Here is a 228,938-nt window from a genome sequence, read left to right on the forward strand (position 1 = left end):
ACGACATAAGTGAAACACCACAACCCCAACTGACGCCTGACCGCCATCCACCCCGCCCAGCCGGTCAGCTTCTGCAGCGGAGTCATGCTCAAGGTGATCAACAAGAGGATCAGCGTGCCCAGCCCAAGCCTGTCCACCAGCACCTTGCCGGGATCAGGTCCCAGCGCATTCATCAACGCCTGGTAAAGCCAGGCCAACGGCCAGACCGCCGCCGCAAGGAAGACACCCACCCGCCACACTGGAAAACGCATCAGTAGTCCTTCCTCAAGTCCATCCCTGCATACAGGGAGGCCACCTCGTCCTGGTAACCATTGAACATCAAGGTATCGCGAACATTGGGACTGAACAGCCCGCTCGGCAACCGACGCTCATGGGCCTGGGTCCAGCGCGGATGGTCGACCGTCGGGTTGACGTTGGCATAGAAGCCGTACTCATCGGCCGCAATGCTCTGCCAGGTGGTCTTCGGCTGCTCGCTCACCAGGCTGATGCGCACGATCGACTTCACACTCTTGAAGCCGTACTTCCACGGCACCACCAACCGCAGAGGCGCACCATTCTGATTGGGCAGTTCGCGGCCATACATCCCGACTGCCAGGATGGCCAGAGGATTCATCGCCTCGTCCAGTCGCAGCCCTTCCACATAAGGCCAGTCGATCAGGGCAAAACCGGAACGCTGCCCCGGCATCACCTTAGGGTCCTGCAAGGTTTCGAAACGGATGTATTTAGCCTTGGAAGTAGGCTCGACCTGCTTGAGCAACGCAGAGATGGGAAAGCCAATCCACGGGATGACCATTGACCACGCCTCGACACAGCGCAATCGATAGATCCGCTCCTCCAGTTGATAGGGCTTCATGAAGTCTTCCAACGCATAGCGCCCCGGCTTGCCGACCTCGCCATCCACTACCACGCTCCAGGGTTCGGTTTTCAAGGAACCGGCATTGGCGGCCGGGTCACCCTTGTCGGTGCCGAACTCGTAGAAGTTGTTGTAGTGGGTTGCATCCTTGAACGGGGTGATGGTTTCGTTCTTGACGGTCACCGCCCCCCATTGGATAGACGGCAGTTTCTCGGTAAACCACGATGGCGCCTTGCCGGGCTCGACCTCGGCATAACGTGCGGCGTCGGCAGCACTCGCCCAGCGTGGCAGGCTGCTTACGGCCAGCCCGGCCATGGATGCACCGAGTACCTGGCGACGGGAAAGATAGAAGGATTCGGGCGTGACGTCCGATTCACGGCAGTCGGACGACTTGGGGATCTTGATCAGCATGACAACTCCGCAGTATTGGAGGGCAGTTGCACCAATAGACTGCGGAGTATGGGGGAAATTACATTAAGGCAACGTTTAGCGTCGGCGAAGACGCAACAAATACTGAACCGGACCGGAGGCCGCGTAGGCGAGGAAGATCAGCAGCAGGATGCGTGGCGGATCACTGAAGACCACCGCGAACACCAGCACGACCGCCAAAATCGCAACGAATGGCACGCGCCCCTTCAGGTCCAGCTCCTTGAAGCTGTTGTACTTGATGTTGCTGACCATCAGCATCCCGGCCGCCGCCACCAGCAGCGCGACGAGGAACGACATCTTCGAACCCTGTATGCCGTAATCGCTGAACGCCCAGACGACGCCCGCTACCACGCCCGCAGCGGCCGGGCTGGCGAGCCCGATGAAGTAGCGCTTGTCCGCCTTGCCTACCTGGGTATTGAAACGCGCCAGGCGCAACGCCGCACCCGCCACATAGATGAAGGCGACCATCCAGCCGACCTTGCCCATGTCTCCCAACGCCCAACCAAACGCCAGCAAGGCCGGCGCCACGCCGAAGGCGACCATGTCGGACAGGGAGTCATATTCGGCGCCGAATGCGCTTTGGGTGTTGGTCATGCGGGCCACGCGCCCGTCCAGGCCATCGAGCACCATGGCGACAAAGATAGCAATGGCGGCGAAAGCGAAATAGCGGCTCGCCCCCACGCTGTCGCCGGCACTCAATGCCGCCTGGGCACTCATGGAGTTGATGATGGAATAGAAGCCGGCGAAGAGGTTCGCAGTGGTAAACAGATTCGGCAACAGATAGATGCCACGATGCCGGACCTTACGGCCTTCAGCGTCATGGCCTTCTTCGATGTGCTCATCGATGGGCAGCAGGCTTTCGGCGTCAGGAGCCTGGTTTGGCTCGTCGGGGCGTTCGCTCATGGACAGTACCTTGCAACGGTGTGAAAAAATTCGACAGGCGTCTGGGACGACGGTTCGGCCGCAAACGATGCAGCTTTATACCAGAAGCCATCGCCCAAACGAAAAAACGCGGCCGAGGCCGCGTTTTTTCGATCAAGCTCGCGACTTAGTTCTTGGCTTTGTCGACGATCTTGTTGGCGCTGATCCACGGCATCATCGAGCGCAGTTGCTCACCGATGATTTCGATACCGTGCGCAGCGTTGTTACGACGCTTGGCGGTCATCGAAGGATAGCCGGTAGCCCCTTCGCTGATGAACATCTTGGCGTATTCGCCGTCCTGAATACGTTTCAGGGCGTTGCGCATGGCCTGACGGGATTCGGCGTTGATCACTTCCGGACCGGTCACGTACTCGCCGTATTCGGCGTTGTTGGAGATCGAGTAGTTCATGTTGGCGATACCGCCTTCGTACATGAGGTCAACGATCAGCTTCAGTTCGTGCAGGCACTCGAAGTAAGCCATTTCTGGCGCGTAGCCCGCTTCGACCAGGGTTTCGAAACCGGCTTTCACCAGTTCGACGGTACCGCCGCACAGAACGGCTTGTTCGCCGAACAGGTCGGTTTCGGTCTCGTCCTTGAAGGTGGTTTCGATGATGCCGGTACGACCGCCACCCACACCTGCCGCGTAGGACAGAGCGACATTCTTGGCGTTGCCCGAAGCGTCCTGGTAGATCGCGATCAGGTCAGGGATACCGCCGCCCTTCACGAACTCGGAACGCACGGTGTGGCCCGGTGCCTTCGGCGCGATCATGATCACGTCGAGGTCGGCACGCGGCACGACCTGGTTGTAGTGGATCGAGAAGCCGTGGGAGAAGGCCAGGGTTGCGCCTTTCTTGATGTTCGGCTCGATCTCGTCGCGGTACAGCGCGCCCTGGAATTCGTCCGGGGTCAGGATCATTACCAGGTCGGCAGCGGCAACGGCGGAAGCCACGTCAGCCACTTTCAGGCCATGGGCTTCTGCCTTGGCAACGGTGGACGAGCCTTTACGCAGGCCGACGGTCACGTCAACGCCGGAGTCTTTCAGGTTGCAAGCTTGCGCGTGGCCCTGGGAACCGTAGCCGATGATGGCGACTTTCTTGCCCTGGATGATCGACAGGTCGCAGTCTTTATCGTAGAAAACTTTCATGAATTTCCTCTCTATCCGGCCGTTCAGGCCATTCGCTAATTTGGTTTAGATGCTCAGTACTTTGTCGCCACGGGCAATCCCGGTGACACCACTGCGTACGGTTTCCAGAATCGAGGCAGTGCCGATCGACTGGATGAAGCTGTCGAGCTTGTCGCTGGTACCGGTCAATTGAACGGTATAGACGCTGGCGCTGACATCGACGATCTGCCCACGATAAATATCGGTAGTGCGTTTGATCTCGGCGCGCTGGGCGCCGGTGGCCTTGACCTTGACCAGCATCAGTTCGCGCTCGATGTGAGCACTTTCCGACAGGTCCACCAGCTTGACCACCTCGATCAGCTTGTTCAGGTTCTTGGTGATCTGCTCGATGATCTCATCGTGCCCGACAGTGGTCAGCGTCAGACGCGACAGGGTCGGGTCCTCGGTTGGCGCCACGGTCAGGCTTTCGATGTTGTAGTTGCGCTGTGAGAACAGGCCCACAACACGAGACAGCGCACCCGGTTCGTTTTCCAGAAGCAGGGAAATAATATGTCGCATGATTAGGTACGCTCCGTCTTGCTCAGCCACATATCGCGCATGGAGCCGTCTTTGATCTGCATCGGGTAGACGTGCTCGCTGGTGTCGACCGCAATATCGATCACCACCAGGCGATCCTTCATGGCGAACGCTTCCTCCATTTTCGTCTTCAAGTCTTTCGACTCGGTAATGCGTACGCCGACGTGACCATAGGCCTCTGCCAGCTTGACGAAGTCAGGCAGCGATTCCATGTAGGAATGCGAGTGACGGCTGCCGTAGCTCATGTCCTGCCACTGGCGAACCATACCCAGTACACCGTTGTTCAGGATCACGATCTTCACCGGCAAGCCGTATTGCAGGCAGGTGGACAGTTCCTGGATGTTCATCTGGATGCTGCCCTCGCCGGTGACGCAGGCGACGTCGGCATCCGGGAAGCTCAACTGGATGCCCATGGCCGCCGGGAAACCGAAGCCCATGGTGCCCAGGCCGCCGGAGTTGATCCAGCGGTTGGGCTTGTTGAACTTGTAGTACTGCGCAGCGAACATCTGGTGCTGGCCCACGTCGGAGGTCACGAAGGCATCGCCCTTGGTGACTTCGCAGAGGGTTTCGATCACGGTCTGCGGCTTGATCACGCTACCGTCGCCCTTGTCGTAAGGGAACAGTCCGCGATCGCCGCGCCATTCATCGACCTGCTTCCACCAACTGGCCAGCGCTTCCTTGTTCGGGGTCTCGCCGATTTCCTTGAGGATGGCGACCATTTCGGTCAGCACGCTCTCTACGGGACCGACGATAGGCACGTCTGCCTTGATGGTCTTGGAGATGGAAGCCGGGTCGATGTCGATATGGATGATCTTGGCGTTCGGGCAGAACTTCGACGCACCGTTGATGACACGGTCATCGAAGCGCGCACCCACAGCCAGGATCACGTCGGCATGGTGCATCGCCAGGTTGGCGGTGTAGCTGCCGTGCATGCCGAGCATGCCGATGAACTGGCGATCGGTGCCCGGAAACGCGCCCAGGCCCATCAGCGTATTGGTCACCGGCAGGTTGAGCATTTTCGCCAGTTCGGTCAGCGGCGCGGAGCCACCACCGAGGATCACGCCGCCACCCGAATACAAAACGGGACGCTTGGCCGCCAGGAGCATTTCGGCTGCCTTGCGGATCTGCCCGGAGTGACCGCGTACGGCCGGGCTGTAGGAGCGCAGCTTGGCTTTCTTCGGGAAGATGTATTCGAACTTCTCGGCCGGGTTGGTCATGTCTTTCGGCACGTCGACCACGACCGGGCCTGGACGACCGGATTCAGCCAGGTAGAAGGCCTTCTTCATGACCTCAGGGATTTCCGACGCGTGCTTGATCATGAAGCTGTGCTTCACGATCGGCCGGGAGATGCCGATCATGTCGGTTTCCTGGAACGCATCGGTGCCGACCATGGTGCTGGGCACCTGACCGGAGATGATCACCATCGGGATGGAGTCCATGTAGGCGGTGGCGATACCGGTGATGGCGTTCGTGGCGCCTGGACCGGAAGTCACCAACACCACGCCGGCCTTGCCGGTGGCACGGGCATAGCCGTCAGCCATGTGGGTCGCCGCTTGCTCGTGACGAACCAGGATGTGGGTCACTTCCGGCTCTTTGAACAGGGCATCATAGACATGAAGAAGAGCACCACCCGGGTACCCATAGATATATTTGACGCCTTCGTCGCGCAAAAAGCGGACGAGCATCTCACCGCCAGATAAAAGCTCCACGTTGTTCACCTCTAAAACGCCAGAATACCGGCCCACGAAAGGGGACGGGTCTTAATAGGTTTACTTCTCGGCAGAGCATGAGCGACGGTGGTCGCCGACTACGTCAGCACTGACTGAGCAAGTATTGGGATCGTCCCAAGTGTTGCGGGCCTTTCCCACCCAGCGCGAGGTAACGCGTTGCGGGTGTAACAGGTCGGCGCGGATGTGCGCCTCATGATCTGCCGAGTGGGCCTGCTTCTGGCAGTCCCTCTACAGCGGACTTTGGATTCTTCTGTTTCGCCCTCTGCAAGTCAAGACGTCAATGTGCTTTATTCGAAGTAAGCGCATGAGAACGCAAGAAAAAACCTATAAACGGCAACTGTGTTAGCTTCAATTGCGCAACCCATGACAAGGAAACAGCATGCGAATGTTCTTCTTGACGGCCAGCCTGCTGGTTGGCCTGAGCCCAATCTGCGTGGCCGGCCAGGTCTATAAATGGGTGGACGCCCAGGGCGTTACCCATTTCAGTGCCCAGCCGCCCGAAGGCGAGCAAGCCGCAACCATGATCAAATCCACCCCACCTGCGCCCGCCAAGGCTGCGTCGCCGCCGTCAGGTGGGGTCGTTGGCGACCAGAAGGCGATCGATCAACAGGTCAAGAAACAGGTCGCCGAGCAGGAAGCCCAGCTCAAGGCGTTCTGCGAGCAGGCCCGGACCAACCTGGCGCAACTGCAGAACAACCCGAGGGTACGGGAGGACGTGGAAGGTGAAATGCGCCGCCTCAGCGACGAACAGCGGCGCCAGCGGATCGATGAGACCCGCAAGCAGATAGAGGAAAACTGCCAGTGAAGAAGGTCAGCTGGCGCGGCTGATCAACTGGTCGAACTGCGACAGCAGCCGCTGCAACTCGGTGCCCTGCCCCGGGCGCTGGGCATAGACCATCTCCGCCATCGCCAGAATGCCGGAGGCGTTGGGCAGCGGCAGGTCGTTTTCCAGGATGGCTTTCATGCGTGGCAGAAAGATCCATTGCAGCCACTGCTCGAAGTCCAGGGTGTCGACCGCGAATGGCTCGACACTGGCCAGTGCTTCGGCCGAGGGCGACTGCTCGCTCCACCAGCCCTGGACCCGCAGCTCCCGCTCGATCAGCAGAAGCTGATCGGCGATTTGGGGAAAACGCGTATCCATCAGAGCGAGACCTTGGCCTTCTGACGGGCCAGGGCCGCGCCAGCTGGATCGCCTTGTTTCTCACGGGCCTGAGCGATCAACTCCCACAGACTGGCCTGAAGTGCCGGACGACCGCTGGTGAAGGTCAGGCCACGACGGGCAAGCTGCTCGGCTTGCGGCGCGTCGCCTTGGGCCATGCGCACCTGGGCCAGGCGATACAGGACCTGTGGCTCACGCGGCGCAACACGCTGGGCACGCTCAAGGCTCGACGACGCACCGTTGAGGTCACCACCGGCCTGTTGCTGTTGCGCCGTGGTCAACAGCGCCAGCACCGGACCGTCCAGCTGTTCATCGGCGGACAAGCCACCCGAGCTGGCCGACGGGATACTGTTCGGCGTCGAAGGCATGCTGTAGCTGCCCTGGTTGATCGGCGACGTCTCGATAGGCCCCGGCGTGATCGGTCCTGGCGTGATCGGCGTGCTGCTGATCGGAGCCGAGGTCGTGGCACCGCCACCTGGAATCATCACGACGACACCGGAGTCGCCTTGGGGAATCGCCTGGGCCTGGCCCTGGGTCGGACGTTTCACCGTCGTCTGCCGGAAACCGCCATTGGCCGACACGCGCTCGCTGTTGGACACCGCCGTGCCGGAATCAACGACCGGAATCGAGCCGCGCTGTACGGTAGAGCAACCACTGAGCAAAGCCACGGCCGTTACCGCTGGAATCAACCACTTGTTCACTTGAAACCCTCTTTGCTTAATTCATCCAGTCCTTGACCCAATCCATCACCGATTCGGCAGGATTCTGGCTACCACAAGCAGCACCGGGTGGAGGCTCGCTGCCGCGAATATACGGCATCTGTACCGCACCCGGGCAATTGGCGTCGGAGCCTTGGCCCGTACGCGAATCCACCCAGGCCTGGACGATATTGTCCGGTTGCGGCATGTCCAGCGGCAACGGGTCGGCCTTGCGCATGAAACTGGTCCAGACCTGGAGCGCGCCGGTGGCACCGGTAAACGGGGTCTTGCCATTGTCGTCGCGGCCGAGCCAGACCACCGCCAGCAGATCCTGGCTGAAACCGGCGAACCAACTGTCACGCGAATCGTTACTGGTACCGGTCTTGCCGGCCAGGGTCAGGGTCCGGGGCAACACGTTATAGACCGAGCTGCCGGTGCCTTCGCGCATGACCCGCTGCATCGCGCTCTGGATCAGGTAGATGGACGCCGGATCGAACCGTTGCTGGATCTGGAACGGATAGCGCTTGAGCGGTTCGCCATCGGCAGTCAGCACACTGCGAATCCCGCGCATCGGCGTGTTGAAGCCGCCGTTGGCCAGCGTCTGGTACATCGCTGCCACTTCAATCGGCGTAAGGCCGCCCGCCCCCAGCAGCATCGATGGGAAGGCCGGCAATTCGCGGCTCACTCCCAGGCGCGCGACGGTCTTGAGCACGTTCGGCACGCCGACTTCAAGGCCCAGGCGAGCGGTTGACAGGTTGTAGGAATGCGCCAGCCCCTGATAGAGGAAGACCGTGCCGTGGGAACGCCGGTCGTAGTTCTGCGGCTTCCAGACCTGGCCATCGGCGCCCTTGACCGAAAACGCCTCGTCCGACAGCCAACTGGTCAGCGTGTACTGGCTGGGTTTTTCCAGGGCGGTGAGGTACACCGCCGGCTTGATCAGCGAGCCAATCGGGCGGACCGCATCCAGTGCCCGGTTAAAACCGGCGAAACTGGCCTGGCGACTGCCGATCATGGCCTGGACTTCACCGGTTTCCGGGTTGGTCACGACCATGGCGGCTTCGACTTCATCGGCGCCCTTGCGCGCGCCGAGGCGCTTGAAGGTGTCATCCACCGATGCCTCGGCCTTCATCTGCAGGATCGGGTCGAAGCTGGTGAAAATTCGCAGCCCTTCTTCGGTCAAGTCCTCGTCTCGGTAGTCTTCACGCAACTGGCGTTTGACCAGGTCCATGAAGCCGGGGAACGAGCTGTCCGCCAGGCTGCCACGCTTGGTCACGCCCAGCGGCATCTTCTTCGCGGCCTCCACTTGCTCGGCCGTCGCCACGCCTTGCTGCTGCAACAGGTCGAGCACCAGGTTGCGCCGCTCGAGGGCGCGTTCCGGGTAACGCCGCGGGTTGTAGGAAGACGGCCCCTTGACCATGCCCACCAGCAACGCCACCTGGTGCAGCTTGAGCTCGGACAACGGCTGGCTGAAGAAGAACTGGCTGGCGAGACCAAAACCGTGCACGGCGCGCTGACCGTCCTGGCCGATGAAGACCTCGTTGAGGTAGGCCTCGAGAATCTCCTGCTTGTCGTAATGCAGCTCCAACAGCAGCGCCATCATGGCTTCGGTGAGCTTGCGGGTGAGGCTGCGTTCGTTGGTCAGGTAGAAGTTCTTGACCAACTGCTGGGTCAAGGTACTGCCACCCTGACGCATATGGCCCGAGGACGTGTTGACCCAGACGGCGCGGGCAATCGACTTGGGCGAGACGCCAAAGTGATGGTAGAAATCACGGTCTTCGACGGCGATCAGCGTATCGAGCAGGAACGGTGGCACCTGGTCGATCTTGATCAGGATCCGGTCTTCCAGGTTCTTGGGGTACAGGCCGCCGATCAGCAGCGGTTCGAGACGCACCACCGACAGGCTGGCGTTATTGGCGCCGGTCAGCGCCGCGACGTAGTCACCGGAAAAACGCACCCGCACCGGCTGCGGTTGCTCCATGCCTTCATAGAACTGGAAGCCACGGGTGTTGAGGTCGACGGTATTGCCATTGACCGAGGCCGCGCCCGGGCCATTGGCGACGCTTTCGCGGCGATAGCCCAGGGCATCGAGTTCAGTCAGGAAGTCGTCGCGGCTCAGCTTCTGTCCGACGAACAGCTCCAGCGGCCTGGCGTAGACCTTGGCCGGGATGGTCCAGCGCTTGCCGGAGAACTTCTCCTGGACCACGGCATCGAGGTAGACCGCGAAACCGGCGAGCACGACGAGGCCGACCAGGCTTAGTTTAAGGGCCCAGCCCAGCCAGGGCCGAAGGCGGCTGGCGGGTGGTTTCTTGGGGGTTCGGGGGGATCGAGTACGAGTCATGGCGGCGGATTATACGCACTTTGCTACGGTTCAACATGAGCCCGATGGCCCCGCTTGGCACCCAGGCCAGCCTGTTTGCGTTCACGACACTTGCCGCCATAATGACGGCCGTGAATTTTCCCAGACTCTGAAGGATCGCCCGTGAGCCAGTCCCTGATCGCTGCCCTGCAAAACCCGGCCCTCTACCCGCATCCCGTCGAAGGGTTTCAGGTCATCGAGACGCATATTTCCTGGGTATTGCTCACCGGGCCCTACGCCTACAAATTCAAGAAACCGGTCAACTTCGGTTTCCTCGACTTCACCAGCCTCGAGGCGCGCAAGCATTTTTGCGGCGAAGAACTGCGGCTGAACCAACGCCTGACCCAAGACCTGTACCTGGAAGTGCTGCCTGTGACCGGCAGCGCCGAAGCCCCTCAACTGGGTGGCGACGGGCCGGTCATCGAGTACGCGCTGAAAATGCGCCAGTTCCCGCAGAGCCAACTGCTCAGCACGCTGCAAGCCAATGGCGAGCTGACCACCGCGCACATCGACGAAATGGCCGCGCAGATCGCCCAGTTCCATCTCTCTACACCCAAAGTCCCGGCCGATAACGCCGCCGGCACCCCGGAGAGCGTGATGGCCCCGGTGAGCCAGAACTTCGAACAGATTCGCCCGTTCCTCAGCGACAAGGCCGATCTGCTGCAACTCGAAGCCCTGCAAGCGTGGGCCGACAGCAGTTTCGAGCGCCTCAAGCCACTGTTCATCCAGCGCAAGGCCGAAGGCTTCATCCGCGAATGCCATGGCGACATCCACCTGGGCAACGCCACGGTGATCGACGCCAAGGTGGTGATTTTCGACTGCATCGAATTCAACGAGCCGTTCCGCTTCACCGACGTCTACGGCGACACCGCGTTCCTGGCGATGGACCTGGAGGACCGTGGCCTCAAGTCGCTGGCGCGACGCTTCATCAGCCAGTACCTGGAACTGACCGGCGACTACCACGGGCTGGAACTGCTGAACTTCTATAAAGCCTACCGCGCCCTGGTGCGCGCCAAGATCGCACTGTTCAGCATGCCGGCCGAAGCCGATCCAGTGCAGCGCGCCACCACCCTGCGCCAGTACCGCAACTACGCCAACCTGGCCGAAAGCTACAGCACCATTCCTTCACGCTTCCTGGCCATTACCCACGGTGTTTCGGCAGTCGGCAAAAGCCACGTCGCCATGCGCCTGGTCGAAGCCCTGGGCGCCATTCGCCTGCGCTCGGACGTAGAGCGCAAGCGCCTGTTCGGCGAGCAGCAAGTGCCCAACGATCCACAGGCCGGCATCTATAGCAGCGACGCCAGCAGCGCCACTTACGGCCGCCTGCATGAAATCGCCGACGTCATCCTGCGCGCCGGCTTCCCCGTGGTGATCGACGCGACCTACCTCAAGCGTGACCAGCGCGATGCCGCCGCGAAAATCGCCGAAGCCACGGGCGCTCCGTTCCTGATCCTTGACTGCAATGCACCGCAGGCAGTGATCGAAAGCTGGCTGGCGCAGCGCCAGGCCGACCAGAACGACCCTTCCGATGCGAACCTGGCCGTCATCGCTGCCCAGCAAGCCAACCGGGAAGCCCTTACTCCAGCGGAAATCCTTTGCAGCAAACGGGTCCAGACCAACGAAAGCGGGACACTCGACGTCGTGGTCGCGCAGATCCGCCAACGCCTGCCAGGCCTGTAGAAAACTATTTCGGCCGTGAAGCGACGCTCGGCTTCACGGCCGCCAAATAGTGGCACTATACTGGCGTCATAAAACCAACAGGTGATGTGACATGAGCCTTCCCAAGCTTCTCAATACCCCGCTGTACGCCTTGCTGCGCAAAGACGATATCGCCGGCTTCAACAGCGAGCGTCCGCAGGGTCCGGTCGACATGCGTGGCGGCGATTTTCGTGGCCTTGACCTGCGCGAACTGAACGCAGACGACGTGGATTTCACCGACGCTTACTTCCGATCTGCCGATCTGCGCGGGATCGACTTCCGCAAGGCATCGCTGGAGGGCGCGAGCCTGGCCCACGCGCAAATATCCGGTGCCTACTTCCCGCCCGAGTTGTCCGCGGACGAGATCCTGATGTCGATGAACTTCGGCACCCGATTGCGCTACCGCACCCGTTGACGACAGGGCTGCTCCCGATGGGGTGTCAGTGTTGCTGGCGCCTTCGCGAGCAGGCTCGTTCCCTGGTCCCCCCTTCCAGCGCCCCCGCCTGCGCTGAAACAGGCTTGTTGCCGCCTCGATCGTGCGTAATGCCTTAGAAGCTTTCGCAACTAATCCCACCAAAGAATCACGCTTTTCCTACTGACCGCTACACTGCTCAGAAGCTTGCCCACCGCACCGATCGGCCGTCGCAAGGAGGCTCGATGAATGATGAACTGCAACACCTGAAGAATCTGGGCAAGACATCAGCCCAGTGGCTGCACGCCGTGGGCATCCACAGTGCCTCGGATCTGCGCCGGCTCGGTGCGGTGGATGCTTATCGCGCCGTGCGCACCCGCGGTTTCCGGGCTTCCAAGGTATTGCTGTATGCGATCGAGGGCGCGTTGCTGGACGTGCACTGGAATGACGTTCCCGCCGAACGCAAGGAAGCCCTCAATAAACAGCTGGACGCCATGACGACACGGCACAAGTCCTGACGGCCTCTTCGCACCTCGTTGCAGGGTAATTTCAGCGAATCACGAAACAATGTTTGACATGGTAATGAGAATCGCTATGATTACCACATCCGGTCGCGAGACTGGTCGATATTTGAACAGCCCTTGGTTCGGACTCTCAGATATCTCCTCATCAGGCTAATCACGGTTATTTGACCCGGCTTTTGCCGGGTCTTTTTTTGCCCGCAAAAATCACCTTTCGGACTGTTCACGCATCTGCGCACAGTAATCCTGTGACGCAGTGGCCGGGGTGTACCACACGTAATCGGCCATGGCCGGGGTCACGTCGCTGCCCTCCTCGGCCAGCATCAGAACGATCGGCGCTTCATCGGCGCCCAGGTCCAGCATGTGCAACGGTACGCCGAGGTCCTTTCGCCCGTGCCAGGCACCCGCCAACAACAATGCGGGCGTCGGCGCTTGCAGCAGGCGTTCGGCCATGCGCCGGTCACGCTGTTGCTGCACCGCCAGCATCGCCGGCATTTGCGATTCCGGCAGCAGGCCGCAATGGGACTCGCGGATCTGCCCCAATAACACGTCTTTCACGGCAACCGCATTGCTGCGATCGCCCTGCAAGGCCGGCGGCTGCCGATAGAATCGCTGGATTTCGGTGGCATCCAGATTGGCGGCCAGCAACGGGTAGCGCTGTGCCAGGGCAAACTCGACGACGGGCCCATACAGGCTCCAATCCCAACCCGGCGACCAAGCCAGGACGGCGGGCAGGTCGTTGGGCATTGTGGATCGTTGGCGGAGCGCATCCACCCGTGGCTGCTGCGACGGGGTCAGCATTTCCAGCAACAGACTGCCTTGGGCCCGCTCTGCGCCCAAAGCCTGGAGCAACCAGCGCTGCAGCGTGTGATGGTCGCGGTTGTCGTGCTGCTCGCCCACCACCACCCGCGGCGCCACTGCCAGGCGCTCGACCAACCTCTGGGGCGTCACGGCCTGGCCGCTGTGCAAATCCACGATTCGCCCGCTGACCGGGGGCGGTGCGACACTCTGGCAGGCCGCCAGGATGCTCAGTGCAAGCAGCAGAATCAGGCGCATGTCCATATCCTCGACAGGCCCTCAACGGGCAATGATCAACGGGTGCCCGCGCTCCGGATGGGGTTGCACGAGAACTTCCAGGCCGAACACGGCCTTGAGCGAATCCGGGCGCAGTACCTCTTGGGGGATGCCCATGGCAACCGACTGCCCCGACGCAAGCAGCAACAGGCGATCACAGTAGCGCGCCGCCAGGTTCAGGTCATGCAGGATCACCAGTACGGCGGCGCCGCGATCGGCAAACCCGCGCACCGCTTGCAGGAGGGTGTGCTGATGCAATGGATCGAGCATGGACGTTGGCTCGTCCAGCAGCAGGACCTGCCCCACCTCACCCGGCCACAACTGCGCCAGTACCCGCGCCAGGTGCACACGCTGGCGCTCGCCGCCGGACAACGCCAGGTAACTGCGCCCGTGCAGGTGCGAGGCGTCGGCCGCTTGCAGCGCCGCAGCGACGACCTGCCCGTCCCGCACGCGCCCCGTTTGATGCGGCAGGCGACCCAGACCGACCACCTCTTCGACCCGGAAGGCAAAATCCAGGGTCGAGGACTGTGGCAAGACCGCCAGGCGTCGCGCGCGCTCGGGGCCCTCCCATTGGGCCAGCGGTCGATCATCCAGCCAGACCTGTCCCTGGGTCGGGCGCAAGTCGCCACACAGGCCGGCCAGCAAGCTACTTTTACCGGCACCGTTGGGCCCGAGCACACCGAGCACTTCGCCGGGGTTTAGCCGCAGGTCGATGTCGGTCAACACGGTGTGCTTGCCACGCTGGACCTGCAGGTTCTGCGCTCGCAACATCAGGCGCGCCCTCGCAGCAATAAATAAAGGAAGAACGGCGCGCCGATAAAGGCAGTGACGATCCCTATCGGCAGCTCTGCCGGAGCCAGGACCAGGCGTGCCACCAGGTCGGCGAACAGCAGCAGGCTCGCCCCCGCCAGCACGGAGGCGGGCAGCAACACCCGATGGTCGGGCCCCGCCAGCAATCGGACCAGGTGCGGCACCACCAATCCAACGAACCCGATCAGGCCGGCCGCCGCCACCGCCGCGCCCACACCCAGGGCCGTGCAGAACACCAGTTCGCGCTTGAGCCGTTCGACGTCAACACCCAGGTGAGCGGCCTCGGACTCTCCCAGCAACAATGCATTGAGCGCCTGCGCCCGACGCGGCAACCAAAGCGCCACGCCCGTGCTGACCAGGAGCAATGGCCACAGCCTGGCGTAGCTGGCGCCGTTGAGACTGCCCAGGTTCCAGAACGCCAGGGTGCGCAGGGTCGCATCGTCCGCCAGGTAGGTGAACAGGCCCACGGCCGATCCCGACAGCGCGGTCAGGGCAATGCCTGCCAACAGCATGGTCGCCACATGCGCCTGGCCGTTGCGCCGCCCCAGGCGATACACCAGCGCCGTGACCCCGAGCCCACCCAGGAACGCACACAGTGACAGTACATAGGGGCTGAACGCTTGCGGGACTCCGCCCAGCGCCGAACCGCCGACAATGGCGAACGCGGCGCCCAGTGCAGCGCCACTGGAGACCCCCACCAGCCCCGGATCGGCCAGTGGATTGCGGAACAACCCCTGCATCGCCACGCCAGACAATGCCAACACCCCGCCCACCGTCAGGCCCAGCAAGGTGCGTGGCAAACGAATCTGGCCGAGGATCAGCTCAGCCTGCTCCAGGCCATCGGCCGACACCGGCAGCCCCGATAACCGCAACGCCGCCCGCACCGTGTCGAGCAGTGGCAGGCTCACCGACCCCAAGGCCAGGGACAGCCAGGTCGCCAGCAGGCACAACAGGCCCAAGCCGACGAACAGGCTTCGCGGCTTGAGCACTGCGGCGCCCGGGCTGGCGAAGAGCGCAGCCACGCGGTTACTCAGACGCATCAGGCGGCTTCCTCAAAGAAGTTGTAAAGGGGACCGAGCATGAACTGGTCAGGGCAAGTATCCTCAGCCATCCGCGAGAAGGCGCCATTTGATGATTGCTTTCATTTGACCGTCAAGCTTGAACCCTTCGCAGGCTCGCGCCCGCCTCGGGGCTCTCCCACCGATGTGTAGAGACACCCATGAAGTTTCTATGTTACAGCGCCGAACTGCCCGACAACGGCAGCCGCGGCTTCGACCTCGATGGACGCAAGGTGATGGCCGTGCGCCGCGCAGGCCAGGCCTACGTTTACGTCAATCGCTGCCCGCACCGCGGCGTGCCGCTGGAATGGCAACCGGACCAGTTCCTCGACCCCAGCGCCAGCCTGATCCACTGCGCCACCCACGGCGCCTTGTTCCTGATCGAGAACGGCGAATGCGTGGCCGGTCCGTGTGCCGGCCAATTCCTGACGGCGCTAGACAGCCGGGAGGACGAGCAAGGTCTCTGGGTCGAGCTCTAACGGGGCCGACAGCACCGGCAACGGTCGGTCCACCCACATCTGCTCAGGCGTCAGCGTGACGCCGTAGGCCAGCACCTGCACCCCCGCCGCAATCGCTTCACGCAGCGCGGCGGCGTACGCCGGATCGATTTCGTGCGCCGGACGCACCGCTTCGATCCCGCTCAGGTTCACGCAATACAATTGCACCGCCCGTATACCTTGCCGGGCCAGGCTGGCCAGCTCGCGCAGATGCTTGGCCCCACGCTGGGTCACCGCATCGGGAAACGCCGCCACCGGGGTGTCGTCGAACCCCAACGTCACACTTTTGACTTCGACCCAGGCCGAGCCCTGTTCGTAGTCCAGCCGAAAATCGATACGGCTGTTTTCCTGACCATAGGCCACTTCGCGCTTGAGCCCGATGAACCCGTTCAGTTCACTGATGACCCCGGCGCGCAGGGCTTCCTCGACCAGGGTGTTGGCCCGCGCCGTATTAATGCAGGCGAGCCGTCCCTGAGGGGTCTCGCCTAGTTCCCAGGTGCCCGGCAACTTGCGCTTGGGGTCGTTGGAGCGGCTGAACCAAACGCGTGCACCAGGCGCCATGCAATTGAGCATCGAGCCGGTGTTCGGACAATGAATAGTGAGCAGTTCGCCCTGAACGGTCTCGATATCAGCGAGAAAACGCTTGTAACGTCGAATCAGGCGACCTTCTTCTAACGCAGGAGAGAAACGCATCAGCCTTGCCAGCTCCGCAGTCCACGTTCGATTCGCGCCACCGCTTCCTGGAGTCGTCCCAGGCTCTGGGTGTAGGCGAAGCGCACGTGATGGCCGGCTTGATAGCGGCCAAAATCCAGACCCGGGGTGAAGGCCACGTGTTCGGTTTCCAGGAAGTGTTGGCAGAACGCGAACGCGTCGCCGCCGAAGGCGCTGATATCGGCGTAGAGGTAGAACGCCCCTTCCGGCTCCACGGCAATGCCGAAGCCCAACGCCCGCAAGGCCGGCAGGAGGAAATCGCGGCGTAACGCAAACTCGGCCCGACGTTGCTCGAAGATCTCGATGGTGGCCGGTTCAAAGCAAGCCAGGGCCGCGTGCTGGGCCATGCTCGGGGCGCTGATGTAAAGGTTCTGCGCGAGCTTTTCCAGCTCGCTGACGGCCGCCGAGGGCGCCACCAGCCAGCCGAGCCGCCAACCGGTCATGCCGAAATACTTGGAAAAACTATTCAGGACAAAGGCGTCGTCATCCACTTCCAGCACGCTGGCGGCATCGGTGCCGTAGGTCAGGCCGTGATAGATCTCGTCCACCACCAGGTGGCCGTTGTGCGCCTTGATGGCCTTGGACAAGCCCGCCAGTTCATCCCGGGAAAGGATCGTCCCGGTCGGGTTGGCCGGCGATGCCACCAACGCGCCGACGCTGTCCTGGTCCCAGTAGCGATCCACCAGGTCCGGGGTCAATTGATAACGCACCTCCGGGCCCACCGGCACCAGCTGCGCCGCGCCCTCCACCAGCCGCAGGAAGTGACGGTTGCACGGATAGCCGGGGTCGGCCAGCAGCCAATGCTTGCCCGGGTCCACCAGCAGGGCACTGGCGAGCAACAACGCGCCCGAGCCGCCCGGCGTCACCAGGATGCGCCGCGGGTCGATCTGCACGCCATAGCGCTGGCCATAGAAACCGGCGATGGCCTCGCGCAACTCGGGGATCCCACGGGCCGCGGTGTAGCGGGTCTTGCCCGCGGCCAACGCCGCCTGGCCGGCCTGGATGATCGGCTCGGCGGTGGTGAAGTCCGGCTCGCCGATCTCCAGGTGAATGACGTCGTGCCCCGCCGCCTGCAGCTCGTTGGCGCGGGCCAGCAGCGCCATCACATGGAAAGGTTCGATGGCGCGGCTGCGCGCACTGTAGGGCTGAGGCATTAGCCTTCCTTCAAGGTAAAAAAGAACCGATTCTACCCAACTCTCCCCTCAAGTCAGAAGCAACTGCGGAACGCACGCGAACCCGCAGCGGTCTGAGGCCGTGGATTGCAGGAAATGACTCCGGCGATTGGCCCAGGCTTGACTAGGCTGTACATAGCCTAGAATCAAGCATTGAGCAGGATTACATCCACACCGAACCGAACCCGACCCTGGGCTACGAAGCCCGCCCGCCGCAGGCTCGACAACCGGGAGTAGCGCGGCCCGATTCGATCTGGTAAGTTCGCCCGCTTGCAGCCGCAGGGCCGGCAGGTGTCGGTGATGGAGCAATCCTGCGTAGTGGATTACAAGAGTAGAGGCGGTCCATTCATGCCCACCCAAGCAAAGCAGAATCAAAACCAGTCGCTCAGCGGGTTTGAGCCGTACGTCCCGCAAGCGGGCGAAGAGTACATGGGCGCCCCCATGCGCGCGCACTTCACCAAGATCCTGAACAAGTGGAAACAGGACTTGATGCAAGAAGTCGATCGCACCGTGGATCACATGAAAGACGAAGCGGCCAACTTCCCCGACCCGGCCGACCGTGCCAGCCAGGAAGAAGAATTCAGCCTCGAACTGCGCGCCCGTGACCGTGAGCGCAAGCTCATCAAGAAAATCGACAAGACCCTGCAACTGATCGAAGACGAAGAATACGGTTGGTGCGAGTCCTGCGGCATCGAGATCGGCATTCGCCGCCTGGAAGCCCGACCGACCGCCGACCTGTGCATCGATTGCAAGACCCTGGCTGAAATCAAGGAAAAACAGGTCGGCAAGTAATTGCCCGGGCTGTTACAGAAAAACGGAGCGTTCATACGCTCCGTTTTTTGTTTCTGAAACCGACACGCCCTCTCGGACCTGGCGAAGTCCTGTGGGAGCGGGCTTGCTCGCGAAGAGGGCTGTATAGTTAGTACTGATATCGCTTGACACACCGCCTTCGCGAGCAAGCCCGCTCCCACAGACGGTCCGTGATTAAAAGACATATGCCTCTGCCAACCGGATCCAGCAACATTCTTCCCATGACTGCCACCTCTCCCTACATCGGCCGCTTCGCCCCCACCCCCAGCGGCCACCTGCACTTCGGTTCGCTGGTCGCCGCGCTGGCCTCGTACCTGGACGCCCGGGCCGTGGGCGGGCGCTGGTTACTGCGCATGGAAGACCTCGACCCGCCCCGTGAAGAGCCCGGTGCCCAGACGGCGATCCTGCGGGCACTGGAGCGCTACGGGTTTGAATGGGACGGCGAGATGGTGCGCCAGAGCGAGCGCCACGAGGCCTACCAGCACGTGATCAACCGGCTGTTCAGCCAAGGGCTGGCGTACGCCTGCACCTGCTCGCGCAAACAACTGGAAGCGTACCAGGGCATTTATCCAGGGCTTTGCCGCAATGCCGGGCACGACACCGAGGACGCTGCCATCCGCGTGCGTGTCCCGGAGCTCGAATACCACTTCACCGACCGGGTCCAGGGCCCGTTCCGCCAACACCTGGGCCGCGAGGCGGGCGACTTCGTGATCCGCCGCCGCGACGGGCTCTACGCCTATCAACTGGCCGTGGTGCTGGACGACGCCTGGCAAGGCGTGACCGATATCGTGCGCGGCGCCGACCTGCTGGACTCGACACCGCGCCAGTTGTACCTGCAAGAACTGCTCGGGCTGCCCCAACCGCGTTACCTGCACGTGCCATTGATCACCCAGCCTGACGGGCACAAACTGGGCAAGTCCTATCGCTCACCGCCGCTTTCGGCCGACCAGGCCACGCCGCTGCTGTTGCGGGCACTGCGCGCACTGGGCCAGCAACCGGGGCCCGAACTGGCCGACGCCAGCCCGCGGGAGTTGCTGGCCTGGGGCATGCGCCACTGGGATGCCGCGAGGATCCCGCGCACGCTGAACCTGCCGGAAGCGCAAATCCGTTGACGGCCCTTGCAGCCTGGCGCCCATCCGTTACCATCGCCGCACGTTTTCGGGCACGCGCATCAACATAGAGAGGCCGGGATGTACATCTATCGCTTGGTCCTGCTTCTGGTAGTGGGGATTTACCTGTTCTCCCCGGCCATCATGGATTGGTGGATCGACGCCACGGGTGCCTGGTATCGGCCCTATCTGCTCTGGCTGATCCTGATTGTCGTGACCTTCATCCTGCAGAGCCAAAAAGATGCCGATGAGCTTTAGCCTGACCCAGATGATCCTGATCAGCGCCGCCTACCTGGCCGTGCTGTTCAGCGTGGCCTGGGTCAGCGAACGGGGCATGATCCCCCGGGCGATCATCCGCCACCCGCTGACCTACACCTTGTCGCTGGGCGTCTATGCCAGCGCCTGGGCGTTCTACGGCACGGTCGGGCTGGCGTACCAGTACGGCTATGGCTTCCTGTCCAGCTACCTCGGCGTGTCGGGGGCGTTCCTGCTGGCGCCGGTGCTGCTTTACCCGATCCTGAAAATCACCCGCACCTACCAACTGTCATCATTGGCCGACCTGTTCGCCTTCCGCTTTCGCAGCACCTGGGCGGGCGCGCTGACCACGATCTTCATGCTGGTCGGGGTATTGCCATTGCTGGCCCTGCAAGTCCAGGCCGTCGCCGACTCCATCAGCATCCTCACCGGCGAACCGGTACAGCACCGCGTGGCCCTGAGCTTCTGCGGGCTGATTATCCTGTTCACGATCTTCTTCGGCTCCCGCCACATCGCCACTCGTGAGAAACACGAAGGTCTGGTGTTCGCGATCGCGTTCGAATCGGTGATCAAGCTGATCGCCATCGGCGGCGTCGGCCTCTACGCGTTGTACGGCGTATTCGACGGCCCGCAGCAACTGGAAATCTGGCTGCTGCAGAACCAGACCGCCCTCGCCGCCCTGCACACGCCCTTGCAGGAAGGCCCGTGGCGTACGCTGCTGCTGGTGTTCTTCGCGTCGGCGATCGTCATGCCGCACATGTACCACATGACCTTTACCGAAAACCTCAACCCACGCTCGCTGGTGAGCGCGAGCTGGGGCCTGCCGCTGTTCCTGTTGCTGATGAGCCTCGCGGTGCCTTTGATCCTGTGGGCCGGGCTGAAACTGGGGGCCAGCACCAACCCCGAATACTTCACCCTCGGCATCGGCATCGCCGCCAACAGCAAGGCCCTGGCCCTGCTGGCCTACGTCGGTGGCCTGTCGGCGGCCAGCGGCCTGATCATCGTCACCACGCTGGCACTGTCGGGGATGGCCCTCAATCACCTGGTGCTGCCGCTTTACCAGCCACCGGCCGAAGGTAACATCTACCGCTGGCTGAAATGGACGCGCCGGGCGCTGATCGTGGCGATCATCATGGCCGGCTACGGGTTCTACCTGATGCTGGGTGACGGCCAGGACCTGGCCAACCTGGGCATCGTCGCGTTCGTGGCCACCTTGCAGTTCCTGCCCGGGGTGCTGTCGGTGCTGTACTGGCCGACCGCCAACCGTCGCGGTTTCATTGCCGGGCTGCTGGCGGGCATCCTGGTGTGGCTGGTGGCCATGCTGTTGCCGCTGATGGGCAACCTGCAAGGCTTCTACATCCCGCTACTGAACATGATCTACGTGCTCGACGACACCAGTTGGCACATGGCGGCCATCGCCTCCCTGGCGGCGAACGTGCTGATGTTCACGCTGATTTCGCTGTTCACCAACGCCAGCAGCGAAGAAGCCAGCGCCGCCGAGGCCTGCGCCGTGGACAACGTCCGTCGCCCGCAACGGCGCGAGCTGCACGCCGCCTCGCCCCAGGAGTTCGCCACGCAACTGGCCAAGCCTCTGGGCGCCAAGGCCGCGCAAAAAGAAGTCGAACAGGCGCTGCGCGACCTCTACCTGCCCTTTGACGAACGGCGCCCGTATGCCTTGCGTCGCCTGCGCGACCGGATCGAAGCCAACCTCTCCGGCCTGATGGGCCCGAGCGTGGCCCAGGACATGGTCGAGACGTTCCTGCCCTACAAGGCCGGTGGCGAAAACTATGTCACCGAAGACATCCACTTCATCGAAAGCCGCCTTGAGGACTACCACTCGCGCCTCACCGGCCTGGCCGCCGAACTGGACGCCTTGCGCCGCTATCATCGCCAGACCCTGCAAGAGTTGCCGATGGGCGTGTGCTCCCTGGCCAAGGACCAAGAGATCCTGATGTGGAACAAGGCCATGGAAGAACTGACCGGGATCGCCGCCCAACGGGTGGTCGGCTCACGCCTGAGCACCCTCGGCGAGCCGTGGAAAGGTCTGCTGCAAGGCTTCATCGACCTGCCGGACGAACACTTGCACAAGCAACACCTGGCCTTGGACGGACAGACCCGCTGGCTGAACCTGCACAAGGCCGCGATCGACGAACCCCTGGCGCCCGGCAACAGCGGCCTGGTGCTGCTGGTGGAAGACCTGACCGACACCCAGATGCTCGAAGACAAGCTGGTCCACTCCGAACGCCTGGCCAGCATCGGCCGGCTGGCAGCCGGGGTGGCCCATGAGATCGGCAACCCGATCACCGGCATCGCCTGCCTGGCGCAGAACCTGCGCGAAGAGCGCGAGGACGACAGCGAGCTGACGGAAATCAGCGGGCAGATCCTTGAACAGACCAAGCGGGTGTCGCGCATCGTCCAGTCGCTGATGAGCTTTGCCCATGCCGGCGGCCACCAGCACAACGACGAGGCCGTCTGTCTGGCCGAAGTGGCCCAGGATGCCATTGGTCTGTTGGCCCTTAACCGGCGCAATTTCGAAGTGCAATTCTTCAACCTGTGCGATCCGGACCACTGGGTCGACGGCGATCCCCAGCGACTCGCCCAGGTACTGATCAACCTGCTGTCCAACGCCCGCGACGCCACGCCGGCGGGAAGCGCGGTGCGGGTCAGGAGCGAAGCCAGCGAACACACGATCGACCTGATCGTCGAAGACGAGGGCAGCGGTATCCCACAGAACATCATGGACCGATTGTTCGAACCCTTCTTCACCACCAAGGATCCTGGCGAAGGCACCGGTCTGGGCCTCGCACTGGTCTATTCCATCGTTGAAGAGCATTATGGACAAATCACCATCGACAGCCCGGCCGATGTACAGAGCCAACGCGGCACCCGTATCAGGGTGACCTTGCCGCGTCATGTCGAAGCGACGTCCGCTGTGAACTGAGACCGTCGAGAGAATCGAATCAATGCCGCACATTTTGATCGTCGAAGACGAAACAATTATCCGCTCCGCCTTGCGCCGCCTGCTGGAACGCAACCAGTACCAGGTCAGCGAAGCCGGTTCCGTGCAGGAAGCACAAGAACGTTTCAGCATTCCCACGTTTGACCTGATCGTCAGCGACCTGCGCCTGCCCGGCGCTCCCGGCACCGAGCTGATCAAGCTCGGCCAGGGCACGCCGGTTCTGATCATGACCAGCTACGCCAGCCTGCGCTCGGCGGTGGACTCCATGAAAATGGGCGCGGTGGACTACATCGCCAAGCCGTTCGACCATGACGAGATGCTCCAGGCCGTGGCCCGCATCCTGCGCGACCGACAGGCAGCGAGCAGCCATTCGTCGGAACCTGCCGGCAAGGCCAGCACCGCTGTGAAAGGTGGCGCCAGCAACAGCAATGGCGAAATCGGCATCATCGGCTCCTGCCCACCGATGCAGGACCTGTACGGCAAAATCCGCAAAGTCGCGCCGACCGATTCCAATGTGCTGATCCAGGGCGAGTCCGGCACCGGCAAGGAACTGGTTGCCCGCGCCCTGCACAACCTGTCTCGCCGGGCCAAGGCACCGATGATCTCGGTGAACTGCGCGGCGATCCCGGAAAGCCTGATCGAATCCGAACTCTTCGGCCACGAGAAAGGCGCGTTCACCGGTGCCAGCGCCGGCCGCGCCGGGCTGGTGGAGGCGGCGGACGGCGGCACATTGTTCCTCGATGAAATCGGCGAGCTGCCACTGGAAGCCCAGGCGCGCTTGCTGCGGGTGCTCCAGGAAGGCGAGATTCGGCGGGTGGGCTCGGTGCAATCACAGAAAGTCGACGTACGCCTGATCGCGGCGACCCACCGAGACCTCAAGAGCCTGGCGAAGATCGGCCAGTTCCGTGAAGACCTGTATTACCGCCTGCACGTGATCGCCCTGAAACTGCCGCCCCTTCGCGAACGTGGCGCCGACGTCAACGAAATCGCCCAGGCCTTCCTCGCCCGCCAGAGCGCGCGCATCAATCGCACCGACCTCAAGTTCGCCCCGGACGCCGAACAGGCCATTCGTCATTACGCCTGGCCGGGTAACGTCCGAGAGCTGGAAAACGCCGTCGAGCGCGCGGTGATCCTGAGTGAGAGCCCGGAAATTTCCGCCGACTTGCTGGGCATCGACATTGAGCTGGGCGACCTGGACGACGAAGAGTTCATCGGCCTGGCCCCGCAGCACGGCGGTGCCGCCAACAACACCAGCCACGAGCCTACCGAGGACCTGTCCCTGGAAGACTACTTCCAGCATTTCGTCCTGGAACACCAGGACCACATGACCGAGACCGAACTGGCGCGCAAGCTGGGCGTCAGCCGCAAATGCCTGTGGGAACGCCGCCAGCGCCTGGGCATCCCCCGGCGCAAGACCGGCGTGGCCAGCGAAAGCTGAAACTCGCCCCCACAAGAGATCACTGTCTACCAGTGCATGTGAAAAAACTGTTACCTCAGTTTTTCCACGTAACAAAAGCCGGGGTTTACGGTAACGAAACCCCGGCTTTTTTTCGTCCCGAAAAAATGGGTATAACCATAGAACCCCCGGTTTCACTGGGCCACGCAAAAGTTGGCACGCACCCTGCTATAGCTTTGGTACAAGAACAATAACAAGCAATGCAAAAGACAATAAAAATAAGACGAATCGACTCACGCACAATAAAAACAAGACGGCGAGAGGCGCAGCTAACTGATTCTTTTGGAGAGGCGTTGTATTTGGGGCTTGCCCCACAACCAGGCCGAGAACAATAAAAACTGTCTCAAGACAGGTGCCTGAACTGGTTGGATCGGTTGATCACTGCAACACAGCGACCAAAGCAATCCGTTTGCTCTTGACTCCCGATTGGGAGCGTCACGATGGGAAACCTCGTGACACGGGCACTCAACAAAAACAAGAAGCCCGAAATCAATAATAAAAATAGAGCACGAAACTAATTCTGGGGGAGCTTAGGCTCCCCTTGTGGTTTCCGACGTTCCGCCCTCCCCCAAGCCTACAGGGCTTACCGCTCAAAGCTTGCAGCCAAATCTGCTGCGTCCTACACCATCCCTCGACTAAATGCTAGAATCCCCGCCCATCATGCGGTCAATTCTTCATTTTGGCCGAACATTCCTTCAAACAGTGCATCCCATGCTGAAGAAGCTGTTCCAGTCATTCCGTTCTCCCTTGCGTCGTACGCAACACATTCGCAGCACGCCTGAAGTGCTCAACATCGGCCAGCATTCGCTGCAAAAGGCCCAGTTCAGCCGTTATGCGGTGAACATCGTCGAACGCTTGCAGAACGCCGGCTACCAGGCTTACCTGGTCGGTGGCTGTGTGCGCGACATGCTGCTCAACATCACGCCCAAGGATTTCGACGTCGCCACCAGCGCCACGCCGGAGCAGGTCCGGGCCGAATTCCGCAACGCACGGATCATTGGCCGGCGCTTCAAGCTGGTCCATATCCATTTCGGGCGCGAAATCATTGAAGTGGCGACGTTCCGCGCCAACCACCCGCAAAACGACGAAGAAGAAGACAGCAACCAGTCTTCTCGCAACGAGAGCGGGCGCATCCTGCGCGACAACGTCTACGGCACCCTGGAAGAAGACGCGCAACGCCGCGACTTCACCATCAACGCCCTCTACTACGACCCGGTCAGCGAGCGCATCCTCGACTACGCCAATGGCGTGCACGACATCCGCAACCATCTGATCCGGTTGATCGGCGACCCCAGGCAGCGTTACCAGGAAGACCCGGTACGCATGCTGCGGGCCGTGCGTTTCGCCGCCAAGCTGAACTTCGGCATCGAAAAACACAGCGCCGCGCCGATTCGCGACCTGGCGCCGATGCTGCGGGAGATCCCTTCGGCGCGGTTGTTCGAGGAAGTGCTCAAGCTGTTCCTGTCGGGCAACGCCGCGGACACCTTCGAGATGCTGGTGGACCTGCAACTGTTCGATCCGCTGTTCCCGGCCAGTGCCGAGGCGCTGGAGCACAACCCGACCTACACCCACACCTTGATCAGCGAAGCCCTGATCAACACCGACCTGCGCATCAAGCAGAACAAACCGGTGACCCCGGCGTTCCTGTTCGCCGCCCTGCTCTGGCCAGCCTTGCCAGCACGGGTATTGCGCCTGCAAGACCGTGGCATGCCGCCGATTCCGGCGATGCAGGAAGCCGCCCACGAACTGATTGCCGAACAGTGCCAACGCATCGCGATTCCAAAACGCTTCACGATGCCGATCCGCGAGATCTGGGACATGCAGGAGCGCCTGCCACGACGCAGCGGCAAACGCGCCGACCTGCTGCTGGACAACCCGCGGTTCCGTGCCGGCTACGACTTCCTGTTGCTGCGCGAAAGCGCTGGCGAGCAGACCGACGGCCTCGGCGAATGGTGGACCGACTACCAGGATGCCAACGACAGCGAACGTCGCGAGATGATCCGCGACCTCAGCGGCAAGGATGAAGCCGGCAGCGGCCCGCGCAAGCGGCGTCGCAGCGGGGGTGGTACCAAGCGCAAGCGCGCCGGTGCTTCGAGCGAGTCGGGCGAGTAATCGATGGAACGCGTCTACATCGGCATGGGCAGCAACCTGGCCGAACCTGCCGAGCAACTGCGCAGTGCCCTCCAGGCCCTGGCGCAACTGCCCGATACCGAACTGGCAGGCGTCTCGTCGTTCTATCAAAGCGACTCGCTGTTGCCTGGGCAGCCGCGCTACACCAATGCGGTGGCGGCGCTGGACAGTCGCCTGGCACCGCTGGACCTGCTCGACGCCCTGCAGACCATCGAAACCGGCCAAGGTCGCGAGCGCCTGGAACGCTGGGGCCCGCGCACCCTGGACCTGGACATCCTGCTGTTCGGCGACCGCCTGATCGACGAGCCCCGCCTCAAAGTCCCGCATTACCACATGCAGGCCCGGGCGTTTGTCCTGTATCCACTGGCGGAACTGGCGCCCGCCGAGCTGCGCCTGGCCGATGGACGCTTGCTCCAGGACCTGCTTGCCGCTTGCCCGTTCGAAGGCCTGGAACGCCTAAAGCCTGTGTAACCCCCTTGTGGGAGCGGGCTTGCTCGCGCCCACAACTCAGGATCATTGCTGCCGGCTACGCCTCAGGCGTGGGGACCGGACAGTCACATCAGAAACGCCCCTCCTCGCTGAAACGCATCAGTAACCTCGGTAACACCCGCCGGTAACACATCCAATTGACTTCCCGGGTCCTCCTCACGACTATAGGCGTCCCATAGCCGCCAACGCGGCGTTTAAGGGCGCAATCCAGGCCTTACAAGCACCACGCATAAGAGGGTGCGCCTGTGTAAATGACGAATCATGCGCGTTACTCGCAGTAGTTCACGAGCGCCTGAAGAGGACTTTTTCATGCCAGCTATTACCCTGACCACGCTGCAAGGTCTCAAGCAAAAAGGCGAGAAAATCGCCATGCTGACCTGCTATGACGCCACCTTCGCCCACGCCTGCAACGAAGCCGGTGTCGAAGTGTTGCTGGTGGGCGATTCCCTCGGCATGGTGCTGCAAGGTCACGACAGCACGCTGCCGGTGACCACCGCCGACATGGCTTATCACGTGGCCGCCGTCAAACGCGGTAACACCGATGCACTGATCCTCGCCGACCTGCCATTCATGGCCTACGCCACCCTCGAACAAACCATGACCAACAGCGCCCAGCTGATGCAGGCCGGCGCGCACATGGTCAAGGTCGAAGGGGCCTTGTGGCTGGCCGACTCGATCCGGCTGCTGGCCGAACGTGGCATTCCGGTCTGCGCGCACTTGGGCCTGACGCCGCAGGCGGTGAACATCCTGGGCGGCTACAAGGTCCAGGGGCGCAATGAAAACCAGGCACGCCAGATGCGCGCCGATGCCATTGCCCTGGAACAGGCCGGCGCGGCGATGCTGCTGCTCGAATGTGTGCCCAGCGAACTGGCGGAGGAAATCACCCAGGCGGTGAAGATCCCGGTGATCGGGATCGGCGCCGGTAACGCCACCGACGGCCAGGTGCTGGTGCTGCACGACATGCTCGGCTTGTCGCTCACCGGGCGCTCACCCAAGTTCGTAAAGAACTTCATGGCCGGGCAAACCAGCATCCAGGCCGCCCTGGGCGCCTACGTAGCCGAAGTGAAGGCCGCGACTTTCCCGGGCGTCGAACACGGATTCTCCGCATGAACACCGTCAAAACCGTACGCGAACTGCGCGCCGCCGTGGCTCGCGCCCGCAGCGAAGGTAAACGCATCGCCTTCGTGCCGACCATGGGCAACCTGCACAGCGGCCACGTGGCGCTGGTGACCAAGGCGGGGCAACGGGCCGACTTCGTCGTGACGAGCATTTTCGTCAACCCGCTGCAATTCGGCGCCGGCGAAGACCTGGACAAGTACCCTCGTACCCTGGCGGCCGACCAGGAGAAACTGCTCCAGGCCGGCTGCCACCTGCTGTTCGCCCCCAGCGTCGAGGAGATGTACCCCGACGGTATGACCGGGCAGACCCGGGTCAGCGTCCCGCAGTTATCCGAAGGCCTGTGTGGCGCCAGCCGCCCCGGGCACTTCGAGGGCGTGGCAACGGTGGTCAGCAAGCTGTTCAACATGGTCCAGCCTGACATCGCGGTGTTTGGCCAGAAAGACTTCCAGCAACTGGCGGTGATCCGCGCGCTGGTCCATGACTTGAACATGCCGATCCAGATCATCGGCGAACCAACCGTGCGTGCCGACGACGGCCTGGCGCTATCGTCGCGCAATGGCTTCCTCAGCGCCGAGCAACGCGCCGTCGCCCCTGTGGTTTATCGTGGCCTGAGCCAGATAGCCGAGGCCATCCGGCAGGGACAGCGCGATTACCCGGCGTTGGTCGCTGGGCAGATCCAGCAACTCCAAGCGGCAGGCCTGCGCCCCGACTACCTGGAAGTCCGCCACGCCCGAACCCTGCGCCCGGCCACCCAGGAAGATCGCGACCTGGTGATTCTGGTGGCCGCCTTCCTCGGGACCACCCGGTTGATCGACAACCTGCACCTGGACCTCGACGCGCCTCTCTGACCCAACCCTGCTGTGGGAAGAGCCTACCCGCGAAAGCGGTGGATCCGTCGGTTTCAATGCTGACTGAGCCACCGCCTTCGCGCGCCAGGCTCGCTCTCACACAAGATCGTGGCACCGCACCCGCTCGTCGCCACCTCCCCAGCCCCGATGTATAAAAAAGTACCGCCCTGAGGTCTGACAAAGCCGAGACAGATCGCAACGCGAGGTTTACTGTAGTCGCCCTGCGTCCGGCGATCGTCCCGATGCAGTGTCCGGACGCCCGTCCCATGCCGCGCCGGCATTTTTAGTGTACAAAAGGTCGTTCAAGTAAAAAGGAAACCCGCAGCGATGGCGTACTACCGAACCCCTCATGACGTGACCGCTCTGCCCGCCTGGCAAGCGCTGAATGACCACCGCAAAGCCATGCAGGATTTCAGCATGCGCGAAGCGTTCAATGCCGACCCGCAGCGTTTCAACCAATTCACCCTGTCGAGCTGTGGCCTGTTTCTCGACTACTCGAAAAACCTGATCAACGCCCAGACCCGCGACCTGCTGGTCAGCCTGGCCAACGAAGTCGACCTCCAGGGCGCGATCAAGGAGTTGTTCGAAGGCGAAATCGTCAACTCGTCCGAAGGCCGTCCGGCCCTGCACACCGCGTTGCGCCGCCCAGTGGGCGACAAGCTGTCGGTCAACGGCGTCAACGTGATGCCGGAAGTCCACAAGGTGCTGAACCAGATCACCGACCTGGTAGGCCGGATCCACGACGGCCTGTGGCGTGGCTACACCGAGAAGCCGATCACCGACGTGGTGAACATCGGCATCGGTGGCTCGTTCCTCGGCCCGCAACTGGTGTCCGAAGCCCTGTTGTCCTACACGCACAAAGGCGTACGTTGCCACTACCTGGCAAACATCGACGGCAGCGAATTCCACGAACTGACCATGAAGCTGCGCGCCGAGACCACGCTGTTCATCGTCTCGTCGAAATCCTTCAACACCCTCGAAACCTTGAAGAACGCCCAGGCCGCTCGTTCCTGGTACCTCGCCCAGGGCGGTTCCGAGGCCGAGCTGTATCGCCACTTCATCGCGGTGTCGAGCAACAACGCCGCTGCCGTGGCCTTTGGTATCCGCGAAGAAAACATCTTCCCGATGTGGGACTGGGTCGGCGGGCGCTACTCGCTGTGGTCGGCCATAGGCCTGCCGATCGCCCTGGCCATCGGCATGTCCAACTTCAAGGAATTGCTCTCCGGGGCCTACTCCATGGACCAGCATTTCCAGAGCGCACCGTTCGAACAGAACATGCCGGTGCTGCTGGCCCTGCTGGGCGTGTGGTACGGCAACTTCTGGGGCGCGCAGAGCCACGCGATCCTGCCGTACGACCACTACCTGCGTAACATCACCAAGCACTTGCAACAGCTGGACATGGAGTCCAACGGCAAGAGCGTGCGCCAGGACGGCACCCCCGTGTCCACCGACACCGGGCCGGTGATCTGGGGGGGCGTCGGCTGTAACGGCCAGCATGCCTATCACCAGTTGTTGCACCAGGGCACGCAACTGATTCCGGCCGACTTCATCGTGCCGATCGTCAGCTTCAACCCGGTCGCCGACCATCACCAGTGGCTGTACGCCAACTGCCTGTCCCAGAGCCAGGCACTGATGCTGGGCAAGACCCGCGCCGAAGCCGAAGCCGAGCTGCGGGACAAGGGCGCGAGCGAAGAAGAGGTGCAGAAACTGGCTTCCCACAAGGTGATCCCGGGCAACCGTCCGAGCAACACCCTGGTGGTCGAACGCATCAGCCCGCGGCGCCTGGGTGCGCTGGTGGCGTTGTATGAACACAAGGTGTTCGTGCAAAGCGTGGTCTGGGGCATCAACGCCTTCGATCAATGGGGCGTGGAGCTAGGCAAGGAATTGGGCAAAGGCGTGTACAACCGTCTGGTGGGCAGCGAAGAAAGCCCGGCGGAAGACGCTTCGACCCAAGGCCTGATCAACTACTTCCGCGGACGCCATCGCGGCTGACCCCCGAGGTTCGCATGCCCCTGTGGGAGCGAGCTTGCTCGCGAAGGTGATGTGTCAGTGGCCATTCATGTGCCTGACACCCCGCCTTCGCGAGCAAGCCCGTTCCCACAATGACTTCATGTACAGCTTGAACTCGATATTCGCTGGGCGCATCTTTAGGCTTGTCGCAAAAACAAGAATAAGGATCCGTCATGTTCGAGATCAGCCAGTACCCCCAAGCCGACACCGTCCGCCGGGCTGCGCAGTTGAGTCAGGACGAGTACCAGCGGCTCTACAAGGAATCCATCGAACACCCCAGCGCCTTCTGGGCCGGGCAGGCCACGCGCTTTCTCGACTGGATGGCACCCTGGCAAACCGTCCAGCGCTATGACCTCAAGAACGGCGACGCAACCTGGTTCGCCGGCGGCAAGTTGAACGTCAGCGCCAACTGCATCGACCGTCACCTGGACACCCGTGGCGACCAGGTCGCGATCATCTGGGAAGGCGACAACCCCGCCGAATCGGCACAAATCACCTACAAAAAACTTCATCACCATGTCTGCCGCCTGGCCAACGTGCTGAAAAGTCGTGGAGTGAAAAAAGGCGATCGGGTCTGCATCTACATGCCGATGATTCCGGAAGCGGCCTACGCCATGCTCGCCTGCACCCGCATCGGCGCGGTGCACTCGGTGGTGTTCGGCGGCTTCTCGCCGGACTCGCTGCGCGACCGGATTCTCGACGCCGATTGCCGCACCGTGATCACCGCGGACGAAGGCGTGCGCGGCGGGCGTTTCATACCGCTCAAGCGCAACGTCGACAAGGCCCTGGAAAGCTGCCCGAATGTCAGCACCGTGGTGGTGGTCGAGCGCACCCAGGGCGAGGTGAACTGGGTCGAAGGCCGCGACCTGTGGTACCACCAGGCCATGCACGAGGCGAGCGACGACTGCCCGGCCGAGCCGATGGACGCCGAGGACCCGCTGTTCATCCTCTACACCTCCGGCAGCACCGGCAAACCCAAGGGCGTCCTGCACACCACCGGCGGCTACCTGCTGCAAGCGGCGATGACGTTCAAGTACGTGCTGGACTACCGCGACAACGAAGTCTTCTGGTGCACCGCCGATGTCGGCTGGGTCACCGGCCACAGCTACATCGTCTACGGACCGCTGGCCAACGGCGCCACCACGCTGATCTTCGAGGGCGTACCGAGCCATCCCAGCAGCTCACGCTTCTGGCAGGTGATCGACAAGCACCATGTCAACATTTTCTACACCGCGCCGACGGCCCTGCGAGCGCTGATGCGCGAAGGCCCCGGTCCCCTGCAGGACACTTCTCGCCAGAGCCTGCGATTGCTCGGCAGTGTTGGTGAGCCGATCAACCCCGAAGCGTGGGAGTGGTATTTCAATGCGGTCGGCGAACAGCGCTGCCCGATTGTCGATACCTGGTGGCAGACCGAGACCGGCGGCATCATGCTCAGCCCGCTGGTCAGCGCCCCACGGCTCAAGCCGGGCTGTGCCACCCGGCCGATGTTCGGCGTACAGCCGGTGCTGCTGGACGAAGTGGGCAAGGAGATCAGCGGCGCCGGCAGCGGCGTGCTGGCCATCAAATCCAGTTGGCCCGGGCAGATCCGCAGCGTCTACGGTGACCATCAGCGCATGGTCGACACCTACTTCAAGCCTTACCCCGGCTATTACTTCACCGGGGATGGGGCCCGTCGCGATGAAGATGGCGATTACTGGATCACCGGGCGCATCGACGACGTGATCAACGTCTCCGGCCACCGCATCGGCACCGCCGAAGTGGAAAGCGCCCTGGTGCTGCACGACAGCATTGCCGAAGCGGCGGTGGTCGGCTATCCCCATGACCTCAAGGGCCAGGGCATCTATGCCTTCGTCACCCCGATGAACGGCGTCGAGGCCAACGAAGCGTTGCAGCAGGAGCTGCTGGCCCATGTCAGCAAGGAGATCGGCAGCTTCGCCAAGCCGGAACTGATCCAGTGGGCACCGGCGCTGCCCAAGACTCGCTCGGGCAAGATCATGCGACGCATCCTGCGCAAGATCGCCTGCAACGAGCTGGACAGCCTGGGCGACACCTCGACCCTGGCCGACCCGAGCGTGGTGGAAGGGCTGATCGACAAGCGCCTGAATCGCTGATATCACCGCAATCCCTGTGGCGAGGGAGCTTGCTCCCGCTGGGTTGCGTAGCAGCCCCAAAAAAAACAGGGCCGCTTCGCGCCCCAGCGGGAGCAAGCTCCCTCGCCACGGTCAGTGCTCGGCTGTGAACCGCATACACTGTCCATAGCTGCTAAACTCCCGCGCCTCATTTCTCTAAGGCGCGCATGGCATGTCTTCCTTGAATCAGGCGCTGCGCGCCGCCCTCGACCAGCGTCAGGACCTGCTCGGCCAGTTGCACCAGCAAGGCACCGACTGTTATCGCCTCTTCCACGGCAGCCAGGAAGGCGCACCCGGCCTGACCGTCGACCGCTACGGCCCGCAACTGTTGGTGCAGAGCTTCCACCAGTCGCTGGAGCGCGATGCCCTGCTGCAAGTGCACGGCATCGTCAACGAACACCTGGGCCTGGACACCCTGCTGGTCTACAACGACCGCTCGGGGGGCAACTCGCGCATTGATCGCCAGGACACGGTCTACCAGGCTGACGAAGCCGCCCTGCAAGACCTGGTCGGCCATGAGTGGGGCCTGAACTACCGCGTGCGCGGGCGCCATGCCGGGCAGGACCCGCTGCTGTTCCTCGACCTGCGCAACGCTCGGGGCTGGGTCAAGGCCCACAGCCGCGGCAAGAGCGTGCTGAACTTGTTCGCCTACACCTGTGGCGTCGGCCTGAGCGCGGCCGCCGGTGGGGCGAGGGAGGTCTGCAACCTCGACTTCGCCGAAGGCAACCTGGCGGTCGGCCGTGAGAATGGCTTGCTCAACCCGACCTTGCCGGCCATGACGTTCGTGCAGTCGGACTACTTCCCGGCGATCCGTCAGTTGGCCGGCCTGCCCATCAGCCAGCGGCGCGGCCAGAAGCTGCCCAGTTATGTGCGCCTGGAACCGCGCCAGTACGATCTGGTGCTGCTCGACCCGCCGGCCTGGGCCAAGAGCGCGTTCGGTACCGTCGACCTGCTGCGCGACTACCAGAGCCTGCTCAAACCGGCGCTGCTGACCACCGCCGACGACGGCGTGCTGATCTGCTGCAACAACCTGGCGAAGGTGCCCATGGACGACTGGCGCGAGCAGGTGCTGCGCTGCGCGCAAAAAGCTGGCCGCCCGGTTCGGGAGTGGAGCGTACTGACGCCCGGCAGCGATTTCCCTTCGATGGACCATCAGCCGCCGCTCAAGACGTTGATCCTGCAGCTTTGAATCCGGCGCAATCCTACTGCAGAAGCGGACAAGTCTCATAAATCACAGTGGTTTCGGAACCGCAAACGCATGCCATACTCCAAGGCACTCCGAATTCACATCAGATGAAGCCGCACATGCCCAAAGGATTGCTCCGCGCTCTCGGCGCCCTGTTGACCGCACTGGCCCTCTACAGCCTGTCGGGTTTCCTGATCCTGCCCGGTGTCGCCTTGCGGATCGCCAATCAGCAGTTGGCCGAGCACGCCACGGTGCCCGCCAGGATCCAGCGGGTCGAGCTCAATCCGTTCAGCCTCGAAGTGACCCTCTGGGGCCTGAGCATTGGCGAACCGGGCAAGGAGCAGATTGGCTTCGAACGGTTGTACGCCAACCTGCAGGTCGACAGCCTGTGGTCAGGCGCCCTGCACCTGGCCGACATCGAGCTGGACAAACCCAAGACCGAGGTGGTGTTCGCCAAGGATGGCCAGTTGAACCTGCTGGGCCTGTTCAAGCTACCGGCCAGCGAGCCGACCCCGGCCGACCCCGAGGCCAAGCCATTTCCACTGCGTGTGGACCGGATCAAGCTGGCCAGCGGCTACGTGCACTTCCAGGACTTGCGCCCCAGCGAGCCGATCGAGTTTCTCTACGACGCCCTCGATTTCGAGCTGAAGAACCTCAGCACCCTGCCCGACGACAGCGCCGACATGACCTTGGTGGCCGTCGGCCCTGGCGGCGGACGTGTCGACTGGACCGGTAACTTCAGCCTTACGCCCATCGCGTCCGAAGGTAAACTCAAGATCACCGACGGCCAGATGAAAGCCTTCTGGCCCTACGTCCGCGACGCCGTACCGCTGGTGCTGGAGAACGGCGTGCTGAACGTCAGCACCGACTACACACTCAACCTGGCCAAGGGCACCGAGCTGCGCCTGGACAATGTCGCCGCCAGCGTCGCGCCCTTCGCCATCAAGGCGCCCGATGGCCGGCCATTGGCCAGACTCGAACGCCTGGACGTCAGCGAAACCACGGTCGACCTGGCCAAGCAGCAAGTGGTGGTGGGCAAGATCCGCAGCCAGAAACTCGAGACCTGGGCCGCTCGCGAGGCGGACGGGCAGCTCGACTGGCAGAAGCTCTTCGCCAGCCAGCCGGCCAAGCCACAGGCCAAGGCCGAACCCGCTTCAGCCCCGGCCGCCGCCGACTCACCGAAACCTGAACCCGCCGCCCCCAGCAAACCCTGGCAGGTGTTGTTGAAAGACGTGCAACTGCGCAATTACCAGGTGCACCTGGCCGACCGCCAGGCGCAACCTGCCGTGGCACTGGAAGTCGGCCCGCTGAACCTGGACCTGCAGAACTACGACACGCTCAACGGTTCGCCCTTTACCCTCAAGCTGGACACCGGGCTGGGCAAACAGGGCAAGATCCTCGCCGACGGCGAGGTGAACCTGAACCCGATCAGCGCCCGGCTCAAGGTCAAGACCCAGGACATCGACCTGCGAGTCGCCCAGTCGTACATCAACCCGTTCATTCGACTGGAACTGCGCTCCGGGATGCTCGGCAGCGACCTGGCGGTAGACCTCAAGAGCACCGAGCCGCTGGCCTTTGCAGTGACCGGCCGTGCCCAGGTCGATCAATTGCACACCCTCGACACCCTCAAGACCCGGGACTTCCTCAAGTGGCAGAGCCTGGTCCTCGAAGGCCTCGACTACCAGCACGGTGACCGCCTCTCCATCGACAAGGTCAACCTGTTCCAGCCTTATGCCCGCTTCATGATCAACGACGACCGCACCACCAACGTCGATGACCTGTTGATCCCGCAACCGGCCGAGGGCGCGCCGAAAACCGCGGCGGCCAAACCGGCCTCGGCGGAAAAACCCCTGGGCATTCACATCGGTGGCATCGCCATCAACGACGGCTCGGCCAACTTCGCCGACTTCAGCCTGACGCCGAATTTCGCCACGGCCATCCAACAGCTCAACGGCCAGATCGGCACCATCGACAGCCGCGAGGCCAAGCCGGCCAGCGTCGACGTCAAGGGTAAGGTCGACCGCTATGCGCCGGTCACCATCAAGGGGGCAGTCAACCCCTTCGACCCGATGGCCAGCCTCGACATCGCCACCAGTTTCAAACGGGTCGAGCTGACCACCCTGACCCCCTATTCCGGCAAGTTCGCCGGCTACCGTATCCGCAAGGGCCGACTCAACCTGGACCTGCATTACCGGATCACCAAGGGTCAGCTCCAGGCTGAAAACAAAGTGGTGGTCGAGCAATTGCAACTGGGGGAAAAAGTCGACAGCCCGGACGCCGTGAGCCTGCCATTGAAGCTGGCCATCGCACTACTGAAGGACTCCGAAGGCAAGATCTCCATCGAACTGCCGGTGACCGGCAACCTCAACGACCCGCAATTCAGCGTCATGCCGATTGTCTGGCAGACCTTGCGCAACCTGGTGGTCCGCGCGGCGCAGGCGCCGTTCAAGCTCATCGGCGGGCTGGTGTCCGGTGGCGGTTCGGAGGACCTCGGCAGCGTGGCATTCGCCCCAGGTTCAAGCGACTTGAGCAAAGAAAGCGAGGGCGTGCTGCTCAAACTTTCCGAAGCCTTGGGCAAGCGCCCGGAACTGCGCCTGGAGATCGAAGGCACGGCGGCCGAAAGCAGCGACGGCCCGCTGCTCGCCGCCCAGCGCCTGGAACGTGAATACCAGTACAACTACTACAAGATGCTGCAGCGGCGCGGCGACAAGGTGCCGGCCCAGGCCTCGCTGTTGCAGGTGCCCGAAGATGAAAAGGCACCGTTGCTCGAAGGCATCTATCGCACCCGCCTCAAGACCCAGCCGCCGGCCGAATGGGCGCAGCTGGACAAAAAAGCGCGCACCGACAAGCTGCGCGAAAGCGTGATCAAGTTCTGGAGCGGCAGTGATGTGTTGCTGCGCCAACTGGGGCAAGAGCGGGCCGGTAGCATCAAGGACTTTTTGGTGGACAAAGGGCGCCTGGCCGACGACCGCGTCTATTTCATCGACGCCAGCCTCGGCCAGGCCGAGAGCGACGGACGCGTCATTACCCCCATGCACCTGGATGCCGAATAAGATGAAGTGTTTGTACCTGCTCGGCCTGGGCGCATGGCTGGCCGCCGGCACGGCATCGGCGGCCGATACGCTGCGTTGCGGCAGCCAGTTGATCAGCGTCGGCGACCGCTCCAGCGAAGTGCTGCAAAAGTGTGGCGAGCCTGCGGCGCGGGACGACCTGGGCTACAAGCGCAGCGTCAATCGCCGGGAAGAATACCCGGTTGAGGAATGGACCTACGGCCCCAACAGCGGCATGTACCAGTACCTGCGTTTTGAGGGAAACCGGTTGGTGCAGATCACCAGCAAGCGCGGGCGCTGAAAGGGCGCCCTCTTCGCGAGCAAGCTCGCTCCCACAGGGATCGTGCAGGCCACCCCATGTGGGAGCGGGCCTGCTCGCGAATACCCACCACCCCCGCTCACGCCAGTTTTCCACCCCTGAATAGAACAGGCCCCCGGCACGTATGCCGGGGGCCTGTAATGGCCACGTCCGTGTGGCCTTCGCATGAACTTCAAAAGCAACGGCAGGCGTATGACTCAGCCCGCTTGCCGCGCCTTCTCCCGGTCCAGGCGAGAACTCGTCAGCCTTACTCGGCTTTCAGGCCATCAGCTGAGACGGCTTTGACGCCTTTGATTTTCTTGGCAATGGCCACGGCCATGTCTTTTTGCGAATCAGTCACGGCCACGGTGGAGGACAGCGACACAACACCTTTGTTGGTTTCAACTTTGATGTCGGAGCCTGGAATACCTTTTTCGGTCAGCAGGTCAGCCTTGACCTTGGTGGTGATCCAGGTGTCGGAAGTGGTTTCCTTCGCCTTGGTCACTTCGCCAGCAGCCAGCATCATTGGAGCCTGAGTTGCTTGAGTGGTCTCGGCGAATGCGCTAGCCATGGTCAGGGTCAGAGCGGTTGCAGCAGCGGCAGTGATAGCGAACTTCTTCATACGAGTAACTCCTGTTTTTCTCAGAAACTGCCGGATTTGCATCCAGCAGGGTTACCAGGAGTAGTGCGAAGGCTGTGCCAGTTTTGATAAATCAATTAATTCCTTATAAATCAAATAGTTAAGCGAAGCGGCAAAATTCATAATCATGCAAATTGCATGAGCCTCCCATTTTCAACATGCAACTTGCCGATTCTGCCTCGCCGCTAAGCTGATGAATCAAAGAAGGTTTTAAACGGCGAGGGAGTGCCCCATCGCCGCGCAGTATCAGGTACCAGGGCAAGCGGTCGGCAGGTATTCCTTGGGTGCGGTGGATGCGCATGTCCAGGCGCCATTGACATCACGGCTAAGCGTGATCGTTTTACCTGCTATGGCGGCAGGGGCGTTCTGGAGGGTACAAATGATAGAGCCTGCCGTCGTGGCTGTACCTGTTAGCGAGATGGCGCAATTATTGGTTGTGGACGGGGCGTTCATGAGGGCCAACGTTGGCGTAACCCCCTGATTCATCTGATCCTCGTACGCTACCTTCAGCGCGGATATTTCCCCCAGTCCGGCGGTAGCCTTCGCCCGCGCCTGGTACCTGGAATACTGCGGCAACGCAAACGTCGCCAGGATGCCGATGATCGCCACGACGATCAGCAGTTCGATCAGGGTAAAACCTTTTTGCTTGCTCATAGACTTCTCCATCGCATGAGGCGGAATCTCATGTCCTGAGGCGGCTATTGCACGGCACATGCCAACCCTCAAGACGCCACTGACAAAGGACTTCGCCGGCCAGAAGCCTTGCGTCCTACCCCAACAACCGCACTATCTGACACTTTTTGTCACCCCGCCTCGCTGGTTTGGCGTCGATGCTTGACTAGGCTATAAGTCATGAACTGTCCGCGTCTGGTATCCCCATGCCCATGAATGACATCGCACTCAGCGGCTTGACCAAGCAACTGGTGTTGGCTGAACTGATCACCGAGCAGAATGCCCAGCAGGCGTACCAGCAGGCCCAGCGCAATCGCATGCCCCTGGTCAGCTACCTGGTACAGAACAAACTGGTCCAGAGTCGTCAGGTTGCGGAAATTGCCTCGGAGCATTTCGGCGTCGCCCTGCTGGATCTCAACAGCCTCGACAAGGAGAACCAGCCCGCCGGCCTGGTCAGCGAAAAACTGGTCCGCCAACACCACGCCCTGCCGCTCTGGCGACGTGGCAACAAGTTGTTCGTGGGCATCTCCGATCCAACCAACCACCAGGCCATCAATGACATTCAGTTCAGCACCGGCCTGACCACCGAAGCCATCCTGGTGGAGGACGACAAACTCAGCGACGCCATCGAAAAGTTCTTCGAGTCCAGCAGCACCGGCCTGGAGGGCATGGGTGATGTCGACCTCGACGGCCTGGACATCGAGTCGGACGACGATCGCAAGCAGGACACCCTTGCTGGCCAGGACGCCGACGACGCGCCGGTGGTGCGGTTCGTCAACAAGATGTTGCTGGACGCGATCAAGGGCGGTTCCTCCGACCTGCACTTCGAGCCGTATGAAAAATCCTATCGGGTGCGGGTGCGCACCGACGGCATGCTACGTGAAGTGGCCAAGCCGCCCACCCAACTGGCCGGCCGTATCGCCGCACGGCTGAAGGTCATGGCCAGCCTGGACATTTCCGAGCGCCGCAAGCCCCAGGACGGACGCCTGAAAATGCGCCTGTCGAAAAACAAGTCGATCGATTTCCGGGTCAACACCCTGCCCACGCTCTGGGGCGAAAAAGTGGTCATCCGGATCCTCGACCCTTCCAGCGCGCAAATGGGCATCGACGCCCTGGGCTACGAGCCTGACCAGAAAGCGCTGTACATGGCGGCGCTCAAGCAACCCCAGGGGCTGATCCTGGTCACCGGGCCCACCGGCTCGGGCAAGACTGTATCGCTCTACACCGGGCTGAACATCCTCAACACCGTGGACATCAACATTTCCACCGCCGAGGATCCGGTGGAGATCAACATGGAAGGCATCAACCAGGTCAACGTGAACCCGCGCCAGGGGCTGGATTTCGCCCAGGCCCTGCGCTCGTTCCTGCGCCAGGACCCGGACGTGATCATGGTCGGCGAGATCCGCGACCTGGAAACCGCCGAGATCGCCATCAAGGCCGCCCAGACCGGTCACCTGGTGCTCTCCACGCTGCACACCAACAGCGCGGCGGAAACCCTGATCCGCTTGCAGAACATGGGCATCCCCGGCTTCAACATCGCCACCGCCGTGCACTTGATCATCGCCCAGCGGCTGGCGCGCAAGTTGTGCAACCACTGCAAGAAAGCCCTCGAGATTCCCGACGAAACCCTGCTCAAGGAAGGCTTCCCCCGGGAACGCATCGGCTCATTCACGATCTATGAGCCGGTCGGTTGCCAGCAGTGCAACAGTGGCTACAAAGGGCGCGTGGGGGTCTACGAAGTGGTCAGGAATACACCTCAGTTGCAACGCCTGATCATGGCCGAAGGCAACTCGTTGGAAATCGACCTGCAAATGCGCAAGGACGGCTTCAATGACCTGCGCACCTCGGGGCTGCTCAAAGTGATGCAGGGCGTCACCAGCCTCGAAGAAATCAACCGCGTCACCAAGGATTGAACATGGCGGTCAAGGCAGTCAAAACCGATGTTTACACCTGGGAAGGCAAGGACCGCAAAGGCACGAGGATGACCGGCGAGCTGACGGGGCAGAGCACCGCCCTGGTCAAGGCCCAGTTGCGCAAGCAAGGCATCAACCCGCAGAAGGTGCGCAAGAAGACCTCTTCGATCTTCAGCAAGGGCAAGCGCATCAAGCCGTTGGACATCGCCCTCTTCACCCGCCAGATGGCCACGATGCTCAAGGCCGGCGTGCCGCTGTTGCAGGCGTTCGACATCATTGGCGAGGGCTTCGACAACCCCAACATGCGCAAGCTGGTGGACGAGGTGAAGCAGGAAGTCGCTGCCGGTAACAGCTTCGCCGCGGCACTGCGCAAATGCCCGCAGTATTTCGACGAGCTGTACTGCAACCTGGTGGATGCCGGCGAACAGGCCGGCGCCCTGGACACGCTGCTGGACCGGATCGCGACCTACAAGGAAAAGACCGAGGCGCTCAAGGCCAAGATCAAGAAGGCCATGACCTACCCGGCGGCCGTGGTGCTCGTCGCGGCCGTGGTCACCGGCATCCTGCTGGTCAAGGTGGTGCCCCAGTTCGAGTCGGTGTTCTCCGGCTTCGGCGCGCAATTGCCGGCCTTCACGCTGATGGTCATCGGCCTGTCGGAGTTCATGCAGCGCTATTGGTGGCTGATACTGGCCCTGTTGGTCGGCCTGTTCTTTGGTGTGAAGTACGCCCTCAAGCGCTCCGCGGCGCTGCGTGACTGGCGCGATAAATGGATGCTGAAGCTGCCGCTGATCGGCACGCTGATGTACAAGACCGCCGTGGCCCGCTACGCCCGCACGCTGTCCACCACCTTCGCCGCGGGCGTCCCGTTGGTGGAGGCCCTGGATTCGGTTTCCGGCGCCACCGGCAACGTGGTGTTCAAGCAAGCGGTGCAACGCATCAAGCAGGACGTCTCGACCGGCATGCAATTGAATTTCTCCATGCGCGCTTCCGGCATCTTCCCAAACCTGGCGGTCCAGATGACGGCCATCGGCGAAGAGTCCGGCGCGCTGGATGACATGCTCGACAAGGTGGCAAGCTTTTACGAAGCCGAAGTGGACAATCTGGTGGACAACCTCACCAGCCTGATGGAACCCTTCATCATGGTGATCCTGGGGTTGGTCGTCGGTGGCTTGGTGGTTGCCATGTACCTGCCCATCTTTCAACTCGGCTCTGCGATCTGACATGCCCCTGAGCGAATTCTTCGTGCTTTATCCCCTGGCCTTCGTGCTCACTGCGTTGCTGCTAGGGCTGATCGTCGGCAGCTTCCTCAACGTACTGGTGTGGCGTCTGCCGAAGATGCTCAGCCGCGAATGGCGCGTGCAGGCCCACGACCTGCTGGGCCTGCCGGCCGAAGCCCCCGGCCCGGTCTACAACCTGATGCTGCCCCACTCCCAGTGCCCCCACTGTGGCCATCGCATCCGGGCCTGGGAAAACATCCCGCTGCTCAGCTACCTGATGCTGCGCGGCCGCTGTTCGAGTTGCTCCGCTCCCATTGGCCGGCGTTACCCGTTGACGGAACTGGCCTGCGGTGTGCTGTCGGCGTTCGTCGCCTGGCATTTGGGCTTCGGCTGGCAAGCCGCAGGGGTGATGGTGTTGACCTGGGGTCTCCTGGCCATGAGCCTGATCGACGCCGAACACCAACTGCTCCCCGATACCCTGGTCCTGCCGCTGTTATGGCTGGGCCTGATCGTCAACAGCTTCGGCCTGTTCGCCTCTTTGAACCAGGCCATGTGGGGAGCGGTGGCGGGCTACCTGGCCTTGTGGTCGGTGTATTGGGTGTTCAAGTTGCTCACGGGCAAGGAAGGCATGGGCTACGGTGACTTCAAGCTGTTGGCGATGCTAGGCGCCTGGGGTGGCTGGCAGATCCTGCCACTGACCTTGTTGCTGTCGTCGCTGGTGGGGGCTGTGATCGGGGTCATCGTGCTGCGCCTGCGCAACGCCCCGGGGTCGACGCAGATCCCCTTTGGCCCTTTTCTGGCCATTGCCGGCTGGATTGCATTGCTCTGGGGTGGTCAAATAACCGACTTCTATTGGCAGGCTGTCGGTTTCTAATGTCGATTCACTATGAATAACCTCAAGGAAAAACCCTGGATTCTCGGCCTGACCGGTGGCATTGGCAGCGGCAAGAGCGCGGCGGCCCAGCACTTCATCGACCTGGGCGTGCATGTCATCGACGCCGATCACGCGGCGCGCTGGGTGGTCGAACCCGGCCGCCCGGCGCTGGCCCGAATCGCCGAACACTTCGGCCCAGGCGTGTTGCAGGCCGACGGCACCCTGGATCGAGCGGCGCTGCGCAAGTTGATCTTCGAAAATGCCGATGAACGCCGCTGGCTCGAAGCGCTGTTGCATCCGTTGATCGCCGATGAAATCGCCCACCATCTGGCACAGGCACAATCGCCCTACGCGATTCTGGTATCGCCGTTGTTGATCGAATCGGGACAATACGCCATGACCCGGCGCATCCTGGTGATCGACGCGCCGGAACAGTTGCAGGTCGAACGCACGCTGCAGCGTGACCAGACCAGCGAACAGCAGGTCCAGGCGATCCTCAAGGCCCAATCCAGCCGCCAGGACCGCCTGAGCCATGCCGACGACGTGGTGGTCAACGACCGCGACCTCGCCTGGTTGCACAGCGAGGTCGAGCGGCTGCACCACTTTTACCTTACTTTGCGTGGAGGCCAGTCATGAGCCAAACCCCAACCGTTGATTGCCCAACCTGCGGCGCACCCGTCGAATGGAGCCCGCAGAGCACGTTCCGGCCGTTCTGCTCCGATCGCTGCAAACTGATCGACCTGGGCGCATGGGCGTCCGAGGAACACAAGATCCCGGTCAGCCCGGAGGCCGAGGATGAGCTGTTCAGCGAGGACTTCAACCCCCGCTCCCATCATTAAGGCCGCATGAAACCGTAGTCCTGTTGATCGTCGAGGTTTTCCGCGAGGAAGCTCAACTCATCGGCCAGGTCCTCGGCGCTGCGCACTGTCTTGCTCTGTTGCACGATTGCACTGAGCAAGGCACGCAGGCTCAAGCCCGGGTCGAAACCAATCTCCATCGCGGCATCGTGGCTACGCCTGATCTCTTGTCTCGCCCACTCATAAACACTCATTGCTGTGCTCCTGGAAGTTTTCCAGAGCATGAGCGGCGCCTGCCTGCACGGCCTTGATATGCATCAAGATTTGTCTTCATCCTTCCAGGGTGCCGACAGGTAGCGCGTGCGGTTGAAGGTCTCCAGCCATTCGGGGCTGAACACCACCAGCGCACTGACCACCATGCCGTTGATGAACGCCTCGGGAAAGATGATCAGCCAGAGGTAACCGATGAAGTCTTCCAGCCAGTAAGGCATGGCGAATACGCCGTCGTACCACAGCAGCGCGAGCCCCAGCAGCAGGCACAGCAACGCCGACAGCGCGGCGGCGAGAAAGCCCGAGCAGAAGATGTAGACGAACAGGTTGCGCGGCTGGGCGCGCTCCACCAGGATCGCGCAACACTCGGTGACCAGCACCGGCAAGAGGATCAGCAGCGCACCGTTGACGCCCATCGCCGCCATGTCCTGACGCCCCAGCAGCACCAGTGCAGACTGGGCAAAGAGGCCGCCGAGGATTGCCAGCGGCCAGTCCAGCAACAGCGTCACGGCGGTCATGCCGATGAAGTGATACGACACGCCCGTGTCGAAATCCCGGCGCACCAGCCACAGCATGAACAGCGCCAGCACCGTGCCGAACAACAGGTGCTGGCGCCGACTGTCGGTGAACAGTTCCACCCACGGCGCACGCCAAACGGCGCAAGCCAGCACCGGGACATACATCAGCCACCCCACCGCCAGGGTCTGCGGTGAGAGCAGTTCGGCACCGATCATCGCGTTACACCTTTCATGTCCTGTGGCCGGGGCACTGGCGGCACCGGGCTGCGCAGCCGTCCCCTCGCCAGCGTCATTTCCAGTCGGCAGTCTACACCTCCCCAAGGACCGCCATTAATCAACGCAACGCTTTCAGCTTGTCGCAATTGAACGCTAAGCTTGGGCCCATGGATGATTCCGATTATTTACGCCTGCTGACCATTGCGGCCGAGCAGGCCAACGCCTTTCTTTCCAATGCCCGCAAATGGGAGCGTGAGCGTTGGGTTTGCCAACGCCTGCTGCAAGGCCTGAACGTGCCCTATCGCGCCGACGAATTCGCCCCCGCTGGCGAGCCGCCGGACGTGCTGTTTCGCGATGCCAATTTCGAAGTGTTCTTCGTGCTCGACGAGGGCCGGCGCCTCAATGACGAGTGGCGCGACGAGCTGCAACGGCGCCGCAGCGCCTTTTCCCTGAGCCAATTGGTGCGCCGCGAAGCCAAGCCCCGGCGTATCCCCGCCAACGAGTTCCTGCTCAGACTGGCGCCCACCTTGCGCAAGAAAGCCCACAACTACACCGAGCGCGGCATGGACCTGGGCGAGCTGGACATCATTGCCTTCGCCAGCCTCAAGCGCGAAGTGCTGGACCTCAACAGTCATTTTCCGCCGCCCACCGAGTACCTGCGCCAGGGGTGGCGCTCGCTGTCGCTGGTGGGGCCCACGTTTGCCCGGGTGCTGTTCGCCCATCCCGATGCGCCGGATTTCCTGCGGGGCAACCTGGGTCGCAGCATCGTCTTCGACGTCGGGATCAGCCTGTGAGCCCGCGCCAGGCAGACCGTCGTACACACTCATCTGACGAGCGGCTACGCTGCATTGAATGCCGGATCGCCGGACGCTGTAACGCCAGCCCATTTCGCAACGTCTACCTGACGAGGCCTTTATGACCAGCCGCCTGAACCCAGATGACCAGAAGCATGTCGAAGAGTACCTGCAACTGTCCCAGCACCGAGTCGAGCGCCGGCCTTTCCGGCCGTGGATGCTCCTGGTGGTGGTATTGGCCGTGACCATCGGCCTGGGCCTGTTGAGCCGCTTGATCAGTTACCTGACGCTATGAGCAGGTGTCGTGCCTCATTTCAAGGAACAGTGTTTGTGAGGCACGACACCACACTCGCGAGGGTAACGGCACCGATTTCCTTTAGCCTTGCGAGATATCCCCATGACTCATCGTATTGTCATTGTTGGCGGCGGCGCCGGCGGTCTGGAGTTGGCTACCCGTCTGGGTAAGACTCTGGGCAAGCGCGGCACCGCCAGTGTGATGCTGGTCGACGCCAACCTGACCCACATCTGGAAACCCCTGCTGCACGAAGTGGCCGCCGGCTCCCTGAACTCCTCCGAAGACGAACTCAACTACGTCGCCCAAGCCAAATGGAACCACTTCGAGTTCCAATTGGGGCGCATGAGCGGACTGGATCGTGAGCAGAAGAAGATCCAACTGGCAGCCACCTACGACGAGGCGGGCGTGGAGTTGTTGCCGGCCCGGGAGCTGGGCTACGACACCCTGGTGATCGCCGTCGGCAGCACCACCAACGATTTCGGCACCGAAGGCGCAGCGCAGCACTGTCTGTTCCTCGACACCCGCAAGCAGGCCGAGCGCTTCCACCAACAACTGCTCAATCACTACCTGCGCGCCCACGCCGCCGACCAGGCCGATGCAGCGCAGCGTATCAGCGTCGCCATCGTCGGCGCCGGTGCCACCGGTGTCGAACTGGCGGCCGAGCTGCACAACGCCGCCCATGAGCTGGCGGCCTACGGCCTGGACCGGATCAAGCCGGAAAACATGCACATCACCCTGATCGAAGCCGGGCCACGGGTCTTGCCAGCCCTGCCCGAACGTATCGGCGGCCCGGTGCACAAGACCCTGGAGAAACTCGGGGTGAATGTGATGACCAATGCCGCCGTCAGCCAGGTGACCGCCGACAGTCTGATCACCGGCGACGGCAAGGTGATCGATGCGAGCCTGAAGGTGTGGGCCGCCGGGATCCGCGCACCGGCTTTTCTCAAGGACATCGATGGCCTGGAGACCAACCGGATCAACCAGCTGCAAGTGCTGCCGACCCTGCAGACCACCCGCGACGAGAACATCTTTGCCTTCGGCGACTGCGCCGCCTGCCCTCAACCGGGCAGCGACCGCAACGTGCCGCCCCGCGCCCAGGCGGCGCACCAGCAGGCATCGCTGTTGGCAAAATCGCTGAAGTTGAAAATCGAAGGCAAGCCGCTGCCCCATTACAAATACACCGACTACGGCTCGCTGATCTCGCTGTCGCGGTTCTCGGCGGTGGGTAACCTGATGGGCAACCTCACCGGCAGCGTGATGCTCGAGGGTTGGCTGGCGCGGATGTTCTACGTGTCGCTGTACCGCATGCACCAGATGGCGCTGTATGGCACGTTCCGCACGGCGATGCTGATGCTGGGCAGCAAGATCGGCCGCGGAACCGAGCCACGGCTCAAGTTGCACTGAAGAGAGTCGTTGCCTGAAACACCGCCTTCGCGAGCAAGCCCGCTCCCACAGGAGATCGAGTACCTGATGTGTACGCGGTCAACTGTGGGAGCGGGCTTGCTCGCGAAGACGGCAGTGCAATCGATGCAGATCTACAGCCCTGCACTCAAACCTGAAACCGCTGCACCATCGTGCGCAACGAATTGGCCAACTGCGACAGTTCATGGCTGGACGCACTGGTCTGGTCCGCCCCCGTGGCCGAACGTACGGACAGGTCCCGGATATTCACCAGGTTGCGATCAACCTCACGGGCCACTTGCGCCTGCTCCTCGGCGGCGCTGGCGATGACCAGGTTGCGTTCGTGGATTTCGCTGACCGACGTCGTGATGGTCTGTAGCGCTTCTCCCGCGCGCTCCGCCATCGCCAGGGTGCTGGCGGCGCGACTGGAGCTGGCCTGCATGGAACCCAGCGCCTGGCTGGCACCGCTGCGCATGCCCTGGACCATCTGCTCGATTTCCTGGGTCGATTGCTGCGTGCGATATGCCAGCGCCCGGACTTCGTCGGCCACCACCGCAAAACCGCGACCGCTTTCCCCGGCCCGGGCCGCCTCGATGGCCGCGTTGAGGGCCAGCAGGTTGGTCTGCTCGGCAATGGCCCGGATCACATCCAGCACCTTGCCGATATCCTGCGACTGGTTGGCCAAGGACTGCACCAGGTCACCCGTGACCTGCACATCGCTGGCGAGGGCGCCAATGGCGTCCACCGTGTCACTGACCCGCTGCTGTCCGAGGGAAGCCGACTCACTGGACTGACGCGTGGCATCGGAGGTGGACACGGCGTTGCGGGCAACCTCCTCCACGGCGGTGGTCATTTCGGTGACCGCGGTGGCCGCCTGTTCGATTTCGTTGTTCTGCTGTTGCAGGCTCTGGGTGCTGTCGAGGGTCACCGCGTTCAGCTCATCGGCGGCGGTGGCCAATTGCGTCGCCGAACCGCTGATGCTCTGCAGCGTTTCACGCAGGTTCAACTGCATGGTCGCCAACGCCTTGAGCAAGCGGCTCACTTCGTCGTTGCCGTGGGTCTCGATGGGCCGGGTCAGGTCACCTTGGGCGACATGCTCCGCCGCGCTCAGCGCCTCGCCCAGGGGTTTGACGATACTGCGGGTGAGCAACATCGCCAGGATCACCGTAGCCAGGGCCGCGAGCACGATGAACAGGCTGACGATCATCCGGGAGTTGGCGTAGTGCTCCTGGGATTTCTGGCTCTCGAGGGACACCTGCTGGGAGAACAACTGCGCCAGGTCGTTGAGCTGTTTGCCGGAACCGTCCACCACGGTCTTCATGTCCACCAGCAACAGCTTGATCAGGTCCTCGCGCCGCCCCTGTTCCGCCAGGGTAAAGGACTGGGCGATACCGGCGCGGTAAGCGGCGAAGGTCTGCTTGAACTGGTCATAGAGCGCCTTGCCTTCAGGGGTGACGACGAGCTTGTCATACGTGGCGATTTTTTCGCTCAGTTCCTTGTCACGGGTGTCCATTTGCCCGCGATACACCGAAATGTTCTTCGGGTCCTCGTCCAACGCCATGCGCAGGGAAATCGTGCGGATGCGCAGCATCAGCTCGCGAATCTCGTCACCACCGCGAATGCTGGGCAACCACTGGGTTTCCACCGCGACTTCGCTGTCACGGATGCTCGACATCTGGCCCAGCGCAAACACCCCGAGCAACGCCACCAGCACGGCGATCAAGGCAAACCCCAAGGCGGCGCGGGGGGCAATATTCAGCTGACGAAGAAACATAACGGGGTGCCTTTTTTTGTTATTGGCCTGAAATGGGGCGATCAGTCCAAGCCCCGGTTGGTGGGCAACGGGCCAGACGCTTTCGCGAGCAGGCTCGCTCCCACAGGCGTTATCGGCAAGTTGTATGACAACTTGACACCCACCCCGGGCCTTTTTCGCAGGCAAAAAAAATCCCCGTACCTTTCGATACGGGGATTTTCAATATGGTCGGGGTAAGGGGATTCGAACTCCTGACATCCTGCTCCCAAAGCAGGCGCGCTACCGGACTGCGCTATACCCCGGTAAAAAAAAGGCGACCTCTGCAAGTCGCCTTCCTCGATCAGCGCTTTTGGCCTCTGATCTTAAGATTCGATTCCAGCGAACTGGTCTCAAAAATGGTGGGTCGTGTGGGATTCGAACCTACGACCAATTGGTTAAAAGCCAACTGCTCTACCAACTGAGCTAACGACCCAAATATGGTCGGGGTAAGGGGATTCGAACTCCTGACATCCTGCTCCCAAAGCAGGCGCGCTACCGGACTGCGCTATACCCCGATTGAAATGGCTCCGTGACCAGGACTCGAACCTGGGACCCAATGATTAACAGTCATTTGCTCTACCGACTGAGCTATCACGGAACTGATATTTCAAGTTACAACGTTGAAGCTAGCTTCAACCTCTTCTACCCTGTTCGCATCGCTGCGTTCGTGTGTCTGAGGCGCGCTATTCTACAATCTTCAAAACCTCTGTCAACCCCTTAAATTGCTTTCAAGACAATGATTTGCAACTTATTTCGGATTCTTTCTCAGGGAGAAGTAACCCTTGGGGTGACGTACTGCGGGGCGCACTTTACAAGCCTTTTCCTTTGAGTTCAACGACCTGATGAAAAAAATGGTGCTTGGAAGCGAGCCATCCCATCAATCAGGAAAAACAACCCCAGCCGTGGCGAGGGAGCTTGCTCCCACTGGGTCGCGTAGCGGCCCCTCAAAAAACGAGGAATGCCTCGCACTCCAGCGGGAGCAAGCTCCCTCGCCACAAAGCCCAGATAATCGCCTCAATTGAAGACGATTTCGTCGTTCTGCACTGTACCGGTCACAGTTTCACCTGGCATGAAGCGGCCGGACAGGATCAACTGCGCCAACGGGTTTTCGATCCAGCGCTGGATCGCACGCTTGAGTGGCCGTGCGCCATAGACCGGGTCGTAACCCACCGCAATCAACTTGTCCAAGGCCTCGTCGCTCAATTGCAACTTCAACTCCCGCTCGGTGAGGCGGCTGCGCAGGCGACCCAGCTGGATCTCGGTGATGCCGGCGATCTGGTCACGGGCCAACGGCTCGAAAATCACCACCTCGTCGACCCGGTTGATGAACTCCGGCCGGAAGTGGGTGGAAATCGCATCCATCACTGCCGCACGTTGTGCCTCGCGGTCACCTACCAATTCCTGGATCTGCGCCGAGCCCAGGTTGGAGGTCATCACGATCACGGTGTTACGGAAGTCCACCGTGCGCCCGTGGCTGTCGGTCAGGCGCCCGTCCTCCAGCACTTGCAAAAGGATGTTGAACACATCCGGATGCGCCTTCTCGACCTCGTCCAGCAGGATCACCGAGTAAGGCTTGCGCCGTACCGCTTCGGTCAGGTAACCGCCTTCCTCATAGCCGACGTATCCCGGTGGGGCACCGATCAGCCGCGCCACGGAATGTTTCTCCATGAACTCGGACATATCGATGCGCACCATCGCCTCTTCGGTGTCGAAGAGAAACTCGGCCAGCGCCTTGCACAGCTCGGTTTTACCGACACCGGTCGGGCCGAGGAACATGAACGAGCCACTCGGCCGGTTCGGGTCCGACAACCCGGCACGGGACCGACGCACGGCGTTGGCCACCGCCACCACCGCCTCTTCCTGGCCGATCACACGCTGGTGCAACAGGCTTTCCATCTTCAGCAGCTTGTCGCGCTCGCCTTCGAGCATTTTCGACACCGGGATACCGGTCCACTTGGAGACCACTTCGGCGATTTCTTCCTCAGTGACCTTGCTGCGCAGCAACTGGTTTTCGCTCTTGCCGTGCTGGTCGACCATCTGCAGGCTGCGCTCCAGGTCCGGGATCACCCCGTACTGCAGCTCGGCCATGCGGTTAAGGTCGCCCTTGCGGCGGGCCGCCTCCAGTTCCTGGCGGGATTGCTCGATCTTCTGCTGGATCTGCGCCGAACCCTGGACTTCGGCTTTCTCCGAGTTCCAGATTTCCTCGAGATCGGAATACTCGCGCTCATGGCGAACGATTTCGTCCTGCAACCTTTCCAGCCGCTTCTTCGCCGCTTCGTCGCTTTCTTTCTTCAGGGCCTGGGATTCGACCTTGAGTTGAATCAGGCGCCGCTCCAGGCGATCCAGCACTTCGGGCTTGGAATCGATTTCCATGCGGATGCGGCTGGCCGCCTCGTCGATCAGGTCGATGGCCTTGTCCGGCAATTGACGGTCGGTGATGTAGCGGTGGCTGAGCTTAGCCGCCGCGATGATCGCGCCATCGGTGATCGCCACCTTGTGGTGAACCTCGTACCGCTCCTTGAGGCCACGCAGGATGGCGATGGTGTCTTCTTCGCTCGGCTCCTCCACCAGCACTTTCTGGAAACGCCGTTCGAGGGCCGCGTCCTTCTCTATGTATTGGCGGTATTCATTGAGCGTGGTCGCGCCGACGCAGTGCAGCTCGCCACGGGCCAGTGCCGGCTTGAGCATGTTGCCCGCATCCATCGAGCCCTCGCCCTTGCCGGCGCCGACCATGGTGTGCAACTCGTCGATGAACAGGATGATCTGGCCTTCCTGTTTGGACAGTTCATTGAGCAGCGCCTTGAGCCGCTCTTCGAACTCGCCACGGTATTTGGCGCCGGCGATCAGCGCCCCCATGTCCAGGGACAGCAGACGCTTGCCCTTGAGGCCATCGGGCACTTCGCCATTGATGATGCGCTGGGCCAGGCCCTCGGCGATGGCGGTCTTGCCCACGCCGGGCTCACCGATCAGCACCGGGTTGTTCTTGGTACGGCGTTGCAGCACCTGCACCGTGCGACGGATTTCATCGTCGCGCCCGATCACCGGGTCGAGCTTGCCTTCCTCGGCACGCTTGGTCAGGTCGACAGTGTATTTGTCCAGCGCCTGGCGGGACTCCTCGTGGTTGGCGTCATTGACTGCTTCGCCGCCACGCAGGTTGTTGATGGCGTTTTCCAGGGCTTTCTTGCTCACGCCCTGGCCGAGCAGCAATTTGCCCAGTTTGCTGTTCTCGTCCATGGCGGCGAGCAGCACCAGTTCGCTGGAAATGAACTGGTCGCCCTTCTGCTGGGCCAGGCGATCGGCCTGGTTGAGCAGCCGGGCCAAATCCTGGGACATGTTCACGTCACCGGTCGGATTCTGGATCTTGGGCAGTTGGTCGAGCTCCTTGGCCAACTCCTTGCGCAGGCTGTTGACGTCAAAGCCCACCTGCATCAGCAGGGGCTTGATGGAGCCGCCTTGCTGTTCGAGCATGGCTTGCATCAAGTGCGCCGGTTCGATACCGGGATGGTCCAGGCCGACGGCCAGGGACTGGGCATCGGACAGGGCCAATTGTAATTTGCTGGTTAAACGATCAATTCGCATGGGTCACCTTCCTTTTGAGCAGGCCGGACCGAAAAACATCCTGAATGAAGAAACCTGCCAGATACCGCTATAGATGTGGACGATTCTGGAAGATTCAAGCGGGCTTCATTGACACAGATCAGTCAGATGGCAGCCCCTTCCAAGCCTTTGTGGGCGCGAGCCTGCTCGCGAAGAAGGCGGCTTGTCAGCCAATTAAAGGTTAGCTGACCCGTCGCCGTCGCGGGCAGGCTCGTCCCCACAAAGGGATCTGCTACAAGGAGGCAGCCGAAGGGGCTTTTTATTGGTCGAGCCAGACCAGGGAGGCGAAGCGGCCGGTACGCGGGTTGCGACGGTAGGAGAAAAAGCGAGGATCGGTCACGGTACACAGGCCGCCACCATAGACCGCCGTAACGCCGCGCGCCGCCAGCCGCAGGCGCGCCAACGCATAAATGTCGGCGAGGAACTTGCCGGCATTGTGGCTGGGGACGAAGGCTTGCGCCGTACTGGGCAGTTGCGCGGTGAACGCGTCACGCACTTCCGGCCCGACCTCGAAGGCTTGCGGGCCAATGGCCGGGCCGAGCCAGGCAAGGACCTGGTCGGCGGGCAGTTGAAGGCTGTCCAAGGTCGCTTCCAGCACGCCGTTCGCCAACCCACGCCAACCGGCATGGGCGGCCGCGACGCGGGTGCCGGCATGGTCGCAGAACAGCACGGGCAGGCAGTCTGCGGTCATCGCCGCACACGCGATACCGGGTGTCGCCGTCCAGCTGGCATCGGCGGTGGCCACTTGGCTGGGGTCAGCCTCGACCACGTCAATCCCATGGACCTGCCGTAGCCAGGCTGGACGGATGGCGAATCGATCGGTGAGACGGCGACGGTTTTCGGCCACGGCCGCAGGGTCGTCCTCCACATGATCGCCGAGGTTGAGGCTGTCGAACGGCGCCAGGCTGACGCCGCCCGCACGGGTGGTGACACAGGCCTTGACCCGGTCCGGCGCGGGCCAGTCGGGGATCAGCCAGTCACTCATCCGATGAACGCCTCGCGGTCCTGCTTGAGCAAGGTCAGCAGCCAGACGAAGTCATCCGGCAGCGGCGACTCCCAGCTCATGCGCTTGCCGGTGGTCGGATGGTCCAGCTCCAGGAAACGCGCATGCAGCGCCTGGCGCGGGAAGTTCTTCAGCGACTCGACCATCGTCACGCTGGCCGCCGGCGGAATGCGGAAACGTCCGCCATAGGCCGGGTCGCCCACCAACGGGAAGTTGATGTGGGCCATGTGCACGCGAATCTGGTGGGTACGGCCGGTTTCGAGCTTGACCCGCACGTGGGTATGGGAACGGAAACGCTCCAGCACGCGGTAATGGCTGACCGCCGGCTTGCCACCCTCCATCACCGCCATGCGCTGGCGCTGCTGGCCATGACGGCCGATCGGTGCGTTGATCTTGCCACCGGCGGTGACCACGCCGATAACGATGCACTCATAGATACGGCTGACACTGCGGCTTTGCAACTGTGCGACCAGCTGTGTCTGGGCCTGGATGGTCTTGGCCACGACCATCAGGCCGGTGGTGTCCTTGTCCAGGCGATGGACGATGCCGGCACGGGGCACGTTGATGATGTCCGGCACGTGGTGCAGCAAGGCGTTGAGCAGAGTGCCATCGGCATGCCCGGCCGCCGGGTGCACCACCAGGCCCGCAGGCTTGTTGATGACCAGGATCTCGTCGTCTTCATAGACGATGTCCAGGGCAATGTCCTGGGCGACCCATTCTCCCTGGGCCTCCTGCTCGGCAGTCAGTTCGAGGACGGCGCCACCATGGACGATGTCGCGCGGGCGAACGACCGCCCCATCCACGGTCAGGCGGCCGTCCTTGATCCAGGCGGAAAGGCGCGAGCGAGAGTGCTCGGCAAAGAGTTGGGCGGCGACTTGATCGAGGCGTTGGCCGCCCAATTCGGACGGCACCTCTGCGCGAAGTTCTATTTTATCGGACATGCTCGGACTGGGCGTCGGCACAGCCTTTGGTTTCGGCTGCGCGCTTGTGGTTAAATACGGCGTCTTTTGCCCCGAGGCTTTTCAACGGGGCGCTCATCATAACAGGACGGCCCCGCCCAAGACAGCGGCCGTCATAGGGACGCAAGCCGCCATGCAAGTGAAACACCTGCTGCTGATCGCCATCCTCGCATTGACTGCTGCTTGCTCGTCGAAGGAAGTCGTAGACGAAAACCTGAGCGAAGTCGAACTGTACCAACAGGCGCAGAACGACCTGGACAACAACAGCTACACCAGCGCCACAGCCAAGCTCAAGGCCCTGGAGTCGAGGTATCCGTTCGGTCGCTACGCCGACCAGGCCCAGCTGGAACTGATCTACGCCAACTACAAGAACGCCGAGCCGGAAGCGGCGAAGTCCGCCGCCGAGCGCTTCATTCGCCTACATCCGCAGCATCCGAACGTCGATTACGCCTATTACCTCAAGGGCCTGACCTCCTTCGACCAGGACGTCGGCCTGCTGGCGCGCTTCCTGCCGCTGGACATGACCAAGCGTGACCCGGGCGCGGCTCGCGACTCCTACAATGAGTTCGCCCAGCTGACCAGCCGCTTCCCCAACAGCCGTTATTCGCCGGACGCCAAGCAGCGCATGATCTACCTGCGCAACCTGCTGGCCTCCTACGAAATCCACGTGGCCGATTACTACCTGACCCGTCAGGCCTACGTCGCCGCCGCCAACCGTGGCCGCTACGTGGTGGAAAACTTCCAGGAAACCCCTTCGGTGGGCGACGGCCTGGCGGTGATGACCGAAGCGTACCAGCGCCTGCACCTGGACGACCTGGCTGCCACCAGCCTGGAAACCCTGAAGCTGAACTACCCGGACCACCCTTCCCTGGTGGATGGCCAGTTCACCCCGCGGGTCGGCGAAGTCGACAACCGTTCGTGGCTGAGCAAGGCCACCCTGGGCCTGATCGAGTCCCGTCCACCGCTGCCGCCGGGAGAAACCCGCGCCAACCAGGACGTACAGCGCCAGTTCCAGGACGCCAAGGAAGCCATTCCGAACGAGCTCAAGCCTAAGGACGAGAATGGCGACGTGATCGAGGAAGAAACCCCCGAAAACGAATCCAGCGACCGCTCCTGGTTCAGCTACATGACCTTCGGCCTGTTCGACTAAGGCCACGCTGCCAGGCAAACAGGGAGACCCGACGGTCTCCCTTTTTTGTGCCTGGAATCCACAGACCTGTGCGCCGCTCCCGTGCCCGGCTAAACTGCCTGATCTCTAGCCAAAAAGCCGCCCATCATGCTTCGTCTACTATTCTGGATCGCCCTGATTGCCGCCGCGGTATGGTTCTGGCGCAAGCTCAAGGCCGCCTCTGCCACGCCGAACGCTCCCCGGGAGCCGGATGCGCCGCCGATGGTCCGTTGCGCCCAGTGCGGCGTGCACCTGCCTCGCGACCGGGCACTGGTGCTCGAACAACAGTGGTATTGCAGCCAGGCTCACCTCGAGCAAGGCCCGGGCAGCCGTGAACGCTGAGGCCGCCAGCCCGCGCGTCAAGCAGGCGCAGCGCCTGCTGCGTCTGTATCACCTGTACCGCCTGAGTATCGGCATCACCCTAGTGCTGCTGATCTCCAGCAACATGGACAACCGTTTGCTGGAGTCCGCCAACGACGACTTGCTGCGCAGCGGCAGCTGGTTGTACCTGGTCTTGAACATCCTGCTGGTGGTGTTCCTGGAAAACACCCGCCGCCCGGCCCGCTTGTTCGGCCTGGCCCTGGCCGACGTGCTGTTGCTCTCCTGGCTGTTTTTCGTCGCCGGGGGCGCCCCCAGCGCCATTGGTAACCTGCTCATCGTCTCCGTGGCCATCGGCAACACGCTGTTGCGAGGCCGTATCGGCCTGTTGATCGCCGCCGTCGCCACCCTCGGCATCGTCGGCTCGAGTTTCTTCCTCGGGCTGAGCGACGCAAGCCGGCCCAGCAACTACCTGCAGGCCGGCACCCTGGGCGCGCTGTGCTTTGCCGCCGCGCTATTGGTCCAAGGCCTGACCCGACGCCTGGAGGCCAGCGAAACCCTGGCCGAGCAACGGGCCAGTGAAGTGGTCGGCCTGGAGGCGCTCAACGCCCTGATCCTGCAACGCATGCGCACCGGCATCCTGGTGCTCGACCGCCAACGCCGGGTGCAACTGGCCAACGAAAGCGCGCTGAACCTGCTGGGCATGCACGACCTGGTCGGCCAGCCGATCGACGACTGCTCCAACGCCCTGGTCGAACGCCTGCAACGCTGGCTGAACAACCCCAGCCTGCGGCCACAGAGCCTGACCGTCCCTGGCACCGGCCTGACGCTGCAGCCGAGCTTCATCGCCCTGGGGCATCACGAACAGCATCAGATCCTGGTGTTTCTCGAAGACCTGGCCCAGGTGTCCCAACAGGCCCAACAACTTAAACTCGCCTCCCTCGGGCGCCTCACCGCCGGCATCGCCCATGAAATCCGCAACCCCTTGGGCGCGATCAGCCATGCCGCGCAATTGCTGCGCGAGTCCGAGGAACTGAACAGCGCCGATCGGCGTCTGACGCAGATTATTCAAGACCACTCGCAACGAATGAACCGCGTCATCGAAAACGTCCTGCAGCTGTCACGCCGCCAGCCACCCACGCCCCAACGCCTCGACCTGCGGACCTGGCTGCAGCAATTCGTCCAGCAAGCCCACGAAAGCGCGACCGAGCACCAGCATTTGCACCTGAGCATCGATCCAGGCGACTACATTACCCTCATGGACCCCGACCAGTTGACCCAGGTGCTCGACAACCTGCTGCGCAACGCCTGGCGCCACAGCGCGATGATCAACGAGCAGGCCGAAGCCTGGTTGAAGCTGTCCGTCGACCCACAGAGCCAGCTATCCACGCTGGACATCATCGACAACGGGCCCGGCGTGACACCCGACCAGCAGGCGCATCTGTTCGAACCCTTTTTCACCACCAGCAGCCAGGGCACCGGCCTTGGCCTCTATCTGTCCCGTGAGCTGTGCGAAAGCAACCAGGCCCGCCTAGACTTCAAACCACGCCAAGGCGGCGGTTGCTTTCGCATCACCTTTGCTCACGGACGGAAACAGATTTGAATACACGCTCACGGCAACGAATCCTGATCGTCGACGACGAACCGGACATCCGCGAACTCCTGGACATCACCCTGGGCCGGATGAAACTCGACACCCGCAGCGCCAAGAACCTTGCCGAGGCCCAAGCCCTGTTGGCGGACGAGGCCTTCGACCTGTGCCTGACCGACATGCGCCTGCCCGATGGCACCGGCCTGGAACTGGTGCAACACATCCAGCAACGCTACATCCAACTGCCCGTGGCGATGATCACCGCCTACGGCAGCCTGGAAACCGCCATCGACGCCCTCAAGGCCGGGGCCTTCGACTTCCTGACCAAGCCGGTCGACCTGACCCGGTTGCGTGAACTGGTCGCCAGCGCCCTGCGCCTGCCACCGGTTGCCGCCCCCGGCACAACCATCGAGCGCTGCCTGCTGGGCGAATCACCGCCCATGCGCAACGTGCGCAAACAGATCGAAAAACTCGCCCGCAGCCAGGCGCCGGTGTACATCAGCGGCGAGTCGGGCTGTGGCAAGGAGTTGGTGGCCCGGCTGATCCACGAACAAGGTCCCCGTTCCAATCTCGGCTTTGTGCCGGTCAACTGTGGAGCAATTCCCACGGAGCTGATGGAAAGCGAGTTTTTCGGCCACCGCAAAGGCAGTTTCAGCGGCGCCATCGAAGACAAACCCGGGCTGTTCCAGGCCGCCCATGGCGGCACGCTGTTCCTCGACGAGGTGGCTGACCTGCCGCTGGCCATGCAAGTCAAACTGCTGCGGGCCATCCAGGAAAAAGCCGTGCGCGCCGTCGGCGGCCAACAGGAAGAAGTGGTGGACGTACGCATCCTTTGCGCCACCCACAAGGACCTGGACGCCGAAGTCGCCGCCGGGCGTTTTCGCCAGGACCTGTACTATCGGCTGAACGTCATCGAACTGCGCGTCCCGCCCCTGCGCGAACGCCGCGAAGACATCGAGCCCCTGGCCAACCACATGCTCCAACGCCTGTCGGCCAACACCGCCAGCCCTGCCGTCAAACTCCACCCCCAGGCCCTGGAGGCCCTTCGCAACTACCGTTTCCCAGGAAACGTGCGGGAGCTGGAGAACATGCTCGAACGGGCCTACACCCTTTGCGAGCACCAACAGATCGAAGCCGACGACCTGCGCCTGGCCGACAGCAATAACGCCACCGACGCCACCAGCGCTGACCTGGTGCAGGTCGACAACCTGGAAGACTACCTGGAAGACGTCGAACGCAAACTCATCCTCCAGGCCCTGGAAGAAACCCGCTGGAACCGCACGGCGGCGGCCCAGCGGTTGAAACTGTCGTTTCGTTCGATGCGGTATCGGTTGAAGAAGCTGGGGCTGGATTGAGGGAAGCCGCCTCCAATGGCTGGGCTCTCCCCTCCTGTGGCGAGGGGATTTATCCCCAGCGGGGCTGCGTAGCAGCCCCAAGACAGTCAATACAAATCTACCTGATACACGCCGCGACGCGATTGGAGGTGGCAGCTGTACGCGGGTTCGCGCACCGAGACCTTGGTACCCGGCATACCCGAAGGTATCCCACGCACAGCCAGCCATGACAGTGAATAAATATTGGATGTGCCGACGCCTTCGCGAGCAAGCCCGCTCCCACAGGGAGACCGAGGCCAGCCGCAAGAACAGGCCGGCTGTAAGGCCGCCTCACTTTTGCTTTTGCTTTTGATCTTCGGGCCCCGTTAACCACGACGGCCGAACGCAGGCATTGCGTAGTGGGCACCCCGGCATGGATGCCGGGGTAGCCGCGCTGGGCCATGGATGGCCCTTCGCGGTGGGCCCACGGAGCAATGCCGGAGTGAGGGTATGCCGAGCCCAGGCGAGGCACCGAGTGGTGGGGCCAAGCCTTTTTTGCTTACTTTTTTTGGCGTCTGAAAAAAAGTAAGCCGCCGTCAGGGCGGAACCCTAAGCCGCCGTTACCGCAGCAACGGATATGTGCTCGACCCAAGACCGCCATCGCGAGCAGTCTCGCTCCCACAATTAACCCTACATCCGCCCCGCCGGCGCGTACGGCGCAGGGTCGATCACCGGCTCGCGCCCCAGCATCACATCCGCAAACAACCGACACGACGCCGGCGCCAACACCAACCCATTGCGATAATGCCCACAGTTCAACCACAACCCCGCAAACCCCGGCACTTCACCGATATAGGGAATCCCCTCCGGCGACGCCGGTCGCAACCCTGCCCAATGTCCGACCACCTCGGCATCGGCCAGCGCCGGAATCAGCTGCTGCGCCGAAGCCTTCAGGCTCTCCAGCGCCACATCGGTCGGGGTCTTGTCGAAGCCTTCGCGCTCCAGTGTGCTGCCCACCAGGATGTGCCCGTCGCGACGGGGTATCGCGTAACGGCCCTTGGCCAGGACCATGCTCGACAGGAAATCCGCAGCGCACTTGTACAGGATCATCTGGCCCTTGACCGGCTCGACTGGCAACTTCAGCCCCAGCGTGCCGAGCAACTCGCCACTCCAGGCACCCGCGGCCAGCACCACCTGGTCGCCCTGGATAGGCCCCGCGGAACTGTTCACCCCCACGACACGCTCACCCTCGCGAATGAAGCCGCTGACTTCACAATGCTCATGCAGCGTGACACCGGGCATCGCCAGCAAGGCGGCCTTGAGGGACTTCACCAACCGGGGATTGCGCACGTTGGCGACGTCGGCCATGTAGATCGCCCGGGAAAACCCTGCACCCAGCACCGGCACCGCATCCTGCACGGCACCGATATCCACCGCCCGCAATGGGCGCCCTTCCCGATCCGCCCAGGCCAGCGCTTCGTCCTGGTCATCCAGGTCCAGCCAATACAAGCCGGTGACATGCACTTGCGGATCGACGCCGGTGGACGCGAACAGACGCTGCCCCAGTTGTGGATAAAAATCCTGCGACCAATGGGCCAGGGCGGTGACCGCCGGGCTATAGCGCCAGGGGTATAGCGGCGAAACGATACCGCCACCGGCCCAGGAGGCTTCCTGGCCAACACCACTGCGGTCAAGCAGCACCACGCGCTGCCCTTCGCACGCCAGATTGAACGCCGTCAGCAGGCCGATGACGCCCCCGCCGACAATCACCACTTGCTGTTGCATGGTCATGTTCTGATTCGACTCATAAGACAGAGGGCGCAAGACCGCGCCCGAAACAAGGAAAACCTAACGCCCCCAGCAATCCTTGGTGGTCACCCCGCTGGCGGCGTTGAGCATACTCCGTACGCCCGTGTTGTTGAGGGTGAAATCGCCGCACTTGTCCGTCGCCATGGAGGAGCCGCTTTTGCGCACGGCCGTCAGGGTGAAGCTCTGGTCCGCCAGCGTCTGGGTAATGGTGTAGAAATCGTTACCGCTGCTCAGGCCGGTCGCGTTGGTGTAGACGTTGTTCTTCGAGTAGTAGCGCTCGAGAATCTGTGCCTGCTCCGACAACAACCCGGCGATTTCGGTACGCCGCCCCTTCTTCATGTACTCGGTCAGGCTCGGATAGCCGATGGTGACCACGATACCGATGATCGCGATCACGATCATGATTTCGATCAAGGTGAAACCCCGGTTGGAACTGCGCATGCCCTTGCCTCTCACTGTATTTGCCGCCACATGATGCGACGGCTGCCGCCGACGGTCTTTTCCAGCAGGTTGGTGATACCACCGCTGGAGTCATTCACAACCATGTTGGTGGCCCCGCTGGCGCTGACGACGGCGCTCAAGGTCGGGATGCCACCGGTGAAAACGACGCCGGCGGAAATCGTATCGAGGTTGCTGAGGGCGCCGTCATTGTTGGTATCGAGCACCGCATAGTTGAGCATCTTACCGTTGAACGCACTCAACTCGATCAGTTTGCCGGTCCCGAAGCTCGCGCAGGGGTCGGTGGTGTCCACGGCGGCCGTGGTGAAGACCACGCGCCCGAGCACCAGGTTGGCCGAGTTGATCACCCGCTCCCCGGTCAAGACGTTGTTGTACACCAGGGGCAAGTACCAACCCTTTTTCGAGGGGTAGGCCACATCGTTCTGGCTGGTGGTCACGAACTGCCCCGTACTGCCGGAAAACACCCCGGTGATGGCCTGGGCCTGCAGGTTCGAGACGGTGATCTGCCCCCCTCCGCCGACAGCATCCCAGATCGAGTAGAAGCCCTGTAGATCCTTGTTGAGCTTGTCTGCCGTCTCATTGAACTTGCCGGTGCCGAAGAACACCTGGGTCCCGCCTTGGGGGTTGTCCGCCAGCAACGGCTGCACGGTGATGGGCTGGGTAGCGCCCCCCGGTGCGGTGAACAAGGGTTGGCCGGCAAACGCCAGGCCCCAGGCCGTCGGGGAGGTGGCGCTGAGGTCGAATTTCCACATCCGCCCCTTCAGGTCACCACCGTAGGCAGCCTGCACGACGTTCTGGGAGTTGACCCGAAGCTTGACCGACGACAAGCCGTTGTCGGTCTCGCTGCTGTTGATGACGATCTTCCTGATCAGCGAGCCGTCGCGGATATCCACCACATACAGCGCCGCCACGCCGCTGTTGCTGCCATAACCGTTGGAAATGAACGCGGCCCAGCGCCCGTCCGCCAGGCGCGCCACTTCGGGACGGGCATAGGCGTAGCCCAGGTCATTGAAGACGTTGGCCGTGCTGGCCACGGCCGGCGCACTGATTTCCCACAAGGCCCGATACACGTTACCCGCCGCCGCGTCGAACAATTGAACCGCATAGAACGTCCTGCCACCCGCCCCGGTACCGCCCAGGGCGACGGTCTTCCAGGCGGTTCCCGACTGCGTATCGAACACGCCAATCTGCCCGTCCACCAGGAAGTCGTGGCTGACACCGTTGATGTAGTTGGGGTCCGCGATGCCCTGCAACGACGGCAGCACACTCGACGGCATGTACGCATAGCGCCGCGTGCCGTTGGCACTGTTGATGACGCTGAAGAAACCGTCGTTGGCGTTCACCACCAGGCTGCTGCTCATGTTGGTCGCCTTGGTCGCCAGGTAAGTGCTGTAGCTGGTGTCGTTCAGCAGGTCCGCGGCGGTCTGGTCATTGGGCGAGGCCAGCACCAGCGGCGAGTTGATGATGTCCCCCAGCAACACGCTGCGCACCTTGAGCCCGGTCTTGTTGACGCCCTTGCTCCACTCCACCAGATCATTGCCGGTGATGCCCGTGGGCAGGTTCTGGTTGAGGCTGGTTTGCTGGGCCGGTGAAAAGTTGGCGTAGGAAAGGGTCACGGGCGCATTGGTCGCGGTGTTCCAGGATTGATAGGTCGGGGCCGTGGCACCGGGCACGATGGCGGTGTCGGTGGTCCACTGCACCGCCGCCGAATCGACCGTGCCCGCCGACGTGAAGCCGAATGCGCGGATGGTGCCGCGCCAATCCTTGGGGTCGTAGGTGGTCTGGTAGAAGCTGGAGGTGCTGGACAACGAGGCGCCGTTGGTGGCGCCACCGCCGCCCGAACCGGCCTTGGAGGTAATGTCGCTCAAGGCCGAGGACAGCGCCGAGCTCAGGCCTTCGCTATCGGTCGCCTGGTAGTACTTGCCAGCGCCATAGCGGGCGGCATCCGACAGCATCGGGTTGGCCGCGGTGAAACCGACCGTGTAGGTGTTGAGGTATTGCCGGGGGAAGTCGGCGGCATTCCAGCTCTTGCCGGTGGCGTCGGTGCCGGTGGAGCGCATGTCGATGTCGAAGGCGAACTTGGCAATGTCATCCAGGTACAGGGTGTCGCCTTCGCCATCGCCGTTGGGGTTGTCGCCGTCGTTGGTGCTGATCCCGTCCCAGTTCGGCAGCCGGGGACCACCCGTAGCCGTAGCCTGCGGGTCATTGGTGGGGAACGTCCGGTCATAGGTGGGCAAGCCGTCGGTGATCACCACGCCGAAGTTCTTCTGGCACCGATACTGGATCGGGCTGGTGTAGGTGGTCGGCGTGCTGTTGTGGTACGGCGCCATGCCCCTGAAATAGCGGGTGATCTCGTAGTAGCTCTCGGCCAACGGTGTATTTGCCACCGCGCCCAGGGCGTTGATGGCGCTGGTCAGCGCGGTGTAGTTGGTATTGGCCTGGGCCTGGGTGACACTGCCGCTGACCGGCGATAGGTCGCTGACCGCCCGGGCGATATAGCCGCCGGGACCGGAGTTGGTGCTGTTGGGCGGGTTGAAGGTGGCCAGGCCGATGCGCAGGGCGCGGTTGCTGGCCACCAGGTCGGTGGAGACGTTCCGGGCCACGTTGATGCGGTAGTCAATGGGGATGGTGCCGGTGGTGAAATCACGGTTCGAGCCGTTGGCGAGGGTCAGCAGGTAGGACAGGTATTTGGTGGTGTAGCGGGTATCGCCCCCACCCACCGGGTCCGGCAACCGCAGGCAGACCCGGCTGAGGATGTTGCGGTAGAAACCGACCCAGCCGCTCGAGCAACCACCGCGCAACAAGCTCGACAGCAAGACATTCCCGTCATCGGGGTCCAGTTGCTGGCCGCCGAAGCAACTGCTGCTCGAGTTGCAGTTGTAGATAAGCGGCCGTGAAACCTCCGGATCGAACCCCGACGCCCAGATGATGCTGTTCATGCTCCCCGAATCGTCGATCAGCAGCATCACGTTCGGCGTCACCGCCCCCGCACTCAACAGTGGCGAATCCGACGGCGTGAAAGCGTAGGCCGGGGCCGCCAGGTAAAGGCCGAGCAGCGCGCCCCACAAGGCCTGCCGCCAGCCGCGACGCCCCTCAGTATTTCGCATAGATGCTCTCCACCACGCTGCGCTGGTTGTTCCCCACCACCGCCACTGCCGTGATCCGATACAGCGTCGCCGAAGTATTGCTGGGTACGTTGACCGCCGTGAGCGTGGTGCCGATGTTCTGTACGCCATAGAAGCCTGCGCCGGCGGCGACCCAGGTCACCCCCGAGGTGGAATTGCGCCCGGCGGCCGTCACAGTTGCCGACTCGGCCGGTGGCGCACATTGGGTCGCGGTGGTACACACTGCCAGCGAATAAGTGTCGACCTGCACCGCGCTCTCGCCCATCCGCAGCGCCGCCTCGGCGATCTGGAACGACTGGTTGCGCAGCATGACGCTGCTGGTCATTTTTTCCTGGAGCGTGGCGCTCTGCATGGACGACAGCCCGATCAGGGTCAACAGCAGCAGAAACACCAGGCTGACCAGCAAAGCCATGCCACGTTGTCGATGTTTGATTGGAATCGATTTCATGGGCTTGCCCTTTACAACAGCCGGTTGCGCAAGGCGGCAACCACGTTGAAGGTTTGCTCGCGCACCGCGTTTCGCGGATCGAAAAGCGTCAGGCTCAGGCGCACGCTGCGGATCAGTGCCGGGTCGGCCGGGTTGCTGCTGTAGCTGGACGCCGCGATGTCCGAGGCACTGCCGGCCACGCCGAAGGTCACGCTGAACGTGCGCACGTTATCCACCAGCACCGCCATGGGCGGGTTGGCAGGACCGCCGGCTGTCTGGACGCCCATCAGCAGCTGGTTGTTGCTGTAGCTGTAGATCAATCGCCTGATCGGAAACGCGATTTGCCCGGCCGCAGGCGCCCGCACGCCCGTGTAGGCGGTGGCCGAGGTGCGACAGTCGGAAACCACGGTCCAGGTGGGCGCCCCGCCGCCACTGCCCACGTCCGCCGTCACCAGGGTCAACTTCAGGTTGGCGTTGTCCCAGCGGATCGGCGTGATCTGGCTGGCGTTGAAATCCCCGGCGGCGGACGCGTCGGTGATGCTCCCCAGGCAACCGAACATCCCCACCATGCGCAGCTCCTGGACCATTTTGCTCAAGGCGAACCGCGCATCCTCCTGAATCACCGCCGCCGCCCCCTGGCTGACGTAGGTGTTCTTCGCGGCGATGAAAATCTGCACGACCCCCAGCACGACGATCAGGCTGAGCACCAGCGCGATCATCAGCTCGATCAGGCCGAAACCCCGGCTGCGCCCGTTCATGGCGTCGGCGTCGCGATCGGGTCGACGGCGACACGGCTGGTCAGCACGAAGCTGCGCCGCGCGTCGGCCGCGTTGGTGGTGTTGGCGGCCCTCGCATCGTCCCAGGAAATGGTGATGGTGTAGACGCGCTGGTTCAGGGCGACGGTGCCGGTGGCCGTGGCGCCGCCGAAGGCGATGATGTTGGTCTTGAAGTCGTAGAGGTCCTGGTCCCGCGCCACATTGAGGTTTGGCGCGCTGGGCGGCGTGACGGTGTAGTCCGCGCCGGAGTTGGCGCGTATGCGGTCCAGCAGGTCATAGGCGATGAAACTGGCCTGGCTGGTCATGCGCGAGCTGTCGGTGTACTTGAGGGCGTTGAGCTGGATCATCGCGGCGCCCAACAAGCCCACGCCGAGAATCAACACCGCCACCAGCACCTCGATCAGGGTCATGCCCTCCTGCGCGCGTCTACTGCAATCCTTCATCCGCAACTTCCACCCAATACGATTCTTCCGTTGAGGCAAACATTCAGCGTCCTGCTCTGTGTTCCCCGCACATAATTGAAACCCACCGGCGTGGCCGGTGCCGATAATCCGCCCAGGTTGTTGAAATCAATCGCGGTCACGTCTGAGGTTAGCGTCAGAGTCGCGCCACCGCCCATCGCTGGAACAACCCGCAATACATTGGCCGGCGTGCCCGTACTGTCATACACCGTCAGTTCGCCGCTCCAGGCGCTGCCCAGCACCGTGGGGCGAATCCTGATGGTGGTACCCCGGTCGATGGCCTCCATCCGGGCGAAGTTCAACGCCCGACGCAGGTCGCCGATCTCGGTATCGGCCCGGGTGCCCTGCATTGAACTGGTGAAGGCCGGCACCGCCAGGGTGATGAGGATCAGCATGACGCCAAGGGTTACCAGCACCTCGATCAGCGTGAAACCTTTTGTACGAAGATCCATCGATGCCCTCTGCCGCCGTCGGCTATACCTGCTTTTACAAAGCTAGAACAAACAGCCGCAGCATGCGTAACGCTGATCAACTGTGGCGAGGGGATTTATCCCCGTTGGGCTGCGAAGCAGCCCCAATGAAGCTGATCACCGTTGCGACCTGATGCACGGCTGCGTTTGGTTTGGGGCTGCTACGCAGCCCAACGGGGATAAATCCCCTCGCCACAACTCACCAGCCTCAGAACCGTTTTCACGCACTCCAGGGAGGAGGCAACATGCACCAACAGGGGTTCAGCCTGATCGAGCTGCTCATGGGACTGGCAATTGCCGCGATTGTTCTGCCGTGGGCCAGTTCCGGCTACAAAGCGCTCATCGAATCCATCGAACGCAAGGACGCCGCCCGGTTACTGGCCAGTGGCTTGCGCACTGCGCGAAGCGAAGCCATCACCCGTAACCGGACGGTGGCGATCAGAGGGATAGACAATGACTGGAGCAAAGGGTGGCAAATCATTCTGGACGGCGATGACCAGGCGCTGCTGACACAGCGCAGCAACGGGGCTCGCATCATGGGTAACTGGGCGATGAAAGGGTCGGTCAGGTTCGCCTTCCATGGCCAGGCGGTATGGCCCAGCGGGGCCTTTCATTCGGGAACGCTATACGTCTGTGGCAAACACGACTCGATCAGCCACCATCAAGTGGTGCTCGCGCCCTCAGGGCGCGTGAGCCTGCGCAGCGAGGTCGCCGAGCAGGCCGTGTGCGAAAAGCGCTTAAAGCAGCGAGCGGACGCGTAGTTCCTTGGGCATGGAGAACGTGATGTTTTCCTCGCGGCCGGCCAGTTCATCGGCACCTGTAGCGCCCCAGGCCTGCAACTGCTGGATCACCCCACGCACCAGCACCTCGGGAGCCGACGCACCGGCGGTGATACCGATGCGCTCGACACCGTCGAACCAACTGCGCTGCAGGTCCTCGGCACCGTCGATCAGGTAGGCCGGCGTGGACATGCGCTCGGCCAGCTCGCGCAAGCGGTTGGAGTTGGAGCTGTTCGGACTGCCGACGACCAACACCACGTCGCACTCGTTGGCCAATTGCTTGACCGCGTCCTGGCGATTCTGGGTGGCGTAGCAGATGTCATCCTTGCGCGGCCCGCCGATGGCCGGGAAACGCGAGCGCAGGGCGTCGATCACGCGGCTGGTATCGTCCATGGACAGCGTGGTCTGGGTGACGAAGGCCAGGCTCTCGGGGTTGCGGACCTGCAGGGCAGCCACGTCGTCCTCGTCCTCGACCAGGTAGATCGCGCCGCCATTGCTGGCATCGTACTGACCCATGGTGCCTTCGACTTCCGGGTGGCCCTCGTGGCCGATCAGGATGCATTCGCGACCGTCACGGCTGTAGCGCGCCACTTCGATGTGCACCTTGGTCACCAACGGGCACGTCGCGTCGAACACCTTCAGGCCACGGCCGGCGGCTTCGGTGCGTACGGCCTGGGAAACCCCGTGGGCACTGAAGATCACGATGACGTCGTCCGGCACCTGGTCCAGTTCCTCGACGAAGATGGCCCCGCGGCTGCGCAGGTCTTCGACGACGAATTTGTTGTGGACCACTTCGTGGCGCACATAGATCGGCGGACCGAAAACTTCCAGGGCGCGGTTGACGATTTCGATCGCCCGGTCCACACCGGCGCAGAAGCCACGGGGGTTGGCGAGTTTGATTTGCATGCTGTGCCTCGTGTCTTGCGCGCAAGAAATTGAATGCTTGCCTGTTAATCGAGCAAAAGGCCCGAGAACAAGGAGATCCCCTGTGGGAGCGAGCTTGCTCGCGATGGCGGCGAGTCTGTCACCCCTGTATTGAAAGTGACTCCGTCATCGCGAGCAAGCTCGCTCCCACAGTGAATCGGGTGGCAGCAGGAACTGCCCTGTTAAATCCTAAACCGCCTTGACCTCAAGAATTTCCACTTCGAAATTCAAGGTCTTGCCCGCCAGGGGATGGTTGAAATCCACGGTCACCTGGGCGTCGTCGAAAGCCTTCACCACGCCCGGCAGTTCGGTGTTGGCCGCGTCATTGAAGATCACCAGCAGCCCCTCGGACAGCTCCATGTCCTGAAACTGGGAGCGTGGCATGGTCTGCACGTTCTGTGGGTTGGGCTGACCAAAGGCGTTTTCCGGGGCAACGACCACGGTGCGCTTGTCGCCGGCCTTGAAACCGAAGATCGCCGCCTCGAAGCCTGGCAACAGGTTGCCATCACCGACCTTGAACACCGCCGGGGCCTTGTCGAAAGTGCTGTCGACGGTGTCGCCGTTTTCCAGGTGCAGGGCAAAGTGCAGCTTCACTTCGGTGTTTTGAGCGATACGCTGCTCAGTCATGGACGGCTTCTCCGGTTTTCTTGCTCTTGAACATGTCCAGGGCGAGCATGATCGCGCCCACGGTGATGGCGCTGTCGGCAAAGTTGAACGCCGGGAAATACCAGCGGTTCTGCCAATGCACCAGGATGAAATCGATCACGTGGCCCAGGGCGATGCGGTCATAGAGATTGCCCAGGGCGCCGCCGAGAACCAGTGCCAGCGCCACCGCCAGCCAGGTTTCATCGCGGCCCAGGCGCTTGAGCCAGACCACCAGCACCGCGCTGACCACGATGGCAATCAAAGCGAACAGCCAGCGCTGCCAGCCCGAACTGTCGGCCAGGAAGCTGAACGCCGCCCCCGTGTTGTAGGCCAGCGTCCAGCTGAAGTAGCCGGGAATGACCACGATCTGCTGGTACATGGTCAACGAGCTTTCAAAGTAGAACTTGCTGGCCTGGTCGATGACCAGCACCAGCACGCTCAACCAGAGCCAGCCCAGCCGTCCGAAACGGCCCGCTGCGTTAGGCATAGTGGCGAACCTCACCGGTGCCGCTGATGTTGTCGACACAACGACCGCAGATTTCCGGATGCTCCGGGTTCACGCCGACGTCTTCGCGGCAGTGCCAGCAACGGGCGCACTTGACGAAGCTCGACTTGACCACCTTGAGCTTCAGGCCCGCCACTTCGGTGACCACGGCATCGGCCGGGGCCTGTACCAATGGGGCGACGCTGGCGGTGGAGGTGATCAGCACGAAGCGCAGTTCGTTGCCCAACTTGGCCAGGTCGGTCCCCAGGGACTCCTCGGCATAGAGGGTCACTTCGGCTTGCAGGTTGCCACCGACGGCCTTGGCCGCACGCTGGATTTCCATTTCCTTGTTGACCGCCGCCTTGACCGCCATGACGCGATCCCAATAGGCACGGTCCAGCTCGAAGCCTTGCGGCAGCTCGGTCAGGCCTTCGTACCAGGTGTTGAGCATCACCGATTCGTTACGCTCGCCCGGCAGGTATTGCCACAGCTCGTCGGCGGTAAACGCCAGGATCGGCGCGATCCAGCGCACCAGCGCCTCGCTGATGTGGAACAGCGCGGTCTGGCACGAGCGACGCGCCTTGCTGTTGGCGCCGGTGGTGTACTGGCGGTCCTTGATGATGTCGAGGTAGAAACCGCCCAGCTCCTGCACGCAGAAGTTGTGGATCTTCGAGTAGACGTTCCAGAAGCGGTATTCGCCGTAGTGCTCCTGCAATTCGCGCTGCAGCAGCAGGGTACGGTCCACGGCCCAACGGTCCAGGGCCAGCATGTCTTCGGCCGGCAGCAGGTCGGTGGCCGGGTTGAAGCCGGTCAGGTTCGACAGCAGGAAGCGCGCAGTATTACGGATGCGCCGGTAGGCGTCCGCACTGCGCTGCAGGATCTGGTCGGACACCGCCATCTCGCCGGAATAGTCGGTGGAGGCCACCCACAGGCGCATGATGTCGGCGCCCAGGGTGTCGTTGACCTTCTGCGGCGCGATCACGTTGCCCAGGGACTTGGACATCTTGCGGCCGGCTTCGTCGACGGTGAAACCGTGGGTCAGCAACTCGCGATACGGCGCGTGGTTGTCGATGGCGCAACCGGTCAGCAAGGACGAGTGGAACCAGCCGCGATGCTGGTCCGAGCCTTCCAGGTAGAGGTCGGCACGCGGGCCGCTCTCATGGCCCATCGGGTGCGAACCGCGCAGCACGTGCCAGTGGGTGGTGCCGGAGTCGAACCAGACGTCCAGGGTGTCGCTGATCTTGTCGTACAGCGGCGCTTCGTCGCCCAGCAGCTCGGCGGCGTCCATCTTGAACCAGGCTTCGATGCCTTCGACTTCGACGCGCTTGGCCACCTCTTCCATCAGTTCGACGGTGCGCGGGTGCAGCTCACCGCTTTCCTTGTTCAGGAAGAACGGGATCGGCACGCCCCAGTTGCGCTGGCGGGAGATGCACCAGTCCGGACGGTTGGCGATCATCGAGTGCAGGCGCGCCTGGCCCCAGGCCGGGACGAACTTAGTGTCTTCGATGGCCTTGAGCGAGCGCTGGCGCAGTGTGTCGCCGCTGGCCGGGTGTTTGTCCATGCCGATGAACCACTGCGCGGTGGCGCGGTAGATCAGCGGGGTCTTGTGGCGCCAGCAGTGCATGTAGCTGTGCTCGATGACGGTGGTGTGCAGCAGCGCACCGACTTCGGTCAGCTTGTCGACGATGGCTGGGTTGGCTTTCCAGATGAACTGGCCGCCAAAGAACGCCAGCGACGGCGCGTACACGCCATTGCTCTGGACCGGATTGAGGATGTCGTCGTTGACCATGCCGTACTTCTTGCAGGTCACGAAGTCATCCACGCCATAGGCCGGCGCGGAGTGAACCACACCGGTGCCGGCGCCCAGTTCCACGTAGTCGGCCAGGTACACCGGCGACAGGCGATCATAGAACGGGTGACGGAAGTTGATCAGTTCCAGCGCCGAACCCGGGGCGGTGGCCAGCACCGAGCCTTCGAGGCCGTAGCGGCCCAGGCAGGACTCGACCAGTTCCTCGGCCAGCACCAGCAGCTTGTCGCCGACGTCCACCAGCGCGTAGTTGAATTCCGGATGGACGTTCAGCGCCTGGTTGGCCGGGATGGTCCACGGGGTGGTGGTCCAGATCACGATCGCGGCCGGCTTGGCCAACTGGCCCAGGCCGAACGCGGCGGCCAGCTTGTCTTCATCGGCGATCGGGAACGCCACGTCGATGGTCGACGACTTCTTGTTCTCGTACTCGACTTCCGCCTCGGCCAGGGCCGAACCGCAATCGAAGCACCAGTTCACCGGCTTGAGGCCCTTGAACACGAAACCGCCCTCGACGATTTTCGCCAAGGCACGGATTTCACCGGCTTCGTTTTTGAAGTCCATGGTCTTGTACGGATTGGCGAAGTCGCCCAGCACGCCGAGGCGGATGAATTCCGACTTCTGCCCTTCGATCTGCTCGGTAGCGTAGGCACGGCACAGCTCGCGGGTCTTGTCGGCGCCCAGGTTCTTGCCGTGGGTCACTTCCACCTTGTGTTCGATCGGCAGGCCGTGGCAATCCCAGCCCGGGACATACGGTGCGTCAAAACCCGACAGGGTCTTGGAGCGCACGATCATGTCCTTGAGAATCTTGTTCAGTGCGTGACCGATATGGATCGTGCCGTTGGCATACGGAGGGCCGTCGTGCAGGACGAACTTCGGACGATCCTTGCCAATTTCGCGCAACTTTCCGTACAGGCCAATGCTGTCCCAACGCTGCAGAATCTGTGGTTCGCGCTGAGGCAGGCCGGCCTTCATAGGGAAGGCGGTGTCCGGAAGGTTTAGCGTGGCTTTATAGTCGGTCATTTAAGGCTCTTCATTAGCGATTGGCGCTGGTTGCGACAAGGGCACGGGCGGCGGCGATATCTGCATGGATCGCCGTCTTGAGCGCCTCCAGGGAGGCAAAACGCTGCTCTTCACGCAGCTTCTGGTGGAAAACCACCGTCAAACGCCGGTCATACAGATCGCCGGCAAAATCCAGAACATGTACTTCGAGGTGGGCTTTGCCATCCCCCTGGACCGTGGGCCGTACGCCGATATTGGCGACACCGGGCCAGGCCTTGCCGTCGATCTCGACGCTGACCAGGAACACCCCGGTCAGCGGCACGCGACGGCGCTTGAGTTGCACGTTGGCCGTCGGCGTGCCCAATTGACGCGCCAGTTTCTGCCCATGCAGGATCCGCCCGGCAATCCGGTACGGACGGCCGAGCAAGCGCTCGGCCAGTTCGAAGTCGGCAGCGGCCAGGGCATTGCGGACCTGGGTACTGCTCACGCGCAAGCCGTCCAGTTCGACGGTCTGCGCGGCTTCGACGGTAAAACCATGGACGCTGCCGGACTGTTGCAGGTATTCGAAATCCCCGGAACGGTCGCAGCCGAAGCGGAAATCATCACCCACTTCCAGGTGTTTCACGTCGAGACCGTCCACCAGGATGGTCTCGACGAACTCGGCGGCACTGAGCTTGCTCAGGCGTTGGTTGAAGGCCAGGCACAAGACCCGGTCGACGCCTTCGCTGGCAAGCAGTTGCAACTTGTCCCGCAGCCGGGCCAGACGGGCCGGCGCGGTGTCCGGGGCAAAAAACTCCCGCGGCTGCGGCTCGAAGATGACCACGCAGCTGGGCACGCCCAATTCCAGCGCACGCTCACGCAGCCGCGCCAGGATAGCCTGGTGGCCACGGTGGACACCGTCAAAGTTGCCAATAGTGGCGACACAGCCCCGATGCTGGGGGCGCAGGTTGTGGAGGCCTCGAACCAGCTGCATAACGCGCTTCTTGCTCATAAAGTGGCCGATTATAACCACACCCGGCGGCCGACGACAGGCAACACCGTAACCCAAAGTGCTCGAACCGACAAAACCACTGCCCGGTCCGGGTTGATCGAGGCCCCGCCCTCAGCCCAAGGCCTTGCGATTGAAGTCCCGCAGGCGGAATCCCATCAGCAGCAACATGCCGAAATACGCCACCACGCCCGCGACAACCAGCACGCCCAGGCGCAGGAAACGTTCGAGCATCTGCCCTTCGCTCCAGGCCGGCATGAAGTGCAGCGCCCCCAGCAGGACCGCCGACATCACCGCCACGGCGACCAGCAACTTGAGGCCAAACCGGCCCCAGCCCGGCTGGGGCTGATACATCTTCTGCTTGCGCAACTGATAGAACAGCAGCCCGGCATTGAGACAGGCACCGGCACTGATCGCCAAGGCCAGCCCGGCGTGGGCCAGTGGACCGATGAGCAGGAGGTTGAACAACTGCGTCATCACCAGGGTGAACACGGCGATCTTTACCGGCGTGCGAATGTTCTGCTGAGCGTAGAACCCCGGCGCCAGCACCTTGATCACGATGATCCCGAGCAGGCCCACCGAATAGGCGATCAGCGCCCGCTGGGTCATGACGGCGTCGAAGGCATTGAACTGGCCGTACTGGAACAACGAAACCGTCAACGGCTCGGCGAGGATACCCAGCGCCAGGGCACAAGGCAGCACCAGCACGAAGCACAGCCGCAGGCCCCAATCGAGGATGCGCGAATACTCCTGGCGGTCCTGGTTGGCGTAGGTCTTGGCGAGGGTCGGCAGCAGGATGGTGCCCAAGGCCACGCCCAACACACCGGACGGCAGCTCCATCAGACGGTCGGCGTAGTACATCCAGGACACGGAACCAGCCACTAGGAACGAGGCGAAAATCGTGTTGATGATCAGGGAAATCTGACTCACCGACACGCCGAGGATTGCCGGCAGCATCTGTTTCATCACCCGCCACACGCCGCTGTCACGCAGGTTCAGCCGGGGCAGCACCAACATGCCGATCTTTTTCAGGTGAGGCAGTTGGTACAGCAACTGCGCCAGGCCGCCCACCAGCACCGCCCAACCGAGGGCCATCACCGGCGGGTCGAAATACGGTGTCAGGAACAGCGCGAACACGATCATGCTGACGTTGAGCAAGGTCGGCACGAAGGCCGGGACGGAAAAACGGTTCCAGGTATTGAGGATCGCGCCGGCCAGGGACGACAGGGAAATCAGCAATATATAAGGGAAGGTCACCCGCAACAGGTCGGAGGTGAGCTGGAATTTCTCCGGGGTGTCGGTAAACCCCGGCGCCGTGGCCCAGATGACCCAGGGGGCGGCGAGCATGCCGGCGGCGGTGACCAGCGCCAGCACCAAGGTCAGCAGGCCAGTGACATAGGCAATGAATGTGCGGGTCGCTTCGTCGCCTTTCTGGCTCTTGTATTCCGCCAGGATCGGCACGAACGCCTGGGAGAACGCGCCCTCGGCGAAGATCCGCCGCAGCAGGTTGGGCAGCTTGAAGGCGATGAAAAAGGCGTCGGTGGCCATTCCGGCCCCGAAAATGCGCGCGATCAGCGTATCGCGAACAAACCCCAGGACACGGGAAAGCATCGTGATAGAGCTGACGGCAGCCAACGATTTGAGCAGATTCATGAAAAGAGTTTTTGCCTGTCGATAAACAGCAGGCGAACAACGCGCCCACTTGTGCGATACTCCGCGCCGCTAAACAGCACAGCGCCAAAGCCCGCGAGTTTACAGGTCGCACGCCGGAAAGAAATCACCCGGTGCGTAGCACCTGCCATTCAGCGGAACGTGTCACCCGCCCTTGACAAGACCTCAACTCATCGGCATGATTCGCGGCCTATTTTGTTTGCTATTTCCTAAAAAGTCTTTCGAGGAGCTCGACGGTGGCCAACTCACCTTCCGCCAAAAAACGTGCAAAACAGGCTGAGAAGCGTCGCAGCCACAACGCCAGCCTGCGTTCCATGGTCCGTACCTACATCAAGAATGTAGTTAAGGCCATCGACGCAAAAGACGCTGAAAAAGCTCAAGCTGCTTACGTTCTGGCTGTGCCAGTTATCGACCGCATGGCCGATAAAGGCATCATCCACAAGAACAAGGCTGCTCGCCATAAGAGCCGCCTGAATGGCCACGTAAAGGCCCTGAACGTTGCCGCTGCTGCCTAAGCGACGCGCTCATTAAAAAACCGACCTCAGGGTCGGTTTTTTATTGCCTGCAACTCTTCATTCAGAACATTGTGGGAGCGAGCTTGCTCGCGATGGCGGAGCATCAGACAAATCGTTGTTACTGACGCACCGCCATCGCGAGCAAGCTCGCTCCCACAGGGCTATGTGTCGATTATTGAGTACGAGCCCACGGCAGGATCGGGATCGCCGTCACCGCGTTCTGCGGGCTGCCCTCTATCACGCGATCGCTGTAGACCAGATACACCAGCGTGTTGCGCTTCTTGTCGAGGAAACGCACCACCTGCATGGTCTTGAACACCAGCGAAGTGCGCTCCCTGAACACCTCATCGCCGTCCTTGAGCTCGCCCTTGAAGCTGATCGGCCCCACCTGGCGACAAGCAATGGAGGCCTCGGCACGGTCTTCGGCCAGGCCCAGGCCACCTTTCACGCCACCAGTCTTGGCCCGCGACAGGTAGCAGGTCACGCCTTCGACCTTGGGGTCGTCGAACGCCTCGACCACGATCCGGTCGTTCGGCCCGACAAACTTGAACACGGTGGATACCTGGCCGATCTCCTCGGCCGAAGCCAACAGCGGCACCGCCAGCAGCAAGCCGATCAATCCTTTTGCCAAACCCATGATTTTTCCTTAGACGAGGATCAGGTTGTCACGGTGAACCAGCTCAGGCTCCGCCATGTACCCCAACAGACCAACGATTGCATCGGACGACTGGCCGATGATTTTCTGGGCTTCCAGCGCACTGTAGTTGGCCAGGCCACGGGCGATCTCGCGACCGTCCGGCGCCACGCACACGACCATTTCGCCACGCCGGAAACTGCCTTGGACCAGCTTCACACCCACTGGCAGCAAGCTTTTGTTGCCCTGGGACAGCGCCGCGACGGCGCCCGCGTCCAGCACCAGGGTGCCACGGGTCTGCAGGTGCCCGGCCAGCCACTGCTTGCGCGCCGCCAGCATGCCGCGCTCAGGGGAAAGCAAGGTGCCGATACGCTCGCCGGCTTTCAGGCGATCCAGCACCCGCTCCAGCCGCCCACCAACGATGATGGTATGAGCCCCCGAACGCGCCGCCAGCCGCGCGGCACGCAGCTTGGTCTGCATGCCACCACGCCCCAGCGCGCCCCCCGTACCACCCGCCACCGCATCCAGCGCCGGATCATCGGCCCGGGCTTCGTAGATCAGCTTGGCATCGGGATTGTTGCGCGGGTCGGCATCGAACATGCCGTCACGGTCGGTGAGGATCACCAGCAGGTCCGCCTCCACCAGGTTCGCCACCAACGCGGCCAAGGTGTCGTTGTCGCCGAAACGGATCTCGTCGGTGACCACTGTGTCGTTCTCGTTGATCACCGGGATGACCTTCAACTCCACCAGCGCGCGCAAGGTGCTGCGGGCATTGAGGTAGCGCTTGCGGTCCGACAGGTCGTCATGGGTCAGCAGGATCTGCGCCGTGTGGCGACCGTGCTCGGCAAAGCTCGACTCCCAAGCCTGCACCAGGCCCATCTGGCCGATGGCGGCAGCGGCTTGCAATTCGTGCATCGCACTGGGTCGCGACGTCCAGCCCAAACGGCTCATGCCGGCCGCCACGGCACCGGAAGAAACCAACACCAGTTCGACGCCAGCCTCATGCAGGGCCACCATCTGCTCGACCCACACCGCCATGGCCTGGCGATCCAGCCCCTTGCCATCCGCCGTCAGCAGTGCGCTGCCGATCTTCACGACCCAGCGCTGCGCACCCGTCACCTTGCTCCGCATCATCTTCAACCTTTGCCAGCGGACGGCGCGACCCAGCGCCGCCCATGGGATTATTCGTATTTGCGTTCTACAGATACCAAAACGCCGCTCGAATGAGCGGCGCCTAGGAAACCGGCTTGCCGGCGATGATAACACCGCACTGAAACACTTGAACCTGTGGGAGCGAGCAAGTTCGCTCCCACAGGACTCCTGCAGGCCCTGGTTTCAGTTGAGTGATATCAGCACAAGATCAGTCGCGAACGTAGATGATTTCCGGACCGTCTTCGTCATCCACATCTTCCTCATCCCAATCGTCGTCACCGATGTCATGGACCGACTTGACACCACTGCGACGCAGGGCACGCTGGTCATCCAGGGCCTGCAACTGGGCACGAGCTTCGTCTTCGATACGCTGGTCGAGCTCGGCCAGCTCTTCCTTGTAGGCTGGGTCGTTGGCCAGGCGATCGGCGCGATCTTCTAGGTAACGCATGATGTCGTGACACAGGCGCTCTGTGCCTTCTTTGGCAATGGCCGAGATCACGTAGACCGGACCTTCCCACTCCAGGCGCTCGACGATTTCCTTGACCCGCTCTTCATGCTCTTCCTCGAGGATCTGGTCGCACTTGTTCAGCACCAGCCAACGATCACGCTCAGCCAGGGCCGGACTGAACTTGGTCAGCTCACTGACAATGACTTCGGCCGCATCGGCGGCACTGGTTTCATCCAGCGGCGCCATGTCCACGAGGTGCAGCAGCAGACGGGTACGAGACAAGTGCTTAAGGAAGCGAATGCCCAGGCCAGCGCCATCGGAAGCCCCTTCGATCAGGCCCGGAATGTCCGCGACCACGAAGCTTTTCCAGCGATCGACGCTGACCACGCCCAGGTTCGGCACCAGAGTGGTGAACGGGTAGTCGGCGACTTTCGGCTTGGCTGCCGACACGGAGCGAATGAAGGTACTTTTGCCAGCGTTCGGCAGGCCCAGCAGGCCCACATCGGCCAACACCTTCATTTCCAGCTTCAGGTCACGCTGCTCGCCCGGCTTGCCTGGCGTGGTCTGGCGCGGCGCGCGGTTGGTACTGGATTTGAAACGCGTATTCCCAAGGCCGTGCCAGCCGCCATGAGCCACCAGCAGTCGCTGGCCCGGCTTGGTCAGGTCGCCGATCACTTCCTGAGTCGCGGAGTCGATCACCGTGGTGCCGACCGGAACGCGCAGGATCAGGTCTTCGCCCTTTTTGCCGGTGCAGTCGGTGCTGCCGCCGTTGGAGCCACGCTCGGCATCGAAGTGCCGGGTGTAGCGGTAGTCCACCAGGGTGTTGAGGTTTTCGTCGGCGAGCATGAAGATCGAGCCGCCGTCGCCGCCGTCACCACCGTTCGGGCCGCCGTTTTCAATGAATTTTTCCCGACGGAAACTCATGCAGCCATTGCCGCCGTCGCCGGCCTTTACTCGAATCGATACTTCATCAACAAACTTCATGACACACGCCTCTCGCCATACGGACGAGCCGAAAAAAACAAGACATAAGACTCTTGCAAAAATGCACGCTGCGACCCGATCAAGCGCCCGGTTGCGGCGCCACCAGCCCACACAAACAGCTTTGCAAGAGACTCACCCCACAAACGAAAAAGCCCCGTCGCAAGACAGGGCTTCTCCAGCGGTCTCGCAATTAAGCTGCGATAACGCTTACGTAACGACGACCGAAGGCGCCTTTTACTTCAAACTTGATCACGCCTTCGACTTTAGCGAAGAGGGTGTGATCTTTACCCATGCCCACGCCGTAGCCAGCGTGGAATTGGGTGCCGCGCTGACGCACGATGATGTTGCCTGCTTTGATAGCCTGGCCGCCATACATCTTCACGCCAAGGCGTTTGGCTTCTGAGTCGCGACCGTTACGGGTACTACCACCAGCTTTTTTGTGTGCCATGAGTTCAATTCTCCTAGTGAGGAATTAGGCTGAAATTAAGCCTGAATACCGGTGATTTTGATCTCGGTGTACCACTGGCGGTGGCCCATACGCTTCATGTGGTGCTTACGACGACGGAACTTGATGATGCGGACTTTATCGTGACGACCTTGGGAGATCACTTCAGCCACAACGGTCGCGCCAGCAACAACTGGAGCACCGATATTCACGTCATCGCCATTGGCGACCAACAGAACGCGATCAAAAGTCACGGATTCGCCGGTAGCGATTTCCAGTTTTTCGATCTTCAGGTATTCACCTGGGGCGACCTTGTATTGCTTGCCACCAGTAACGATTACTGCATACGACATGGTATTTCTCCGATAATCCTGCTCACCCAGCGCTTTATAAGAAGAGGTATTGGCTGGCATGGCTGCATGGGCTGGAAGGCCCGGATGCAATTGCGTAAGGCAGGTGCTGCCCAGGAAGTTCAGGGTGCGCGATTGTACGCAAGCTGTTCCAGGCTTGCAAGTAGCCGTCCATCGCGCCTTGACACCTGCGGATGTGGGTCCTAGCATGCCGCGCAACCCTTCTGGAGCACCTGTCGCTGATGCAACCCCAAGCTTTCTACCGCGCGGTGGCGGACGATTTTAGCGCCGTCGACGGCATCATCAAGAAGCAGCTGACTTCCCGAGTGCCTCTGGTATCGAAAATCGGCGATTACATCACTTCAGCCGGTGGCAAGCGCCTGCGTCCTTTATTGGTGCTTTTGTGTGGCAAGGCCCTGGGCCGCGAAGGCGACGATATGCGCCTGCTGGCCGCCACCATCGAATTCCTGCACACCGCCACCCTGCTGCATGACGACGTGGTCGACATGTCCGGCATGCGCCGCGGCCGCTCGACTGCCAACGCCATGTGGGGCAACGCCCCCAGCGTGCTGGTAGGCGACTTCCTGTACTCGCGCTCGTTCGAAATGATGGTCGAACTGGGCTCGATGCCGGTGATGAAGATCCTGTCCCAGGCCACGCGCATCATCGCCGAAGGCGAAGTGCTGCAACTGTCCAAGGTACGCGACGCCAGCACCACGGAAGAAACCTACATGGAGGTCATCCGCGGCAAGACCGCGATGCTCTTCGAGGCCTCGACCCACAGTGCCGCCGCCCTGGCCGGCGCCAGCGCCGAACAGAGCGAAGCGCTGCGCACCTTTGGCGACCACCTGGGCGTGGCATTCCAGTTGGTGGACGACCTGCTGGACTACAAGGGCGACGCCGAAACCCTGGGCAAGAACGTCGGTGACGATCTCGCCGAGGGCAAGCCGACCCTGCCACTGATCTACACCATGCGCGAAGGCACACCCGAACAGGCGGCGCTGGTGCGCCAGGCGATCCAGAAAGGCGGGATCGAAGACCTGGAAAGCATTCGGGCAGCGGTTGAAGCCTCCGGCTCGCTGGACTACACCGCGAAACTGGCCCGTGACTACGTCGCCCGCGCGATCAAGTGCCTCGATGCCCTGCCCTCCAGCGAATACCGCGATGCGCTGGTGGAACTGAGCGAGTTTGCGGTGGCGCGTACTCACTGATCACATAGATCGCAAAGAGCTTTTGTGGTGAGGAAGCCTGCTCCCTCACCACAAAAGCCCCGCATCGCCCTTCCAGCGGCAAAACCCTATACAATGTGCGCCCTTTTGTCCTCCTGATACCAAGGAACCCTAGTGAGCACGTTGCCTCCCTGCCCGAAATGCAATTCCGAATACACCTACGAAGACGGTACTCAACTGGTCTGCCCTGAGTGTGCCCACGAATGGTCCGCCAGCGGCGAGGTCGAGACGGCCTCCGACACCACGGTGAAGAAGGATTCGGTCGGTAACGTCCTGCAGGACGGCGACACCATCACCGTGATCAAAGACCTCAAGGTCAAGGGCACCTCGCTGGTGGTCAAGGTCGGCACCAAGGTCAAGAACATCCGCCTGTGTGAAGGCGACCATGACATCGACTGCAAGATCGACGGCATCGGCCCAATGAAACTCAAATCCGAGTTCGTCAGAAAAGTCTGAATCTGCCGTACGCCATCCCGCGCCTGCCGTGGGATGGTGCCCCCACCTCCCCGATCCCACCCCGCCTTGCACGTACCAGCCCATTGCCAGCTGTCCTGAACATCGACCGCCCGTCGTCAGAAAACAAATCGGAACACCAATAGAGACTTGCTATTTAGCGAATAAGAATTATTCTCATCGAAACCCATCAAGGAGATGAGAACCATGACTTATTTGATCGACGCCTGGCTGGATCGCCCGCACCCCTACCTCAGGATCCTGCATCGGGAAACCGGGGAAGTCTGCGCAGTGCTTGAGGAAGAAGCCTTGAGCGAGCTGCAGGACCAGGGTGATCTGGACCTCAACAGCCTCAATTCCAGCGAGCCGCTGGTGCTCAAGGAGCTGGTGCGCAACCTGTTCCTATTCTGCTACGCCAGGGCATTGCGCCCGACTGGCGATTTCAATGGCAGGTTTCACGGATGAGCATGAAGACAATGTGGGAGCGGGCTTGCTTGCGAAGGCGGTACATCAGTTAGCTGATAGGTCGACTGAAAGTCCGCTTTCGCGAGCAAGCTCGCTCCCTCATTTTGCCCACTGTTAAACCGGGCAGGGTCTTACAGGACGTCCAGCAACTCGACGTCGAACACCAGTACGCTGTGCGGCGGAATGCTGCCAACGCCTTGAGCGCCGTAAGCCAGTTCGCTCGGCACGTACAGGCGCCATTTGCTGCCGGCGTTCATCAGTTGCAACGCTTCGGTCCAGCCTGGGATCACGCCGCCGACCGGGAATTCGGCAGGCTGGCCACGATCGTAGGAGCTGTCGAACACCGTGCCATCGATCAGGGTGCCGTGGTAGTGGGTACGCACCTGGTCTTCACGGGTCGGCTTGGCGCCTTCGCCCTGGGTCAACACTTCAAACTGCAGGCCCGATGCCAGGGTGGTGATGCCTTCGCGCTTGGCGTTTTCGGCCAGGAATGCACGTCCTTCGCCCGCCGCGGCTTCAGCCTTGGCAGCCGCTTCGGCTTGCATGATTTCGCGGATGACCTTGAAGCTGGCGGACATCTCTTCCTGGCCCACGCGGCTTGGCTTGCCGGCGAAGGCGTCGGTCAGGCCAGCCAGGATCGCGTCCAGGCTGACGCCCGGTGGCGGGTTGTCGCGCAGTTGGTCGCCCAACTGACGGCCAATGCCGTAGCTGACGCGGGTTTCGTCGGTGGACAGGTTAACTTCGGACATGGTGCTGCTCCGCTGTGCGGACGGCCCGGGAATGGCCATGGATGACACGGCGCTTCCCGGAGCGCCCGGAACCAAAAGGGCGAGCAGACTAGCACAGATGCCGGGGCGGATGACCAACACCCGCGCCAAAGCACGCCGCCAGAAACGACAACGCCCACCGGCTTCTCAACAGGTGGGCGTTGCACCAGCACGCGGGACGCGCCTCAGTGCTTGGTCAGTTTATCCAGGTAACCCATGGCAAACGCCGAGACCACGAAGGTCATGTGGATGATCACGTACCACATCAGGTGCTCGGGATCGACGTTCTTGGCGTCCATGAAGATGCGCAGCAGGTGGATGGAGGAAATCGCCACGATCGAGGCAGCCACTTTCATCTTCAGCGAGGAAGAGTCCATGGTGCCGAGCCAGTTGAGCTTTTCCTTGTCGGAGTCGATGTCCAGTTGCGAGACGAAGTTTTCGTAGCCGGAAATCATCACCATCACCAGCAGCCCGCCCACCAGCGCCATGTCGATCAGCGACAGCAACACCAGGATCAGGTCGGACTCGGCCATGGAAAACACGTTGGGGATAACGTGGAAGACTTCCTGGAAAAATTTCAGTGCCAGTGCCAGCAAGCCCAGGGACAGCCCGAAGTAGATCGGCGCCAGCAACCAACGGGAGGCGTACATTGCATTTTCGATAAAGCGTTCCATTGAGTCTCACACCAGGGCTGAAAAATCGCGGCGAGTATATCAGCCACGAGCGGCCCTACAAACGCCAGGCCACATCCCTGGACCCGGCGCAACAGCCAAGAGCTGCGTGATGGAAACGCTCAATGCAGCGGGCGATACTCGAAGCCGCCCACGTTGCGACACCGCCCGCCATTGATCTCACGCAGTTGGGCCTGCATGTGCAGGCACCAGATCTGTGGGTCGTTGGCCAGCTCATAGCCGTGCAACGTCAGGCTCTGGACGATGGTATCGAGGATGGTTTCGGCGGCGTTCGGGCCGGCAAATGGGCCCTGGGCCTTGATGGCGGAAGGTTGTTCACCGGCCATTCCGGCGGCAAAGAGCAAGGTCCACATACCGGTATCTCCCGCCAGTGGGCGGATGGCGCATTCGATACGGGTCACAAGGCCCAGGCATTGACGAGTGAGACAAAGGTTGCGCGACATGGCGGCGCCCCTCGGTAGATCCGGTATTCAGTCCCAGGAGGGGGCTGTTTCGATCCAATGATGGCTCTCGTTATCCTTGAGCTGAGGATAGAAGAAAAGTTCCGGGCGCAAAGGGTTTCGAGACCAGAATACGCCGAGCGGTCACAGTGTGAATATTGACGCCAAAGTGGTGGCATTACTAACAGGAAATCACTGCAAAACCTATTGTGGGAGCGGGCTTGCTCGCGAAAGCAATGTGTCAGCTGACGACTATGCCAGCTGGCAAACCGCTTTCGCGAGCAAGCCCGCTCCCACAGGGTTTACAAGAACATCAAACCGGCTTGGCCTCCGCCAGGGCCTGCTGGGCCAGTTCCTTTTCCGCTTCCTTGATGTCGTCTTCGCTGATCATTTCGGCGATGACCCGCAGGCGCTCCACCACCCGGGCGTTGACGCTGCCCTCCGGAAACTCGCCGTTCTCATCGGGCTCACCGGCCGGCTCACCCACCAGCAGGCTCAACGCCTCGTCGGCCTGGCGGACCGCATAGACGTGGAATTGCCCGGCGCGCACGGCGGCCAGCACCCGCTCATCGAGCATCAGCGTCGCGACGTTGGCCTGGGGGATGATCGCCCCCTGCTCGCCCGTCAGCCCGCGGGCTTCGCAGAGGCGGAAGAAGCCTTCGATCTTCTCGTTGACCCCGCCCACCGCCTGCACTTCGCCAAACTGGTTGATCGAGCCGGTGATGGCGAAGCATTGCTTCAACGGCGTCTTCGACAGGGCCGAAATCAGCGTGCACGCCTCACCCAGCGAGGCGCTGTCGCCGTCCACGTAACCGTAGGATTGCTCCAGGGCGATACTGGCCGAGATCGCCAGCGGGAATTCCTGGGCATAACGGCTGCCCAGGTAACCGGTGAGGATCATCACGCCCTTGGAGTGGATCGGTTGGCCGAGGTTGACCTCGCGCTCGATGTCGACGATGCCGCTGCCGCCCGGGTACACCGTGGCGGAGATCCGTGCCGGCACGCCAAACGCCGAATCACCGACCTCCAGCACCGTCAGACCGTTGCACTTGCCCACGGCGGCGCCGTCGGTGTCGATCAGGATGATCCCCGCCAGCATGTCGTCGAGGATCCGCGCCGAGACGCGTCCGGTGCGGGTGGCCTTGGCTTTCAGTGCGCGTTCGATATGGCCGGCATCGGTCATTTCGTCACCGGCCAGCTGGCGAATGAAATCCGCTTCGCTGACCAGTTGGAACAGGTCGCCGATACGCGCCGACAGACGCCCCTGGTGCTCGGCCAGGCGAGCACTGTAGGTCGCCAGGCGAGCCACCGCATCAGCGGTCAACGGCGCCATGCCCTCCTCCGAGGTGCGGGTCTTGAGCAACTGGGCGAACTGCTCCAGGCTTTCATCGCCCATCGGGATGTCTTCGTCGAAGTCCACCAGCACGCGAAACATTTCCTGGAAGTCCGAGTCCAGGTCCTGCAAGGCGTAGTAGAGCTGGCGGGCGCCAATGATCACGACCTTGACCTGCAACGGGATGTGCTGCGGCGTCAGGGTCACCGTGGCCAGTCGCCCCAGCTCACCCAACGGCGATTCCATTTTCAGCTTGCGCGACTGCAGGGCGCGCTTGAGCGCATCCCACACGAATGGTTCGCCAAGCATTTTTTCCGCTTCGAGGATCAGGAACCCACCGTTGGCCCGGTGCAGGGCCCCTGGACGCAACTGCCGGTACGTGGTGTAGAGCGCGCCCTGGTCGGTGCTGTATTCAATGCGGCCGAAGAGGTTGTCGTAGGTCGGGTGCGGCTCGAACACCACCGGCGCACCGCCGCTGGACGGATGCCCCACCACCAGGCTCGGGGCGTATTGTTCCTCCAGCAGCTTGCGGGCAACGGCGTCGGTCTTGCTGTCATCCACCAGTTGCTCGACCACCGTGCGCAGCAGGTTGACCTGCATGGCTTGCAGATAACCGCAGACGGCGGCGTTCTCGGCGTACTTTTCCGACAACGGCGCCAACAGCGGTTGCAGGGCCAGGGTGATGGTTTCTTCGTTGAGCTGACGCAACTGGTTGTTGGACTCGCGCTTCCACTGCGGCAGGCTGGCGAGTTCTTCGTTCAGGCGCTCTTCCAGGCTGGAGATATCCTCGTGGAAACGCTCGCGCTCGGCTTCCGGCAACTGGGCGAATTCCGCCTCGTCCAGGGCCTTGCCCTCGCTCATCGGCGTGAAGGCGATGTTGCTGCTGTCGCGGTACAGCGCGACGTCCTTTTCCAGCGCCAGGCGCTCGATCACATCGAGGGCGCGGTCGTATCGCTGGTTGAAGGCGCGATCGATGGCGCTCTTCTTCTGTTGGTAGGACGGGTGCTCGAACACCGCGGGAAAGGTCGCCAGCAGGTTGTCGATCAGGCCGTTGATGTCGGCGATGAAGGCGCCGGCAGTGCCCGATGGCAGCTCCAGTGCACGGGGTTCGCGAGGCTCATCGAAATTGTTGACGTAGACCCAGTCCGCCGGGGTCTGCATGCGCTTGCCCTCGGCCTTGAGGTAGCGCTTGACGAACGAGAACCGACCGGTACCGGGCTCGCCCATGACGAATACGTTGTAACCGGGGCGCGGCATGGCCACGCCGAACTGCAAGGCTTCGACCGCACGTTCCTGGCCGAGCACACCGCGAAAGGGCTCCAGATCATTGGTGGTAGAGAAGCTGAACTGTTCAGCGGAAAACGGACGGGTCAGCGCTTCAGGCGCTAGACGCAAGCTGGCAGCAACAGGATCAGGCATCGGGCTTCCTTACATCAGGCGGGGCAGATAGCGGCATTCTGGCGCTGCCCATGCCTGACTGGCAAGGAGCGCCTCAGGCCAAAGCATAGTCGAGCGAGCGCGCCGGCCCGGGCTCGGTCCATTCACGACCCCACGGATTGTTTTTGCAAAATGTCACGGAACCCCAGGATCGTGCCTAAACTCCAAATTGCGCGGCTGGAACAATAACCGGCCCACTGGCACGCGTGGTTGAAGCCACAAAGGCGCCAGACCCTGTCCATTGGTATGCACATAAAGAGAACATAGCTATGAAACGGATTCTTCTCGGTACTCTCTTCACCGCTGTATCCATCAACGCCATGGCTCAGGCGCCAGGCGGCCCGGATTGCGGTTGGGGCAACATGCTGTTCGAAGGTCAGCGTGGCACTCCGGCTCACTTCCTGGCATCCACCACCAACGGCACCTCCGGTAACGCCACCTTCGGCATGACCTCCGGCACCAACGGCTGCTCGACCAACGCGGCACTGACCTACGGTGGCAAGTCCTGGCTGGCCATGAATGGCATGATGAACGAGCTGTCCGAAGACATGGCCAAGGGTCAGGGCGAAGCGCTGACCACCTACGCCGTGGTACTGGGCGTGGCGCCGGAAGATCGCGCACACTTCTCGGCCGTTACCCACGAGCACTTCCAGCAGATCTTCAGCAAGGCTGACGTGACCGCCGAAGACGTGCATACCAATACCCTGGCCGTCCTGAAGAACGATCCTCGCCTGGCCAAATACGCCACTCAAGCTTAAGCTCGACCGCACTCGCTCCTCTCGGGGAGCGGGTTTTCTTTCTGGGGCCCCTTGCGCTCTTTTTTTTCGACTTTCCAAGTAGCCGACTATGCTCAAACGCTTTGCCTGGCTGGCGCTCTGTGTGTGCGCCCCGCTGTCCGCAGCGCCTCATGTCGACCCTCAACGTTTGCAGCAACTGGCCAATGACCGCTTCTGGATTTCCCTGGGCCACTATGAAACCGCCAAGCTGGGCGGCTGGCGCAGCTACATCAGCGACAAGAAATTCTTCCTCGCGCCCGACGGCAATCAGCACCCCGACCGTGAACTGACCGCCACGCTGCAAGCCTTGTATGGCCCGGCCAGTGCCGGCCAGCAGCACGCCCAATGCGTGTACCCGGCGCGCACGCGCTGGCTCAAGGCGCAGCTCAAGCTGACGGACCTGCCCGCCGTCGACTGCAGCGAATTCAACCAATGGTTCAAGGACGTCTCGCCCCACAGCGCGGTGATGATTTTCCCGGCCGCGTACCTCAACAGCCCGTCCTCGATGTTCGGCCATACCCTGCTGCGCATCGACCAGGCCGACGTGCAAAGCGACAAGACCGCCTTGCTCAGCTACGCGATCAATTTCGGCGCCTACATCGAAGGTTCGGACAACAGCATCCTCTACGCCTGGAAGGGCTTGATGGGGGGCTATCCCGGCCTGTTCGCCCTGGTGCCCTACCAGGAAAAACTTTCCGAGTACCGAAGCCTGGAGAACCGCGACCTGTGGGAGTATCGCCTCAACCTGAGCCAGGTCGAAACCGAGCGCATGGTCGAACACGTCTGGGAACTCAAGCAGATCCAGTTCGACTACTTTTTCTTCGACGAAAACTGCTCCTATCGCCTGCTTGAACTGTTGCAGGTGGCGCGCCCCAGCCTGCGCCTGACCGAACAGTTCCCGCTGACCGCCATCCCCACCGATACCGTCAAGGCGGTGAAGGACGCCGGCCTGGTGGAAAGCATCCAGTACCGACCGTCCCGGGAGCGGGAACTGCTCAGCCGTGCCGAACCGCTCAGCGATGACGAACAACAATGGGTGCTGAAGGTCAGCGCCGACCAGCAACAACTGCAAGCCGACGCCTTCAAGGCGCTGCCACGGGACCGCCAGGCGCTGATCGTCGATGCGGCCTACCGCCTGGAGCGCTACCGCGCCAACGGCCAGGAGCGCGACCCACAGCGCTCCCAGCGCAGCTTCGAATTGTTGCGGGCGATCAACCAGAATCCCGCGCCGGAACTCGACATCCCGCAGCCGGGCCTGCCCGAGGACGGCCATGAATCCCGCACCTGGCAGGCCGGCCTCGGCACCCGGGGCGACCGGGCGTTCGGCGAGTATGGCTTGCGCATGGCCTATCACGACCTCAACGACAACGCCGAGAGCTTCCCGCTGGGGGCCCAGATTGAAATCCTGCAACTCAAACTGCGCCAGTACGAAGGCAATGACTGGCAGGTGCAACAACTCGACCTGGCGACGATTCGCTCTCTGACGCCGCGCAACGAGTTGTTGCAGCCATGGTCCTGGCAGGTTACCGGCGGCCTGGAGCGAGTGCCGGGCAAGCACGACGATGAAACCCTGGTCAGCCACGTCAACGGCGGTGCCGGCGGGACCTGGGCATTGGGCGAAGATGTGCTGGGGTTCGCCCTGGGCACGGTGCGGGTCGAGCACAACAACGACTTCGCCGAGTTCATCGCCCCGGCCGGCGGCTTCAACAGCGGCGTGCTGTGGAAAAACCCGCTGGGCAACCTGAGCCTGGAAGCCAAGGGCGACTACTTCGTCAACGGCGAAGTGCGCCGCAGCCTGAGCCTGAACCAGCAATGGGAATTGTCCCGCAACCTCGGCCTGCGCCTGAGTGCCCAACGTGAATTCAGCCACCTCGCCTCGCCGGAGAACGAAGTGATGCTCGAGGTGAAGTGGTACCACTACTGACGCCGACGGCCGTCAATCGAGCGCCCCCGCCAGGGCGTTCGTCACCTGCCCAACGGATTGCTCACAACGCTTTCACATCGGCCTGACGAATCCGCTTCTAGACTTCAGGTACAGGTGAATCCGGCAGGAAGGCAGAAAATGAGGCGGGCGGTGGTGGTATTGGCGGTACTGATGTTGCTTGGCGGTTGCGAGACCACTCACGAGGACCTCATTGCCCGAGGTTTCCCACCGGCCTTCGCCGACGGCTACGACGACGGTTGCAGCAGCGGCCGGCAAGCCGCCGGCGTGATTACCGGTCAGTTCCGCAAAGATGTGCCGCGCTATCTGAAGGATCCCCGCTACGCCGAAGGCTGGAGCGACGGGTTCCGGCAGTGCCAGGCCATGCGCGAAAGCGAAGAGCGCGATGCCTATCGCGAACGCCATTGGGACGAGCGCGAACGCGCCTGGCAACAGGAAAAGGATCGGGACGCCGGCCGGGCTTATCGCTCGCAGTGAGTCGCGCACAGACATTCGTCGAAACCAAAAGCCTGCGACCATGGCCCAAACTCCAACAGAGGAGAACACCATGAGTCGCGCTTTCGTCAACGAAGACAACGCCGCCGCCCAGGCCGACCAGCCAGTCGAACGCCAGGTCAGCGCACAACCGAACTACGTCACGCCCAGCGGGCTCGCCGAGTTGCAGGCGCGGGTCGCACAGTTGCAGGCGTTGCACAGCCAGCAGACAGCCCGCGGCGATCAGGCCGATAAGCAGCGGATCGCGGACATCGAACGTGACCTGCGCTATTTCAACCTGCGCCTGCAAAGCGCCCAGGTCGTGGCGCCGACGTCATCCGATCAGGTCCGGATTGGACACTGGGTGACCTTCGCCGACGAACTGGACCAGCAGCAACGGGTGCAACTGGTGGGCGAGGACCAGGCCGACGCGGCCAGCGGGCTGATCAACTGGGGATCACCCCTGGGCCGGGCGTTGCTGGGAGCGAAGTTGGGGGATGAGGTGGTCTGGCAGCGACCGGTGGGCGATCTTTGCATTGAAGTGATTGCAATCGAACTGCCCTGAAGGCCGCGCGACGGCATCTTGCTATTGGGTTAACTCACAACTAACAGCCATTCGCTTAGTTGCCTGTAGCGACAGGTAACTGCAACATGAGGTTATAACCGCAAGTTTGCGCTTATCGAAGTCCATGCTACTGTTTTTCCCGCGTCGAAACCGGCGCAAACAAAAACAAGGAGATGCATGATGGGCGAACACATTTTGGCAATGTCCGGTGACTTCGACGGCGACTTCAATGCCTACCAACAGGTAAACCACCTCGGCATCGAATCGGCGGCGCGGACCATTGTCGAGTGCGGCACTGTGCATTGCACCGCTATCTTGTGCTGAATCCTGCTCTTTGAAGTCAATCCGCACCGCGGGCACTTCGACACTCCCTAACCCTATCCCTTAATAACTTCATGACATCCCACCGTTCGGATGCGCTGTCTGGCACCCGATCGCCCGTGGGTCACTGTATTGAATTGATCAACCTGATGAGGAACACATCATGAGCGAACAGATCCTGAACATGTCCGGCGATTTCTACCTCGAGTTCGACGCCTATCAAGCGCCGGCCAGCAACATCGCCGCAATCCTGGCGACGACGATGGAATGCAACACGTTCGGCACCTGCACCAACCTCGAGTGCTCGACACTCGGGTGCTGATCCAGCCCACTGACCGTCGCAACAGGCAACATCGATAAACATGGAGCAGGCACCGCCTGCTCCATCCATGCCAGGAGCTAGGCATGCTTGTTAACGCTTTGAAGTGGGATCAGCGAGGGCAGTACACAGGCGCTTCCACACTCGACATCGCCCTGTTCGAAAACAACCTGACTCGCCTGCACGCCGATGACCAGGCTTTGCTGGATCACTTTGGTCTGGGCCGGGAACAACTGCTGAAACACGTCAGCGCCCCCAACCACCAACACCGCCTGCCCCCCAGCAGCGAATCATGCCTGCAAAGTTTGGAACAGAAGCTGGCCCACCTCGACAGACTTCCTGTCGAAACAAAAACAAGCGCAACTAAAAAAGATAACTTTCATGGCTTCGGCCAGCGGTTTCTTCTTTATTTCATCGACACGTTCAAGGCCGACAAGTGTTACTCCCAAGTTTCACCGCACATTGACGAGTCGGCCTTGCTCGCAAGCCTCGAACAGTATGTTCTGGCCCGGGTGAGTCGCACCTCAGAACAAAGTCTTGTGCATCATTTGAATACGCGAATTGCGCAAGGCGAAAACATTGACCTGGGCACCTTCAATGAACAACTGCGCACGTTACCACTGCGGCCACTCTTCGAGTGCTACCCGGTACTGGCAACGCTGCTGTTCGATCAATTGGAAGATACCCTCAACTATCTTTATGCGGTCATTCTCCATTTCGCAGCCGACCTCGCATTATTGGAGGCCGCGTTTTCAATCGCAGCTCGGCAAATCAGCGCAATTGAACTGGGCCTCGGTGACCCCCACGGGCGCGGCGAAACGGTCTGTCTGGTCAGCGTCGGCAGCGTTTCACTGGTCTACAAACCTCGGGCAAGCCGGGAAGCGCTTTTCTACAACCGCTTGCTTGAACACCTGCACGAGTGGACCGGCGCGGACTGCTTCTCTGTGCGCGGGCCAAGGATTTTCAGCCGCCCGCGGCATAGCTGGATAGAAAAAATCGACAACCTGCCCTGCGAACAGGCAACGGATGTCGAGTTGTTCTACAAGAGAATGGGCGCCCAGATCGCCGTCATTCATGCCTTGAACGGCATCGACTTTCATTACGAGAACATCATTGCCTGCGGCAGCAGCCCGGTCATGATCGACCTCGAATGCCTGTTCACGGCGTCCACCAGCGACTTGCTGACGGAGTTGCCCGCGGGCTGCGCACTGTCCAGCAGTTTCAAGGCGATCCAGCAATCCATCTGTTCCAGCGGCTTCGTGCCCTTTTCGCAAAAGTCCAATAACGACCAGAGCGGGCTGACTCGCCAGGCCCTGTTCATTTCCACCCGTCGCGCCCTGGTTTTCGAGGGCGGGTTCTACCACCTGCGCAAAATCGAATTCGAGCATCAGTTGGCGCAAAAACACCTGCCCCTGCTGCAAGGCGAGCGAATAGGGCCGCAGGCCTATAAGACCGCGCTGTTCAAAGGCTTCGAATACGCTTACGGCGCACTGATGGTTCATCGGCACGCGATCATGGAGATGCTCGAACAATCCGCCGGCGAACTGACCACCCGCGTATTGCTCAAGAATTCGCAGCGCTACGCTGACTTTATCGGGCTGATCCGCCACCCACGCTTCATGCAGAACATGCTCGACCGAGAACTGCTGCTTGCAACCCTGTGGAAAGATCTAAAAGAGCCCTATCGGGAAAGAGGTATTGCCCGCTATGAAATAGCCGACCTGCAAAGGTCCAGTATTCCGTGTTTCACCATGGCGCTGAACGCCCGCTGCTTTACCAGCGCACAAGGTGAAACCGTCGAGATGGCAACCCTGGAGCCTCCATTAAAAAGTTGCCTGCAAAAAATCAGTCACCTGTCCCGTGAGGACTGGGCCCTGCAACGCACACTCCTGGACATCTGCCTGTTCCCAGAGCCACCCTCACCGGAAACGCGAACACCCCTACTCCCTGGAAAAGAACCGCCAGCAGAGCGACTCGACGCGGTCCTGGCCATCAGCGCCCGCCTCGATGAACTTGCCGTGAGGGGCACGGCAACCGACGTCCGCTGGCTGTCTTTTCATACTCACCCCACGAGCCTGCGCAAATACCCGGCGCCGATGGACCATGGGTTGTATTCGGGTATCGCCGGGATCGGCCTGTTTTACCTGGCCGCGTTCAAAGTCGGTGGCCAGTCGCACTGGCTGTCGCGCCTGGATCGGATCCTGGACGCCCTGGACCAGCACTTCGGCTTTTTCCGAACCGACCTGACTGTCAGCGCTTATCACGGTCTGGGGGCCTACCTTTACTTGCTTATCAATCGCCGCCGGATCACCGCGGATGCCCGCCATGATGAAAAGATTACCGGCTTGCTTACCCAACTGATCGAAATCCCCCCTGAGCGCTACGATTTCGACTTCCTCGCAGGCTGTTGTGGCGCGGTGACACTCCTGGCCAATCTCCATGAGTCGTCGGCACAGAACGAGGTGCTGCCGGCCCTCCGGCGGATGGTCGACTACATACGGGAGCAGGTCCTGATCGAAGAGGGTCGGCTTCTACGGCGCGATGATCGCTCCGTCATCCTGACGGGCTTGTCCCACGGTCTCTCGGGCGTCATCCATGCCCTGTGCAAGGCCTATGACGTGACCGGGGATGCGACGCTGGTGCCTTTGGCCATCCAGGTGCTCGAAGGTGAGAACCGCTTGAGCCGGGACGGTTTCTGGCTGGACCTGAGGAACCTCGGACCAGTGGACCATACGTCCAAGTGGTGCCATGGCGACGGCGGTGTGCTCATTGCCAGGCGACAGCTGCTGCAATCGATGGGGGATGTGCTGGACGCGGCGACCCGACAGACCGTGCTCGACGACATACAGCGATGCGAGCGCAATCTCTGGGAGCACGGGTTGGGTGAGGGTTACAACCTGTGTCACGGCGATTTCGGCAATCTGTTGTGCTTGCATGACCTGTATCGGCATTCAGGCAACGCCGATGGCATGAACAGGGTCAGGACAGCCCTAGACGAGGCCGCCCGGCATTTTTTTGCAGGACCTTGGCTGGACAACGACAGGGTGCCCGACGTCAGCCTGCTGACGGGCATCACCGGTGTGGGCTATGCCTTGCTGTACGAGATGGACCCGACGATCCCCAACATTCTCACGCTCGATTTTGCGCCACAGGCCTAGCGCCTGACCTGCATGGCGAGGGAGCACGCTCCCTCGCCATGGGTTCAGCGACCTTGCGGTCGCACGCCCCTCAAGCCAGCTTCTTGTGCCGCACACGGTGCGGCTGGGCAGCGGCCTCGCCGAGGCGTTTCTTGCGATCGGCTTCGTACTCGGTGTAGTTGCCTTCGAAGAACACCGCCTGGGAGTCGTCTTCGTACGCCAGGATGTGAGTTGCCACGCGGTCAAGGAACCACCGATCGTGGGAGATCACAATGGCGGCGCCCGGGAAGTCCAGCAGGGCTTCTTCCAGGGAACGCAGGGTTTCGACGTCGAGGTCGTTGGACGGTTCGTCGAGCAGCAGGACGTTGCCACCCTCCTTCAGCGTCAGCGCCAGGTGCAAACGGCCGCGCTCACCGCCGGACAGGTCCTTGACGAACTTCTGCTGGTCGCCGCCCTTGAAGTTGAAACGCCCTACGTAGGTGCGCGACGGGATTTCGTAGTTGCCGATGCGGATCTGGTCGGAGCCGTCGGAAATCTGCTGGAACACTGTCTTGCTGCCGTCCAGGTCTTCGCGGCTCTGGTCGACGCAGGCCAGTTGCACGGTTTCGCCGATCTCGATGCTGCCCGAGTCCGGTGTTTCCTTGCCCATCAGCATGCGGAACAGCGTGGATTTACCCGCGCCGTTACCACCGATGACACCGACGATGGCGCCCTTGGGCATGGAGAACGACAGGTTGTCGATCAGCACACGGTCGCCGTAGCCTTTGGTGACGTTCTTGAACTCGATGACCTTGTCGCCCAGGCGTGGACCGGCCGGGATGTAGATCTCGTTGGTTTCGCTGCGCTTCTGGAATTCCTGCGACTGCATTTCCTCGAAGCGTTGCAGGCGAGCCTTGGATTTGGACTGGCGGGCCTTGGCGCCTTTGCGCACCCACTCCAGTTCTTCCTTCATGGCCTTTTCATGGGCCGACTGCTGCTTGGATTCCTGGGCAAGACGCTCAGACTTGGCTTCCAGCCAGCCCGAATAGTTGCCTTCGTACGGGATGCCGGCGCCACGGTCGAGTTCCAGGATCCAGCCGGCGACGTTGTCGAGGAAGTAACGGTCGTGCGTGATCGCTACCACGGTGCCCGGGAAATCGTGCAGGAAGTGTTCGAGCCAGGCGACGGAATCGGCGTCCAGGTGGTTGGTCGGTTCGTCGAGCAGCAGCATGTCCGGGGCGGACAGCAGCAGGCGGCACAGGGCCACGCGGCGTTTTTCACCACCAGACAGGTGCTCGACCTTCGCGTCCCAGGCTGGCAGGCGCAGCGCATCGGCGGCCACTTCCAGCTGACGCTCCAGGTTGTGGCCGTCGCTGGCTTGCAGGATGGCTTCGAGCTTAGCCTGTTCGGCGGCCAGCTTGTCGAAATCGGCATCGGGATCCGCGTAGGCGGCATAGACCTCGTCCAGGCGTGCCTGGGCATCCTTGATCACGCTGACCGCTTCCTCGACCACTTCGCGAACGGTCTTGGTCGGATCGAGCTGCGGTTCCTGCGGCAGGTAGCCGATGTTCAGGTCCGGCATCGGACGGGCTTCGCCGTCGAATTCATTGTCGACACCGGCCATGATTTTCAGCAGCGTGGACTTGCCCGAGCCGTTGAGGCCCAGCACACCGATCTTGGCGCCGGGGAAGAACGACAGCGAAATGTTTTTCAGGATTTCCCGCTTCGGCGGAACAACTTTGCTCAGCCGATGCATGGTGAAGACGTATTGAGCCATGGTGAACCTAGCGTCAGTGACAGGTGAAAAGAACGAGCCAGGCCATGCACGGCGCCGGCGCTTGAAGGGGATCAAGGCCAGGGGGCCGATGGCGCCTGGGAATGTGGAGCTGGAACGCTCTTGTTTGACCGGCAAAGCTACCTCAACCGTCGGTCAAGGTCCAGCCGCCAGGGACTGGCACTTTGCCACAAGGCAAGGCATGCTAGCCGCCCTTCGGGCGTCCGGCTTATAGTGCACGTCGCGCCAGTCCAGCAAACCGCAGGATTACAGCTTGTCCAAAGTCACGCCGCCCTCGTCCCCACGCGCGCCCGCTACGGTGCCCGGCTCGCCCCTGCGCGGGACATTGAAGGGCGCGCTGGCCACACTGGTGCTGCTGTTGCTCGGCCTGCTCTTCTGGCAGTTGCTCGACCAACTGCGTGAAACCCAGCAGCAACAGCGCCAGTACACCATCGACTACACCGCCGACCTGGCCTCGCAAATCAGCCTGAACATGGCGCTGAACGCGCAAATCGCCCTCAACCTGCTACCGATCGTCGAACAACCGCAAACGGCCGACGAACAGCAGGCGCTGTTGCGCAAGCTGCAGCAATCGTTGCCCGAACTGCGCAGCCTGGCGTTGCTGAGCCCCTCGGGCAAGATCCTCAGCGACAGCGACGCCGCCAGCGAAGACGCCGACTATCTGGCCGACCTGGTGCGACGCAGCCGGGCCCAGGCCCACTATTTCAGCAACTCCACGGACGGCTCCGTGGTGCACCTGCTGTTGCACCAGGCCAGCGGCAGCACCCGCGGCTACTGGGCCTTGCGCCTGACCCCGAACTTCTTCGCCACGCTAACCAAGCAGGCCGATGTGGGCCTGCGCCCGTTGTGGCTGGTGGAAAACCGTCTCGACCAGCAGATCATCAGCCGCGACGAGGGCCTGCCTTCGGAAAGCGCCGCCCGGCTCTCCCCGGATGATCTGGAAAACACCGTGCTGACCGTGCCCCTGAGCAGCAGCGATTGGCAGTTGCGTGGGTTGTTCGACCGGCGCCAGGTGATCGAGCAACTGTTGCCGGCCTTCATCGGCAAATGCCTGCTGGGCCTGGCGATCTCGCTGCTGCCGGTGATCGCGCTGTTGAACATGCGCCGACGCCAACGGCAACTGCATGAAGGTCGCCGTCGTTACCAGGATATTTTCGAAGGCACCGGCGTGGCCCTGTGCGTGCTCGATTTGTCGGGGCTCAAGGCCTTCTTCCAGAAGGTCGGCCTGCACACCGGCGATCAATTGCGCACCTGGCTGGAAACACCCCATCAGCGCGAGCAACTGCAACGGGAAGTGCTGGTGACCGAGGTCAACCAGATGGCGTTGAAGCTGCTTAACGTCGACTCGTGCGAACAGGCCTGGCAACTGCTGGTGGGCAACGGCCCGCAAGACCACAACCCCGTGGGCTCGAAACTGCTCCAGGCCCTGCTCGACCAGCACAAGCAACTGGAACTGGAAATCCGCCTGCAGGACGCCCATGGCCGCGACCAGCACCTGTGGCTGGTGCTGCGCCTGCCGGAAAAACAGGACGACTATAACGCTGTCATCCTGAGCATCAGCGACATCACCAGCCGCAAGCTGGTGGAACTCTCGCTGCTCGAACGCGAAGGCTTCTGGTCCGACGTGGTGCGCACCGTGCCGGATCACCTCTACGTGCAGGACGTCATCAGCCAGCGGATGATCTTCAGCAACCATCACCTCGGCCAGACCCTGGGCTACGACCGCACCGAACTGCACCAGATGGGCGAGTACTTCTGGGAAATCCTGCTGCACAGCGAAGATGCCGACCATTACCACGGCCTGCGCCAGGAACAGCGTCGGGGCGGGTACACGCAACTGCTGCAATGCCAACTGCGCTTTCGTCACCGCAACGGCAAGTGGCGGCGCTTCGATATCCGCGAACAGGCCCTGGCCCGGGACCGGCATGACCAGGTAACGCGGATCATCGGCGTGGCCAAGGACATCACCGAGCAGATCGAAGCCAGCGAATCGCTGCGCGACAGCGAACAACGCTACCGGATGCTCGCCGAAAGCATCAGCGACGTGATCTTCTCCACCGACAGCAAGCTTTCGCTCAACTATGTCAGCCCGTCGGTTCAGGCGGTGCTGGGCTACAACGTCGACTGGATTTTCCAGAACGGCTGGCAATCGACCATCGCCAACCCGCAGCAACTGACCGGCATCTACAGCCTGATGGAGCGGGTCAGCAAGGCCCTCGACAAGCCCGAGCAACTGGCCGAGCTGCGCAACCAGATGCAGACCCAGCTGTTCCTGTTCGACTGCCTGCGGGCCGATGGGCGCAAGATCCCCATCGAGTTGCGCCTGGTGCTGGTGTGGGACGATCACGGCGCGTTCGAAGGCGTGCTGGGCGTGGGCCGTGACATCAGCCAGCAGCGCCGCGCCGAAAAAGACCTGCGCATGGCCGCCACGGTATTCGAGCATTCGACCTCGGCCATCCTGATCACCGACCCGGCGGGCTACATCGTCCAGGCCAACGAAGCGTTCAGCCGCGTCAGTGGCTACGCGGTGTCACAGGTGCTGGACCAGTTGCCCAACATGCTGACCGTGGACGAACAGCAGGAAGCGCACCTGCGCTATGTGCTCAAGCAGCTGCAACAGCACAGCACCTGGGAAGGCGAAGTGTGGCTCAAGCGGCGCAATGGCGAGCACTACCCGGCCTGGGTCGGCATCACCGCGGTGCTGGATGACGAAGGCGACCTGGCCAGCTACGTGTGCTTCTTCAGCGACATCAGCGAACGCAAGGCCAGCGAACAGCGCATCCATCGCCTGGCCTACTACGACGCCCTGACCCACCTGCCGAACCGCACGTTGTTCCAGGACCGCCTGCACACCGCGCTGCAAGCGGCCGAGCGGCAGAAGAGCTGGGTCGTGCTGATGTTCCTCGACCTCGACCGTTTCAAACCGATCAACGACTCCCTTGGCCATGCCGCCGGCGACCGGATGCTCAAGGAAATGGCCACGCGGCTGCTCGGCTGCGTCGCCGACGACGACACCGTGGCGCGCATGGGCGGCGACGAGTTCACCCTGCTGCTGCAACCGCGCGCCAGTCGCGAGATGGCGCTGAACCGGGCCATTACCGTGGCCGAACAGATCCTCGCCAGCCTGGTCAGGCCCTTCGTGCTCGAAGGCCGGGAGTTCTTCGTCACCGCCAGTATCGGTATTGCCCTGAGCCCCCAGGACGGCAACGAACTGAGCCAGTTGATGAAAAACGCCGACACGGCCATGTACCACGCCAAGGAACGCGGCAAGAACAACTTCCAGTTCTACCAGGCCGACATGAACGCCAGCGCCCTGGAACGCCTGGAGCTGGAAAGCGACCTGCGCCACGCCCTGGAGCAGAACGAGTTCGTGCTGTATTACCAGCCGCAGTTCAGCGGCGACGGCAAGCGCCTGACCGGCGCCGAGGCCCTGCTGCGCTGGCGCCATCCACGCCGCGGGCTGGTGCCGCCGGGGGATTTCATCCCGGTCCTGGAAGAACTCGGGCTGGTGGTGGACGTGGGCGACTGGGTCATCGCCGAGGCCTGTCGGCAGCTCAGGACCTGGCACCAGGCCAAGGTCCGGGTGCCGAAGGTTTCGGTCAATATCTCGGCCCGGCAATTCTCCGATGGCCAACTGGGGACGCGCATCGCCAATATCCTGCGCAGCACCGGCCTGCCGCCGGCGTGCCTGGAGCTGGAGTTGACCGAGAGCATCCTGATGCGCGAAGTCAGCGAAGCGATGCAGATCCTGGCCGGGTTGAAAAACCTCGGCCTGAGTATCGCCGTGGATGACTTCGGCACGGGCTACTCGTCGCTCAACTACCTCAAGCAGTTCCCCATTGACGTGTTGAAGATCGACCGCACCTTCGTCGATGGCCTGCCCTCCGGCGAACAGGACGCGCAGATCGCCCGTGCGATCATCGCCATGGCCCACAGCCTCAACCTCGCGGTGATCGCCGAGGGGGTCGAGACCCACGAACAACTGGACTTCCTGCGCGAACACGGCTGCGACGAAGTGCAGGGCTACCTGTTCGGCCGCCCAATGCCGGCCAATCGCTTCGAAGCGCAGTTCAGCAATGATGCGCTGTTCATGCTCGACTGAAATCTCTACTGCCTGTGCGGGCCTCTTCGCGAGCAAGCCCGCTCCCACAGGGGAACGCGGTTCATGTGGGAGCGGGCTTGCCCGCGAAGACGTCTGTCCAAACAACAACGAGAACGTGCGTGAATCCCATTCGTCCACGACATGACGTCCTTTCATACCCCTTCCAAAACCGGTTGGGTTAGAATGCCCCCCTTTTCTGCCCCGATCCTTGAGGACCGCCATGTTCAGCCGTGATTTGACTATTGCCAAGTACGACGCCGATCTCTTTGCCGCCATGGAGCAAGAAGCCCAGCGCCAGGAAGAGCACATTGAGCTGATCGCTTCGGAAAACTACACCAGCCCCGCGGTGATGGAAGCTCAAGGCTCGGTACTGACCAACAAGTACGCCGAAGGCTACCCGGGCAAGCGTTACTACGGTGGCTGCGAGTACGTCGACGTGGTCGAGCAACTGGCCATCGACCGCGCCAAGCAACTGTTCGGCGCCGACTACGCCAACGTCCAGCCGCACGCCGGCTCCCAGGCCAACGCCGCCGTGTACCTGGCGCTGCTGTCGGCCGGTGACACCATCCTGGGCATGAGCCTGGCCCACGGCGGCCACCTGACCCACGGCGCCAGCGTGTCGTCCTCCGGCAAGCTGTACAACGCCATCCAGTACGGCATCGACGGCAACGGCCTGATCGACTACGACGAAGTCGAGCGCCTGGCACTCGAGCACAAGCCGAAAATGATCGTGGCCGGTTTCTCCGCCTACTCGCAAGTGCTCGACTTCCCGCGTTTCCGTGAAATCGCCGACAAGGTCGGTGCCTACCTGTTCGTCGACATGGCTCACGTCGCCGGCCTGGTTGCCGCCGGTGTGTACCCGAACCCGGTGCCGTTCGCCGACGTCGTGACCACCACCACCCACAAGACCCTGCGCGGTCCACGTGGCGGCCTGATCCTGGCACGCGCCAACGCCGACATCGAGAAGAAGCTCAACTCCGCCGTGTTCCCAGGCGCCCAGGGCGGCCCGTTGGAGCACGTGATCGCGGCCAAGGCGATCTGCTTCAAGGAAGCGCTGCAACCTGAGTTCAAGGCCTACCAGCAACAAGTGGTGAAGAACGCCCAAGCCATGGCCAACGTATTCATCGAGCGCGGCTTTGACGTCGTGTCCGGCGGCACCCAGAACCACCTGTTCCTGCTGTCGCTGATCAAGCAGGACATCTCGGGCAAAGACGCCGACGCAGCGCTGGGCAAGGCGTTCATCACTGTGAACAAGAACTCGGTGCCAAACGACCCTCGCTCCCCGTTCGTCACTTCCGGCCTGCGCTTCGGCACGCCAGCCGTGACCACCCGTGGCTTCAAGGAAGCCGAGTGCAAGGAACTGGCCGGCTGGATCTGCGACATCCTGGCGGACCTGAACAACGAAGCGGTGATCGACGCCGTGCGTGAAAAGGTCAAGGCCATCTGCAAGAAGCTGCCGGTGTACGGCGCTTGATGCAGCACTAGGCTGTCATTGAAAAAGCCCGCCTCGAAATAGGCGGGCTTTTTTATTGGCTGCTCTTCCCTGTAAAGCCAGTAATAACTTTATATACCTCACGCCTTGAAACATAGCCTCCCACACAACTTACCAAGAAACTCCTAACATCGAATCTCATTATTCACGGCCACGCAGGCCATCAATAAAGGATGCGATCCCTACATGGACAGTAAACGCTCTTTTTCCGCAACACTTCGCTCGCCAGACATGCATATCCACTTGCTTGAAACGCTGCACGGAAAACCGGCCATGGCGACCATTACTTCATTCAGCGGTGGATTTTTCAGCGGCAAACCCCAAACCGTCGATCATTCAAGCCTGCTGGGCATGCACGCCAAAGCCAGCGGCGGCGCCGTCGCGCCGCTGATGCTGCACTTTCGCCACAGCGCCGATGGCTACATCCTGTGGATAAAAACGCCCGGCGAACACCACGACAAGTTCATCGGCAAAAGTTGGTTCGACGCCCTTGGCGTAAAAGACTCGGGCCAAGCAAGTACCTTTAGACTTGTTAATCCAAAGAACCGCGTAATCACCTTGGACGATATAACGGCCCAACACTCGCCCCTCTCGCTCATGACGAAGCACAACAAATATGTGGGCGGATTAAGAATGCACGGTTCGCCTTATCTTTATCTGGCAGAAACCGATGTACGCTCGAAGCTGACGTTCATACTCAGCCTGACTTGAATAGACTGTGTGGGCGCAAGCCTGCTCGCGATAAGGGCCCGTTCAATCGGCCTTGATTGACCTGCTCCTTTCGCAAGCCGGCTCGCTCCCACACGTTTCTGGTTTTGCCCCAGGCCTGGGCCGCCGGTCATTTTTTCATGGGAGGGAAAAGGCTCAAGCACGAGGGTTTCCTTGCAACTGGTAAGACCGGTAAAGCCAAAACCTAAAAAATCGCCTTGCGGCCGTGGCAAAACCGCGCCTAGACTGCGCCTGCACTGGACAAACCGGTAAGACCACAATAATGAAGTCCTGACGCCAACGGCCCTAAAGCCCAGCGGACACGGACACCGAACCAGGAATCCCTCCCATGCTCAAATGGTGCTCGCGGTCGATCTTCCTTCAAGTTGTCCTCGGACTGGTGCTTGGCATCGTCTGCGGGCTTACCCTTCCCGAATACTCTGCACAGCTCAAGCCCCTCGGTGACGGGTTTATCAAGCTGATCAAGATGCTCATCGGTCTGATCGTGTTCTGCGTGGTGGTCAGCGGCATCTCCGGTGCCGGCGACCTCAAGAAGGTCGGACGCATCGGCCTCAAGTCGGTCATCTATTTCGAAGTTCTCACCACCATCGCCCTGGTGATCGGGCTGGTGTTCGCTTTCACCACCGGCATCGGCAGCGGCGCCAATATCCACCTGGAGCAGCTCTCCAGCGCTGACATGGGTGACATCGCCCAGCGCGGCCAGCACATGGTCACCACCACCCAATTTCTGATGAACCTGATCCCGACGTCGGTGATCGGCGCCTTCGCGGAAAACAACATCCTGCAAGTGCTGCTGTTCGCGGTGCTGTTCGGCAGTGCGTTGAACCTGGTGGGGGACGCCGCCTCGGGTATTTCGCGCCTGATCAACGAACTCAGCCACGTGATTTTTCGCATCATGGGCATGATCGTACGCCTGGCGCCAATCGGTGTCTTTGGCGCCATCGCCTTCACCACCAGCAAATACGGCCTGGATTCGCTGCAGCACCTGGGCAGCCTCGTCGGCTTGTTCTACCTGACCTGCATCGCCTTCGTCGCGGTCATCCTCGGGCTGGTGATGCGCGCGTCGGGGCTGCCCATGCTGCCGTTCCTCAAATACCTGCGTGAAGAACTGCTGATCGTGCTCGGCACCGCTTCGTCAGACGCCGTGCTGCCGCAAATCATGCGCAAGCTCGAACACCTCGGCATCGGCAGCTCGACCGTGGGCCTGGTCATCCCAACCGGCTACTCGTTCAACCTGGACGGCTTTTCGATCTACCTGACCCTGGCCATCGTCTTCATCGCCAATGCGACCGGCACGCCGCTGGCCATGAGCGACCTGCTGACCATCCTGCTGGTGTCGTTGATCACCTCCAAGGGCGCCCACGGGATTCCAGGTTCGGCGCTGGTTATCCTGGCGGCCACGTTGACGGCGATCCCGGCCATCCCGGTGGTTGGCCTGGTCCTGGTGCTGGCGGTGGACTGGTTCATGGGCATCGGGCGCGCCCTGACCAACCTGATCGGCAACTGCGTGGCCACCGTGGCCATCGCCCGCTGGGAAAAAGACATCGACGTACCGCGGGCCCGCAAGGTGTTGTCCGGCCAGCAAGGCTATACCTTCCAGGCCCGAAAACCGGTGGGCAGTGCTCATCACCAGCAATTCTGAAAGACTGCGGCGCCGGCCCGCGAACCGGCACCGCCTGATGATTTCCAAGGAGCCCCATGTGATCAGTTCATCAACCGTCGTCAACTCGGTCGTGGAGAAACTCCGCGCCGCCCTCGCCCGAGGCCAATGGCGCTCCGGCGACATGCTCCCGGGCCAGCGCGAACTGGCCGAGCAACTGGGCATCAGCCGGCCCAGCCTGCGCGAAGCGGTGATTGTGCTGGAAACCCTGGGCTTGGTTCGCTCGATGCCCGGCAAGGGCGTCGTGGTGCTGGAGGCCAATTTCAGCGATGCCGGCGGTGACAGCAGCGCCATGGCCGGCGCCAGTCTCGAAGACCTGCTGCAACTGCGCTACACCCTTGAACCCTTCATCGTTGGCCTGGTGGCCCAGTCCATCAGCAGCAAGGAAGTCGGCCAGTTGCGCCTGACCCTGATGGACATGCGCGAAGCCCTGGAAGCCAATGACAGCGACGCCTGCGCCAACGCCTACATCGCCTTCCACGAGGAACTGTTCGCCCTGACCTCCAACCCGATTTTCCAGAACGTGGTGCAGCAGACCAGCAACGCCCTCAAGCAGAGCGCCGATGTGTTGCGCAACTCGCCCGAACACCTGGCCGAGCGCCTGGAAGAGAACGAAGCGGTGGTGCGCGCCATTCGCGCCAAGAACAGTGCCCAGGCCAGCGCCGAGATGCGGCGGCACATCCTGCGGGAAGGCCAACGCATGGGCATCGAACTGAATATCCCGGACGACAACCTCGGCACTTGAGCCACGGCCTGCGGAGATCGCCATGAACAACCTCGCTTCCCATCAGCACCAGCGCAGCGTACTTGCCTCCCTGCCCTTGCCCGGCCGGGTCGGCAAGCCGTCGGTGGACGATATCTACCCGCGGATCTTCGACGCCATTCTCGACCAGCGCATTGCCCCGGCCAGCCGTTTCACCGAGGAAAGCCTGGGGGATGTGTTCGGCGTCAGCCGCAGCATCATTCGTCGCGTCCTGGCGCGCCTGTCCCATCAGCAGGTGGTGATCCTGCGCCCCAACCACCGGCCCCAGGTCGCGGCACCGGACCTCGAACAGACCCGGCAAATCCTCCATGCCCGCCGCCTGGCCGAACATACCCTGGTGCGCCTGGCCTGCAAGGCGCCACACCCCAGGGACCTGCAAGGCCTGCGCGAACTGGTGGACCGCGAACGCCAGTGCCTGGACCGCGGCGAACGCGGCCCGGCGATACGCCTGTCCGGCGAGTTTCACCTGCAACTGGCGGCCATGGCTGGCAACGCACCCTTGGCGCAGTTCCTCGGCAGCCTGGTGCCATTGACCTCGTTGGCCCTGGCCCGGCATGAGGTCAAGTCACGCCGGCACTGCGCCTGGCAAGAACACCTGGCCATCGTGGACGCCGTGGAAAACGGCGACGTCGATGAAGCCATGCGGCTGATGGACGAGCACCTGGACCATCTCGAACAGAAGTTGCTGATGGCCGCCGGCGCCGGATCGTCAACTTAGCGCGGCGTCGAAGCCTGCGCGGATCTTCTCTTCGGGCAGCTCATCGGCGATGAACACGATCACGCTCTCGCGAGGCTCATCGGGGGCCCATTCGGTGTCCCAATCGAAACCGTAGAGCTTGAGCACGCCCTGGAACACCAGCCGACGAGGTTCACCGGCGATGTTCAGCACGCCCTTGTAGCGCAGCAGTTGCTTGCCGTGCTCCTCCAGCAACTGGTTCATGAACGCGCTGAGCTTGTCGATATCCAGCGGCTTGTCGGTACGCAGCACCAGGCTGCTGATGCGATCGCCCGGGGTCGCCTTGCCGACCGGGCGCAGGCTGAACCCGGCGCCCAGGTCCGCATTGAGGTTGAAGCCGCGGATGTCGAGCAGCTCGGCCAGGTCGATCTTGCCGTGCTCCACCACCCGGATGGGCGCTCGCCGATTGATCCGCGCCAGACGCTCGCCGAGGGCCTCGACCTGGGCCACGTCCACCAGGTCGGTCTTGCTCAGGAGCAAGCGATCGGCGAACCCGACCTGGGCCTGGGCGATGGCCTGGGTCAGGTGCAGGTCGGCGTGGGCGGCGTCTACCAGGGTCAGGATGCCGTCGAGGATGTAGCGCTCGCGCAAGTCTTCGTCGATGAAAAACGCCTGGGCCACTGGCGCCGGATCGGCCAGGCCGGTGCACTCGATCACCAGGCGATCGAAGGCGATCGCGCCGCTGTCCAGCCGTTCGAGCAGCAGGTACAGGGCCTTGGTCAGGTCGGTGTGAATGGTGCAGCACACACAGCCGTTGGCCAGGGTCATGACCTGCACCGGCTCGTCGCCCAGCAGTTGGGTGTCGATGCCAGCATCGCTGAATTCGTTCTCGATCACGGCAATTTTCAGGCCGTGCTCGGCCTTGAGCAGATGACGCAGCAGCGTAGTCTTGCCAGCGCCGAGGAAGCCACTGAGGATGGTGACCGGGATGGGAGAGGACAAACAGAATCTCCTTGATGCGGATTTTTGTGGGAGCGAGCCTGCTTACGACAGCAGAGGGTCAGTCACTGTCGATGTCGGCTGATAGTACGCCATCGCGGGCAAGCCCGCTCCCACACAAGGATCTGTGGCGCACCCACCTCTTGAGCCCACCAAAAAACACTGTGGGAGCGGGCTTGCCCGCGAAAGCGGTCGGCCAGTCAACCTCTTCATCGACTGACCCACTGCATTCGCGAGCAAGCCCGCTCCCACACAGGGAATCTGTGGCGAACCCACCTCTTGAGCCCACCAAAAAACACTGTGGGAGCGGGCTTGCCCGCGAAAGCGGTGGGTCAGCCAACCTCTTCATCGACTGACCCACTGCATTCGCGAGCAAGCCCGCTCCCACACAGGGAATCTGTGACGGACACACATCTTGTGCCCCACCAAATAACTCTGTGGGAGCGGGCTTGCCCGCGAAAGCGGTGGGTCAGCCAACCTCTTTATCGACTGACCCACTGCATTCGCGAGCAAGCCCGCTCCCACAGGGCGGGTACCTCAGGGCTGCCGGGTCAGCAGCACTTGGGCCCGGCCTTGCCGCCGTAACGGGCTTCCTGGCGTTCGCGGAAGAACGTCTCGTAGTCCATCAGCGGCTTGTCCGGGTGCTGGGTCTGCATGTGCTCGACGTAGTTGTCGTAGTCGGGCATGCCGACCATCAGGCGGGCGGCCTGACCGAGGTATTTACCCAGGCGACTCAAGTCATTGAACATCGTTGCAATCCTCGTTTCAGGCGTCCGGCAGCGCTTGGAAAGGCGCTTCCTTGTCCGTGCGCTCCTTCGTACCCCAGGCGGCGATGCCGACCTTGAGCGCGTAGAACAGGATGCTGAAGACCACGAACAGGAACAGTGCCGTCAACGTCGCGTTGGTGTAGGCATTGAACACCACGTGCTGCATCTGCTCGATGCTCTTGGCCGGGGCCAGGACTTGCCCGGCGGCCAGCGCCTCGTTGTATTTGCGCGCCAGGGCCAGGAAGCCGATCGCCGGGTTGGCGTCGAACAGCTTGATCAGGCCCGCGGTGGTGGTGCAGATCAGCAGCCAGGTCGCCGGCAGCAGCGTGACCCAGACGTAGCGCTGGCGCTTCATCTTGATCAGCACCACGGTGGCGAGCATCAGCGCGATACCGGCCAGCATCTGGTTGGAGATGCCGAACAGCGGCCACAAGGTGTTGATGCCGCCCAGCGGATCGATCACGCCCTGGTACAGCAGGTAACCCCACAGCGCCACGCAACCGGCGGTGGCGATCAGGTTGGCGGTCCAGGATTCGGTGCGCTTGAGGGCCGGCACGAACGAGCCCAGCAGGTCCTGCAGCATGAAGCGCCCGGCACGGGTGCCGGCGTCCACCGCGGTGAGGATGAACAGCGCTTCGAACAGAATCGCGAAGTGGTACCAGAACGCCATGGTGTTCTCACCCGGCAGCACCGAGTGCAGGATCTGCGCGATGCCCACCGCCAGGGTCGGCGCGCCGCCGGCACGGGCCAGGATGGTGGTCTCGCCGATGTCCTTGGCCACGGCCTGCAGGGCGTCCGGAGTGATGGCGAAGCCCCAACTGCTGACGGTCTGCGCCACGGCCACCACGTCGCCGCCGACGATGGCCGCCGGGCTGTTCATGGCAAAGTACACGCCCGGCTCGATCACCGACGCGGCAACCATCGCCATGATCGCCACGAAGGACTCCATGAGCATGCCGCCGTAGCCGATGTAGCGGGCGTTGGTTTCGTTATCCAGCAGCTTGGGCGTGGTGCCCGAGGAAATCAGCGCGTGGAAACCCGAGACCGCGCCACAGGCGATGGTGATGAACAGGAACGGGAACAGACCGCCCTTCCACACCGGGCCCAGGCCATTGGTGAACTGGGTCAGCGCCGGCATTTTCAGCTCGGGCATGGTGACCAGGATGCCGATCGCCAGGGCGACGATGGTGCCGATCTTGAGGAAGGTCGACAGGTAGTCCCGCGGTGCCAGGATCAGCCACACCGGCAGCACGGCGGCGACAAAGCCGTAGCCGATCAGCATCCAGGTGATCTGGATCCCGGTGAAGGTGAAGGCCTTGGCCCAGACCGGGTCGGCGGCGATCTGCCCACCGAGCCAGATCGACCCCAGCAGCAACAGCACGCCGATCAGCGAGATTTCCCCGATGCGGCCCGGGCGGATGTAGCGCATGTAAAGGCCCATGAACATCGCGATCGGGATGGTCGCCATCACCGTGAAGATCCCCCACGGGCTCTCGGCCAGGGCCTTGACCACGATCAGCGCCAGCACCGCGAGGATGATGATCATGATCAGGAAGCAGCCGAACAGCGCGATGGTGCCGGGAATGCGGCCCATTTCCTCGCGGACCATGTCCCCCAGGGAGCGCCCGTTGCGGCGGGTGGACAGGAACAGGACCATGAAGTCCTGCACGGCCCCGGCCAGCACCACGCCGGCGATCAGCCAGAGCGTGCCGGGCAGGTAGCCCATCTGCGCGGCCAGCACCGGCCCGACCAGCGGCCCCGCGCCGGCAATGGCGGCGAAGTGGTGACCGAAGAGGATGTGCTTGTTGGTCGGGACGAAGTCCAGGCCATCGTTGTTGAGCACGGCAGGCGTGGCCCGGCGCGCATCGAGTTGCATCACGTTGTTGGCGATGAAGAGGCTGTAGTAGCGGTAGGCGACCAGGTAGATGGCCACGGCTGCGACGACGATCCAGAGGGCGTTGATGGCTTCGCCGCGGCGTAACGCGACGACGCCCAGCGCGCACGCGCCGACGACGGCCAGCAGGAGCCAGGGGATATGGCGCAGCAGGCTATTATTGTTTGTCATTTTTATATTCCAGCCAGGGGTGGACAAGAAGACAGCTACCGGAGTTTAGCGCTAACCCGAATAAAGGCCATACCCGACATTCGTCTGCCGCCGGCCGAACGGTGATGAAGACGCGCAGGTTGGGTCTATAGTCAGTGAATCTTCAAAGAGGATGGGTCATGAGCGAACGCCGCCGCTTCGTACGAATCGAGTTTCACGCCAGGACGGAACTGAGCCAGGGCCCCTTTATCTGGCCAGTGGAGTTGCTGGACCTGTCCCTCAAGGGCCTGCTGATCAAAAAACCCGAGCCCTGGCTCGGCAACCCGGAAGAACCCTTCGTGGCCGATGTCCACCTGAGCAATGAGGTGGAGGTGCGCATGGAAGTTCGATTGGCCCACGACGACCATGGCCACCTGGGTTTTGTCTGCGAACACATCGACCTGGATTCGATCGCCCACCTGCGGCGCCTGGTGGAGCTGAACCTGGCCGACCATGACGAACTGGAACGGGAGTTGGCGGCATTGATCCAGGTCTGAGCCCCACGCCACAGATTCATTTGCTCAAATGGGCACTGCAAAAGCCTGGGCTTATTCGAACAACGAATCCAACGCCTGCTCCAGGCGTGTCACGGCAATGATCTGCAACCCTGCCGGGGCTTCCTTCGGGGCGTTGCCCTTGGGCACGATGGCGCGCTTGAAGCCGTGCTTGGCCGCCTCCTTGAGTCGCTCCTGCCCGCTGGGCACCGGCCGGACTTCACCCGACAACCCCACTTCACCGAATACCAGCAGGTCGTGGGGCAGCGGTCGATTGCGCAGGCTCGACATGACCGCCGCCATCAAGGCCAGGTCGGAGGCGGTTTCCAGCACCTTTACCCCGCCCACCACGTTGAGGAAAACATCCTGGTCATGGGTCGGGATCCCCCCGTGCCGGTGCAGCACGGCCAGCAGCATGGCCAGTCGGTTCTGATCCAGGCCCAGAGTCACGCGGCGCGGATTGGCCAGGTGGCTGTCGTCCACCAGCGCCTGCACTTCGACCAACATCGGGCGCGTCCCCTCCCAGGTCGCCATGACCACGCTGCCCGGCACTTCTTCCTGGGCACGGGTCAGGAAGATGGCCGACGGGTTGGAGACCTCCTTCAGGCCCCGGTCGGTCATGCCGAACACTCCCAGCTCATTGACCGCGCCAAAACGGTTCTTCACCGCCCGCAGCAAACGCAGGCGGCCATCGGACTCGCCTTCGAAATACAGCACGGTATCGACCATGTGCTCCAGCACTCGCGGTCCCGCCAGCGCGCCTTCCTTGGTGACGTGGCCCACCAGGAAAATCGCCGTGCCGCTCTGTTTCGCGTAGCGCACCAACAGCGCCGCGCTTTCGCGCACCTGGGACACGCCGCCCGGCGCCGATTGCAGTTGTTCGGTGAAGATCGTCTGGATCGAGTCGATCACCATCACCTTGGGTTTTTCCAGGCGCGCCGTGGCGATGATGGTTTCGATGCAGGTCTCGGTCATGACCCGCAACTGATCCTGGGGCAAGCCCAGGCGCCGGGCACGCATGGCGACCTGCTGTTGGGATTCTTCGCCGGTGACGTACAGCGCCGGCATGCGCGTGGCGATGTTGCACAGGGTCTGCAGCAGGATGGTGGACTTGCCGATGCCCGGGTCGCCCCCGATCAGCACCACCGAGCCGTCCACCAGGCCGCCTCCCAGCACCCGATCCAATTCCCCGGAGGCCGTGGAGAAACGCGGGATTTCTTCGACACTGACTTCGGCCAGGGTCTTGATCTGGGCCTGCTGGCCGGCCCACCCCGTACGCCCGGCAGGCGCCGCCGCACCGCCGCTCTCCACCATGGTTTCAGTCAGGGTGTTCCAGGCTCCGCACTCACCGCACTGGCCGGCCCATTTGGGAAAGGTCGAACCGCACTCGGTGCAGCCGTACATGCGCTTTGCCTTGGCCATCTGAACTCCGGGGTAAAAATCGCGATGATAGCTCAGGCGAGCATCAGCGCGGGGCCGGCATTCTGATTTCACCGCGGGCCAGGTCCGTCGCGCTATTGCCCAGCGGGTCCCGGGCTTGCAGGTCGGCGCCCTTGGCCTTCAAGGCCTCCAGCAGTTCATCACGCTTGAACAGGCCGGCGTACATCGCTGCGGTCTGCCCCGCGCCATTGCGTTGGTCGGGGCTGCAATCGGTGGACAGCAGGCGCCGGGCGATCTGCACTTCGCCCTTGAAGATGGCGCCCATCAGCGCGGTGTTGCCGCGCTTGTCCTGGGCGCAGGCATCGGCCCCGGCGGCCAGCAGCCGCTCCACCGCCGGCCCTTGGCCGTGGTAGGCCGCGAGGATCAGCGCGGTGTAGCCCTTTTCGTCCTGGGTATCGAGCGCGTAGCCGGCGTCGATGAAGGCATCGAGCATGGGCACGTCGCCCCGGCGGGCGGCGTCGAAGTAATAGGTTTGCAACTCGGCCTGCACGGCCGCCGGGTCGGTGGGCAGGGGCTCATCGGCCAGTGCGGCGAGTGAGCAGGTGGCGAGCAGTGAACACAGGAAATAGCGCATCGTCATGTCTCCTTCTGACACAAGAGCGTGGGAACAAAGCCCGCTCGCGAGCCAGTGGCTGCATCACGGGCTTGCTCCCACTCGTCATGTGCCTGATCAGTCAGCCAGCTTTTCCGCCAGCGCCTTGACCCGGGCCAGGTCGCCTTTGGCGACACGGGCCACGCCGGTGCCGTACTCAGGGTCTGCCTTGTAGAGGAACGACAGGATGATGTGCTTGCTCTCGTCGTCGGTGGTGGCCAGGGACCCACCGAAATTCTCGATCAGGTCGTTGCGTTCCTTCTGGTTGAACGAGCGGTACAGGTCACCGGCCTGCTTGAAGTTCTGCTCGCGCTGGATCTTCGCCTGCTGGGTGCTGCCCGTCAGCACCGTCTGGCTGTAGCGCGCCGCAGGTTGTTCGTCCCGAGGCGTCAGGCGGCTCGGCTGGTAGTTCACGCCGGTGCTGGTGCTACCAGGGTTCATGGCACCGTCCTGGTTGCCGTTGTTCACCGCCACCTTGGGTGCGTTGATCGGCAATTGCAGGGCGTTGGCGCCTATGCGGTACATCTGTGTATCGGCGTAGGAGAACACCCGCCCCTGGAGCAGGCGGTCTTCCGAAGGCTCGATGCCCGGGACGAGGTTGGCCGGCGCCATCGCCACTTGTTCGGTTTCCTGGAAGACGTTCGCCGGGTTGCGGTTCAAGACCATCTGCCCGACCTTGCGCTCAGGCACACCGGGCCAGATCTTGGTGGCGTCCAGTGGGTCGAAGTCAAACTTGGCCAGGTCTTCCGGCTTCAGCACTTGGACATACAAGTCCCACTTTGGAAAATCGCCTTTATTGATGTGAGTGACCAAGTCATTGGTCATATGGCTGTAATCCTGACCTTGAACTTTCACGACTTCTTTCGGATCGAGATTTTTCAACCCCTGCAAACTTTTCCAATGAAACTTGACGTAATGAACTTCGCCTTTGGCATTGATCAGTTTGTAGGCGTGCACGCCATTACCGTCCATTTCACGATAACTGGCCGGTGTCCCGGAGTTGGAATACAACTCGGTCAGGGTGCGGGTGGATTCTGGAACATGAGAGAAGAAATCGAAGCGACGTGAATCATCGTCCAGGTTGGTCCGTGGGTCGGGCTTGAACGCGTGGACCATGTCGGGAAACTTGATGGCATCGCGAATGAAAAAGGTCGGGAAGTTGTTGCCCACCAGGTCCCAGTTACCGTCCGCCGTGTAGAACTTGGTGGCGAAACCACGGGGGTCGCGCAGGGTTTCCGGAGAATGATTGCCATGGACCACCGCCGAGAAACGCACGAACACCGGCGTGACCTGGCCGCCGGCAAAGACCTTGGCCTTGGTCAGGTCGCTGAGGTCATCGGAGACCGTGAAGGTGCCATGGGCCCCGGTGCCCCGGGCATGCACCACGCGTTCCGGGATACGTTCGCGGTCGAAGCGCTGGAGCTTCTGGATCAACTGCACGTCTTGCAACAGGGTCGGCCCGTTGGGGCCAGCGGTTTGCGAGTTCTGGTTGTCACCGACCGCCGCGCCATTATCACGGGTCAGGGTGGCGGCATTGACGGACAAGGACAGCAGGCTGGCGGTCAGCACAAAAAACGCGCGACGGTGGGAAAAAGCCCCGCGGCCAAGTGAGGTATTCATAGGCGTGTTCCTCTGATGTTGTAGAGCGCATCCAGGTGCGCCTGTCAGAGGCTAGTGCCCGAAAAACCAAAACCTAAATAGAAATCCCGTACCGCTTCGATAGAAAAAACGTTGTGGGGAATCGGTTTCAAACCACGTATCACGCGCGATTGGTGGCACTTTGTAAACTTTTGACCTGGGGCCGGGTCGATAACTAAGCTTCTAAGCAGGCGTTTGCGCAAGACACGCCAGGCTGATTTACACTGCCACTCACCCCTCACCTGCCACAAGGAATAACACATGGGCGTGCTAAGCGAGTTCAAGGCCTTCGCGGTCAAAGGCAATGTCGTCGACATGGCCGTCGGGATCATCATCGGTGCCGCCTTCGGCAAAATCGTGTCGTCATTCGTTGGCGATGTGATCATGCCGCCCATCGGCATGCTGATCGGCGGGGTGGATTTCAGCGACCTGGCCATTACCCTCAAGGCCGCCCAAGGTGACGCGCCGGCGGTGGTATTGGCCTACGGCAAATTCATCCAGAGTGTCATCGACTTCATCATTGTCGCGTTCGCCATCTTCATGGGCGTCAAGGCCATCAACCGCCTCAAGCGCGAAGAAGCCGTGGCCCCGAGCGCGCCTCCTGTCCCGAGCAAGGAAGAGCTGCTGCTGAGCGAGATTCGCGACCTGCTCAAGGCGCAGAACGAGAGGCCTTGAGCGGTCTTTTTCCCATGGGAGCGGGCTTGCGCGTGAAAGCGTGGGGCAGTTTGCGGTGATGTCGACTGTGCCGACGTCGTCGCGCAAGCCCGCTCCCACGGGTTTCATGTCGGGCCTCTACCAGTAATTCTCCACCGCCACCTGGCCGGGTCGGCGGGTAAGGCTCAACTGCAGGCCCCTGGCCTTGAGCAACTGGCGCGTGTCGTCGATCATCTGTGGGTTGCCGCAGAGCATCACGCGCGAATGCTCCGGCGTCAGTGCCACCTCCGCCGCCCGCTCCAGCTCGCCATTCTCGATCAACGTGGTAATACGCCCATTGAGCGCGCCCGGATGCTGCTCGCGGGTGACGGTGGCGATGAAACGAAACTTGTGCGCGTACTCGGCCAGGTATTCACGCCGGGGCAACGCTTCGATCAGGTCCTGATACGCCAGCTCCCGCGCTTCACGCACGCTGTACACCAAGATGATGCGTTCGAATTTCTCCCAGGCCTCGAAATCCTGGAGGATCGAAATGAACGGGGCCACGCCCGTCCCCGTGGACAGCAGCCACAAGTCGCGGCCATCGGCGAAGCGGTCCAGGGTCAGGTAGCCAAACGCCTGGCGATCCACCAGCAACGTGTCGCCCGGCTGCAACCGGCTGAGCTCGCTGGTGAACTCGCCATTGGGCACCACGATGGAAAAGAATTCGAGGAACTCATCGAACGGCGAAGACACCATGGAGTAGGCCCGCCAGACGGTACTGCCGTCCGCCTTGGTCACGCCCAACCGGGCGAACTGACCGGCGCGGAAGCGAAAGCCGCGATCTCGCGTCGTACGCAAGGTAAACAAATGAGGGGTCAATGTCTGGACATCGAGCAGGGTCTGGCGGGTGAACTTCTCTGCACTGTCGCTCATGCGTCACTCCAATGGAACCAGTGCACAGTGTCCCGCAAATGGACAATCGCCACCACCGTCGCGACGCAATGGCAATTTAATAGCTATGTAGCCGCACCAGCCGCGAACACTTCGTAAACTTGTACAAAGTTACAAACGCTGTAAAAACAACCGACTAGGAAGTTTACTTTTTAAACACCTCACACTGTCAGTAAACTAAAAAAATTCCACTGCAAATCAGGAATAGTCCTACACTGAAATTTCGCATCATGGATTGGATCCGCATGGACGAATCAACCCAGGAGAACGCGATGGATAATTGGAAGGACTCGCAGCTGAGAAAACTGTCCTGTGAAAAAGACCTGCAGGCGGCCTATCGCCTGGTCCTGAATTTCTTTAACAATCAGGGGTTTGAATATTGTGCATTCGCCAGCTATCACGGCAGCCCCGATAAGCACACCAACAAGGTCAACCTTAATAACTATCCTTATGGTTGGGACCGATTCTATGAGCAAAACGGCTATGCCTCGCAAGATCCGTTAGTAGCACATTGCAATCAGTCAATGATCCCCATTCTCTGGAGTGAAACAGTCTTTGCCAAAGCGCCGAAGTTATGGCGCGAACTTAATCGACAGGGACTCAAGTACGGCTGGACCCAGGCCGTCCATGATGAACAGGGCACCCATTGCAGCCTGTTCAGCCTGGCCAGGTCTCATTACCCCATCGATATCGACGAGCATTACGGCAACCTCGGTTATGCGATTTTCGCCAGCCAACGGCTGCACGCCCTGGCCAGCAAGAAGTTATCCGACACTGTCACCAGCAAGCCGAGCGTTCACCTGTCACCCAGGGAGATCGAAGTGTTGAAGTGGTCCGCCGAAGGCAAGACAGCATCGGAAGTGGGCAGGATCCTTTGCCTTTCCGAACGCACCGTGAATTTCCACGTGTGCAGTTGCATGCGCAAACTGAATGTCAGCAACAAGATTTCCGCCGTCGCCAAGGCCGCCCACATTCACGTGATCTGACATGCCGTGTGACCTGACCGGCCAGGAAAAACCCGCGGGCAATACGAGGCAAAAAAACGTACCATTTACGGTTCCACTTGAATGATGCCGCTCCATCTGCGCGACGTAGTTCATTCAGGCGGTCCCGCCCAGACTCCTACCCCAGGCAGCGGGACATCCACCGATCTCCAGAGTCCCAGCCATGCCCCTGCTCGACAGCCCCTTCGCCCAGCTCGACCTGATCCGCCAGCCCGAACAGCAGAACGAACCGCTGCAAGCTTTTGACGCGGCCGACGAATACCTGCTCGCCCACCTGGCCGAACAACAGCCCACGGCGCAGACCCGGGTCCTGGTGCTCAATGACGGCTTCGGCGCACTGGCCGCCAGCCTGGCCGGCAAGGTGGCCGTGACCAGCAGCGGCGACTCATTCCTGGCCCTGCAGGCGCTGGAGAAAAACCTGGTGCGTAATGGCCGGCCCTTCGATGCGGTGCCGACAGTGCCCGCCAGCGAAGCGTTGACCGGCCCCTTCGACCGTGTGCTGATCAAGGTGCCGAAAACCCTGGCGCTGCTGGAAGAACAATTGATCCGTCTGCAAGGGCAACTGGCGCCCGGCGCCCAGGTGATTGCCGGGGCCATGATCAAGCACCTGCCCCGCGCCGCCGGCGACTTGCTGGAGCGCTACATCGGCCCGGTGCAAGCGTCCCTGGCGGTGAAAAAGGCCCGCCTGTTGATCGCCACGCCAGAAGCCAAGGCGCCGGTCGTGTCCCCCTACCCCACCCGCTACTGGCTCGACGAACCCCACATCGAGCTGCGCAACCACGCCAATGTGTTCTGCCGCGAAGGCCTGGACATCGGCACCCGCGCCTTCCTGCCGCACCTGCCGAAAAATCTCGGCACGGCCGAGGTCGCGGACCTGGGCTGCGGCAACGGCGTGCTGGCCATCTCCAGCGCCCTGCAAAACCCTGAGGCCCGCTACACGCTGGTGGATGAGTCGTACATGGCCGTGCAGTCGGCGGCCGAAAACTGGGCCGCCGCCCTGGGCGAGCGCGAGGTGACGCTGCGCGCCGGCGACGGGCTTGCCGGGCAACCGGCGCAGTCGCTGGACGTGGTGCTGTGCAATCCGCCGTTCCACCAGCAGCAGGTCGTGGGGGATTTCCTCGCCTGGCGCATGTTCCAGCAGGCGCGCGAAGCCTTGGTCGTCGGCGGTGCCCTGTACATCGTCGGCAACCGACATTTGGGTTATCACAGCAAGCTGGCCCGGCTGTTCCGCGGCGTCGAGCAAGTGGCCGCGACGCCGAAGTTCGTCATCCTCAAGGCCCGCAAGTAACCACCACGGGAACTCAGTGGGTGGTCAGGCCGGCGGCGTTCATGAACATCCGCATCAGGCTGGCCACGATGAACAGCGCCAGCACGCTGCCGGCCCAGATCATCGCCAGCCAACCCAGCCGCTGCCACAAGGGCTTTCGCTCGGCCGCCTCGATGTCCTTCAAGTCAGGTTTGGCCATGTGCATGCCTCGCAGGTCGGTCAATGGTAGCCGTCGTCATGGGTCACCTTGCCGCGGAACACGTAGTAGCTCCAGAAGGTGTACACCAGGATCAACGGAATGATGAACAACGTGCCGACCAGCATGAAGCCCTGGCTCTGGGGCGGTGACGCGGCGTCCCAGATCGAGATGGACGGTGGCACGATGTTCGGCCACAAGCTGATGCCCAACCCGCTGTAGCCGAGGAAAATCAGCACCAGCGTCAGGATGAACGGCGTGTAGTGGGCGTTGCGGGCCACCGCGCGGAACAGCCCGTACATGGTCACCAGCACCAGGATCGGCACCGGCAGGAACCAGAACAGGTTCGGCAGGGTGAACCAGCGCGCGGCAATGTCGGCATGGGCCAGCGGTGTCCAGAGGCTGACAATGCCAATCACCGCCAGCACCACGAACGCCAGCGGCCTGGCCAGATCATGCATCTGCTCCTGCAACTTGCCTTCGGTCTTCATGATCAGCCAGGTACAACCGAGCAAGGCGTAGGCGGCGATCAAGGCCAGGCCGCAGAACACCGTGAACGGCGTGAACCAGTCCAGGGACCCGCCGGCGAACTGGCGATTGACCACTTCGAAGCCGTCGATGAACGCCCCCAGCGCCACGCCCTGGAAGAAGGTCGCCGTCAGCGAACCGCCGATGAAGGCCTTGTCCCACAGGTGCCGCTTATGTGCCTTGGCCTTGAAGCGGAACTCGAAGGCCACGCCCCGGAAGATCAGGCCGATGAGCATCAGGATCAATGGCAGGTACAGGGCCGACAACACCACCGAATAAGCCAGCGGAAACGCCCCGAACAGCCCTGCGCCGCCCAGCACCAGCCAGGTCTCGTTGCCGTCCCAGACCGGCGCAACGGTGTTCATCATGACGTCACGGTCGCGCTCGCCCTTGATGAAGGGGAAGAGAATGCCGATCCCCAGGTCGAAACCGTCCATGATCACGTACATCATGATGCCGAAGATGATGACCACGGCCCAGATCAGCGGAAGATCAATACCCATGGTTCAATTCTCCTTGTTCGCGCGGTCGTTGTGGTCCATGTCGTCGTCGCCTTCGTCGGCGGCCGACAAGGGTCGGGCCGGGGTGCGTTTCTGGCCTGGGCCACCGTCGCTCGGCTCGGCTTCGTGGGCCTCCGGCCCCTTGCGCACCAGGCGCATCATGTAGCTCAGCCCAGCGCCGAACAGCGCGAAATACACCACGACAAACAGCACCAGGGTGATGCTCATCTGCGCGACGCTGTGGCCGGATGAAGCATCGGCCGTGCGCATCAGGCCGTAGACGACCCACGGCTGGCGGCCGATTTCGGTGGTGAACCAGCCCGCCAGGATCGCGATCAACCCGGACGGCCCCATCCACAGCACCATGTGCAGGAAAGGCCGGGATTGGTAGATCCGGTCATTGCGGCGCAGCCACAAGCTGCACAGGCCGGTGAAGATCATCAGCAGGCCCAGGCCCACCATGACCCGGAACGACCAGAACACGATGGTCGAATTCGGACGATCCTCGGGTGGAAACTCCTTGAGGGCCGGCACCTGTTTGTCCAGGCTGTGGGTCAGGATCAAGCTGCCCAGGTAGGGAATTTCCACGGCAAAACGGGTTTTCTCCGCCTGCATGTCGGGCAGGCCGAACAGGATCAGCGGAGTCGGCTCGTTGCCGACGTTTTCCCAGTGGCCTTCAATGGCCGCGATCTTCGCCGGTTGGTGCTTGAGGGTGTTGAGGCCGTGGAAGTCGCCGATCACTGCCTGTATCGGCGCCACCAGCAAGGCCATCCACATCGCCATCGACAGCATCCGGCGGATCGCCGGGGTGTCACGGCCGCGCAGCAGGTGCCAGGCCGCCGAAGAGCCAACGAAGAACGCGGTAGCGACGAACGCCGCGGTCGACATGTGCAACAGGCGATAAGGGAATGAAGGGTTGAACACCACCGCCAGCCAGTCCACCGGGATCACTCGCCCGTCGACGATCTCGTAGCCCTGCGGGGTCTGCATCCAGCTGTTGGAGGACAGAATCCAGAACGTCGAGATCAGCGTGCCGATCGCCACCATGACCGTGGAAAAGAAGTGCAGGCCACGGCCGACGCGGTTCCAGCCGAACAGCATCACACCGAGGAAGCCGGCTTCGAGGAAGAACGCCGTGAGCACCTCGTAGGTCAGCAGCGGCCCGGTCACCGCCCCGGCGAAGTCGGAGAACCGGCTCCAGTTGGTGCCGAACTGATAGGCCATGACCAACCCGGACACCACGCCCATGCCGAAGTTGACGGCAAAGATCTTCGACCAGAAGTGGTACAGGTCACGGTAGGTGTCGTCTCGGGTCTTGAGCCACAGGCCTTCGAGCACCGCGAGGTAACTCGCCAGTCCGATGGTGATCGCCGGAAACAGGATATGGAACGAGATGGTGAACGCGAACTGGATTCGGGCGAGATCAAGCGCCTCCAAACCGAACATAAGTCTTCCTCTGTCAGGTAAAACCGGCTGCGGGCGGGGCTTGCATCACCGCCTCCAGGGATATGGAGTGCGATGCTTTTCAAATCGTTCTTTTTAAACCGTCACAACGCAGGATTCTGGCCGGATGGCCGCCAGCCCAGCACCCGGCAGGGTATTGATCTGGATCAAGCAATGATCAAAGAGTAGTCGCATTATGGCCGATGGACGGCGTGGTCTTTTGTCGCGTGACAGGTTGACTCAGCGACAATTGATAGCATCCGACCGGGGCACCATCAGTCAACCGTGGCGAGGCCACCTCGGAAGGCGCTTTGGGCAAAATCGATGTTTGGCTAACTATTTTTCCTACCACCGCAACTTCCGGTTACAGCTCGGTGATAATCTCATTGCCTTCATCACCGGACCTCTTCCAGATGCCCAGCCAAGCGCCGCTGCTGCTCCGTCACCATCGTCCCTTCATTGCCTTCTGGCTGGCCCGGATCTTCACCGCCAGCGGCTTCCAGATGCTGACCGTGGCCATCGGCTGGAACCTCTATCAACTGACCGGCAATGTCCTGGACCTGGGGCTTGTGGGCCTGGTGGAATTCGCGCCGCGCGTGCTGTTCATGCTCCACACCGGGCACGTGGCCGACCGTTATGACCGGCGCAAGGTCGCGGCCCTCTGCCAGTCGTTGCAGGCGATGATCGCCCTGGCACTGGTGATCGGCAGCGCCACCGACAACGTCACGCGGGAGATGATTTTCATCCTCGCCTTCCTGCTCGGCGCCGCCCGCTCGTTCGAAATGCCGACCACCCAGGCACTGCTGCCGAGCATCGTGCCGGCCGCGCTGTTTCCACGGGCCGTGGCCGCCGCCCAATCGGCCCAGCAGTCAGCCACCATCGTCGCCCCGGCCCTCGGCGGCCTGCTTTATGCCTTCGGCAGCGTCTGGGTCTATGGGCCGACCGTGCTGCTCTACGTCATCGCCTGCTGCCTGATGCTCAATCTCCCGGCCCGGCAAACCCCGTTGAACAAAGGCAAGGCGACGATGGACTCGTTGCTGGCCGGGATTCGCTTCATCCGCAGCCGCCCGGATATCCTCGGGGCGATCTCCCTGGACCTGTTCGCGGTGTTGCTCGGCGGTGCGACGGCGCTGCTGCCGGTATTCGCCAAGGACATCCTGCTCACCGGTCCCTGGGGCCTTGGGCTGTTGCGTTCGGCGCCCGCGGTCGGGGCCTTGCTGATGTCGTTGTGGTTGGCGCGGTTCGCCGTGGAGCGCAAGGTCGGCCGGGTGATGTTCACCGCCGTGGGCGTGTTCGGCGTCGCCACCATTGCCTTCGGCCTTTCGACGTCGTTCTGGTTTTCCCTGGCGGTGCTGGTGGTGCTCGGCGCGGCGGACATGATCAGCATGGTGATCCGCGCCTCCTTCGTACAACTGGAAACCCCGGACGAAATGCGCGGCCGCGTCAGCGCGGTGAACGGGTTGTTCATCGGCGCCTCGAACCAGTTGGGCGAGTTCGAGTCCGGCCTCACTGCCCACTGGTTCGGCACGGTGCCGGCGGTGGTCATGGGCGGTGTCGGCACGCTGCTGGTGACCGGGGTCTGGATCAAGCTGTTCCCGACCCTGGCCCAGCGCGACCGGATGCACGAGCCGGTCGCCGAGGCGACACCCTAGGCTCTGTCTGAAAAGCCTTGATACTCGTTCATGCTGCGTTGAAAACCGGCTCGGAATGCTCATTTACTCCAGTAAACTCCGCTTCCTCGCCGGTTTTCGCCTTGCCTGACCTTCGTCTCAAGACTTTTCAAACAGACCCTAGAGCAACGTGTCGAGGGTGATGGGGAAATCCCGCACCCGCTTGCCGGTGGCGTGGTAGATGGCATTCGCCACGGCCGCCGCCACGCCGACGATGCCGATTTCTCCCACGCCCTTGGAGCCGAGCGCGTTGACGATCTTGTCCTGCTCGTCGACAAAGATCACTTCGATGTCGCCGATGTCCGCGTTTACCGGCAGGTGGTACTCGGCCAGGCTGTGGTTCATGTGCCGGCCCAGAGCGTGGTCGGTGAGGGTTTCCTCGTGCAGGGCCATGCCGATGCCCCAGACCACGCCACCGAGGATCTGGCTGCGCGCGGTTTTCGGGTTGACCACCCGCCCGGCGGCGATGGCGCTGACCACCCGGCTGACCTTTACCGTGCCCAGGTCTTCATCCACCCGGACTTCGACAAACACCGCCGAGTGCGTCGCGGTGGCGTAGGCCTTGCGCTTTTCGTCGGGCTCGGCGGTGACTTGGGCCTGCACGGGTATCTCGGCGCTTTGTCTTGCCAGCGCCGCCAGGGCGACCCGGGCTTCGCCAAAATGCAAATGGCCATCAGCGAAGGTGACTTGCTCAAGGGTCGCACCGCTGAAATCCGGACAGGTCTGCCAGGCCACGGCCAGCAGTTTTTCCTTCAGCGCTTCGCAGGCCTGCTGCACGGCCGTGCCGACCGATGACACGGTGAACGAGCCGCCTTGCAGCGGCGCGGTCGGCAGTGATGAGTCGCCGAGGACAAAGGTGATGTCTGCCACGGGCACGCCTGACGCCTCGGCGGCGATCTGGGTCATGACCGTGTAGGTGCCGGTGCCGATGTCCGTGGTGGCGCTGCTGACCGTGAGTTTGCCGTCCGCGTCCAGGGACGCCCGGGCGCTGGCCTTCTGCTGCATGGCTTCCCATACGCCGCCGGCCATCCCCCAGCCCACCAGTTGCCGGCCTTCACGCATGCTGCGCGGCTCGGGGTTGCGCTTGTCCCACCCGAAGCGACGAGCCCCCTGGGCGTAGCACTCGCGCAGCTCCTTGCTGGAGTACGGCTTGTCTTCGTTTTCGTTGCGCTCGGCGTAGTTGTTCAAGCGCAACTGGACGGGATCGATCGCCAGGGCGCAGGCCAGTTCATCCATGGCGCACTCAAGGCCGATCAACCCGAGCGCGGCACCGGGGGCGCGCATGTCCAGCGGCGTGTAGACGTCCAGCGGCACCAGTTTGTAGCTCAGCTCGACGTTGTCGCAGTGATAGAGCATGCCGCTCCACTCCACCACGTGTTCGGTGAAGTCCTCGAAACGCGAGGTCTGGCCGACAGCACTGTGCGCCACCGCCAGCAACCGCCCATTGGCCGCGGCTCCCAGTTGCAGACGCTGGAACGTGCGTGGCCGGTAGCCGAAGGTGAACATCTGCTGGCGGGTCAGGCTGACCCGCACCGAACGCTTGAGGGCCAGCGCCGCCATCACCCCCAACGCCAATTGATACTGCGGCCGCAGCCCTGAGCCGAAGGCGCCGCCGACGAACGCGGCAAACACGCGGACCTGGTCTTTCTCCAGGCCGAATACCTTCTGCACATAGGCCTGGCAGTTCTGCGTGCCTTGGGTCTTGTCATGGATGTGCAGGCTGCCGTCAGGCTGATACAGCACGGTGCAGGCATGAGGCTCCATCGGGTTGTGGTGTTCGATCGGTGTGCTGTAGGACACATCCACACTCAGCGCCGCACTGGCGTACTCGCCCTGGAAATTTCCACGGGGCTTGGGCAGTTCGGCCGGTGCCGGATAGGCCTCGCCTTGCAGGAGGGCCAGGTCGGTCTGATGGTCCTGGACCTCGTATTCGATCTCGACCAGCGAGCCGGCATAACGGGCCAGTTCGAGGTTCTGCGCAACCACCAGGGCCAGCGGCTGGCCGCTGTAGAGCACCTCGTCGTTGTACAGCGGTCGGAACGGCGAGCCATCCGCCGCGTCGGCGTCCTGGTAGGGCTCATCGTAGCTGGCGACCTTGGGCCGGTTGGTGTGGTCGATGACGGCGACGACGCCAGGCAGCGCCAAGGCTTTGGAGGCGTCGATGCGCAGCACCCGGCCGCGGGCGATGGTGCCCGACACGACACTGCCGTACAGCAAGCCGTCTTCGGGGTATTCGCCGGCATAGCGGGCCTGGCCCGTCACCTTGAGCAGGCCATCGACCCGGTCCAGTGGCTGCCCTATGGATTTGCTCGGAGCATTCATTTGGCTTGCCCTCCCAGTGCGGCATCGCTCAAGGCGCGCACGATCGCCCGGCGCGCCAACCTGACCTTGAAGCCGTTGTGTTCCAGCGGTTCAGCGTTTTGCAGCAACGCGTCGGCAGCGGCGGTGAAGGTTTCGCGGCTGACGGTCTGGCCGCTCAGCCAGCTTTCCACCGCCCGGTCGCGCCAGGGCTTGTGCGCTACGCCTCCCAGGGCCAGGCGCGCCTGGCGGATCACCGGTCCGTCGAGTTCCAGCGCCGCCGCCACCGACACCAGCGCAAAGGCGTAGGAGGCTCGGTCACGGACCTTCAGGTAGTGACTGTGCTCGGCAAAACCAGCGGCCGGCAGTTCGATGGCGGTGATCAGTTCATCGTCGGCCAGTTGGTTATCCCGCTCCGGGGCATCGCCGGGCAGGCGGTGGAAGTCGGCGAACTCGATGGTCCGCGCCCCGCCCCGGCCCAGCACATGGACCACCGCTTCCAGGGCCGCCAAGGCCACGCACATGTCGGACGGATGCGTCGCGACGCACTGGTCGCTGGCACCGAAAATCGCGTGGATCCGGTTCAGCCCGCTGCGCGCCGGGCAGCCGCTGCCAGGCTGGCGTTTGTTGCACGGCACGTTGGCGTCGTAGAAGTAGTAGCAGCGGGTGCGTTGCAACAGGTTGCCACCGGTACTGGCCATGTTGCGCAGTTGCGGCGAGGCGCCCGCCAGGATCGCCTGGGACAGCAGCGGGTAGCGGCGCTCGATCCACGGATGCCAGGCCAGGTCGGCATTGCTCACCAAGGCGCCGATCATCACCCCACCCGATGGGGTTTCGCTGAGGTCCGCCAGGGGCAGCCCGGTGATGTCGATCAGGTGCGCCGGGCGGGTGAGGTTCTCCTTCATCAGGTCCAGCAGGTTGGTGCCACCGGCGATGAAGCGCGACACCGGGCTCGACAGGTCGATGGCAGCCTGCACGGTCTCAGGCTTGCTGTATTGAAAGGGGTTCATTGCTCGCCCTCCGGTGCCTGGGGTTGTGGGCAAAGCGGCAAGGCTTCTTCGATGGCGTCGCGGATGTTGTTATAGGCACCGCAGCGGCAGAGGTTACCGCTCATCAGTTCACTGATCTGCGCGCCGGTCCGCGCCCGGCCCTCGTTGGCCAGGCCGACGGCCGAACAGATCTGTCCCGGCGTGCAGTAGCCGCACTGGAAGGCGTCATGGGTGATGAAAGCCTGCTGCATGGGGTGCAACGCGTCATCGCCGGCCAGGCCCTCGATGGTGGTCAATTCGACGCCGTCGCACATCACCGCCAGGGTCAGGCAGGCATTGATGCGTTTGCCATCGCGCAACACCGTGCACGCGCCGCACTGGCCGTGGTCACAGCCTTTCTTGCTGCCCACCAGGTCCAGTTGCTCACGCAGCAGGTCCAGCAACGTGGTCCAGGGCAATACCTGCAGCTCGCGCACCTGGCCATTGAGTGTCAGGCGGATCGGATGACGGACGAAGGACGCCTGCGTCGCTTCGGACAGGGTCGCGCTCATAAACACCTCACGGTTGGTCGTACACTCGCGGCGTTTTGGGAAACCGCCGTCATAAGGGGTACGACTTCGGGGGGCGGTGAGCGTTCAAAGGCGTTCGTGAAGGCGAACAGGCGCGGCAAAGCGCACCTTTATGTCGCTCAAGTGCGGTCTCTATATACCGCACCCTGTGCAATACATCGCCTTACACTCGGCGTCATGATTAAAGCCTTCCAGCTTTCCCACAACACGCCTGACGCCAGTCAGGCCAGCAGTTCCGCCGCCACCACATTGCGCACGCCCTTGCCGCTGAGTTGTTCCACCAACGCCAGGGCAAACGCCAGGGCGGCGGCCGAGCCCTGGGCGGTGATGCAGTTGCCATCCACGACCACGGGTTGGTCGACGAAGGTACACCCGGACAATTGCTGGCTGACGGCGGGCAGGCAGGTCATGCGCCGTTGGCGCAGCACGCCGCAAGGTTGTAATGCCAAGGCGGGCGCTTCGGCGATGGCGGCGAAGAAGCGGCCGGCGGCGGCCTGGCCCTTGAGCAGTTGTTGCAGGGGTTGATGGGCGGCCAGATGCTGGGCGCCGATGAGGCCGCCGGGCAGGACGATCAGGTCGAAGTCCTGCACCAGCACGTCCACCAGCATGCCGTCGGCGGTCAGGCGAGTGCCACGGGCGCAGGTCAGCATCCGCCGGCCTTCGATGCTCGCCAGCACCACTTCGAGCTGCGCCCGGCGCAGGACGTCGATCAGGGTGACGGTCTGCAAGTCGTCGACACCTTCGGCAACGGCGATCAGCGCTCGGGGAATCGCGGTTCCAGCAATCATGGGTGTTCTCCGCAGGGGTGTTCCTGAAGACTAGGCTGTGTACGAAATAGTTTGAAACGCAGGTTAGGCAAGGCAAAAACCGGCGAGGAACGACCGGGGTCGCGCTCGACTTGACTGGTTGTCAATGAGCATTCCGAGCCGGTTTTTAACGCCGCATAACCAAGTTTCAAGCTATTTCGTACATAGCCTAGTCAGGTTTGCCGGACTGCGTCCTGCCAACTGCCCGTCACTTGATATACAACTGGGTCGACATCCGATTGCCCGGCGCATTGATCGAGACGTTGCTGTAGCTGAAGGTGCCCTCCTGCTTGCCCTTCAGGTCGAAGATGTACAGATAGCCGACGACCTTGGTGCGGCTCGAACAATCGTTGAGATTGCCATTGCTGAACGCGCACACCGGCGAGCGGGTGCCGTCGACTTCGAAGCCGTCCAGCGTGACATGGGGCTGGCGGCCATAGCCGACTTCCAGCACATAGACCTTGATGTTCGCACCACTGTGGTCACAACGGGTCTGTGCCTGCCCGGGGGTGATGTCCTCGAAGCCACAGGCCGGCGACTCGACCTTGAGCACCTTGACCTCGCTCAACGGCGGTGCCGAAGCGGCATTGACGGGCAGGCCGGGCAACCACAGGCCCAACGCGCAAACCAAGGCCAGCAGATTTCTGTTCATGTGAGACCTATCGAGCTTCTGAACCGCGCGCAGTATGGCGCTCTTTTTGCTTCGGTAAAACATCGACGACGATCGCAGCCACATGGCCACGCTGCTGGTATGATGCGCGGCTTTTTCCGACCCGCAGAAAATTCAGGCGCCCCTGGCGGTCTGTGCTTTGCTGTTGAGGTCGATACATTCACGGCGCCCTGCGCGCCACGGGGAGCAGACATGCTGGAAAGGCTGTTTCAACTCAAGGCACACAACACCAACGTGCGGACCGAGATCCTGGCGGGCGTCACGACCTTCCTGGCCATGGCCTACATCCTGTTCGTCAACCCGAGCATCCTCGGCGAAACCGGCATGGACAAGGGCGCCGTATTCGTCGCCACGTGCCTGGCGGCAGCCATCGGCTCCACGGTCATGGGGCTGATCGCCAACTACCCGATCGCCCTGGCCCCGGGCATGGGCTTGAACGCCTTCTTCACCTACACCGTGGTCCTGCACATGGGCCATACCTGGCAAGTGGCGCTGGGCGCGGTGTTCGTCTCTGCGGTGCTGTTCTTCCTGCTGTCGATCTTTCGCATCCGCGAGTGGATCATCAACAGCATCCCGCTGCCATTGCGCTCGGCCATCGCCGCCGGCATCGGCCTGTTCCTGGCGCTGATCGCCCTGAACAACGCCGGCATCGTGGTGAAAAACCCGGCGACCATGGTCGGCCTCGGCGACCTGAAGCAACCGGCGCCAATCCTCGCCACGCTCGGTTTTGTCCTGATCGTCGCGCTCGAAGCACTGAAAGTGCGCGGGGCCGTGCTGATCGGCATCCTCGCGGTGACCATCGTCTCGATCCTGATGGGCTTCACCCCGTTCGGCGGCGTGATATCGATGCCGCCCTCCCTGGCCCCGACCTTCCTGCAACTGGACATCAAGGGCGCCCTGGACATCGGCCTGGTCAGCGTGATCTTCGCTTTCCTGTTCGTCGACCTGTTCGACAACTCCGGCACCCTGATCGGCGTCGCCAAGCGCGCCGGGCTGATGGGCAAGGACGGCCACATGCCGAAGATGGGCCGTGCGCTGATCGCCGACAGCACCGCCGCCATGGCCGGTTCGCTGCTGGGCACCTCCACCACCACCAGCTACATCGAGTCGGCGGCGGGCGTCAGTGCCGGCGGCCGCACCGGCCTGACCGCCATCGTGGTGGCGGTCCTGTTCCTGCTGGCGTTGTTCTTCTCGCCACTGGCAGGCAGCGTCCCGGCGTTCGCCACCGCGCCGGCCTTGCTGTTCGTCGCCGTACTGATGACTTCGGGCCTGGCGGAAATCGACTGGGACGACATCACCGTCGCCGCCCCGGTGGTGGTGACCGCGCTGGCCATGCCGTTCACCTACTCCATCGCCAACGGCATCGCCTTCGGTTTCATCGCCTGGACCGCCATCAAGCTGGTGTCGGGCCGTGGCCGTGAGCTGAACCCGGCGCTGGTCATCCTGTCCATCCTGTTCGTGATCAAGTTGGGTTGGTTCAACGCATGACTTTCGATTCCCAGGCGTACGCCACGCAGCTCCAGGACAAGGTCACCCGCTTGCGTGAGCTGCTGGCCCCCTTCGATGCGCCGCAACCCGAGGTGTTCGACTCGCCACTGCAGAACTTCCGCCTGCGGGCCGAATTCCGCCTGTGGCGCGAGGCCGGCGAGCGGCACTACGCGATGTTCTCCCAGGAAGACAAACGCACGCCGATCCTCATCGAGACGTTCCCTATCGCCAGCCTGCGCATCAACCAGTTGATGCCGCAACTCAAAGCCGCCTGGCAGGCCAGCGCGCCCCTGAGCCACAAGCTGTTCCAGGTGGAGTTCCTGACCACCCTGGCCGGCGACGCGATGATCACCCTGTGTTATCACCGTCCGCTGGACGAGCATTGGCATGCCGCCGCCACGCAACTGGCCAACGACTTGGGCGTCAGCATCATTGGCCGCTCCAAGGGCAAGCGAGAAGTGATCGGCCACGACTACGTGGTGGAGCGCCTTGAAGTGGGCGGCCGCACCTTCAGCTATCGCCAGCCCGAAGGCGCCTTCACCCAGCCCAACGGCACGGTGAACCAGAAGATGCTCAATTGGGCCTACGACGCCTTGGGCGATCGCAACGACGACTTGTTGGAACTGTACTGCGGCAACGGCAACTTTACCCTGCCCCTGGCAACCCGCGTACGCAACGTGCTGGCCACCGAAATCAGCAAGACTTCGGTGAACGCGGCGCTGAGCAACCTGGACGAAAACGCCGTGGCTAACGTGAAGCTGGTGCGCTTGTCGGCGGAAGAATTGACCGAAGCGTTGAACGAAGTCCGGCCGTTCCGCCGCTTGCAGGGCATCGACCTGAAAAGCTACGCGTTCGGCAGCGTCTTCGTCGATCCGCCGCGCGCAGGCATGGACCCGGACACCTGCGAACTGACCCGGCGCTTCGACAACATCCTGTACATCTCCTGCAACCCGGAAACCCTCGCCGCCAACATCGCGCAACTGAACGACACCCACCGCATCACGCGCTGCGCGTTGTTCGACCAATTCCCCTGGACCCATCACATGGAATCCGGGGTGTTGCTGACCCGGCGTTGAGGCGATTCCTGTGGCGAGGGGATTTATCCCCGTTCGACTGCGCAGCAGTCGCAAATCAACCAACACGGTTGCGCTGTGACGGCAGTGCACGACTTCAGGGCTGCTTCGCAGCCCAACGAGGATAAATCCCCTCGCCACAAACGAGTTCCTCCTACAACCCCGCTTGCCGCTTAAAGGTGCTGTTCGATCATCGAACACTTATTGAGCGCCGACAGCGGCTTCGTTTGACCAAACTAACCATCTAGTACAATTTACCTCCAACGGCTGGAACCCGGCCAACACCAACAATAAAAAGTGTGGAGAAAATTGATGCCTCCGATCGTCCTGGTGCTGAACGGCCCGAACCTGAACCTGCTCGGCACTCGCGAGCCGGCCACCTATGGCCATGAAACCCTGGCGGACATTTCCGCGCTGTGCGCACGCGCCGCTGAAGAGTTCGGCCTGGCAGTGGAGTTTCGCCAGACCAACCAGGAAGGCGAACTGCTCGACTGGATTCACGGCGCCCGTGGCCGCTGTGCCGGTATCGTCATCAACCCGGCCGCCTGGACCCACACCTCGGTGGCCATCCGCGACGCCCTGGTGGCCAGTGAAATCCCGGTGATCGAAGTCCATTTGTCCAACGTCCATGCGCGGGAAACCTTCCGCCATCACTCCTTCGTCTCCTCCATCGCCATCGGTGTGATGTGCGGGTTTGGCAGCCACGGCTATCGCCTGGCCCTGGAGCATTTCAGTCAGCGGTTGAAGGGTTGATCCACATGTCGAACATCACTGTGCTCGCCGGGCTGATCGGCGCCGGCATCCAGGCCTCGCGCACCCCTGCCCTGCACGAGCACGAAGGCGACGCCCAAGGCATGCGCTACCTCTACCGGTTGATCGACCTCGATGCGCTGACACTCGACAGCAGCGCCCTGCCCGACCTGCTGGCCGCCGCCGAACGCATGAGCTTTACCGGCCTGAACATCACCTTTCCGTGCAAGCAGGCGATCATCCCGCTGCTGGACGAACTGTCGCCCGAAGCCCGCGGCATCGGCGCGGTGAATACCGTGGTGCTCAAGGACGGCAAACGCGTCGGCCACAACACCGATTGCCTGGGGTTCGCCGAAGGGTTTCGCCGTGGCCTGGGGGATGTTTCCCGCGGGCACGTGGTCCAGATGGGCGCCGGCGGCGCCGGTGCGGCCGTTGCCCACGCGCTATTGGCTGAAGGCGTACAGACGCTGAGTATTTTCGATGTGGAAGTCAGCCGCGCCGAGGCCTTGGCCCACAACCTGAACCAACACTTCGGCGCCGGCCGCGCCCGGGCCGGGCATGACTTGCCCGCCGCCATGGCCGAGGCCGACGGCCTGGTCAACACCACCCCGATGGGCATGACGAAGTTGCCGGGCATGCCGGTGCCGGTCGAGCTGTTGCGGGGCGCGTTGTGGGTGGCGGAAATCGTCTACTTCCCCCTGGAAACCGAACTGCTGCGCAACGCCCGCGCCTTGGGCTGCCGCACACTCGATGGCGGCACCATGGCCGTGTTCCAGGCGGTGAAGGCCTTTGAATTGTTCAGCGGCGTGGTGCCGGATGCGCAGCGGATGCTGGAACATTTCCAGCGCATGAATCACTGAGGACCCGTGGGAGCCGGGCTAGCTCGCGAATGCGATCCGACAGTCAACCTCCATGGCGACTGTGCGGGCCCTTTCGCAAGCAAGCCCGCTCCCACAGGGGTTGCGTTCAGGCCTGCAAATAGCGCAGCACCGACTCGCAGATCATCTGGCGATGACGCTGCTTGATCGCTTCGTCCGACAGGTCGATCTGAAAAATCTCGCCGAAGGTGTGGCGGTTCGACACCCGGTGAAAACAGAACGAACTGATCAGCAAGTGCACATCCAGCGGTGCCAGGCCCGCCCGGAACACGCCTTCTTCAGCGCCCCGCCGCAGGATCAGGTCGAGGGAGTCGAGGATGGTGCTGTTCATCGCTTTGATCACCCGCGACTGCTTGACGTACTCGGCGTTATGGATGTTCTCGATGGCGACGATCCGCACGAAATCCACATTGCGATCATGGTGGTCGAACGTGAACTCCACCAGGCGCCGTATCGCGTGGACAGGCGCCAGCTCGGCCAGGTGCAGCCGGCCCTCGGTGCTGCGGATATCGCCGTAGAGCTTCTCCAGCACCTCGATGTACAGCTGCTCCTTGCTGCCGAAGTAGTAATAGATCATGCGCTTGGAGGTATGGATGCGTTCGGCGATGGCATCGACCCGGGCGCCGGCCAGGCCCTGCTGGACGAATTCGACGATGGCTTCCTGAAGAATGTTTTCCCGGGTTTTCTCCGGGTTGTTCTTGCGACTCTTGCGTGGCGCGACGAGGGGCTCGTCGAGGTCTGCGGGAAGCTCTGGATTCATAGTCATTGTGGGCTCACGGCCATCACTGCAAGGCTTGCGATTATGGGCCGCACCGTGCAGTGAAGGAAGTCACGGGGCCGCCCTTTGCCGCCACTTTTACGATTTCCCTACAACTTGGCATGCCGCAAGCCACCGCTGCGGGATTTCGCCATGGCCGCCAGCCGCACCGCCACGTTGGCCGCGCCGTAGCCGGCGTAACCGTTCTTGCGCTGGATGATCTCGAAGAAAAACCGCCCCTCGAACGGTTCGGTGTAGACATGAAACAACTCGCCCCCCTGGGCGTCGCGGTCATACAGCACGTTGAAATAGGCCAGCTCGCTGAGGAACTCATCGTCGAAATCGAAACGCGCGGCCAGGTCGTCATAGTAATTGAGCGGAATGTCCAGCAGCGGCACCCCGGCCTCCTTGGCGCGGCTGACCTGGGCGAAGATGTCATCGCAATCGAAGGCGATGTGGTGCACGCCAGAGCCACGATAACTCGACAGCGCGTGTGAGATTGCCGTGTTGCGGTTTTCGGAAATGTTCAGGGGCAACCGGATCGAACTGCAGCGGCTGCGCAGCGCGCGGCTTTTCACCAGGCCATAGGGGTCGGGCAGCACCACTTCGTCGTCGGCCTCGAAATCCAGCAGGCTCTTGTAGAACAACACCCAGCTGTCGAGGCTGTCGGCCGGCAACGCCATGGCCATGTGGTCGATGCGCTTGAGCCCGGCCCCGATGACCGCGCCCGGTTGCAAATTGAAATCGGTGCCATAGACGTCGGCGTCCTGGTCGACCAGGTAGATCAAGCTGCCGTCCGGTGCGCGCACCGCCGCCAGCTCCAGCTCATTGGGCCCGACCAAGCCGCGGTAGGGCTGGCCCTTGTAGGCCACCGCCCGCGCCAGGGCGCTGGCACTGTCCTTGACCCGCAACGCGGTGGCGCACAACGACGGCCCGTGAGCTTCGAAAAAGCTGTGAGCGAAGGAGTACGGTTCACTGTTGAGGATCAGGTTGATATCGCCTTGGCGCAGCAGGCTGACGTTCTTGGAACGATGCTGGCCGGCCTTGACGAAGCCCAGCCGCTCCAGCCAGTGGGAGAGCTTGGCGCCGAGGTTGTCGTCCACGGCAAACTCGAGGAACTCGATACCGTTGTATTCGCTGGCCGACGGCGTCGCGAACAGGCAATCGGCGTTACTGACCGGCATGGCCTCTTCGGCCAGGCGTTGGCGGGTCTTCTCTTCCAGGTACAGCAGCGAGCGCAAGCCATCGGCGGCATTGGCCCTTGGTGGCGCGGCGCGGAAGCCGTCGTTGAAGATCTCCAGCGACAGCGGCCCGCGGTAGCCACTCTTGATGATCGGCGCCAGGAAACCCGGCAAGTCGAACTCGCCCTGGCCGGGGAAGCAGCGAAAATGGCGGCTCCACTCCAAAACATCCATTGCCAGGATCGGCGCGTCGGCCATCTGCACGAAAAAAATCTTCTCGCCGGGGATCTCGGCAATCGCCCTCGGATCGCCCTTGAGGGACAAGGTGTGGAAGCTGTCGAGCAGCACGCCAAGGCTTGGATGATCGGCCTGGCGCACGATGTTCCAGACCTGTTGATAAGTATTGACGTGCCGGCCCCAGGCCAACGCTTCATAGCCGATGCGCAGGCCGCGCGCGCCAGCCCGTTCGGCCAGCAGCCGCAGGTCATCGACCAACAATTGCTCATCGCCCAGGCTATCGGCCGAGGCATTGCTGCACACCAGCACCAGGTCGGTGCCCAGCTCCTGCATCAGGTCGAATTTGCGCTCGGCCCGATCCAGGTTACGCGCCAGGCGATCACGACGGCAGCCTTCGAAGTCACGAAACGGCTGGAACAAGGTGATGGCGATGCCCAGGTCGGCGCACATCTGCCTGATTTCCCGCGGGCTGCCATCGTAATAGAGAAGATCGTTCTCGAAGATTTCCACACCATCGAAACCGGCGGCGGCAATGGCTTCGAGTTTTTCCGGCAGGGTACCGCTCAAGGAAACGGTGGCAATGGAACGCTGCATGACTTCGGCTCCCGGGAGGCATCGGCTACAGAGTTGCGGCGCTGTTGGCAGCGCTTTTGAAGGAATGGACCGATTATTGAGGCGCTGATGGCTTTCAGCAATTTAATATGTACCACCCAGTTAGTTTTTTGGGCGATTATCGAACAAAATGCCTTGGGGCGAATTGACGATTTTTCGTCCACTGCGCACCATCAGCCCCACATTGACGCAGCCGGATTGGCCGGCGTCGTGGAATACCCCGATCACCCCATAAGAATTTCAAAAACGGGTACACGCTATGAATCCTTCCCAAAGTTCTCCCCTGAGCCCAGGCATGGGCGTCACGACCGGTGGCATCGGCGACAAAATCCGCGGCGCCCTGGCCGTGGGCAAGACCCGTTGGGGCATGCTCGCGCTGGTGTTTTTCGCCACCACCCTGAACTACATCGACCGCGCCGCTCTCGGCGTGATGCAGCCCATCCTGGCCAAGGAAATGAGCTGGACGGCGATGGACTACGCCAACATCAACTTCTGGTTCCAGGTCGGTTATGCCGTGGGCTTTGTCCTGCAGGGCCGGCTGATCGACCGGATCGGCGTCAAGCGCGTGTTCTTCTGCGCCGTGCTGCTCTGGAGCCTGGCGACCGGTGCCCATGGCCTGGCCACTTCGGCGGTCGGCTTCATGGTCTGCCGCTTCATCCTGGGCCTGACCGAAGCGGCCAACTACCCGGCCTGCGTGAAAACCACGCGGCTGTGGTTTCCGGCCGGCGAACGGGCGGTGGCCACCGGTATCTTCAACGCCGGGACCAACGTCGGCGCAATGTTCACGCCGATGCTGCTGCCATTGATCCTGCACGTGTGGGGCTGGCAGGCGGCGTTCCTGTGCATGGCCGCGCTGGGCGGGGTCTGGTTGCTGTTCTGGGGCCTGAAATACTTCAACCCGGAAGACCATCCCAACGTCAAGGCGTCGGAACTGGCCTACATCCAGGCCCAGGACGAACCGGAGCAGGCCCGCGTGCCCTTCTCCCGTATCCTGCGCATGCGCGGCACCTGGGCGTTCGCCCTCGCCTACTCGATCACCGCGCCGGTGTTCTGGTTCTACCTCTACTGGCTGCCGCCGTTCCTGAACCAGCAATACAACCTGGGCATCAACGTCACCCAGATGGGCATCCCGCTGATCATCATCTACCTGACCGCCGACTTCGGCAGCGTGGGCGGCGGTATCCTGTCTTCGTTCCTGATTGGCCGCGGCCTCAACCCGATCAAGGCGCGCCTGCTTTCCATGTTGCTGTTCGCCTGCTGCATCATCGGTGTGATCATGGCCGCCGGCGCAAGCAACCTATGGATGGCGGTGTTCGCCATTTCCCTGGCCATCGGCGCGCACCAGGCCTGGACCGCCAACATCTGGAGCCTGGTCATGGACTACACGCCCAAATACATGATGAGCACGGTGTTCGGCTTCGGCGGCATGTGCGCGGCCATCGGCGGGATGTTCATGACCCAGTTGGTGGGCCACATCCTGACCGTCACAAACAACAACTACACCGTGTTGTTCACCTTGATCCCGGCGATGTACTTCATCGCCCTGACCTGGCTGTACTTCATGGCGCCGCGCAAGATTCCAAATCTGGAGAGCTGATACGACCGCAGCCCCTGTGGCGAGAGACCTTCTTCCCTCACCACAGGGGTTGCGGCAGCCAGTCACTTGCGTCGCTGCTGCCACGCCGCCGCCAGGCCACTCAGGCAGATCAGCACGATACCGAACACCGTGGTCAACGTCGGCGTATGGTTGAACAACAACCACCCCAGCAGGCCGGCGAACACGATCTGACAGTACCCGAACGGCGCGAGCAGCGCCGGGGCGGCAAAGCGGAACGCCTGGGTCAGCATCAGGTGTGCCGTCATCCCGCAGGCCCCCAGCGCCAGCATCATCAAGCCATGCACCAGGCTCGGCACTTGCCAGAAGAATGGCACCAACGCACTCATCACCAACGTATTGCACAGGCCGGCGAAGAAGTTGCTGGTGGTCGGGCTGTCGATCTCGCTGAGCTTGCGGGTCAGCAGTTGGTAGAAACAGAAGAACAGCGCCGAACAAAACGGCAGCAACACCGCCGGCGTAAACAGATCCCCGCCGGGATGGACGATGATCAACACCCCGATGAAACCGAAGATCACCGCGATCCACTGGCCACGCGTCACCCGCTCACCCAGCAACGGCACCGACAACGCCGTGACTAGCACGGGGGCCAGGAAGTTGACCGCCGTCGCCTCCGCCAACGGGATGTACAACAACGCCGTGGTGAAGAACAAGCTGGTGCCCAGCAGGCACAACGCCCGGGCCACTTGCCACAAGGGACGCTTGGTGCGTAGCACCGGCAATCCCGAACGGGGCAGGAAGATGCCCGCCATCAACAGGGTGTGCACCACGTAGCGCGCCCACACCACCATGATGATCGGGTAGAACCCCGAAAGGTATTTCGACAAGGCGTCATGGCTGGAGAACAGGAATGTTGCGCAAAGAATCAGCAGGATGCCCTTGAAGGCCTGATTGACGCCGGAAAGCGGAGTGCTGACGGTCATGTAGGAATCCCGCGATGCATGAAGTAAGAGGCCAGGGCTGGCGTGTGACGGATAAGACCGCGCCCACGCCCATTCAATCGCTGCGACGACCGGTTCAGTTGAACAACTCCGAAGCCTGGCTGGCCTGGGACAGCTCTTCGGCAAACGCCAGCAAGGTCGGTGCCAGCTCATGCAGGCGCGGCCGTGTCATCCGCGCGCTGGGACCGGCCACGCTGAGCACACCGACGACCCGCCCATCCACCGGATGACGCACCACGGCGGCAATGGCCGACGTACCGATCGCCGAACTTTCCTCGACACAGGCGTAGCCTTGCTCGCGCGCCTGGCGCAGGTATTCCAGCAGTTCGACCGAGTTGCGCGGCGCGTTGGGCCCCGCCTCTGTCGGCAGTTGGGCAGCCTGGCGTTCCACCCGCGACAGCGCCTCGGCGTCGCTCATGCACGCCAGCCAGGCATGGCCCGAAGCGGTATAGAACAGCGGCGCCTCGCGGCCCATGTCCGGGTCGTAGCGCAGCCCGGACCGCGCGCCCTGGGATTTGGCGATCCAGGTCTGGCAATCGCCTTCGATGACGCCCAGGCGCACCAGCTCGCCGGTTTCCCGGGCCAGGCGATCCAGCACGGGCTGCACGATGTCAGCGCCGCTTCGCGACAGGTAGCGAAAACCCATGGCCACCAACCGGGTGGACAGGTGATACCGCAGGTTATCAGGGTTCTGGCGCACATAGCCCAGGCGCATCAGCTCGGCGAGCAAGCGATGGGTGGCGCTCTTGGGGATCTGCAACTGCTCGGCCAGCCCTAGCAGCGGCCAGCCTCGGGGATCGCTGGCGAGATTTTCCAACACATTGAAGACACGTTCGATTTGACTGCCGGCCATGGACGATCCAGATGAGTACGCTGATTCCAGAATAAGCGAAGTTTAATGCAAATTCTGGAACGACATGGGATTTTAATCCATATCGGTGTCAGCGAGCCGGCGCGAGAAGCGGCACTTCGCGCCACGCAGAAGGTCAACGGATACAGCGCACTCGCGCGCCGATCCGTTCCCACAGTCAAAAATCTGTTAGTGAACTGGCGGCAATCCCACTCAGCGGCAACACTGTTCACACCGGTCAATCAGAGGACTGCCCACATGCTATGGAAAAAAGGTCGCCGCAGTGACAACGTGGTGGACGCCCGAGGCGATGGCGGCGGGGGTGGCGGATTGCGCTTCGGCGGCGGCAAGGGCTTGAGCCTGACGGCCATTCTCCTGATCGTCGGCATCGGCTGGATCACCGGCCAGGACCCGATGCAGATCCTTGGGCAGTTGGCCGGGCAGATGGACACGTCCGCCCCCGCCTCGTCGCAGACCCGCCAGGCGCCGCCGGCCAACGACGAGCAGGCCGAGTTCGTGCGCTCGATCCTCGGCGATACCGAAGACACCTGGGGCCAGGTGTTCCAGCAGGCTGGGCGCCAGTACCAGCAACCGAAGCTGGTGCTGTTCAGCGGTCGGGTCAACTCGGCCTGCGGCCTCGCGTCATCGGCCACCGGGCCGTTCTATTGCCCGGCAGACCGGCAGGTCTACCTCGACATGAGTTTCTTCAAGGAAATGGCCCAACGTTTCTCCGCGGCCGGGGACTTCGCACAGGCCTACGTCATTGCCCACGAGGTCGGGCACCACGTGCAGACGCTGCTGGGCGTGTCGGCGAAAATCCAGGAGGCCCGCCAGCAAGGCCGGCAGATGGAAGGTGACGGCGGCCTGTTGGTGCGCCAGGAGTTGCAGGCCGACTGCCTGGCCGGCGTCTGGGCCAACCATGCCCAGAAACGCCTGAACTGGCTGGAACCGGGCGACATCGAAGAAGCCCTGAACGCCGCCAATGCCATCGGCGATGACCGCTTGCAACAGCAGGGCCAGGGCCGCGTGGTACCCGACTCCTTCACCCACGGCACCTCGGCGCAGCGGGTACGCTGGTTCAAGACCGGGTTCGCCCAGGGCCAGGTCAGCCAGTGCGACACTTTTGCGGCGAAAAGCTTGTAGATGATGAAGTGGGCCGCATGGTTCGCGCTGGTGCTGGGCAGCACCTTGGCCCAGGCCAATGAGCACGGCGTCAACGTGGTCGCGCAAGGGCGCCTGCAACTCAAGGGTGGCGCCATGGCCGTGGACGTCAGCCCGGCCCCGGCGTCCATCCAGCGCGTGCTGATCATCCTCCACGGTCGGCTGCGCAATGCCGACACCTACCTGCACAGCGCCGAGAAAGCGGCCGGGCAGGCCGGGCAACTGGGCACCACCCTGATCATCGCCCCGCAGTTTCTCAACGAGCAGGACGTTGCTCGCCACCTGTTGCCCAATGACCTGCTCCGCTGGCAGGGCAACGACTGGATGGCCGGAGGCCTGTCCACGGGGCCGCATCCGGTCAGCTCGTTCCAGGTTCTGGACGACATCGTCGCGCGGGTCAGTGACCGGCAGCAGTTCCCCGAAGTGCAACAGATCGTCATCGCCGGCCATTCCGGTGGTGCCCAGGTCGTGCAGCGCTACGCCCTGCTCGCCCACGGCCCCTTCAGGATCAACCCGCGCTTCGTCGTCGCCAACCCGTCGTCCTACGCCTATTTCGATGAACAACGGCCGATGGCCTTCGATGCCGCCAGTTGTCCGGGTTTCAATCACTGGAAGTACGGGCTGAAAAACTTGCCGGCCTACGCCGCCGGGCAAACACCGGCCCAACTGGAAGACAACTACATCAAGCGCGACATCGTCTACCTGCTCGGCCAACAGGATGTCGACCCGGAGCATCCAGCCCTGGACAAAAGCTGCGAAGCGCAAACCCAGGGACCGTATCGGTTATTGCGCGGTCATTTCTTTTTCGACTACCTGACCAGAAGGCACCCAGGGGAGATGCCCCAACGGCTGATCGAAGTGCCCGGGATCGGGCACGATGGCAGTGGGATGTTCAATTCGCCCGAGGGGCTGAAGGCCTTGTTCGGGCAGTAAGCCTCGTCCTGCCTGACTTGGCCTCATCGCGAACACTCGATTCAACACTTCAAGCCAACAGCATCCGCCGCAGCTCGTCACAATCGCGCGCATGCCAGTCGGTCAGTTCCGGCCACGGGTTGTCCGGTAGGTTCACCAGCACCGTCCGCGCCCCTGCCGCACGACCACAGTCCAGGTCGAAGCGGTAATCACCGACCATCACCATTGCCTCGGGGGCCACGTCCCAGGCCTGCGCCAGCTTCAACAGGCCACCGGGATGCGGCTTGGGCGGCGCCTCGTCGCGGCCCAGTACATCGGCCACGTCGAAACAGTCGGCCAAGCCGATGGCCTCCAAAGTGACGTGGGCCAGCTCGCGGGCGTTGCGGGTCAGGATTCCCAGGCGGTCACCGCGTCCTGCCAACTCGCGCACCAGCTCGACCGCCCCCGGCGCCGGCCTGGAGCCCAGCGCCAGGTCGCGCTCGTGCTCCAGCAGCCAGGCGTGCTTGGCCGCGGCCTCATCGGCCGGCAGGGCCGCCAGGTGGGTGAGGATGTCGTCTTCGGGCGGGATCGCCAGGGCCACCCGGATCGCCGCGAAATCATGCACGGCGATGGTCAGCGTGCCGTCCATGTCGAAGACCCAGTGACGGACATCGGCCAGGCTCATGCCCAGTCCTTGCGATGGCGAATCAGCCCTTCCTGGGTGACCGACGCCACCAGTTGCCCGGCGCGGTTGAACACGCTGCCCCGGGAAAACCCGCGGGAGTTGCCGGCCCACGGGCTGTCCATGGCGTAGAGCAACCAATCGTCGGCCCGCAGGTCGGCGTGGAACCACAAGGCATGGTCGAGGCTGGCGACCTGCATGTCCTTCTGCCAGACCGACTTGCCATGGGGCAGCATCGAGGTGGTCAAGAGGCCGAAGTCCGAGGCATAGGCCAGCAGGTACTTATGCAAGGCTGGCGAATCCGCCAGGGCGCCATCGGCGCGAAACCACACGTACTTGATCGGGTCGGCCGGCTGCGGGTTGTAAGGATCCTTTTCCGTGACCGGGCGCACTTCGATCGGCTTGGGGCACAACAGCTTTTCGCGCATGTGCTCAGGCAACAGGTGCGCGCGCTGCTGGGTCAGTTCCAACTCGGACGGCAGGTTTTCCGGCCCGACCACCTGCGGCATGCTGCTCTGGTGCTCGAAGCCCAGCTCGTCGTACTGGAACGAGGCGCTGCAGGTGAAGATCGGATGGCCCTTCTGGATCGCCGTGACCCGACGGGTGCTGAAGCTGCCGCCGTCACGCACCCGGTCCACCTGGTAGACCACCGGCAAAGCCGCATCACCGGGGCGCAGGAAATAGCCGTGCATCGAATGGACGTGACGGGCCTCTTCCACGGTCTGGCTGGCCGCCGACAATGATTGGCCCAGCACCTGGCCGCCGAACAACTGGCGAAACCCCAGGTCCTGGCTGCGACCGCGAAACAGGTTTTCTTCGATCGGTTCCAGGGTCAGCAGGTCGACCAGATCTTCCAACACGTGGCTCATTCAGACTTTCCTCACACAGCGCAATACCGCGCAGTCTGTGCTGCGGCGGTGGATCGATTGTTGGCCCGGGCCATTGGGCGGGCATTGTAAACGTCCGTGTTGGCTAACCGTGAAGGGTCTGCAACCACTGCTCACGATTGATGCGATAGAGCACATGGTGACGCAACGGATGGCCGACTGCGAGTGTTGGGTGTTCGAAGTCGTCCGCCGGGTCATGCTGCATGCCGATGGCCTGCATGACCTTCTGCGACGGCAGGTTGTCGACGGCGGTGAACGCCACCACTTCCTCCAGCCCCAAGGCATCGAAGGCACACCGCAGCGCGGTCCACGCGGCTTCGCTGGCATACCCCAGGCCCCAGTGCTCGCGGGCCAGGCGCCAGCCGATCTCGATCGCCGGGGTGAACGGTGCGTCGAAGCCGACCACGCCAAGGCCGGTGAAGCCGACGAAGGCGCCGGTGTCCTTGCGCTCCAACGCCCACAAACCGAAACCGTGCTCGGCAAAATGCCCGCGCACGCGCCCGATCAGCGCGGCGCTTTCCAGGCGGCTCAGCGGCGCAGGGAAATAACGCATCACCTGCGGGTCCGCGCACATGGCGGCAAATTCCGGCAAGTCGTCGTCACGCCACTGGCGCAAGACCAGCCGCGCGCTTTCCAATTCGAGTATCGGCTCCATCTTCACTCCCTCTCCATGCCCTGAGTCTACATCGCTGGTAGGATCCGTCACTTAAATCACCTTTGAAAAACACCATGCCGTTGCCGCTGATCTACCACGAAGACTACAGCCCCGAATTCCCGGCGGAACACCGTTTCCCCATGGACAAGTTTCGCCTGTTGCGCGATCACCTCGTCGACAGCGGGCTGACCCGCGACGCCGACCTGCTGCGCCCTTCACTGTGTCCGCCGGACATCCTCGCCCTGGCCCATGACCGTGCCTATATCGAACGCTACATGGGGGGCGAGTTGTCCCGCGAGGACCAACGGCGCCTTGGCCTGCCCTGGAGTGACGCCCTGGCCCGCCGAACGGTTCGCGCCGTGGGCGGCTCGCTGCTGGCCGCCGAACAGGCCCTTGAGCACGGCCTGGCCTGTCACCTGGCCGGCGGCACCCACCATGCCCACTACGACCACCCGGCCGGCTTCTGCATTTTCAACGACCTGGCCGTGATCAGCCGCTATTTCCTGGCCAGCGGCCGGGTCTCGCGGGTGCTGATCTTCGACTGCGACGTGCACCAGGGCGACGGCACCGCGCGAATACTTCATGACACTCCCGACGCAGTGACAGTTTCCCTGCACTGCGAAAAGAATTTTCCGGCACGCAAGGCACAAAGCGACTGGGACATTCCACTGCCCATGGGCATGGGCGACGCCGCCTACCTGGAGGTGGTGGACGACGCCCTCAACTACCTGTTGCCCCTGTACCAGCCGGACCTGGTGCTGTACGACGCCGGCGTCGATGTGCACAAGGACGACGCCCTCGGTTACCTGAAGCTGACAGACGAAGGCCTCGCCGCCCGCGACGAACGGGTCATGCGCCATTGCCTGGGGCGCGACATTCCGGTGGTCGGCGTGATCGGCGGCGGCTACAGCAAGGATCGCCAGGCCCTGGCCCGCCGCCACGGGATCCTGCACCACAGCGCACAAAAGGTCTGGACGTCATCAGGTTGTCATTGAAACCAGGGCGCGTTACCCACAATGCCTGTGGAGCGGCCTGTGGATAACCTGAGCGAAACGACTTGCAGGCCATGCCGGACATGGCCTGCAGAGCCCTGACTGTTTTTTGAGCACCTGCACCGGCATCTCCCGCTCCCACAGGATTTGCGTGCTGATAGAATGCCGCGCCTACTCACTTCTTTGTCAGCGCCCATCATGACCTCGACCGGCCCATCCCCCCCTCCAAACGTCACCATCATCGGCGGCGGCCCCGCCGGCCTGATGGCCGCCGAGGTATTGAGCCAGGCCGGGATCCAGGTCGATGTGTACGACGCCATGCCCTCCGTGGGTCGCAAATTCCTGCTGGCCGGTGTCGGCGGCATGAACATCACCCACTCCGAAGCCTTTCCGGCGTTCCTGGCCCGCTACGGCGAGCGCGCGGCGAACCTCGCACCGTTGCTGCGCAGCTTCGGTGCCGATGAGTTGTGCCGCTGGATCCATGAGCTGGGCATCGACACCTTTGTTGGCAGTTCCGGCCGGGTCTTTCCCACCGACATGAAAGCCGCCCCGCTGCTGCGGGCCTGGCTCAAGCGCCTGCGCGACGGCGGCGTGGCGATCCACACGCGCCATCGCTGGCTCGGCTGGAACGCCGACGGCAGCCTGAAGATCGCCTCGCCGGCAGGCGAACACGCCGTGCGCCCCGCCGCGACGCTGCTGGCGCTGGGTGGCGGCAGTTGGTCGCGCCTGGGCTCCGACGGCGCGTGGATGCTGCCCCTGGAACAACGGGGCGTCACCCTGGCGCCGCTGCAACCGAGCAACTGCGGCTTCGACGTCCAGGCCTGGAGCGAACTGCTGGTCAGCAAGTTCGCCGGTGCGCCGCTGAAGAACGTCGCCCTGGGCCTGGACGACGAGGTGCCGCGCCTCGGCGAATGTGTGATCACCGCCACCGGCATCGAGGGCAGCCTGGTCTATGCCTTGTCGGCGTCGATTCGCGAGGCCATCAACCAACACGGCAGCGCCACACTCCATCTGGACCTGCTGCCCGGCCGGCCTGTGGACAAAGTCCTCCAGGCCCTCGGCAAGCCACGCGGCTCACGCTCGATGGCCAAGCATCTGCACAGCCAGTTGGGCCTGGATGGGGTCAAGGCCGCACTGCTGCGCGAACTCACCCCCGCCGACGCCTTCGCCGACCCAGCACGGCTCGCCCAGGCAATCAAGGCCCTGCCCATCACCCTGGTCAAGCCTCGTCCGCTGGATGAAGCCATCAGCAGTGCCGGCGGCGTGGTGTTCAGCGGTCTGGACGAGAACCTGATGCTGAGGTCCGTTCCAGGGGTCTTCGTTGCAGGGGAAATGCTCGATTGGGAAGCGCCGACCGGCGGCTACCTGCTCACGGCATGCTTTGCGACAGGCTACCGTGCGGGGCTGGGCGTGCTGGATTGGCTCAGGAAGGGCACGGCATCCTGAGCCACTCGTTCACGCCGGGCAGGCCAGGCCTGGCAGCCTAGCCGACTGAAACAGCCTCGAGCAGCGCGGTCATTGCCGTTCGGCTTTGCACCGCATCGAAGTTGCTCTTTACATACTGCGCCCCACTCTGCCCCATCTTGTTGCGCAGAGGCTCATTGCGCATCAGGTCGGCAATGATGACTGAAAGTTGATGGCCATTGTTCGGCTCAAACACCATCCCGGCTTTCGCATCCTTGACGATCTCGGCAGCCTCTCCTTCGACACCGCACAACACGGGGCGACCGCAGGCCATGTAATCGAGCAGCTTCGTAGGGATGGCGCCCCTGAACAACGGAATGTCCTTCAAGGTGACGAGGCATACATCGGCGGCGTTGATGAAACCCCGCCCTTCGTGCTTGGACACCGGAGGCAGGATCAATACGTTATCGATGTTCAGCTCGGCAATCCGCTGCTCAAGGTAGGGCCGCTTCATGCCGTCACCGATCAACAGGAACAGCGTGTTTTCATCCTGGCACTGCACGGCGGCATCAATGACCACATCCAGGTTATTGGCTTCGCCCATGGCGCCGAAGTACAGGACGATATTGCGCCCCTCCCAACCGAAGTTGCGACGCACCACGCTTCCAGCTTCGGCGTCCGGATAGAGCATCTGGGTGTCGACACCACAGGTAATGACTTCCAGCTTGCTCGCAGGCCAGCCGCGCGCATGGATGTCATTGCGAATCCCCTGGGTCAGGGTGACGATGCGTTGCGCCTTGTCATAGAGCAACCGCTCCATCCAGGACATGATGGAAATGAGCAACCGATTGCGCAGGATCCCCATCTGCACGGCAGACTCCGGCCACAGGTCCCGGACCTCGAATACCAGCGGTATACCTCGCAGCTTGCACACCACCCACACGGGAAGCATGGGGAAGATAGGGGGTGAGGAGGCCAGCACGACATCCGGTCTTTCGGCCCGCAGAAGACCAAAGGGCGCTGTCACGGAGAATGAAAGGAAACTGATCAACCGCCCCAGATAACTGCGATGCAATTCACTGTAGGTGTAGGTACGAATGATCTTAACCAGGCCTTCTTTTTCCTTGAGGATCAGCCGCCGGTACCAAGGAAGTACCGGCGTGTCGCGCTGCATGTAACCGGTTTGCCCGGACACCACCGTCACGCTATGGCCCTCAGCCGCCAGATGCTGGGTCAGTTCGTACACCAGCGAATGCCCCGGAGACGAGTGCCCCTGATAGTACTGATAAACCACTGCGACTTTCATTTGAACGCCTTGTACAGTTGCTTGAGCCGCTCGCCTTCCTGCTGCCAGCTCAGCGCCTGGCGAACCACGGTGAGTTGCTCACGCCAGTGCTGCAGCCTTTGTCCATCGGCAAAAAAAGTCTCGATCATGCCGGCGATCGCCCGGGGCGTCGAAAGATCGCCCACGCAGCCGATCCGGTTTCCCTCCACCAGGCGGCGAAGTTCGGGCAGGTCGCTGGCCAGGATCGGCAGCCCCGCCGCCATGAATTCGAACAGTTTGTTCGGCGTGCAGTAATAGTTGTTCAAGCAGATCGGCTGGTAGGGGATGACACCCGCATCGGCCGAGGCCGTTATTGCAAGCAGATCCGCTTGGGCCACCGCCGGATGCAGGTGCACCCGTGCCGCCAGTCCTTTGCGCTCGACCAGGCGCTGCAGGCCCGTGGCAAGCTGACCGTCTCCCAGCAGGACCAGATGGATTGCGTCGCGGGGCAACAATGCCATGGCCTCGACCAGTTCAGGCAGATTGCGCCCGGCGGAAAAACCGCCCTGGAACAACAACACGCGATGCTCGCGGGGAATGCCAAAGCGCTCGTGCAAGTACCAGGAACGCTCGGTTTGCGGCTGGATACGCTCGGCATTGTGGATAACGGCCACTTCAGCCACCCCATAACGCGCCTCCAGCTCGCGGGCGATGGAGGGGTTGACGGTAATCACGCGATCACAGGCCTGTATATGCCGACGCTCGACCTGGGCCCAACTGGCGCGCTGTCCCCGAGAGAACTCCTGCTCGCTGTAGAGCTCATGGCTGTCGTAGACCAGGCGCGCCTCGAACGCTTCGGACAACGTGCGCCCCACCGCCAGCATCGGCAGATCGTGAGCCACCACCACCTGAGCCTTGTGTTGAAGCCCATCGGCCAGGAACAGGTTCAGGTAGAAACGCTCATGATCGACCAGGAAGCGCCAGGCAAGGGATTTCATGGCACGCATCAGGCGACCGTTCATCGGTAGATGCCGGCGCATCAGGCCATAGGCCTCGAGCACCCGATTTTCCTTGCGTGCAGTCGACTCGGTCTGGGCACCGATGCGCCGCACGCGGCGGTCATCCGTCCCCATGAGTTCATCCGCCGGCATGGCCAGGATCGTGACGTCCCAACCGTCCTCTTCCAGGCTGTCTGCCTGGAGAAGGATTCTTCGGTCAATCTGTCTGTCGTTACAGAGCATCAAGACCCGCGGGGCATTCGGCATGATTTCAGATACCACCCGGTTGCAGGTCTCCATCGATAAAGTTGCGATGCCAGAGCTCCATGCACAGCAACCCCCAGACGACCCGTCCGAACTCGCTTTCGCTGTTCAATGCCTTCTCGACGGATTGCGCGTTGTACAACCCGCGCGAGCGGGCTCGCTCGGACAGCAGCGTGTCGCGAACGAAATCGCGGGCAACGCCCTTGGTCCATTGCGTCAATGGCGTCGGGAAGCCCATCTTGTCCTTGCGCTCGAAAATGCTCTGCGGCACCGTGTTGCGTACGGACTCCTTGAACAGATGCTTCATGCGCCCGCCAGCAAACTTGATGTTCGGCGGAATGGTCGCCATGAACTCCACGATGCGGTGATCCAGCAGCGGCACACGCGACTCGATGGACGCCGCCATGCTGGTGCGATCTTCCACATGGAGCAACGCCGGCAAGGAGCCCTTGAGGTCGAAGTAGGTCATCTGGTTGACCAGGGAATGCAGGCCTTCGCGATTGAAGATTTTCTGATAGGACTCGAACGGCGAGTAGCCCTTGTCGAAGGCATCCGGGTTGAACAGGTGCGACATGCCTTCACTGCGATCGATCAAGCGGAAATAGCGCTGGTCGGTCGAGGCGAACAGCCCTTCGCGCCATAGCCCCTGCAACATTGGCTGGTACGTCTTGAGCAACGACAGGTTGGGGATGATCGATTCCAGCGAAACGGCATAGCGATGCTGGTTCGCCGTTTCATTGATCGCACCGGACAAGCACTTCTCCAGGTAGGCCGCCATGTAGCGGGCATACCCTACGAACAGCTCGTCACCGCCCTGCCCGCCCAGTACGACCTTGACCTGCTCGCCAGCCAGGCGCGAAACGTAATACTGTGGAATCAGGCCTGGGCCGGCAAGCGGCTCATCCATGAAGTGCATCAGCTTGGGGAGCAGGTCGGCCAGCTCGCTGCCCGGGATGTACACCTCGTTGTAGTCGGTACCGGCGAACGCCGATACAGCCTTGGCGTGCCCCGTCTCATCGAACTGCGGGCCTTCATGGAAAGCCCCGGTGAATGTCTTGAGCTGCTCGCCACCCAACATCCTCGACGCCAGGCACACGACTGCGCTGGAATCCAGGCCGCCGGACAAGTGCGCGCCCAACGGCACATCGGAGCGCAAGTGCATGCGCACCGAGTCTTCGATCAGGGCCGCGAGGTTATCGACGAAGTAACGCTCGTCATGGCGCTCGTCGATGTTGTATTGCAGATCCCAGTACTGGGAAGTCTTGATCTTGAGCTGGCTGCCCTCATACCAGGCGCTGAGGTGATAACCCGGCTCAAGCTTCTGGACACCTTTGAACAGCGTCTTCTCGTTCAGGCAAAACTGGAACGTCAGGTAATCCTGCAAACCGTCCGAATTGGACTCCGCCTTCAGGGAGCCATCGGCAAAGAGTGCCTTGATCTCGGAGGCGAACCCGAGTTTCTGGCCATCGAAATGGTAGTAGAACGGCTTGATGCCAATCCGATCCCGAGCGCAGAAAAGACGTTGTTCGAGGCGGTCCCAGATGGCAAAGGCAAACATGCCGATCAGGCGATCGACACAACGCTCGCCCCACTCGCGGAAGGCGTACAGCAACACTTCCGTGTCCGAGTAGTTGTGCAACGGGTGACCTCGACCGATGAGCTCGCGGCGCAACTCCAGGTAGTTGTAGATGGCGCCGTTGAAAACGATCGTGTAACGACCGTCCTCGGTGGTCATCGGCTGCTTGCCGTGTTCCGGGTCGATAATTGCCAGGCGCCGATGTCCCAGCGCCACAGGCCGAGCAGGATCAAGCCAGGTGCCCTCGCCATCGGGGCCACGGTGACGAATGGCGTCCATCATCTTCATGACGGAGCCACGCATCGACTCTGGCGTTCCTGAAACCGCTACGATCCCTGCAATCCCACACATAAAAAACCATCCTGCCCTAAACAAACAATAACTGACGCGTCGTTCAAATTTTCTAAGAAGTCAGCCCGTAACCCGTTGATAGATATTCAGCAACTTTTCACCTTCCACGTCCCAATTGATCGCTTCCCGGGCTTTCTTCGCCCCGTCTTTCAGCGCCGCCATTTTCGCTGAGTCGCCGAACAATTGGTTGACCGCACTTGCAATGGCCTCGGCAGAATTCAAGTCCGCCAGCAAACCGTTGCCATAAGTAGCGACGATATCGTGAAGGAATGGCAAGTCGTTACTGATGAAAGGCAACTCGGCGACCGCAAACTCGAACAACTTGTTGGGGCTGCAGAAGTAATTATTCTCGTCGACGCCATGGTAGGGAATGATGCCCAGGTCGGCGTCGCAGGTCAGTTCGTGCAGATCATCCGACGGCACCCCGCCATAAAAGAACACCCGATCTCCGAGGTTTCGCTCCATGACCAGTTTTTTCAAGGTGTCCTCGAATGCACCGTATCCCACAAGCACGAGATAAGTGTTGGCGGCAAAGTTGGCCGCCGCCTCGACGATGCGCTCAATGCCCCGATTGTCGGAGATCCAGCCCTGGTACAGCAGAATGTTGTCATCGGGCGCAAGACCGAAGCGCTCGCGCAGCAAGGACGTCGACGCCACCGGCACCTTGGGCGCCGCGTTCATGATGACGTGCGGGGCCGTGACGGCGTAGCGCTCGGCCATCAGCTTGGCAATGTACGGGTTGACGGTAATCGCTGCATCGACCTGTTTGATCAGCCGCGATTCCTTTTTCTTGTACTTTCTCTGGGTGGCCTCGGGCAGTTGCACCTGGGCGTAGTACAGTTCGTGGGCATCGTAGATCAGCGGAACCTTGCGCATCTTCGCCAATTCGACGGCCGGCGCCAGCATGGGAAAGTCATGCACGTGCAGCACATCGACCTGGTATTCCGTCATTCGATCGAGAATGAACTGCTCGAAGCTGTTCAAGCTCGCCACACGGTTGGCCCAGGCCCGGAACAAGCGCCAGGCCCGGTTATAAGTGCTCGAGCCTGGTTGCAGGTTATAGCGACGTGCCAGGGCTGAAAACCGCGAATCGCCCCAATCGAACATGAACCGCTCGATCTTTATGCCATTGTGCGAGTAAGACTCGCGCTGCGGACATTCGAAACCCGCCAACAACGTCACTTGGTGGCCCTGCTCAACTAATGTCTGGGCTTCCTGCAGAATCCGCCGATCGATCATCAAATGATCGGCTGTTGTCATCAAAATATTCATGCGCCGTTGCAATCCCGATTCATTGACACTGGGTCAAGTTCAACTTGCTGGTCAAGTTGCCGGCATCGTAACTGGCAACGCCAATTTGCCCGCCCTGCTCGACGCCATGCGCTTCAATACCGTTGTAATAGATGGTTGGCGAGTCGGCCTCTTCAAAGAAGTACATGCCGTACTTCAAGCCATCCCACGCTTTCCCGGTATTGTCCTTGAACGTGAACACCGGCTCCTGGCTTGCCGCAACGAGCTTGTCCGATGCATTGAAGCAATAGGCATCCCAACTGTTCGGGGTTTCCACGAAGAGCACAGGCTTGTCATTGACGTGGACAACACCCAATGTGTAGATCCCACTGTCCGGGTTCAACACCACAGTGCTCGGTCCCACGCCGCCATCGGCCTTCAGTTCGGCCGCCTTGATCGTATTGTTCCCGTTGACCGTGGAGGTGTAGACGATCGTGTCGCGCCCATTGTGCTTGAACACAACCGGGTCAAGGGCACTGTCGCCCAACAGTTTCTTGGGGGTCTCCCAACGAAGGCCATTGGCGCTGGTGGAACGATAGATCGCCGAGTAGGAGGCCGAACCATCTTCGGTCACGGAAAAGAACAGCTCATAGCGGGTTGCACCGTTTACCAGGTTCTTCCTGACAAACGGAAAAGCGTAGGCGCCTTTGAATGGAAGCAGCTTTTCGTCGAAGATGTTGCCCTGCTTGACGTAGTCGGTGTCGTTCTGCGCGGTGGCCAGCTTGATCCTCCAGCGATGATCGTCGCCATACCCGGAGTACAGCATTGCGTTCGCATCGCCGACCTTGAAGACCGAAGGGTATTCGACATGCAGGGAGTCTTCCGACCCCGGCTGGACACGCACGACCGGCTCGCTGCTCCAGTTAAAGACACCACCGAACAGCAAGTTGTTTTTCCATGCATACCCCAAACCGGCTACTGCCACGACGGCAGCCGAAGCAAGTATCACGGCACGGCTCTTAGAGTTACTCACTTGCACACCCTTAAAATAAACGACGAATAAAGGAAATCCTGTACAGCAACCAGGCTGTGGCAAAAGCACAGAGGGTCGTCAGCACGAAGGTCAATGGCACTTCTATCAATGGCCTCATCAACGAGGGAGAGACCTTGGCGTATTGCGAGCGCAACAATTCCATGAAAATCGGATGGAGGATGTAGACCAGCAGCGTCAGCGGAGCCAGCCGCTTGAGCCCGGGAATCCTGACTTTTTGCGCGACTTGCAGGCTCAACCCCCAGACACCGATGGACATGGCGAAAACCGTCGGGCTGAAATAGCTGAAGAAGTACAGCTTCCACGTGTAGGCACTGCCAAAACCGTAGGCCAGCGCGAAGGTCCCGACCACCGTGACCAGGTAACCCAACCAGGCGATCATCGCGTAAGGCAGGTTGGGTCGAAACTTGTACAGGTAATACCCCAGCAGGAAGTAACTGATATACGACCAGGAGAAACTACCGCCATTGGGCGTGTACGTGCGGGAAAACGTGCTCCAGGCAAAGGTCACCATGGTCAGGGTGCACGTGGCGATGACCGCGTTGCGCAGGTCTTTCTCTTGCATGTTGACCACGGCCTGGGACAGCGGTGGCGCGATCAGGTAAAGCCCGATGATCAGGTAGAAGAAGTGCAAGTGGTAATACGGCTGCCCCAGGACAATGGCTCTCAAGAACGCGGTCCAGACAAAGGCCTGCTGGAAATACTTCATCCACAGGGCATAGATCACCGAAGAGATGAACAGCACAGCCAGCATGCGCGGCACGCGGGAGGTCAGGATATGGCGATAGGTTGTCTTGGCATTGCCGAGGATCAGCACAGCGCTCAGCATCACGAACACCGGCACGCACCAGTGAGTTAACGAGCTGACGGCGTCACCGAGAAACCAGGCCCACATGCTCAATTCGCCCTGCATGTAGATCGGCCGCGCGGAAACGTGCAGCAGCACTACGGCCAGGCAAGCGACCACCCGCACAAAATCCAGGTTCGAATCATGCGCCCGCACGGGCGAACCTGTTATGACTTGATTCATTGAACGAAAGCATCCCTGTTGAATTATTTGTAAGTCAGCACGCTGATAGGCACCTAGCGCTTGCGGTTTTCCATCGAGGCCGAGTACACGTTCGCGATTTCCTGGGCAATGCTGGCGCTGGAGAACTTCAGCTCCGTCACTTTCCGGATGACCCGACTGTTGAAGGTTTCCCGTTGGCGAGCCATCGTCAGCATCCCCTGGGTCAACTCATCAACGCTCATCCCCACGACATGCCCCAGCTGTGAATGCGAAACGATCTCGGCAGGGCCGCCGCAGCGAGTGGTGAGCACCGGCCTGCCGCAACTCATGGCTTCGATCGCCACCACGCCAAACGTCTCGCTTTCACTGGAGATCACCAGGAAATCGCATTCACGGTAGTAATCGACCAATTGCGTGCGGCTGGCGCGTCCGGAGAACTCCACGGCGTGCCCGATGCCAAAGCTGTCCACCAGGGCTTGGGCGTCCTCGAGTCCTTCCCCGCTGCCCGCCAGGCGCAGGCGCAGGCGCGGTTCCGACTGGAGCGCTACGGCGAAGGCTTCCAGCAGTACCGGGACTCGCTTGACGGGCACGAAGTGACCGACCCACAACAAATGGATCAATTCGTCGCGCGTGACCGCTTGTTCGCCAAACAGCTCGGTATCGACCAGGTTGGCGATCACTTGCGTATGGACACCCGCCTTGAGCTTGACCTCCCGACGCATGTCCGAGAGCAACGCCGAACTGACCGCGATCACCTTGTCAGCCGCGTTCAGGGCCTTTTGCGTCATGCGGCGCAAGTAGCGCGTACGGGTCAAGGTCGTGAAAGGTCCGGTGTGTTCGGTAATGACCAACGGTACGTTCAGCTTGCTGGCCAGGCGGCGACCAGCGGTGCCGTCGGTGTAGGCGGTGTGGGCATGGATCAGTTCGAAATCGAAGTCTGCCCGCAACCACTCGGCCTGGCGTAGCAACCCATGGGAGTAAGTCGTGGCATGGGCCTGGAAAGGCAGCAGTGAACTGACGATATAGGGGAAGCGGATCAGCGGCACGCCTTCATGCTCCTCCCAGCCACTGATTTTCTGGGCCCGGTAGATATTCAGCGCACGCCTGATCGCCTTGGGGTTGACGGTGTTGATCCAGAACGGCTCGCCGCTGACCACGCGGGCGTCGATGCCCTGGGCCCTGAGGGCCTTGACCTGCTCATGGACAAAAATCCCGCCAACCATGTTGTATTCGCGAGGATACATATGCGACAGCACCAGGACCTTGCGTGGCTGGTTCACCTCCCTGTGCAGGCCTTCCCCCAGGCGGATATGCAACGCATCGACCAACATCTGGTATTCGGTTTTCTCCTCCACCAGGCCGTTGATGGTCATGCCCAGGCTCTTGACCTTGGCCTCCAGCATTTCACGCTGGCTTTCCAGGCGCTCGGACAAGTCATTCAAGTGCTGCGTAACACGGTGTTTTTCTGCCAATTCGTGAGAACGCGCCGAAACTTCCATGTTCAGACTTTCCAACTCCAGGCTCAACGTGGTTTTTTCCAGCGCCAGAACTTCGATCCGCTCAACGGCGTTCTGGTATTCAAGCGCGATGATCTGTGCCTGATTGACTTGCGACTCAAGCGCTTCGATCGTCATGGTCAGGTCGTGCTGCCTGAGTTCGAGTTCGCTGTTTTTCTCGATCCAGTGTTCTTTTTGCAGCAGCGCCGAGTCATACAGGCCCTGCAGGCTCTTCAACTGCTGATCACGCGACTGGAGCTCACGCTCGAGGGCATCTCGCCGAGCTTCGAGTTCATTGGCAAGGTGGCTCAGTTGTTCAACCTTGAGCGTGAGTTGCTGAATCTCGAACCGATAGGCTTCACCGTGGTGCCGAGTCCCGTCGAGCTCGGCCTGCAGGTTCGCTATCTGCGAGCAAAGCCGTTCGTTCTCGCTCGCCAGCGCCTCGACACGAACTTCGCCGTTGCTGATCAGTACTTCCTGGGCCGAGGCCCTTTCGCTGAGTTGGGTGTAACGGTCTTCCAACTCGGCGCGCTTGTCCTCGAGTTCATTGGCCAGTGTGTTGACCCTGGCCATCGCCTGGGTCTGCTCGAGCAGCGCTCGTTCTTTTTCCTGAAGCTTGTCCTCAAGGGCCGAGCGCGTAATCTCCAACTGCTCGGTCAGGGCCGAGAACTTGCTTGCCTCTTCACGCATTTGAGCGACGCTGGGATCATCGCCCAGGCAACAGGCAATGATCTTGCGCTGATCGGCCTCCTCGAACGTCATCTGCAATTGCAAGTCGGCGCTGGGGTGAAGCATGCGCAGGATGCAGCCATGGGGACCGAACGGAACCGGGGCCAGCTGATAGGTCCCGGTCTCATTGTCCCGAGGGCAGCTGACGTAGCGCCCGCGAACGTGATCGTAAACCTCAACGGATTCCAGTTCGCCCACTTCCACCTGCACCGATTCGGGACGCCGGGGAACCGTGACTATGCCGTAATCGGCGTCGCTCTGGATACGGTAGACGCTGCGCGGATAATTGAACGGATTGTCCCGCAGGGCCAGACTGGACAATGCGAAACCCGATTCATCGAAGGATGCGTCACTATCGGGCGTGGCCCAGTGGCTTGTCGCCGCCGCGCCGCGCTCGAACAACACCAGAATTTCACTGGTGTCGGGCATCCTGCGCAGCCCTTGCGCCGACTGCATCGCCTGCAACGCCTCGAAACGGCGCTGCACCATCAGGGCGGAGCTCGACCGCTCCACGGGCCCGCGGCGGGTGGAGCAATGAGGGCAGATACCGTCCTCGAACGGGTAATCCAGGCCCGACAAGGCACGCGACGCCTCGACTATCTTGGGGTCTTCAAACGTCCACGACTCACCGGAAAACCGTACGTCCACCGCCGAGAATACCGGGGCGAACAGCGATATCGCGTCCTCCAGCGTATAGCTGCGCTGATGCAGATGGGCGTGATAACGCGTGCCACACGCCGGGCAGGTGATTTCGGCCGCCTCGAGCAGCTCGCGGTAAGGAACCGCCACCAGGATATAGCGTGCCGATACCCGGGCAATCTCGGCCAGGGCCTGAGCATAGATGGAGTCGGGCAAATGCTCGATCACATCGCTGGAAAGCGTCAGGTCAAAACTGCGGTCGCCAAACGGGATCGCACACAAGTCGGCCACCAGGGCGGGCGCTTGCACGCGCTTGACCGCAGCCTCACTGATATCGCAGCCCACTACGTCCCAGCGTGGCACCAGTCGATTGGTCACGGTACCGTTGCCACAACCGGCGTCGAGAATGGTGTTTACCGAATCGGGGATCAGTTCGATCAGATCCTCGGCAACGGCGACCTGCTCGGAAACCGCGTTGCGGCTCCACAGGTCGGCCTGGGCAAAATAACTGATCTCGGAACGCTTACTCATTCAACGGATTCCAGATTGACCCATTCCACCGGGTGCACGACCAAACCGCGCTCCATGCGCACATCCAAAGGCGCCGTCACACGAATGCGGTATTGACGATCATGGACGTCCAGCGGGTGTTCGCCGCTCGCCTGGCTCTCGGTCATGCCATCGAAAATACCCACGGAGATCACGTAGTCCCCCACGCCGACCATCAGCGGGTCGAACTGCGCCTTGACCAGCCCCGTGCGTCGGTCCCGCGTGGACGAAATGAACGGCGACACAACCTGCGCCACGCAGCGCCCGTCCATGCCATAGATGCAAATGATGAACGACATACAGGGGATATCGACCTTGGCACCCCATTTCACGTGGACGTAAAGTGGCTCGCCGAAAGAGAACACGCGCCGTGACTCTTGATGCCGATCCAGAAAGTCGACGCCGTCGATCCAGGCACTGCCTTCGCCGTATTCAAAATCGGACCGCTCGGCCACGGCCGGAGCATTGTCGGTCGCCGAAGGCACGAAGGAGCTGAGAGCAAAACGCTGGCTGATCATCTGCCCATTCTCGGCAGCCGGCTCCAACGTGCCGATGGTGATGTATTCCAAGCCATCGAATATCTGGCAGTAGACCGTTTCGCCCGCCCCCGTGCCGGTGTGCCGGATGGTCACGGCAAACTCACCCAGCTCGCCCAGCCCCAACGGGACCTTGATGCTGACGGGGGCATGCTTGTATTGCCCGCCACAGTCCTTGAACTCCCGGTAGCTGATCCCTTCGGAGGTCTTGCTTGGCGCCCCCCAGTTCATGTAGCCATGGGCGGTCAACAGGTGCAGCCGTTGGTTACGGTCATCGTCCAGGGCTTCTCCAACCAGCACGTTGTCGATGACTTCACCCTTGTGCTCGAGCGTCATCTCGAACACCGCCAGGGGAGTTGTCGGCGCATCGTCGGCAGCGGAGATGAAACGCAGCACCGACACGCGGTCGACTTCGGTGTCGGTCAGCAATTCACTGACATCCCCACGACTGAGCTTCAGGTTGATCGCCCTCAGGCGCAGCTCTTCCTGCTTGCGGATGGACGCCGCATAGGAGCGGCCGATCTCGATCGGGTCGCCATCGGCGACAATCCTGCCGCGTTCGACCCAAATGGCGCGATCACAGATCATCTGCACGGCGGACATATCGTGGGAAACGAACAAGACGGTAGAACCTTCCGCCGTCAAGGTACGCATCCGCTTGGCGGACTTGCCGGCAAAATACGAGTCACCGGCGCCAAGAATCTCATCGATGATGAGGATTTCCGGGCGTATGGCCGTGGCTGCCGCAAAGGCCAGTCGCGAGTACATGCCGGATGAATAAGTCTTTACCGGCTTATCGATGAATTCCTCGAGCTCAGCGAACTCCAGCACATCGTCAAGCAGTTTCCTGGCACGAGCCCCCGTCACACCCTGGTAGGCGAAAGACGACATGACGTTGGTGCGACCGGTGAACTCGGGGTGGAACCCCGTCCCCAGCTCCATCAACGCCTGGACTTTGCCACGTACCTTGACCGTGCCTTCGGTCGGCTGGATGAGCCCGGCGATCAGCTTGAGCATCGTACTCTTGCCGGCACCGTTGCGCCCCACCAGCCCCACGCGTTCCCCGGGCTTGATCGTCAACGACAGGTTGCGCACCGCCCAGAACTCGTCGTAGGTCGACCGGGCCACGGGAAAACCCAGCGCCTCAACCATACGATGGCGTGGCGAACGGAAAATCCGGTACATCTTGGCGATGGAGGCTAGTTCAATGATCGGCTCAGACATAATCGGCAAATAACGGCTTCAATCGCGAAAAGACAAATCCACCCAAGAAGAAAGTGGAGAACGAAATGACGGTGAAAATGGCCAGCAGCCCAGGCTTGATGACCCCGATGAACGCCGCATCCCGATACAGCATGATCAGGTAGTACAACGGGTTGGGGTACATGAAGGGAATGAGCTCCTTGGGGATCATTTCCTGCGTATAGGCGATAGGCGATACCAGCATCAGGAACAGGATAAGCACCGCGACCATCTGACTCAGGTCGGGAACGAACACATTGATCGCCGAGAGTATCCAGATCAGGCCCACCGTGAAGATGATCTGCAGCACCAATATCAAGGGGATCGCCAACTGCGTGGAATGGACGATGCCACGACTCCACAACACCATCAGCAACATCACCAGCCCCACCAGCATCGTCACGCTGCTGGCCAGGACGGTCTTGACGGGAATCAGGTCGATCGGGAACAGCGTGTTCTTGATCAGCCCCTTGTTGCCAAGTACCGATCCCACCCCGCTGCCCAGTGCCTCGGAAAAACCGAGAAAGGGCACCAGGCCACAAAATATCAGCAGCACGTAGTCGAAGGTGCCGAACTCCGCGACCCGTACACGATAGATCATCGTGTAGACCACGGCATACAGGCCGAGGAACAGCAACGGGTAGAGGAAGATCCACGCGACACCAAAGATCGTGCCGATGAAGCGGCTGCGTATATCGGTCAAGGTCGTCGCCCACAACACGTGGATGTGACGCCAGATGATTGAAATCGGATTCATGGCCGGGTGCTTTCCAGGATAGCGACGATGCGTGCGGCGGCGGTACCGTCGCCGTAGACATCTGCCTGGCCTTCAGGGATAGACCGGTTGGCCATTGCCGTTTTAATCGCATTGCGATTGGCACCGACCAACTGGTTGAAGCCCAGCTCGACAGTTTCGACCCATTCCGTTTCATCGCGCAGGGTGATGCACGGCACCCGGTAGAAATAGGCCTCTTTCTGCACGCCGCCCGAGTCGGTCAGGATCACGTTGGCCGCCTGCTCAAGGGCAACCATGTCCAGGAACGGCAACGGGTCTACCACCTTGATGGTGCTCAGGTGATGTTCCAATGCATGGGTCTTGAGCAGGTTGCGCGTACGTGGGTGCAGCGGCAGAACGACCGGCATCTGCGCGGCAATGTCGGCCAGAGCGGCCATGATTTCACCCAGGCGCTGAGGATCGTCGGTGTTTTCAGCACGATGGCATGTCGCCAGCGCAAAAGCCCCCTCCTTCAAGCCCAGCTGCGCCATGACCTGGCTTTGCGCCTTGGCGCGCTCGCGGTAGAACAGCGCCACGTCGTACATGACGTCGCCGACGTTGTGCACCCCTTCGCGGAGCCCTTCCTTGGCCAGGTTATCGACGGCCAGGGCCGTGGGGCACAGCAGCAGCGTCGACACCCGGTCGGACAGGATACGGTTGACCTCTTCCGGCATGCGCATATTGAACGAGCGCAACCCTGCCTCGACATGGGCGACGGGAATGTGCAGCTTCGCTGCCGCCAGCGCGCCCGCCAATGTCGAGTTGGTATCACCGTAGATCAACACCCAATCCGGTTTTTCCTCAAGGAGGATCTGCTCGATCCCTTCAAGCATCCGCCCCGTCATCACGCCATGGGTCCCACCGGACACTTCAAGGTTGTACTTGGGTGCCGGGATCTCCAGTTCGTCGAAGAAAACCTGGGACATGTTCGGGTCGTAATGCTGCCCGGTGTGCACCATGACTTCCACCAGGCGTTCCGGATGCTTGAGGATTTCCCGGGAAACCGCCGCGGCCTTGATGAATTGTGGACGAGCGCCAACGATGGTTACGATCTTGCAGGTCATACGCGAAGGCTCTCTTTCAAGGTGTCGACAATAAGGCGCTGGGAAGGCTCATCGAGGTAGGGGTGCATGGGCAGGCTCATGACGCGGGCGGCGATCGCATCGCCGACCGGCAGGTGTGCCTGCTCGTCCCGGACCGCGGGTTGGCGATTCAGGGGGATGGGATAATGCACGGCCGTAGGGATGCCGGCACTCGCCAGGTGTTTCTGGACAGCATCGCGCGAAGCCACTTGCACCGTGTACTGGGCCCAAGCACTCTGGCTGGTCGCCGCCACGAACGGAGCGGCGATGTCGGCCTGCTCCAGCAATCGGGCATAACGTTGCGCGACGTCCTCGCGCTGACGCAGCTCGGTCTCGAACACGTCCAGCTTGGGCAGCATGATCGCCGCCTGCAGCGTGTCCAACCGGCTGTTCACGCCGACGCGAACATGGTGGTAACGACGGTCCTGGCCATGCCGGGCAATCTGCCGCAGCACCTTGGCCAGGTTCTCATCGTTGGTGAACATCGCACCGCCATCGCCGTAGCAGCCCAAGGGCTTGCTCGGGAAAAAACTGGTGCAGCCAATGGTGCTCAGGTTGCAGGAGCGCTTGCCTTTATAAAGCCCGCCGAAGCTTTGCGCGCCATCCTCGATCACCGGGATGCCATGCCGGGCTGCGATGGCATTGATCGCGTCGAAGTCGGCGCACTGGCCGTACAGCGAGACCGGGATAATCGCTTTCGTTTTCGGCGTAATGGCCGCTTCCAGCAGCGCGGGATCCAGGTTGTAGGTCTTGGCGTCGACATCGACGTAGACCGGCTTCGCTCCGAGCAAGGCAACGGTCTCGGCCGTGGCGATATAGGAAAATCCCGGAGTGATGACCTCATCGCCCGGGCCAATGCCGAGCGCCATCTGCGCGATCTGCAGGGCATCGGTCCCATTGGCGACGCTGATGCAGTATTTGGCGCCGGTAAAGGCTGCCAGGCGCTCTTCAAGCTCATTCACTTCAGGGCCAAGGATGTATTGCCCATGGGCCATGACACGCTGGACAGCCGCGTCGATTTGCACCTTGATCAGCGCCTGCTGAGCCTTGAGGTCAATGAACTCGATCACTGCTTGTTCTCCTTTTTAAGCACATTCCCACTGAGCACATACGTGGCCCCGGAATGGGCGCACGGCGCAGAGCCTTCTCCGCTCAACGGCAAGTCCAGCTGCTCGCCGAACTCGCTCATCCAACCGATCTGCCGGGCAGGGACACCGACCATCAGGGCATAGGCGGGTACATCACGATTGATCACCGCACCGGCTCCCACGAAAGCGTAATCGCCGATGGTCACACCGCAGACAATCGTGCAGTTGGCTCCCAGCGTCGCGCCCTTCTTGATCAGGGTGTCGCGGTATTCGTTTTTTCGCTCAATGAGCGAACGGGGGTTGTAGACGTTGGTGAACACCATGCTCGGTCCACAAAAAACGCCCTCTTCAAGGGTGACGTTATCGTAGACGGAAACATTGTTCTGGATCTTGCAGTGGTCGCCGATCACCACCTTGTTTCCGACAAACACATTCTGGCCAAGCGAAACGCCGCGACCGATGCGCGCGCCACCGCAGACGTGGACAAAGTGCCAGATACGGGATTGCTCGCCGATCTGGGCGCCATCATCGATGATCGCACTGGGATGCTGGTAGTAGTTCACGTTTGAGTCCTGATGTACGTCATGGTACGCATATACAAAAACAGCGGGTTACCGCAATGCTGGCAACCTGCTGTTTCATGTTGCCACCATGTTCCCTGGGCTTACTTCAGCCCTGCTACGAACGGGTGACCTTCGCCTTCTTGGGCGCGAGTCGGGGTCAAGGTGCGAATGGTCTCCACCGTTTCAACACAGTGCCGCGCATCTTCGATGCCGTAGCCTTTGCCATCCAGGACCGCCTGGTAGCTGACCGTGTGCAGGTCGGTGAAGCCTTCGGAGAACTCGATTTCCTCGCCATCACACGTAATGGAGCGGTACGTCGGTTTCTTGCCCTTCACAGACGCCGGCAGGTCATCGGCGTCGATGGAAAGGAACCAACGCACACGGGCATTTTCGTATTCCAGATAGCCAGCCGCCTTGAAATCGTTGGCGTAGTGAACGACGTTACGCTGCAATTTGCCGAAGATGAAATGCAGCATGTCGTAGAAGTGCACACCAATGTTGGTGGCAACGCCGAACGACTTGCGAGGGTCGCCTTTCCAGCTTTCCATGTACCACCGGCCCCGGCTGGTGATGTAGGTCAGGTCGACCTCATGCTTGTGGGCGCGCTTTTCGACCTGGACCCGATTTTTCAGGTCGATGATGGCCTGGTGATGACGCAGTTGCAGGATGTTCCACAGGCGCTTGCCCGTCTCCCGCTCGGTCAGGCTCAGGTCGTCGAGCATGGCGGTGGTCGGCACCAGCGGCTTTTCGCAGATCACGTCGCAGCCCAGGCGCAGCCCCGCGGTGATATGCGGATGATGCAGGTAGTTGGGGGAGCAGATCGAAACGAAATCCAGCGCCGTGGCAGGATCGCGCTTGAGCCGCCAGGCGTAGTCATAAAAGCGCTCGAATTCTGTGAAGAACTCGCTTTGTGGCGACAGGCTATCGATGATCCCGACCGAATCATTGATGTCGTAGGCGCAGACCAACTCGTGACCGGTGTCTTTGATAGCGCGCATATGGCGCGGGGCGATATAGCCGGCAGCACCGATAAGAGCAAAACGTTTCATGGAAAGACCTCAAAAAAGGGGTATTGCCTCGAAGCGGGACCGGCAGGCGGGGCAAGCGCAAGCCCGCTTTCTGCTGGTCCGACCCTGTAGACCGGCTGTCAGGCCTTGATGATATGTGCCGCGGGCGTACGGTACTTGCCACGGCTGTCAACGATCAGGCGAGCGGCGTCCTTGATCAGCTCGTAGTCGAACTTCTCATGGTCTGTGGCGAGAATCACTGCGTCGAACGACGCCAGGTTATCCGCCGTGAGCGGCTCACTCGACAGCGTGAAATGGTGCTCACGCATCTTGGGGAATACCGGGACGTGCGGGTCGCTGTAGGCAACGACGGCGCCCTTGGCTTCGAGCAGCTCCATGATTTCGACCGATGGCGACTCGCGCATATCATCGACGTTCTTCTTGTAGGCAATCCCCAGGACCAGCACTCGGCTGCCTTTGAGGGCCTTGCCTTCGTTGTTCAATCCGTCCATCAACTTGCCGACCACATACTCCGGCATGGCCTGGTTGACTTCGCCGGAAAGCTCGATGAAGCGCGTATGCAGGCCATACTCGCGAGCCTTCCACGTCAGGTAGAACGGGTCGATCGGGATGCAATGGCCGCCCAACCCGGGCCCAGGATAATACGCGGTAAAACCGAAGGGCTTGGTGGCCGCGGCGTCAACCACTTCGAAGATGTCGATGCCCATGCGATCGGCCACGACCTTCATCTCGTTCACCAGACCGATGTTCACCGCGCGATGGATATTCTCCAGCAGCTTGGTCATCTCGGCGGCTTTGGTGGAACTGACCGTCACGACCTGGTCGATGGCCTGCTCGTAAAGGGCGATACCGACCTGGAGGCAGTTAGGTGTGTGGCCACCGATGACCTTGGGAATGGTACGGGTTTCAAAATCGGGATTGCCCGGGTCTTCTCGTTCGGGGGAGTAGACCAGGAAGATGTCTTCGCCAGTGACCAGGTTGCCTTCCTCGACGCGAGGCAGGAGCTCTTCCTCGGTGGTGCCCGGGTAAGTGGTGCTTTCCAGCGAAACCACCTGACCGGCGCGCAGATAAGGCTTGATGGCGTCGGTGGTGTTGATCACGAAGCTCATGTCCGGCTCGCGATATTTGTTCAGCGGCGTCGGCACGCACAGAATGAGCGCATCACATTCGCTGACCTTGCTGAAATCGCTCGTCGCCATGAAGCCCGTCGCCCGTGCTTGGGCGATATGGCTGCTGGCAATGTGCTCAATGTAGCTCTGGCCCGCATTGAGTTTGGCCACTTTATCGGTATCGATATCGATTCCCAGGACGCGGAAACCGATAGCGTTGTAGCGAAGCATCAACGGCAATCCGACGTAACCCAGGCCTACGATCCCGATTACCGCATCCTTACTCTTGAATTTAGCAATACTTGCTTCGACCACACCCATCTACCCAACCACTCCCAACAAAATGAAGAACTCCATATGTACGACATGTTACCAAGGCGTGGCCGCCTGCTCATAGGACAAATCCCGATCTTTGCAAAAGTCAGGAAAATTCCTACGATCTGGTCGCACACGATCAGCGCCGCGGTTCGCCCCTCAATGCGCGGGTGAACGGCGGCGGATCAAAGGTTTTCGGGGCGACGAACGGCAATAAAGGGTGGCCGTTTTTGCACTGAGGGGCGCAAATCGCCCGCACAGCTATTTTTTCTTGCGCGGCCCGGTGTTGAACACCGGCACTTTACGCACAGGTTTGACCGAAGGCTCCACCGGCGCCGCATCACCGCTGTCCACCCATTTGCCCAGGTTACGCTTGCCGCCACCGCCGGCGGTTTTCGGTTTCTTCGGCTTTTTCGGTTTCTTGATGACCTGGCCGCTGGCGTCGGTTTCCGGGACCCGGTGTTCCGGCTCGAAATCATGCTCCGTTTGCCGGGGCAGCGTCTGACGAGTCAGGGTTTCGATGGCTGACAGCAGATTCACTTCGTCGGCGCAGACCAGGGAAATCGCTTGCCCGGTCGAGCCCGCCCGACCGGTACGGCCAATGCGATGGATGTAGTCCTCGGCCACGATCGGCAGGTCGAAATTCACCACCAACGGCAAATCCTCGATATCCAGGCCCCGGGCGGCGACGTCGGTGGCGACCAGGATCTGCACCTCACCCACTTTGAAACGGTCCAGTGCACGCTGGCGCGTGGCCTGGGGTTTGTCGCCGTGGATACCATCGGCGTTGACGCCCAGGCCCTGGAGTTTTTCCACCAATGCATCGACCCCGTTACGGGTCTTGGCGAACACCAGCACCTGCTTCCACTTGTCCTTGCGCATCAGGTGCACGAACAGTTCCGGCTTGCGCTTCTTGTCCACCGTCACCACCCATTGCTTGACGGTGTTGGCAGCCACGTTGCGCGGGCTCACTTCGATGCTCAGTGGGTCGTTGAGCATCTGCTCGGCCAGCAAACGGATCGCGTCGGAAAAGGTCGCCGAGAACAGCAACGTCTGGCGCTTCTTCGGCAGCGCCCGGTAGATATTCGCCAATTCCTCGGAGAAGCCCAGGTCGAGCATGCGGTCGGCTTCGTCCAGCACCAGGGTTTGCAGCTGGTTGAACTTCAGCGCGTTCTGGCGGAACAGGTCGAGCAGGCGCCCCGGCGTGGCGACCAGCAGGTCGACGCCTTTGCGCAGCTTCATCATCTGCGGGTTGATGCTGACGCCGCCGTACACCGCATAGGTGCTCAACGGCAGGTTCTGCGCGTACTCACGCACACTTTCATGGACCTGCTCGGCCAGTTCGCGGGTCGGCACCAGGATCAGCGCCCGCACCGAGTTGGCCGCCACTTTCGGTCCTTCGGTGGTCAGCAACTGCAACAGCGGCACGGCGAAACCGGCGGTCTTGCCGGTGCCGGTCTGGGCCGCGGCCATCAGGTCACGACCGGCCAGCACCGCCGGCATGGCCTGGGCCTGCACCGGGGTCGGGGTCTGGTAGCCGAGCGTGTCGAGGGCGCGCAGCAAGGGTTCGATCAGGCCAAGGGAGGCGAAAGTCATGGAAATACCGTAGGAAAAGTCAGCGCATGGTGTGCAATGCGCGGCAGTTTACCTCAATTCAGGATTCGACCGGCGCAGGCTTGGGCTTGCGCCACTGGGGCAGCCCGATCAGCACCACGGCGCTGATGATCACCAGCATCGCCAAGGCCTCTTCAATGCCGATGGTCTCGCCGGCAAACACGATGCCCAGCAACACCGCCACCGCCGGGTTGACGTAGGCGTAGCTGGTGGCCGCCGCCGGACGGACATGCTTGAGCAGGTACATGTAGGCGTTGAAGGCGATGATCGAACCGAAGAAGGTCAGGTAGGCCAGCGCGAACCAGCCTTCGAACGGCGGTACGCGCTCCAGGTGCTCACCACTGACGAAGCTGCCGATCAGCAGCACCACGCCGCCCACCAGCATTTCAACGGCGCTGGCCATTGCTCCCGCCGGCAGCGGCACGTGTTTGCTCAGCACCGAGCCAAAGGCCCAGGACGCGGCCGCGAACAACAGCAAGGTCGCCCCCAACGGACTCGATTGCAGGTTGGAACCCAGGTTGAGCATGGCGATGCCAATCAAGCCGAGCACGATGCCGGCCCATTCCAGACGAGTATTACGCGCGCCCCAGAAATATCCGCAGAGCAAGGTGAACAACGGCACCGTGGCCACGGCCAGGGCCGCCACCCCGGACGCCACGCCCGAGTGCTCGGCCACGCTGACCGCGCCGTTGCCAAAGCTGAGCAGCAACACGCCGATGAGGGCCCCGGCCTTCCACTGCGCCCAGGTCGGCGCCGGTGCCCCGCGCCAGCGCAAAAAGCCGTACATCAACGACCCGGCCAACACAAAGCGAATACCTGCCAGGAGTAGCGGCGGCCAATGCTCGACGCCGAGGCGGATCACCAGGTAGGTCGACCCCCAGATGACATACAAGGCGAAAAAGGCAGCGATCAGTGGCAGAGGAAAACGGCGTAGGCCCGGCATGGTCAGCTCGAAGTCAGGACAAGGAGAGCCGCTATTCTAGAAAGGCGACGAGCGGAAAATAAGCTACAAAACCTGTTTATCGCAGCCATACACTTTTCAAAACAAGGAGATCGACGCTATAAACCGTGCTTTCGAAAGTCATCTCAGTTGGACGCCCTGCCCGTGGATAAATACGACCGCATGTTGCTCGCCGCCCTGTTGGAAAACGGCCGGGCTTCCTACGCCGACCTGGCCCGCAAAGTGAACCTGTCGGCGCCGGCCGTGGCCGAGCGCGTCAGCAAGCTGGAGGCCAGCGGGGTGATCACCGGCTATCAGGCCAAGGTCGACATGGCGAAGATCGGCCTGCCGGTGCAGTGCGTGATCGAACTGCGGATGAACCAGCACGGCAACCAGAAGGCATACGACGACTTGTGCAAGATCCCCCAACTGACCGAATGCCACCGGGTAACCGGCGACCCCTGCGTGATCATGCAGGCAGCAGTGGGCTCGATGCCGGAGCTGGAAGCACTGATCAACCGCATCGCCAAGTTCGGCTTCAGCAAGACCTCGATCGTGCTGTCCAGCGCCATTGAAAAGCGTGTGCCACTGGGGCAGTTGGAAGGCAACGGGAAATAAGGATCAAGCCCGCTCCCACAAGGGTTCTGTGGTGTGTTCAGAATCCGCGATGGCGCTTGAGATGCTCATTGATCTTGGCCGCCGGCACTTTCTGCAAGCGGCACAACAGATCATGGGACAACGTCTGCAACCCATGCTTTTGCCGCAGTTCCGAGGCCAGGTGCGCGGTGAGGTTGGCGGCCATTTCGGCGTCGGCCATGGCCCGGTGCGCCTGGCCGGTGTGGGGCAGGCCGGCGAAGGTGTTGAGTGTGCCGAGCTTGTGGTTCGGCGCAGCCGGCATCAGGCGCCGGGCCAGCAGCAACGAGCAGGCGAAGTTCTGCAGGCGGGTGCGCTTGATTCGTCCCAGTTCGAAGTCCCAGAACTTCTGGTCGAAGGCGGCGTTATGAGCCAGCAGCGGCGTGATGCCGACAAACTCATTGACCTCGTTCATCACCTTCTCGGCCGGCGGGGCGCTGCGCAGCATGGCGTTGCTGATGCCGGTCAGTTGCTCGATGAAGGCCGGAACGCGCACACCGGCATTCATCAGGCTCTGGTAACGGTCGACAATCCGGCCCTGCTCGAGGATCACCACGGCAATCTCGGTGGCCCGGCAACTGCTGCTGGGGGTGATGCCGGTGGTTTCAAAGTCGATGACTGCGATGCGTTCCAAACCTGCTGAACTCCGTAAAAATCAATTCTTGAGCAACAACGCGCCTTCGATGGGCACGTAGCGGCTGGCGGCGCGGATCAACGAGTTGGCGGTCAGTCCCGGCACGCCATAGGCCACCGCCTGCACGCCATGCTTGCTGATGATGCGTTCGAGCAGCATGTCGAAATCGCCATCGCCGGAGGCCAGCACCACTTCATCGACATGGTCGGCGGCGTCCATGATGTCCAGCGTGATGCCCACGTCCCAATCGCCCTTGGCCGAGCCGTCGCTGCGCTGGATGTAGGGCTTGAGCTTCACGGTGAAGCCCAGATTGCGCAGGATCTGCTGGAACTGCTGCTGCTTGCTGTCGCCACGGTCGATCGCATAGGCATAGGCCTCGACGATCTGCCCCTGCTTGCTGACATCGGCCCACAGCGCGGCGTAGTTGAAGTGACAACCGTAGGCCTGGCGCACCGTGTAGTAGAGGTTCTGGACATCGGCGAACACTGCAATTTTCTTCACCGCGTTTCCTCTTGGCTGCACAAGCGCAGGCCATCTGGCCCGAAAGGTCGCCAGTATGCCAGCCAAGGGGAATGTTCCGCGAATAATCGGCCCGAGGCGCCAGGGCGCCCCGGACGAATGGCAGGTCAGACGAAGGAGTCGTCGTCGCCGAAGAAGGATCCGTCGTCGCTGTAGTCGGCGTCGCTGAAACCATCCGAATCGTTGCCATAGGCCTGGTTATCGGCCACACGTTGGTCCTCGCCCCAGCCGTTGTCACCGGTGTCATTGACCGGTTGAGCGGGCTCTTCCTTGATGACCTCGACGATTTCCTGCGGCTGCTGGCCGCTGTGGAACAAGCTGCTGATGCCTTGGGCCAGCATGACGCCACCGGCTACGCCCGCAGCGGTTTTCAGCGCACCGCCGAGGAAACTGCTGGCTGCCGGGGCCTGCTGTTGCGGGGCGCCGTAGCCCGAAGGCGGCGCGCTGAAGCCCTGTTGGGGCGGGGCCGAATTGAACGAAGGCCGCCCCGGTTCACGCCAGCCGCCGGAGACCGGAGCGCTTGGAGCAGGTGCAGGGCGTGAGTCCCGGTTGCTGCCACCGAAAATACTCGACAGAAAGCCCCCGCCGCCGGCCGGCGCCGACGCCTGGCTCCGGGCCTGCTGCAGCTCGGCCTGCAATTGCTCGACTTGCTGGGCGAGCTGCCGGTTCTGCTCATCCAGACGCTTGATCGCGGCCTCCTGCACCAGAATCGCCTGGGCCATGAAATAGCCCGCGGCGGGCTGGCTCGCCAGGTGTTCCTTGATCCGCGCCTCGGCCTGGGCGTCGCGCGGGGCTGAATCCTTTTCGGCCTGTTGCAGCCGTGAAAACAGTCCATCGATCAGGGTTTGTTCTTCGCTGTTCATGGCGACCTCATCAGATTGCCGGGTAGAAAACCATTCCGATCACACGACCGGTGCCCATCAGTAATGGGGCTGGCCTGGACGGTTTCAACGGTCTTTACCAGATGTTTACGTTTGCTTGTGCGGGCACCTGATCGGTTAAAGTGTCGGACCGCTTTTAGACCTGCGATGCGACCATGAATCCGTTTGACGTGCTGCGCGACTCTTTGTATTTCTCCAAGCGCCATCTGGGCCGGATCGCCCAGCTGTGCCTGCCCTTGGTCATACTTGAGGCCCTGCTGCAGCAAGGCGTGGACAGCGCCGTCGGCCCGGAAGGCTTTCCCGGCTACAGCGTGATCGTCGGGCTGCTGGTGTACCCGCTCTACACCGCCGCGCTGATTCTGTTTCTCGACGCCCGCAGCCGCGGCGAGACGCCACGCCCGCGCGACCTGCTCGCCACGGCACTGACCCTGTGGCCACGCTTTGCCTTGTTGACCGCCCTCAACACGCTGCTGATCCTGGTGGGCATTACCTTGTACTTCCTGCCGGGCCTGTGGCTGATGGTGACCCTGGCCTTCAGCGAATACCTGCTGGTACTCAGGGGCCTCACGCCGCTGGCCGCCATGAAGGAAAGCCTGGCCATGAGCCGCGGCAATTTCTGGCGGATCCTGACCTGCATTCTCTGTGTGATGGCGCCGCTGTGGTTGCTCAAGGGCGCCAGTGTCTCGGCGTATCCGGGCCCCCTGAACCCGGTTATCAGCCTGTTGATCGACAGCGTCCACAGCTTCCTGCAACTGTTCACCAGCGTGGTGTTGTTCCGCATCTTCATGCTGCTCGAAGCAAGGCCCGAGAACCGCTGAGCCACGCGGCGCAAGTCCCGGGCTTGGGCTTGGGAACCGCTCTCGGTTATGCTCGGGCTCACTTTTGCGTTCGCCCATAAGCTGAGCCATGACCCGTCTACTGCGCTATACCCTGCTGGGCCTGCTGTCGATCCTGTGCCTGGCCGCCCTGGCGATCTACGGTTCGACCTGGCGCCCACACCCCCGGGAAACCCTGCCGGTCAGTTGCGCCGCCAACGCAGCGCCACTGATGCCCGGCCAGGCCTTGAAGGTGATGACCTGGAACGTGCAGTTCCTGGCCGGCAAGCGCTACGTGTTCTGGCACGACCTGGCCCAGGGCGACGACGAAAGCCCGACCCTGGAAGACATGGCCTTCAGCCTCGATGAAGTGGCACGGGTCATTCGCGACGAGCAACCGGACATCGTCCTGCTCCAGGAACTGGACCATGGCGCCAAGGCCAGCGACTACCAGGATCAGCTCAAGCTGTTGCAGGAACGCCTGGCCGATCTCTACCCCTGCGCCACCAGCGCCTTCGACTGGAAGGCCGAGTTCATCCCCGACCCGCATATCTTCGGCAGTGTCGGTCGACAACTGGCGACGCTGAGCCGCTATCGCATCGACCACGCCGAACGGGTGCAACTGCCGGTGGCCGATGCCAACTTCATCAGTCGCCAGTTCCAACCCAAGAACGCCCTGCTGGTGAGCTACCTGGCGCTCAAGGACGGTGGTCGCCTGGCAGTACTCAACACCCACCTGGAACGGGCCACCGAACCGGACGAGACCTTGCCCCGGCAAGTGGCCGCCGTGGCCAGGGCCTTGGACAAACTCGAATCGTCCGGCACGCCGTGGCTGATCGGCGGCGATTTCAACCTGCTGCCCCTCGGCCAGTACCGACGCCTGCCGGTAGAACAGCGCACGCCCTACTCCGCCGACAGCGCCCTGCACCTGCTGTGGGACAAGTACCCGATGATCCCCACCAACAACGAAGCCAGCGGCATCGACCGCGAGCACTGGTTGACCCACTACCCGAACGACCCGGGCCTCAACGGCCCCGACCGCACCGTCGACTACCTGTTCTACAGCCCGCGGATCAAGCGGGTCGAAGCCCAGGTACGCCAGGACGACACGTTGCGGATATCGGACCATCTGCCGGTGATTGCACGGTTTCTGTTGCCGACCGCCCCCTAGCCACTCCGCCAGCCCTGACAGCCGCCCATGGAATGCACGCCCCACTGATCGGACTCACCTGGAGAACTCACCATGACCGTCATCGCGCTGATCAACCCTGAGCACGACCCCCACTTGATCGCCGATTGCCTGATCAGCGCCGACGGGCCGGACAAGCGCCAATCAATGTCTGTCTGGGTGCCTTCGCTGGGGCTGATACCGACTGACTGGCATGACCAGGACGGGCCGTTCCATATCGCCCGCATGGGGCGTAAAACCTACCTCCTGCCGAACCACAGCGGCATGCTCGCCTTTGCCGGGGATTGCCGGTCGGCCTATGAATTCTGGGTGGCGTTATCACAATCCATCGAGATCAAGCTCGGCTATCAACCCGACGCGCTGATTGAGGCGGCCATGATCGATCAGGTCCTGATGAGCATGGGCGCGACCGCGAGCGCCTTCCACATGCTGGGCGTGCTGCTGGATGGACAAGGCGGCCGGCGCGCCTATGTCCACCGCCCCGAAGCCACGGTGACCACCGAGCACTTTGGCACCTGCTACCTGGCCGGCTCTGGGACGCACCACCTCAAAAGCAAGATTCAAACCGAAGACCAACGCTTCACGTCCATCCAGCATTGGGACTGGGCACACATTTCGCCGACTGAAGAACTGGCGGAGTCCGTGTGTTCCGACATGCTCTACTACGAATCCGACATCAACAACGGGCGCAGGCCCAACACCCCTATCCATGACAGGTTCGGTGGCTTCTACGAATGGTATGGCATCGCAGCGGCCGGGATAAAAACCATGCCGCCCAGAATCGACCTGAACATCCTCGTCAAGGACGATTGCCTGTACCTGACCCGGCTGCATTTTTGCGAAACCGTTCACCCGCCCGCCGGCGATCCTCTCTTCAAAGGCTCGCAGATCATCCTGAAGGTCCTGACGTTCTGCCTGCGCACCCAGGCCTTCGACCCGCAGAGGCTGTTCGACAACCTGACATTCACTTTCGAGCGGGCGGACGGGGTACTCATCGAGCGCTTCTTCAACCATTACGACAGGCAGGCCGGTTCACCGCTGTCGGACCCCAGGATTTCAGGAGCCGTCCCGGCGGACGTCCTGCAAAAGGATTTTGGCGATGGCTTGTCCGTCAAGAGAGTGCGCCTGACGGTCTCGATCAACGGCTATGCGGTGGCAAAAGGGGTGACCGAAAGCGACGAATCGCTCGCCCCGGCCAGGCTCCAATACACCAACGGCCAACTCTCGGTGACCTTCTCCGAGAAAATAGGCCTCTTGATTGCAGACATCGTGGAAAGGCACCTGAGCCAGCCGCCTGCCGCGAAGCCTGCTTGAATCCAACGCCGACGCATCGTCAGGCCTTGCGCGGCTTGGCCCGCGCCGTCGCCTCCGCCACCAGCGGATCGTCAGGCCAGTAATGCTTGGGGTAACGGCCCTTGAGGTCTTTCTTCACCTCGGCGTAGGTGCTGCGCCAGAAGTTCGCCAGATCCTGGGTGACCTGCACCGGCCGGCGCGCCGGTGACAGCAGGTGCAGCTTGACGACCTGGCGGCCACCGGCGATGCGCGGGGTGTCCGCCAGGCCGAACAGCTCCTGCAGGCGCACCGCCAGGATCGGCGGGTGCTCGCTGTAGTCCAGGCGGATCGACGACCCCGAAGGCACGCTCAGATGGTGCGGTGCCAGTTCATCCAAGCGTTGCGGCAGCGGCCAGGGCAACCGGTTGTGGACGATACTCGAGAGGTCCAGGTTGGCAAAATGACTGAGGCGCGACACCCGTCCCAGGTACGGCATCAGCCAGTCTTCGAGGCTGTCCAGCAATGCCCCGTCGCTGACGTCCGGCCATTCGCTCTCGCCCTTGGCCTCCAGGTCGAGCCGGCGCAACAGCGCCACCCGCGCCTGCCACTGGCGCAGTTCCGGGGTCCAGGGCAACAGTTCCAGGCCCTTGCGCCGCACCAGGTTCACCAACGCCTGACTGCGCGCCGCCTCGTCCAGGCCGGTCAGCGGCTCGCGACTGAGCACCAGTTCGCCGACCTTGCGCTGGCGCTCGGCACGCAGCACGCCTTCGCGCTCGTCCCAGTCCAGTTGATCCACGGTGCGCACCTGCTCGGCCAGCACCGAGTCAAACAGCGCCGGGTCAATATCCGTCGCCAGGTAGATCCGTTCTTCGCGCTGGCCCTGGCGACTGCCCAGGTCGGCGACCACCAGCCACGCGTGTTTCATCAGGCTGTCGGCCTCGGCGAACTGTGCCGCGCGGCCGTTGGCCAAACGATATTCCGCGCCGCCGGGCCGCCGCTGTTGCGCGACGCGGTCCGGATAGGCCAGCGCCAGCAAGGCGCCGAGCCAGCGTGGGTGATCAGGATCGGCGACGGCTTGTTCGGCCTTGCCCCGTAAATAACCGCGATATTGCCGGGCCAGTTGCCGCGCCCGCTGCACGCCGCCCTGGGCACTGCGAGTCGCCCGTTCTTCGCCGGAGAGCAACACCAGGCGACTGTGCAAGTCCGCGCCCGCGCCGCGGAGAATGTCGCGCTCCCCCAACAGTGCGGCGACGTTGCAGGCCATGTCCGCCAGCCCCAGCGCCTGGCCGCGCAGCAGCAAATGGGCGATACGCGGGTGGGCAGGCAGTTCGGCCATGGCTTGGCCGTGGCGGGTCAATTGTTCGCCCTCCAGCGCGCCCAGTCGTTGCAGCAGGTCCTGGGCCTGGGCATAAGCCGCGGCCGGCGGGCTGTCGAGCCACACCAGTTGCTGCGGCGCCATGCCCCAGCGGCCCAGTTGCAGGGCCAACCCGGCCAGGTCCGCCGAGAGAATCTCCGCGCTGGCGTAGGCGGCCAATTGTTCGTGCTGGTCTTCGGACCACAACCGATAGCACGCCCCCGGCTCCAGGCGCCCCGCCCGGCCGGCCCGCTGGGTGGCGCTGGCGCGGGAGATGCGCTGGGTGTCGAGCCGGGTCATGCCGCTGCCCGGATCGAAACGCGGGACGCGAGCCAGGCCGGCATCGACCACCACCCGCACGCCATTGATGGTCAGGCTGGTCTCGGCAATGTTGGTCGCCAGCACCACTTTGCGCTGGCCCGGCGGCGCGGGGTCGATGGCGGCGCGTTGGGCCGCAAGATCCAGTTCACCGTGCAAGGGACACAGCAAGACATTGCCGCCCTCGCCCAGGGCGTCGGCCAACTGCTGGTGAACCCGGCGGATCTCCGCTTGCCCGGGCAGGAACACCAGCACGCTGCCGGTTTCATCGTGCAGCGCTTCCAGCACGGTCTGCACCAGGCGTGGCTCGATGTACTCGCCCGGCTGGAACGGACGCCCCCAACGCACCGTGACCGGGAACATGCGCCCTTCGCTGCGCAGGATCGGCGCATCGCCCAGCAGCCCGGCCAGGCGCTCGCCTTCGAGGGTGGCGGACATCAGCAAGATCTTCAGCGGCTGGTCGTCGCGAAACAGCTCCCGGCCATTGAGGCTCAAGGCCAGGGCCAGGTCGGCGTCGAGGCTGCGTTCGTGGAACTCATCGAAAATCAGCAGCCCCACGCCTTCCAACGCCGGGTCGTCCTGCAAGCGCCGGGTGAGGATGCCTTCGGTGACCACTTCGATGCGGGTCCTGGGCCCCACCTTGCTGTCCAGGCGGATCCGGTAGCCGACCGTTTCACCGACCTTTTCCCCCAGCTCGCTGGCCAGGCGCTCGGCCGCTGCCCGGGCGGCCAGGCGCCGCGGTTCGAGCATAAGGATGGTCTGCCCGGCCAGCCAGGGCTCGTCCAGCAAGGCCAAGGGAACACGGGTGGTTTTACCGGCACCGGGCGGCGCTTCGAGCACGGCTTCATGGCGGGACGCCAAGGCTTGGCGCAGGGCAGGTAAAACTTCATCGATCGGCAAAGAAATCATGCTGGCTCCAAAACAGAGGGCCGAGTATAACGGCGAACTGTTTAGCGTGGTCTGGACTCCAACCAGCAACGCCTTTATCTGCTCAGGAGATTGTGATGCGTATTCCCTTTCGCGTGATCGGCGGCGTCCTGGTCGCCACCCTGCTGACCCAGCTCAGCGCCTGCGGCTCGATCTTCTACCCCGACCGCCGTGGCCAGATCGACGGCAAGATCGACCCGGCGATTGCCGCGCTCGATGCCGTCGGCCTGCTGTTCTACATCATTCCCGGCCTGATCGCGTTCGCGGTGGATTTCGCCACCGGCGCCATTTACTTCGAGCCGGGCAAAAGCGTCCAGATCGAGCCAGAAAAACTCAAGCCGGCCATCAACCCCGATGGCACAGTCAATAACCACGTGTTGCAGGCGATCTTGGAACGCGAACTGGGCCGCAGTTTCCCACTGGACGACCCGCGACTGATCCAGCACAAGGGCAGCGCACAGCAACTGGCCGCGCTCGGTCTCAAGCCCGCCGCATGAAGGGCGCCATTGAAGGAGCGATCGCGCCATGACCACGGCGACTGAACACGCGCGCCTGCTGCGCCTGGCCACCCGTGCCTCGGTGGCCGTGGCGCTGATCCTGGTGATCGCCAAGGCGCTGGCCTGGTGGCTGAGCGGTTCGGTGAGCATGCTCGCCGGCCTGACCGATTCGGCACTGGACGGCGTCACCTCGCTGCTCAATCTGCTGGCGGTGCATTACGCCCTGCGCCCCGCCGACGATGACCATCGCTACGGACACGGCAAGGCCGAATCCCTGGCCGGCATGGCCCAGGCGCTGTTCATCGGCGGCAGTGCCGTATTGATCGCATTGCAGGCCATCGAGCGCCTGAAGCAGCCTGTCCCGGTGGAGGCGCCCTGGCTCAGCGTTGGCGTAATCGTGTTTTCCCTGGCGCTGACCGTGGCACTGCTGGCGCTGCAACATCGGGTCATTCGCGCCACCGGCTCCAACGCCGTGCGTGCCGACTCGCTACACTATCGCTCCGACCTGTTGCTCAACGGCAGCATCCTGATCGCCCTGGTGCTCGCCGGGTTCGGCTGGTACCAACTCGACGCCTGGTTCGGCCTGGGCATTGCCGCCTACATTTTGTGGAGCGCCATCCAGATCGGCCGGGAAAGCTTTGCGGTGCTGATGGATGAAGAACTGCCGCCGGATGTCAGCCAGCACATGCTGGAGCTGGCCTGCGCCGTACCCGGCGTGCTGGGCGCCCATGACCTGCGCACGCGGATCTCGGGCAACCACTGGTTCGTGCAGTTGCACCTGGAACTGCCGGGCGAGTTGACCCTGTCCATCGCCCACGAAATCAGCGACCAGGCCGCCGACGCCATCCATCGCGCTTACCCCAAGGCCGAAGTGCTGGTGCACGCCGACCCGTCGGAAGTGGTCAAGGGCGCGAGGGCCTGATGCGCCGCCTGTGGCGAGGGAGCACACTCCCTCGCCACAAAGGGCGCTGACGCTTCAGTAACTCACCTGGTAACCACGGCTGCTCAGGCAACTGCCTTGGGCCTGCCGGTAGGTCTGCACTACCTCCGGCGCTGGTGGATAGGTGTAGTTGCGCGGGTCGAAACCACTCTGCTGCACCGCCCAGCGATAACAGTCGTAGCCGTCCTGGTTGACCTGCTCGGGTGACTGGCCGTTGGCCGGATACGCCACCACGTCGTAGCTGTTGCCCTGGGGTTGAGGCTGCGGGTTGGCCACCGGCGGCTCGACCACGACGTAATCCCGGGTGTTGGCCTCATAGACGTAATAGGCGCCAGCGGCGAGAAAGAACAGCGAACTGCCGATCCACACTTCCCTGGCGTAGTCAGGCAGGTAACGGGTACGGATGCCCCGTGGCGGCTCGACCACGATGTAGCGTGGCCCCTGGGGACGGTACCAATAGCCGCCCGAATAGAAGTAATCCTGGCCGCGATAGGGCACGCGGTAGTTGCGATCCGGGAAACGGTCGATCACGTACCCCGGGCGATATTGCGGGCCTGGGCCCCAGCCATTGCCGTGCCCGTCCGGGCGACCGGGCCAATGCTGTTCAGGGCGGTTGTCATGGCTTGGACGTGGCCCGCCGTTGGGATAGCCATCGCCGCGACGCGGGATATCGCGGTAATACCCCGGTTGCGGTTCACGGGTCTGGTTCACGCTGTCGGGTCGCCCCTGGATCGGTAAGTTATTGCCCGGCGGCGACGGCGGCCGGCCGTAGCCATTGGGGTCACGGGGCCCTCGATCATAGGAGGGGCCGCCCTGGCGCTGGGCACCCGGCTCGAACTGCCGGCTGTTGTCGCCTCGGATGATCTCGTTGTTCCGGGGCCGGGGTTGCTCAATGTGGCCCTGGTCGTTGCCGCCGCGCGGATCGTAGCCGCGGCCGCCGTCCGGGCCTCCGCGGTTTTGCTGATCATCGGCCATTCCCTGCGCACTGACACTTGCCCACAACAGACCAACACCTGCCAAACGCCAGATGCGCGACTTCATGTTATTCCTCACGACGGTTCAGGGCCTGATGATAAGACTGGGAAACCCCAGGCCGGTTCTGCGACAGGTTATCAGCCACAGGCTTTATTTAGCAGGCATTTGCCGCTCTGCCCCCGGGGTTTAAGATACCCGCCGATTTCGTCGACGACAGGAACGGTTCTATTCGCCGAAAGCGCCAGCCGGCGTCCGCCGCAGCGAACTATCAAGGGAGTGAAGGTATGTCAGTTTCATCCGCACGAGAACGAGCCCCCGTCATACAGGCCTTCGTGTTGGAGATTAGGTTTGTTGCTTTGGCGCTGTTACTCACGGCCTTGTGGGGCTGCGGGCGCACACCGCTGGTGCATGAAGATGATCGGCGGCTAAGCCGGATGCTGTGTGAAGTCGGGGAGCAAAGGGTCACCTTGAGCCCACGCTTCTCCTATGACTTGCCAGGGCCATTGCGGCACACGCCGTGCGGCACGGTCAAAAGCGGCTTCAACTATGACAAGGTCCGCGACATTCAGTCGGCGAGTGCCAGCGGCAGCTATCGCTCCAACGACCTCGTCGTGCTGGCCTCATCGCGCTGGATCACCGTCGAAGGCCTGCTCGATGGCAAGGACGAAGGAGCGCTCTATGCTCCTGAACAGTTCCTGCAAAACAAACTCGCCCTGATGGACCTCACCCCAAGCAAGGCACGCCCCGAAGAGATCGAGTGGGTCACCCGGCAAGGCATGCGATGCCTGCGCTTCTACGACATATGGCACAGCCCGACGGATACCTGGGAAGAGGACGTCACCTACTGGTGCTGGGAAAACCAGAGCGGCCTGAAACAGCCGTTCTCGGTCAGCGCCGGCCAACGCTTGGCCGAAGGCACCAAGGGCTATGACCTGGATCAGGCCTTTATCCTGCCATTCTTCCAGAGCCTGAAAATCAATCGTCTGTCCGATGCCGCCCTGGCCGAGGCTGAGGAAAAAATCAAAGCCGCCTGCGCCCACGTCAAATCCCGCTATGACCAGCACCTCAATTGGGGTGCCGATTACCCGGACAAACGCCTGACCCGCCAGCGCCTGCGCTCCTGCGGCTATGACGCCCCCTAGCCAAAACAGAATCTGCGCTCAATAAAAAAGGGAGGCCCGTCGGCCTCCCCTTGAGAATCTAGTCCGTGCTCGACGCTTTTGACGTCGGCTCACCTCACGCCGTCTTCTGGACAGTGTGCAGCTCGGGGGTCTGCCAGTCACCGGTGGGTGCTGCGACCGCAGCCGGCCGGATTGGGCGGGCTGCACTGGACTGTTTGTCCGAGCAGTGATCTTGGTGATAAGGATAGGCCTGGGGCGCCGACAGATGATTGCGAATATTGCTCAAATAAACATGGCTTGCGCAATTTTTAGCCCTGGATAGATAATATTCCGCAATTATCCAGATAAAGGCCCGACCGATGAGCAAACTCGACCGATACGACCTGAGTATTCTGGCGGAATTGCAGCGCGATGCACGCATCTCCAATCAGGAACTGGCCGAGCGCATCGGCCTGTCGCCCTCGCCCTGCTCGCGGCGGGTCAAGCAATTGGAAGACGACGGCTACATCACCCGCCAGGTCGCCCTGCTCGACCGCAAGATGCTCGGCCTGAGCCTGACGGCCTATGTGCTGATCGGCATGGATCGTCACACCCCCGAACGTTTCGAAAACTTCGAAGCGGCGATCCGCAACCTGCCCCAGGTGCTGGAATGCAGCCTGGTGACCGGCATGGACGCAGACTACCAGCTCAAGGTGGTGGTGCCGGACATGGACCACTACCAGAAACTGCTGCTGGGGCACCTGACCCGGATCGATGGCGTCACCAGCGTGCGGTCAAGCTTCGTGCTGAACCAGGTACTCAACAGCACCGAGCTGCCGTTGACTCACCTGCGCAGCTGACCGCTGTTGTGGCGGGGGAGCTTGCTCCCTCGCCACAACGCGTCAGCCGATGGATAGCTGCGACACACCGCCGCAGGCCAATCCCGCGCCCGCGCCTCATGCCTTATACTCGCCGCGACTTTTCAACCCCGCTTACGCCGGAGTGTCCTGATGGATCCTGCTGTTTTCGAAGAGTGGATGATGACCGGCCTGGTCAGCATCCTGATCATTTTCATGGGTTTCATCGTCTGGGACCTGGCGAAAAAATCCAAGGCCGGGCGTTTCGGCTCGTTCATCCTGTTTTTCGTGCTGGGTCTGGGCGTCGCGGCGTTCGTCATCAAGAGCGTGGTGATCGGCCTGATCGAAACCGGGGCGTTATAAGCGCGCCGGCACTTCCTTCCACTGGCCCTGATCGAGCCCTTCGAGGGTCCAGTCACCGATCCTGACCCGCACCAGCCGCAGGGTCGGCAAGCCGACCGCCGCCGTCATGCGGCGCACCTGGCGATTGCGCCCTTCACGGATCACCAGCTCCAGCCAGCTCGTGGGCACGCTGAGGCGAAAACGCACCGGCGGGTTGCGCGGCCACAACGCCGGCTCATCCAACTGACGAGCCTCGGCCGGCAAGGTCATGCCGTCGTTCAGCTCCACCCCCTCGCGCAAACGCTGCAATTGCTCGGCGCTCGGCTCACCCTCTACTTGCACCCAATAGGTCTTGGCCAGCTTATGCCGGGGGTCGGCGATGCGCGCCTGCAGTTGCCCATCGTTGGTCAACAACAGCAACCCTTCGCTGTCGCGATCCAGCCGCCCGGCCGGGTAGATACCAGGCACGTCGATAAAGTCCTTGAGCGTCGCCCGCCCTTCACCGTCGCTGAATTGCGTCAGCACGTCGAAGGGTTTGTTGAACAGGATCAGCTTCGGCTCGGCCGGCGGTGCCTTGGCGACACGACGCGGGGCATTGGCTTGAGGCTTCGCGCCAGGGCGACGGGAAGCGGGACGGGGCGGACGGGGCATGGCGAATACAACATCTAACAGTCAGGGCCACCCATGCTAGTGGCCCGACCGTCAAATGACCACCGTCGAATCAGCGGAACGGCGGCTCGTCGAAGCTGCGCAGCTTGCGCGAATGCAGCGAATTGAGTTCGGTGCGCAGCAGGTCCAGCGCCGCGATGCCGATCTTCAAGTGCTGGTTGACCGCTCGCTCGTAGAACGCGTTGGCCGACCCCGGCAGCTTGATCTCACTGTGCAGCGGCTTGTCCGAAACGCACAACAATGTGCCGTACGGCACCCGCAGACGATAGCCCTGGGCGGCGATGGTGCCGCTTTCCATGTCCACCGCCACGGCACGAGACAGGTTGATCAAGGGCCGTTCCTGGGCCCAGCGCAGTTCCCAGTTGCGGTCGTCGTAGGTCAGCACGGTGCCTGTGCGCAGGCGCTTCTTCAGCTCGTCGCCCTTTTCCCCGGTGATGTTCGCCGCGGCCTGCTGGAGCGCCAGTTGCACCTCCGCCAGGGCCGGGATCGGGATATTCGGCGGCACCACTCGGTCGAGGATGCCATCACGGCGCATGTAGGCGTGGGCCAGCACGTAGTCACCGATGGTCTGGGACTGCCGCAACCCGCCACAGTGGCCGATCATCAGCCAGCAATGCGGGCGCAGCACCGCCAGGTGGTCGGTGATGTTCTTGGCATTGGACGGGCCGACGCCGATGTTCACCAGCGTGACGCCGTGGCCATCGCTGGCCTGCAGGTGATAGGCGGGCATCTGGTAACGGTGCCAGACCACCCCGGCGGCGATGGCCGAGGCTTCGCTGTGGTCCATGTGCTTGTCGATGATCACGTTGCCCGGCAACACCATGCGCACGAAACGCGGGTCGCTGCGCAGTTGCTCAAGGCCATGGACGATGAACTGGTCGACATAGCGGTGATAGTTGGTCAGCAGGATCCAGGGCTGTACATGGCGCCAGTCGCTGCCGGTGTAATGCACCAGCCGACGCAGGGAAAAGTCCACCCGGGCGGCATCGAACAGCGCCAGGGGCAGCGGGTCGGTGTTTTCCCAGTCGTAGAGGCCGTCGGCGATGCCATCGGTGGCGGCCGACAGATCGGTGCTGGGGAACACCCGCGCCAGCACCGCGGCAGTCACGCCGGAGCCCGCCAGCTCGTCGCCCTGCTCCACCACGTAGGGATAAGGAATGTTCTGCTCGCTGACGCCCACTTCGACAGTGACGGTGAAGTCGTGCATCAGCGGGACCAGTTGCTCCAGCAGGTATTTACGGAACGCGGCCGGATGGGTGACGGTCACGCAGTAGGTGCCCGGCAGCTGGACCTTGGCGTAGGCGCGAGTGGTTTGCGGAACTTCACCGTGGCAGTGGTAGGTCAGGCGCAGGGCGGGGTAGCGAAACAGCGCACGTTGCTCGGCATCCGGCTCGATACGGTCCTTGAGATAACGCATGAGCGCCTGGTTCAGCGCGGTGGTCGCACGCTCGTGCAGGGCCGCCAGACGATCCACGGCTTGTTCGGCGGTTTGAACGACAATAAACGCTTCGGTCACGATCAGCTTCCTGTGTTCTGACTTGCAGGCCCTCATCTTGCCTGCATCGCCGCCCGACGGGAACAGTGGCGTAATGACCGAGCATCACTGCGCCCTCTGTGGGAGCGGGCTTGCTCGCGAAAGCGTCGGCACATTCAGTATCGATGTTGTCTGACACACCGTCTTCGCGAGCAAGCCCGCTCCCACAGGGTTAAGCGTTGTGTCTAAAAGCCATGCGGGGTGGAGCGCGTCACGATCGCTTCGACATTCAAGCCCCGAGGCAAGGTGCCGTAGGCACGGCCCGCGGCACCCAGGCGGCTGGCGATGAAGGCATCGCTGACGTCGCTGTTGCCCGCTTCGAGCAACAGCCTGGCTTGCAGGCCGACGGCGATGTCTTCGGTCAATTGCCGGGCGCGGTACTGAATGTCGTCGGTGTCCTTAAACGCCGCCTGCAACCGACCGATATGGTCCGCCAGGCGCCGGTCGCCGTGTCCGTCACCCAGTTCGTTGAACAGCACCTCCAACACGCCCGGCTCCTTCGACAACGCTCGCAGCACGTCGAGGCACTGCACGTTGCCGGAACCTTCCCACGTCGAGTTGACCGGCGCCTCCCGGTAGAGGCGCGGCAGGATGCTGTCCTCGACGTAACCGGCGCCGCCCATGCACTCGGCGGCCTCGTTGATCATCGCCGGAGCGCGCTTGCAGATCCAGTACTTGCCCACCGCCGTCACCAGCCGGGCGAACCGGGCCTCGTGGTCGTCGCTCAAGTGGTCCAGCGCCCGGCCCATGCGCAGGCTCAAGGCCAGCGCGGCCTCGCTTTCCAGCGCCAGGTCGGCCAGTACGTTCTGCATCAGTGGCTGCTCGCTCAACAGCTTGCCACCGACCTTGCGATGCGCGCAGTGATGGCTGGCCTGGGTCAGCGCCTGGCGCATCAGGGCGCTGGAGCCAACCATGCAATCGAAACGAGTCATGGCGACCATCTCGATGATCGTCGGCACACCGCGCCCTTCCTCGCCGATCATCCAGGCCAACGCCCCGCGGAACTCCACTTCGCTGGAAGCATTGGAACAGTTGCCCAGTTTGTTCTTCAGGCGCTGGATGTAGAACTGGTTACGGGTGTCATCCGGGCGATGGCGTGGCAGCAAAAAGCAGGTCAGGCCCTTGTCGGTCTGGGCCAGGGTCAGGAAGGCGTCGCACATCGGCGCCGAACAGAACCACTTGTGACCCACCAGCTCATAGGCCTGGCCGGGGCCGCTGGGGCCCACCGGGAAAGCCTTGGTGGTGTTGGCCCGAACGTCGGTGCCGCCCTGTTTCTCGGTCATTGCCATGCCGAGGGTGACCCCAGCCTTGTGGGCCATGCCGACGTTGCGCGGGTCGTACTCGGTGGCGAGCACCTTCGGCAGCCAGCGCTCGGCCAGGTCAGGCTGCAAGCGCAGCGCCGGGACACTGGCGAACGTCATGGTCAGGGGGCAGCCGGTACCGGCCTCGGCCTGGCTGTGCAAATAGGTCATCGCCGCACGGGCCACGTGGGCGCCAGGCTGCGGATGGGCCCAAGGCAAACTGGGCAGGCCATGCTCGACGGCTGTGCGCATTAACTGGTGATAGGCCGGATGAAACTCCACCAGGTCGATCCGGTGGCCGTAGCGGTCATGGCTGGCAAAGACCGGTTTATTCTGGTTGGCCAGGAACCCTGCCTCCATCAGCGGCCCGCCGGCCAGCGCCCCGTACGCATCGATCCGCGCCTGCGCCCAGCCCGCCCCAAAACGCAGGGCCCACTGCTGCAGCGGCAGGTCGATGCGATACAGGTTGGCGCCATCCAGGGACGGTGGCTGGTTGGTGACGTCGTGGGTTTCGGCGAACTGGTGCAGGTTCATGACGGGGCTCCTTGGTCAGCCAGCAGAGGTTCAGTTAAGCACCGCCTCCCGGCCGAACAAAGTGTCATATGCGCCTAAATGTCGGCGCGTTCACCCTGCTTCGGACACAGCACCCGCCGCTGGAGCATGGCCTGCAGCGCCTCGAATTTCACCGGTTTGCCCAGGTAATCCACCAGGGCGCCCGACGGGCAGCGCTCATGCCCCAGGTTCGGGCTGACCACCAGTACCGGCAACTCCTCGCAACCGGGCAGCGTGCGAATCTGGCAGCAGACCGACACGCCGTCGAAAGGTGGCGACTGGCAATCAAGCAACACGGCATCAAAACTCTCGCCCTGCAACAGTTCCAGCGCCGCGCGGCCGCTGTCGGCCGTTCGCACTCGGTAACCCAGCTTGAGCAGCATGCCGCGCATCACCAACTGATCGATGCTGTTGTCGTCTGCCAGCAGCACCGTGCAGTCCTGGGGCAAGCGCGCGCCCTGGCGTTCGCCGAACGCGAGCGATGACGGATCAGGCGCGGGCAAGGCGACATCAAATTCGACGTCCAACTGGAAACGACTGCCGCGACCCGGCTCCGAGGTGTGGGTCAGGCGCCCGCCGAGCAACTCCACCAGTTGCCGGCAGATGGCCAGGCCCACGCCGAGGCCGCCGTATTCGCGGGTCATCGAGCCGTCCAGTTGGAAGAATCGCTGGTACAGGGTCGCTTCACCCAGGTCGGTAAAGCCGATACCGGTGTCGATCACCGCGAACGACAACACCAGCCCATCGAGCTGCGTCGACCGGCCGCTGACGCGCAACGCCAGGCCACCGACCCGGGTGAACTTGATGGCGTTGTCCAGAAGGCACTCCAGGCACTGGGCCAGCTTGCAACGGTCGCCCAGCAGCCGATCCGGCAGGCTCGGGGCCACGTCCACCTTGAAATCCAGCCCCTTGGCCGCCGCATTGGCCCCGAACTGCACCTCCAATGCCGCGATCACCTCACGCAAGCTGAACGGAACCGGACAGGCCTTGAGCTTGCCAGCCTGCAGCTCGGTGAGCGTGAGGATGCCGTTGACCATGCGCATCATGTCCCGCGCCGAACCGGCGGCGGTCTGCTGATACTGGGTCATCTCCTCGTCCATCTCGACGGTTTCCATCAACTCCAACGAACCGATCACCCCATTCATTGGCGTGCGCAGTTCATGGGTCAGGGTCGCGAGGAATTCATCCTTGAGCTTGTTGCCCTGGGCCAGTTGCTGGTTGAGCACTTCCAGTTTTTGCCCGGCGTCGAGCAGGATCTGAGCCTGCTGCTCGCGCATGGCATTGATACGGTCGGCCAGGGCCAGGGACAGCAGCGCCACTTCGATGGCCGAACCGATCTGGCTGGCGTACATGGTCAGGAACACGTTTGGCAGGTAGCCGAGCACCATCAGCGTATTGACGACGCCGCCCAGCAGAAACGCCGACCAGGCAATGATGAAATACCGCGCCACCCGCAAGCCACGCCACCAGGCAAACAGCCCGGCGGCGAAGATCACCACGGTGAAGACCAGCGCCAGTGCCGTTGCCAGGCGCAACGCCAGGGCATAGCTGGTCATCAACGACAGGCCGACCACCACGGCGCTGTAGGCGATCAGGGCCAACAGCAGCCGATCGAGCCAGCGGCTATGTTGGGCGGTTTGCAGGAAGCTGCGGGCGAACTGGCTGCCAAACAGGCCTGCGCAGCCGATGAAGAAGGGCGTCGCAGCGTTGGCCCACCAGGGGTCGTCCGGCCAGAAATACTCCACGGCCGCGCCGTTGACCGACAACTGGTAGAGACCGAACGAAGCGATGTAAACGATGTAATAGAGGTAGCTGGTGTCCCGCACGCTCAAGTAGATGAACAGGTTGTAGACCAGCATCCCCAACAGCACGCCATAAATGATCCCCAGCACGTACAGGCGCACCGGCTGCTGCTCCAGGTAGGCAGTGCTCGACCACAACGTCAGCGGTGCCTGGATCGACCCCTGGCTTTGCAGGCGCAGGTAGACGGTGCGCTGCTGTTCGGGCTTGAAATCGATGCTGAACAGGTAGTTGTTCTGGCGGATTTCACGACTCGCGAAAGGCAGCGCGTCGCCGGTGCGGCGCACCAACTGATACACCCCGGCAGCATCGGGCAGGTACAGGTCGAGATGGTCCAGCGGCGGATACGCCAACTCCAGCAGCCAGGTGCGCTGGGCGTCCGGGTTCGCGGGGCGGTACTGCAGGTCGACTTTCAACCAGAACGCCGAACGCGAATAACCGGCGTTCAGCGTAGCTTTGTCATGGGGCTTGAAGCCGCCGGCCGCGGCCTGGGCCAGGACGTCATCGAGGCTGGCATTGCCGCTCGCGTCCTCGAACACTTGCAGGGCTTGGCCCAGGGGCAGGTTTTGGGTGAACTCATCGAATTCGAGGGCACTTGCCAAGGGGGACAAGCACAGTAACAACATCAACAAATAGCGCATTTAAGCCCCAGCATGGCCTGTCCGGTTGAGTCAGGAAGTCCCCCATTCCCTGAGTAGACGTAAAACCGGCATTACCTGTTATGAGTTGGATCCATCACTAGCATAGCCGCTGATGGCCAATTTGCACCATTGAAATTTTTCCCACAGAAGGCTCTAGAACGGGCGTTCCAGGGGAAAGCATTGAGATAGAGCTGTTGCTTCGGTCAGATTACCGGATAAGCCTCGGGGCCTCGTCACAGGTGCGCGCCGATCGAAGGGTTTGGTGGTAAGCTCGCGCACCATGAATATCTACAGCTCTCGCCCCGTTGTCCTCTGTCTCTCCGGCCACGACCCCAGTGGTGGCGCCGGCTTGCAGGCAGATATCGAAGCCCTGCTCGCCCAGGGCTGTCATGCCGCTCCGGCGGTGACCGCGTTGACCGTGCAAGACACGGTCAACGTCAGTGATTTCCGCGTGCTCGATCGGGCCTGGGTGTTGGCGCAAGCCAATGCCGTGCTCAACGATTCGACGGTGGCGGCGGTCAAGTTGGGCATGCTTGGTTCACTGGAAATGGTCGACACCGTGGTCGAACTGCTCCAGGCGCACCCGCACCTGCCCATGGTTTGCGACCCGGTGCTGCGCGCCGGCGGTGGCGGGCGGCTGGGCAAGGACGAGGTCGGCTACGCCATGCGCGAACGCCTCTTGCCCTTGGCGATCATCGCCACGCCCAACCTGCCGGAAGCACGCATCCTCGCCGAACTGCCCGAGGGCAGCGCCGATGAATGCGCCGAAAAACTGCTGCCTTTCGTCAAGCACCTGTTGATCACCGGTGGCCACGGCGATGAACATGAAGTCCATAATCGCCTGTACAGCCGCGATGGCCACCGCGAAACCTTTACCTGCCAGCGCCTGCCCGGCAGCTATCACGGTTCCGGCTGCACCCTCGCCAGCGCCCTGGCCGGCCGCCTGGCCCAGGGCGAACAGCTCGCCAGCGCCGTCAAGACCGCACTGGATTACACCTGGCGCACCCTGCGCGATGCCGAACGGCTGGGCCAAGGCCAGTTCGTGCCGCGTCGCCTGCCGCTGGATTTCTGCTCCTAGCTCCGGAGGCCTGTGGAATGAAATTACGTGGCCTTTACGCCATCACCGACGGCCAACTGCTGGCCGGCAAATTCCTCGCGTATGTCGAGGCCGCGCTGGAAGGTGGCGTCGCCCTGCTGCAATACCGCGACAAGAGCAGCGACGAGGCCCGTCGCCTGCGCGAAGCCGAAGCCCTGCGCAACCTGTGCGAGCGCTACAACACCCAGTTGATCATCAACGACGACGCCGAACTGGCCGCGCGCCTGGGCGTCGGCGTGCACCTGGGGCAGACCGACGGCCCGCTGGCCCCGGTGCGGGCGCTGCTGGGAAGCAAGGCGATCATCGGCTCCACCTGCCACGCCAGCCTGGAGCTGGCCGAGCAGGCCGCCGCCGAAGGCGCCAGCTATGTGGCATTCGGGCGCTTCTTCAGCTCCACCACCAAGCCCGGCGCCCCCGGCGCACCGCTTGAGTTACTCGCACAAGCCCATGCCAGGCTGCACGTTCCGGTCTGCGCCATCGGCGGCATCACCCTGGACAACGCCGCCCCGCTGGTGGCCCACGGTGTCGACCTGCTGGCCGTGGTCCATGGCCTGTTCGGCGCCGACAGCAGCGCAGAAGTGACGCGCCGCGCCCGCGCCTTCAACGCCCTGCTGCAGCCCCAATAATCTTTTTTTTCGATTTCGAGAGCCCAACCATGTCCCGTTCCGAAACCCTGTTTGCCAATGCCCAGAAACACATTCCCGGTGGCGTGAACTCTCCCGTCCGGGCGTTCAAGAGCGTCGGCGGCACCCCGCTGTTCTTCAAGCACGCCGAAGGCGCGTATGTGACCGACGAAGACGACAAGCGCTATGTCGACTACGTCGGTTCGTGGGGTCCGATGATCCTCGGCCACAGCCATCCGGAGGTGCTCGACGCCGTGCGCCAGCAACTGGTCCACGGCCTGTCCTATGGCGCCCCCACCGCGATGGAAACCGAAATGGCCGACTTGGTCTGCTCGATCGTGCCGTCGATGGAGATGGTGCGCATGGTCAGTTCCGGCACCGAGGCGACCATGAGCGCGATCCGCCTGGCACGCGGGTTCACCGGTCGCGACAGCATCATCAAATTCGAAGGGTGCTACCACGGCCACTCCGACAGCTTGCTGGTCAAGGCCGGTTCCGGAGCCCTGACCCAAGGCGTCCCGAGCTCGGCCGGCGTGCCAGCGGCGTTTGCCAAGCACACCCTGACCCTGCCGTTCAACGACCTCGAAGAAGTCGAGAAGATGCTCGCCGACGTCGGCCAGGAAGTGGCCTGCATCATCGTCGAGCCGGTGGCCGGCAACATGAACTGCGTACCACCGGCACCGGGCTTCCTCGAAGGCCTGCGTCGCCTCTGCGACCAGCATGGCGTGGTGCTGATCTTCGACGAAGTGATGACCGGTTTTCGCGTGGCCCTCGGCGGCGCCCAGGCCCACTATGGCGTGACGCCGGACCTGAGCACCTTCGGCAAGATCATCGGCGGCGGCATGCCGGTGGGCTGCTTCGGCGGCAAGCGCGCCATCATGGAATGCATCGCCCCACTGGGCCCGGTCTACCAGGCCGGTACGCTGTCGGGCAACCCACTGGCCATGGCCGCTGGCCTGACCACCTTGCGCCTGATCAGTCGCCCGGGCTTCCATGCCGAGCTGACCGACTACACCACGCGCCTGCTCGACGGCTTGCAGGTTCGCGCCGACGCGGCCGGCATCCCGTTCGTCACCACCCAGGCCGGCGGCATGTTCGGCCTGTACTTCAGCGGTGCCGATGACATCGTCACCTTCGAAGACGTCATGGCCAGCGACGCCGATCGCTTCAAGCGTTTCTTCCACCTGATGCTCGAAGGCGGCGTATACCTGGCGCCGAGCGCGTTCGAAGCCGGCTTCACCTCCATCGCCCATGGCGAGGCGGAGCTGAAAATCACCCTCGACGCAGCCGAGCGAGCGTTCGCAGCCTTGAAATAAGCCTGTGGATAACTGACGCTGGCTGATGCCGGCGTCAGTGATTGCCGACAACCTCCTATCCTTTTCCTACGGATTTCGCCGCGAAGCAGCCGTTGGCATTCCCTCGCAGCAGAAAAACGAGTAAAGACTTTGTAAGGATGGCCCCGCTTATTTCATAATGCGCGCTTATTGGATCCCCCGGAGGGTCCGCGCGCCCCTCAGAGGTAAGTCGATTCCCATGAACCGCACCGGCCGCACCCTTGCCTTGGGCTGCCTGTTGCTCCTTCAGCCCCTGCTGGCGAATGCACAGGCAGGCGGCAACTCGTTGTTGATCCCGGCGCTGGGCCGTTGCACGCTCAACACCCAGCCACAAGATCTCGCACCGGCCCTCGACGCCTGTCAAAAAGCGGCGGATGCAGGCGATGCGCAGGCACAGTACGAGTTGGGCGAGTTCTACTACGAAGGCAAGGCTGCGCCGCGCGACCTCAAGCAAGCCCTCGACTATTTCGAAAAAGCCTCGCTACAAGGCCATGCCCAGGCGCAATTCAAGCTGGGCGGCATGTTCTTTCATGGTGAAGGCGTACCCGCCAACAATGTCCAGGCCTACATCGTCCTGAAGATGGCGGCGGTCAACGGCGCCGAAGACGCCCTGGACACCGCCGACGAAGTCGCCGAGCAAATGCCCCGCGACGAGTTGGAAGTGGCCACCCAGGTGCTCGGGCAGATCTTTCGCAAGTACCTGATGGAACTGCAGAACGCCGATGGGCGTACGCCTTTTTCGCCGCTGCCCTGAAACCACCATGGCCCCTTGTGGCGAGGGGATTTATCCCCGCTGGGCTGCGCAGCAGCCCCAAAAGCAGTCAACTCAGTCAACCTCTAATACCGAGCTGTCAGGTTTTAGGGCCGCTTCGCGCCCCAGCGGGGATAAATCCCCTCGCCACAGGGACTGTGTGCAACTGTCTAGCCGTTACTTCTCAGGCATCGGCATCGGAAACGGCATCACATTGCCCACCCCAGCGCGGGCTTCGCTGATTTTCGGCGTGCCCAGGCGTTCGACTTCGTCGATGCGCACGATCGAGTGCATGGGCACGAAACTGCGTACCACGCCCTCGAACTGAGCCTTGAGCTTTTCCTCGCTCGGGTCGACGACCACTTGCGTGCGCTCCCCAAAGACGAACTCTTCCACTTCCAGGAAGCCCCACAGATCGCTCTGGTAGATCTGCTTGGCGTACATTTCGAACACCTGGCCCTGGTTGAGGAAAATCACCTTGTAGATTGGAGCTTCACGTTTGGTCATGGCTGGCGAAACACATCGGCGGGTAAAAATGAGGGCGCAAACTATAGCATAGCCACTGCTCCGGCAGCGGTAGGAACCCGCTGACTTGTTCCCTATAATGCGCGGTTCTTTGAATCACGTGATGACCCGTCCATGGCCAAGAAGCTTTACATCGAAACCCACGGTTGCCAGATGAACGAGTACGACAGCTCGCGCATGGTCGATCTGCTGGGCGACCACCAGGCCCTGGAAGTCACTGCCCGCGCCGAAGACGCGGACGTGATCCTGCTCAACACCTGCTCGATCCGCGAACGTGCCCAGGACCGGGTGTACTCCCAGCTCGGCCGCTGGCGCGAGCTGAAGCTGGCCAACCCGGACATGGTCATCGCCGTGGGCGGCTGCGTGGCCAGCCAGGAAGGCGCCGCCATCCGCGACCGCGCGCCGTACGTGGACGTGGTCTTCGGCCCGCAGACCTTGCACCGCCTGCCCGAGATGATCGACGCCGCGCGTGTGACCAGGCTGCCCCAGGTGGACGTTTCGTTCCCGGAGATCGAAAAGTTCGACCACCTGCCCGAACCACGCATCGACGGCCCGAGCGCCTATGTCTCGGTGATGGAAGGTTGCAGCAAATACTGCACCTTCTGCGTCGTGCCCTACACCCGCGGCGAAGAGGTCAGCCGGCCGTTCGACGACGTGATCGCCGAGATCATCCACCTGGCGGAAAACGGCGTGCGCGAAGTGACGCTGCTGGGCCAGAACGTCAACGGCTATCGCGGCCTGACCCACGATGGCCGCCTGGCGGATCTCGCCGAGCTGATCCGCGTCGTGGCGGCGGTGGACGGCATCGACCGCATCCGCTACACCACCTCGCACCCGCTGGAGTTCTCGGACAGCCTGATCCAGGCCCACGCCGAGGTCCCGGAGCTGGTCAAACACCTGCACCTGCCGGTGCAATCGGGTTCCGACCGGATCCTCGCCGCCATGAAACGCAACCACACGGCCCTGGAGTACAAATCCAAGCTGCGCAAGTTGCGGGCCGCCGTGCCGGGCATCTGCATCAGCTCGGACTTCATCGTCGGCTTCCCTGGCGAAACCGAGAAGGACTTCCAGCAGACCATGAAGCTGATCGAAGACGTCGGCTTCGACTTCTCCTATTCCTTCGTCTACAGCCAGCGCCCCGGCACGCCGGCGGCCGACCTGGCGGACGACACCCCCGAAGAGTTGAAAAAAGAACGGCTCAACGCCCTGCAACACCGCCTGAACCAGCAAGGTTTCGAGATCAGCCGACAAATGGTCGGCTCCATCCAGCGGATCCTGGTGACCGATTACTCGAAGAAAGACCCCGGCGAATTGCAGGGACGCACGGAAAACAACCGCATCGTCAACTTCCGTTGCGACACCCCAGCCCTGATCGGCCAGTTCGCCGACGTGCACATCGACGCCGCGCAACCGCACTCCCTGCGCGGCTCGCTGGTCCAATAACTACATCATTGCCTTGTGGGAGCGGGCTTGCTCGCGAAAGCGGTTTCGCGCTCAACACTGAGTGGCCTGAACCACCGCCTTCGCGAGCAAGCCCGCTCCCACAGATTGCTCCCCACAGGTTCACGTCGGTCGCAGGAATGGAATTGCCCTGTTTAAGAGCTTTCGCACCCAGCCTACTGGCGCTATCCTTGGTTTCATCTCAATTGCCCCTGGGCGGCTAAAAACGACCTTGAACGCACCCATCGAACCTCATCGTTTCATTCTCGAGCCCTTTGAGGCTCGCCGCTTCGCCAATCTGTGCGGGCAATTCGACGAGCACCTGCGCTTGATCGAACAGCGCCTGGCCATCGAGATCCGCAACCGCGGAAACCAATTCGAGCTGATCGGCGAACCCAAGCACACCACCTCCGCGGAAAACCTGCTGCGCCGCCTCTACCGGGAAACCAAGGGGAGCGAGTTGTCGCCAGACACCGTGCACCTGTTCCTCCAGGAGTCGGCGGTCGAAGAGCTGGACAACCCCGCGCCTTCGGAACCGGCCGTCGCCCTGCGCACGAAGAAGGGCATGATCCGCCCGCGCGGCCTGAACCAGCAGCGCTACGTGAAGGAAATCCTGGGTAACGACATCAATTTCGGCATCGGCCCGGCCGGTACCGGCAAGACCTACCTGGCCGTGGCCTGCGCCGTCGACGCGCTGGAGCGCGAACAGGTACGGCGCATCCTGCTGGTGCGCCCGGCGGTCGAAGCCGGGGAAAAACTCGGCTTCCTGCCCGGCGACCTGACCCAGAAGATCGATCCCTACCTGCGCCCGCTCTACGACGCGCTGTATGAAATGCTGGGCTTCGAATACGTCGCCAAGCTGATCGAGCGCCAGGTCATCGAGGTCGCCCCGCTGGCCTACATGCGTGGTCGCACCCTGAACAACAGCTTCATCATCCTCGACGAAAGCCAGAACACCACGGTCGAGCAGATGAAAATGTTCCTGACCCGGATCGGCTTCGGCTCCACCGCGGTCATCACCGGCGACATCACCCAGGTCGACCTGCCTCGCGGCACCAAGTCCGGGCTGAACCATGTCATCCAGGTGCTCAAGGACGTGCCAGGTATCAGCTTCACGCACTTTTTGCCCAAGGACGTGGTCCGTCATCCGCTGGTGCAGCGTATCGTCGAAGCCTACGAGCGCTTCGAGAGCCGCACCGACGAAGACACGGTCGAAGGCAAGGGCAGCCGCCACAATGCTTGAACTCGACCTGCAACTGGCCAGCGAATGCCCGGCCCCCAGCGAAACCCAGTTCCGCCAATGGTGTGAACTGGCCTTGCGCCAGCGCAGCGCCGATTCGGAGCTGACGATCCGCCTGGTGGATGAGCCCGAAGGCCGCGAACTGAACCACACCTGGCGGCAGAAAGACTACGCCACCAACGTGTTGTCATTTCCCGCCGACGTGCCCGACGAACTGCTCGACATCCCGCTGCTGGGCGACCTGGTGATCTGCGTCCCGGTGGTGGAGCGCGAAGCGCGCGAACAAGGCAAGACTGGCGAGGCCCACTGGGCCCATCTGGTGATTCACGGCTGCTTGCATCTGCTCGGTTACGACCATATAGAAGATGACGAAGCCGAGGAAATGGAAGCACTGGAACGAACGTTGCTTGCAGAGCTGGGTCATCCCGACCCTTATGCCGGCGACGAACACTGATACATCAACCTGTAACGACAAAGGATTCAGAGTAATCGCTATGAGCGAAGATCGATCGAGCAACGGGCAGAAGTCTTGGCTGGGCAAGCTCACCCAGGCTTTTGCCCATGAGCCGAAAAACCGCCAGGAGCTGCTGGAGCTGCTGCGCGATGCACACCAGAACAAACTGCTGGACAGCGAAGCGCTGGCCATCGTCGAAGGCGCCATCCAGGTCGCTGACCTGCAAGTACGCGACATCATGGTCCCGCGCTCGCAGATGGTCAGCATCAAGGCGACCCAGACACCCCGCGAGTTCCTGCCCGCCGTGGTCGACTCCGCTCACTCGCGCTACCCGGTCGTCGGCGAAAGCCATGACGACGTCATGGGTGTGCTGCTGGCCAAGGACCTGCTGCCGCTGATCCTTCAGGAAAACGGCGACAGCTTCAACATCAAGGACCTGCTGCGCCCGGCCACCTTCGTGCCCGAGTCCAAGCGCCTGAACGTGCTGCTGCGTGAATTCCGCGCCAACCACAACCACATGGCCATCGTCATCGACGAATACGGCGGCGTGGCCGGGCTGGTCACCATCGAGGACGTGCTCGAGCAGATCGTCGGCGACATCGAGGACGAGCACGATGTCGAGGAAGACAGTTACATCAAGCCCCTGCCCAGCGGCGACTTCCTGATCAAGGCCCTGACGCCGATCGAGAACTTCAACGAATTCTTCGACAGCCAATTCTCCGACGATGAGTTCGACACGGTCGGCGGCCTGGTGATGAGCGCTTTCGGGCACCTGCCCAAGCGCAACGAAACCACGGAAATCGGCTCCTGGCGCTTCCGCATCCTGAACGCCGACAGCCGTCGGATTCACCTGCTGCGCCTGTCACCCATTGCCCGATAAACCCTGCGAGACCCGCTAAGGACACACATGCGCTGGATAAACCGCCCCGGCTGGCCCGGTAACCTGCTGGCCGTGGCGGCCGGCGCGATCACCACCCTGGCCCTGGCACCGTTCGACATCTGGCCGCTGGCACTGCTGGCGGTCGGGCTGTTCTATGCCGGCTTGCGCGAGCTATCGCCACGCCAGGCCCTCGGCCGAGGCTGGTGCTTCGGTTTTGGTCTGTTCGGCGCCGGCACCAGCTGGATCTACGTCAGCATCCACAACTTCGGTGGTGCCTCGGTGCTGCTGGCCGGGTTGCTGATGCTGCTGTTCATCGCCGCCATTGCCTGGTTCTTTGCCCTGCCTGCCTGGCTGTGGGCGCGCTGGCTGCGGCGCAACGAAGCGCCGCTGGCCGATGCCCTGGCGTTCGCCGCGCTGTGGTTGGGCCAGGAAGCCTTCCGTGGCTGGTTCCTCACCGGGTTCCCGTGGCTCTATTCCGGCTACAGCCAGCTCGATGGTCCCCTGGCCGGCCTCGCGCCAGTGGGTGGGATGTGGCTGATCTCCTTCACCCTGGCACTGACGGCGGCGCTGCTGTACAACGCGCGCCGGTTGATCGGCACCGGGCGCAAGGGCTTCATCGCCGCCGGCGTGGTGTTGCTGGTCGGTCCGTGGGTGGCCGGCATGGCGCTCAAGGGGCATGCATGGACCAGCCCTTCGGGCGACCCGCTGAGCGTCGCGGCGATCCAGGGCAACATCGAACAAAGCCTGAAATGGGACCCGGAACAGCTCAACGCCCAATTGGCGCTGTACCGCGACATGAGCTTTACCTCCAAGCGCGTTGACCTGCTGGTCTGGCCGGAGACGGCGGTCCCGGTGCTCAAGGAGTCGGCCCAGGGCTACCTGGACATGATGGGCAGCTTCGCCGCCGAGCGGCATTCGGCGCTGATCACCGGCGTGCCGATTCGCCAACTGGTGCGCCACGAAAAGCGCTACTTCAACGGCATCACCGTGACCGGCGAAGGCGACGGCACCTACCTCAAGCAAAAACTCGTGCCGTTCGGCGAATACGTGCCCCTGCAGGATCTCCTGCGCGGACTGATCGCGTTCTTCGACCTGCCCATGTCGGACTTCGCCCGGGGCCCGGCCGACCAGCCGTTGCTGCAGGCCAAGGGTTACCAGATCGCGCCGTTCATCTGCTATGAAGTGGTCTACCCGGAGTTCGCCGCCGGCCTCTCGGCGCGCAGCGACCTGCTGCTGACCATCAGCAACGACACCTGGTTCGGCACCTCGATCGGCCCGTTGCAGCACCTGCAAATGGCCCAGATGCGCGCCCTCGAAGCCGGACGCTGGATGATCCGCGCCACCAACAACGGCGTCACCGGCCTGATCAACCCCTTCGGCCAGATCACCGCGCAGATCCCGCAGTTCGAGCGCGGCATCCTGTATGGCGAAGTGGTGCCAATGCACGACCTGACCCCCTACCTGCAATGGCGCTCGTGGCCGTTGATCAGCCTGTGCGTGCTACTGCTGGGCTGGGCCCTGATGACGGGCCGGATGGCCAGGACGGTATAACCCGTTCCCCATCTGAATGAAAAACCCCGTGGCGAGGGAGCTTGCTCCCGCTGGACTGCGGCAGCAGGCCCCTGTTTTTAGGGGCCGCTTCGCGCCCCAGCGGGAGCAAGCCCCCTCGCCACAATAAGCGTTCACCTTGACGATTCAGCGATAGAACAACCAGTACCCCACCAACCCCACCGCCTCATTCATCAACTGCCCGGACTGCCAGATCGACTTGAACTCCGGCATCCAGCCGCCCAACGGCCGGGCGTTGTCCGCCCCCAGGAACCCCACCGGCGCGGGCACCACTTCAAAACCCGAGCGTTCGAAACTCATGACCGCCCGCGGCATGTGCCAGGACTGGGTCACCACCACGACGCGACGGACACCCTCGGGCAGGAGGATCTCGGCGCTCATCCGGGCATTTTCCCAGGTGGTGCGGCTGCGCCCTTCCTGCCAGCGTACGGTGACCCCGAAATCATCCAGCAGCGAATCGGCCATCAGCTTCGCCTCGCTGGGTGGAGTACCGTAGTGCAGGCCGCCGGTCGTCAGCACCGGCAGCCCCGATGCCTTGGCCAGTCGGGCGGCATAACGCTGACGCTCAAGCCCCACACCGGTGGGCTGGTCGGCGCCCCAGGCCAGGTCGCCGCGCTCACGGCCGGAGCCGAGCACGACGATGGCGTCGGCGCGCTGGGCCAGGCTCGCCCATTCACTGCGCGCCAGCGGCGGCTCCTGCTCCAGGGCCTTGGCGCTCCACTGCACCACCACGGGCAGGCTCATCAGCCAAAAGCCGCCCAGGCCCACGATAAAGCACAGGCGAGCCAGGCGCGGCCGGGAGTTGCGCCACCACCAGGCAAGCGCCAGCAGCAGCAAGAGAATGCCCGGCGGCAAGAGAAGTTGTTTGATGAAATAGCGAAACGGCATCGGGCATCTCCATAGATGCCCGAAGCCTAAGTGGGTTGACGCAAAGCGACAACAGATTCGAAAGGACCTTGAATCAAAAGAGCGACCTGGGTGGGTCCGGTTCTAGTTCAACTACATTGACCGGAGCCTGACGGCTTCCTTGTCCGGCGTCCGGTCCTTGAGCCATACCACCTTGGCCGAACGGGGCGCCTCGTGACGCTGGGGTACCTGGGCTGCGCTCGGGCGGGTCGGGTGTCCGACCTGTTCGAGGTAAGCCTTGACCAGTTCGAACTCTGCGGGGCTGAGGCCGCGCAGTTCCAGCTCTGTCGGACGCTCGTCGCGCAAACGACCGGCGGTTCTTGCAGCGTCCAGGGCCACCCCGAGACGATCGATCAGTTTTTCGTACAACTCAGGTGTCGTTACTTTTCGCTGTGATTCAACCATCCCTCACCTCATTGAAGATAAGACTCACTCCCCATTGAGAAGCTTAGCTTCGCTTGGCAAACCGGCAGGACGCCGCGACCAACGGCCCTGAACGCCCGACACGGGCGGTGGTCGGCAATGGCCGGCATGCAATCAGGGTTTCCCTCGGCAGAGCGCGGTCATGTATGCTACGGCGCTTCCTGTAACTCCACTTCCAGCTTGGCTGGGCATCGAGAACGCCGCATACGGCGTCGTCTGCGTCCAGCATGGCAACGAAGAGGATTGGGCCACCCCATTCAGTACAAAAGTAGCCATGCACGAACACTACCAGCCCCGTGAAATCGAAGCCGCCGCCCAGTCGTTCTGGGACGAGCAAAAGTCCTTTGAAGTCAGTGAACAGCCAGGCAAGGAGACCTACTACTGCCTGTCGATGTTCCCTTACCCCAGCGGCAAGCTGCACATGGGGCACGTGCGCAACTACACCATTGGCGACGTGATCTCCCGCTACCAGCGCATGCAAGGCAAGAACGTCCTGCAACCCATGGGTTGGGACGCCTTCGGCATGCCGGCGGAAAACGCCGCGATGAAGAACAACGTGGCCCCCGCCAAGTGGACCTACGAAAACATCGCCTACATGAAGTCCCAGCTGCGCAGCCTGGGCCTGGCGGTGGACTGGTCCCGCGAGGTCACCACCTGCAAGCCCGACTACTACCGTTGGGAGCAGTGGCTGTTCACCCGCCTGTTCGAAAAAGGCGTGATCTATCGCAAGAATGGCACCGTGAACTGGGACCCGGTGGACCAGACCGTACTGGCCAACGAGCAAGTGATCGACGGTCGCGGCTGGCGCTCCGGCGCGCTGATCGAAAAGCGCGAGATCCCGATGTACTACTTCAAGATCACCGCCTACGCGGATGAACTGCTGGAGAGTCTCGACGAGCTGACCGGCTGGCCCGAACAGGTCAAGACCATGCAGCGCAACTGGATCGGCAAGTCCCGGGGCATGGAAGTGCAGTTCCCCTACGACGTCGCCTCGATTGGCGAAGCCGGCACCCTGAAGGTCTTCACCACCCGTCCGGACACCCTGATGGGCGCCACCTATGTGGCCGTGGCCGCCGAGCACCCGCTGGCGACCCTGGCGGCCCAGAACGATCCCGCGCTGCAGGCGTTCATTGCCGAATGCAAGGGCGGCAGCGTCGCCGAAGCCGACGTCGCCACCCAGGAGAAGAAAGGCCTGCCGACCTCGCTGTTCGTCGAGCACCCGCTGACCGGCGAGAAACTCCCGGTGTGGGTCGCCAACTACGTGCTGATGCATTACGGCGATGGCGCCGTCATGGCGGTGCCGGCCCACGACGAACGCGATTTCGAGTTCGCCCACAAGTACAACCTGCCGGTCAAGCCCGTGGTCCGCACCAGCGCCGGCGACCAGACCCCGGCCCCGTGGCAGGACGCCTACGGCGAACACGGCGAGCTGATCAACTCCGGTGAATTCAACGGCCTGGATTTCGCGGGTGCGTTCGACGCCATCGAAGTGGCCCTGATCAAGAAGAACCTCGGTGCCTCCCGCACCCAGTTCCGCCTGCGCGACTGGGGCATCAGCCGCCAGCGCTACTGGGGCTGCCCGATCCCGATCGTGCATTGCGGCACCTGCGGCGACGTACCGGTGCCGGAAGACCAACTGCCCGTGGTCCTGCCGGAAGACGTCGTGCCCGACGGCGCCGGCTCACCACTGGCCCGCATGCCCGAGTTCTACGAATGCAGCTGCCCGAAATGCGGCGCACCGGCCAAGCGCGAAACCGACACCATGGACACCTTCGTCGAGTCCTCGTGGTACTACGCCCGCTACGCCTCGCCGCACCATGAAGGCGGCCTGGTGGAAAAATCCGCCGCCGACCACTGGCTGCCAGTGGACCAGTACATCGGCGGTATCGAACACGCCATTCTCCACCTGCTGTATGCGCGCTTCTTCCACAAGCTGATGCGCGACGAAGGCCTGGTGAGCTCCAACGAGCCCTTCAAGAACCTGCTGACCCAGGGCATGGTGGTCGCCGAGACGTATTATCGTCGCGAAGCCAACGGCGCCTACACCTGGTTCAACCCCGCCGATGTCGAGCTCGAACGCGACAGCAAGGCCAAGGTCATCAGCGCCAAGCTGATCGCAGACGGCCTGCCGGTGGAAATCGGCGGCACCGAGAAGATGGCCAAGTCGAAGAACAACGGCGTCGACCCACAGTCGATGATCGACCAGTTCGGCGCGGACACCTGCCGCCTGTTCATGATGTTCGCCTCGCCGCCCGACATGAGCGCCGAATGGTCCGACTCCGGCGTCGAGGGCTCGCACCGTTTCCTCAAGCGCGTCTGGCGCCTGGCCCAGGCCCACGTGGCCCAGGGCCTGCCGGGCAAGCTGGACGTCAACGGCCTGAACGACGAACAGAAAGCCGTTCGCCGCTCGATCCACCTGGCCATCAAGCAGGCCAGCCATGACGTCGGCCAGAACCACAAATTCAACACCGCCATCGCCCAGGTGATGACGTTGATGAATGTCCTGGAAAAAGCCGCGCAAGCCACCGGACAGGATCGCGCCTTGCTCCACGAAGGCCTGGAAGCGGTGACGCTGCTGCTGGCGCCGATCACCCCGCACATCAGCCACGAGCTGTGGAATCGACTGGGTCACGCCGACCCGGTGATCGACGCCCGCTGGCCGGTGGTGGACGAAACCGCGCTGGTGCAGGACAGCCTGACCCTGGTCATCCAGGTCAACGGCAAGCTGCGCGGCCAGATCGACATGCCGGCCAGCGCAACGCGCGAAGAAGTCGAAGCCGCCGCACGGGCCAACGAGAACGTGCTGCGCTTCGTCGATGGCCTGACGATTCGCAAAGTGATCGTCGTGCCCGGCAAACTGGTCAACATCGTCGCAAGCTAATTGGATCGGGCGCCTGGCCGCGGGCCGGGCGCCGAATATGACCTGGGGGGCCGCGTTGTCGGCCCATAGGGTTTCAAGGGGAGCAACAAGATGATCAAACGTAATCTGCTGGTCGTGGGCCTGGCGGTCCTGTTGAGCGCCTGCGGCTTCCAGCTGCGTGGCACCGGCACCACCGAGCTGGCTATCAAGGAGCTGGACCTCAGTGCGCGGGACGCCTACGGCGAAACCGTGAAAATGCTGCGCGACACGCTCCAGAACAGTGGCGTGAAGGTCTACAACGGCGCGCCCTACAAGCTGGTGCTGACCAATGAACAGCAAAGTCAGCGCAGCCTGAGCTACGCCGGCGCCGGGCGTTCGGCCGAATACGAGCTGACCAACGTGCTGAGCTATGAAATCCGTGGCCAGAACAACCTGTCGCTGCTGGACGACAAGCTCCAGGTGCAGAAGGTCTACCTGCACGACGGCAACAACATCACCGGCTCCGACCAGGAATCGACCCAGGTGCGTGGCGAAATGCGTCGCGAGCTGGTACAGCGCATGATGCTGCGCCTGCAACGCCTGAGCCCGGCCCAGTTGGAGCAATTGCAACAGACCGCCGACGCCCGCGCCAAGGCCGAAGCCGACGCGCTGGAAGCGGCACGCAAGGCGGAGGCGGAAACACCGCAGCAGTCGCCTCTGGAAGTCCCGGCTGAATAAGCCGTGCGGGGTGCTCCGGCGCCCCGCCCATCTGCGCTCATGAGCTGCATTCCATGAAACTGGCCCCCGCCCAACTCGGCAAGCACCTGCAAGGCGCCCTCGCGCCGGTCTACATCATCAGTGGCGATGACCCATTGCTGTGCCAGGAAGCTGCCGACGCCATCCGCAGTGCCGCTCGCCAGCAAGGGTTCGACGAACGCCAGGTGTTCGCCGCCGACGCCAATTTCGATTGGGGCAGCCTGCTGCTGGCCGGGGCGAGCATGTCCCTGTTCGCAGAAAAGCGCCTGCTGGAGCTGCGCCTGCCGTCCGGTAAACCTGGCGACAAAGGCGCCGCCGCGCTGATCGAGTATTGCTCGCGGCCTGCCGAGGACACGGTCCTGCTCATCAACCTGCCGAAACTCGATGGCAGTGCGCAGAAGACCAAATGGGGCAAGGCCCTGGTGGAGGGTCAGCAAACCCAGTTCGTGCAGATCTGGCCGGTGGATGTCAGCCAACTGCCGAGCTGGATCCGCCAACGCCTGTCCCAGGCCGGCCTCTCGGCCAGCCAGGACGCGGTGGAGCTGATTGCCGCCCGCGTCGAAGGCAACCTGCTGGCCGCGGCCCAGGAAATCGAAAAGCTCAAGCTGATGGCCGAAGGCGGACAAATCACCGTGGAAACGGTGCAGGCCGCCGTGGCCGACAGCGCTCGCTTCGATGTCTTCGGGCTGACCGATGCGATCCTCAACGGCGAGGCTGCCCACGCCCTGCGCATGCTTGAAGGCTTGCGAGGCGAAGGCGTCGAGCCACCGGTGATCCTCTGGGCGCTGTCCCGGGAATTGCGCCTGCTGGCCAACCTGTCGTTGCAGTACAGCCAGGGTGTACCGCTGGACAAGGCCTTCAGCCAGGCCCGCCCGCCCGTATGGGACAAACGCAAGCCGCTGATGAGCAAGGCCCTGCAACGTTACTCGGCGCCGCGCTGGGCACAACTGCTGCTCGAAGCGCAGCGCATCGACGCGCAGATCAAGGGCCAGGCCGCTGGCTCGCCGTGGATGAGCCTGAGTCGGTTGTCGCTGTTGATGGCCGGGCAGCGACTGACGCTTCCAGCTGAATAAACACCGCCTTGCCAGATGCTTTTGTGGCGAGGTAGCTTGCTCCCGCTGGATCGCGAAGCGATCCCAAAAAAGCGATGAGCGCTACGCACTCAAGCGGGAGCAAGCTCCCTCGCCACACAAGCGCGCTGGTCGCAAACGCTGCACACATTCCGCCGGCCTGCCGGGACTGGACAGCCCTCCAACTCTGGCCCATGATTCGCCCCGCACAACCCTCCCCCATGAGAGATCCCACCATGAGCAAAAAGCCATCCAGGCATGGCCCCAACAAGGCCAAGTCCATCGTCGCCCAGCCGCTGTTTCGCAGCCGCCAGGAACGACCCGCCAAGGGCAAGGGCAGCTACCGCCGCGAAGCCTTCCAGTCTGACAACTGGGAGGCTTCTTGCTTTCTGGCCGCTTGAACACCTGGACAAGCCCTACAGCCCTTTCGCATGTTAAGGTCAGCACCTGATTTGTATTTCTGGACCCGTGCATGCCCTTTTGTCTTTCCCGTCGCTTGCCCCTGCGCCAGCTGATTGCCGCCACCAGCATCGCCCTGCTGGTCGCCTGCGCTGAAAAACCCACCGCCGCCGACGCCCAACCGCTCCAGACCATCCCCGCCGTGACCGCCCCGGCCGTGGTGCCGCCTGTCGTGCCCACTGGTGAAAACCTGGACATCGTCCCCACCCAGACCTTCGCTGAATGGCAGGCCGGGTTTCGCAAGGACGCCTTGGCCGCCGGGATCCGTCCCGACCTGTTCGATCGCGCGTTCATTGGCGTCAGCCCCGACATGAGCGTGATCAAGGCCGATCGCAGCCAGCCGGAATTCACCCGCCCCGTGTGGGAATACCTCGATGGCGCCCTGTCGCCGCTGCGGGTCAACAAAGGCAAGGCACTGATCCAGCAGAACGCCCAAGTGCTGCAAAGTATCGAGCAACGCTACGGCGTCGATCGCGAGGCGCTGGTGGCGGTGTGGGGCATGGAAAGCAACTTCGGCCAGTTCCAGGGCACCAAGTCCGTGATCAACTCCCTGGCGACCCTGGCCTACGAAGGCCGACGCCCGGGCTTTGCCCATGCGCAACTGATCGCCGCCCTGCAAATCCTGCAACAGGGCGATATCGCACCGGAAAAAATGCTCGGCTCCTGGGCCGGCGCCATGGGCCAGACCCAGTTCATTCCCACCACGTACAACACCCACGCGGTGGATTTCGACGGCGACGGACGCCGGGACATCTGGGGCAGTTCCACCGACGCCCTGGCCTCCACCGCCCACTACCTGCAAAGCTCCGGTTGGCAACGCGGCCAGCCGTGGGGGTACGAGGTAGAGTTGGAAAAGGGGTTCGACTACGCCCTGGCCGACGGCACGACCCGCAAACCCTTCTCCGAATGGGTACGCCTGGGGGTTTCCACCTACGACGGCATGCCGATTCCCCCGGGTGAACGGCAATTGCCGGCGGCCCTGCTGCTGCCCGCCGGCCATCGCGGCCCGGCGTTCCTGGTGTTCGACAACTTCCGCGCCATCCTCAAGTACAACAACTCCTCGTCGTACGCGCTGGCGGTGGGCTTGTTGTCAGGGCGTTTCACCGGTGCGGGGCTGGTGTACGGCCAGTGGCCCAAGGATGACCTGCCGCTGAGTCGCAGCGAACGCATCGAACTGCAGACCTTGCTGAGCACGCATCAATACGACGCCGGCACCCCCGACGGCATCATCGGCGCCAACACCCGCAAGGCAATCCGCAGCGCCCAGCAGTCACTCGGCTGGCCGGCGGATGGGTATCCGACGCATCAATTGCTGGACGCGTTGCGTAACCGCTGAAGACTGTCTTGATGGCCACTGCCGCTTTCGCGAGCAAGCCCGCTCCCACAGGGACCGCGTTCTTTCATGGACACACGATCAACCTGTGGGAGCGGGCTTGCTCGCGAAGACTGAGTCGCAGACGACGCAGGATTAGCGTGTAACCACCACATCCTGCTCCAGCACCAACCGCTTCTCCCCCGCATCCAGCCTCACCAATGCGCCCATCGGCAAGGTCAGGTTCGGATCGCAATGCCCACTGCGCCAACCGGACAGCACCGGAATGCGCAACGGCTCGAAGGTCTGCTTGAGCAGGCGATTCAACGCTTCGACCTCCACCCCGGCCACATCCCCCACCAGCACGCCGCGCAACTTGGCCAACGTGCCAGCCAGGCGCAACTGGGTCAGCAACCGATCAATGCGATACAGCGGCTCGTTGACGTCCTCAATGAGCAGGATCACACCGTCTGCGTCGATCTGGTAAGGCGTGCCCATGGTCGCGGCAATGATCGAAAGGTTGCCCCCCAGCAAACGCCCATGGGCGATGCCGGGCTGGACGGTGGTCAATGGATAGGCCTCGGGATGACTCAGCACACTGCCCGCCTTCAACTGCCCATGCAACAGGCTGAAAAACGAGGTGACGGTCGGGGGTTGTTTGTCGCCCAACAGATCGGCATTGAGCAACGGTCCGTGAAAGGTCACGAATCCGGCATAACGGTTGATGGCCAGGTGCAGCGCGGTGATGTCGCTGTAGCCAACGAAAGGCTTGGGGTTGCGCCGCAACAGGTCGTAATCGATGCGATCGAGCAAGCGTGGGGTGCCGTAGCCGCCGCGCAGGCAGATGATGGCGCTGACTTCAGGGTCGGCGAAGGCCGCATGCAGATCGTTGAGCCGTACCTCGTCACTGCCGGCCAGGTAGTTTTGCTTTTCGTAGACGCCTGGGAATATTCGCAGTTCGTGCCCTCTTGCGCGCATCCATTGGATGGCTTTTTCCGTGTCCAGGGGGGCGGGGCCGGCGGGGGCGATCAGGGCGATCAGGCCTTTGGGGGGGAGGGCTGGGACGGGGTGATGAGGGGTTAGGGTGTCCATGGGCTTCCGGTTTGTCGGCTTGCTTAGTGTGTATATCCGTTTTTTTTTGTCACGACCACTTATGGTTCCGCCCTTACGGCGGGTCACTTTTTTCAAACGCCAAAAAAGTAACCAAAAACGCTGTGCCCCACCACTCGGCACCTCGCCTAGGCGAGGTGTTCCCTCACTCCGGCATTGCTCCGTGAGCCCGCCGCGAAGGGCCATCCATGGCCCAGCGCGGCTAACCCGGCATCCATGCCGGGTTGCCCACTGCGCAATGCCTGCGTTCGGCCAGCGTGGTCGATGGGGCGTTCAGATCAAAGTCAAAAGCAAAGCAAAGCAAAGCAAAGCAAAGCGAGGGCACGCTCAGCATGTGTGTAGCTGATCCACCGCCATCGCGAGCAAGCTTTGCTCCACGGCCCAGACCCACAGCGTTGTAAGGATGCAGAACCGCCCAAAACAGACCAGCCACCAGACTGCTTCGCTTTTGATTTTGCTCTTGATCTTGATCTTGCGCCCCATTAACCACGATGGCTGAACGAAGGTATTGCGCAGTGGGCACCTCGGCATGGATGCCGAGGTAGCCGCGCTGGGCCATGGATGGCCCTTCGCGGCGGGCCCGCGGAGCAATGCCTTCGTTCAGGCATGCCGAGCCTAGGCGAGGCACCGAGTGGTGGGGCGAAGACCTTTTGGTTACTTTTGGGGCGTTTGCCAAAAGTAACCCGCCGTAAGGGCGGAACCCTAAGTAGCCGTTACACAAAAAACGGATATACACACAGCCCCACCAAAACCGGCTAAATCAGCTCCCCAACAGCTCCGCCTTGACCAACTTCGCCTGCTCATCCGCATGATACGAAGACCGCACCAACGGCCCCGAAGCCACATTCTTGAACCCCATCTTGTACCCCTCCTCGGCAAACCAGGCAAAGGTATCCGGATGCACAAAACGCTGCACCGGCAGGTGACTACGCGAAGGCTGCAGGTACTGCCCCAGGGTCAGCATGTCGATGTCATGCTCACGCATGCGCTTCATGACCTCGATGACCTCATCGTCGGTCTCACCCAGGCCCAGCATCAGCCCGGACTTGGTCGGAATGTGCGGCATCATCTGCTTGAAGCGTTGCAGCAAGGTCAGCGACCACTGGTAGTCCGAGCCCGGACGCGCAGCCTTGTACAGGCGCGGTACGGTTTCCAGGTTGTGGTTGAACACATCCGGCGGCTCGGCGGCGGTGATCTCCAGGGCGATGTCCATGCGGCCACGGTAGTCGGGCACCAGGGTTTCGAGCTGCACGTTCGGCGACAGTTTGCGGATCTCGCGGATGCAGTCGGCGAAGTGCTGGGCGCCGCCGTCACGCAGGTCGTCGCGGTCCACCGAAGTGATGACCACGTACTTGAGTTTCAGATCGGCAATGGCCACGGCCAGGTTTTCCGGCTCGCTCGCGTCCAGTGGCTTCGGCCGGCCATGGCCGACGTCGCAGAAGGGGCAGCGACGGGTGCAGATGTCACCCATGATCATGAACGTGGCGGTGCCACCGGAGAAGCACTCGCCCAGGTTCGGGCAGGACGCCTCTTCACAGACACTGTGCAGCTTGTGCTTGCGCAGCAGCGCCTTGATACGGTCGACCTCCGGGGAAACCGGGATGCGCACGCGAATCCAGTCGGGTTTCTTCGGCAGTTCGGTGGTGGGGATAATCTTGACCGGGATGCGTGCAACCTTCTCGGCGCCGCGCAGCTTGACGCCGGCCTCGACCTTGGCACGCGGGGCCGGACGCTCGGTAACATCCTGCGTCGGGATTATGGTTTGCACTGCATCAGTAGTCATATCAGTCGATTCCGCCCGTGAGGGTCGTCTGCTCAGCGTAGTCGAGGTGTTTGACGAGCTGCGCGCGCAGCCGGGCACTTACCTCGGCAAATTCAATCGATCCTGCGTGATCGCGCAACTGGGTCATCGCCAGCCCCGCATAGCCACAGGGATTAATCCGTCGAAACGGTTCAAGGTCCATGTCCACGTTCAAGGCCAGGCCATGAAACGAGCAACCGTGGCGGATCCGCAGCCCCAGGGAGGCGATCTTGGCCCCGTCGACGTAGACCCCCGGCGCATCCGGCTTGGCCGCGGCCATCACGCCGTAGCTGGCCAGCAGCTCGATGAGGCAGGTCTCCATGCGGGTGACCAGCTCGCGCACGCCGAACCCCAGCTTGCGCACATCCAGCAACAGGTAGGCGACCAGTTGGCCGGGACCATGGTAGGTCACCTGGCCGCCGCGGTCGACCTTCACCACCGGGATATCGCCCGGCAGCAACAGGTGCTCGGCCTTGCCGGCCTGGCCCTGGGTGAACACCGGCGGATGCTCCACCAGCCAGACTTCATCGTCGGCGGTGTTGCCCCGTTCGTTGGTAAAGCGTTGCATCGCGTGCCAGACCGGCTCATAGGCCATTTGGCCCAGTTCGCGAAAACCCAGCGTGCCCGGCATCACAACACCATGTGTACGAAACCGGTCGCCCGCAGTTCGCTGTTGATGTCGTAGAGCTGTTCCTGGCCGGTGGCCAGGATGTGCAACTGGATCGTCGTGTACTTGCCGTTGGTGCTCTGGCGCTCGGCCAGGGTCTTGAGGTCAACGGTCGCATGTTTCTCAAGGATCGCGATGATCTTGTCCTTGAAGCCCACGCCGGTGTCGCCGATCACCTTGATCGGGTAATCCGCGCAGGGGAATTCGATTTTTGGAGCCTTTACTTCTGGGTCTGTCATGGCGTAACGGCCTCGTAAGCCCGGGTAACGAACATGGCCCCGCACCGGATCGGAACGGGGCCATGCAGGTCAACAGCTGGAATCAGTTGAACAAGCCGTAGAAGAATAGACGGATGCTATCCCACATGCGGCGGAAGATACCACCTTCCTCGACCGCGTCCAGCGCGATCAGGTCGGCGCTGTGCACCACCTTGTCGTCCAGTTTGACTTCGACTTTACCGATCACGTCGCCCTTGGCGATAGGTGCGGTCAGTTGCGGGTTCATGGTCATGCTGGCAGCGAGCTTCTTGAGCTGGCCTTTAGGCAGAGTCATGGTCAGGTCCTGGGCCAGACCGGCCTTCACCTGGCTGCTGGTGCCTTTCCAGACCTGGGCCTGGGCCAGCTCGGTGCCCTTCTGGTAGAAGGTCTGGGTTTCGAAGAAGCGGAAACCGTAGGTCAGAAGCTTCTGGGTTTCGGCGGCACGGGCCACTTCGCTGCTGGTGCCGAAGACCACCGCGATCAGGCGCATGCCGTCACGCACGGCCGAGGACACCATGCAGTAGCCGGCCTCGTCGGTGTGACCGGTCTTCAGGCCATCGACGGTCTTGTCGCGCCACAGCAGCAGGTTGCGGTTAGGCTGCTTGATACCGTTCCAGAAGAACTCCTTCTGGGAGTAGATGGCGTAGTGCGCCGGGTCTTCGTGGATGATCGCCCGTGCCAGGATGGCCATGTCGTGAGCCGACGAGTAGTGCTCGGGGTTCGGCAGGCCGGTCGGGTTCATGAAGTGGCTGTTGGTCATGCCCAGGTCGGCCACGGTCTTGTTCATCATGTCGGCGAACGCGTCTTCGCTGCCGGCGATGTGCTCGGCCAGGGCGACGCTGGCGTCGTTGCCGGACTGAATGATGATGCCGTGCAGCAGGTCGCTGACGGTCACTTGCGAGCCCACCTTGATGAACATCCGCGAACCGCCGGTACGCCAGGCGTTCTCGCTGACGGTCACCGGATCGTTTTCACCGATCTGGCCGCGACGGATTTCCAGGGTGGCGATGTAGGCGGTCATCAGCTTGGTCAGGCTGGCCGGTGGCAGGCGCTGGTCACCATTGTTCTCCACCAGCACGTTGCCGCTGCTGGCATCCATGAGCACATAGGACTTGGCGGCCAATTGTGGCGGCGATGGCATCATCTCGACCGCGAACGCGGCAGGTGAAAGCAGCAGCGGGACTAGCAGGCAAAGGCGTTTGGCAAAGGTGGTGATGTTCATCCGTCTCTCGAAATCGCTAATGGAAACTGCCCGGAGGCAATACTTAACAGGCAACCTTCCTGGCTATGCCGATCAATCAAAAACAAGGCCTGCTCCGTATCCCGTGGCGAGGGAGCTTGCTCCCGCTGGAGTGCGAAGCGCTCCCAAAAAGGAAGGGCCGCTCCGCAGCCCAGCGGGAGCAAGCTCCCTCGCCACAGGGGTTGTGCCGGACTTAACTGATTGGCAGTGACCTCTTGGCTGCCGCGTATTTAAGTTGCTCACTCACAGCCCTTGCCGGGCTTTTGTTATTCATGGAGCCAACAACCCGACCCGCTCGAACCGCAAGCGGGCCGTCAATCAATCACTCGGCGGTGACCAGGCTCGGCGAACCGAGATTGGCCAGGCGCACACTGTTCTGCACCTGCTGGACCTCACCCGGAGAACCGATCGGCCCCAGGCGCACCCGATGCAGGGTCTGCTGGTTGCGCACGATCGAGCTGATGAACACCGGGGCGCTCACCATCGAGCTGAGCTTGGACCGGAGCAGTTCGGCAGCGTCCGGGTTGGCGAACGCGCCCACCTGCAGATACTGGCCAGACGCTGTTGCAGAAGCGTTTTTTTTTGCTTCCAACTGCACCGGCACTACGGCCGCCGCGTGCTGCTGCGGCGGTGGCGTCCACTGTTCGACCGTACCGGTGGAAGCGGTTACGGTCGGCGCGGCATTTTGCGCCACTTTTGGCTCGTTGAGCATCAAAGGCGCCGGACGGCCACGTTGGGCCCACCATTCCTGCGGGTCGATGCCCTCGACCTTGACCCGTGCGGTGCCGATTTCAGCGTAACCGAGCTTTTTCGCCGCCGCATACGACAGGTCGATGATGCGGTCGGAATAGAACGGCCCGCGGTCATTGACCCGCAGGATCACGCTCTTGTTGTTGTCCAGGTTGGTCACCCGCACGTAGCTGGGCAGCGGCAGCGTCTTGTGGGCCGCGCTCATACCGTACAGGTCATACACCTCGCCATTGGCAGTGTTCTGGCCGTGGAACTTGGTGCCATACCAGGATGCCGTGCCCGAGGCGACGTAGCGCTTGGAGTCGGCCATCGGGAAATAGGTCTTGCCCAGCACGGTGTAGGGGTTGGCCTTGTAGGGGCCGGTGTGCAGGGTCGGGGTGGCGTCGGGGATGCGCGAGACATCGACGTCCCACCATGGCGCACCGTCCTTGTGGGCACGGTTGATGTCCAGCCCCGGCGCCGAGCGCACGGCGGTGGAGTTTTTCTGCGCCGGCGCGCGGCTGGTCGAACAGCTGACGACCAGCAGCGACAGCGCAGCCAACGCCACGAGCTTGAGGGGCTTGGCTTTCAGGGGTTGATAGGTAGGCAATGCCCGCATTATTTGACGCCCCGTGCTTTGACCAGCTCTTCAGACAGCTGATATACGGCCATGGCGTACATCACGCTGCGGTTATAACGCGTAATCGCGTAGAAATTCTTCAGGCCCATCCAGTATTCGGGGCCCTGCTCGCCTTCCAGGCGCATCGCGGTGACCGGCATGTCGTCACGCAGCGCATCATGACTCGACCAGCCCAACGCCCGCAACTCCCCGACGGTTTTCGTCGGCTCGATGCCTTCGGTCAGGCCTTCGTCCACCTGGTCGCCACGCACGTCGGCGCGACTGACCACCGGCTGGCCGGCTTCCCAGCCGTGACGCTTGAAATAGCTGGCAACACTGCCGATGGCATCGGTGGGGTTGGTCCAGATATTGATGTGGCCGTCGCCGTCGAAGTCCACCGCGTAGGCGCGGAAGCTGCTGGGCATGAATTGCGGCAGGCCCATCGCCCCGGCGTAGGAACCCTTGAGGGTCAACGGGTCGACCTGTTCCTCGCGGGCCAGCAGCAGGAACTCACGCAGCTCCTTGCGGAAGAACTCGGCGCGTGGTGGGTAATCGAAGCCCAGGGTCGACAGCGCGTCGATCACCCGGAAATTGCCGGTATTGCGGCCAAAAAAGGTCTCGACACCAATGATGGAGACGATGATCTGGGCCGGCACGCCGTACTCCTGCTCGGCACGGGCCAGCGCGGCTTCGTGCTGGCGCCAGAAGTCCACGCCCCGGGCGATACGGGCCTCGGTGATGAACATCGGCCGGTATTCGCTCCATTGCTTGACCCGTTCGGCAGGCCGGGAAATGGCATCCAGGATCGACTGCTTGCGCTCGGCTTCGCGGAACACGCCCATCAGCTGTTCCCCGGCGAAACCGTAGTCGCGGGTCATCTCGCCGACGAACTCGGCCACTTGGGGCGAGCCTTCGTACTCGCCCGCCAGGACCGGCGGCGTGCCACCGAGAAAGCCCACCAGGCCGATCCACGGCGCATATCGCGTCGACCAGCCACGCATTGCTTGCATTGAACTCTTCACCTTATTCAAACCTGTGCGATCCACTTGCGATGGGTATGGATCGACATCAAAACCCCAAACGCTGACAGTAGTGTCACCAGCGAAGTTCCTCCGTAGCTAATGAAGGGCAACGGCACCCCTACCACCGGCAACAGGCCACTGACCATACCGATGTTGACGAAAACATACACAAAAAACGTCATGGTCAGGCTGCCCGCCAGCAACTTGCCGAACAGCGTCTGGGCCTGGGCGGTGATCACCAGCCCTCGGCCGATCAGCAGCAGGTAGATCAGCAGCAGCACGCAAATGCCCACCAGGCCGAACTCCTCGCCCATCACCGCGATGATGAAGTCGGTGTGGCTCTCCGGCAAAAAGTCCAGGTGCGACTGGGTCCCCATGAGCCAGCCTTTGCCGAATACCCCGCCGGAACCGATGGCGGCCTTGGACTGGATGATGTTCCAGCCGGTGCCCAGCGGGTCGCTCTCGGGGTCGAGGAACGTCAGGACGCGTTGCTTCTGGTAGTCGTGCATGACGAAGTACCACATCGCCACCGACACCGGCACCGCCGCGGCGACCACGCTGAGGATCCAGCGCCAGCGCAAGCCGCCCATGAACAGCACGAAGGCGCCGCCGGCCAGGATCAGCAGCGAGGTGCCGAGGTCTGGCTGGCGCACGATCAGGATGAACGGGATCCCGATCAGCAACAGGCTGATGCACACGTGCTTGAGCTGGGGCGGCAAGGTGCGCTTGGACAGGTACCAGGCGATGGTCGCCGGCATGATGATCTTCAGGAATTCCGAGGGCTGGAAGCGAATCACCCCGGGGATGTTGATCCAGCGGGTCGCGCCCATGGCGTTGTGGCCCATCACGTCCACCACCACCAGCAGGCTGACGCCGATCACGTAGGCCAACGGCACCCAGCGCGCCATGAAACGCGGCTCCAACTGGGCAATGACGATCATCGACACCAGGCCGATGCCGAACGAGGTGGCCTGCTTGGCCAGCAAGTCCCAGCTTTTGCCGCTGGCCGAATACAGCACGAACAGGCTGCCGGCGGCCAGGGTCAGCAGCAGGATCAGCAGGGGGCCATCGATGTGCATGCGCTGCAACAGGGTGGCACGACGGCGCATCACATCTTCGCTGGAGAGGATGCGGTCGAAATTATTCTTCACGGGCCGTAGCCTCCGCAGTGATGGGGCTTGCGTACTCGGGCTTGAGCTGGCCGTGCTCGTCCAGCAACCAGGCGTCCATCACCTGGCGCACCACGGGCGCGGCGACACCGGAGCCCGACTCACCGTTCTCGACCATCACCGCCACGACGATTTTCGGGTTGTCGGCCGGGGCAAAGCCGACGAACAGGGCGTGGTCGCGGTGGCGCTCCTGGACCTTGGAGCGGTCGTACTTCTCACCCTGCTTGATCGCGACCACCTGGGCCGTACCACTCTTGCCGGCGATGCGGTACGGCGAACCGATGGCCGCCTTGCGCGCCGTGCCGCGAGCCCCGTGCATCACCTGCTGCATGCCGTTGTTGACCTTCTGCCAGTCCGACGGATTGTGCAGGATGATGTCCGGCATCGGGTTCGGGTCCACCGGCTTCTGGCCTTCGATGGTCTTGGCCAGGTGCGGGCGATACCACTTGCCCTTGCTCGCCACCAGCGCGGTGGCCTGGGCCAGTTGCAAAGGCGTGGCCTGCATGTAGCCCTGGCCGATCCCCAGGATCAGGGTTTCGCCGGGGAACCAGGCCTGGCGCCGGGTGGCGCGCTTCCATTCCCGGGACGGCATCAGGCCGGGGGACTCTTCGAACATGTCCAGGGAGACTTTCTGGCCGATGCCGAACTTGTTCATGTAGGACGACAGCCGATCGATCCCCAGCTTGTGGGCCAGGTCATAGAAATAGGTGTCGTTGGACCGCATGATCGCCGTTTCCAGGTCCACGTAACCGTCGCCGGTACGGTTCCAGTTGCGGTACTTGTGGTCGTAGTTGGGCAGCATGTAGTAGCCCGGGTCGTAGACGCGGCTCGACGCCGTCACCACGCCGGAATCCAGCCCGGCAATCGCCACGGCCGGCTTGATGGTCGAGCCCGGCGGATAGAGGCCGCGCAGCACCCGGTTGAACAGCGGCCGGTCGATGGAGTCGCGCAGCTCGGCGTAGGCCTTGAAGCTGATGCCGGTCACGAACAGATTCGGGTCGAAACTCGGCTGGCTGACCATCGCCAGGACCTCGCCGGTATTCGGATCCAGCGCCACCACGGCGCCCCGGCGCCCGCCCAGCGCCGCTTCGGCGGCCTCCTGCAGCTTGATGTCCAGGCTCAGGACGATGTCCTTGCCGGGGATCGGGTCGGTGCGCTTGAGCACCCGCAGTACCCGGCCACGGGCATTGGTCTCGACTTCTTCGTAACCCACCTGGCCGTGCAGCTCGGGCTCGTAGAAGCGTTCGATACCGGTCTTGCCGATGTGGTGGGTGCCGCTGTAGTTGACCGGGTCGAGGGTCTTGAGCTCTTTCTCGTTGATTCGCCCCATGTAGCCGACCGAGTGGGCAAAGTGCGGCCCCTGGGGATAATGCCGCACCAACTGCGCCACCACCTCGACGCCGGGCAGGCGGAACTGATTCACGGCGATCAGGGCGATCTGCTCCTCGGTCAGCTCGAACAGGATCGGCACCGGCTCGAACGGCCGGCGCCCCTGGCGCATGCGCTTCTCGAAGATCGCCCGGTCCTCGGGGGTCAGTTGCAGCACTTCGACGATCACGTCGAGCACCTGCTGCCAGTCGCCGGAGCGCTCGCGGGTCATGCTCAGGCTGAAGCTGGGACGGTTGTCCGCCACCACCACGCCATTGCGGTCGAAGATCAGCCCACGGGTCGGCGGAATCGGCTGCACGTGCACCCGGTTGTTTTCCGACAGGGTCGAGTGGTACTCGTACTGGATCACCTGGAGGAAGTACAACCGCGCGATCAGCACCCCGATCAGCGTCACCACCGTGATGGCGCCGAACACGACGCGGCCCCGTACCAGGCGGGCGTCTTTTTCGTGGTCCTTGATGCGGATCGGCTGAGGCATGGGGCAGGATTACTTGTGGTAAGGGTGTCCGGACAGGACTGTCCAGGCACGGTACAACTGTTCGCCGATCAGGATCCGCACCAGCGGATGCGGCAACGTCAACGGCGACAACGACCAGCGTTGGTCGGCCCGGGCGCAGACTTCCGGCGCCAGCCCTTCGGGGCCGCCGACCATGAAATTGACCGTGCGCGAATCCAGCCGCCAGCGATCGAGCTCCACCGCCAGTTGCTCGGTGCTCCAGGGCTTGCCATGGACTTCGAGGGTGACGATCCGCTCGTTCGGCCCGACCTTGGCCAGCATGGCTTCGCCTTCCTGGCGGATGAAGCGCGCCACGTCGGCGTTCTTGCCACGGGTATTGAGCGGAATTTCCACCAGTTCCAGCGCCAGTTCGGACGGAAGACGCTTGGCATACTCATGCCAGCCTTCTTCCACCCACTTGGGCATGCGGGAACCGACGGCGATCAGGCGCAGTCGCACAGCGAACCCTTACTGCTGGTCTTTGTTGAGCTTGGTGAAGTGCTCATGGGTGTTTTCCGGGCTGTGGTGACGGGCATCCGCCGCACGGCTCTGCTCGGCACCGGCCCACAGGCGCTCCAGGTCATAGAACTGGCGGGCCGAGGCGGTCATCATGTGCACGATGACGTCATCCATGTCCAGCAGGACCCAGTCGCTGTCGCCCTTGCCTTCTTCGCCCAACGGCTTGACGCCCTGGGCCTTGACCGCTTCGCGGACCTTGTCCAGCATCGCGCCGATCTGGCGGTTGGAGGTACCGGTGGCGATGATCATGAAGTCGGTGATGCTCTGCTTGTCACGAACGTCGATCACCTGGATGTCCTGGGCCTTGACGTCTTCCAGGGCGGCAACGGACACCTTGACCAGCTCTTCGCCGGCCAATGCGGCGCCCACGTGGGCCTCTACCGGCAGCGGGGCGCTCTTGAACGTGCCCTTGCGCTTAACTTTGCTTACGTCTTTGTCAGTCATATAAAACTCGTTTTGCTCATGTGTTCGGGCGCTTCGCTACACGCATTCACGTGCCTTGAAGCGCGCCTCTTTCAGTTCGACGCACGGTACAGCCCGTGCGCATCGATGTAGGCCAGGACCGCGTCGGGCACCAGGAAACGTACCGACTTACCGCTGGCCAGCAGTTGACGGATCTGGGTGGCGGATACCGCGAGCGGCGTCTGCCAGACGAATGCAATCTGTCCGCTCGGCCCTTTCAGGGCCAGCGGGTCGCTCACCGAGCGTGCCGCCAGCAGGTTGCGCAAGGCATCCGGCGGCTCGCTGTCGGCATCCGGGCGTTGCAGCACCAGGATGTGGCAATGCTGGAGCAACTCTTCCCAGCGGTGCCAAGTGGGCAGGCCGCAAAATGCGTCCCAGCCCAGAAGCAGAAAAACCTGGGCATCGGCGGCCAGTTCGGCGCGCATCAGCTCCAGGGTGTCAATGGAGTAGGACGGCTTGTCCCGCAGCAATTCACGGGCGTCCACGACCAACGGCGCCACACCGGCCACCGCGCACTCGACCATCGCCAGACGGTCTTGCGCCGAAACCCTCGGCATCTCCCGATGAGGCGGCCTGGCGCTGGGCGTCAGACGTAGCTCATCGAGGCCCAGGGCATCGGCCACTTCCAGCGCACCGCGCAAATGGCCGATGTGCACCGGGTCGAACGTGCCGCCCAGGATGCCGATGCGCTTTGGCGCGGTGGTCGCCGTCACAGCGGTCTTAGTCATAGGGGCCAGTGCGTCAAGGTCGCCCAAGTCAGGCCGGCTCCTGCCCGCGCAACTGGCCGTCGCCCACCACGATGTACTTCTCGCAGGTCAGGCCTTCGAGGCCCACCGGGCCGCGGGCATGCAGCTTATCAGTAGAAATGCCGATCTCGGCACCCAATCCGTATTCGAAACCGTCGGCGAAGCAGGTCGGGGTGTTGATCATCACCGAGGCCGAGTCCACCTCGGCGACGAAGCGCCGGGCTTCGCCCTGGTGCTCGCTGACGATGGCGTCGGTGTGATGGGAGCCGTGGCGATTGATGTGCTCGATGGCCTGGTCCAGCCCGTCGACCACGCGGATCGACAGGATCGGCGCCAGGTATTCGGTGTCCCAGTCCTGCTCGGTGGCGGCCACCGCCTCGATGATCGCCCGGGTGCGCTCGCACCCACGCAGCTCGACGCCTTTTTCGCGGAACTGGGCCGCCATCGCCGGCAGGAAGGCCTGGGCCACGGCCTGGTCCACCAGCAGGGTTTCCATCGCGCCACAGATGCCATAACGGTAGGTCTTGGCATTGAAGGCAATGCGCTGGGCCTTCGGCAACTCGGCGTGGGCACTGACGTAGACGTGGCAGATGCCGTCCAGGTGCTTGATCACCGGCACGCGGGCGTCACGGCTGATCCGCTCGATCAGGCCCTTGCCACCGCGCGGGACGATGACGTCGACGAACTCCGGCATGCTGATCAGCGCGCCGACGGCGGCGCGGTCGGTGGTTTCCACCACTTGCACGACGGCCGCCGGCAGATCGGCCTCGGCCAGACCGCGCTGGATGCAGGCGGCGATGGCACGGTTGGAATGAATCGCCTCGGAACCGCCGCGCAGGATGGTCGCGTTACCCGACTTCAGGCACAGGCTCGCGGCATCGATGGTCACGTTCGGCCGCGACTCGTAGATGATCCCGACCACACCCAGCGGCACGCGCATCTTGCCCACCTGGATGCCCGACGGCCGGTAGCTCATGTCGCGGATCGCGCCGACCGGGTCCGGCAATGCCGCGACCTGACGCAAGCCGACGATCATGCCGTCGATGCGGGCCGGGGTCAGCGCCAGACGTTCGAGCATCGCCGGCTCCAGGCCATTGGCCCGGCCGGCGGCCAGGTCCAGTTCGTTGGCGGCGGACAACTCGGCGCGAGCGGCGTCCAGCGCATTGGCGGCGGCTTGCAGGGCGCGGTTCTTCTGCGCGGTGCTGGCACGGCCGATGATGCGCGACGCGTCGCGAGCGGCGCGACCCAGGCGGGTCATGTAGTCAAGAACGGACTCAGTCATGGTCTGTGTGGTCTTGGCGGTGAGGAAAGCGGCAGATTATAGCTGTCGTAACCCTCGACTAACAGCATGGACTCACAGCGGTGACCGGCGGAGGATCAAAAAGACGCCGACAGCCGCGGTTCACGTGCGTGTTCAGTGGTGATTAAGCTTCGCATTGCTATCATCGCCCTTCCTTTGGCCTCACTGCGTCTATCGCCATGACCGATCCAACCCCTTCGCCCCAGCCCAAGGCCCTGCCCCACGGCTTTTTCGATCGCGACGCCCAAGTGCTTGCCCGGGACCTGCTGGGCAAGGTCATCCGCCACAAGGTCGGGGACCTGTGGCTCAGCGCGCGGATCATCGAGACCGAAGCGTATTACTTCGCCGAAAAAGGCAGCCACGCCTCGCTCGGCTACACGGAAAAACGTAAGGCTTTGTTTCTGGATGGCGGCCACATCTATATGTATTACGCCCGGGGCGGTGATTCGCTGAACTTCAGCGCCCAGGGCCCAGGCAATGCCGTGCTGATCAAGTCGGCCTATCCGTGGGTCGATGCCGTCTCCGGCCCGGCGAGCCTGGCGCAGATGCTGCTGAACAACCCCGACGCCCAGGGCCAGCCGCGCACGCCGCAGAAGCTCTGCGCCGGCCAGACCCTGCTGTGCAAGGCTCTCGGGCTGAAAGTGCCGGAATGGGACGCCAAACGCTTCGACCCCGAGCGCCTGCTGGTGGAAGATGTCGATGTGCCGACGGTCAATGTCATCCAGACCACCCGCCTGGGGATCCCGCAAGGGCGCGACGAGCACCTGCCCTACCGCTTCGTCGATGCGGCCTATGCCCCCTGGTGCACCCGGAACCCGCTGCGACGCGGACAGGTCGAAGGTCGCGATTATTTTTTGCTTTCATAAACACACCGCACAACCCTGTGGGAGCGAGCTTGCTCGCGATAGCGTCGAGTCAACTGAATGGATGTTGACTGACACACCGTAATCGCGAGCAAGCTCGCTCCCACAGTTGATCTTCAGTGACCGCAGGTTTTGTGTTCACAACAGAATCCCACAGGGGGTTCGGTGCATGCCGATCAATCTTCGATGGAGTTGTTCTTATGAGCCAATGGCTCGATAGCATCACCGGCTGGCTGAGTGTCAATCCGCAATGGCTGGCGGTGGCGGTGTTCATCGTCGCCTGCGTGGAATGCCTGGCGATTGCCGGGTTGATCGTGCCGGGCACGGTGTTGTTGTTCGCGATCGCGGTGCTGGCCGGCAGCGGTGCGCTGTCGCTGGGCGAGACGCTGCTGCTGGGGTTGCTCGGCGGCTTGCTGGGGGACCTGGTGTCGTATTTCCTCGGCCGCCACTTCCACCAGAACATCCGGCGTCTGCCAGGGCTGCGGCACCACCCGGAATGGATGAACGCGGCCGAGAGCTACTTCCAGCGCTACGGCATCGCCAGCCTGCTGGTGGGGCGCTTCATCGGCCCACTCAGGCCGATGCTGCCGATGGTGGCCGGGATGTGTGACATGCCGTTCCCGCGCTTCGCCGCCGTCAGCCTGCTGGCCGCCTCCGGCTGGACCGTGGCGTACCTGCTGCCCGGCTGGGCCACCGGCGCGGCGTTCCGCCTGCCACTGCCCGAAGGTTTCTGGCCACAGGCCGGGGTGGTGGTCGGCAGCATCGCGGTGATGATCGGCCTGAGCGTCAACAGCAGCATGCGCCGTCACCGGCATGCCACCGCGCTGATTGCCGGCCTGGGCCTGGTGATCCTGATCGGCCTGTTCATCGGCTTTCGCTACCTCACAGCCTTCGACCAGGGGTTGATGACGCTGGTCCAGGAGCACCGCAGCCCGACGCTGGACGAAATCGCCGTGACCTTCACGCTGATCGGCGAATTCCACTTCATGCTGATCTTCAGCTCCCTGCTGACCGGCCTGCTGTTATTGGCGCGCCAATGGCGGCAGGCAATCTTCGCCGGCGGCACGATGCTGCTCACCTCCCTGGCCAATACCGGCAGCAAGCACTTCTTCGCCCGTGTGCGCCCAGAAATTCTCACCGACCCACTGACCAGCTACAGCATGCCCAGCGGCCATGCCTCTGGTGCGTTCGCGCTGTTCCTAGCGCTGGCCGTCCTGGCCGGTCGCGGCCAACCGCCCCGCCTGCGCCTGACCTGGCTGCTGCTGGGCTGCCTGCCGGCGCTGGCGATTGCCTTGTCGCGGGTTTATCTCGGTGCTCATTGGCCGAGCGACATCATCGCCGGCGCCATGCTCGCCGCCTGTGTCTGCGCCGCCGTCCTGTGGCTGAGCCAGCGCCAGGCACCGCTACCGGCCATGCCGCCGAAAATCTGGTGGCTGATCCTGCCGGCGATGGTGGCCGCGTTCAGCTTCTTCAGCTTCCGGCACCTGCCCCATGGCCTGCTACGGTATGCCTACTGAGCGGCGGACCAATGAGCACTGGAGATCCGTGTGGGGTCAGGCGAAGAGTTCGCCCTGCAACTCATCGAGCAAGGCCTGGATCGCATCCAGGCGCTGCTGTGGGTCATCGAGTTGCAGCAGGTCGATCTTGTCCAGTTCGTTGAACGGCAACAGATAGGCCAGCTGGTTGGCCAGCGATTGCTGGCCGGTCGCTTCGGTGCCCATGTTCAAGGCTTCGACCATCGGGTGCTCGGCCAGGGCCTTGAGCAACGCCACCAGGTCAGCGTCCTCGTCCTGCAGCGGTTGCTCCGGCTCGTCCTCCAGCCACTCGACATCGGCGACCGTCAACTGATCCGCCTGGACGCTGCTGCCATGCACAATAAAACGCCGCCCGCCCTTCACGCGGATGCCCAACAGGCCGTTGTCCTGCTGGGAAAAGTCGGTGATCAGCGCCTCGCAGCCCACCCGCGCATAACCTTCCGGGGCAAAGCCCACTTCCTCGCCATCGAGGATGCACACCACTCCGAACCCTTCGCCTTTTTTCATGCAGCGGCCGATCATGTCGAGGTAGCGCGCCTCGAAAATCTGCAAATCGAGGATGCAACCGGGGAACAACACAGTGTTCAACGGGAAAAGCGGCAAGCTCATAACCAGTTCCTTAGACTGTCATCGACACCACCAACGGCAGCAACACCGCCGTGGCTACGCCCATCAGACTCATCGCCAGCGCCGCAAAAGCGCCGGACTCTTCGCTTTCCTGCAAGGCCACGGACGTGCCCACCGCATGGGCCGCCAATCCCAGGGCCATACCGCGGGCCTCGGGGCTGTGCACCTTCAACCCGTTGAGGATGCTCGGGCCCAGAATCGCCCCAAGCACGCCCGTGATCAAGACGAACACCGCCGCCATGGCCGCCACGCCGCCAATCTGCTCGGCCACCAGCATGGCGATCGGCGAGGTCACGGACTTGGGCGCCATGGTCATCAGAATCATGTGCTCGGCGCCGAACACCCAGCCCAGCAGCACCGCAGAGCCGGTGGCGACCACCCCGGCTATCACCAGCGTAGTAAAAATCGGCCAGAACAATTGGCGGATCCGCCGCAGGTTCAAATACAACGGCACCGCCAGGGCGACCGTGGCCGGCCCCAGCAGGATGCTGAGGATTTCAGTGCTCTTGCGGTATTCGGCGTAACCAATGCCGCAACCGACCAGCACGCCGATCAGCAGCACCATCGACATCAGCACCGGCTGCAGGAACACCCAACGGGTCTTTTCGAACGCCGCCAATACCAGTTGATAGGCGCCCAGGGTGATGCCGATGCCGAACAGCGGATGATGGATCACCGAGGTCCAGGCGCCTTGCCAGTCGAGGATCATTCGCTCTCCTCCGCCGCGGCGACGTGACGCCGTGCCAGGCGCTGCATCAGCACCCCGGTCAGGGCCACGGACAGGATCAACGACAAGGTCAATGCACCGACGATGGCCCAGAAATCGGCCGCGATGGCCCGCGCATAGACCATCACCCCCACCGCCGGCGGGACCAGCAACAACGGCAAGTAGCGCAACAGGCTGCCGGCGGCCAGGCTCAGCGGCTCACTGACTTCGCCGCGCATGATCAGGTAGCCCAGCAACAGCAGCAGGCCCACGATGGGCCCGGGCAACACCGGCAGGAACAAATGATTGATCGCAGTGCCCAGCAATTGGAACAGCACCAGCCAGGTCAGGCCCCGTAGCAACATCCGCTCTCTCCCCTGCAACAGATCCAATGAACGCGCCAACTCGGTTCACGACGTGACGGTGTGGCGAGGGAGCTTGCTCCCGCTGGGCTGCGCAGCGGCCCCATTTTATGAGCGCTGCGCACTCAAGCGGGAGCAAGCCCCCTCGCCACGGAATCGAACGCGCACGTCAAGTGAACGGAATCGCAAAGAATGCGCCCGCATTATAAGCATGCCCGCGCTATGGGTCGGCATTCGTAAAAAGCATGGTCGGTGACCTTACGTGCGTGCCATGTTGATCTACAGTGGTTCTCCGGGGGCGCAAGTCCCCGCTCCAGAAAAAGACAATACCGATGAACCCAAGGAGAGTCTCAATGCCCTACGTCCCCGTTGCAGCGCTCAAAGATTATGTCGGCAAGGAACTTGGACGTTCCGATTGGCTTACCATCGACCAGGACCGCATCAACCTGTTCGCCGAAGCCACTGGCGACTTTCAGTTCATCCACGTCGATCCGGTCAAGGCCGCGCAAACCCCGTTTGGCAGCACCATCGCCCACGGTTTCCTGTCGTTGTCGCTGATGCCCAAGCTGATGGAAGACATCCTGATCCTGCCCGAGGGCGTGAAGATGGTCGTCAACTATGGGCTCGACAGCGTGCGTTTCATCCAGCCGGTGAAAGTCGATTCCAAGGTCCGGCTCAAGGTCGAACTGGTGGACGTCACCGAGAAGAAGCCCGGTCAATGGCTGCTCAAGGCCACCGCCACGCTGGAAATCGAAGGTTCGGAAAAACCCGCCTACATCGCCGAGCCACTGTCGCTCTGCTTCGTGTAGACCTTCGCGGTTGCGAAACCGCCCAGGGCTGTTTCGCATCGCTTCTCTGTATCCAGAGGGTGCAGCTGCGGCATACTCGTGGCCTGATGACCTGGATCCCGTTATGCGCTTACTCGTTCCGCTGACCCTGACCCTGTTGCTCACCGCCTGCGGCGACGGCGAATCGCTGCTGCCTCCCGACGCGCGCCTGCCCGACGGCGGACGCTATCGCGGCGACCTGGTGGACGGCCTGCTGCAAGGCCAGGGGCGTATCGACTACCCCAACGGCAGCTGGTACGCCGGGCAGTTCGACAAGGGCCAGTGGCACGGCACCGGGGAATGGCACGGCAGCAACGGCGAGGTCTACCGCGGCCAGTTCCAGCACGGCCTGTTCCACGGCCAGGGCAGCCTGACCACGCCCACCAGCAGCTACACCGGTGGCTTCAAGCAGGGCCGGCGCGACGGCGAAGGCACGCTCAAGGAAAACGGCATGACCTACCGCGGCGAGTTCAAGGCCGACCGGTACTCAGGCCTCGGGCGCCTGGAGCTCGACGACGGCAGCCAGTACCAGGGCCCCTTCGTCAATGGCAAGCCCAACGGCGAAGGCCAGCGCTTCGATGCCAGCGGCAACCAGTTCACCGGGCACTTCGTCGACGGCCAACTGCAAGGCAAGGGGACCTTCAACAGCGCCGACGGCGACGTCTATGTCGGCGGTTTCAGGAACAACCAACTCAACGGTCGCGGCCGTTACGAAAACGCTGACGGCGACGTCTGGATCGGCCAGTTCAAGGACGGCGCGCTGACCGGCAAGGGTGAATTGATCGGGGCCGATGGCAGCCATTACCTCGGGCAATTCAACGAGTGGCGATTCACCGGCCAGGGGCGCCTGAACCTGCCCGACGGCAGCTTCTACGTCGGCCAGTTCGAGAACGACAGCTACCACGGGCGCGGCACCCTGGCATTGACTGACGGCACCGTGCAAAGCGGCACCTGGGCCAAGGGCCAACGGGTACGCGACGCCGATGGCCGGCTGCTGCCGGACGTGCTGGAACTTGGCCTGCTGGCCCAGGGCCGCCTGCTGGACGACGCCCTCGCCAATATCCCCGCCTCCACCCCGGCGGTGGAGCTGTACAGCCTGACCCTGGGTGGCGATGGCAAGCAGAGCGTGTTCCTGCGCGAATCCGACTACGTCGCCAACATGCTCGCCAGCCGTTTCGGCGCCTTCGGGCAGATCCGCCTGGTGAACCACCGCGATCACCTCGGTGACCGGCCCATGGCCAGCCGCGAAAGCCTGCGCCGCGCCGCCGCCACCCTGGCCGAACGCAGCGGCCCGGAAGACCTGATTTTCATCTACCTGACCAGCCACGGCACCAGCGAGCATGAACTGGTGCTCGACCAGCCCCGCATGGAGCTGGCCGACCTGCCCGCCGACGAACTGGCCGCGGTCCTGGCGCCGCTAAAGAACCGCGACAAGATCGTGGTGATCTCAGCCTGCTACTCCGGCGGTTTCATCCCGGCGCTCAAGGATGAACGTACCCTGGTCATGACCGCCTCGCGGGCCGACCGGGTGTCCTTCGGCTGCTCCGAGGAAGCCAACTTCACCTATTTCGGCGATGCACTGTTTGCCCAGGCGCTGAACCAGACCGACGACCTGGAGCAGGCCTTCAAGAAGGCCAAGGCCACCGTCGCCGAGCGCGAGCAGGCGGACAATTTCGAAGCTTCCGAGCCGCAGATCTGGGCACCCAGGACTGTCCTTTCCCACTGGCAACTGCTGCGCAAGCAACAGGCGCGAAAAGCATTGCAAAGTGCTGCATTGAACGACGAGGCCACAAAGAGCAACTAAGCTGAACCGTATCAAGGGGGAAACACTATGTACTTGACACCTCAGCATGTTTTGCTCGCTGGTGCCACCGGGTTGACCGGAGAACACCTGCTGGACCGGCTGCTCAACGAGCCGACCATCAGCCGGGTCCTGGCACCTTCCCGCCGACCACTGGCCGGGCATCCGCACCTGGAAAACCCGGTTGGGGAACCGGCCGAGGTGCTGCCCCGCCTCAGCGGCCGGGTCGACATCGCCTTTTGCTGCCTTGGCACCACCATCAAGAAAGCCGGTTCGGAACAGGCCTTTCGCGCGGTGGACCTGGAGCTGGTCGTGGCCTTCGCCAAGCGCGCCCGGGAGCTGGGCGCCCGGCACCTGGTGGCGATCAGCGCGCTGGGGGCCGACCCCAAGTCATCGATTTTCTACAACCGGGTCAAGGGCGAAATGGAAGAGGCCCTCAGGGCCCAGGACTGGCCGCAGCTCACACTCTGCCGGCCTTCCCTGCTGCTGGGCGACCGCGTCGAACCTCGCCTGGCCGAGCAACTGGCCGGGCCGTTGTCGAAGCTGATCCCAGGCAAATACCACGGCATCGAAGCCTGCCAACTGGCCCGCGCCATGTGGCGCCTGGCGCTGGAGGAACAGGACGGGGTGCGGGTGGTAGAGTCGGATGAGTTGCGTAAGTTGGGTAAGTAATTCGGTATCGCCTGGCCAGACACCATCGCGAGCCTGCTCGCGATGGGCTTCCTCTCTCAGTCCCCCCGTAGCGAGGGAGCTTGCTCCCGCTGGGCTGCGCAGCAGCCCCAAGTCTTTCAATCACATCCCGCCAGTCGCCCGGAACCCCACCCCCATCGCCGTGAACAGCGACAACGGCAACAACACGGTATCGAGCAACGCACTGGCCGGCAGATCGACGCCGGGATAGCTCGGGGCCTCGGCGCCGAAACGGTCCTTGGCGCAGCAGCCGCCATTGAGGGCGTAGAGGTCCAGCCGTGTGCCCGCATACACCACCGGCGCACCGGGCTTGGCCGCGTCCAGCGTGCGAGCGGTGGCGCAACCGGTCAGTTGCAGCGCCAGCAGTACCATCAGGATCTTATTCATCGCTGCTCAAATGATGCTCGCCCCAGCGCGGCAGCATGTCCTGAGGGATGTTCAGCAGGTTGAGGATCCGCGCCACCACGAAATCGATCAGGTCGTCGATGGTCTGGGGCTGGTGATAGAAGCCTGGCGAGGCCGGCAGGATGGTCACGCCCATGTTCGACAACTTGAGCATGTGCTCCAGGTGAATGCTCGAATACGGCGCTTCCCGCGGCACCAGGATCAGTTGGCGGCGCTCCTTGAGGGTCACGTCCGCGGCCCGTTCGATCAGGTTGTTGCACGCCCCGGTGGCAATCGCCGACAACGTCCCGGTTGAGCACGGCACCACCACCATGGCGGCCGGCGCGCCGGAACCGGACGCCACCGGCGACATCCAGTCTTCCTTGCCGTACACGCGAATCTGTCCATCCGCCGCGCCGGTGTATTCGGTGAGGAAGGCCTGCATCATCTGGGGCTTGGGCGGCAAGGTCACGTCGGTCTCGGTGGCCATCACCAGTTGCGCCGCCTTCGAGATGAGAAAGTGCACCTCGCGGTCTTCCCGCACCAGGCAATCGAGCAGGCGCAAGCCGTACTGGGCACCGGAAGCGCCGGTCATCGCCAGGGTGATGCGCTCTGGACCGTTGTTCATCGCAGCGCCTCGGCCAGCTTGCCGTGCAGACCGCCGAAGCCACCATTGCTCATGATCACCACGTGGGTACCGGGTTGGGCCTGGCTTTTCACACGTTCGATGATGCCTTCCAACGAATCGCTGACAATCGAAGGCACGCTGCACAGTGCGGCGGTGGCACCCAGGTCCCAGCCGAGGTTGGCCGGCGCATACCAGATCACCTGATCGGCATCGACCACGCTTTCCGGCAGGCCATCGCGGTGCGCGCCCAGTTTCATGGAATTGGAGCGCGGTTCGATGATCGCAATCAATGGCGCGTCGCCAATACGCTTGCGCAAGCCGTCGAGGGTGGTGGCGATGGCGGTAGGGTGGTGGGCGAAGTCGTCATAGATCGTAATGCCACGCACCTCGGCGACCTTCTCCATGCGCCGCTTGACGCTCTTGAATGCGCTCAGCGCGGCCACGCCCATGGCCGGCACCACGCCGACATGCCGGGCCGCGGCCAGGGTCGCCAGGGCGTTGGCAACGTTGTGCTGGCCAGTCAGGTCCCACTCCACCACGCCTTGGGACTGGCCTTCGAACATCACCTCGAACTGCGAACCGTCGTCCTTGAGCAACTTCACTTGCCACTGCCCACCCGCACCGGTGGTTTGCACCGGGGTCCAGCAGCCCATTTCGATCACCCGCTGCAAGGCCGGCTCGGTGGTCGGGTGAATGACCAGGCCTTCGCTTGGAATGGTCCGTACCAGGTGATGGAACTGCCGTTCGATGGCTGGAAGATCGGGGAAGATGTCCGCATGATCGAACTCAAGGTTATTGAGGATCGCAGTGCGTGGACGGTAGTGGACGAACTTCGAGCGTTTATCGAAGAACGCGCTGTCGTACTCGTCGGCCTCGATCACGAAGAACGGCGTACCGCCCAGGCGCGCCGACACCGAGAAATTCTGCGGCACGCCGCCGATCAGGAAGCCCGGGCTCATGCCCGCGTGCTCCAGCACCCAGGCGAGCATGCTGCTGGTGGTGGTCTTGCCATGGGTGCCGGCCACGGCCAGTACCCAGCGGCCCTGCAACACGTGATCGGCCAGCCACTGCGGCCCGGACACGTACGGCAGGCCTTTATTGAGCACGTACTCCACCGCGGGATTGCCCCGGGACATGGCGTTGCCGATCACCACCAGATCCGGCGCCGGCTCCAGTTGTGCCGGGTCGTAGCCTTGGGTCAATTCAATGCCCTGGGCTTGCAGTTGGGTGCTCATCGGCGGGTAGACGTTGGCGTCGGAACCGGTCACGTGATGGCCCAGCTCCTTGGCCAGGACCGCCATCGAACCCATGAAAGTGCCGCAAATACCGAGAATATGGATGTGCATAGTCGACCTCGTAAAACATGGCCGCAGGTTAGCCTAGGGAGGGGGAAATCGCACCTTGTGTTTGGAATTGCCTGATGCTCAGGCCGATGAACACCACTGAACCCTGTGGGAGCGGGCTTGCTCGCGAATGCGGTGGGTCATTCAATAGATGCATCGGCTGACACGCTGCTTTCGCGAGCAAGCCCGCTCCCACAAAAGGATTTTCAGTGGCCGTGGGATCGGGGGTCAGCGGGCGATGGCGTGTTTGCGCAGCTTTCTATACAGCGTATTACGGCTGATGCCTAACTGCTCCGCCGTGTTGGTCATGTGCCAGCGCGTCTGCTCCAGCGCATTGAGCAACGCCAACCGTTCGGCATCTTCCAGCGGGTGTTCGGTGGCAGGTGCCGGTTCGACTGGCGGCCGCGCCTGACGGATCATCGCCGGCAAGTCCTCCACGCCAATCCGCCCGTCCTCGCACAGCGCGACGAGGGTGCGCAGCACGTTGCGCAACTGGCGCACATTGCCCGGCCAGTCGAACGCCAGCAGCGCCTGGCGCGCCGGCTCGTCGAGGGTGACCGTCTCGGCGCCGCGCTCTTCGGCCAGCAGAAAATCCAGCAACTGCGCTTTGTCACCGCGCTCACGCAGCGCCGGCAGGGGGATTTCCAAGCCGTTGAGCCGGTAATACAGGTCTTCGCGGAAACTGCCATCCTGCACCCGTTCGAACAACTGCCGGTGAGTGGCGCTGATGATGCGCACGTTCACCGCCTCCGGCTCACCACCGATCGGCACCACCTGCCGATCCTCCAGCACCCGCAGCAACCGGGTCTGCAAGGCCAGGGGCATGTCGCCGATCTCGTCCAGGAACAAAGTGCCGCCGTCCGCCTGTTGCAGCTTGCCGCGCATGCCTTCCTTGCGGGCGCCGGTAAAGCTGCCGCCGCGATAGCCGAACAGCTCGCTCTCGATCAGGCTTTCCGGGATGGCCGCGCAGTTGAGGGCGACGAAGTGTTTCCCGGCACGCTGGCTGGCGTGGTGCACGGCCTTGGCGAAGGCTTCCTTGCCGGACCCGGTTTCACCGTTGATCAGCAAGGGAACGTCCCGCTCGAAGACCCGCAGCGCCTTGCGAAAATGCGCCTGCAACGACGCATCCCCCAGGCAGATCCCTGGCAGGCGCGCCGGCTCGCTGGGCTTGAGCGCCGGGGCCAGCGGAACCGGCACGCTACGCGGCTGGCCTCGCAACACGGCAAACAGGTGCCGACCGTCACGGGTGCGCAACGGCCAGCTGGCACTGGCGTGGGCGCTGGCCCGTCCAAGCAACTCATCCAGCGAACAATCGAAAAAGGCTTCCACCGGCTGGCCCAGCAAGCCGCCACGAATGTGCCCGAGCAAATTCAGCGCACTCTGGTTCACGGCGCAAATCCGCCCTTCACCGTCGAAGGCCAGCAACCCTTCGCTGAACAGCCCCACGGACTCGGCCTGCAAATGAAAGCGCAGCAGCCATTGGTTGTCGAAGCAGCGCAGGAAATAGCAACTCTCGATCATCTTGGCCGAGAGGTTGACCAGCGCCATAGTGTGGAACTGGCTCTGGCGCGACACGTCCGGCCGGGCCGAGGACACGTCGAGCACAGCCAGCAGTTCGCCATGCGGGTCGAAGACCGGGCTGGCCGAGCAGGTCAGGCCGGTGTGGCGACCGCGAAAATGTTCTTCCTGGTGGATGGTCAGGGCCTGGCGCTCCACCAGGCAGGTGCCGATGCCGTTGGTGCCCTCGCAAGCCTCGCTCCAGTCGGCACCGAGCCAGAGGCCGGCCCGTTCGAAGATCTTGCGCTCGCTGGGGGCGGTGACGCAGTTGAGGATCACCCCGCGGGCGTCGGTCAGCAACACCGCATGGCCGGCGCCGGAGAGCTGCTGATGCAGGCTGGTCATTTCGTTGCCGGCGATGTGCAGCACCTGTTGCAGGCGCTCGCGGCTTTCCAGCACCCGGCCATGCTCAAGCACCGTCGGCGCAAGGTTCTGGGCCGGGTCGAGGTGATAATCCTCAAGGCAGCGCAGCCAGGAACGGGCAATCGACGGATCGCTGCCAGGCCCCTGCAAATGGGCCTTGCCCTGGGTGACCGTCAGGACCTGCTGGGCATGGCGACTCAGATGGTTGCTGTGCATCTCTTATTATTCTCCTGCTGGAGCAACTGTCGAACACCGAACCTGTGCTTAACACTTAACCTGTGGCGAGGGGATTTATCCCCGCTGGGCTGCGCAGCAGCCCTGAAACCTGGACGCACCGTGCGTCAGACTCACCGAATTGGCTGCTTTGGGGGCGCTTCGCACCCCAGCGGGGATAAATCCCCTCGCCACAATGGTGTCTAGCAGGCCAATCGAGTGAAAAAACCAGCATCCTCCAGCTGAACCGGCAATGCAATGCCGGCGCGACCGTTCAGTCATTCGCTGTCTCAGAGATGGCACAAATTGTCACCCCGCCTGTACCGCTATCGCCACACAACCCATCCGTTTATCCGAGCAACTCCTCCTAAAGTCTTGATTTCCGGGCCCTGCAAGGCAATGGCCCGCCCTTTGCTCTACGCTTGATTACCGGCGCTCAATTTTGCGCGGCCTCCCGTATAAGCACAAAAGCCAAGGAGAACTCATCATGCGTTACGCTCACCCCGGTACTGAAGGCGCTATCGTTTCGTTCAAGAGCAAATACGGTAACTACATCGGCGGCGAGTTCGTCGCGCCTGTCAAAGGTCAGTACTTCACCAATACTTCCCCGGTCAATGGCCAGCCCATTGCCGAATTCCCGCGCTCCACGGCCGAAGACATCGAAAAAGCCCTGGACGCCGCCCACGCCGCCGCGGATGCCTGGGGCGCCACCTCGGTCCAGGCCCGTTCGCTGATCCTGCTGAAAATCGCCGACCGCATCGAACAGAACCTCGAAACCCTGGCGATCACCGAATCCTGGGACAACGGCAAGGCCGTACGCGAAACCCTCAACGCCGACATCCCCCTGGCCGCCGACCACTTCCGTTACTTCGCCGGTTGCCTGCGGGCCCAGGAAGGCGCCGCCGCCGAGATCGACGGCAACACCGTGGCCTACCACATCCATGAGCCGCTGGGCGTGGTCGGGCAGATCATCCCGTGGAACTTCCCACTGCTGATGGCCGCCTGGAAACTCGCCCCGGCCCTGGCGGCCGGCAACTGCGTGGTGCTCAAGCCCGCCGAGCAGACCCCGCTGGGCATCTGCGTGCTGATGGAACTGATCGGCGACCTGCTGCCGCCGGGCGTGCTCAACGTGGTGCAAGGCTTCGGCAAGGA

General features: G+C 62.5%; 208 protein-coding genes, 4 tRNA genes and 1 pseudogene (2 of these 213 running past the window's edge). 92 read left to right on the forward strand and 121 right to left on the reverse strand.

Annotated features, from left to right (window positions below; genetic code table 11):
• The 6 genes from msrQ to V5F23_RS23570 all read right to left on the reverse strand — a co-directional run.
• Window positions 1-251: the 5' portion of a protein-methionine-sulfoxide reductase heme-binding subunit MsrQ gene (gene msrQ, locus V5F23_RS23545; RefSeq protein ID WP_123579610.1), read on the reverse strand. It extends 370 nt beyond the left edge of the window; the window shows 251 of its 621 coding nt (coding positions 1-251); it begins with the start codon at window positions 249-251; the stop codon falls past the left edge of the window.
• Window positions 251-1,264: a protein-methionine-sulfoxide reductase catalytic subunit MsrP gene (gene msrP, locus V5F23_RS23550; RefSeq protein WP_338496757.1), complete on the reverse strand. Its 1,014-nt coding sequence runs from the start codon at window positions 1,262-1,264 to the stop codon at window positions 251-253. The genes msrQ and msrP overlap by 1 nt, the downstream gene beginning before the upstream one ends.
• A 75-nt stretch (window positions 1,265-1,339) precedes the next feature.
• Window positions 1,340-2,185 carry a CDP-diacylglycerol--serine O-phosphatidyltransferase gene (pssA, locus tag V5F23_RS23555; protein WP_047736269.1) on the reverse strand — a complete coding sequence of 282 codons (846 nt, stop codon included), beginning with the start codon at window positions 2,183-2,185 and terminating at the stop codon, window positions 1,340-1,342.
• A gap of 145 nt (window positions 2,186-2,330) precedes the next feature.
• Window positions 2,331-3,347, reverse strand: a complete 1,017-nt coding sequence (gene ilvC / locus V5F23_RS23560; RefSeq protein ID WP_042728776.1) for a ketol-acid reductoisomerase — start codon at window positions 3,345-3,347, stop codon at window positions 2,331-2,333.
• Between the two features lie 45 nt (window positions 3,348-3,392).
• Window positions 3,393-3,884: an acetolactate synthase small subunit gene (gene ilvN, locus V5F23_RS23565; RefSeq protein WP_003205610.1), complete on the reverse strand. Its 492-nt coding sequence runs from the start codon at window positions 3,882-3,884 to the stop codon at window positions 3,393-3,395.
• Between the two features lie 2 nt (window positions 3,885-3,886).
• Complete coding sequence (locus V5F23_RS23570; RefSeq protein ID WP_042728800.1) at window positions 3,887-5,611, reverse strand: acetolactate synthase 3 large subunit; 1,725 nt, start codon at window positions 5,609-5,611, stop codon at window positions 3,887-3,889.
• Window positions 5,612-6,017: 406 nt separating this feature from the next.
• On the opposite strand from V5F23_RS23570, the gene V5F23_RS23575 reads away from it, so the two are divergent.
• Window positions 6,018-6,437: a DUF4124 domain-containing protein gene (locus tag V5F23_RS23575; RefSeq protein WP_080922029.1), complete on the forward strand. Its 420-nt coding sequence runs from the start codon at window positions 6,018-6,020 to the stop codon at window positions 6,435-6,437.
• 6 nt (window positions 6,438-6,443) lie between these two features.
• On the opposite strand, the gene V5F23_RS23580 is transcribed toward V5F23_RS23575, so the two are convergent.
• Genes V5F23_RS23580 through mrcB form a run of 3 tightly spaced genes read right to left on the reverse strand, consistent with a single transcriptional unit; the run spans window position 6,444 to window position 9,827 of the window.
• Window positions 6,444-6,773 carry a YqcC family protein gene (locus V5F23_RS23580; protein WP_212803037.1) on the reverse strand — a complete coding sequence of 110 codons (330 nt, stop codon included), beginning with the start codon at window positions 6,771-6,773 and terminating at the stop codon, window positions 6,444-6,446.
• Complete coding sequence (locus V5F23_RS23585) at window positions 6,773-7,492, reverse strand: lipoprotein (RefSeq protein ID WP_042728779.1); 720 nt, start codon at window positions 7,490-7,492, stop codon at window positions 6,773-6,775. Before V5F23_RS23585 ends, V5F23_RS23580 begins: the two co-directional genes overlap by 1 nt.
• A gap of 16 nt (window positions 7,493-7,508) precedes the next feature.
• Window positions 7,509-9,827 carry a penicillin-binding protein 1B gene (gene mrcB / locus V5F23_RS23590; protein ID WP_042728780.1) on the reverse strand — a complete coding sequence of 773 codons (2,319 nt, stop codon included), beginning with the start codon at window positions 9,825-9,827 and terminating at the stop codon, window positions 7,509-7,511.
• 141 nt (window positions 9,828-9,968) lie between these two features.
• Here mrcB and V5F23_RS23595 point away from each other — a divergent pair, with 141 nt between their 5' ends.
• The 3 genes from V5F23_RS23595 (at window position 9,969) to V5F23_RS23605 (ending at window position 12,473) form a co-directional block, all read left to right on the forward strand.
• Entirely contained in the window at window positions 9,969-11,525 is a 1,557-nt protein-coding gene (locus V5F23_RS23595; RefSeq protein ID WP_042728781.1) for a bifunctional aminoglycoside phosphotransferase/ATP-binding protein, read from the forward strand.
• 91 nt (window positions 11,526-11,616) lie between these two features.
• Window positions 11,617-11,958 (forward strand): pentapeptide repeat-containing protein, encoded by a 342-nt coding sequence (locus V5F23_RS23600; RefSeq protein WP_042728782.1) that lies wholly within the window; start codon window positions 11,617-11,619, stop codon window positions 11,956-11,958.
• 242 nt (window positions 11,959-12,200) lie between these two features.
• A complete protein-coding gene (locus V5F23_RS23605; protein ID WP_042728783.1) occupies window positions 12,201-12,473 on the forward strand; it encodes a TfoX/Sxy family protein in 273 nt (90 codons plus the stop codon).
• Window positions 12,474-12,683: 210 nt separating this feature from the next.
• Here V5F23_RS23605 and V5F23_RS23610 read toward each other — a convergent pair whose 3' ends face one another.
• The 3 genes from V5F23_RS23610 to V5F23_RS23620 are packed head-to-tail and all read right to left on the reverse strand — an operon-like array spanning window position 12,684 to window position 15,304.
• Window positions 12,684-13,532, reverse strand: a complete 849-nt coding sequence (locus V5F23_RS23610; protein WP_199925085.1) for a ChaN family lipoprotein — start codon at window positions 13,530-13,532, stop codon at window positions 12,684-12,686.
• 21 nt (window positions 13,533-13,553) lie between these two features.
• Complete coding sequence (locus tag V5F23_RS23615; RefSeq protein WP_212803039.1) at window positions 13,554-14,321, reverse strand: heme ABC transporter ATP-binding protein; 768 nt, start codon at window positions 14,319-14,321, stop codon at window positions 13,554-13,556.
• On the reverse strand, window positions 14,321-15,304 hold the full coding sequence (locus tag V5F23_RS23620) for an iron ABC transporter permease (RefSeq protein WP_162489262.1): 984 nt from the start codon (window positions 15,302-15,304) through the stop codon (window positions 14,321-14,323). The genes V5F23_RS23615 and V5F23_RS23620 overlap by 1 nt, the downstream gene beginning before the upstream one ends.
• Window positions 15,305-15,579: 275 nt before the next feature.
• Between V5F23_RS23620 and V5F23_RS23625 the strand changes: the two genes are divergently transcribed.
• Complete coding sequence (locus tag V5F23_RS23625) at window positions 15,580-15,897, forward strand: Rieske (2Fe-2S) protein (protein ID WP_212803040.1); 318 nt, start codon at window positions 15,580-15,582, stop codon at window positions 15,895-15,897.
• Here V5F23_RS23625 and sfsA read toward each other — a convergent pair.
• Window positions 15,853-16,608, reverse strand: coding sequence for a DNA/RNA nuclease SfsA (gene sfsA / locus V5F23_RS23630; RefSeq protein WP_042728788.1), 756 nt, complete (start codon window positions 16,606-16,608; stop codon window positions 15,853-15,855). The two genes, V5F23_RS23625 and sfsA, sit on opposite strands and share 45 nt — an antisense overlap.
• Entirely contained in the window at window positions 16,608-17,780 is a 1,173-nt protein-coding gene (locus V5F23_RS23635) for a pyridoxal phosphate-dependent aminotransferase (RefSeq protein ID WP_042728789.1), read from the reverse strand. The genes sfsA and V5F23_RS23635 overlap by 1 nt, the downstream gene beginning before the upstream one ends.
• A 366-nt stretch (window positions 17,781-18,146) precedes the next feature.
• Between V5F23_RS23635 and dksA the strand changes: the two genes are divergently transcribed.
• The 14 genes from dksA to V5F23_RS23705 all read left to right on the forward strand — a co-directional run bounded on the left by dksA (window position 18,147) and on the right by V5F23_RS23705 (window position 37,649).
• On the forward strand, window positions 18,147-18,590 hold the full coding sequence (gene dksA / locus V5F23_RS23640) for an RNA polymerase-binding protein DksA (RefSeq protein WP_003205639.1): 444 nt from the start codon (window positions 18,147-18,149) through the stop codon (window positions 18,588-18,590).
• Between the two features lie 239 nt (window positions 18,591-18,829).
• The gene (gluQRS, locus tag V5F23_RS23645; RefSeq protein WP_042728790.1) at window positions 18,830-19,720 is read left to right on the forward strand and encodes a tRNA glutamyl-Q(34) synthetase GluQRS; all 891 of its coding nucleotides are present in this window, start codon (window positions 18,830-18,832) and stop codon (window positions 19,718-19,720) included.
• Between the two features lie 78 nt (window positions 19,721-19,798).
• The gene (locus V5F23_RS23650; RefSeq protein ID WP_003176118.1) at window positions 19,799-19,975 is read left to right on the forward strand and encodes a hypothetical protein; all 177 of its coding nucleotides are present in this window, start codon (window positions 19,799-19,801) and stop codon (window positions 19,973-19,975) included.
• On the forward strand, window positions 19,959-22,913 hold the full coding sequence (locus V5F23_RS23655) for a sensor histidine kinase (RefSeq protein ID WP_161796098.1): 2,955 nt from the start codon (window positions 19,959-19,961) through the stop codon (window positions 22,911-22,913). Before V5F23_RS23650 ends, V5F23_RS23655 begins: the two co-directional genes overlap by 17 nt.
• Before the next feature lie 22 nt (window positions 22,914-22,935).
• Window positions 22,936-24,369, forward strand: a complete 1,434-nt coding sequence (locus V5F23_RS23660; protein WP_212803041.1) for a sigma-54 dependent transcriptional regulator — start codon at window positions 22,936-22,938, stop codon at window positions 24,367-24,369.
• A 729-nt stretch (window positions 24,370-25,098) separates the two neighbouring features.
• On the forward strand, window positions 25,099-26,499 hold the full coding sequence (locus V5F23_RS23665; protein ID WP_042728793.1) for a polynucleotide adenylyltransferase PcnB: 1,401 nt from the start codon (window positions 25,099-25,101) through the stop codon (window positions 26,497-26,499).
• Window positions 26,500-26,502: 3 nt separating this feature from the next.
• Window positions 26,503-26,988, forward strand: a complete 486-nt coding sequence (folK, locus tag V5F23_RS23670) for a 2-amino-4-hydroxy-6-hydroxymethyldihydropteridine diphosphokinase (RefSeq protein ID WP_042728794.1) — start codon at window positions 26,503-26,505, stop codon at window positions 26,986-26,988.
• Window positions 26,989-27,315: 327 nt separating this feature from the next.
• A complete protein-coding gene (gene panB, locus V5F23_RS23675; RefSeq protein ID WP_042728795.1) occupies window positions 27,316-28,116 on the forward strand; it encodes a 3-methyl-2-oxobutanoate hydroxymethyltransferase in 801 nt (266 codons plus the stop codon).
• Window positions 28,113-28,973, forward strand: a complete 861-nt coding sequence (gene panC / locus V5F23_RS23680) for a pantoate--beta-alanine ligase (protein WP_042728796.1) — start codon at window positions 28,113-28,115, stop codon at window positions 28,971-28,973. Before panB ends, panC begins: the two co-directional genes overlap by 4 nt.
• A 327-nt stretch (window positions 28,974-29,300) precedes the next feature.
• Complete coding sequence (pgi, locus tag V5F23_RS23685) at window positions 29,301-30,965, forward strand: glucose-6-phosphate isomerase (RefSeq protein WP_338496768.1); 1,665 nt, start codon at window positions 29,301-29,303, stop codon at window positions 30,963-30,965.
• Between the two features lie 191 nt (window positions 30,966-31,156).
• Window positions 31,157-33,094 (forward strand): acetate--CoA ligase, encoded by a 1,938-nt coding sequence (gene acs / locus V5F23_RS23690; protein ID WP_338496770.1) that lies wholly within the window; start codon window positions 31,157-31,159, stop codon window positions 33,092-33,094.
• 190 nt (window positions 33,095-33,284) lie between these two features.
• Window positions 33,285-34,301 (forward strand): class I SAM-dependent methyltransferase, encoded by a 1,017-nt coding sequence (locus tag V5F23_RS23695; RefSeq protein ID WP_042732714.1) that lies wholly within the window; start codon window positions 33,285-33,287, stop codon window positions 34,299-34,301.
• A 116-nt stretch (window positions 34,302-34,417) separates the two neighbouring features.
• A complete protein-coding gene (locus V5F23_RS23700) occupies window positions 34,418-37,351 on the forward strand; it encodes a DUF748 domain-containing protein (RefSeq protein WP_338496772.1) in 2,934 nt (977 codons plus the stop codon).
• 1 nt (window position 37,352) lies between these two features.
• Window positions 37,353-37,649, forward strand: a complete 297-nt coding sequence (locus V5F23_RS23705; protein ID WP_053143980.1) for a DUF2845 domain-containing protein — start codon at window positions 37,353-37,355, stop codon at window positions 37,647-37,649.
• Between the two features lie 265 nt (window positions 37,650-37,914).
• Here V5F23_RS23705 and V5F23_RS23710 read toward each other — a convergent pair whose 3' ends face one another.
• Both V5F23_RS23710 and V5F23_RS23715 read right to left on the reverse strand, forming a co-directional pair.
• Window positions 37,915-38,268: a BON domain-containing protein gene (locus V5F23_RS23710; RefSeq protein WP_042730996.1), complete on the reverse strand. Its 354-nt coding sequence runs from the start codon at window positions 38,266-38,268 to the stop codon at window positions 37,915-37,917.
• Window positions 38,269-38,532: 264 nt separating this feature from the next.
• Window positions 38,533-38,940 carry a pilin gene (locus V5F23_RS23715; RefSeq protein ID WP_042730995.1) on the reverse strand — a complete coding sequence of 136 codons (408 nt, stop codon included), beginning with the start codon at window positions 38,938-38,940 and terminating at the stop codon, window positions 38,533-38,535.
• A gap of 230 nt (window positions 38,941-39,170) precedes the next feature.
• Here V5F23_RS23715 and pilB point away from each other — a divergent pair, with 230 nt between their 5' ends.
• Genes pilB through yacG form a run of 5 tightly spaced genes read left to right on the forward strand, consistent with a single transcriptional unit; the run spans window position 39,171 to window position 43,801 of the window.
• On the forward strand, window positions 39,171-40,871 hold the full coding sequence (gene pilB / locus V5F23_RS23720; protein WP_042730994.1) for a type IV-A pilus assembly ATPase PilB: 1,701 nt from the start codon (window positions 39,171-39,173) through the stop codon (window positions 40,869-40,871).
• 2 nt (window positions 40,872-40,873) lie between these two features.
• Window positions 40,874-42,091 (forward strand): type II secretion system F family protein, encoded by a 1,218-nt coding sequence (locus tag V5F23_RS23725; protein WP_212803042.1) that lies wholly within the window; start codon window positions 40,874-40,876, stop codon window positions 42,089-42,091.
• A gap of 1 nt (window position 42,092) precedes the next feature.
• On the forward strand, window positions 42,093-42,962 hold the full coding sequence (locus tag V5F23_RS23730; RefSeq protein ID WP_042730992.1) for an A24 family peptidase: 870 nt from the start codon (window positions 42,093-42,095) through the stop codon (window positions 42,960-42,962).
• 12 nt (window positions 42,963-42,974) lie between these two features.
• On the forward strand, window positions 42,975-43,598 hold the full coding sequence (coaE, locus tag V5F23_RS23735) for a dephospho-CoA kinase (protein ID WP_042730991.1): 624 nt from the start codon (window positions 42,975-42,977) through the stop codon (window positions 43,596-43,598).
• The gene (gene yacG, locus V5F23_RS23740; RefSeq protein WP_042730990.1) at window positions 43,595-43,801 is read left to right on the forward strand and encodes a DNA gyrase inhibitor YacG; all 207 of its coding nucleotides are present in this window, start codon (window positions 43,595-43,597) and stop codon (window positions 43,799-43,801) included. Before coaE ends, yacG begins: the two co-directional genes overlap by 4 nt.
• Here the strand turns inward: yacG and V5F23_RS23745 are convergent.
• Entirely contained in the window at window positions 43,798-44,013 is a 216-nt protein-coding gene (locus V5F23_RS23745) for a hypothetical protein (RefSeq protein ID WP_042730989.1), read from the reverse strand. The genes yacG and V5F23_RS23745 overlap by 4 nt on opposite strands.
• Before the next feature lie 63 nt (window positions 44,014-44,076).
• Entirely contained in the window at window positions 44,077-44,763 is a 687-nt protein-coding gene (locus tag V5F23_RS23750; RefSeq protein WP_042730988.1) for an energy-coupling factor ABC transporter permease, read from the reverse strand.
• A 167-nt stretch (window positions 44,764-44,930) separates the two neighbouring features.
• On the opposite strand from V5F23_RS23750, the gene V5F23_RS23755 reads away from it, so the two are divergent.
• From V5F23_RS23755 to V5F23_RS23765, 3 genes are all read left to right on the forward strand, one after another.
• The gene (locus tag V5F23_RS23755; protein WP_003185538.1) at window positions 44,931-45,557 is read left to right on the forward strand and encodes a DUF1780 domain-containing protein; all 627 of its coding nucleotides are present in this window, start codon (window positions 44,931-44,933) and stop codon (window positions 45,555-45,557) included.
• A gap of 121 nt (window positions 45,558-45,678) precedes the next feature.
• Window positions 45,679-45,852 (forward strand): DUF3094 domain-containing protein, encoded by a 174-nt coding sequence (locus V5F23_RS23760; protein ID WP_003185543.1) that lies wholly within the window; start codon window positions 45,679-45,681, stop codon window positions 45,850-45,852.
• 102 nt (window positions 45,853-45,954) lie between these two features.
• On the forward strand, window positions 45,955-47,256 hold the full coding sequence (locus V5F23_RS23765) for an NAD(P)/FAD-dependent oxidoreductase (protein ID WP_123579600.1): 1,302 nt from the start codon (window positions 45,955-45,957) through the stop codon (window positions 47,254-47,256).
• Window positions 47,257-47,401: 145 nt separating this feature from the next.
• Here V5F23_RS23765 and V5F23_RS23770 read toward each other — a convergent pair whose 3' ends face one another.
• From V5F23_RS23770 to rluD, 8 genes are all read right to left on the reverse strand, one after another.
• Window positions 47,402-49,027: a methyl-accepting chemotaxis protein gene (locus tag V5F23_RS23770; protein WP_042730986.1), complete on the reverse strand. Its 1,626-nt coding sequence runs from the start codon at window positions 49,025-49,027 to the stop codon at window positions 47,402-47,404.
• Window positions 49,028-49,231: 204 nt separating this feature from the next.
• A tRNA-Pro gene (locus tag V5F23_RS23775) sits at window positions 49,232-49,308 on the reverse strand.
• Window positions 49,309-49,402: 94 nt separating this feature from the next.
• Window positions 49,403-49,478 (reverse strand) — tRNA-Lys (locus V5F23_RS23780).
• Between the two features lie 5 nt (window positions 49,479-49,483).
• A tRNA-Pro gene (locus V5F23_RS23785) sits at window positions 49,484-49,560 on the reverse strand.
• 7 nt (window positions 49,561-49,567) lie between these two features.
• A tRNA-Asn gene (locus tag V5F23_RS23790) sits at window positions 49,568-49,643 on the reverse strand.
• Window positions 49,644-50,059: 416 nt separating this feature from the next.
• A complete protein-coding gene (clpB, locus tag V5F23_RS23795) occupies window positions 50,060-52,624 on the reverse strand; it encodes an ATP-dependent chaperone ClpB (RefSeq protein WP_042730710.1) in 2,565 nt (854 codons plus the stop codon).
• A 277-nt stretch (window positions 52,625-52,901) separates the two neighbouring features.
• Window positions 52,902-53,627, reverse strand: coding sequence for a peptidoglycan editing factor PgeF (gene pgeF / locus V5F23_RS23800; protein WP_047736280.1), 726 nt, complete (start codon window positions 53,625-53,627; stop codon window positions 52,902-52,904).
• Window positions 53,624-54,586, reverse strand: a complete 963-nt coding sequence (gene rluD / locus V5F23_RS23805; protein WP_042730708.1) for a 23S rRNA pseudouridine(1911/1915/1917) synthase RluD — start codon at window positions 54,584-54,586, stop codon at window positions 53,624-53,626. The genes pgeF and rluD overlap by 4 nt, the downstream gene beginning before the upstream one ends.
• 151 nt (window positions 54,587-54,737) lie before the next feature.
• Between rluD and V5F23_RS23810 the strand changes: the two genes are divergently transcribed.
• From V5F23_RS23810 to V5F23_RS23825, 4 genes are all read left to right on the forward strand, one after another.
• The gene (locus V5F23_RS23810) at window positions 54,738-55,754 is read left to right on the forward strand and encodes an outer membrane protein assembly factor BamD (RefSeq protein WP_042730707.1); all 1,017 of its coding nucleotides are present in this window, start codon (window positions 54,738-54,740) and stop codon (window positions 55,752-55,754) included.
• 126 nt (window positions 55,755-55,880) lie between these two features.
• On the forward strand, window positions 55,881-56,114 hold the full coding sequence (locus tag V5F23_RS23815) for a PP0621 family protein (RefSeq protein WP_042730706.1): 234 nt from the start codon (window positions 55,881-55,883) through the stop codon (window positions 56,112-56,114).
• Complete coding sequence (locus V5F23_RS23820) at window positions 56,104-57,693, forward strand: ATP-binding protein (protein ID WP_047736281.1); 1,590 nt, start codon at window positions 56,104-56,106, stop codon at window positions 57,691-57,693. The genes V5F23_RS23815 and V5F23_RS23820 overlap by 11 nt, the downstream gene beginning before the upstream one ends.
• On the forward strand, window positions 57,690-59,036 hold the full coding sequence (locus V5F23_RS23825) for a sigma-54 dependent transcriptional regulator (protein ID WP_212803044.1): 1,347 nt from the start codon (window positions 57,690-57,692) through the stop codon (window positions 59,034-59,036). Before V5F23_RS23820 ends, V5F23_RS23825 begins: the two co-directional genes overlap by 4 nt.
• Before the next feature lie 648 nt (window positions 59,037-59,684).
• Here V5F23_RS23825 and thiO read toward each other — a convergent pair.
• The 7 genes from thiO to V5F23_RS23860 are packed head-to-tail and all read right to left on the reverse strand — an operon-like array spanning window position 59,685 to window position 66,503.
• Window positions 59,685-60,785, reverse strand: a complete 1,101-nt coding sequence (thiO, locus tag V5F23_RS23830; protein ID WP_338496779.1) for a glycine oxidase ThiO — start codon at window positions 60,783-60,785, stop codon at window positions 59,685-59,687.
• Window positions 60,786-60,842: 57 nt separating this feature from the next.
• Complete coding sequence (locus V5F23_RS23835; RefSeq protein ID WP_042730702.1) at window positions 60,843-61,244, reverse strand: type IV pilin protein; 402 nt, start codon at window positions 61,242-61,244, stop codon at window positions 60,843-60,845.
• 11 nt (window positions 61,245-61,255) lie between these two features.
• Window positions 61,256-64,369, reverse strand: coding sequence for a PilC/PilY family type IV pilus protein (locus V5F23_RS23840; protein WP_042730701.1), 3,114 nt, complete (start codon window positions 64,367-64,369; stop codon window positions 61,256-61,258).
• A complete protein-coding gene (locus V5F23_RS23845) occupies window positions 64,356-64,835 on the reverse strand; it encodes a PilX N-terminal domain-containing pilus assembly protein (protein ID WP_047736284.1) in 480 nt (159 codons plus the stop codon). The genes V5F23_RS23840 and V5F23_RS23845 overlap by 14 nt, the downstream gene beginning before the upstream one ends.
• 11 nt (window positions 64,836-64,846) lie before the next feature.
• Window positions 64,847-65,572 (reverse strand): prepilin-type N-terminal cleavage/methylation domain-containing protein, encoded by a 726-nt coding sequence (locus V5F23_RS23850; RefSeq protein ID WP_212803045.1) that lies wholly within the window; start codon window positions 65,570-65,572, stop codon window positions 64,847-64,849.
• Window positions 65,569-66,033, reverse strand: coding sequence for a type IV pilus modification protein PilV (pilV, locus tag V5F23_RS23855; protein ID WP_042732997.1), 465 nt, complete (start codon window positions 66,031-66,033; stop codon window positions 65,569-65,571). The genes V5F23_RS23850 and pilV overlap by 4 nt, the downstream gene beginning before the upstream one ends.
• The gene (locus V5F23_RS23860) at window positions 66,030-66,503 is read right to left on the reverse strand and encodes a GspH/FimT family pseudopilin (RefSeq protein ID WP_042732998.1); all 474 of its coding nucleotides are present in this window, start codon (window positions 66,501-66,503) and stop codon (window positions 66,030-66,032) included. The genes pilV and V5F23_RS23860 overlap by 4 nt, the downstream gene beginning before the upstream one ends.
• Window positions 66,504-66,766: 263 nt before the next feature.
• Here V5F23_RS23860 and V5F23_RS23865 point away from each other — a divergent pair, with 263 nt between their 5' ends.
• On the forward strand, window positions 66,767-67,282 hold the full coding sequence (locus V5F23_RS23865) for a GspH/FimT family pseudopilin (RefSeq protein WP_338496784.1): 516 nt from the start codon (window positions 66,767-66,769) through the stop codon (window positions 67,280-67,282).
• Here the strand turns inward: V5F23_RS23865 and ispH are convergent.
• The 6 genes from ispH to murJ form a co-directional block, all read right to left on the reverse strand.
• A complete protein-coding gene (ispH, locus tag V5F23_RS23870) occupies window positions 67,259-68,206 on the reverse strand; it encodes a 4-hydroxy-3-methylbut-2-enyl diphosphate reductase (RefSeq protein ID WP_047736289.1) in 948 nt (315 codons plus the stop codon). The two genes, V5F23_RS23865 and ispH, sit on opposite strands and share 24 nt — an antisense overlap.
• 207 nt (window positions 68,207-68,413) lie before the next feature.
• Complete coding sequence (gene fkpB / locus V5F23_RS23875) at window positions 68,414-68,851, reverse strand: FKBP-type peptidyl-prolyl cis-trans isomerase (RefSeq protein WP_304555491.1); 438 nt, start codon at window positions 68,849-68,851, stop codon at window positions 68,414-68,416.
• A complete protein-coding gene (gene lspA, locus V5F23_RS23880; protein WP_338496792.1) occupies window positions 68,844-69,356 on the reverse strand; it encodes a signal peptidase II in 513 nt (170 codons plus the stop codon). The genes fkpB and lspA overlap by 8 nt, the downstream gene beginning before the upstream one ends.
• Complete coding sequence (ileS, locus tag V5F23_RS23885) at window positions 69,349-72,180, reverse strand: isoleucine--tRNA ligase (RefSeq protein WP_338496795.1); 2,832 nt, start codon at window positions 72,178-72,180, stop codon at window positions 69,349-69,351. The genes lspA and ileS overlap by 8 nt, the downstream gene beginning before the upstream one ends.
• A 13-nt stretch (window positions 72,181-72,193) precedes the next feature.
• On the reverse strand, window positions 72,194-73,132 hold the full coding sequence (gene ribF / locus V5F23_RS23890) for a bifunctional riboflavin kinase/FAD synthetase (RefSeq protein ID WP_042730790.1): 939 nt from the start codon (window positions 73,130-73,132) through the stop codon (window positions 72,194-72,196).
• 129 nt (window positions 73,133-73,261) lie between these two features.
• Window positions 73,262-74,800 (reverse strand): murein biosynthesis integral membrane protein MurJ, encoded by a 1,539-nt coding sequence (gene murJ / locus V5F23_RS23895; RefSeq protein WP_053144019.1) that lies wholly within the window; start codon window positions 74,798-74,800, stop codon window positions 73,262-73,264.
• Between the two features lie 254 nt (window positions 74,801-75,054).
• Between murJ and rpsT the strand changes: the two genes are divergently transcribed.
• A complete protein-coding gene (rpsT, locus tag V5F23_RS23900; RefSeq protein ID WP_020798646.1) occupies window positions 75,055-75,333 on the forward strand; it encodes a 30S ribosomal protein S20 in 279 nt (92 codons plus the stop codon).
• A gap of 172 nt (window positions 75,334-75,505) precedes the next feature.
• Here the strand turns inward: rpsT and V5F23_RS23905 are convergent, their stop codons facing one another.
• The 5 genes from V5F23_RS23905 to rplU all read right to left on the reverse strand — a co-directional run bounded on the left by V5F23_RS23905 (window position 75,506) and on the right by rplU (window position 79,349).
• Window positions 75,506-75,970 (reverse strand): CreA family protein, encoded by a 465-nt coding sequence (locus V5F23_RS23905; RefSeq protein WP_042730792.1) that lies wholly within the window; start codon window positions 75,968-75,970, stop codon window positions 75,506-75,508.
• A gap of 9 nt (window positions 75,971-75,979) precedes the next feature.
• A complete protein-coding gene (gene proB / locus V5F23_RS23910; RefSeq protein WP_003205734.1) occupies window positions 75,980-77,098 on the reverse strand; it encodes a glutamate 5-kinase in 1,119 nt (372 codons plus the stop codon).
• Window positions 77,099-77,327: 229 nt separating this feature from the next.
• Window positions 77,328-78,551, reverse strand: coding sequence for an Obg family GTPase CgtA (gene cgtA / locus V5F23_RS23915; RefSeq protein ID WP_042730793.1), 1,224 nt, complete (start codon window positions 78,549-78,551; stop codon window positions 77,328-77,330).
• 190 nt (window positions 78,552-78,741) lie between these two features.
• A complete protein-coding gene (rpmA, locus tag V5F23_RS23920; protein ID WP_003205738.1) occupies window positions 78,742-78,999 on the reverse strand; it encodes a 50S ribosomal protein L27 in 258 nt (85 codons plus the stop codon).
• Between the two features lie 35 nt (window positions 79,000-79,034).
• Window positions 79,035-79,349, reverse strand: coding sequence for a 50S ribosomal protein L21 (gene rplU, locus V5F23_RS23925; RefSeq protein WP_003176051.1), 315 nt, complete (start codon window positions 79,347-79,349; stop codon window positions 79,035-79,037).
• A 239-nt stretch (window positions 79,350-79,588) separates the two neighbouring features.
• Between rplU and V5F23_RS23930 the strand changes: the two genes are divergently transcribed.
• From V5F23_RS23930 to V5F23_RS23940, 3 genes are all read left to right on the forward strand, one after another.
• Entirely contained in the window at window positions 79,589-80,557 is a 969-nt protein-coding gene (locus tag V5F23_RS23930; protein ID WP_042730794.1) for a polyprenyl synthetase family protein, read from the forward strand.
• 132 nt (window positions 80,558-80,689) lie between these two features.
• Window positions 80,690-81,031 carry a zinc ribbon domain-containing protein YjdM gene (locus V5F23_RS23935; protein ID WP_042731941.1) on the forward strand — a complete coding sequence of 114 codons (342 nt, stop codon included), beginning with the start codon at window positions 80,690-80,692 and terminating at the stop codon, window positions 81,029-81,031.
• Between the two features lie 204 nt (window positions 81,032-81,235).
• Window positions 81,236-81,493, forward strand: a complete 258-nt coding sequence (locus V5F23_RS23940; RefSeq protein ID WP_042731942.1) for a hypothetical protein — start codon at window positions 81,236-81,238, stop codon at window positions 81,491-81,493.
• Window positions 81,494-81,624: 131 nt separating this feature from the next.
• Here the strand turns inward: V5F23_RS23940 and V5F23_RS23945 are convergent, their stop codons facing one another.
• The 4 genes from V5F23_RS23945 to V5F23_RS23960 form a co-directional block, all read right to left on the reverse strand.
• Window positions 81,625-82,242, reverse strand: a complete 618-nt coding sequence (locus V5F23_RS23945) for an FKBP-type peptidyl-prolyl cis-trans isomerase (protein ID WP_042731943.1) — start codon at window positions 82,240-82,242, stop codon at window positions 81,625-81,627.
• A 203-nt stretch (window positions 82,243-82,445) separates the two neighbouring features.
• On the reverse strand, window positions 82,446-82,934 hold the full coding sequence (locus tag V5F23_RS23950) for a TIGR00645 family protein (RefSeq protein WP_042731944.1): 489 nt from the start codon (window positions 82,932-82,934) through the stop codon (window positions 82,446-82,448).
• 119 nt (window positions 82,935-83,053) lie between these two features.
• The gene (locus V5F23_RS23955) at window positions 83,054-83,395 is read right to left on the reverse strand and encodes a hypothetical protein (protein ID WP_042731945.1); all 342 of its coding nucleotides are present in this window, start codon (window positions 83,393-83,395) and stop codon (window positions 83,054-83,056) included.
• A 310-nt stretch (window positions 83,396-83,705) separates the two neighbouring features.
• Window positions 83,706-86,144, reverse strand: a complete 2,439-nt coding sequence (locus V5F23_RS23960; RefSeq protein ID WP_042731946.1) for an ATP-binding protein — start codon at window positions 86,142-86,144, stop codon at window positions 83,706-83,708.
• A 287-nt stretch (window positions 86,145-86,431) separates the two neighbouring features.
• Here V5F23_RS23960 and V5F23_RS23965 point away from each other — a divergent pair, with 287 nt between their 5' ends.
• The 7 genes from V5F23_RS23965 (at window position 86,432) to lanM (ending at window position 93,717) form a co-directional block, all read left to right on the forward strand.
• Entirely contained in the window at window positions 86,432-86,920 is a 489-nt protein-coding gene (locus V5F23_RS23965) for a DUF3015 domain-containing protein (protein WP_030140293.1), read from the forward strand.
• An 88-nt stretch (window positions 86,921-87,008) separates the two neighbouring features.
• Window positions 87,009-88,862, forward strand: a complete 1,854-nt coding sequence (locus V5F23_RS23970; RefSeq protein ID WP_338496798.1) for a DUF4105 domain-containing protein — start codon at window positions 87,009-87,011, stop codon at window positions 88,860-88,862.
• A gap of 138 nt (window positions 88,863-89,000) precedes the next feature.
• A complete protein-coding gene (locus tag V5F23_RS23975) occupies window positions 89,001-89,357 on the forward strand; it encodes a hypothetical protein (RefSeq protein ID WP_042732730.1) in 357 nt (118 codons plus the stop codon).
• A 70-nt stretch (window positions 89,358-89,427) separates the two neighbouring features.
• Window positions 89,428-89,919 (forward strand): GreA/GreB family elongation factor, encoded by a 492-nt coding sequence (locus V5F23_RS23980; protein ID WP_042732729.1) that lies wholly within the window; start codon window positions 89,428-89,430, stop codon window positions 89,917-89,919.
• A 180-nt stretch (window positions 89,920-90,099) separates the two neighbouring features.
• Window positions 90,100-90,243, forward strand: coding sequence for a hypothetical protein (locus tag V5F23_RS23985; RefSeq protein WP_185057691.1), 144 nt, complete (start codon window positions 90,100-90,102; stop codon window positions 90,241-90,243).
• Between the two features lie 160 nt (window positions 90,244-90,403).
• Complete coding sequence (locus V5F23_RS23990; protein ID WP_172679685.1) at window positions 90,404-90,562, forward strand: hypothetical protein; 159 nt, start codon at window positions 90,404-90,406, stop codon at window positions 90,560-90,562.
• 197 nt (window positions 90,563-90,759) lie between these two features.
• Complete coding sequence (gene lanM / locus V5F23_RS23995; protein ID WP_338496801.1) at window positions 90,760-93,717, forward strand: type 2 lanthipeptide synthetase LanM; 2,958 nt, start codon at window positions 90,760-90,762, stop codon at window positions 93,715-93,717.
• A 70-nt stretch (window positions 93,718-93,787) separates the two neighbouring features.
• On the opposite strand, the gene ettA is transcribed toward lanM, so the two are convergent.
• Window positions 93,788-95,452 (reverse strand): energy-dependent translational throttle protein EttA, encoded by a 1,665-nt coding sequence (ettA, locus tag V5F23_RS24000; protein ID WP_042730725.1) that lies wholly within the window; start codon window positions 95,450-95,452, stop codon window positions 93,788-93,790.
• Window positions 95,453-95,723: 271 nt separating this feature from the next.
• On the opposite strand from ettA, the gene V5F23_RS24005 reads away from it, so the two are divergent.
• The 6 genes from V5F23_RS24005 (at window position 95,724) to V5F23_RS24030 (ending at window position 104,934) form a co-directional block, all read left to right on the forward strand.
• Complete coding sequence (locus V5F23_RS24005; protein WP_042730726.1) at window positions 95,724-99,572, forward strand: EAL domain-containing protein; 3,849 nt, start codon at window positions 95,724-95,726, stop codon at window positions 99,570-99,572.
• A gap of 220 nt (window positions 99,573-99,792) precedes the next feature.
• Window positions 99,793-101,046, forward strand: a complete 1,254-nt coding sequence (glyA, locus tag V5F23_RS24010; RefSeq protein WP_042730727.1) for a serine hydroxymethyltransferase — start codon at window positions 99,793-99,795, stop codon at window positions 101,044-101,046.
• A 204-nt stretch (window positions 101,047-101,250) separates the two neighbouring features.
• Window positions 101,251-101,775 carry a hypothetical protein gene (locus tag V5F23_RS24015; RefSeq protein WP_042730728.1) on the forward strand — a complete coding sequence of 175 codons (525 nt, stop codon included), beginning with the start codon at window positions 101,251-101,253 and terminating at the stop codon, window positions 101,773-101,775.
• Window positions 101,776-102,121: 346 nt separating this feature from the next.
• Window positions 102,122-103,435, forward strand: coding sequence for a C4-dicarboxylate transporter DctA (locus tag V5F23_RS24020; protein ID WP_042730729.1), 1,314 nt, complete (start codon window positions 102,122-102,124; stop codon window positions 103,433-103,435).
• A gap of 58 nt (window positions 103,436-103,493) precedes the next feature.
• Window positions 103,494-104,198: a FadR/GntR family transcriptional regulator gene (locus tag V5F23_RS24025; RefSeq protein ID WP_042730730.1), complete on the forward strand. Its 705-nt coding sequence runs from the start codon at window positions 103,494-103,496 to the stop codon at window positions 104,196-104,198.
• Between the two features lie 22 nt (window positions 104,199-104,220).
• Window positions 104,221-104,934 carry a GntR family transcriptional regulator gene (locus V5F23_RS24030; RefSeq protein WP_042730731.1) on the forward strand — a complete coding sequence of 238 codons (714 nt, stop codon included), beginning with the start codon at window positions 104,221-104,223 and terminating at the stop codon, window positions 104,932-104,934.
• Here V5F23_RS24030 and yjiA read toward each other — a convergent pair.
• From yjiA to V5F23_RS24045, 3 genes are all read right to left on the reverse strand, one after another.
• Window positions 104,926-105,894 carry a GTPase gene (gene yjiA, locus V5F23_RS24035; RefSeq protein WP_042730732.1) on the reverse strand — a complete coding sequence of 323 codons (969 nt, stop codon included), beginning with the start codon at window positions 105,892-105,894 and terminating at the stop codon, window positions 104,926-104,928. The two genes, V5F23_RS24030 and yjiA, sit on opposite strands and share 9 nt — an antisense overlap.
• A 548-nt stretch (window positions 105,895-106,442) precedes the next feature.
• Window positions 106,443-106,640: a YbdD/YjiX family protein gene (locus V5F23_RS24040; RefSeq protein ID WP_042730733.1), complete on the reverse strand. Its 198-nt coding sequence runs from the start codon at window positions 106,638-106,640 to the stop codon at window positions 106,443-106,445.
• Between the two features lie 16 nt (window positions 106,641-106,656).
• On the reverse strand, window positions 106,657-108,723 hold the full coding sequence (locus V5F23_RS24045) for a carbon starvation CstA family protein (protein WP_053144271.1): 2,067 nt from the start codon (window positions 108,721-108,723) through the stop codon (window positions 106,657-106,659).
• Between the two features lie 158 nt (window positions 108,724-108,881).
• Here V5F23_RS24045 and V5F23_RS24050 point away from each other — a divergent pair, with 158 nt between their 5' ends.
• Entirely contained in the window at window positions 108,882-109,238 is a 357-nt protein-coding gene (locus tag V5F23_RS24050) for a PilZ domain-containing protein (protein WP_047736299.1), read from the forward strand.
• Window positions 109,239-109,289: 51 nt separating this feature from the next.
• On the opposite strand, the gene radA is transcribed toward V5F23_RS24050, so the two are convergent.
• From radA to katB, 3 genes are all read right to left on the reverse strand, one after another.
• Window positions 109,290-110,657, reverse strand: a complete 1,368-nt coding sequence (gene radA / locus V5F23_RS24055; RefSeq protein ID WP_047736300.1) for a DNA repair protein RadA — start codon at window positions 110,655-110,657, stop codon at window positions 109,290-109,292.
• A 43-nt stretch (window positions 110,658-110,700) separates the two neighbouring features.
• A complete protein-coding gene (locus V5F23_RS24060) occupies window positions 110,701-111,249 on the reverse strand; it encodes an ankyrin repeat domain-containing protein (protein WP_042730944.1) in 549 nt (182 codons plus the stop codon).
• A 96-nt stretch (window positions 111,250-111,345) separates the two neighbouring features.
• Window positions 111,346-112,887: a catalase KatB gene (katB, locus tag V5F23_RS24065; RefSeq protein WP_053144265.1), complete on the reverse strand. Its 1,542-nt coding sequence runs from the start codon at window positions 112,885-112,887 to the stop codon at window positions 111,346-111,348.
• Window positions 112,888-113,166: 279 nt separating this feature from the next.
• On the opposite strand from katB, the gene mscL reads away from it, so the two are divergent.
• Entirely contained in the window at window positions 113,167-113,580 is a 414-nt protein-coding gene (gene mscL / locus V5F23_RS24070; protein WP_047736302.1) for a large-conductance mechanosensitive channel protein MscL, read from the forward strand.
• 117 nt (window positions 113,581-113,697) lie between these two features.
• On the opposite strand, the gene V5F23_RS24075 is transcribed toward mscL, so the two are convergent.
• Complete coding sequence (locus tag V5F23_RS24075) at window positions 113,698-114,474, reverse strand: ferredoxin--NADP reductase (RefSeq protein ID WP_042730947.1); 777 nt, start codon at window positions 114,472-114,474, stop codon at window positions 113,698-113,700.
• Window positions 114,475-114,737: 263 nt separating this feature from the next.
• Here V5F23_RS24075 and V5F23_RS24080 point away from each other — a divergent pair, with 263 nt between their 5' ends.
• Together V5F23_RS24080 and V5F23_RS24085 are read left to right on the forward strand one after the other, a co-directional pair.
• Entirely contained in the window at window positions 114,738-115,478 is a 741-nt protein-coding gene (locus tag V5F23_RS24080; protein ID WP_338496814.1) for an autoinducer binding domain-containing protein, read from the forward strand.
• Window positions 115,479-115,659: 181 nt separating this feature from the next.
• Entirely contained in the window at window positions 115,660-116,784 is a 1,125-nt protein-coding gene (locus tag V5F23_RS24085; RefSeq protein WP_338496817.1) for a methyltransferase, read from the forward strand.
• A gap of 13 nt (window positions 116,785-116,797) precedes the next feature.
• Here V5F23_RS24085 and V5F23_RS24090 read toward each other — a convergent pair whose 3' ends face one another.
• Genes V5F23_RS24090 through V5F23_RS24100 form a run of 3 tightly spaced genes read right to left on the reverse strand, consistent with a single transcriptional unit; the run spans window position 116,798 to window position 119,433 of the window.
• A complete protein-coding gene (locus V5F23_RS24090) occupies window positions 116,798-116,968 on the reverse strand; it encodes a DUF2474 domain-containing protein (RefSeq protein ID WP_080922111.1) in 171 nt (56 codons plus the stop codon).
• A gap of 14 nt (window positions 116,969-116,982) precedes the next feature.
• Window positions 116,983-117,990: a cytochrome d ubiquinol oxidase subunit II gene (cydB, locus tag V5F23_RS24095; RefSeq protein ID WP_042730950.1), complete on the reverse strand. Its 1,008-nt coding sequence runs from the start codon at window positions 117,988-117,990 to the stop codon at window positions 116,983-116,985.
• A 3-nt stretch (window positions 117,991-117,993) separates the two neighbouring features.
• Window positions 117,994-119,433 (reverse strand): cytochrome ubiquinol oxidase subunit I, encoded by a 1,440-nt coding sequence (locus V5F23_RS24100; protein ID WP_042730951.1) that lies wholly within the window; start codon window positions 119,431-119,433, stop codon window positions 117,994-117,996.
• 410 nt (window positions 119,434-119,843) lie between these two features.
• On the opposite strand from V5F23_RS24100, the gene V5F23_RS24105 reads away from it, so the two are divergent.
• On the forward strand, window positions 119,844-121,082 hold the full coding sequence (locus tag V5F23_RS24105; RefSeq protein WP_042730952.1) for an MFS transporter: 1,239 nt from the start codon (window positions 119,844-119,846) through the stop codon (window positions 121,080-121,082).
• 138 nt (window positions 121,083-121,220) lie between these two features.
• Here V5F23_RS24105 and V5F23_RS24110 read toward each other — a convergent pair whose 3' ends face one another.
• From V5F23_RS24110 to V5F23_RS24130, 5 genes are all read right to left on the reverse strand, one after another.
• Window positions 121,221-123,422, reverse strand: a complete 2,202-nt coding sequence (locus tag V5F23_RS24110) for a xanthine dehydrogenase family protein molybdopterin-binding subunit (RefSeq protein WP_338496820.1) — start codon at window positions 123,420-123,422, stop codon at window positions 121,221-121,223.
• Complete coding sequence (locus V5F23_RS24115) at window positions 123,419-124,408, reverse strand: xanthine dehydrogenase family protein subunit M (protein WP_047736305.1); 990 nt, start codon at window positions 124,406-124,408, stop codon at window positions 123,419-123,421. The genes V5F23_RS24110 and V5F23_RS24115 overlap by 4 nt, the downstream gene beginning before the upstream one ends.
• Window positions 124,405-124,938 carry a (2Fe-2S)-binding protein gene (locus V5F23_RS24120; protein WP_042732080.1) on the reverse strand — a complete coding sequence of 178 codons (534 nt, stop codon included), beginning with the start codon at window positions 124,936-124,938 and terminating at the stop codon, window positions 124,405-124,407. The genes V5F23_RS24115 and V5F23_RS24120 overlap by 4 nt, the downstream gene beginning before the upstream one ends.
• A gap of 239 nt (window positions 124,939-125,177) precedes the next feature.
• Window positions 125,178-125,744: a DJ-1 family glyoxalase III gene (locus tag V5F23_RS24125; RefSeq protein ID WP_042732079.1), complete on the reverse strand. Its 567-nt coding sequence runs from the start codon at window positions 125,742-125,744 to the stop codon at window positions 125,178-125,180.
• Between the two features lie 226 nt (window positions 125,745-125,970).
• Window positions 125,971-126,414, reverse strand: coding sequence for a DUF4879 domain-containing protein (locus V5F23_RS24130; RefSeq protein WP_212803049.1), 444 nt, complete (start codon window positions 126,412-126,414; stop codon window positions 125,971-125,973).
• A 210-nt stretch (window positions 126,415-126,624) separates the two neighbouring features.
• On the opposite strand from V5F23_RS24130, the gene V5F23_RS24135 reads away from it, so the two are divergent.
• The 4 genes from V5F23_RS24135 to V5F23_RS24150 all read left to right on the forward strand — a co-directional run bounded on the left by V5F23_RS24135 (window position 126,625) and on the right by V5F23_RS24150 (window position 130,603).
• Window positions 126,625-127,920, forward strand: a complete 1,296-nt coding sequence (locus V5F23_RS24135) for an NCS2 family permease (RefSeq protein WP_042732077.1) — start codon at window positions 126,625-126,627, stop codon at window positions 127,918-127,920.
• Window positions 127,917-128,996, forward strand: a complete 1,080-nt coding sequence (trmA, locus tag V5F23_RS24140; RefSeq protein WP_047736307.1) for a tRNA (uridine(54)-C5)-methyltransferase TrmA — start codon at window positions 127,917-127,919, stop codon at window positions 128,994-128,996. The genes V5F23_RS24135 and trmA overlap by 4 nt, the downstream gene beginning before the upstream one ends.
• A gap of 309 nt (window positions 128,997-129,305) precedes the next feature.
• Window positions 129,306-129,746, forward strand: a complete 441-nt coding sequence (gene aroQ / locus V5F23_RS24145) for a type II 3-dehydroquinate dehydratase (protein WP_047736308.1) — start codon at window positions 129,306-129,308, stop codon at window positions 129,744-129,746.
• Window positions 129,747-129,751: 5 nt separating this feature from the next.
• On the forward strand, window positions 129,752-130,603 hold the full coding sequence (locus V5F23_RS24150; RefSeq protein ID WP_042732074.1) for a shikimate dehydrogenase: 852 nt from the start codon (window positions 129,752-129,754) through the stop codon (window positions 130,601-130,603).
• Window positions 130,604-130,709: 106 nt separating this feature from the next.
• On the opposite strand, the gene V5F23_RS24155 is transcribed toward V5F23_RS24150, so the two are convergent.
• Window positions 130,710-131,387 carry a TetR/AcrR family transcriptional regulator gene (locus tag V5F23_RS24155; protein ID WP_047736309.1) on the reverse strand — a complete coding sequence of 226 codons (678 nt, stop codon included), beginning with the start codon at window positions 131,385-131,387 and terminating at the stop codon, window positions 130,710-130,712.
• A 101-nt stretch (window positions 131,388-131,488) separates the two neighbouring features.
• Window positions 131,489-133,390 carry a 3-dehydroshikimate dehydratase QuiC gene (quiC, locus tag V5F23_RS24160; RefSeq protein ID WP_042728431.1) on the reverse strand — a complete coding sequence of 634 codons (1,902 nt, stop codon included), beginning with the start codon at window positions 133,388-133,390 and terminating at the stop codon, window positions 131,489-131,491.
• A 313-nt stretch (window positions 133,391-133,703) separates the two neighbouring features.
• Here quiC and V5F23_RS24165 point away from each other — a divergent pair, with 313 nt between their 5' ends.
• Window positions 133,704-135,005 (forward strand): MFS transporter, encoded by a 1,302-nt coding sequence (locus V5F23_RS24165; RefSeq protein WP_234408003.1) that lies wholly within the window; start codon window positions 133,704-133,706, stop codon window positions 135,003-135,005.
• A gap of 62 nt (window positions 135,006-135,067) precedes the next feature.
• Here V5F23_RS24165 and V5F23_RS24170 read toward each other — a convergent pair whose 3' ends face one another.
• Together V5F23_RS24170 and V5F23_RS24175 are read right to left on the reverse strand one after the other, a co-directional pair.
• Window positions 135,068-135,946: a DMT family transporter gene (locus V5F23_RS24170; protein WP_042728433.1), complete on the reverse strand. Its 879-nt coding sequence runs from the start codon at window positions 135,944-135,946 to the stop codon at window positions 135,068-135,070.
• A 94-nt stretch (window positions 135,947-136,040) separates the two neighbouring features.
• A complete protein-coding gene (locus V5F23_RS24175) occupies window positions 136,041-136,817 on the reverse strand; it encodes an IclR family transcriptional regulator (RefSeq protein WP_042728434.1) in 777 nt (258 codons plus the stop codon).
• 255 nt (window positions 136,818-137,072) lie between these two features.
• On the opposite strand from V5F23_RS24175, the gene V5F23_RS24180 reads away from it, so the two are divergent.
• Both V5F23_RS24180 and V5F23_RS24185 read left to right on the forward strand, forming a co-directional pair.
• Entirely contained in the window at window positions 137,073-137,957 is an 885-nt protein-coding gene (locus V5F23_RS24180) for a neutral zinc metallopeptidase (protein WP_042728435.1), read from the forward strand.
• The gene (locus tag V5F23_RS24185) at window positions 137,958-138,908 is read left to right on the forward strand and encodes a hypothetical protein (protein ID WP_042728436.1); all 951 of its coding nucleotides are present in this window, start codon (window positions 137,958-137,960) and stop codon (window positions 138,906-138,908) included. It begins immediately after the preceding gene.
• Window positions 138,909-138,957: 49 nt separating this feature from the next.
• Here V5F23_RS24185 and V5F23_RS24190 read toward each other — a convergent pair whose 3' ends face one another.
• The 3 genes from V5F23_RS24190 to V5F23_RS24200 form a co-directional block, all read right to left on the reverse strand.
• Entirely contained in the window at window positions 138,958-139,551 is a 594-nt protein-coding gene (locus tag V5F23_RS24190; RefSeq protein ID WP_212803051.1) for an HAD family hydrolase, read from the reverse strand.
• Window positions 139,548-140,417: an acyl-CoA thioesterase II gene (gene tesB / locus V5F23_RS24195; RefSeq protein WP_042728438.1), complete on the reverse strand. Its 870-nt coding sequence runs from the start codon at window positions 140,415-140,417 to the stop codon at window positions 139,548-139,550. The genes V5F23_RS24190 and tesB overlap by 4 nt, the downstream gene beginning before the upstream one ends.
• A 103-nt stretch (window positions 140,418-140,520) precedes the next feature.
• Window positions 140,521-141,090 (reverse strand): GNAT family N-acetyltransferase, encoded by a 570-nt coding sequence (locus V5F23_RS24200; RefSeq protein ID WP_042728439.1) that lies wholly within the window; start codon window positions 141,088-141,090, stop codon window positions 140,521-140,523.
• A 74-nt stretch (window positions 141,091-141,164) separates the two neighbouring features.
• Between V5F23_RS24200 and V5F23_RS24205 the strand changes: the two genes are divergently transcribed.
• Together V5F23_RS24205 and V5F23_RS24210 are read left to right on the forward strand one after the other, a co-directional pair.
• A complete protein-coding gene (locus tag V5F23_RS24205; RefSeq protein ID WP_042728440.1) occupies window positions 141,165-142,085 on the forward strand; it encodes a histone deacetylase in 921 nt (306 codons plus the stop codon).
• A gap of 195 nt (window positions 142,086-142,280) precedes the next feature.
• Complete coding sequence (locus tag V5F23_RS24210) at window positions 142,281-143,528, forward strand: TIGR03862 family flavoprotein (protein ID WP_152622897.1); 1,248 nt, start codon at window positions 142,281-142,283, stop codon at window positions 143,526-143,528.
• A gap of 37 nt (window positions 143,529-143,565) precedes the next feature.
• Here V5F23_RS24210 and V5F23_RS24215 read toward each other — a convergent pair whose 3' ends face one another.
• The 16 genes from V5F23_RS24215 to yedA all read right to left on the reverse strand — a co-directional run bounded on the left by V5F23_RS24215 (window position 143,566) and on the right by yedA (window position 164,937).
• The gene (locus tag V5F23_RS24215) at window positions 143,566-144,792 is read right to left on the reverse strand and encodes a glycosyltransferase family 4 protein (RefSeq protein WP_042728442.1); all 1,227 of its coding nucleotides are present in this window, start codon (window positions 144,790-144,792) and stop codon (window positions 143,566-143,568) included.
• Window positions 144,789-146,015 carry a glycosyltransferase family 4 protein gene (locus V5F23_RS24220; protein WP_161796093.1) on the reverse strand — a complete coding sequence of 409 codons (1,227 nt, stop codon included), beginning with the start codon at window positions 146,013-146,015 and terminating at the stop codon, window positions 144,789-144,791. The genes V5F23_RS24215 and V5F23_RS24220 overlap by 4 nt, the downstream gene beginning before the upstream one ends.
• 4 nt (window positions 146,016-146,019) lie before the next feature.
• Window positions 146,020-147,891, reverse strand: coding sequence for an asparagine synthase (glutamine-hydrolyzing) (gene asnB, locus V5F23_RS24225; RefSeq protein ID WP_338496839.1), 1,872 nt, complete (start codon window positions 147,889-147,891; stop codon window positions 146,020-146,022).
• Window positions 147,892-147,999: 108 nt separating this feature from the next.
• On the reverse strand, window positions 148,000-149,223 hold the full coding sequence (locus V5F23_RS24230; protein WP_144419393.1) for a glycosyltransferase: 1,224 nt from the start codon (window positions 149,221-149,223) through the stop codon (window positions 148,000-148,002).
• Between the two features lie 7 nt (window positions 149,224-149,230).
• Complete coding sequence (locus V5F23_RS24235) at window positions 149,231-150,202, reverse strand: hypothetical protein (protein WP_212803052.1); 972 nt, start codon at window positions 150,200-150,202, stop codon at window positions 149,231-149,233.
• Between the two features lie 10 nt (window positions 150,203-150,212).
• On the reverse strand, window positions 150,213-151,250 hold the full coding sequence (locus V5F23_RS24240; RefSeq protein ID WP_080922015.1) for an acyltransferase family protein: 1,038 nt from the start codon (window positions 151,248-151,250) through the stop codon (window positions 150,213-150,215).
• A 53-nt stretch (window positions 151,251-151,303) separates the two neighbouring features.
• Window positions 151,304-154,624 (reverse strand): glycosyltransferase, encoded by a 3,321-nt coding sequence (locus V5F23_RS24245; RefSeq protein WP_338496842.1) that lies wholly within the window; start codon window positions 154,622-154,624, stop codon window positions 151,304-151,306.
• Window positions 154,621-156,402, reverse strand: coding sequence for an ATP-binding cassette domain-containing protein (locus V5F23_RS24250; RefSeq protein ID WP_052497353.1), 1,782 nt, complete (start codon window positions 156,400-156,402; stop codon window positions 154,621-154,623). The genes V5F23_RS24245 and V5F23_RS24250 overlap by 4 nt, the downstream gene beginning before the upstream one ends.
• The gene (locus V5F23_RS24255) at window positions 156,395-157,177 is read right to left on the reverse strand and encodes an ABC transporter permease (RefSeq protein ID WP_038859231.1); all 783 of its coding nucleotides are present in this window, start codon (window positions 157,175-157,177) and stop codon (window positions 156,395-156,397) included. The genes V5F23_RS24250 and V5F23_RS24255 overlap by 8 nt, the downstream gene beginning before the upstream one ends.
• Complete coding sequence (gene wecB / locus V5F23_RS24260; RefSeq protein WP_042728449.1) at window positions 157,174-158,259, reverse strand: UDP-N-acetylglucosamine 2-epimerase (non-hydrolyzing); 1,086 nt, start codon at window positions 158,257-158,259, stop codon at window positions 157,174-157,176. Before wecB ends, V5F23_RS24255 begins: the two co-directional genes overlap by 4 nt.
• A complete protein-coding gene (locus tag V5F23_RS24265) occupies window positions 158,256-159,347 on the reverse strand; it encodes a DegT/DnrJ/EryC1/StrS family aminotransferase (RefSeq protein ID WP_042728450.1) in 1,092 nt (363 codons plus the stop codon). The genes wecB and V5F23_RS24265 overlap by 4 nt, the downstream gene beginning before the upstream one ends.
• Window positions 159,344-159,928, reverse strand: a complete 585-nt coding sequence (gene wbpD, locus V5F23_RS24270; protein WP_047736321.1) for a UDP-2-acetamido-3-amino-2,3-dideoxy-D-glucuronate N-acetyltransferase — start codon at window positions 159,926-159,928, stop codon at window positions 159,344-159,346. Before wbpD ends, V5F23_RS24265 begins: the two co-directional genes overlap by 4 nt.
• Window positions 159,929-160,029: 101 nt before the next feature.
• The gene (locus V5F23_RS24275) at window positions 160,030-160,977 is read right to left on the reverse strand and encodes a Gfo/Idh/MocA family oxidoreductase (protein ID WP_042728452.1); all 948 of its coding nucleotides are present in this window, start codon (window positions 160,975-160,977) and stop codon (window positions 160,030-160,032) included.
• A 98-nt stretch (window positions 160,978-161,075) separates the two neighbouring features.
• The gene (gene wbpA, locus V5F23_RS24280) at window positions 161,076-162,386 is read right to left on the reverse strand and encodes a UDP-N-acetyl-D-glucosamine 6-dehydrogenase (protein WP_042728453.1); all 1,311 of its coding nucleotides are present in this window, start codon (window positions 162,384-162,386) and stop codon (window positions 161,076-161,078) included.
• A 255-nt stretch (window positions 162,387-162,641) separates the two neighbouring features.
• Entirely contained in the window at window positions 162,642-163,976 is a 1,335-nt protein-coding gene (locus tag V5F23_RS24285) for a DEAD/DEAH box helicase (protein WP_123579659.1), read from the reverse strand.
• A gap of 58 nt (window positions 163,977-164,034) precedes the next feature.
• Entirely contained in the window at window positions 164,035-164,937 is a 903-nt protein-coding gene (gene yedA, locus V5F23_RS24290) for a drug/metabolite exporter YedA (protein WP_042728455.1), read from the reverse strand.
• Window positions 164,938-165,099: 162 nt separating this feature from the next.
• Between yedA and V5F23_RS24295 the strand changes: the two genes are divergently transcribed.
• The gene (locus V5F23_RS24295) at window positions 165,100-165,552 is read left to right on the forward strand and encodes an Lrp/AsnC family transcriptional regulator (protein ID WP_042728456.1); all 453 of its coding nucleotides are present in this window, start codon (window positions 165,100-165,102) and stop codon (window positions 165,550-165,552) included.
• 37 nt (window positions 165,553-165,589) lie between these two features.
• Here V5F23_RS24295 and V5F23_RS24300 read toward each other — a convergent pair whose 3' ends face one another.
• From V5F23_RS24300 to V5F23_RS24310, 3 genes are all read right to left on the reverse strand, one after another.
• The gene (locus V5F23_RS24300; RefSeq protein ID WP_047736323.1) at window positions 165,590-166,201 is read right to left on the reverse strand and encodes a 3'-5' exonuclease; all 612 of its coding nucleotides are present in this window, start codon (window positions 166,199-166,201) and stop codon (window positions 165,590-165,592) included.
• Window positions 166,202-166,222: 21 nt separating this feature from the next.
• Window positions 166,223-166,702, reverse strand: coding sequence for an NYN domain-containing protein (locus V5F23_RS24305; protein WP_030140338.1), 480 nt, complete (start codon window positions 166,700-166,702; stop codon window positions 166,223-166,225).
• A gap of 125 nt (window positions 166,703-166,827) precedes the next feature.
• Window positions 166,828-167,583, reverse strand: a complete 756-nt coding sequence (locus V5F23_RS24310) for a DUF2076 domain-containing protein (RefSeq protein ID WP_338473922.1) — start codon at window positions 167,581-167,583, stop codon at window positions 166,828-166,830.
• Window positions 167,584-167,756: 173 nt separating this feature from the next.
• Here V5F23_RS24310 and V5F23_RS24315 point away from each other — a divergent pair, with 173 nt between their 5' ends.
• The 3 genes from V5F23_RS24315 (at window position 167,757) to V5F23_RS24325 (ending at window position 170,919) form a co-directional block, all read left to right on the forward strand.
• Complete coding sequence (locus tag V5F23_RS24315) at window positions 167,757-168,419, forward strand: YciC family protein (protein WP_338473923.1); 663 nt, start codon at window positions 167,757-167,759, stop codon at window positions 168,417-168,419.
• An 88-nt stretch (window positions 168,420-168,507) separates the two neighbouring features.
• Window positions 168,508-169,587, forward strand: coding sequence for an endonuclease/exonuclease/phosphatase family protein (locus V5F23_RS24320; RefSeq protein ID WP_042731230.1), 1,080 nt, complete (start codon window positions 168,508-168,510; stop codon window positions 169,585-169,587).
• 114 nt (window positions 169,588-169,701) lie between these two features.
• The gene (locus V5F23_RS24325) at window positions 169,702-170,919 is read left to right on the forward strand and encodes a hypothetical protein (protein ID WP_338496844.1); all 1,218 of its coding nucleotides are present in this window, start codon (window positions 169,702-169,704) and stop codon (window positions 170,917-170,919) included.
• A 19-nt stretch (window positions 170,920-170,938) separates the two neighbouring features.
• On the opposite strand, the gene hrpB is transcribed toward V5F23_RS24325, so the two are convergent.
• On the reverse strand, window positions 170,939-173,458 hold the full coding sequence (gene hrpB / locus V5F23_RS24330) for an ATP-dependent helicase HrpB (protein ID WP_047736328.1): 2,520 nt from the start codon (window positions 173,456-173,458) through the stop codon (window positions 170,939-170,941).
• A 95-nt stretch (window positions 173,459-173,553) separates the two neighbouring features.
• On the opposite strand from hrpB, the gene V5F23_RS24335 reads away from it, so the two are divergent.
• The gene (locus V5F23_RS24335; RefSeq protein WP_042731233.1) at window positions 173,554-173,973 is read left to right on the forward strand and encodes a hypothetical protein; all 420 of its coding nucleotides are present in this window, start codon (window positions 173,554-173,556) and stop codon (window positions 173,971-173,973) included.
• Between the two features lie 28 nt (window positions 173,974-174,001).
• The gene (locus V5F23_RS24340; RefSeq protein ID WP_123579654.1) at window positions 174,002-174,895 is read left to right on the forward strand and encodes a cation diffusion facilitator family transporter; all 894 of its coding nucleotides are present in this window, start codon (window positions 174,002-174,004) and stop codon (window positions 174,893-174,895) included.
• A 54-nt stretch (window positions 174,896-174,949) separates the two neighbouring features.
• Here the strand turns inward: V5F23_RS24340 and V5F23_RS24345 are convergent, their stop codons facing one another.
• Window positions 174,950-175,954, reverse strand: coding sequence for a DUF6515 family protein (locus tag V5F23_RS24345; protein ID WP_042731235.1), 1,005 nt, complete (start codon window positions 175,952-175,954; stop codon window positions 174,950-174,952).
• 290 nt (window positions 175,955-176,244) lie between these two features.
• Here V5F23_RS24345 and V5F23_RS24350 point away from each other — a divergent pair, with 290 nt between their 5' ends.
• From V5F23_RS24350 to V5F23_RS24360, 3 genes are all read left to right on the forward strand, one after another.
• Window positions 176,245-177,030 carry a hypothetical protein gene (locus tag V5F23_RS24350; RefSeq protein WP_338496846.1) on the forward strand — a complete coding sequence of 262 codons (786 nt, stop codon included), beginning with the start codon at window positions 176,245-176,247 and terminating at the stop codon, window positions 177,028-177,030.
• Window positions 177,031-177,368: 338 nt separating this feature from the next.
• On the forward strand, window positions 177,369-177,848 hold the full coding sequence (locus V5F23_RS24355) for an Lrp/AsnC family transcriptional regulator (protein WP_025215622.1): 480 nt from the start codon (window positions 177,369-177,371) through the stop codon (window positions 177,846-177,848).
• 150 nt (window positions 177,849-177,998) lie between these two features.
• Window positions 177,999-178,208 (forward strand): DUF2788 domain-containing protein, encoded by a 210-nt coding sequence (locus tag V5F23_RS24360; RefSeq protein WP_042732667.1) that lies wholly within the window; start codon window positions 177,999-178,001, stop codon window positions 178,206-178,208.
• Here the strand turns inward: V5F23_RS24360 and V5F23_RS24365 are convergent.
• The 4 genes from V5F23_RS24365 to V5F23_RS24380 all read right to left on the reverse strand — a co-directional run bounded on the left by V5F23_RS24365 (window position 178,203) and on the right by V5F23_RS24380 (window position 184,684).
• Complete coding sequence (locus tag V5F23_RS24365) at window positions 178,203-178,838, reverse strand: pseudouridine synthase (RefSeq protein ID WP_042732666.1); 636 nt, start codon at window positions 178,836-178,838, stop codon at window positions 178,203-178,205. The genes V5F23_RS24360 and V5F23_RS24365 overlap by 6 nt on opposite strands.
• Before the next feature lie 70 nt (window positions 178,839-178,908).
• Window positions 178,909-180,408 carry an AMP nucleosidase gene (amn, locus tag V5F23_RS24370; RefSeq protein ID WP_161796129.1) on the reverse strand — a complete coding sequence of 500 codons (1,500 nt, stop codon included), beginning with the start codon at window positions 180,406-180,408 and terminating at the stop codon, window positions 178,909-178,911.
• Between the two features lie 167 nt (window positions 180,409-180,575).
• Entirely contained in the window at window positions 180,576-182,225 is a 1,650-nt protein-coding gene (locus tag V5F23_RS24375) for an acyl-CoA dehydrogenase family protein (RefSeq protein WP_042732664.1), read from the reverse strand.
• Window positions 182,226-182,299: 74 nt separating this feature from the next.
• Window positions 182,300-184,684 (reverse strand): 7TM diverse intracellular signaling domain-containing protein, encoded by a 2,385-nt coding sequence (locus V5F23_RS24380; RefSeq protein WP_338496848.1) that lies wholly within the window; start codon window positions 184,682-184,684, stop codon window positions 182,300-182,302.
• Window positions 184,685-184,964: 280 nt separating this feature from the next.
• Here V5F23_RS24380 and V5F23_RS24385 point away from each other — a divergent pair, with 280 nt between their 5' ends.
• The 4 genes from V5F23_RS24385 to V5F23_RS24400 all read left to right on the forward strand — a co-directional run bounded on the left by V5F23_RS24385 (window position 184,965) and on the right by V5F23_RS24400 (window position 188,491).
• Window positions 184,965-185,762 (forward strand): hydroxymethylpyrimidine/phosphomethylpyrimidine kinase, encoded by a 798-nt coding sequence (locus V5F23_RS24385; RefSeq protein ID WP_047736333.1) that lies wholly within the window; start codon window positions 184,965-184,967, stop codon window positions 185,760-185,762.
• A gap of 17 nt (window positions 185,763-185,779) precedes the next feature.
• The gene (thiE, locus tag V5F23_RS24390) at window positions 185,780-186,406 is read left to right on the forward strand and encodes a thiamine phosphate synthase (RefSeq protein ID WP_042732297.1); all 627 of its coding nucleotides are present in this window, start codon (window positions 185,780-185,782) and stop codon (window positions 186,404-186,406) included.
• A 29-nt stretch (window positions 186,407-186,435) separates the two neighbouring features.
• A complete protein-coding gene (gene hemL / locus V5F23_RS24395) occupies window positions 186,436-187,719 on the forward strand; it encodes a glutamate-1-semialdehyde 2,1-aminomutase (protein WP_042732296.1) in 1,284 nt (427 codons plus the stop codon).
• Window positions 187,720-187,936: 217 nt separating this feature from the next.
• Complete coding sequence (locus tag V5F23_RS24400; protein ID WP_042732295.1) at window positions 187,937-188,491, forward strand: tetratricopeptide repeat protein; 555 nt, start codon at window positions 187,937-187,939, stop codon at window positions 188,489-188,491.
• A gap of 174 nt (window positions 188,492-188,665) precedes the next feature.
• Here V5F23_RS24400 and V5F23_RS24405 read toward each other — a convergent pair whose 3' ends face one another.
• Window positions 188,666-188,995, reverse strand: a complete 330-nt coding sequence (locus V5F23_RS24405) for a DUF1820 family protein (protein WP_047736335.1) — start codon at window positions 188,993-188,995, stop codon at window positions 188,666-188,668.
• A gap of 132 nt (window positions 188,996-189,127) precedes the next feature.
• On the opposite strand from V5F23_RS24405, the gene miaB reads away from it, so the two are divergent.
• The 5 genes from miaB (at window position 189,128) to lnt (ending at window position 194,578) form a co-directional block, all read left to right on the forward strand.
• Entirely contained in the window at window positions 189,128-190,456 is a 1,329-nt protein-coding gene (gene miaB / locus V5F23_RS24410; RefSeq protein WP_042732439.1) for a tRNA (N6-isopentenyl adenosine(37)-C2)-methylthiotransferase MiaB, read from the forward strand.
• A gap of 229 nt (window positions 190,457-190,685) precedes the next feature.
• On the forward strand, window positions 190,686-191,696 hold the full coding sequence (locus V5F23_RS24415) for a PhoH family protein (protein ID WP_212803059.1): 1,011 nt from the start codon (window positions 190,686-190,688) through the stop codon (window positions 191,694-191,696).
• Window positions 191,689-192,147: an rRNA maturation RNase YbeY gene (gene ybeY, locus V5F23_RS24420; protein ID WP_042732441.1), complete on the forward strand. Its 459-nt coding sequence runs from the start codon at window positions 191,689-191,691 to the stop codon at window positions 192,145-192,147. The genes V5F23_RS24415 and ybeY overlap by 8 nt, the downstream gene beginning before the upstream one ends.
• Before the next feature lie 40 nt (window positions 192,148-192,187).
• A complete protein-coding gene (locus V5F23_RS24425; RefSeq protein ID WP_025215634.1) occupies window positions 192,188-193,027 on the forward strand; it encodes an HlyC/CorC family transporter in 840 nt (279 codons plus the stop codon).
• A gap of 27 nt (window positions 193,028-193,054) precedes the next feature.
• Window positions 193,055-194,578: an apolipoprotein N-acyltransferase gene (lnt, locus tag V5F23_RS24430; RefSeq protein WP_047736338.1), complete on the forward strand. Its 1,524-nt coding sequence runs from the start codon at window positions 193,055-193,057 to the stop codon at window positions 194,576-194,578.
• 144 nt (window positions 194,579-194,722) lie between these two features.
• On the opposite strand, the gene V5F23_RS24435 is transcribed toward lnt, so the two are convergent.
• Window positions 194,723-195,484 carry a YdcF family protein gene (locus V5F23_RS24435; RefSeq protein ID WP_042732832.1) on the reverse strand — a complete coding sequence of 254 codons (762 nt, stop codon included), beginning with the start codon at window positions 195,482-195,484 and terminating at the stop codon, window positions 194,723-194,725.
• A gap of 111 nt (window positions 195,485-195,595) precedes the next feature.
• Window positions 195,596-195,907 (reverse strand): hypothetical protein, encoded by a 312-nt coding sequence (locus V5F23_RS24440; RefSeq protein ID WP_042732831.1) that lies wholly within the window; start codon window positions 195,905-195,907, stop codon window positions 195,596-195,598.
• Between the two features lie 292 nt (window positions 195,908-196,199).
• On the opposite strand from V5F23_RS24440, the gene leuS reads away from it, so the two are divergent.
• From leuS to V5F23_RS24465, 5 genes are all read left to right on the forward strand, one after another.
• A complete protein-coding gene (gene leuS / locus V5F23_RS24445) occupies window positions 196,200-198,806 on the forward strand; it encodes a leucine--tRNA ligase (protein WP_123579646.1) in 2,607 nt (868 codons plus the stop codon).
• Between the two features lie 90 nt (window positions 198,807-198,896).
• The gene (gene lptE / locus V5F23_RS24450; RefSeq protein ID WP_042732825.1) at window positions 198,897-199,502 is read left to right on the forward strand and encodes an LPS assembly lipoprotein LptE; all 606 of its coding nucleotides are present in this window, start codon (window positions 198,897-198,899) and stop codon (window positions 199,500-199,502) included.
• 53 nt (window positions 199,503-199,555) lie between these two features.
• Complete coding sequence (holA, locus tag V5F23_RS24455) at window positions 199,556-200,593, forward strand: DNA polymerase III subunit delta (RefSeq protein WP_042732824.1); 1,038 nt, start codon at window positions 199,556-199,558, stop codon at window positions 200,591-200,593.
• 233 nt (window positions 200,594-200,826) lie between these two features.
• On the forward strand, window positions 200,827-200,991 hold the full coding sequence (gene arfA, locus V5F23_RS24460) for an alternative ribosome rescue factor ArfA (RefSeq protein WP_030140368.1): 165 nt from the start codon (window positions 200,827-200,829) through the stop codon (window positions 200,989-200,991).
• Window positions 200,992-201,062: 71 nt separating this feature from the next.
• Complete coding sequence (locus V5F23_RS24465) at window positions 201,063-202,385, forward strand: lytic murein transglycosylase (protein ID WP_047736341.1); 1,323 nt, start codon at window positions 201,063-201,065, stop codon at window positions 202,383-202,385.
• A 132-nt stretch (window positions 202,386-202,517) separates the two neighbouring features.
• On the opposite strand, the gene V5F23_RS24470 is transcribed toward V5F23_RS24465, so the two are convergent.
• The 14 genes from V5F23_RS24470 to V5F23_RS24535 form a co-directional block, all read right to left on the reverse strand.
• Complete coding sequence (locus V5F23_RS24470; protein ID WP_047736342.1) at window positions 202,518-203,453, reverse strand: LD-carboxypeptidase; 936 nt, start codon at window positions 203,451-203,453, stop codon at window positions 202,518-202,520.
• Between the two features lie 220 nt (window positions 203,454-203,673).
• Window positions 203,674-204,030 (reverse strand): hypothetical protein, encoded by a 357-nt coding sequence (locus tag V5F23_RS24475; RefSeq protein ID WP_212803905.1) that lies wholly within the window; start codon window positions 204,028-204,030, stop codon window positions 203,674-203,676.
• A gap of 201 nt (window positions 204,031-204,231) precedes the next feature.
• Window positions 204,232-205,254: a lipoyl synthase gene (lipA, locus tag V5F23_RS24480; RefSeq protein WP_042730293.1), complete on the reverse strand. Its 1,023-nt coding sequence runs from the start codon at window positions 205,252-205,254 to the stop codon at window positions 204,232-204,234.
• Between the two features lies 1 nt (window position 205,255).
• Window positions 205,256-205,903: a lipoyl(octanoyl) transferase LipB gene (gene lipB, locus V5F23_RS24485; RefSeq protein ID WP_042730294.1), complete on the reverse strand. Its 648-nt coding sequence runs from the start codon at window positions 205,901-205,903 to the stop codon at window positions 205,256-205,258.
• Window positions 205,903-206,178: a DUF493 domain-containing protein gene (locus V5F23_RS24490; protein ID WP_042730295.1), complete on the reverse strand. Its 276-nt coding sequence runs from the start codon at window positions 206,176-206,178 to the stop codon at window positions 205,903-205,905. The genes lipB and V5F23_RS24490 overlap by 1 nt, the downstream gene beginning before the upstream one ends.
• 82 nt (window positions 206,179-206,260) lie before the next feature.
• A complete protein-coding gene (locus V5F23_RS24495) occupies window positions 206,261-207,418 on the reverse strand; it encodes a D-alanyl-D-alanine carboxypeptidase family protein (RefSeq protein ID WP_042730296.1) in 1,158 nt (385 codons plus the stop codon).
• 340 nt (window positions 207,419-207,758) lie between these two features.
• On the reverse strand, window positions 207,759-208,784 hold the full coding sequence (locus V5F23_RS24500) for a septal ring lytic transglycosylase RlpA family protein (RefSeq protein WP_042730297.1): 1,026 nt from the start codon (window positions 208,782-208,784) through the stop codon (window positions 207,759-207,761).
• Window positions 208,784-209,794, reverse strand: a complete 1,011-nt coding sequence (gene mltB, locus V5F23_RS24505) for a lytic murein transglycosylase B (protein ID WP_042730298.1) — start codon at window positions 209,792-209,794, stop codon at window positions 208,784-208,786. Before mltB ends, V5F23_RS24500 begins: the two co-directional genes overlap by 1 nt.
• 17 nt (window positions 209,795-209,811) lie before the next feature.
• Window positions 209,812-210,915 (reverse strand): rod shape-determining protein RodA, encoded by a 1,104-nt coding sequence (gene rodA, locus V5F23_RS24510; protein ID WP_042730308.1) that lies wholly within the window; start codon window positions 210,913-210,915, stop codon window positions 209,812-209,814.
• A 31-nt stretch (window positions 210,916-210,946) separates the two neighbouring features.
• Window positions 210,947-212,842 carry a penicillin-binding protein 2 gene (gene mrdA / locus V5F23_RS24515; RefSeq protein ID WP_042730299.1) on the reverse strand — a complete coding sequence of 632 codons (1,896 nt, stop codon included), beginning with the start codon at window positions 212,840-212,842 and terminating at the stop codon, window positions 210,947-210,949.
• A 9-nt stretch (window positions 212,843-212,851) separates the two neighbouring features.
• Window positions 212,852-213,319, reverse strand: a complete 468-nt coding sequence (gene rlmH / locus V5F23_RS24520) for a 23S rRNA (pseudouridine(1915)-N(3))-methyltransferase RlmH (RefSeq protein ID WP_003185785.1) — start codon at window positions 213,317-213,319, stop codon at window positions 212,852-212,854.
• Window positions 213,320-213,328: 9 nt separating this feature from the next.
• Window positions 213,329-213,823: a ribosome silencing factor gene (rsfS, locus tag V5F23_RS24525; RefSeq protein WP_042730300.1), complete on the reverse strand. Its 495-nt coding sequence runs from the start codon at window positions 213,821-213,823 to the stop codon at window positions 213,329-213,331.
• Between the two features lie 71 nt (window positions 213,824-213,894).
• Window positions 213,895-214,569: a nicotinate-nucleotide adenylyltransferase gene (nadD, locus tag V5F23_RS24530; RefSeq protein WP_042730309.1), complete on the reverse strand. Its 675-nt coding sequence runs from the start codon at window positions 214,567-214,569 to the stop codon at window positions 213,895-213,897.
• Window positions 214,570-214,597: 28 nt separating this feature from the next.
• Entirely contained in the window at window positions 214,598-215,869 is a 1,272-nt protein-coding gene (locus tag V5F23_RS24535) for a glutamate-5-semialdehyde dehydrogenase (RefSeq protein WP_212803061.1), read from the reverse strand.
• 197 nt (window positions 215,870-216,066) lie between these two features.
• Between V5F23_RS24535 and V5F23_RS24540 the strand changes: the two genes are divergently transcribed.
• Window positions 216,067-216,753, forward strand: a complete 687-nt coding sequence (locus V5F23_RS24540; RefSeq protein WP_042730302.1) for a DNA-3-methyladenine glycosylase — start codon at window positions 216,067-216,069, stop codon at window positions 216,751-216,753.
• 197 nt (window positions 216,754-216,950) lie between these two features.
• Window positions 216,951-218,267: a bifunctional DedA family/phosphatase PAP2 family protein gene (locus V5F23_RS24545; RefSeq protein WP_042730303.1), complete on the forward strand. Its 1,317-nt coding sequence runs from the start codon at window positions 216,951-216,953 to the stop codon at window positions 218,265-218,267.
• Between the two features lie 36 nt (window positions 218,268-218,303).
• Here V5F23_RS24545 and V5F23_RS24550 read toward each other — a convergent pair whose 3' ends face one another.
• From V5F23_RS24550 to V5F23_RS24560, 3 genes are read right to left on the reverse strand one after another with little or no spacing between them, the layout of a single operon-like run.
• Window positions 218,304-218,894, reverse strand: a complete 591-nt coding sequence (locus V5F23_RS24550) for an LON peptidase substrate-binding domain-containing protein (RefSeq protein WP_042730304.1) — start codon at window positions 218,892-218,894, stop codon at window positions 218,304-218,306.
• Between the two features lie 10 nt (window positions 218,895-218,904).
• On the reverse strand, window positions 218,905-219,621 hold the full coding sequence (locus V5F23_RS24555; RefSeq protein ID WP_042730305.1) for an LrgB family protein: 717 nt from the start codon (window positions 219,619-219,621) through the stop codon (window positions 218,905-218,907).
• Window positions 219,618-219,983 (reverse strand): CidA/LrgA family protein, encoded by a 366-nt coding sequence (locus V5F23_RS24560; RefSeq protein WP_042730306.1) that lies wholly within the window; start codon window positions 219,981-219,983, stop codon window positions 219,618-219,620. Before V5F23_RS24560 ends, V5F23_RS24555 begins: the two co-directional genes overlap by 4 nt.
• A 350-nt stretch (window positions 219,984-220,333) precedes the next feature.
• Here V5F23_RS24560 and V5F23_RS24565 point away from each other — a divergent pair, with 350 nt between their 5' ends.
• The 3 genes from V5F23_RS24565 to V5F23_RS24575 all read left to right on the forward strand — a co-directional run bounded on the left by V5F23_RS24565 (window position 220,334) and on the right by V5F23_RS24575 (window position 223,280).
• Entirely contained in the window at window positions 220,334-220,789 is a 456-nt protein-coding gene (locus V5F23_RS24565) for a MaoC family dehydratase (RefSeq protein WP_047736345.1), read from the forward strand.
• Between the two features lie 103 nt (window positions 220,790-220,892).
• Complete coding sequence (locus V5F23_RS24570; protein WP_042733016.1) at window positions 220,893-222,611, forward strand: C13 family peptidase; 1,719 nt, start codon at window positions 220,893-220,895, stop codon at window positions 222,609-222,611.
• 27 nt (window positions 222,612-222,638) lie between these two features.
• Window positions 222,639-223,280: an oxidoreductase gene (locus V5F23_RS24575; protein ID WP_123579642.1), complete on the forward strand. Its 642-nt coding sequence runs from the start codon at window positions 222,639-222,641 to the stop codon at window positions 223,278-223,280.
• Between the two features lie 120 nt (window positions 223,281-223,400).
• Here the strand turns inward: V5F23_RS24575 and V5F23_RS24580 are convergent, their stop codons facing one another.
• From V5F23_RS24580 to V5F23_RS24600, 5 genes and pseudogenes are all read right to left on the reverse strand, one after another.
• On the reverse strand, window positions 223,401-223,685 hold the full coding sequence (locus tag V5F23_RS24580; RefSeq protein WP_042732906.1) for a YceK/YidQ family lipoprotein: 285 nt from the start codon (window positions 223,683-223,685) through the stop codon (window positions 223,401-223,403).
• Window positions 223,678-224,310, reverse strand: coding sequence for a flavin prenyltransferase UbiX (ubiX, locus tag V5F23_RS24585; RefSeq protein WP_042732905.1), 633 nt, complete (start codon window positions 224,308-224,310; stop codon window positions 223,678-223,680). The genes V5F23_RS24580 and ubiX overlap by 8 nt, the downstream gene beginning before the upstream one ends.
• Complete coding sequence (gene mpl, locus V5F23_RS24590) at window positions 224,307-225,656, reverse strand: UDP-N-acetylmuramate:L-alanyl-gamma-D-glutamyl-meso-diaminopimelate ligase (protein ID WP_047736348.1); 1,350 nt, start codon at window positions 225,654-225,656, stop codon at window positions 224,307-224,309. Before mpl ends, ubiX begins: the two co-directional genes overlap by 4 nt.
• Before the next feature lie 103 nt (window positions 225,657-225,759).
• Window positions 225,760-225,885: pseudogene (locus V5F23_RS24595) on the reverse strand (metal ABC transporter ATP-binding protein); the annotation flags it as partial.
• Window positions 225,882-227,789: a sigma-54-dependent Fis family transcriptional regulator gene (locus V5F23_RS24600; protein ID WP_047736349.1), complete on the reverse strand. Its 1,908-nt coding sequence runs from the start codon at window positions 227,787-227,789 to the stop codon at window positions 225,882-225,884. The gene V5F23_RS24600 and the pseudogene V5F23_RS24595, both read right to left, overlap by 4 nt.
• Window positions 227,790-228,273: 484 nt before the next feature.
• Between V5F23_RS24600 and V5F23_RS24605 the strand changes: the two genes are divergently transcribed.
• Window positions 228,274-228,938: the 5' end (the start) of an aldehyde dehydrogenase family protein gene (locus tag V5F23_RS24605; protein ID WP_042732236.1), read on the forward strand. It continues 856 nt past the right edge of the window; the window shows 665 of its 1,521 coding nt (coding positions 1-665); its start codon is at window positions 228,274-228,276; the stop codon falls past the right edge of the window.

The organism is Pseudomonas sp. WP18 (genome assembly GCF_036689585.1).
Taxonomy (GTDB): domain Bacteria; phylum Pseudomonadota; class Gammaproteobacteria; order Pseudomonadales; family Pseudomonadaceae; genus Aquipseudomonas; species Aquipseudomonas chlororaphis_E.

Excerpts from the sequence above, each read along its gene's own strand:
- msrP (WP_338496757.1), bottom strand. The coding sequence starts at position 1,264 with ATGCTGATCAAGATCCCCAAGTCGTCCGACTGCCGTGAATCGGACGTC.
- pssA (WP_047736269.1), bottom strand. The coding sequence starts at position 2,185 with ATGAGCGAACGCCCCGACGAGCCAAACCAGGCTCCTGACGCCGAAAGC.
- ilvC (WP_042728776.1), bottom strand. The coding sequence starts at position 3,347 with ATGAAAGTTTTCTACGATAAAGACTGCGACCTGTCGATCATCCAGGGC.
- ilvN (WP_003205610.1), bottom strand. The coding sequence starts at position 3,884 with ATGCGACATATTATTTCCCTGCTTCTGGAAAACGAACCGGGTGCGCTG.
- V5F23_RS23575 (WP_080922029.1), top strand. The coding sequence starts at position 6,018 with ATGTTCTTCTTGACGGCCAGCCTGCTGGTTGGCCTGAGCCCAATCTGC.
- V5F23_RS23580 (WP_212803037.1), bottom strand. The coding sequence starts at position 6,773 with ATGGATACGCGTTTTCCCCAAATCGCCGATCAGCTTCTGCTGATCGAG.
- mrcB (WP_042728780.1), bottom strand. The coding sequence starts at position 9,827 with ATGACTCGTACTCGATCCCCCCGAACCCCCAAGAAACCACCCGCCAGC.
- V5F23_RS23600 (WP_042728782.1), top strand. The coding sequence starts at position 11,617 with ATGAGCCTTCCCAAGCTTCTCAATACCCCGCTGTACGCCTTGCTGCGC.
- V5F23_RS23605 (WP_042728783.1), top strand. The coding sequence starts at position 12,201 with ATGAATGATGAACTGCAACACCTGAAGAATCTGGGCAAGACATCAGCC.
- V5F23_RS23610 (WP_199925085.1), bottom strand. The coding sequence starts at position 13,532 with ATGCGCCTGATTCTGCTGCTTGCACTGAGCATCCTGGCGGCCTGCCAG.
- V5F23_RS23615 (WP_212803039.1), bottom strand. The coding sequence starts at position 14,321 with ATGTTGCGAGCGCAGAACCTGCAGGTCCAGCGTGGCAAGCACACCGTG.
- V5F23_RS23625 (WP_212803040.1), top strand. The coding sequence starts at position 15,580 with ATGAAGTTTCTATGTTACAGCGCCGAACTGCCCGACAACGGCAGCCGC.
- sfsA (WP_042728788.1), bottom strand. The coding sequence starts at position 16,608 with ATGCGTTTCTCTCCTGCGTTAGAAGAAGGTCGCCTGATTCGACGTTAC.
- V5F23_RS23635 (WP_042728789.1), bottom strand. The coding sequence starts at position 17,780 with ATGCCTCAGCCCTACAGTGCGCGCAGCCGCGCCATCGAACCTTTCCAT.
- dksA (WP_003205639.1), top strand. The coding sequence starts at position 18,147 with ATGCCCACCCAAGCAAAGCAGAATCAAAACCAGTCGCTCAGCGGGTTT.
- gluQRS (WP_042728790.1), top strand. The coding sequence starts at position 18,830 with ATGACTGCCACCTCTCCCTACATCGGCCGCTTCGCCCCCACCCCCAGC.
- V5F23_RS23650 (WP_003176118.1), top strand. The coding sequence starts at position 19,799 with ATGTACATCTATCGCTTGGTCCTGCTTCTGGTAGTGGGGATTTACCTG.
- V5F23_RS23655 (WP_161796098.1), top strand. The coding sequence starts at position 19,959 with ATGCCGATGAGCTTTAGCCTGACCCAGATGATCCTGATCAGCGCCGCC.
- V5F23_RS23660 (WP_212803041.1), top strand. The coding sequence starts at position 22,936 with ATGCCGCACATTTTGATCGTCGAAGACGAAACAATTATCCGCTCCGCC.
- V5F23_RS23665 (WP_042728793.1), top strand. The coding sequence starts at position 25,099 with ATGCTGAAGAAGCTGTTCCAGTCATTCCGTTCTCCCTTGCGTCGTACG.
- folK (WP_042728794.1), top strand. The coding sequence starts at position 26,503 with ATGGAACGCGTCTACATCGGCATGGGCAGCAACCTGGCCGAACCTGCC.
- panB (WP_042728795.1), top strand. The coding sequence starts at position 27,316 with ATGCCAGCTATTACCCTGACCACGCTGCAAGGTCTCAAGCAAAAAGGC.
- panC (WP_042728796.1), top strand. The coding sequence starts at position 28,113 with ATGAACACCGTCAAAACCGTACGCGAACTGCGCGCCGCCGTGGCTCGC.
- pgi (WP_338496768.1), top strand. The coding sequence starts at position 29,301 with ATGGCGTACTACCGAACCCCTCATGACGTGACCGCTCTGCCCGCCTGG.
- acs (WP_338496770.1), top strand. The coding sequence starts at position 31,157 with ATGTTCGAGATCAGCCAGTACCCCCAAGCCGACACCGTCCGCCGGGCT.
- V5F23_RS23695 (WP_042732714.1), top strand. The coding sequence starts at position 33,285 with ATGTCTTCCTTGAATCAGGCGCTGCGCGCCGCCCTCGACCAGCGTCAG.
- V5F23_RS23700 (WP_338496772.1), top strand. The coding sequence starts at position 34,418 with ATGCCCAAAGGATTGCTCCGCGCTCTCGGCGCCCTGTTGACCGCACTG.
- V5F23_RS23705 (WP_053143980.1), top strand. The coding sequence starts at position 37,353 with ATGAAGTGTTTGTACCTGCTCGGCCTGGGCGCATGGCTGGCCGCCGGC.
- V5F23_RS23710 (WP_042730996.1), bottom strand. The coding sequence starts at position 38,268 with ATGAAGAAGTTCGCTATCACTGCCGCTGCTGCAACCGCTCTGACCCTG.
- V5F23_RS23715 (WP_042730995.1), bottom strand. The coding sequence starts at position 38,940 with ATGAGCAAGCAAAAAGGTTTTACCCTGATCGAACTGCTGATCGTCGTG.
- pilB (WP_042730994.1), top strand. The coding sequence starts at position 39,171 with ATGAATGACATCGCACTCAGCGGCTTGACCAAGCAACTGGTGTTGGCT.
- V5F23_RS23725 (WP_212803042.1), top strand. The coding sequence starts at position 40,874 with ATGGCGGTCAAGGCAGTCAAAACCGATGTTTACACCTGGGAAGGCAAG.
- V5F23_RS23730 (WP_042730992.1), top strand. The coding sequence starts at position 42,093 with ATGCCCCTGAGCGAATTCTTCGTGCTTTATCCCCTGGCCTTCGTGCTC.
- coaE (WP_042730991.1), top strand. The coding sequence starts at position 42,975 with ATGAATAACCTCAAGGAAAAACCCTGGATTCTCGGCCTGACCGGTGGC.
- yacG (WP_042730990.1), top strand. The coding sequence starts at position 43,595 with ATGAGCCAAACCCCAACCGTTGATTGCCCAACCTGCGGCGCACCCGTC.
- V5F23_RS23745 (WP_042730989.1), bottom strand. The coding sequence starts at position 44,013 with ATGAGTGTTTATGAGTGGGCGAGACAAGAGATCAGGCGTAGCCACGAT.
- V5F23_RS23750 (WP_042730988.1), bottom strand. The coding sequence starts at position 44,763 with ATGATCGGTGCCGAACTGCTCTCACCGCAGACCCTGGCGGTGGGGTGG.
- V5F23_RS23755 (WP_003185538.1), top strand. The coding sequence starts at position 44,931 with ATGGATGATTCCGATTATTTACGCCTGCTGACCATTGCGGCCGAGCAG.
- V5F23_RS23760 (WP_003185543.1), top strand. The coding sequence starts at position 45,679 with ATGACCAGCCGCCTGAACCCAGATGACCAGAAGCATGTCGAAGAGTAC.
- V5F23_RS23765 (WP_123579600.1), top strand. The coding sequence starts at position 45,955 with ATGACTCATCGTATTGTCATTGTTGGCGGCGGCGCCGGCGGTCTGGAG.
- V5F23_RS23770 (WP_042730986.1), bottom strand. The coding sequence starts at position 49,027 with ATGTTTCTTCGTCAGCTGAATATTGCCCCCCGCGCCGCCTTGGGGTTT.
- clpB (WP_042730710.1), bottom strand. The coding sequence starts at position 52,624 with ATGCGAATTGATCGTTTAACCAGCAAATTACAATTGGCCCTGTCCGAT.
- pgeF (WP_047736280.1), bottom strand. The coding sequence starts at position 53,627 with ATGAGTGACTGGCTGATCCCCGACTGGCCCGCGCCGGACCGGGTCAAG.
- rluD (WP_042730708.1), bottom strand. The coding sequence starts at position 54,586 with ATGTCCGATAAAATAGAACTTCGCGCAGAGGTGCCGTCCGAATTGGGC.
- V5F23_RS23810 (WP_042730707.1), top strand. The coding sequence starts at position 54,738 with ATGCAAGTGAAACACCTGCTGCTGATCGCCATCCTCGCATTGACTGCT.
- V5F23_RS23815 (WP_042730706.1), top strand. The coding sequence starts at position 55,881 with ATGCTTCGTCTACTATTCTGGATCGCCCTGATTGCCGCCGCGGTATGG.
- thiO (WP_338496779.1), bottom strand. The coding sequence starts at position 60,785 with ATGACCATGCAACAGCAAGTGGTGATTGTCGGCGGGGGCGTCATCGGC.
- V5F23_RS23835 (WP_042730702.1), bottom strand. The coding sequence starts at position 61,244 with ATGCGCAGTTCCAACCGGGGTTTCACCTTGATCGAAATCATGATCGTG.
- V5F23_RS23840 (WP_042730701.1), bottom strand. The coding sequence starts at position 64,369 with ATGCGAAATACTGAGGGGCGTCGCGGCTGGCGGCAGGCCTTGTGGGGC.
- V5F23_RS23845 (WP_047736284.1), bottom strand. The coding sequence starts at position 64,835 with ATGAAATCGATTCCAATCAAACATCGACAACGTGGCATGGCTTTGCTG.
- V5F23_RS23850 (WP_212803045.1), bottom strand. The coding sequence starts at position 65,572 with ATGAACGGGCGCAGCCGGGGTTTCGGCCTGATCGAGCTGATGATCGCG.
- pilV (WP_042732997.1), bottom strand. The coding sequence starts at position 66,033 with ATGAAGGATTGCAGTAGACGCGCGCAGGAGGGCATGACCCTGATCGAG.
- V5F23_RS23860 (WP_042732998.1), bottom strand. The coding sequence starts at position 66,503 with ATGGATCTTCGTACAAAAGGTTTCACGCTGATCGAGGTGCTGGTAACC.
- V5F23_RS23865 (WP_338496784.1), top strand. The coding sequence starts at position 66,767 with ATGCACCAACAGGGGTTCAGCCTGATCGAGCTGCTCATGGGACTGGCA.
- ispH (WP_047736289.1), bottom strand. The coding sequence starts at position 68,206 with ATGCAAATCAAACTCGCCAACCCCCGTGGCTTCTGCGCCGGTGTGGAC.
- fkpB (WP_304555491.1), bottom strand. The coding sequence starts at position 68,851 with ATGACTGAGCAGCGTATCGCTCAAAACACCGAAGTGAAGCTGCACTTT.
- lspA (WP_338496792.1), bottom strand. The coding sequence starts at position 69,356 with ATGCCTAACGCAGCGGGCCGTTTCGGACGGCTGGGCTGGCTCTGGTTG.
- ileS (WP_338496795.1), bottom strand. The coding sequence starts at position 72,180 with ATGACCGACTATAAAGCCACGCTAAACCTTCCGGACACCGCCTTCCCT.
- ribF (WP_042730790.1), bottom strand. The coding sequence starts at position 73,132 with ATGCAGCTGGTTCGAGGCCTCCACAACCTGCGCCCCCAGCATCGGGGC.
- murJ (WP_053144019.1), bottom strand. The coding sequence starts at position 74,800 with ATGAATCTGCTCAAATCGTTGGCTGCCGTCAGCTCTATCACGATGCTT.
- V5F23_RS23905 (WP_042730792.1), bottom strand. The coding sequence starts at position 75,970 with ATGGGTTTGGCAAAAGGATTGATCGGCTTGCTGCTGGCGGTGCCGCTG.
- proB (WP_003205734.1), bottom strand. The coding sequence starts at position 77,098 with ATGCGGAGCAAGGTGACGGGTGCGCAGCGCTGGGTCGTGAAGATCGGC.
- cgtA (WP_042730793.1), bottom strand. The coding sequence starts at position 78,551 with ATGAAGTTTGTTGATGAAGTATCGATTCGAGTAAAGGCCGGCGACGGC.
- rpmA (WP_003205738.1), bottom strand. The coding sequence starts at position 78,999 with ATGGCACACAAAAAAGCTGGTGGTAGTACCCGTAACGGTCGCGACTCA.
- rplU (WP_003176051.1), bottom strand. The coding sequence starts at position 79,349 with ATGTCGTATGCAGTAATCGTTACTGGTGGCAAGCAATACAAGGTCGCC.
- V5F23_RS23930 (WP_042730794.1), top strand. The coding sequence starts at position 79,589 with ATGCAACCCCAAGCTTTCTACCGCGCGGTGGCGGACGATTTTAGCGCC.
- V5F23_RS23940 (WP_042731942.1), top strand. The coding sequence starts at position 81,236 with ATGACTTATTTGATCGACGCCTGGCTGGATCGCCCGCACCCCTACCTC.
- V5F23_RS23945 (WP_042731943.1), bottom strand. The coding sequence starts at position 82,242 with ATGTCCGAAGTTAACCTGTCCACCGACGAAACCCGCGTCAGCTACGGC.
- V5F23_RS23950 (WP_042731944.1), bottom strand. The coding sequence starts at position 82,934 with ATGGAACGCTTTATCGAAAATGCAATGTACGCCTCCCGTTGGTTGCTG.
- V5F23_RS23955 (WP_042731945.1), bottom strand. The coding sequence starts at position 83,395 with ATGTCGCGCAACCTTTGTCTCACTCGTCAATGCCTGGGCCTTGTGACC.
- V5F23_RS23960 (WP_042731946.1), bottom strand. The coding sequence starts at position 86,144 with ATGCCTGATCCTGTTGCTGCCAGCTTGCGTCTAGCGCCTGAAGCGCTG.
- V5F23_RS23965 (WP_030140293.1), top strand. The coding sequence starts at position 86,432 with ATGAAACGGATTCTTCTCGGTACTCTCTTCACCGCTGTATCCATCAAC.
- V5F23_RS23970 (WP_338496798.1), top strand. The coding sequence starts at position 87,009 with ATGCTCAAACGCTTTGCCTGGCTGGCGCTCTGTGTGTGCGCCCCGCTG.
- V5F23_RS23975 (WP_042732730.1), top strand. The coding sequence starts at position 89,001 with ATGAGGCGGGCGGTGGTGGTATTGGCGGTACTGATGTTGCTTGGCGGT.
- V5F23_RS23980 (WP_042732729.1), top strand. The coding sequence starts at position 89,428 with ATGAGTCGCGCTTTCGTCAACGAAGACAACGCCGCCGCCCAGGCCGAC.
- V5F23_RS23985 (WP_185057691.1), top strand. The coding sequence starts at position 90,100 with ATGGGCGAACACATTTTGGCAATGTCCGGTGACTTCGACGGCGACTTC.
- V5F23_RS23990 (WP_172679685.1), top strand. The coding sequence starts at position 90,404 with ATGAGCGAACAGATCCTGAACATGTCCGGCGATTTCTACCTCGAGTTC.
- ettA (WP_042730725.1), bottom strand. The coding sequence starts at position 95,452 with ATGGCTCAATACGTCTTCACCATGCATCGGCTGAGCAAAGTTGTTCCG.
- glyA (WP_042730727.1), top strand. The coding sequence starts at position 99,793 with ATGTTCAGCCGTGATTTGACTATTGCCAAGTACGACGCCGATCTCTTT.
- V5F23_RS24015 (WP_042730728.1), top strand. The coding sequence starts at position 101,251 with ATGGACAGTAAACGCTCTTTTTCCGCAACACTTCGCTCGCCAGACATG.
- V5F23_RS24020 (WP_042730729.1), top strand. The coding sequence starts at position 102,122 with ATGCTCAAATGGTGCTCGCGGTCGATCTTCCTTCAAGTTGTCCTCGGA.
- V5F23_RS24030 (WP_042730731.1), top strand. The coding sequence starts at position 104,221 with ATGAACAACCTCGCTTCCCATCAGCACCAGCGCAGCGTACTTGCCTCC.
- V5F23_RS24040 (WP_042730733.1), bottom strand. The coding sequence starts at position 106,640 with ATGTTCAATGACTTGAGTCGCCTGGGTAAATACCTCGGTCAGGCCGCC.
- V5F23_RS24045 (WP_053144271.1), bottom strand. The coding sequence starts at position 108,723 with ATGACAAACAATAATAGCCTGCTGCGCCATATCCCCTGGCTCCTGCTG.
- V5F23_RS24050 (WP_047736299.1), top strand. The coding sequence starts at position 108,882 with ATGAGCGAACGCCGCCGCTTCGTACGAATCGAGTTTCACGCCAGGACG.
- radA (WP_047736300.1), bottom strand. The coding sequence starts at position 110,657 with ATGGCCAAGGCAAAGCGCATGTACGGCTGCACCGAGTGCGGTTCGACC.
- V5F23_RS24060 (WP_042730944.1), bottom strand. The coding sequence starts at position 111,249 with ATGCGCTATTTCCTGTGTTCACTGCTCGCCACCTGCTCACTCGCCGCA.
- katB (WP_053144265.1), bottom strand. The coding sequence starts at position 112,887 with ATGAATACCTCACTTGGCCGCGGGGCTTTTTCCCACCGTCGCGCGTTT.
- mscL (WP_047736302.1), top strand. The coding sequence starts at position 113,167 with ATGGGCGTGCTAAGCGAGTTCAAGGCCTTCGCGGTCAAAGGCAATGTC.
- V5F23_RS24075 (WP_042730947.1), bottom strand. The coding sequence starts at position 114,474 with ATGAGCGACAGTGCAGAGAAGTTCACCCGCCAGACCCTGCTCGATGTC.
- V5F23_RS24080 (WP_338496814.1), top strand. The coding sequence starts at position 114,738 with ATGGACGAATCAACCCAGGAGAACGCGATGGATAATTGGAAGGACTCG.
- V5F23_RS24085 (WP_338496817.1), top strand. The coding sequence starts at position 115,660 with ATGCCCCTGCTCGACAGCCCCTTCGCCCAGCTCGACCTGATCCGCCAG.
- V5F23_RS24090 (WP_080922111.1), bottom strand. The coding sequence starts at position 116,968 with ATGCACATGGCCAAACCTGACTTGAAGGACATCGAGGCGGCCGAGCGA.
- cydB (WP_042730950.1), bottom strand. The coding sequence starts at position 117,990 with ATGGGTATTGATCTTCCGCTGATCTGGGCCGTGGTCATCATCTTCGGC.
- V5F23_RS24100 (WP_042730951.1), bottom strand. The coding sequence starts at position 119,433 with ATGTTCGGTTTGGAGGCGCTTGATCTCGCCCGAATCCAGTTCGCGTTC.
- V5F23_RS24105 (WP_042730952.1), top strand. The coding sequence starts at position 119,844 with ATGCCCAGCCAAGCGCCGCTGCTGCTCCGTCACCATCGTCCCTTCATT.
- V5F23_RS24110 (WP_338496820.1), bottom strand. The coding sequence starts at position 123,422 with ATGAATGCTCCGAGCAAATCCATAGGGCAGCCACTGGACCGGGTCGAT.
- V5F23_RS24115 (WP_047736305.1), bottom strand. The coding sequence starts at position 124,408 with ATGAACCCCTTTCAATACAGCAAGCCTGAGACCGTGCAGGCTGCCATC.
- V5F23_RS24120 (WP_042732080.1), bottom strand. The coding sequence starts at position 124,938 with ATGAGCGCGACCCTGTCCGAAGCGACGCAGGCGTCCTTCGTCCGTCAT.
- V5F23_RS24125 (WP_042732079.1), bottom strand. The coding sequence starts at position 125,744 with ATGATTGCTGGAACCGCGATTCCCCGAGCGCTGATCGCCGTTGCCGAA.
- V5F23_RS24130 (WP_212803049.1), bottom strand. The coding sequence starts at position 126,414 with ATGAACAGAAATCTGCTGGCCTTGGTTTGCGCGTTGGGCCTGTGGTTG.
- V5F23_RS24135 (WP_042732077.1), top strand. The coding sequence starts at position 126,625 with ATGCTGGAAAGGCTGTTTCAACTCAAGGCACACAACACCAACGTGCGG.
- trmA (WP_047736307.1), top strand. The coding sequence starts at position 127,917 with ATGACTTTCGATTCCCAGGCGTACGCCACGCAGCTCCAGGACAAGGTC.
- aroQ (WP_047736308.1), top strand. The coding sequence starts at position 129,306 with ATGCCTCCGATCGTCCTGGTGCTGAACGGCCCGAACCTGAACCTGCTC.
- V5F23_RS24150 (WP_042732074.1), top strand. The coding sequence starts at position 129,752 with ATGTCGAACATCACTGTGCTCGCCGGGCTGATCGGCGCCGGCATCCAG.
- V5F23_RS24155 (WP_047736309.1), bottom strand. The coding sequence starts at position 131,387 with ATGACTATGAATCCAGAGCTTCCCGCAGACCTCGACGAGCCCCTCGTC.
- quiC (WP_042728431.1), bottom strand. The coding sequence starts at position 133,390 with ATGCAGCGTTCCATTGCCACCGTTTCCTTGAGCGGTACCCTGCCGGAA.
- V5F23_RS24165 (WP_234408003.1), top strand. The coding sequence starts at position 133,704 with ATGGGCGTCACGACCGGTGGCATCGGCGACAAAATCCGCGGCGCCCTG.
- V5F23_RS24170 (WP_042728433.1), bottom strand. The coding sequence starts at position 135,946 with ATGACCGTCAGCACTCCGCTTTCCGGCGTCAATCAGGCCTTCAAGGGC.
- V5F23_RS24175 (WP_042728434.1), bottom strand. The coding sequence starts at position 136,817 with ATGGCCGGCAGTCAAATCGAACGTGTCTTCAATGTGTTGGAAAATCTC.
- V5F23_RS24180 (WP_042728435.1), top strand. The coding sequence starts at position 137,073 with ATGCTATGGAAAAAAGGTCGCCGCAGTGACAACGTGGTGGACGCCCGA.
- V5F23_RS24185 (WP_042728436.1), top strand. The coding sequence starts at position 137,958 with ATGATGAAGTGGGCCGCATGGTTCGCGCTGGTGCTGGGCAGCACCTTG.
- V5F23_RS24190 (WP_212803051.1), bottom strand. The coding sequence starts at position 139,551 with ATGAGCCTGGCCGATGTCCGTCACTGGGTCTTCGACATGGACGGCACG.
- tesB (WP_042728438.1), bottom strand. The coding sequence starts at position 140,417 with ATGAGCCACGTGTTGGAAGATCTGGTCGACCTGCTGACCCTGGAACCG.
- V5F23_RS24200 (WP_042728439.1), bottom strand. The coding sequence starts at position 141,090 with ATGGAGCCGATACTCGAATTGGAAAGCGCGCGGCTGGTCTTGCGCCAG.
- V5F23_RS24205 (WP_042728440.1), top strand. The coding sequence starts at position 141,165 with ATGCCGTTGCCGCTGATCTACCACGAAGACTACAGCCCCGAATTCCCG.
- V5F23_RS24210 (WP_152622897.1), top strand. The coding sequence starts at position 142,281 with ATGACCTCGACCGGCCCATCCCCCCCTCCAAACGTCACCATCATCGGC.
- V5F23_RS24215 (WP_042728442.1), bottom strand. The coding sequence starts at position 144,792 with ATGAAAGTCGCAGTGGTTTATCAGTACTATCAGGGGCACTCGTCTCCG.
- V5F23_RS24220 (WP_161796093.1), bottom strand. The coding sequence starts at position 146,015 with ATGCCGAATGCCCCGCGGGTCTTGATGCTCTGTAACGACAGACAGATT.
- asnB (WP_338496839.1), bottom strand. The coding sequence starts at position 147,891 with ATGCGTGGCTCCGTCATGAAGATGATGGACGCCATTCGTCACCGTGGC.
- V5F23_RS24240 (WP_080922015.1), bottom strand. The coding sequence starts at position 151,250 with ATGAATCAAGTCATAACAGGTTCGCCCGTGCGGGCGCATGATTCGAAC.
- V5F23_RS24245 (WP_338496842.1), bottom strand. The coding sequence starts at position 154,624 with ATGAGTAAGCGTTCCGAGATCAGTTATTTTGCCCAGGCCGACCTGTGG.
- V5F23_RS24250 (WP_052497353.1), bottom strand. The coding sequence starts at position 156,402 with ATGTCTGAGCCGATCATTGAACTAGCCTCCATCGCCAAGATGTACCGG.
- V5F23_RS24255 (WP_038859231.1), bottom strand. The coding sequence starts at position 157,177 with ATGAATCCGATTTCAATCATCTGGCGTCACATCCACGTGTTGTGGGCG.
- wecB (WP_042728449.1), bottom strand. The coding sequence starts at position 158,259 with ATGACCTGCAAGATCGTAACCATCGTTGGCGCTCGTCCACAATTCATC.
- V5F23_RS24275 (WP_042728452.1), bottom strand. The coding sequence starts at position 160,977 with ATGAAACGTTTTGCTCTTATCGGTGCTGCCGGCTATATCGCCCCGCGC.
- wbpA (WP_042728453.1), bottom strand. The coding sequence starts at position 162,386 with ATGGGTGTGGTCGAAGCAAGTATTGCTAAATTCAAGAGTAAGGATGCG.
- V5F23_RS24285 (WP_123579659.1), bottom strand. The coding sequence starts at position 163,976 with ATGACTTTCGCCTCCCTTGGCCTGATCGAACCCTTGCTGCGCGCCCTC.
- yedA (WP_042728455.1), bottom strand. The coding sequence starts at position 164,937 with ATGCCGGGCCTACGCCGTTTTCCTCTGCCACTGATCGCTGCCTTTTTC.
- V5F23_RS24310 (WP_338473922.1), bottom strand. The coding sequence starts at position 167,583 with ATGAACAGCGAAGAACAAACCCTGATCGATGGACTGTTTTCACGGCTG.
- V5F23_RS24315 (WP_338473923.1), top strand. The coding sequence starts at position 167,757 with ATGAATCCGTTTGACGTGCTGCGCGACTCTTTGTATTTCTCCAAGCGC.
- V5F23_RS24320 (WP_042731230.1), top strand. The coding sequence starts at position 168,508 with ATGACCCGTCTACTGCGCTATACCCTGCTGGGCCTGCTGTCGATCCTG.
- hrpB (WP_047736328.1), bottom strand. The coding sequence starts at position 173,458 with ATGATTTCTTTGCCGATCGATGAAGTTTTACCTGCCCTGCGCCAAGCC.
- V5F23_RS24335 (WP_042731233.1), top strand. The coding sequence starts at position 173,554 with ATGCGTATTCCCTTTCGCGTGATCGGCGGCGTCCTGGTCGCCACCCTG.
- V5F23_RS24340 (WP_123579654.1), top strand. The coding sequence starts at position 174,002 with ATGACCACGGCGACTGAACACGCGCGCCTGCTGCGCCTGGCCACCCGT.
- V5F23_RS24345 (WP_042731235.1), bottom strand. The coding sequence starts at position 175,954 with ATGAAGTCGCGCATCTGGCGTTTGGCAGGTGTTGGTCTGTTGTGGGCA.
- V5F23_RS24355 (WP_025215622.1), top strand. The coding sequence starts at position 177,369 with ATGAGCAAACTCGACCGATACGACCTGAGTATTCTGGCGGAATTGCAG.
- V5F23_RS24360 (WP_042732667.1), top strand. The coding sequence starts at position 177,999 with ATGGATCCTGCTGTTTTCGAAGAGTGGATGATGACCGGCCTGGTCAGC.
- V5F23_RS24365 (WP_042732666.1), bottom strand. The coding sequence starts at position 178,838 with ATGCCCCGTCCGCCCCGTCCCGCTTCCCGTCGCCCTGGCGCGAAGCCT.
- amn (WP_161796129.1), bottom strand. The coding sequence starts at position 180,408 with ATGAGGGCCTGCAAGTCAGAACACAGGAAGCTGATCGTGACCGAAGCG.
- V5F23_RS24375 (WP_042732664.1), bottom strand. The coding sequence starts at position 182,225 with ATGAACCTGCACCAGTTCGCCGAAACCCACGACGTCACCAACCAGCCA.
- V5F23_RS24380 (WP_338496848.1), bottom strand. The coding sequence starts at position 184,684 with ATGCGCTATTTGTTGATGTTGTTACTGTGCTTGTCCCCCTTGGCAAGT.
- V5F23_RS24385 (WP_047736333.1), top strand. The coding sequence starts at position 184,965 with ATGAATATCTACAGCTCTCGCCCCGTTGTCCTCTGTCTCTCCGGCCAC.
- thiE (WP_042732297.1), top strand. The coding sequence starts at position 185,780 with ATGAAATTACGTGGCCTTTACGCCATCACCGACGGCCAACTGCTGGCC.
- hemL (WP_042732296.1), top strand. The coding sequence starts at position 186,436 with ATGTCCCGTTCCGAAACCCTGTTTGCCAATGCCCAGAAACACATTCCC.
- V5F23_RS24400 (WP_042732295.1), top strand. The coding sequence starts at position 187,937 with ATGAACCGCACCGGCCGCACCCTTGCCTTGGGCTGCCTGTTGCTCCTT.
- V5F23_RS24405 (WP_047736335.1), bottom strand. The coding sequence starts at position 188,995 with ATGACCAAACGTGAAGCTCCAATCTACAAGGTGATTTTCCTCAACCAG.
- miaB (WP_042732439.1), top strand. The coding sequence starts at position 189,128 with ATGGCCAAGAAGCTTTACATCGAAACCCACGGTTGCCAGATGAACGAG.
- ybeY (WP_042732441.1), top strand. The coding sequence starts at position 191,689 with ATGCTTGAACTCGACCTGCAACTGGCCAGCGAATGCCCGGCCCCCAGC.
- V5F23_RS24425 (WP_025215634.1), top strand. The coding sequence starts at position 192,188 with ATGAGCGAAGATCGATCGAGCAACGGGCAGAAGTCTTGGCTGGGCAAG.
- lnt (WP_047736338.1), top strand. The coding sequence starts at position 193,055 with ATGCGCTGGATAAACCGCCCCGGCTGGCCCGGTAACCTGCTGGCCGTG.
- V5F23_RS24435 (WP_042732832.1), bottom strand. The coding sequence starts at position 195,484 with ATGCCGTTTCGCTATTTCATCAAACAACTTCTCTTGCCGCCGGGCATT.
- V5F23_RS24440 (WP_042732831.1), bottom strand. The coding sequence starts at position 195,907 with ATGGTTGAATCACAGCGAAAAGTAACGACACCTGAGTTGTACGAAAAA.
- leuS (WP_123579646.1), top strand. The coding sequence starts at position 196,200 with ATGCACGAACACTACCAGCCCCGTGAAATCGAAGCCGCCGCCCAGTCG.
- lptE (WP_042732825.1), top strand. The coding sequence starts at position 198,897 with ATGATCAAACGTAATCTGCTGGTCGTGGGCCTGGCGGTCCTGTTGAGC.
- holA (WP_042732824.1), top strand. The coding sequence starts at position 199,556 with ATGAAACTGGCCCCCGCCCAACTCGGCAAGCACCTGCAAGGCGCCCTC.
- arfA (WP_030140368.1), top strand. The coding sequence starts at position 200,827 with ATGAGCAAAAAGCCATCCAGGCATGGCCCCAACAAGGCCAAGTCCATC.
- V5F23_RS24465 (WP_047736341.1), top strand. The coding sequence starts at position 201,063 with ATGCCCTTTTGTCTTTCCCGTCGCTTGCCCCTGCGCCAGCTGATTGCC.
- V5F23_RS24470 (WP_047736342.1), bottom strand. The coding sequence starts at position 203,453 with ATGGACACCCTAACCCCTCATCACCCCGTCCCAGCCCTCCCCCCCAAA.
- V5F23_RS24475 (WP_212803905.1), bottom strand. The coding sequence starts at position 204,030 with ATGGCCCAGCGCGGCTACCTCGGCATCCATGCCGAGGTGCCCACTGCG.
- lipA (WP_042730293.1), bottom strand. The coding sequence starts at position 205,254 with ATGACTACTGATGCAGTGCAAACCATAATCCCGACGCAGGATGTTACC.
- lipB (WP_042730294.1), bottom strand. The coding sequence starts at position 205,903 with ATGCCGGGCACGCTGGGTTTTCGCGAACTGGGCCAAATGGCCTATGAG.
- V5F23_RS24490 (WP_042730295.1), bottom strand. The coding sequence starts at position 206,178 with ATGACAGACCCAGAAGTAAAGGCTCCAAAAATCGAATTCCCCTGCGCG.
- V5F23_RS24495 (WP_042730296.1), bottom strand. The coding sequence starts at position 207,418 with ATGAACATCACCACCTTTGCCAAACGCCTTTGCCTGCTAGTCCCGCTG.
- V5F23_RS24500 (WP_042730297.1), bottom strand. The coding sequence starts at position 208,784 with ATGCGGGCATTGCCTACCTATCAACCCCTGAAAGCCAAGCCCCTCAAG.
- mltB (WP_042730298.1), bottom strand. The coding sequence starts at position 209,794 with ATGCAAGCAATGCGTGGCTGGTCGACGCGATATGCGCCGTGGATCGGC.
- rodA (WP_042730308.1), bottom strand. The coding sequence starts at position 210,915 with ATGCGCCGTCGTGCCACCCTGTTGCAGCGCATGCACATCGATGGCCCC.
- mrdA (WP_042730299.1), bottom strand. The coding sequence starts at position 212,842 with ATGCCTCAGCCGATCCGCATCAAGGACCACGAAAAAGACGCCCGCCTG.
- rsfS (WP_042730300.1), bottom strand. The coding sequence starts at position 213,823 with ATGACTGACAAAGACGTAAGCAAAGTTAAGCGCAAGGGCACGTTCAAG.
- nadD (WP_042730309.1), bottom strand. The coding sequence starts at position 214,569 with ATGACTAAGACCGCTGTGACGGCGACCACCGCGCCAAAGCGCATCGGC.
- V5F23_RS24535 (WP_212803061.1), bottom strand. The coding sequence starts at position 215,869 with ATGACTGAGTCCGTTCTTGACTACATGACCCGCCTGGGTCGCGCCGCT.
- V5F23_RS24540 (WP_042730302.1), top strand. The coding sequence starts at position 216,067 with ATGACCGATCCAACCCCTTCGCCCCAGCCCAAGGCCCTGCCCCACGGC.
- V5F23_RS24545 (WP_042730303.1), top strand. The coding sequence starts at position 216,951 with ATGAGCCAATGGCTCGATAGCATCACCGGCTGGCTGAGTGTCAATCCG.
- V5F23_RS24550 (WP_042730304.1), bottom strand. The coding sequence starts at position 218,894 with ATGAGCTTGCCGCTTTTCCCGTTGAACACTGTGTTGTTCCCCGGTTGC.
- V5F23_RS24555 (WP_042730305.1), bottom strand. The coding sequence starts at position 219,621 with ATGATCCTCGACTGGCAAGGCGCCTGGACCTCGGTGATCCATCATCCG.
- V5F23_RS24560 (WP_042730306.1), bottom strand. The coding sequence starts at position 219,983 with ATGTTGCTACGGGGCCTGACCTGGCTGGTGCTGTTCCAATTGCTGGGC.
- V5F23_RS24565 (WP_047736345.1), top strand. The coding sequence starts at position 220,334 with ATGCCCTACGTCCCCGTTGCAGCGCTCAAAGATTATGTCGGCAAGGAA.
- V5F23_RS24570 (WP_042733016.1), top strand. The coding sequence starts at position 220,893 with ATGCGCTTACTCGTTCCGCTGACCCTGACCCTGTTGCTCACCGCCTGC.
- V5F23_RS24575 (WP_123579642.1), top strand. The coding sequence starts at position 222,639 with ATGTACTTGACACCTCAGCATGTTTTGCTCGCTGGTGCCACCGGGTTG.
- V5F23_RS24580 (WP_042732906.1), bottom strand. The coding sequence starts at position 223,685 with ATGAATAAGATCCTGATGGTACTGCTGGCGCTGCAACTGACCGGTTGC.
- ubiX (WP_042732905.1), bottom strand. The coding sequence starts at position 224,310 with ATGAACAACGGTCCAGAGCGCATCACCCTGGCGATGACCGGCGCTTCC.
- mpl (WP_047736348.1), bottom strand. The coding sequence starts at position 225,656 with ATGCACATCCATATTCTCGGTATTTGCGGCACTTTCATGGGTTCGATG.
- V5F23_RS24600 (WP_047736349.1), bottom strand. The coding sequence starts at position 227,789 with ATGCACAGCAACCATCTGAGTCGCCATGCCCAGCAGGTCCTGACGGTC.